This window comes from Pelomonas nitida, from assembly GCF_043555975.1.
Taxonomy (GTDB): domain Bacteria; phylum Pseudomonadota; class Gammaproteobacteria; order Burkholderiales; family Burkholderiaceae_C; genus Pelomonas; species Pelomonas nitida.
In genome coordinates this window covers 56,933-247,065 of record NZ_JBIGIA010000008.1, presented here as the reverse complement: position 1 = coordinate 247,065, position 190,133 = coordinate 56,933, and the positions used below count along the sequence as shown (strand labels likewise).

The following is a 190,133-nucleotide window of genomic DNA, read 5'->3' as shown; positions in this document are numbered from 1 at the left end:
TGGCTGGCCGCGTTTGGCAAGCTGCGCATCCGGTTTGAGCGCGCCGTCGAGACTCATGTGGCGCTGTTGAGCTTGGCCTGCTGCGTCATCTGTTGTCGCGCCTTGCCGGAATTTTGTTAGCGGCTCTAAGCCACCGCAGCGCCCCAAAGGAAAAGGCCGCACGCCTCTCGGCATGCGGCCTGGTCACGGCCGGGGCACCAGCGCCCCGGTGTCGCGTCAGCCTTACTCGGTAACGGCTGCGTCGACCAGCTTGCCCGGCATGTTGCTCGGCACGTTCTGCACCGGCACGCTGCCATCCGTCGAGACACGCAGCACGGTGGTTGCCTGCACCTTGCCGGCCGCATCCAGCCACTGCGCACCACCCACGGTGCGCTTGCCAGCCGCCAGGCCCGTCCAGCTGAAGCCCACGGTCGCGGTGCTGCCCGCGTAGACCTGCGACGGCACCAGCGCATTCAGGCCGCCCGCATCACCCGGCGAGACGATCCAGCTCGACAGCTTGTGCTTCATCGGCGCCGTGCCGCCGTAGGCCAGCACGCAGGCGCGGTAGGTGCCTGCGGTCGGCGCCACGAGCTGCACCACCTCATCGGAACCGTCATTGCCCGAGTAGGTGTAGGCCGCCGTCGCCATATTGACGACGACAAGGTCGTGGTCATCCGTTGCAGCACCGACGTCGGCTTGCCGCAGCGCCCAGCGCCCCACGATGGCACCGGCCGGCACGGTAAAGGTGTACTTCGCGATCGAGGCGTAGTTGCTGCTGTTGGCGCAGCGGCTGGCCAAAGTCGCGGAGCTGGTGGCCAACGGCGTCAGCGACGTTTCCGCGCCCATCGTCACGTCCTTCAAACCGCCCTTGAGCACGCCCATGCGGCCGGCGAAGCCGGTGCGCACGGTGAACAGCTTGCTGCCGGAGGTCTTGGTGTCGGTGAACTCGACGGGCGCCGAGATCGTCTTGCCGGCCTTGGCCTGGATGGGCGAGCGCACCGAGTGCACACCGTCGCTCCACACCAACTGGCCGAACTGCCAGACGCCTTCGGCCGCACCGGCCGCCGCGATGCTGACGGCGAACGACTTGGTCTCACCCGGCGCCAGCGTCAGCGTGCTGGGCGACACCGTCGTCGTGAAGCCGGCCGGCGGCGTCACGGCGGCGGTATACGTCGCCGTGGTCGCGCCGACGTTGGTGACACTGCGCGTGACCGCGACCCCGCCCGTCACCGTGCCGACCGTGATGGACGGCAGGTTCAGGTTGTAGGTCTCGTCCAGCGTGCCGATGGTCGTGCAATCGCTGGCCGGCGTGACGGCGGCCTTGTTGACCTTGCACTGGTACTTGACCCAGTCGTTCTTGCCGGCCGGGTAGATCAGACCAGGGTCGACCGCCTTCTGCGGGTCGACATGGCCAGCGCCTTGCGCCCAGGGCAGCAGGCCGTTCTGCGGCGACGGCAGGCCGTCATCCAGCGTCGAGTACGCGGTGGTCATCAGCGCCGACTTGATGGCGCCCGGACCCCAGGTCGGGTTGGCCTGCTTCAGCAGCAGCGCCAGGCCCGCCACGTGCGGGCTGGACATGGACGTGCCCTGGTAGCTGTCCCAGGCCGGCGGCGGCACCAGCGTGCCGGCGGCGATCTGAGCCTTCTGGGCCTCGTCCTGCACCGGCGTGACCTGGGCGATGATGTCCACGCCTGGTGCCGTCAGGTCAGGCTTCAGCACGTTGCTGTCGCCACCGTTGGGGCCGCGCGACGAGAAGTCGGCCATGACGGGCGCCGCCTTCACGCCCATGGTCGCCGTGGCGATCGTGCCCTTGGGGCTGGCGCTGCCGCTGACATAGGCCTTGATGGCCGCGCCGTCGGTGTTGGTGACCTGCACCGTCGGGACGGATTGGAAGTCGCTGTCGACCGTCTGGCCCGCCGCCGCATTGACGAGGATCATGCCCACGCCGCCCGCGTTCTTGACGGCCAGGCCCTTGTCGACACGCGCATTCGTGCCGCGCGTGCAAACCACCAGCTTACCGGCCACCTTGGCGGGGTCCAGCAGCACCTGGCCGGCCGGCGGCGCGGCGCTGAAGCACAGGCTAGCGTTGCCGCCGCCCACGCCGGCGTTCTCGGCGAGGATCATGTCCGTCGGCGTCGTCAGCCCGGTCTGCGTGGTGGAGCCGCCGGTGTAGGCGGTGCCACCCACCGTCGCGCTGCCCGAGAAGGCGCGGTCATGCGTGGAGGCCGCGACCGTGGTCAGCCATGGGCTGATGTGGGCCACCGCCTGGCCGGGGCCGCTGTTGCCGGCGGATGCGGCAACGAACACGCCCGCCAGCGCAGCGCGGTAGAAGGCCTGCTCGACGGGGTCGTTGACCGAGGTCTGCGAGCCACTGATCGAGTAGTTGATGACGTTGACGCCGTCCGCCACGGCGGCATCGATGGCCGCAACCGAGTCGGAGGTGTAGCAGCTGTTCTGGCTGCCGGTGCCGTCGGTGGCCGCCGGGTTCACATAGGTCCAGCAGACCTTGTATGCCGCGACGCGCGCGCGCGGCGCCATGCCGGAGGCCGTGCCGACGAGGGCGTTGTTGATCGTGACCGGCACGTTGGCATTGCCCGCCGCCGTGGATGCCGTGTGGTCGCCGTGGCCGCCATGGCCGGTGGCGCCCGACAACGAATCGCGACCGGAATCGGGGAAGTCGGTCCAGTGCAGCGTCTGGCCGCTGGCCTTGAAGCCGGTGTTGAAATGCTTGAGGCCGATCAGCTTGTTGTTGCAGTGCTTGGCCGGGTCGATGCCAGGGCCTGCGACGCAACCGCCGGTGAAGCTGGCCGGGGCGGGCCCGAAGGCCAGCGTGTCGGCTGCATTGTTGGTGGGCACGCCATTGACATCGACACGGTCGAAGAAGGCCGGGTTCTCCGGCCAGATGCCGCCGTCCACGATGCCGACGACAAGGTTCTCACCCTTCACCGGGAAGCCGCTCACGCTCTTGGACCACAGACCACCGGGCTCGCTGAGCTTCAGGAAGCGCGAGGTCGAGATCGTGTCGAGCTGGCGCGGCTGGTCCAGCCACAGGCCGACCACCTCCGTGTTGGTGGACAGCGAGCGGGCCTCGTCGTCGGTCAGGCTCGCCGCGAAGCCGTTGAACACCACGTTGTAAGTGGCCAGCACCGGCGCGCTGCCCACCACCGCCAGCACCCTGCTCTGCTGCTGGCCAAGGTAGCTGACATAGGCCTGCACGGCCGCGCTGCCGTACTTGAAGCTGTCGCCCGCTGCGGGCTGAGTGGCGGCCAGACCGGCAACGCCGCCCTGGTAAGACGCGGCGGGTTCGTCCTTCAACTGGACGATGTAGGTCTTGCGATCCTGGGCGAAGGCACCGGTGGCCAGCCCCGACGCGAGCACGAGCGTGGCCAGGGCGGCAGGCTTGAGTTTCATCTTCATGGAGAGATCCTTTCGATGCGGTCGGCGGGTCAGGCAGCGCGGCGGCGACGGGCGCCCAAATAGGCCAGGCCGGCGATGCCGACCAGCGCCAGGCTGGCGGGCTCGGGCACATGCTCGATGACGATGTCGTCCAGCGCGAACTGAGCCTGGTTGCTCGAGAAGGCCTGGCATGACGAGCCCTTGCACGCGTAGGCAAAGGCGTAGACGTTGTCGAATTCGTAGTCGCCGAAGGCACCCGTGTCGATGGTGCTGAAGTTCAGCTGACCGTTGGCATCCAGGCCGGTCAGCGCGAAGTAGGCCGTCATCGACTGGCCGTTGCGAACGCCTTGCAGCGCCAGGTAGCCGGGCGTCGTGCTCATCACATCGCCGGAGCCGATGAAGCTCGCATTCAGGCTCTGCACGGAAAACGTGAACCCGTCAGTCGAACCAAAGGCCAGCACGCCGTCGTCGAGCATGGCGACGTAGTTGCTCGCGTTGTTGACGGGGCAGCCCAGGTCCGCGCAGGCGCCGTCCACAACGGCGCCAACCAGGTCGCCGGCGCCACCGATGGAGGAGTTTGAGAAAGGGTCCAGCCACATCGTGCGGCCGCCCAGGCCGGGCTGGTAGAACTCGTCGCCATAGACCAGCAGGGGCGGAAAGGCGAGCGTGGACGTGTCCACGGGGTCGAACGTGATCGTGGTGCGCAGCACGCCCGCCTGAACACCGATCGACGTCAACAGGGCTGCGGCCGCCATGGCCAGTCGGATCCCAACCTTCTTCATTGCACTACCTACTTTCTGCGGTCAGTTGAACAAGAGGTGCAGCAGGACGTCACTCGAACCACCGATCAGGCGGCCGCATCCCGATGCGTTTGCCAGGGGCGCCCGATAGGCTCCGCCGGGAGCGCCCGATTCTGTGCAAGCATTAGTTCACGACTATCCCAACTTCCCCGCCCTTTACCTGCGGGGGAAGGGTTTCCACGCATGGCAAATGTGCAATAAAACGTTTCGTTAGCGAGCGGAAGATACGGCAGCCGCGGGAGCTGACGGCGCCTCGGCCGGCAGCGGCGCTTGCACCGCCTGCCCATCGCCCTGAGCCAGCGCGCTGAACACGCGCGCGGCGGCTGTCGGCGTGGGCGTCCCGTCCGGCGCCGCGGCACGCAGCAACGGCTGGGTGGAGCGGCTGCGCAAGCCGCTGTAGCGGTCGACCTGGCCCGGCTCGGGCACCAGCTCCCAGTCCGGCCGCCCGGTGAACGGGTCGGCGTAGAGCCGGCGCAGATGGCGCCGCACCACCGGCCCGCGGCGGTCTTCCAGCAGTTCCTCCAGCGTGGCCGGGTATTGGCGCGGCGGCGTGGGTGTGGCCTGGTAGTAGCTTCGCATCGCGCGGGCGATCTCGCTGCCACGAAACTCCAGTTCGCGCTCCTTCTCACGCTGCGCGGCCGTGCTCCACGCCTGCCCCAGCGCCGCCAGGCCCGCCGCCGTCAACGCGACGAGAAACAGCACGGCCAGGTAGCTGAAGCCCCGCTGTACGGCGGCATTACCAGTCGGCATAGAGCCTGCCGTCCGCCGAGCGCCCGGCGGCGCCGCTGCGCACGTCCCACACGCGGCCAGCGGCCTGCATGTCGGTCGGCGGCGGCAGCTCCACCCAGGTCTCGCGGCTGCCGGTGAGCGGGTCTTCGGGCACGTCGCGGATGTAGCGCGCAGCGGCCAGTTCCAGCAGCGACTCGGGATAACGCCCTTTGTCGGCGGCAAACTGGTCGAGCGCGTCGCGCATCGTCGTCAGCGACTGCAGCAGGGCCGTCTCCTTGCTCTTCTGCAGTGAGTGGAAATAGCGCGGCGCCACGATGGAGGTCAGCAGCGCCACGATCGCCATGACGACGATCAGCTCGATCAATGTGAACCCCCGCCCACGTGCTTTGCGCGGCCTGCACCCGCCGGCCTGGCAAGGCCGGTTCCGCAGGTGCTGCTGGCGGACAGGCAGCGATGGTGCGCCAGGACAGTTCGGGGCCATCACCAATCCTTGAGCTTGCTGCCATCCAGCGCCTTGCGCTCGGACCGCGAGAACACGTCGAACACGTCCTTGCCGGCGCGCGGCTCGTCGGGCGGGCTGTCGTAGGCGCGCAGACCCCAGCTCTCGGCGGCGGGCTGGTCGGCCGGCGCAAACGGGTCGCGCGGCAGCCGGCGCAGGAAGTAGAGCTTGCGGCCGTTGGGTGACTTCGCATCCGCCACACCGTCGACCAGTTGCTGCAGCGCACGCGGATAGCCGCTGTCCTCGGGGCTCAGCACGATGCTGCCGGACTCGGCCGCGCGCTTGTAGGCGTCCAGCGCCTCGCGCAGCGTGCGCAGCGCCTGCCGCAGCTCATGCTCGCGGCTGCGCTGCACCGAAAGTTCCAGCAGCGGCCGCGCCGCCGACGCCAGCACGCCCAGCATGGCCAGCACGACCAACATCTCGATGAGCGTGAAGCCCCGGCTGCGCATCAGTGCTCCGCCAAAACGTGAGTTCCCGTGGCGGGCCGTGCGCCGGGTCGCTCCCAGGCCGGCCCGCGCTGGCGATGTGCTTGCCGGTCGAGCCGGCAAGCATCGCCGTCCCCTCGGGGCGCCGGCCAACGTAAGCGTTGAACGCGGGGCTTCATTTCGCCGCGTCGACCGTCAACAGCCCGGTGCCGTCGACCCGCACGGGCGCCGACTCGCCGTTCAGCCCCGACGCGCTGAGGCTGCCGAGGCCGATGTTGAGCACCTGCCCGGCCGCCGGCGGCAGCGCGCGGAACACGACGACACGGTCGCCGCGCGGCGGGATCTCGATCGGGAAGCGCCCGGGCGCAGCGCCCTGCAGCGGCTGGGCCGGCGTCAGGCGGCTGGCGTCGTACTCCAGTTCACCCTTGATCTGCAGGCCGCTGTCGTTCTTCAGCGCGACGGACACCGTGCCGCCGGCCGGGATCTGCGGCGTGACGTCGAGCTTGAGCGCAGCCTCCGCCGCCACGGCCGGCGCTGCGGGCGTGGGCGAGGGTGTCGATGGCGCGGATGTCGCGGCCGGCGCGCCGCCACCGCTGCTGAGGCCCACACCCACCCGGCCTTCGCGGCGGATCAGGCTGGAGAAGGCGCCGGGGCTGGCGTCGGTGCCACTGGGCAGTCGCGTCAGCGATGCGTCGGGCACGGCAAGGTTGCGCACGACGCGCGGCGTGATCAGCAGCACCACCTCCGTCTTGTTGCGCGTGTCGGTCTGCGTGCCGAACAGCCGGCCCAGCACCGGCAGGCGCGACAGGCCCGGCACGCCGGACGAGGACTTGCGGTCCTCGTCATTGATGAGGCCGGCCAGCACCTGCGTCTCGCCGTCGGCCAGGCGCAGCGTCGTCGCGGTGTTGCGCGTGCCGATCTGGTAGGCCGTCGTGCCGCCCGGGCCTGTCACCTCGCTGATCAGGCTGGAGACTTCCAGGCCGACCTTGATGACGACGTCGTTGTCGAGCTGGATGGTGGGCTCCACGTCCAGCTTCAGCCCGACGTCGAGGTAGCTCACCGAGGCGGCCACCGAGGTGGAGCCGGTGAAGTTGGTCGTCGTCGTGAACACCGGCACCTTCTGGCCGATGTGGACCTTGGCCTTGTCGCGGTTGCGCACGCGGATCTTGGGGTTGGCCAGGATGTTGTTGTTGCCGGACGAGGCGCGCAGGCTGGCCACGACAGCCGGGTTGACGATGCTGGCGCGGAACTGGCCGCGCTCGCTCCACAACGCCGTCGTCGCCGACGACCCCGGCAGACCGAACGTGACCTGCTCGGGCCAGCTCAGGCCCAGCTCATCGGTCTTGTCGGTGGCCAGCTCCATGACTTCCACTTCGAGCATGACCTCGGGCTCGGGCAGGTCGACCGAGGCGATGAGCTTCTCCACCAGCCGCACCACCTCGGGTGTGTCGCGCACGATGAGCAGGTTCAGCCGCTCGTCGATGTGGATGTCGCGCACCTTGGCGATGGTGCGCACCATGGCCTGCACCTGCTTCACGTCGGCGTTGGTCAGGTAGAGCGTGCGGGTGATGAGCTCCTGGTGCTCACGCTGCTTGGCGGCGGTGTTCGGGAAGATCAGCACCGAGCTGTCGTTGAGCAGCTTGCGGTCCAGCTGCTGCGTGCCGAGGATGACGCGCATGGCCTCGTCCAGCGACACGCCGCGCAGAAACACGGTCACGCGGGCATCGGCCCGCACGTCCTTGTCGAACACAAAGTTGATGTTGCTGGAGCGCGCCAGCGCCTCGAAGACCTGCCGCAGCGGCGCGTCGCGGAACTCCAGCGTCACGGGCTTCTGGAAGCCGGGGCCCAGCTCGCCGATGGCCGACTCCAGCGGGCGGGCCTGCGCCACCTGGCTGGCCAGCAGGCGGGCGCCGGGGTGCTGCGGCGCCTCGGCGAGGATCTCGCGCGCCACGGCTTCGGCGCGCTCGAGCCGGCCTTCCTTCAGCGCGGCGCGGCCGATGGCGAGCTGCGCCTCGTGACGGCGGCCACGCTCGATGTCCACCGTCAGCGCGGCCAGCCGCGGGTGCTTCGCGTCGGCCTGTGCCAGCGCGCTCAACAGGGCCTGCGCCTCGTCCCAGCGGCTTTGCCCCCGCAGCGCCTCGATTTGCAGGATGAGCCGCGCCGTCGCCTGCTCGCGGGCACGCACCTGGGCCGCGCGCAGCTGCGGGTCCTTGGGGTCCTGGGCCACGGCGTCGTCCAGCACGCGCAGCGCGGCGGGCCACTGGTTGCTGCGGCCGAGGTCTTCGGCTTCGCGCAGCGCCGGGTTGGCGCAGCCGGCCAGCAACGCGGCAGTGACGACAAGAAGAGGGAGCGGCTTCATGGCACAGCCTTGAAAACGATGTTCTGGGGGAGCTGCGCGGGCAGCCAGGTCAGCGTGACGCCGCTGGTCGACACCTGTTCGACGCGCCACTGGCCGTCGATGACATCGCCGCGCCGCGCACTGAGCGCCTTGTTCGGGCCGGCCAGCAGCGCCACCTCGACGGCCTGCGCGCCCTCACCTTCGACAACCCGCCCGATCATCTGGTAAGGCAGCGGTGGCGCCACTGGTGGCGGTGGCGGCGCCGCAGGTGCCGGCGGCGGGGCGGGCGGTGGTGGTGGCGGCGGTGGCGGCTGCCAGGCGGCCAGTTGCTCGGGCGTTGCCTCGGCCCAGGGCTGGCGCGCAACGGGCGGCAGGCCAGGCGCTGATGCTGCCGAGGCTGCTGACGCAGCCGGCAGCGCAGCGGCGGCCCGTCGCTGCGGCAGCGCGACGGGCGGCGCGCCGTCTTCTTCTGGCTGCATCGCGACCCACGCGGTGGCCGCCAGCGTCGCGGCAAGCGCGGCACCCAGCACGAGCCGGCGCCGCAGCGGCGCTGCAGCCGGCGCGGCCAACAAAGCGCGACTCATGGCGCCCTCCCGTGCAGCGACCATTGCAGTTCGGCTTCCACGTCCGCGCTCAGCGGGCTGACGCGGCGCAGCTTCACCGCATCGAGGCTCAGCGCGGGGTCGTGCGCCAGCGCCGCGGCGATGAGCCGGCGTACCTGGGCATAGGGGCCGGTGACGGGCATGGTCACCCGCAGCCGCTCCAGGCCCTCGGTGGTCGTGAGGCGGTGCTCGGTGCGCACGCCGCGCAGATCCAGCCGCAGGCTCAGCTCCAGCAGATCGGCCAGGCGCTGCTGGCGCTGCGACGCTGGCGGCAGCGCGGCCTGCCATTGCTGCGCGCTGACGGGCCCTGCCGACACCGACGCAGCAGGGCGAGCCTTGGCACGCAGGGCCCGCGCCTCGGCCTGCAGGGCCGTCGCCTGGGCATCCCAGCGCTGGCCGGCCCAGGCCATGACCGCCGCCAGCAGCAACGCCACCAGCCCGGCAAGGCCCGGCCATCCCAACGCTCTGCCCCAGCGGCTCATGGCACCTCTCCCGTCGGCACGCGGGCATTGATCTCGAAACGCTGCCCCGCCAGCCCCGACTCGGCCGCCGAAAAACGCGACAGCACGACCTGCCGCCAGCCCGGCGTGCCGCCCAGTTGCTCCGCCAGCTGCAGCGCGAGCAGCTTGTCGGGCGTCAAGCCTTCGAGCCGCAACTCGCCGCGGCCGGCGTTCGCGTCCAGGCCCAGCCACGCGATGGTCTTGGCCTCGGCGCCGGCCGTCTCGACGCGCGCCAGCAGCGGCTCCCACGGCATGGCCAGCAGCGCGCGGGCCTCCTGCGCCGAACGATTGGGCGTGGCGGCCGGCGCCTCGCGGCGCGGCGCCGGCCGGGCGGCGGCTGCGGCAGGGCGCAACGCGGCCACGCGCTCACGCGCCGACTGCGCCACGGCCAACGCGTGGTGGCTATCGGCAGCGCTCCAGGCCGCCGTCGCCAGCACCAGCGCGCCCGTTGCCGCCAGCGGCCAGGCCAGCGGCGAGCGCCCCGAGCGCGGCAGGAAATCAGGTTGGGGAACAGCCGGCCCCGGCTGCGGCAGCCCGGCGTCGTCGGGCGTGCCGACGGCCAGTGGCGCTTCGCCCCCCAGATCGGCCAGTGCCTGCACACGGCGCGGCTGCAGCGCCACCACGCGACCCCGGTCGAGCTGGATGACGACAGCCGTCTGCCCCTCCTGCCACACACAGCGACCCGAGGACGCGCGCACGGCGGCGGGCAGGGACGCCAGCCAGGCCGCCCAGGCCGGCCGCACGGCGGCGATGCGCACGCCGGCCGCATCGGCCTGCGCGCGCAATGCGGCCAGGTCCAGCCCATGCAGTGCCGACGCCCCGGCCGCCTCACCCGAGCGCCACGGCGCAATCGCGAAGCGCTGCGCGGCGGCCCCGAAGTAATGGGCGAACTGCTGCTGCGCATAGGCCTGCACCGCATCCAGATCGGGTAGCGGCAGCCCCGGCTCGACGAGCAGCTCGTGCGACGCCCGCGCGGAGACGATGAGCTCCACGGCCGTGCCCGGCCGCTCCTGGCACCAGGCGCCGAACTCGCCCCCCTCCGGCGTGACGAACACGCGCCGCTGCTTGGCGAAGCGCGCGCTCAGTTGCCGCCGCAGGCGCTGCGTCAACGAATCACTCATCGAGCGTGACACGTTCCAGCTCCTCGAAAGTCGTCTCGCCCCGGCACACGGCGGCCAGCGCCATCTCACGCAGCGACTTCATGCCGCGCGCTCGCGCTGCCGCCTTGATGTCGGACATCGGCGCACGCGCGGCGATGAGGTCGCGCAGGCCGTCGTCGAGCTTCAGCAGCTCCGCCACGGCGCGCCGCCCCTTGTAGCCAGTGCCGCGGCAATGGCCGCAGCCCTCGCCCTTCAGGAAGTTGCCGTTGATGACGCCGTGCCTTGTCAGCGTCGCGGGATCGGGCGTGAAGGGCTTCGCGCAGTGCCTGCACGTCAGCCGCACCAGGCGCTGCGCCAGCACGGCGTTCAGCGCCGACACGACGTTGTAGAGATCCAGCCCCATGTGCATGAAGCGGCCGATGACGTCGAACGCGTTGTTCGCATGCACCGTGCTGAACACCAGGTGGCCCGTCAGCGCGGCCTGCACGGCGATCTGCGCGGTCTCGGCGTCGCGGATCTCGCCGACCATGACGCGGTCCGGGTCATGGCGCAGGATGGAGCGCAGCCCGCGCGAGAAGGTCAGGCCCTTCTTCTCGTTGACGGGGATCTGCACGACGCCGCTCAACTGGTACTCGACCGGGTCTTCGATGGTGATGATCTTGTCGGCGCCGGTGTGGATCTCGGCCAGCGTGGCGTACAGCGTCGTCGTCTTGCCGGAGCCGGTGGGGCCGGTGACGAGCAGCATGCCGTGCGGCTGGCGCGCCTGGTGGCGGATGGCGGCGCGCTCATCCTCGCCGAAGCCTAAAGCGTCCAGCGTCAGCGTGCCGGCGCGCGCGATGGCCGCGCGGTCGAGGATGCGGATGACGGCGTCTTCGCCGAACACGCTGGGCATGACGGAGAGGCGGAAGTCGATCTCGCGCCCCTGCACGCGCAGCTTGAAACGGCCGTCCTGCGGCAGCCGGCGCTCGCCAATGTCCAGCTCGGCCATGACCTTCAGGCGCGACACCAGTTGCTCTGCGACTTGCGGGCCGTCCACCTGACGCACCAACGCCATGACGCCGTCGACGCGAAAGCGGATCACCGCGCCGCGCGCCGTGCATTCGATGTGGATGTCGGAAGCGGCGTCCTGCAGCGCGTCGTAGATGGTCGCGTTGAGCAGCCGCACGACGGGGCTGGCCTGTTCGCTGAGCGCCAGCGCGGACAGCTCCTCGGTGTGGTCCTCGATGGTCGTCAGCGCCTCTTCGACGTCCGACAGCGCGCGGAAGTCCGCCTCGCCGGCACCGAGGAAGTGCGTCACGGCGTCACTCGACGCACGCTGCCAGCCGACCGGCGCGTTCAGGCGCGACTCGACGCTTTGCAGCAGCATCGCGTCCTCATCGCGCTCGGCCAGCAGCACGCGCTTGTTGTCGGCGCCGACCGCCAGCACGGCTCGCCAGCGCTGCGCCTGGGCCTGTGGCCATTGCTCGAAGTCGAGGTGCCAGGGGCCTTGGTCAGCGGGGAGCCAGTCGTGGAGGGAGGTCGTCATGTCTGCGGCCCTTCTGCTTGGCGCCACCTGCCGTGCCGGGAGTTCGCCCCGGCGGGCGACTTACTTTCTGGGCCGCCAGAAAGTAAGCAAAGAGCTCCCCCCGAACGCCTCGCCCCTCGCTGCGCGAGGGGTGCCCTGCGGTGCTCGCGTCTTGCAACCCCGCGCAAAACTCGCGCCGCTACGCTCTGCTCAAACAGTTGCGCGGAGTCAGAGCTTGAGGCGCGCTGCGCGCGCGGTTGCAAGCCGCTGTGCTCCTCGGCGAGGCTAAAGGGGGCAATCCGAGCAGCCGGTGCCAGCCGGCTGGCGGGTTTGGCGATTGGCTGTTCGGCTGTTCTGGGTCTTCCCCTTCTAAACCGCCGAGAAGCGGAGAAGCCCAGGGCGCGCGCGTAGCGCGCTTCAAGGACTGACTTCGCGCCGCCTGTCTGAACGGAGCGTAGCGAAGTGAGTTCGGCGCGGCCCTGGGCTTCGAGCATCGCAGGGAACCCCGAAGGGGCGGTTTTGCAGGGGCGGTTTCTTTGCCTACTTTCTTGTCCGCACAAGAAAGTAGGTCGCCCGCCGGGGCGAACTCCCGGCACGGGCCTGGCCGAGAAGCCGACGCAACGAACAGCAAACCCCATCACTGCACCTGCTCCACCAACTGAAAAATCGGCAGGTACATCAGCACGATGATCCCGCCAATCAGCACGCCCATGATCAGCATCAGCGCTGGGTTCACGAGCCGCGACAACAGGTCAGTCAGCCGCGCGGCTTCCTCGTCATGGAAGGCGGCGGCACGCTCCAGCATCGTCGCCACCTCGCCGCTGCGCTCACCCACGCGCAACATGCGGCGCGCCACCGGCGTCGCCAGGTCTTGCGCATCGAAGGCCGTCGACAACCGCTCGCCGCGCTCGATCTGCGCGGCCGCGCCACGCACCGCCTCCCGCCACGGCGCGGCCACGACGTCGACGACGATCTTCAGCGCCGACAAGGCCGGCACGCCCGACGCCAGCAGCATGGCCAGCGAACGGTACAGCCGCGCCAGCGCTAGCACGCGAAGACGCGGGCCCAGGCCCGGCAGCGTCCACAACGCGGCCTGCAGGCGCAAGCGCACGCCGGGCTGGCGGAACAGTGCGAACACGGCAAAGCCCGCCGCTGCGAGGCCGCCGAGCACGAAGCCCGGATGCGCACCCGCCGTCTGGCCGAACTCGATGAGCACGCGCGACGCCCAGGGCAGCTCGGCGCTCGTCTGCTCCAGGATGCCCGCGAAGCGCGGCAGCACGTAGAGCAGCAGGAACAGGATGACCGCCGAGCCCACGCCCAGCAGCATCAAGGGGTAGACCAGCGCGGCCACGAGCCGCGAGCGCAGCCCATCCACCCAGGCCAGATAGCGCGCATGCTGGGCCAGTGCGACGGAGAGCTGCCCGGTCTTCTCGTTGGCCGCGACGATGGCGCAGAGGAGTTCGTCGAAGGCCTGCGGCTGCTGCCGCAACGCGACGGACAGCGGCTGGCCCTGCTCGATCTGCGCGATGACGGCGTCCAGCGCCGCCCGCACGCCGGGCTGGCCTTCCTTCTCGCGCAGCGTGTTCAGCGCCTCCAGCAGCGCGATGCCGGCGTCCAGCAGCACGGCCAGCTCCTGGCTGAACAGCTGCAGGGGAAAACGGGCGTTGCGGCGCCAGGGCTTGCCGGCGCCAGGGCTTGCCACCAGTTCGCGCACCTCCAGCACATGCTGAGGCGCCACGCCCAGCACGGCCGCCACGGCAGCACGGTCCGGGGCCTCGACGCGCTCGCTGCTCACAGCGCCGGCGCGCAGCACGCGGGTCTGGAACTCCGGCACGGAGACGCTCACCAGGAGGTCAGGTCGGCGTCCTCACCCTCGCCGCCTGGGCGGCCGTCCTTGCCCAGGCTCAGCAAGTCGTATTCGCCGTGTTCACCCGGCGCGCGGTACTGGTAGTCATTGCCCCAGGGGTCCTTGGGCACGGCCTTGGACAGGTAGGGCCCCTGCCACTTCGGCTCGTCGGCCGGCTTGGTCACCAGCACGGCCAGGCCCTGCTCGGTGCTGGGGTAGCGGCCCACGTCCAGCCGGTATTGGTCCAGCGACTTCTGCAACGCGTCGATCTGCGCCTTGGCGGCCTTGACCTCGCTCTTACCGATCTGGCCGAAGAACTTGGGGCCGACATAACCAGCCAGCAGGCCGATGATGACCATGACGACCAGCAGTTCAAGCAGCGTGAAGCCGCGTGCCGCCGGGCGGCGTGGGAAGTGAAAGGACATGGCAGGCTAAGCGGCAGGTACTGCGGAGCGGCGACTGTGCCGCAGCACCGGCGCCTGGCAATCAGGATTTGACCGGGCCGCATTCTGGGGGATGGAGCGGGCCCACCATGTGACGGCCACGCTCACTCGATCAGTTGGGGCTCAACGCGCTGGCGATCCGGAAGGCCTGCAGCGACACACATGGCAAGCTCGGGCCACGGCCTGCTGATGCGCAAGGCCTGAAAGCCGGCGGCCGCACTTGGATGTCGGATTTGAGCAACGAGGAATCGCGACGCCAGATCGCCCTGGCAGATCGCATCTTGGACGCCCCGGAGCGACGTCATCGCAAGGGCGTGGCAGGGTGTCCAGACGAAGCGACAAGGGGGGCGCCGACCGCACGCGTTGGCGTTCGGAGGCGCTCACCTCCAAAAAACGCACCATTTCAGTGCATTATGCCCGCTCTTGTTTCGTCATTTCGGGGTAACCCCCATGACACGCACCGGACCAGGGCAATACATTCACTGCACTCGACGCGGTTCCGGGCTTCCGGTCCAGGGCCGCCGGGCGGGTTGTGAGGAGACAAGACAGCAAGATTGCTTCGGGAACCCCGAAGACAATCGCACCGGCCACCAAGGCACCCCTTGGTGGCCGTTTTATTTCCGGCTCCCGGTTTTCAACCCGCCCTTCCCCCGTCCATGTTCGATCTGCTCATCGTCGCCGCAGCCTCGCTGCTGGCCGGTTTCATCGATGCCGTTGCGGGCGGCGGCGGCCTCGTGCTCACGCCGGCCCTGTTCAGCACATTTCCCAACGCCGCACCCGCCACGCTGATGGGCTCCAACAAGGCCGCGGCCATCTGGGGCACGGGCTGGGCGACGGTGCAATACGTGCGCCGCGTCTCCCTGCCATGGCGCCGCCTGCTGCCCGCGGCCGTGCTGGCCGGCGCCGGCAGCTTCACCGGCGCCTGGGTGCTCACGCATGTGAGCCCCGAGGGCTTGCGCAAGGCCTTGCCGCTGGTGCTGCTGGCGGTCTTCATCTACACGCTGGCCAAGAAAGACCTTGGCCGCGAACATCGCCCGCGCTTCACGGGCCGCACCGAGGCGCTGGTGGCCGGCGTCATCGCGCTGGTGGTGGGCTTCTACGACGGCTTCTTCGGCCCCGGCACCGGCAGCTTCTTCGTCTTCCTGTTCGTGCGGGTGCTGGGTTACGACTTCCTGCACGCGTCCGCCACGGCCAAGCTGATGAACCTGCTGACCAACGCGTTTGCGATCTCGCTGTTCGTCAGCAAGGGTCTGGTGTGGTGGCATGTCGCGGGCGTGATGGCCGTCACCAACGTCATCGGCAGCCTGGCCGGCACGCGACTGGCGCTCAAGCATGGCGCGGGGTTCGTGCGCGGCGTGTTCGTCACGGTGGTCGGCGCCCTCATCCTCAAAACAGCATGGGATGCCTTCTTACGCTGATCTACGATCGGGTATTCCCCAGCGTATCCGCCCAGCCACCATGCCCGTCGACCCCGAACTCCGCAACCTGGACATCGAGATCCCGACCCAACCCGAGGTGCTGGTCAAGCTCTCGCTGCTGATGGCGGAGGAGGACATCGATCTGCAGGCCATGTCGGCACTGGTCGAGACCGACATGGCGCTGGCCGCAGCCGTCATGAAGGCCGTGAACTCCTCGCTGTACGGCCTGCGTGGCCGCGTGCAGACGGTGCATCAGGCGCTGACCTACCTCGGCATGCGCGAGGTCGCCGCCATCACCTTCGAGATGGGCCTGCGTGCCGCCTTCCCGACGGCTGCGGAACTGGAGGCGGTGTGGGCCCGCGCGTCGCAACGCGGCCTGCTGATGGGCCGCATGGGGCAGATGCTGGGCGTGGACCCCTGGGCCGCGCATTCGGCGGGGCTGTTCGAGGAATGCGGCAAGGCGGTGCTGTACCGACATGCGCCCACCCACTATCCGGCGATGCTGCGCGCCACGACGCACGATGCGGAGCTGATCGAGCTGGAGAAGACGGCCTTCGGCGTCAGCCATGACGCCCTGGGGTCGGCGCTGTGCGAAAGCTGGGGCCTCGCCCCGGCGGCCGTGGCCAGCGTGCGCCATCACGTCGAGATCCAGTCCTCGCTGACGATGCCCGACGGCCTCGCGCGCCGCAGCGTGGCCGCCATCTCGACGGTCGCCTGGGCGTTGCTGAACCACCCGGATCAGCTCGACGAGATCGCCAGCGAGATCGCACCGCAGGCTCAGCTGGACGAAACCCTGGTGCTGCGCGCCGCGCGCCGCGTCGGCGAACAACTGCAGGCTGCCCAGGAGCACGGCCGCTGAAGGCGGCGGGCCCGCTCAGGCCGCGAGGCTGAGCCGGTCGCGCCCCGCGTGCTTGGCGATGTAGAGCGCCTCGTCGGCCGCCTGCATCAACGCCTGCGCGCTCAGGTAGGGGTGGCCCGGGCTGGCTGCGGCGAGGCCCACGCTGAGCGTCAGGTGTCCCTGACCATCCGGCAGCCGCAGCGCACGCAAATCCTCGCGCAGCAACTCCAGCACGCCCTGCGCTTCCGCCATGCCGAAGCCCGGCAGCAACGCGACGAACTCTTCGCCACCGAGGCGCGCGACGACATCGGTGTCGCGCTTGAAGCGTTCGTTCAGCAGGCGGGCCACACGCTGCAGCGCGGCGTCGCCGGCCGCACTGCCGTGGCGCTCGTTGAACTGCTTGAACTCATCCAGGTCCAGCACCGCGATGGCCAGCAAGCCGCGCTGGCGCTGGGCGCGCTTGAACTCGCGCCGCAGCGTTTCGTCGAAGACGCGCAGATTGGCCAGGCCGGTCAGCGGGTCGGTGCGCGCCATGCCGGCCAGCTCGCGCTGATTGGCGGCCAGCTCACGCTGCGCCTGCGCCAGCAATTCACGCTGCTGCGTCAGCTCGCGCTGCAGCGCCAGCGCCGCCTGGCCCTGCTGCCACAGTGAACCGCGCGCACGGCGCATCACGTGGCCGATGCGCTCCAGTTCGGCCGCCAGCCGCGGCGCGGGCGCGGCCTCGTCATCGGCCAGCGGCGCGGGCACGGACTCCATGGCCTCGCAGCCCGCCGCAAGCCGCCGCAGCGGCCACAGCAGCAGCGCTTCGATGAGCAGCAACTGCGTCGCGCTGAGCAACAGCACCAGCCACACCATGCGGGTCAGGCCATCGGCGGCCTCCACGAGATCGCCCAGGCTCCATTCGATGGCGCCTACGACAAGCGCGGTCAGCACCGGCACGCCCAGGCTCAACCGCAGCCGCAATGAGCCCCGCCGGCGCGGCATCGCGCCGTGCTGACCGGCCTCGGGCGGGGCAAAGGCGTTGGTACTCATGACAGGCTTCCTGGTGACAAATTGTCAGCCGCCAGCCATAAATCGTGCGATCTGATTGATCGGGGTTTTTATGAGGTCTCAGCGATTCCGGACTCTGACATGCGCACTGCTTCACGACACCGGTGCGCCGCCGGCCACCGTGCGGTTGCGCCCCTGGCGCTTGGCTTCGTAGAGCGCGCGGTCCGCCGCGCCGAGCAGCTCGGCAAAGCTCGCCGCGCCGGCCGGCAGCATGGCCAGCCCGGCGGACAGCGTGGCGCTGAGGGTGCCGCCCTCGGGCGTCACGAACGGCGCGGCCTGCACCATCAGCCGGATGCGCTCGGCCACCTCGCGGGCGCCGGCGAGGTCGGTGCGCGGCAGCAGCACGACGAACTCCTCGCCGCCATAGCGGGCCGCGAGATCGCCCGTGCGCAGCGAGCGCAGGATCATCCCGCCCACCTGGCGCAGCACCTCGTCGCCCACCGGATGGCCGTGGCCGTCGTTGATGGCCTTGAAATGGTCGATGTCCAGGAACAGGCAGGCCAGCGGGTAGCGGTGGCGCACGGCCTGGCTGAACTCGATGAGGCTGCGGTGGTCGAAGTAGCGGCGGTTGTGCACGCCGGTCAGGCCATCGGTCATGCCGGCGCGGCGCAGGCGCTCGCGGTTGAGCATGCTCTCGATGGCGATGGCGGCGATCGCGGCCAGGCGATCCAGGAACTTGGTGCCCGACGACGCGTCGTAGCGGCCGGCGTCCGACGAGCCGAAATGCAGGCTGCCGATCAGCAGCCCCTGGCGGACGAGCGGCAGCAGCGCCGCCGAGCGCATGCGCGCCCCGGCGCCGAAAGCCGCCGCGAGCAGGGCCTCGTCATGGCCTGGCGCGATGAGGCGTGTGGTGCGCGCCGTGCCGAACAAGGCCCTCAGCGGGCCGTGGTGAGCCAGCAGTTGCGGTGCCGGTGCCATCGGCAGGCCGGGCAGCGCGCGCTGCAGCTCGCCGTCGGGGTCGAGCAGCCACAGCTCGGCGGCATCCAGCCCGAACTCGGCCCGGCATTCGACGAGCAGCAGCTTGACCAGCTCCTCCAGAGACTCCACCGCGATGAGCCGGCGCTCCAGCGCGTCGAAGCGGTCCAGCTTGCGCTCGTTGGCCTTGGCGGCGTCGAGCAGCGACTGCAGCTGGCGGCGCAGCGCCTGGATCTTGGCTTGTGGATCGGCGGCGTTCACGGCTTCTCTTTCGGCGCCGGGATTGTCATGGCGCCCCGCGAGAACCGCCGCGGCTGCCCCGTGACGGGGTCGGTGAAGGCGATCTCGCGTGCGACGAGCTGCAGCGGCGCGTCGAAGCGCGGCGGGTTCTCGTGCGGCAGCAGCACGGGGTAGACACGGTCACCCACCAGCGGCAGGCCGAGCGCATTCATCTGCACGCGCAGCTGATGGCGGGCCCCCGTGTGCGGGCGCAGCTCGTAACGCGCCAGTCCGCCGGGCAGCCGCTCGACGAGGTTGATCCAGGTCTCGGCGTTGGGTTCGCCGTCGACGACCTGCATCTGCAGGAACTGCTCGGTGTCGGGCTCCATCAGGCGGTGCCGCACGACACGTGGCCAGGGCCCCTCGCCCGCAGGCGCGATCGCGTCGTAGACCTTGTCGACCGTGCGATCGCGGAACAGGCGGTGATAGGCATCACGCTCATCGGCCCGCACGCAGAAAACCACCAGCCCGGCGGTCTCGCGGTCGAGCCGGTGCACGGGGATGAGATCGGCCAGCCCGGTGCGGTGGCGCAAGCGCGCCATCAGCGTCTGGCGGGCGTACAGGCCGGCCGGCGTCACGGGCAGGAAATGCGGCTTGTCGGCCACGAGCAGGTGCTCGTCCTGGAAGACGATGCGTTCCTCGAACGGCACCGCCGGCTCGTCGGCCAGGTAGCGCCAGTAGAAGACGCGGCGATTCGGCACATAGCCGGCCGCGACGGGCTGCCCGCCCTCGTCGACGACATCGCCGCGCGCCAGACGCTCGGGCCAGTCGGCCACCCGCGGCAGGCGCTCGGCGAGAAAGTCGAGCAGCGTGGGCCAGGGCCCCGGCGGGCAGAAGACGGCGCTGGCGCCCACGCCGTCACGCAGCGGCAGGGCCGGCTTGGGCGGGCGGCTCATGCGCGCGACACCAGGTCGGCACGGCCGGCGCGCTGACCGGTGCGGGAGGAAAGAGAGAGCATGTCGATCAATGACCGGCGCGTGGCCGTGCTGCGGCTACTCGACGCGAGGCCCGCCGCGGGCGCGGTCGTCCATGTAGGCGTTCAGGCGCCGCATGTCGGCCGGATCGGCGCGGTCGGCGCGCCATTCGCGCACCCAGCTCGCCCGATCGGCATCGCGGGCCAGCGCGCGCACCGCCGCGTCGATCGCCTCGATGTAGCGCCGTCCGTCCGGCGTGCGGCTGCACGACACCATGGCCAGCAGCGTCGTGCGCCCCTCGGCGATGGGCAGCGCGACGAGCGCGCCGGGGTCGTCGACGCGCTTGAGGTAGTCGTTGACGATGGCCGGGTAGTCCAGCGTGAAGTCCATGCGGCCGGCGCGCAGCATGTCCAGCACCTGGCTGACCGGCTGCGCGCCCACGGCCAGCCGGGGCACGGAGATGCCGGCCAGCGCCTTGTCGATCTGCGGGCCGTACGCGCGGTCGCGCGCCAGCAGCAGCGTCAGGTCGCGGCGGCGCAGCAACTCGGCCAGCGTGATGCGGGCATCCGCCGGCCGGCCCTGGGCAATCCGGGGCAGCGAATCGCGCCGCACGATGACGTGGATCTCGCGCGCGAGCAGCGACGGGAACAGGTGCGAGAAATACAGCCAGCCGGTGCGCGCCGGGGTGCGCACATGCAGGGCCGAGCACAACGTCTGGCCGCTGCGCGACAACGCCTCGTAGCGCGCCGTGCTGGCCTCGATGAACTCATGCTCGAACTCGGGCATGCGGGGCAGCAGCACCCGCAGGAAGCCGTCCACCTCGCCATGCGCCAGCTCGGCGACGCTGCGCGGTGCATGGCCGTTGACGAAGCTGAAATGCGGCGGCAAGTCCTGCGCCACCCAGTAGATGGTCTCGGCCGACACGGCCGGCGCGGCGATCGTCATCGCCGCCGCGAACAACCACCGCCGCACGCTCAGTCGCCTTCCACCCACTCCATGCGGGCACCCAGCTCGCCGATGTGCTCGACGAAATTCGGGTGCGCGCGGCGGATGGGGGTCGCGTTCTTGATGAGGCTCTTGCCGGGAATGCTGGCCGCCACCATCAGCAGCGCGATGGCCACGCGGATGATGTAGGGGCTCTCCACCTCGGCCGGGCTCAGCGGCTTGCCGCCGAAGGTGATCATGCGGTGTGGGTCGCTCAGGAAGGCGTGGGCGCCGAACTTGGCGAGCTCGCTGGTCCAGCCCATCGCCCCGTCGTAGACCTTGTTCCAGAACATCACGCTGCCCTCGGCCTTCACGCCGAGCGCCACGAAGATGGGCAGCAGGTCCACCGGCACATAGGGCCAGGGGGCGGCTTCCACCTTCTGCAGGATGTTGCGCGTGAACGGCTCCTTGACCTTCAGCGGGCCGTTCGTCACGCAGCGGCTCCAGCCGTCCTCGTGGACGATCTGCACGCCGAACTTCGCGAAGGTGCGGTCCAGCAGCGGGAACATCTCCGGCGCGCCGTTCTTGACCTGCACGTTGCCGCCGGTGATGGCGCCCAAAGCGAGGAAGGTGACGATCTCGTGGAAGTCTTCGGTGAAGGTGTAGTCGGCGCCGCCCAGCTCCTGGACGCCGGTGATCTTCAGCTTGGACGTGCCATGGCCTTCGATCTGCGCGCCCAGCAGCGACATGAAGTTGCAGAACTCCTGCACATGCGGCTCGCTGGCGGCGTTGGTCAGCGTGGACACGCCGTCAGCCAGCGCCGCGCACAGCACGAAGTTCTCGGTCGTCGTGACGGAGGCGTAGTCCGTCCAGTGGTCGTTGGCCGTCAGCGGGCGGTCGACCTTCAGCACCAGGCCGTCGGGCAGGCGCTCGACGTTGGCACCGAAGCGCTGGAAGACTTCCACGTGCGGGTCGATCTCACGCGCACCCAGCGTGCAGCCCTTGACGTCGTCCTCGATGCGCGCCGCGCCGAAGCGGGCCATCAGCCCGGGCACCAGCATGATGGACGAGCGCATTTCCTCGGGCAGGCGGTCGGTGGCCGGGTCGAAGCGGGTGTCCTGGTGATGCACGTCCAGGATGCCGGTCTTGAAGTCCAGCTCGACCTTGGAGCCGAGCTTGCGGAAGACCTCGACGATCTTCTTCACGTCGGTGATCTCGGGCACGCCGCGCAGGCGCACGGGCGCCTTGGTCAGCAGCGTGGCGCACAGGATGGGCAGGACGGCGTTCTTGTTCGCCGAGGGAATGATGCGGCCCGAGAGGGGCGTGCCGCCGTGGACGATCAGGTGGGACATGGCTGGGTGCTCGATGCGAGGGCGCGATTGTCGGGCTTCGTCAAAGACATCAGGTTTCAGGGTCCAGCCGCCGCGCGCGGTTCAGCCGCCAGGCGTCGGCGGGGTCGGTGAAGACCTGCTCGGCCGTCGTGCCGGTCTCGCGGGCAGCGGCGTCAATGGCGATGCGCTTGTCGAAGACGTAGCACTCGCCATGCCAGTCGGCGGCGGCGTCGGGGAAGGTCTCGAGGAAGTTCAGGATGCCGCCGTCCAGCTGCGCGACCTTCAGGCCCTGGGCCTGCATCCAGGCGGCCGTTTTCTCGCAGCGGATGCCGCCGGTGCAGTACATGGCCACCGTCTTGCCCTGCCAGGCGTCGCGGTGCGCCTCGACATAGGCCGGGAAGTCGCGGAAATGCGCCACGCCGGGGTCGATGGCGCCGCGAAAACGGCCCAGCTGGAACTCGAAGCTGTTGCGGTTGTCGATGACGACGGTGTCGGGGTCGGCCAGCAGTTCGCGCCAGCGCTGCGGGCTGACATGGGTGTCGGTGGCGTCGCCGCTGACGCCGGGCACGCCGAAGGCGACGATCTCGCGCTTGACCGAGACCTTGAGCCGGCTGAACGGCAGCCGCTCGCAGGCGTTGTGCTTGAAGTGCAGGCCGGAGAAACCGGGTTGTTCCTGCAGGCGCGCCTCGAAGGCGTGCACAGCCTCGGCCTCGCCGGCGATGGCCGCGCTCAGCCCTTCGGCCGCGACGAGAACGACGCCGCCGCCCAGGCCGGCTGCGGCGTCGCGCAGCCAGGCGGCGAATGCCGCCGGATCGGCGACGGGAGTGAAACGGTAGAAGGAGCTGTGAACGATGGCCATGGGTCGCCGGCAATTATCGACGCCGGCCGGCGCCTGCCCCATCCGTGTCAGCGCAACGGACGCAGCAGTTCCTCCTTGCCCATCTGCAGCGTCTTGAAGAACGCGGCGTCCAGGTGCGGGTACTTGGGCCATTCGTCCCAGTTGGCATCGCCAGGCTGCGCGAGGCGAACCGCGTGGTGCCATTCCAGCGCATTCGTCTTCAGGTCGACGAGGTAGATCGCGCCGTTGAAGACGACCTGTGGCTCGCCGTCGGCGACGCAGCGGCTGTAGCGGCGCGCAACGCCCAGGCTCTCGATGTCGATCACCAGCAGCTTGTCGATCTGGTGACGGCTCTTGAGGGGGCGGAAGTCCTGGCGGGGCGCTGCGTCCGGCGCGTCCGCTGCGTCGGATGCAGCGAACGCCAGCGCCCGCAGCTCCAGCGGCTCGGGCAGGATCACCGGCTCCGCGCCGCGCGCGCGCAGCAGCGCGGCCGCCCGGTCCTTCAGCGTCGGCAGGTCGTGCGGCGACAGCGTGCGGACATGGTCGGTGAGCGGGCCGTGGGCGATCGACGCGACGGCCAGGCACCACAGGCGGCCCGCGCCGGGGAATTCGGTGTCCGCGCGCGGCGCCGGGCTCATGGCCACGCCCACCCGGCCGGCATCGGCCCGCAGCGCGTTCGCCGGCAGTGCCGACTCCGGCCGCGCGGCCGGCGGCGGCAGCGCGCAGCCCGCCAGGGCAGCGGTCAGGCCCAGCAGCGCGACCGGCATCAAATGGAAACGCATGATTCCTCCCAGCCAACGACGAATCATCGCAGCAGCGCGATGATGCCGGCGGTGGCGCCGCTGCGCGCGCCGCGCCGGCCGGCACGCCCGCCACGCCCCCCCTGGCGATATCCCGGGCGGCGGGCGGGCGGCCGGCTTTCTAGAATCCGCGTCCCGCTACCGGCCCCGATGCCATGTCCGACCGTCTCAAAGTCCTGCCCCAATACCTGATGCCCAAGCTGGCGATGACACGCTTCGCCAAGTTCGTCGCATCCAACGCGTGGGGCCACGTGACGACGTCGATCATCCGGCGCTTCGTGGCGCACTACGGCGTCAACATGGCCGAGGCGGCGCAGCCGGACATCACCGCCTACAAGACCTTCAACGACTTCTTCACGCGCGCGCTGAAGCCCGGCGCCCGCCCGCTGGCCGACGCGCCGCTGATCTGCCCGGTGGACGGCGCGATCAGCCAGGTCGGCCGCATCCAGGGCGACCAGATCTACCAGGCCAAGGGCCAGGCGTTCTCGACGACCGCCCTCGTCGGCGGCGACGCCGAACTGGCCGCGCGCTACCAGGATGGCCTGTTCGCCAACCTCTACCTCAGCCCCAAGGACTACCACCGCATCCACATGCCCGCCAGCGGGCGCCTGGTGAGCATGGTGCATGTGCCGGGCGAACTGTTCTCCGTGAACCCGACGACAGCGCGCGGCGTGCCGGGGCTGTTTGCCCGCAACGAGCGGCTGGTGTGCGTGTTCGATGACGACGCTTTAGGTCGCTGGGTGCTGGTGCTCGTGGGCGCCACCATCGTGGGCAGCATGGCCACGGTCTGGCACGGCCTCGTCAACCGCAGCGGCCCGGTGCACGCCTGGAATTACCCCGCCGGGCAGGTCACGCTCGCCCAGGGCGAGGAGATGGGCCGCTTCCTGCTGGGCTCCACGGTCGTCATGCTGTTCGAGAAGAGCGACCTGCAGTTCAACCCCGCATGGCAACCCGGCGGCGCGGTGCGCCTGGGCGAGCTGATGGCGCGCTGAGCAGCAAGCGCCGCCTTCGCTCAACCAGCAGCGCCTGCGCACCTCGCTCGGCGTGCCTCGCGGCGTCGCTCACCCCTTCAGGAACCGGCCATACCAAAGGCCGCTGTCCTTCAGGATGCGGCGCTGCGTCGCGTAGTCCACATAGGCGATGCCAAAGCGGCGCAGATAGCCCTCGGCCCATTCGAAGTTGTCCAGCAGGCTCCAGGCGAAGTAGCCCTTGACCGGCACGCCCGCGTCGAGCGCCTGCTTCAGCGCCGTGAGGTGGCGCTGCAGATAGGACAGGCGCTGAGCGTCGTGCACGCGGCCCTCGGGGGTCAGCACGTCGTCGAAGGTGGAGCCGTTCTCGGTCAGCTGGATGACGGGCGGCGCGTAGTCGCGGTGCACGCGGGCCAGCAGGTCCACCAGCCCCGGGGGTGACACCTCCCAGCCGAAGGCCGTGCGCTCCACGCCGGCTGTCTCGACGAGCCGGGCGCGCATCGGGCCATGGCTGGCGCTGGGATCGTCGGCCACGCGCTCGGGAAAGTAGTAGTTCACGCCGAGAAAGTCGGTCGGCGTGGCGATGTCGGCCAGGTCACCGAGCTGCACGGCCGGCGCCGCATCGCCCAGCAGCGCCAGCGTGTCGGCCGGGTAGCCCCGGCCGAACAGCGGGTCCAGAAACCAGCGGTTGCGCAGCCCGTCGTGGCGGCGCGCGGCGGCCAGGTCCTCGGCGCTGTCAGTCGCGCTCGTGATGGGGTGCAGACTCAGCGTGATGCCGACCTGGGCGCCCGGGGCGTTGCGGCGGATCAGCGGGATGGCCTGCCCGTGCGACAACAGCACATGGTGGCATGCCTGCATGGCGTCGGCCAGGCTGCGGCCACCGGGCGCGTGCACGCCCTCCCAGTAGCTCATCATGCAGGAGCACCAGGGCTCGTTGTGCGTGATCCAGTGCTTCACGCGGTCGCCCAGCCGGCGCGTGACGACATCGGTGTACTCGAGGAAGGCCGCCACCGTCTCGCGCGAGGTCCAGCCGCCGCCGTCCTGCAGCGCCTGCGGCAGGTCCCAGTGGTAGAGCGTGCACCACGGGTCCAGCCCGCGTTCGAGCATGCCGTCCACCAGCCGGTCGTAGAAGGCCAGGCCGGCTTCGTTCACCCCGCCGCGCGCCGACGTTCCCTGCGGCAGCACGCGCGGCCACGCGATGGAGAAGCGGTAGGCATTGACACCCAGCGAGCGCGCCAGGTCCAGGTCCTGCGGCCACAGGTGGTAGTGATCGCAGGCAACCAGGCCGTCGGCGCCGTCGCGGATGCGGCCGGGCTCGCGGCAGAAGCGGTCCCAGATGGACTCGCCCTTGCCGTCCTCCTGGCCGGCACCCTCGATCTGGAACGAGGACGTGGACACGCCCCAGCAGAAATCGGCGGGGAAGTCGTGGCGCTGCGGGGTGTTGTGAAAGCTCATGGGCGGGCTCGGGGTTGCCGGCACGCGGCCGCGCGGGTTCGGGAGATCGGCGACGGGCATGCCGGCGCCGACGCGTTTGCGGAACAGGCGGCGCTGAGACCAGTCTGCTCGACCGTCTTGTTCGCCGGCCTCGCATCGGCTCAAATGGAATCGGTTCCACTCCGCTGAAAATCTACCGGCACCGCCCGAGGCTTGTCAATGGATCGCGGCCCGGGGATTGACGCGCTTTTGCGCCGGCCACTACCGTCGCGCACCCCAAAAGAGGCCACAACGATGAGACAACACCCCCGGTTCCTCGCCATCGCCTTGCTGTTGGCGCTGCACACCACGCCGCACGCCGCCGACGGCGCGACCGATGCGGTCCTGAAGCCCTGGCCCGTGCGGTCGCCGCAGCGCGACGCGGCACTGGAGGCACGCGTGGAGGCGGCGCTGCAAGGCCTGAGCGTGCGGCAGAAGGTGGGCCAGATCGTGCAGCCCGAGATCCGCGCCATCACGCCGGCCCAGGTGCGCGAGTACGCCATCGGCACCGTGCTCAACGGTGGCGGCGGCTGGCCGGGCAACGACCGCAGCGCGTCGCCCGCGCAGTGGAAGGCGCTGGCCGAGGAGTTCCAGGCTGCCGCGCAGGCCGCGACACCCGGCATCCCGCTGATCTGGGGCACCGACGCCGTCCACGGCCACAACAACGTGCGCGGCGCCACGCTGTTCCCGCACAACATCGGCCTGGGTGCCACGCGCGACGCCGAGCTCGTGCGCGACATCGGCCGCGCCACCGCCCGCGCGGTGCGCGCCTCGGGCCTGCACTGGACCTTCGCGCCGACGCTGGCCGTCGTGCAGGACGTGCGCTGGGGCCGCACCTACGAGAGCTTCAGCAGCGACCCCGCGCTCGTGCGCCGCCTGGGCGAAGCCTCGGTGCGGGGCCTGCAGGAGGGCATGAAGCAAGGCCTCGGCGTGCTCGCCACCGCCAAGCACTACCTGGCCGACGGCGGCACGCGACGCGGCATCGACCAGGGGGTTGCGCACGCCACGCCGCTGGAACTCGCCCAGGTCCACGGCGCGGGCTACCTCGGCGCGCTGGATGCCGGCGTGCTGACGGTCATGGCGTCGTTCAGCAGCTGGACCGACAGCGCCGACTACACCGCCCACGGCAAGATGCATGGCAACACCACGCTGCTGACCGGCCTGCTGAAGCAGCGCCTGGCGTTCGACGGCCTCGTCGTCAGCGACTGGGACGGCGTGGGGCAGCTGCCCGGCTGCCGCAACGAGGACTGCCCGGCCGCCATCAATGCCGGCATCGACATCGTCATGGTGCCGTTCCAGTGGAAGGCCTTCCACGAGAACACCGTGCGCGCCGTCGAGCAGGGCCGCATCCCGATGGCCCGGCTGGACGACGCGGTGCGACGCATCCTGCGCGTGAAGTTCAGCCTGGGCATGCAATCCGCCGTGCCCGCCACGGTGGAGGCGCTGCAGTCGCCCGAACTGGCCCGTCGGGCGGTGCGAGAGTCGCTCGTGCTGCTGAAGCACCGGCCCGGCCTGCTGCCGCTCAAGCGCAGCGCCCGCGTGCTGGTGGTGGGGGCTGCGGCCGACAGCATGGCCCGGCAGGCCGGCGGCTGGAGCGTCAGCTGGCAGGCGCGCGACGCCACCAATGCCGACTTCCCGCAGGGCACCACGCTGCTGGCCGCCTTGCGCCAGCGGCTGGGCGACGCGCAGGTCACGTTCGACGAGGACGGCGCGACGCAGGACCCGGCCCGCTTCGACGCCGTCATCGCCGTCATCGGCGAGGCGCCGTACGCCGAGGGCGAGGGCGACATCCGCGTCACCGACAACCTGCGCCACAGCCGGCGCTACCCGCAAGACCTGGCCGTGCTGCAGCGCGTCGCCGGCCGTGGTGCGCCGGTCGTCACGGTGCTGTACTCGGGCCGGCCGCTGTACGTGAACGACCTGGCCAACCGCAGCGACGCCTTCGTCGCCGCCTGGCTGCCCGGCAGCGAAGGCGCGGGCCTCACCGACCTGCTGATCGCCCCGGACGGCAGCAAGCCCTGGCCCGGCTTCACGGGCCGCCTGCCCTTCCCGTGGCCGGCGGGGCCCTGCCAGTTCAGCACGCGGGAAGCCCGCCCCTGGTGGCCCGTGGGCGGCGGGCTGAGCGGCAGGGAGACCACCGGCAGCACGGCGCGCCTGCCCGAGCCCGCCGATCCGCAGCCCGTCTGCCCCCTGTGATCGAATGCGCGCCGGCCCGCACGCCGCGCGGCGCGGGTCCACTGAAGTACACGGGAAGCGAATGGCAACGATCAAGGATGTGGCGCGGCTGGCCGGCGTGGGCGTGGGCACGGCGTCGCGCGTCATCAGCGGCCATGGCGCGGTCGCACCGGCCACGGCCGAGCGCGTGCGCGAGGTCATTGCGCAACTGAAGTTCCGCCCCTCGCACGCCGCGCGCACGCTGGGCAACGGCAGGTCCCGTCTGATCGGCGTCTACATCCCCTTTCTGCGCGGCACCTACTACACCCCCATCCTGAGCGCCATCGACCTCACGCTGCGCGGCCACGGCCTGCACATGGTGGTGGCCTTCGGCGAAGGCCTGGGCGACGAGCGCGCCGAGGCCAACGAGGGCATGCGCTTCCTGCTCGACCGCGACTGCGACGGCCTCGTCGTGATGTCCAACGCGCTGCAGGACGCCGACCTCCGCGCGCTGGGCCCCGCCGCACGCCAGGTGGTCGTGCTGAACCGGCACTTCGACCGCTTCAAGGCCCAATGCTTCACGGCCGACCACACGCAGGGCGGCGCCCATGCCGCACGGGCGCTGCTGCAGCACCGGCACCAGCACATCGCCGTGGTGGCCGGCCCCGCCACGTCACCCGACAACGTCGCCCGCCTGGCCGGCTTCATGGCCGAGCTGGCGGCGCACGGCGTGAGCGCCGGCAACGTGGTCACGGTGCCAGGCGACTTCTCCAACCAGGCCGGCTGGGACGCGGCCCAGGCGCTGCTCGCGCTGAAGAAGCGCCCCACGGCCGTCTTCTGCGCCAACGACGAAATGGCCATCGGCCTGCTCGCGCACTTCCAGGAGCGCGGCGTGGCGGTGCCGCACGACGCGTCGGTGCTGGGTTACGACGACACGCCGAGCGCCGCCTTCGCCGCACCCCGGCTCACGTCGGTGCACATTCCCAGCCACGCGGTCACGCAGGCCGGCGTGCACTGGCTGCTGAACCGCTGCTACGGCATGGCGCTGCCCGTGTCGCGCCGGTTCGACATCTCCGTCACCTGGCGCGCCTCCGTGGCGGGGCCGCCGGCCAAAAGGCGAAGCTGAGGCCACAATCCGGGCTGAACTTTCACGGCAGCCCATGTCCCACCGCGTCCTGACCGGCATCACCACGACCGGCACCCTGCATCTCGGCAATTACGTCGGCGCCATCCGCCCGGCGGTGGCCGCCAGCCGCGCCCCCGGCGTGGAGAGCTTCTTCTTCATGGCCGACTTCCACGCGCTGATCAAGTGCGACGAGCCGGACCGCCTCGCCCGCTCCAGCCGCGCCATCGCCGCCACCTGGGTGGCCGCCGGGCTGGACACCTCCCGCGTCACGCTCTACCGCCAGAGCGACATCCCCGAGATCCCCGAGCTGAGCTGGCTGCTGACCTGCGTGACGGCCAAGGGCCAGATGAACCGCGCCCACGCCTACAAGGCCGCGGTGGACGCGGCGACGGCCGCCGGCGAGGAGCCCGATGCCAACGTCACGATGGGCCTGTTCAGCTACCCGGTGCTGATGGCGGCCGACATCCTGATGTTCAACGCCCACAAGGTGCCGGTGGGCAAGGACCAGGTGCAGCACATCGAGATGACGCGAGACATCGCCCAGCGCTTCAACCACCTGTTCGGCCAGGGCCGCGAGTTCTTCGTGCTGCCCGAGGCCGTGGTGGACGCCGAGATGGAGCTGCTGCCCGGCCTGGACGGCCGCAAGATGAGCAAGAGCTATGACAACGTCATCCCGCTCTTCGAAGGCGGCGCCAAGGCGCTGAAGGAGGCGGTCGCGCGCATCGTCACCGACAGCAAGCTGCCCGGCGAACCGAAAGACCCCGAGGGCCAGACACTCGTCACGCTGTACGACGCCTTCGCCACGCCCGAGCAGCGTGCAGCCTTCCGCACTGCTTTGCGCGAAGGCCTGGGCTGGGGCGAGGCCAAGCAGCAGCTGGTCGCGCTGATCGAAGGCCAGATCGGCCCGATGCGCGCGGTCTACGACGAACTGATGGCGCACCCGGAGAAGCTCGAGGCCATCCTGCAGGCTGGCGCCGCGCGGGCCCGGGCCATCGCCGTGCCTTTCCTCAAGACGCTGCGCGAGGCCGTGGGTCTGCGCCCCTACACGCAGACCGCCGCCACCGCCGTCGCCAAGGCCGAGAAGGTCGCGCTGCCGGTGTTCAAGCAGTACCGCGAGGCGGACGGCAAGTTCTACTTCAAGCTGCTGTCGGCCGACGGCGCGCTGCTGCTGCAAAGCGCCGCCTTCGAGCAGGGCCGCGACGCTGGCCAGTGGGTGGCGCGGCTCAAGCGCGAGGGCCTGGTGGCCGACGCGCCGGTGACGCGCGAGGCGGCCGACGCCGACATCGCGGCCGCGCTGGCCGCCTTCCAGGACGACTGACCCCATGACGCCCGGGCGCAGGCTTTGCATGCAGCGCCCCGGCGCGATGGGTCGGCACGCCGCCCCGGGCACGGCGCCACCATGGTGACGCAGCCCCCGATCACCGAGCTGCTCGCCGGCACCGCACGCGGCGACGCCGCGTCGCTGCAGCAGCTCTACGCGGTGCTCTACCCCGAGATCAAGCGCGTCGCCCGCATCCGCCTCGCCCAAAGCGGCCCCGGCAGCCGCGTCGCCGGCCTGGACACGACGGCCCTGGTGCACGAGGGCTTCCTGCGCATGGCCGACCGGCAGGGCCTGCAGGGCGAGACGCGCGGCCAGTTCTTCGCCTACGTCGGGCGCGTGCTGCGCTCGGTCGTCATCGATCACCTGCGCGCCGAGGGCCGTGACAAGCGCGGCGGCGATGCCGTCATGGTGACGCTGTCCGCCGCTGCCGGCGTGGCCGCCGTGCAAAGCCAGGCCGTGGACCTCATCGGCCTGGACCAGGCGCTCGCGCGCATGAGCGAGCTGGACGCGCGGCTGTACGAACTCATCGAGATGGTGGGCTTTGCCGGCCTGACGCTCGCGGAGGTCGCACTGATGCGCAACGTGTCCACACGCAGCATCAACCGCGACCTGCTGAAGGCCCGCGCCCTGCTGCAGGAACTGCTCGGCGACCCGCCGACGACGGTGTACTGAGGCAGTCAGCCTAGAGTCGCCACTCTAGAGAAACCCGGCACCGCGTCACGCCAAATGCGCCGCCTCGCCCGGACGAGGGCCCATCACGCGGTAAGTTCGCGGGTTCCCAAACCGAAAAGTATCCGGAGACCTGCATGGCCACCATTGCCACCGACCAGCTCGCGCTGCAACGCCTTTATCACTGGGAGCGCACGGCGGCCGACACGGTGACACTCACCCAGCCGATGGGCGGCACCGAGGTGCGCGACTTCACCTGGGGCCAGATCGGCGACCAGGTGCGCCGCATGGCCGCGTTCCTGAAGGCCAAGGGCCAGGCCGAGGGCTGGCCCGCCGACGCCAAGGTGGCCATCCTGTCCAAGAACTGCGCCTGGTGGCTGATGAGCGACCTGGCCATCTGGATGGCGGGCTACGTCAGCGTGCCGCTGTACCCGACGCTGGCCGCCGAGACCGTGTCGCAGATCCTCGCGCACAGCGAGACACGCTTCGTCTTCGTCGGCAAGCTGGACGACTGGCCGCTGATGAAGCCCGGCGTGCCGGCCGGCCTGGCCGGCGCGAGCTACGCGCTGTCGCCCGACGACGCCAAGGCCGCCTACGAAAGCTGGGACGCCATCTGCGCCCGCACGGCGCCGCTGGCCGGCGCGGTGTCGCGCGGGGCCGACGAGCTGTGCACGCTGATCTACACCTCGGGCACGACCGGCAACCCCAAGGGCGTCATGCACAGCTTCGGCGCCTTCGCCTGGGCCCTGCAGAGCGGGCTGGCGCGCATCCCGCTGACGGCCCAGGACCGCATGCTGTCCTACCTGCCGCTGGCCCACGTCGTCGAGCGCACGCTGGTCGAGCACGGCTGGCTGACCACCGGCTTGAAGATCTACTTCGCCGAATCGCTGGACACCTTCGCCGCCGACCTGCAGCGCGCCCGGCCCACGGTGTTCTTCTCGGTGCCGCGGCTGTGGGTCAAGTTCCAGCAGGGCGTGCAGGCCAAGCTGCCGCAGCCCAAGCTGGCCTTGCTGCTGCGCCTGCCGCTCATCGGCGGCCTGGTGCGCCGCAAGGTGCTCAAGGCGCTGGGGCTGGACCAATGCAGATTCGCCGCCGGCGGTGCCGCGCCGATGCCGCTGGCCCTGCTCGAGTGGTACGAGGCGCTGGGCCTGCGCATCAACGAGGGCTACGGCATGACGGAGAACCTGGCGCTGTCCCACATCACCGAGGCCGGCAAGCGCCAGTTCGGCACGGTCGGGCCCGCCTACCCGGGCGTGCAGGTTCGCATCGACACGCAGACCGGCGAGTTGCAGATGCGCAGCCCGGCGCTGATGCTGGGCTATTACAAGGAGCCGCAGATGACCGCCGATGCGCTGACCGCCGACGGCTGGCTGCGCACGGGCGACAAGGCCAGCATCGCGGACGACGGCTGCGCCCGCATCACCGGCCGCGTGAAGGACTTGTTCAAGACCAGCAAGGGCAAGTACGTGGCGCCCGCGCCCATCGAAGACAAGCTGGGCATGAACCCCGCCATCGAGGCCTGCTGCGTGGCCGGCGCCAACCTGGGCCAGCCGCTGGGCATCGCGATGCTGTCACCACTGGGCCTGCAACGCGCGGCCACCGATGCCGAGGGCCTGAAGGCCGAGTTGGCCCAGCACCTGGCCGACGTCAACGTGCGGCTGGACCCGCACGAGCAGCTCGACACGCTGGTGCTCATCAAGACGCCCTGGACGGTCGACAACGGCTTCATCACGCCCACCTTCAAGGTCAAGCGCAACCGCGTGGAAGAGGCCTACGGCGCGAAGTTCGAGGGCTGGGTGAAGCAGCGGGCGAAGGTGCAGTTCGGGGATTGAACGAGCCCCTCGCCCAGTCTTGCGCCGCTGTACGCGGGCAATCCTGGTCTGGGACCACCCTGCGGCTCGCGCCGCAACGCTTCGGCAGGCACAGTCCGTCCGCTGGACGGCCCGTGTCCAGACTCAGCCCCCCGAGGGGACGGCGATGCGTGCGGCATTGAGCCGCCCGCGCATCGCCCAACGCGGGCCGGCTTGGGAGCGGCCCGGCGCTCGGCCCGCGCAATACGTCCGTCAGCCGCGCCAGTAGTCTGCGCGCCCGTAATGCGCCCGCAGGTGCTCCACCCACAACCGCGTGCGCAGCGGCAGGTGGCGTGACTGCGGGAACACCGCGTAGATGCCGTTGGGCGGCGCGGCGAAGTCGTCGAGCACGCTGACGAGCCGGCCCGCCGCAAGGTCGGCCTCGACCTCCCAGGTGCTGCGCCACGCAATGCCGAGGCCAGCCACGCACCAGTCGTGCAGCACCTGGCCGTCGCTGCAGTCCAGCCGGCCCTGCGTGCGGGTTTCAGGCCGCAAATGCCGCAGCTCGCCGTCGATCTGGAAGGCCCAGCCGCGCACCTGGCTGGCCTCCGAACTCAGCGTCAGGCAGGCATGGCGTGCCAGTTCGTCGGGGTGCGTCGGCGTGCCCGCCCGCTTCAGATAGCCGGGCGTGGCCACGCACAGCCGGCGGTTGTCGGCCAGCCGCGTGCTGACGAGGCTGGAGTCCGGCAGGTCACCCACGCGCACCGCGCAGTCGAAGCCCTCGTGGACGATGTCGACGACACGGTCGCTCAGGTTCAGCGACAGGCTCAGGTCCGCATGCTCGGCGAGAAAGCCCGGCACCAGCGGCGCCACGTGCCGGCGGCCGAAGCCGGCCGGCGCCGTCACGCGCAGGTGACCGCTGGCCTTCAGGCCGCCGGCGCTGACGGCCGCCTCGGCGTCGGCCAGCGCGGCGATGAGGCGCTGGCAGTCTTCCAAAAACGCCTGGCCCTCGGGCGTCAGCGTCAGCCGCCGCGTCGTGCGCAGCATCAGCTTGACGCCCAGCCGCGCCTCCAGCGCGTCCAGCCGGCGCCCCATGACGGCCGGCGCCACGCCCTCGACCGCCGCCGCCGCCGTCAGGCTGCCCTTGGCGGCCACGAGCGCGAAGGACTCGATCTGCTTGAGCTTGTCCATCGACCTAGGAGGCTGTCGGGCCTTGGGCCTGGAGCGCGCCCGGGCGAAGCGGGCCGCTGGCAAGGCGCGCCGACGCCGCGGGCTCGTGCCCGCACGAAGAAGCAACACCGCCAGCGGCCCGAAGCGACAGACCCGCGGGCATGCAGCGCGCATCGCCAGCGCAGGTGAACTGCGCCGAATAGCCAAGGTCATGAGGCATCGAGACTTTCGTTGAGTGTCGAGCGGGCGACTGCCGGGCCTAGGATTGTGGTGGACAGACAGCGCAAACATTCGACTTCAGTTCGATATTCATGCGTTTTCCCCACCTATTCCTTTGCGTGCACTGCAGCAAATAAGGGCTCGCGCAACGGCAAGATGCGCGGCAATCTGTCGCTGTCTTTCGAGGAGCTTGTCCATGGCCACCACACGCACTCCCCTCCACCGCCTGCAGGTCGATGCCGACCTGGCCCGCTTCATAGCCACCGAGGTGCTGCCCGGCACCGGCGTCACCGCCGAGGCGTTCTGGGCTGGCTTCAGCCGCATCGCCCACGAGCTGGCGCCGAAGAACCGCGCGCTGCTCGCCGAGCGTGACCGGCTGCAGTCGGAGCTGGACGCCTGGCACGAGGCCCACCCCGGCCCCATCGCGGACATGCCGGCCTATCAGGCCTTTCTGAAGCAGATCGGCTACCTCGTCGAGCCGCCCGCGCAGGTGCAGGCGACGACGGCCAACGTCGACGCCGAACTGGCCCTGCAAGCCGGCCCGCAGTTGGTGGTGCCCATCCTGAATGCGCGCTACGCGCTGAATGCCGCAAACGCCCGCTGGGGCTCGCTGTACGACGCGCTGTACGGCACCGACGCCATCCCCGAGGCCGACGGCGCCACGCGCGCCGGTGCCTACAACCCGGTGCGCGGCGCCAAGGTCATCGCCTACGCCCGCCAGGTGCTGGATCAGGCGGCGCCGCTGGCCACGGGCTCGCATGCCGAGTCGACCGGCTACCGCGTCGAGAACGGCCAGTTGGTCATCACGCTCGCCTCCGGCGCGACGACCGGCCTGAAGGACGCCGCCACCTTTGCCGGCTATCAGGGCGACGCCGCCGCGCCGACCAGCGTGCTGCTGGTGCACCACGGCCTGCACCTGGACCTCCGCATCGACCGCTCGACCGCGATCGGCAAGAGCGACCCGGCTGGCGTCGCCGACCTCGTGCTGGAAGCCGCGCTCTCCACCATCCTGGACCTGGAAGACTCCGTCGCCGCCGTCGACGCCGAGGACAAGCTGCTGGCCTACCGCAACTGGCTGGGCATCCAGCAGGGCACGCTGACCGAGGAAGTCGCCAAGGGCGGCACCACGTTCACGCGCCGCCTGAACGCCGACCGCGTCTACACCGCCTCCAACGGCGGCACCGTCACGCTGCACGGCCGATCCCTCATGTTCGTGCGCAATGTGGGCCACCTGATGACCAACCCGGCCATCCTGCTGGACGACGGCAGCGAGATCCCGGAAGGCATCATGGACGCGGTCATCACGACGACCATCGCGATGCACGACCTGAAACGTCGCGGCAATTCGCGCACGGGCAGCGTCTATATCGTCAAGCCCAAGATGCACGGCCCGGCCGAAGTGGCCTTCGCGGCCGAGCTGTTCACGCGCGTCGAGCAGCTGCTGGGCTTGGCCGACAGCACGGTCAAGCTGGGCATCATGGACGAGGAGCGCCGCACATCGGTCAACCTCAAGGCCTGCATCGCCGCAGCGGCCAGCCGCGTCGCCTTCATCAACACCGGCTTCCTGGACCGCACCGGCGACGAGATGCACACCGCCATGCGCGCCGGCCCCATGCTGCGCAAGGGCGACATGAAGACGTCCCGCTGGATCACGGCCTACGAGCGCAGCAACGTGCTGACGGGCCTGGCCTGCGGCCTGCGTGGCCGCGCGCAGATCGGCAAAGGCATGTGGGCCATGCCCGACCTGATGGCCGCCATGCTGGAGCAGAAGATTGGCCACCCCAAGGCCGGCGCCAACACCGCCTGGGTGCCCTCCCCCACTGCCGCGACGCTGCATGCGCTGCACTACCACCAGGTCAACGTGGCCGCGGTGCAGCAGGAACTCGAGAAGGTGGACCTCGCCGCCGAACGCGACGCCATCCTGAACGCACTGCTGACCATCCCCGTCGCCCCCCAGGCCGACTGGACGCCCGAGCAGCGCCAGCAGGAGCTGGACAACAACGTGCAGGGCATCCTCGGCTACGTCGTGCGCTGGGTGGACCAGGGCGTGGGCTGCTCCAAGGTGCCCGACATCAACGGCGTGGGCCTGATGGAAGACCGTGCCACGCTGCGCATCAGCAGCCAGCACATCGCCAACTGGCTACGCCATGGCGTCGTGACCGCCGAACAGGTGCGTGAGACCTTCACCCGCATGGCCCGCGTCGTCGACCGCCAGAACGCCGGCGACCCCGCCTACCTGCCGCTGGCCGACCACCCGCAAGGCGCCGCCATGCAAGCGGCGCTAGACCTGGTGTTCAAGGGCGAAGCCCAGCCCAGCGGCTACACGGAGCCGCTGCTGCATGCGTGGAGATTGAGGGTGAAGGCCGAGGGACATTGAGCGCCGCCTCTCGCCGCACCATGAAAAAGGGCCGCTTGCGCGGCCCTATGCTTTTGACGAATACGCCTTCTATCAGAAGTTGTATTCGGCAGTCAGCCGAACAGCCCGCGGCGCGGTATAGCTGATGACACGGCCGTAGGTCGGCAGCACCGAGCTGGGGTCGTAACTGACCTCGCGCGTTTCATCGACCACTGCGGTGGTCTGCGTGTTGAAGACGTTGAACACATCGGCACGCAACGTCAGGCCCTTCACGAAGCCTGGCTTGTAAGCCAGGTTCAGGTCCAGCTTGTAGTTCCAGGGCAGGCGACCTTGGGAGCCACGGCTGCTGGGCTGGCCAGCGCAGTAGAAATACACGTTGCCGTAATCGTACGTGTCGAAGTCCGGCGTGGCGGGGCCGGCGTAGTTGCCGAAGCAGTTCTTCGGACGACCCGACTCGGCCAGCATGTTGGCGCCAACCGTCCACTCCGGCGCGACCTGGTAGTAGCCGTAGGCCTTCAGCGAGTGGGTGCGATCGTTCGGCAGGTAGCCGTACGAACCCACCATCAGCTCAGGCGTATCCCAGGTCGAGGTCGCCGCGACGTCCGTCTGCGCGTTGTCGGACCTGGTCTGGCCTTCCGTGTTGCCCTTGCTCTTTGAGTAGGTGTAGGTCACCTTGCCGTACCAGCCGTTGCGAAGGCGATGCTCCAGCGAGAAGTCCAGGGCCAGGTAGCTACGCTTGGGCTTCTCGAAGCCGAGATCCGCAGCACTCAGGTTGACGAGCGTGTGCTGACCGTTACCCGCATAGTCCACCAGGAACTTGTTGCTCGACCCCGGATTGAACGAGGCGCAGCCGAAGCCAGCCCAGTTCGACGTGTCGATGTTGTTGTCGGCAGCGTACTGCTCGAACGGACGCGCATCGCACAAGTCATCGATGGTGGCCTTCAGCTTGCGGTAGGTCAGCTTGACGCCAGCGACATAAGTCGGGCTCAGCGCCTTTTCCAGACCCAGCGTCACTTCATCCTGGTAAGTGGGCTTGATGTCCTGGGCAGAAACAGACTTGACGTCCTTCGCTTGGCCGTACTCGTTGTTCGTCGAGAATGGCTGGCCGGTGGCGCTCAGACCGGTGGGCAGGCCGGTTTTCTGGTCGACACCGGTGTACGCGAAGTATTGCCGGGTGTAGGTCGAACGGCTGGCACCACGGACGGCCACGTGAGTCGGGATCTGCAGGCTGTAGCGGCCGGCCGAACCGTACACCTTCATGGACGAGTCGCCGTTCACGTCCCAGGTGCCGGCGAAGCGCGGGCTCAGGAAGTTCTTGGACTCGAGGAAGGTTTCGCCATCACCGTTCTTGTTGACGAAGCTTTCATTGCGCAAACCGTACTTCAGCGTCAGGCGATCGTTGACTTCATGCGTGTCTTCGATGTACTGGGCCGACTGGTTCGACTGCGCGTCCGTCACCGAGTTGAAGATGCGACGCTCGACGTAGTAGTAGCGGCCGTTGACCTGCGTCGTCAGCGTGCTGATGGGGATGGTGCCGCCGGAGCCCGTGAAGGTCCCACTCGTCGTACTTTGATAGTTGTACGAGGTACTGCCGATCGTCGCCACGCCAGCATTGATCGACTTCAGACGGTTCTCGTCCATGCCGGCGCGAATCGAGTGCTTACCGATGCGGTAGTCCACGTCCAGCCGGAACGCCTTGGTCTTCTCCTGCGCACCCGGCAAGATGCCGGTGGAGTTGTAAGGCAGTGGGTTGGGGCTCTGTGCTGAGGTGATGTAAGTCAGGTTGGGGTTACGCCCGGTGGACGTCCAACCGAAGCTGGCATCGGTCGGCGCGAACGTGTATGCGTCGCTGTGCTTGGACGTCGTTTCGCCATACATGGCCGTCAGCACCAGGTCGTTCATCAACGTACCGGTGTACTTGATGGCACGGCCTTCGCCCCCCACAGCGGGCGTCACGTTATCCAGGTTCTTCGAATACTCGGAATAGACGTAGGGACCCTTCTGACCGGTCTTGTAATCGTAAGCGCTGAAGTCCTGCGTCGTCTTGTAGTTGTCGCCAAGGAACGTGGCTTCCAACTGATGGTTGTCTCCAATAAACCAGTCGAACTTCGCCAGATAGCGGTTGTTCTTGTCCACCTCGTCAGCCCAGCCACTCGAAGTGAGCTGCGCGCTTTGCGGCGTGCGATTCACGTAGCTCAGGTCCGTCTTGGTCTGATCAAGCGCGACGAAGAAGAACAGACTGTCCTTGATGATCGGACCACCCAGACTCGCGCCGTAGCTGTAGCGGTCACGAGAGTTGTTGGAGCGGTCGAAGTAGACCGTGCCGTCGGTAGTAGGGTTGGAGCCAGTGTTCTGGTAGTACGAGCTCTTGGGCGTTGACCGCAGGCTGTTCGGCTCGACGGACATGAAGACGCCGCCATGCCATTCGTTGGAGCCGCTCTTGGTCGTGATGTTGACCACACCACCGACCGAACGACCAAACTCGGCACCGAAGCCGCCGGTCTTCACGTCGGCCTGCTGAATAGCTCCGAACGGCAGTTCGATGGAGCCGAGCTGCGTCAACGCATTGGTGACCGGCAGACCGTTGATGTAGTAGGCATTCTCGGACGGCGCGCCGCCGCCGATGCTGACGCCACCGGCATACCGCGAATCGGCCTTGGTGGTGTTGGCGGCCAGCGCGATGATGCCGCCGAGGTCGCGGGTCACCACCGGCAGCGCAGCAAGCTGGGCTGCCGTGAACGTCGAAGAATTTTCCGACCGCGACACGTCAATGGTGGGCGCGCGGCCCGTCACCTGCACAGCTTCCAGTTGCTGCGTCACCCCAGTGTCGAAGACAACTTCGGAACCACGGCCAGCGAGAACTTCAAGCTCGACTGATGTAACGACCTTCCCATCCTTCACCAAGCTGGCCTTGTACTTGCCTGGAGGCAGTGCAGGAGCCGTGAACTTACCGGCGGTGTCAACCGGAACGGTCCGCTTCAGGCCCGTCGCGGCATTTTCAACGACGACCTGGGCGCCGGACTGCCCAGCGACTTGGCCGAACACCGAACCAACCGTGGTCGACTGGGCGTAGGCTGCCGGAGCCACGGCGAGGGTCAGGCTGGCGGCCGAGAAGGCAATCAGCAGGCTCTGAGACAAGATTGTTTTACGTAGCATGCACAACTCCGTGGTTGCTTGGGTGCCCCGGTGCGGGGTGTTTCGGAAGACAAAAAAGCTGACCGAGCCTTTTGGGCTCAAGACAGCTCTTCGCAAGTTTCAGACCACTCGCTAAAAGACCGCTAAGGGCAAGCCCCATGCTCAGCCGAAAGAGGCCCCTCCGGCAGGCTCGTCGAACATCGGATCGGTGCCAGACGTCAGCCGCCGACGCAACTAATTGGCTGATTCATAAAGACTTCGGGAAACTCCGCAGCCAAACCCTCGCCACCGCGCCGAACCGCCTCAGGGGCCGAAATGAAAGCGCACACCGATCAAATTCGACGCGCCGGCACCACGAATGCGCCAATCCCAGGGTAAGCCGCCATTGCCAGGCCGGCCTGCGCTGTCGACCAACACAAACCTGATGAACTCAAGAATGTGTAGCCCCCCCCCGGCCCGCGCCCCTCGCCATCGCTTAGCTTCCGCCGACTGGCGCTGACCATTCACGGCACAGCCTTCATCGCCCAAACGGCGCCACACGCCCGCAACAGGCTGGAGCGAACCAACGCCCCAACATGGTGCAGCCAATCCCCATCGGCGGGCTAACGTTTTGCACAGCCTTCGTCCAAATCGATGCAAGCCTTGGCAATCGTCGATCTGGCGACGATCTATGGACTGCAGTTGGATGATTGTTGGGATTTTCGCGACAAGGATTCCGTCGCAATTGCGCAACATGTCGCGAGCTAGCAAATCCTAAATTCCCCGATATGGCGCATGTTCTTGCGCGTTTGCAACACCCCCCAGCGTTCGCGACAGCTCAATTGGGGTCAACCCGGAATTGCACACCAACACCGGCATTCACACTTGCGACTCATTTTCTTTACCGCGCTTTGCGCACTGACCCGGCCACAAGCCGGCTGAATGCCCCAAACAGGCGCACGCCCTCCAGGAGTTCTGAATGTTCAAACGCCACGCTATCAGCGCCGCTGCGCTGGTCTGTCTAGCCGCCGCCACCCAATCGGCATTCGCACAACAACAATCACTGGAGCGCGTCGAAATCACCGGCTCTGCCATTCGCCGCTCGGTGAACGACGAAGGCGCATTGCCCATCACCGTTGTCAAAGCTGAAGATCTGCGTCAGCAGGGAGTTACCAGTGTGGAAGGCATCCTGGAACTGCTGTCTGCCAGCCAGTCCAGCACGCCCAGCACCAATTCCATCGGTAGCGGCACGGGCGGCGCAACGTACGCAAACCTGCGTGGCCTGGGCAGCAACAAGACCCTGGTGCTGCTGAACGGCCGCCGTATGACCGCGTTCGCGTTTGACGCGAATGCCGTCGACCTGAACTCCATCCCCTTCGCCGTCATCGAACGCGTCGAGGTGCTGCGTGACGGCGCCTCTGCGGTGTACGGCACGGACGCCATCGGCGGCGTCATCAACTTCATCACCAAGTCCAACTACCGCGGTGGTCAGTTCGTCGTTGAAATGACCAAGCCCAGCGAGGATGGTGGCAAGAAGGAAGGCGCGTCCGTCACCTTTGGCCTCGGCGACCTGGAAAAGGACAAGGTCAACTTCTGGGCCTCGTTCGACAGCCGCCGCCAGCAACGCGTGCGCGCGCTGGACCGCGACTTCGCCAAGACCGGCATCATCCCGAGCCGCGGCGTGAGTGGCAACTCCGGCACGACCTTCCCCGGCAACTTTGCGCAGAACAGCACCGTCGGCACGGCCAACATCACCGCCCCGAACTGCGCGGCGCCGCTGTCGGTCGTCAACCCGACCAACAACAAGGCCTGCGTCTTCGACTTCACCTCGACGCTCGACATCATCCCGGACACGAAGCAGAACACCGTCGCCGGCCGCCTCGCGCTCAAGCTTGCCGACGACCATGTGCTGACCGTCGAAGCCCTGTCCACCCAGAACACGAACGTCTCGCGCGTTGCACCGGACCCGGTCACCGGCATCACCATCCAACCCAGCAATCCCGCCTATCCCAAGAACTATCCGGGCCTGGATACCACCCTGCCCGTCAGCGCTGGATGGCGCATGGTTCCGGCGGGCAGCCGCACGAATACGGCGAACTCCACAGCCGAACGCGCCGTCATCGACCTGAGCGGCATCATCGCCGACTGGGACTATCGCGTTGGCGCACTGGTTTCGCACAGCACCGGCAATGACGCGGCCACCGATGGTTACGTCAGCGCCCCGTTCGTTCGCGCCCAGGTTGCCGCCGGCAACCTGAATCCCTTCCGTGACCCGACCGCCGCCGAGCTGGCCATCATCCAACAGGCCAAGCGCACGGGTGTGTTTGGCTATGCGACCGGCGAAACCAGAGGCTTCGACGTGCGAGCCAGCCGCGAACTGTTCTCGATGCCCGGCGGAGCCGCAGCCATCGCGGTCGCCGCCGAAATGCGCAAGGAGAAGTACCGCTTTGACACCAACGACGACGTCGTGACCAACATTCCGTCGGCTGGCCGTTCGATCAACCACAAGGGCGGCGAACGTGACGTCAAGGCCTACGGCGCCGAACTGCTGCTGCCGGTTTGGAAGAACGTCGAGGTGCAACTGGCCATCCGTACCGACGACTACTCGGATGCTGGCAGTTCTACCAACCCCAAGATCGGCATCCGCTTCCAGCCCATCAAGGAAATCGTGCTGCGCGGCTCCTACAACACCGGCTTCCGTGCTCCCGGCCTGGATGACCTGTATGCACCGAAGACCGTGACCTTCACGGCAGGTGCCAAGAACGACCCGCTGCTGTGCGATGCCAAGGGCACGGCCATCGCCGCCCTGGGCGGCGTGCAGGGGCGCGACTGCGGCCAGCAACCCCAGGTTCAGCAGGGCGGCACCGCCACACTGAAGCCGGAGAAGTCCAAGACCTTCACGATGGGCTTCGCTATTGAGCCAATGAAGGACCTGACCTTCTCGTTCGACTACTGGAACATCAAGCTGCGTGACCAGATCGGCTTCGTGCCGGTTGACACGCTCATCGCGAACTCGGCGCGCTACAGCTCCAACTTCGTGCGCTGCAATAAGCTGCCCATCGCCGTCCAGGACACCCTGAGCCGCTGCACAGGCCTGGACAACAACAGCAACGCCATCGGCTACATCATCCAGACCAACGACAACATCGGCAAGGTCGAGACAGACGGTGTCGACATCACCGCCGGCTACAACACCAAACTGGGTGCGCTGGGCGCGCTGATGCTGTCGTACGACGGCACCTATGTCCGCTCCTATCAGTACCAGACCAGCCCGCTCGATCCGTTCAAGGAAAACGTCGGCATCTACAGCGACGGCTCGCCAGTCTTCAAGTGGAAGCACAACATCAGCGCCGCCTGGTCGCTGAACAAGGTCGGTGCCCGCATCAGCGTGCGCCATCTGAGCGGTTATCGCGACCAGAACGATCCGGCCACGGTCGTCGGGGGCGCAAGCTACTACGGCGATGTCGACGCCTACACGCTGGTCGACGTGTCCGCGACGTATAAGTTCACCAAGATGACGTCCTTGACGCTCGGCGTGAAGAACCTGATGGACAAGGACCCGCCGTTCTCCAACCAGTCCACCCGTTCGCAGCGCGGCTATGACCCGCGCTACGCCGATCCGCTGGGTCGCTCGCTGTTCGTGCGCGCAGCCGTCGGTTTCTAAGGCCTCCGCGCCTCACGGCATCAGGCCCGCTTCGGCGGGCCTTTTTTGTTCCGGCGGGCACAATGCGCGCCGCTCCCGCTACCGCTCAGTGCCATGACAGCTCCCTCCACCGCTCCCGACGTTCTCATCATCGGCGCCGGCCCCGCCGGCAGTGCCTGCGCGCGGGTGCTGGCCCGTGGCGGCTTGCGGGTGCGAATCGTCGACCAACATCCGCATGGCCGAGACAAGACCTGTGGCGACGGGCTGATTCCCGACGCGCACAAGGCCTTGGCGCGGCTGGGGTTGCTGGACGAGGTCATGCGCCTGGCCGAACCGGTGGCCCATGTTGCTTGCATCGGCCCGCGCGGCGGGCGCGTCGATGTACCGGGCTCGTTGGCCGTGCTGCCGCGCAAGGTGTTGGACGCCTTGATGTTGACGGCCGCGCAGGCGGCCGGTGCGCAGTTCGAACAGGCTCGGTTCGAGGCGCCGATCGAGGAAGACGGCCGCGTTGTCGGCGCGCGGCTCAAGCGGGGCGATGAACTGGTGGAGGTACGCGCCGACTGGGTCGTGCTGGCGACCGGTGCCGTGCCCAAGGCGCTGACGGCGGCCGGCATGTGCGAGCGGCACACGCCCAGCGGCGTGGCACTGCGCGGTTATGTGAAGGCGCCCCAGATGGTCGGCAAGATCAAGGCGCTGGAGGTGGTGTGGGACAAGGCCGTGCGCCCCGGCTATGGCTGGATCTTCCCGGCGCCCGACGGCCACTTCAACATCGGCGTGGGCGTCACCGATTCGCACAAGGACCTGAACGGCAAGGGCCGCAAGAAGGACGTCAACCTGCGCGCCATCTTCGACGCCTTCGTGGAGAAGTACGCACCCGCCGCCGAGCTGATGCGCGTGGGCGAGAAGGTGGGCGAGGGCGATCAGTGGCTCAAGGGCGCGCCGCTGCGCTGCACGCTGACCGGCGCGAAGTGGACGCGCCCGGGGCTACTGGTGACCGGCGAGGCCGCCGGCTCCACCTATTCGTTCACAGGCGAAGGCATCGGCAAGGCCATGGAAACTGGCATGCTGGCGGCGGACGCGATCCTCGCCCACCGCGATGACGATGCCGCGGCGCGGGCCGCGTACGAGGCCAGCCTGACCACACTGAAGCCGAAGTTCGACCTCTACGAACGCGCCAACCGCGTGAATGCCCATCCGTGGCTGGCCGACCTGCTGATCTGGCGCGCCCAGAAGAGCCCGCGGCTGCTCAAGCGCATGAGCGGCGTGCTCAACGAGACCAGCAACCCGGGCAATCTCGTCAGCATCAAAGGCTTCAGCCGGCTGTTCTTCGAATAAGCCGGAGCACCAGCGCCTTGCGGCCATTCAACGGCGCGGGTGTTGGCGCACCACGAAGATTCCCGCAAGCCCTCCGGCGCGCAACTAACCCGGAGCGGCTCACACCCGCTCGATGACGAGCGCAATGCCCTGCCCCACGCCGATGCACATGGTGCACAGCGCGTAGCGGCCGCCACTCACTTCCAGCTGGTTGACGGCCGTCGTCACGAGGCGCGCGCCGCTGGCGCCCAGCGGGTGGCCCAGCGCGATGGCGCCGCCGTTGGGGTTCACGCGGGCGTCGTCGTCGGCCAGCCCCAGATCGCGCAGCACGGCCAGGCCTTGCGCGGCGAAGGCCTCGTTCAGCTCGATGACGTCCATCTGCGCGAGCGTGAGCCCGGTCTGCGCCAGCACCTTGCGCGTGGCCGGCGCCGGGCCGATGCCCATGATGCGCGGCGCGACGCCGGCCGTAGCCATGCCCACCACGCGGGCGCGCGGTGTCAGGCCGTGGCGGGCGGCTGAAGCCTCGCTGGCCAGCAGCAGCGCGCAAGCCCCGTCGTTGACGCCGCTGGCATTGCCGGCCGTCACCGTACCGTCGGGCGTCACGACGCCCTTGAGCCGGGCCAGCGCCTCCAGGCTGGTCTCGCGCGGGTGTTCGTCCAGCAGCACGCGCAGTGGCTCGCCCTTTTTCTGCGGCACGTCGACCGGCACGATCTCGCGTGCAAAGAAGCCGCGCTGCTGCGCCGCCAAGGCCTTGCGTTGGGACGCCAGCGCCATGCGGTCCTGCGCCTCGCGCTCGATGCCGAAATCGCGCGCCACGTGCTCGGCCGTCTCGGGCATGGCGTCCACCCCGTAGGCCGCCTTCATCAGCGGGTTGACGAAACGCCAGCCGATGGTCGTGTCGTAGATCGCGTTCGCGCGGCTGAAGGCGCTCTCGGCCTTGGGCATCACGAAAGGCGCGCGGCTCATGCTTTCCACACCGCCGGCGATCATCAGCCCGGCCTCGCCGGCCCGGATGGCGCGAGCGGCCGAGCCCACGGCGTCCAGGCCCGAACCGCACAGTCGGTTGACCGTCGCGCCCGGCACGTCCTGCGGCAGGCCGGCCAACAACGCGGCCATGCGGGCGACGTTGCGGTTGTCCTCGCCGGCCTGGTTGGCGCAGCCGTAGAGGACGTCCTCCACCGCCGCCCAGTCGACGTTCGGGTGGCGCGCCATCAGCGCCTTGATCGGCAATGCGGCGAGGTCGTCGGTGCGGATGGAAGACAAGGCCCCGCCGTAGCGGCCGAAGGGTGTGCGGACGGCGTCACAGATGAAGGCGTGGGAAGTCATATCGCGTGTCTTCTCAGGTAAGGGCTGACGCGGTATCGCTCTCCGCGGTAGTGGGTATCGAGGCGATCCAAGAGCGTCACAACGGCATCGAAGCCCCAAGACGCCAGCCATTCGAACGGCCCGGCCGGGTAGTTGACGCCCAACTTCATCGCCGCGTCGGCGCCGGCCTCGTCGCAGACGCCTTGCTGCACGGCGTCGGCCGCCTCATTGACCAGCATCGCGATGGTGCGGGCGACGACGAGGCCGGGCACATCGGCCACTTCGCGCGGCGTAAAGCCAAGCGAAGCCAACCAACTCGCTGGCGAGCCCAAGTTGATGGCCTGGGAGTAAGCCAGATCGGTGCCCGCCCCCAGCGGCAGATCAAACACCACGACCGGTCCTCTCATCTGTCGCTCAGCCGCAATCTCCAGCGCGGTGCGGCCATCAGTCAGTCGAATTTGTGCATCGTCGGCCTCCAAGCCGATCCAGCCACTCGAAATATTGCGATTGGCCTGCGGAAATGCTGCGGCGAAGCGATCCGCCACGCGGCCATGCCCATGAACGATCAGGCGTTGTGCATCGGGTCTGGACAAGCCATCTTGCGGCAGCGCCGGCGCACCTTCGGGGTAGCGGTAGAAGCCCCGCCCGCTCTTGCGCCCGAGAAAGCCCGCGTCCACCAGCTCCTGCTGCACGAGCGACGGCGTGAAGCGGCGGTCGAAGAAGTTGGCCGCGAACACCGAGTTCGTCACCGCGAAGTTGGTGTCGTGGCCGATCAAGTCCATCAGCTCGCACGGCCCCATGCGAAAGCCCGCCGCCCGCAGGCAGGCGTCGATGACTTCGGGCGCGGCGGCGCGCTCCTGCAGCAGCATCAGCGCCTCGGCGTAGTAGGGCCGGGCGATGCGGTTGACGATGAAGCCGGGCGTGGAGCGCGCGTGCACGGCCGTCTTGCCCCAGCGGCCAGCGAGGTCGAACACCGCCTGCGCCACGTCGGGCGACGTGCCCAGGCCCGACACGACTTCAACCAGCTTCATCAACGGCACCGGGTTGAAGAAGTGCATGCCGACCAGCCGCTCGGGGTGCTGCATGCCGCGCGCCAGGGCCGTCACCGAGATGGACGAGGTGTTGGTGGCGATGACCGCGTCGCTCGGCAGCAGCGCCTCCAGCTCGGCGAACAGCGCGCGCTTCACGTCCAGGTCCTCGACGATGGCCTCGATGACGACATCCGCCGAGACCAGCGTATCGACCGGCGTGATGCGGGCCAGCGTCGCGGCCGCGGCCTCGCTCGTCAGCTTGCCCTTGGCGGCCAGGCCATCCAGCGTCTGCGCCAGCTTGGCCTTGGCGGCTGCGGCGGCGCCGGCGCGGGCGTCGAACAGCGAGACCTCATGCCCGGCTTGCGCCGCGACTTGCGCGATGCCGGCGCCCATCAGGCCGGCGCCGACGATGAGGAGGCGGGAGTCGTTCAGCGTCATTCGGCGTCGTTCCAGTTGGGCTTGCGTTTGGCGAAGAAGGCGGCAAAGCCTTCGCGCGCCTCGGGCGTCGTGCGCACACGGGCAATCGTCTGCGCGGTCAGCTCGCGCACCTCTGCGGTCACCGGGCCGGGCGCCAGCCGCGCGTAGAGCTGCTTGATCTGGCCTTGAGCTTGCGGGCCGGCGGCGAGCAAGTCAGTCACCCACGCGTCGACGGCCGCGTCGAGCTCGCCGGCCGGCACGACGTGCTGCACGAGACCGATGCGTTGCGCCTCGTCGGCGCCGATGCGCGAGGCCGTCAGCGCCAGCCGCCGCGCCTCGCGCAGGCCCACGGCGTTGATGAGGTGCGGGCCGATGACGGCCGGCAGGATGCCCATGCGCGCCTCGCTGACCGTGAAGCTCGCGCCGTTGGACGCGACCGCCATGTCGCACGCCGCCACCAGGCCCACGCCGCCGCCCAGCGCCGCGCCCTGCACGCGGGCCAGCGTCGGTTTCGGGCAGTCGGCGATGCGCGCCAGCATGGCCGCAAAGCGGTGGGCGTCGGCCAGGTTGTCGCCCTGCGACGCGGCGGCGGCGCGCTGCATCCATTGCAGGTCGGCCCCGGCGCTGAAGTGCTTGCCGGCACCGGCCAGCACGATGACACGCACCGCCGCGTCCGCCCCCAGCTGCGCGAAGGCCTCGTCCAGCTCGGCGATCAACGTCTCGTCGAAGGCGTTGAACACGGCGGGCCGGTTCATCGTGAGCACGGCAACGCCACCGGCGTGACGTTCGAGGTCCAGGGCGGTCCAGGGGGTCATCCGGGCATTCTGCACTTTCCCCGACCGATCGGTCGGCCAACCATCTGCGCGGCCCGACCGGCCATTCGCCGCATCGCTACGCAGCCCATGGCCGTGCGCTGCCTAGACTGCGCGCATGTCATCACCCCCGCCCCCGCGACGCTGGACCGACGCGCCCTGGTCGCAATGGATCTACCCCGGCCCCACGCGCGTCTTCACGCCTGCCGAGCTGGCGCGGGCCGGCATGCAGCCCTGGCCCGCTGCGCTGGAGCGCTATGCCTTGTTCAACGCCGCCGTCATGCTCGGCATGGGCTTCGCCGTCACGCCGGGCCGCCAGGCGCTGTGGATCTTCTGCGCCGGCCTGTTGCTGACCGTGCTGGGCCTGGCCGTTGCGCGCTGGCTGTGGCGCAATCCGACGCGGCGCCGGCTCAACGGCGCCAGCTACGCGACCTGCCTGCTGCTGTGGCTGGTGCTGCTGGGCGGCAGACGGCTGTTCGGCCAGGATGCCATGCGCGGCACGGTGCGGGAGGTCGCGCCGGAGCTGGCCTGGGTGATGGTGGCCGTCATGTCGGCCTGGTGGGCGCTGACGGTCTATCGCGTGCAGCAGATCGCCGCGCGGCTGAACGAACTCGCCGAGCAGGACGCCGCACTGCGCCTGCAAACGCGGCTGGCCACCGCGCAGATCCAGCCGCATTTCCTGTTCAACACGCTGGCCTCGCTGCAACACTGGGTGGACACCGGCGACGCCCGCGCGGCTCCGCTGCTGCGCGACTTCACGGCCTATCTGCGCGCCACGCTGCCGATGTTCGAGCGCGAACTGCAGCCGCTGGACGACGAGATGGAGATGGTGCGCCGCTACCTCGCCATCATGCAGGCGCGGCTGGGGCCACGGCTGCGCTTCGGCATCGACGTGCCGGCCGGGCTGCACGCCCAGCTGCCGCCCGGCGTCGTGTTGACGCTGGTGGAGAACGCCATCGCGCACGGCATCGAGCCTCAGTTGCACGGCGGGCAGGTGCAGGTGGACCTGCGCCGCGAGAACGAACGACTGACCCTTCGCGTGCGCGATGACGGCAGCGGCCTGCGCCCCGGCGGCACGGACGGCGTGGGCTTGTCCAACACACGCCGGCGCCTGCAGCACGCGCTGCCCGACGCCACGCTGACTCTGTCCGATGCGGCCCCGGGCTGCGTCGCCACCCTCACCTGGACGCCCGCATTGCGCCATGACTGAACTGACCGCCCTGATCGCCGACGACGAGGAAGCCCCGCGCGAGCAACTGCGCGCCGCACTGGCACGGCGCTGGCCCGAGCTGCGCGTGGTGGCCGCCAGCGCCAACGGCGCCGAGGCCTGGGACGACTACCTCGCCCACGAGCCCGCCGTCGTCTTTCTCGACATCCGCATGCCGGGCCTCAGCGGCCTGGAGGTGGCGCGGCGGCTGTCGGCGCTGGCCACGCCGCCGCTGGTCGTCTTCGTCACGGCCTTCGACGACCACGCCCTCGCCGCCTTCGATGCCGGCGCGGCCGACTACGTGCTCAAGCCCGTGGACGACGAGCGCCTCGCCCAGACGCTCACGCGGCTGCGGGCGCGCCTGGCCGGCCCCACGCCGGAGACCACCGCGCTGCAGCGCCTGCTGGCCAGCCTGCCGCAGCTGCAGGCGGCCAGGCCGGCCGTGCGGCCCATCCAGGCCAGCGTGGGCCGCGAGGTGCAGCTGATCCCGCCCGACGAGATCGTCTATTTCGAGGCCGATGCGCGCTACACCCGCGTCGTGCACCAGGGCGGCGAAGCGCTGATCCGCACGCCGCTGCGCGAGCTGCTGACGCAACTGGACGCCGAGCAGTTCTGGCAGATCCATCGCTCGGTGCTCGTCAACAGCCGCTGCATCGCGCGGGCCGTGCGCGTCGACGAGGGCACCATGGTCGTCACGCTGCGCGGGCGTGACGAACGCCTGCCCGTGTCACGGCAATTCCAGGTGCTGTTCAAGGGGCAGTGAGGCCGCCTCGCCAGGGCAAACCCTGGCCGGCGGCGGGCCGGCGGGTCCACACAATCCGCGCCACCATGCCCAGCCCCCTGCCCCGCCCTCGCTTCGACCAGTTCTACCGTTATGACGCCCTGACAGCGCTGCTGTTCGCCTACGCCGAGGCGCGACCCAACCTGGTGTCGGTGCGCTCCATCGGCAAGAGCCACGAGGGCCGCGACATCTGGGTGGTGGTGGTCACCAACCTGGCGGCCGGCATGGACATCGACAAGCCGGCGATGTGGATCGACGGCAACATCCACGCCGCCGAGCTGACCGCCTCCACCGCCTGCCTGTACTACCTGCATCAGCTGCTCGAGCTGCATGGCGGCACCAGCCCCGAGGCGCAGCAGATCAACCGGCTGCTGGACACGCGCACGCTCTACATCGTGCCGCGGCTCAACCCCGACGGCGCCGAACTCGCGCTGGCAGACCGGCCACGCCACATCCGCAGCTCCACACGCCCCTACCCGTACACCGAGCAGCCCGTCGACGGCCTGACGATGGAAGACGTGGACGGCGACGGCCGCATCCTGACCATGCGCGTGCCCGACCCGCACGGTGGCTACAAGAAACACGCCGGCGACCCGCGCCTCATGGTGCCGCGCGAGCCGGGCGAGCATGGCGGCGAGTACTACCGCCTCATTCCCGAAGGCTTCATCCGCAACCATGACGGCCTGACCCTGCGCGTCAACAACGACCGCGAGGGGCTGGACCTCAACCGCAACTTCCCCGGCGAATGGCGCCAGGAGTTCCAGCAGGTCGGCGCCGGCCCCTACCCCACCAGCGAGCCGGAAGTGCGCGCGATGGTGGAGTTTGTGTCCGGCCACCCCAACATCGGTGCGGCCGTGAGCTTCCACACGCACAGCGGCGTCATCCTGCGGCCCAGCAGCACGCGCAGCGACAAGGAGATGACGGCCGAAGACCTGTGGCTGTTCCAGCAGTTCTCGGCGCTGGGTGAACAGCACTCGGGCTACCCCGCCATCAGCATCTATGAAGACTTCCGCTACGACCCCAAGGACGTCATCACCGGCACGCAGGACTGGCTCTATGAGCACCTGGGCGCGCTGTTCTGGGTGGTCGAGCTGTGGTCGCCGAAGCGCGAGGCCGGCGTGGCCGACGACCACGGCTGGATCGACTGGTACCGGCGCCACCCGGTCGAGGACGACCTGAAGCTGCTGCGCTGGAGCGACGAGCACTGCGATGGCCTGGCCCACGTGGCGTGGACGCCCTTCCAGCACCCGCAGCTGGGCTCGGTCGAGATCGGCGGCTGGGACAAGATGAACTACTGGCGCAACCCGCCGCCGGCGCTGCGCGAGCGCGAGGTGGCCCGCTTTCCGGCGTGGATGACGCAGATCGCGATGAGCCTGCCCCGGCTGGAGCTGATCCGCGTCGAGGTGCGGGCGCTGGGGCCCGACATGTGGCGCGTGCGCCTCGCCGTGGCCAACGCCGGCTACCTGCCGGCCTGCGTGACGCAGCGCGCGCTGGAGCGCAAGACCGTGCGCGGCGTCATGTTCGAGCTGCACCTGCCCAGCGGCGACCCCGCCGTCAGCCTCGTCAGCGGCAAGGAGCGGTTCGAAGGCCCCCATCTCGATGGCCACGCCCCGCGGCAGAGCCAGCTGGCCTTCCTCGCCAACAAGCAACCCACCGGTGACCGCGCAGTGGCCGAGTGGGTCGTGCGCGCCCCCGTCGGCACGCAGCTGACGCTGAGTGCCAGCGCGGAGCGGGCCGGCGCGGTACGAACCGAGGTCGTGCTGGACTGAGCGATCAGCCCACTGGCCGCTCGTTTTCCTGCGCGGCGATCAACGCTTCGCGCCACAGCCGCGCGGGGATGAAAGTGCGCAACTGCTCCATCGCCTTGGCGATCAGCGCCGGGTGCAGGCCATGGTCCAGGTGCGGCAGCAGGTCGGCCGTCACATCGGCCCCCAGGTCCACCAGCGCCTGCGCCGCATCGACGACGTGGCGGTAGGAAAAGCGCCGGTCTTCCAGGCCGTGCAGCAGGTGCACGCAAACGTCTTGCGGCGCATGTTCGGGCCGCGACAGATAGCCGCCGGCGAACGCCAGCACGCGGCCGGCCAGCGCCGGCTCTGCCTGCAAGGCCTCCAGCGCGAGCAGCGCACCGTCGCCCAGGCCTGCCAGCGCCACGCGTTGCCACGGCAGCTCCAGCCGCGCGGCCTCGTGGCGCAGGCGCTCGATCAACCAGGGCAACGCCGCCGCCACGCCGTCGGGGCTCGGCTCCGGCTCCAGCCACCAGCGGCAACGCCCCTCGGCATCGCGCAGGGGCGGGTGCAGCGTCAGCGTCAGCGCGTTGGGGTATTGCGCCTGCAGCGCCGCGGCCAACGGCGCCAGCGTGTCGGGGCCGTCGGGCGCCAGGCCGCTGTCAGGCAAAAGCGCGAAGAGCAGGTCGGGTGCCGGAGCAGTTTGTGTGGGGCTCATGGCGGTATTTTCGAGCCAGCGAAGGCCGTTTGCCTTTCAGACGATAGCCCCCCCGCCATGCGGTCCTACACCTTCATCGAGAAGGGATTGAAGTTCGTGCCGCGGTCGTAGAAGTCGACGCCCTCGGCGCGCTTCAGGAAGGCGACGACGCGTGCGGTGAAGGGATACATGACCGCCTCCCAGATCGTCTTGAACAGGTACTGCGCGACGATGACGGCGAACAGTTGGTCGTTGGGCCAGATGCCGTAGAAGGCGATGAGGAAGAACACCCCGGTGTCGACAAGTTGCCCCACGACCGTAGAGCCGACGATGCGCGCCCACAGGTACTTGCCCTGGGTCGCAATCTTCATCTTCGCCAAGACCAAGCTGTTCGCGAAGCTGCCGCAGGCAAACGCAATCATCGAGCCGGCCACGATGCGCCAGGTGTTGCCGAACACCGCTTCGAGCTGCGGCTGGTAGACGGCCATGAAGTCGTTCTGCGCCGGCGGCAAGTGCACGACCACGAAGGCCATGAACGCCGAGAACAGCAGCGCGCCAAAGCCCGCCCACACAACGCGGCGGTCGCGCCCATAGCCGTAGACCTCGGTCAGGATGTCGCCAAAGATGTAGCTGATCGGGAAGAAAAACAGGTCCGCCCCGAACGTGACGGTGCCGATGACCGGCAACGTCAGCTGCGCCGCCTTGGCTGCGCCGATGAGGTTGGAGCACAGCAGCACACAGACGAAGGCCGCCATGATCAGGTCGTAGTAGCGGAACTGTCGCGGCGCTTGGGCGTTCATGGGGTTCCTCCAGGTGCTGGAGGCGGCATTGTCAACGCTGGCTCGTGAGGCGCAGCAGCGTCTGATGCAGCTTGGGCGGGTCGATGGGCTTGGTCAGGAAGTCGTTCATGCCGGCGGCGAAGGCGTCGTCGCGCTCGGACACCAGCGCCGCCGCCGTCAGCGCGACGATGGGCAGTTCATCGGCGCTGAAGCGCGTGCGCAGTTCGCGCGTCGCATCATTGCCGCCCATCACCGGCATCTGCATGTCCATCAGCACGATATCGAATGGATGGCCGGCCTGTGCGGCGGCGAGCGCGGCGCTGACGGCCTGCCGCCCGTCGCCGGCCTGCGACACGGTCATGCCCCACTGCTCCAACTGGGCAACCGCGATGAGCATGTTGACCGGGTGGTCTTCCGCGATGAGCACGCGGCGCCCCTGCAGGCTGGTCGCCATGGCACCGTCGGCGCGAGCCTCGCGGGGCTGGCCGGGGGCGGGCGTCGGCGCTGGCGCACCGGCGAGCGGCAGTTCGGCCCAGAAGGTCGAGCCCTGCCCCTCCACGCTGCGCACGCCCACCTGCCCCCCCATCAACGTCGCCAGTTCGCGGCAGATGGACAGCCCCAGTCCGGTGCCGCCGAAGCGCCGTGTGGTCGATTCGTCAGCCTGCGTGAACGGCTGGAACAGGCGCTGCTGCTGCCCGGGTGCGATGCCCGAGCCGGTGTCGGTGACTTCGATGCGCACCCACTCGCCCGCGATGCCCCGGCTGTTGCGGCTCAAGCTTCTGACGCGGACGGCGATGCTGCCATGCCCCGTGAACTTCAGCGCGTTGGTCAGGTAGTTGGAAAGGATCTGACGCGTGCGCAGTGGATCGCCGAAGACCCAACTCGGCAGCGCCGGATCGATCTCGACGGTGAAGGTGAGACCGCGCGCCTGGGCGAGAGTCAGATAGGCCAGACGCATGGATGCCAGCAGCTCGCGCAGCGAGAAGGGCTGCGTCTCGAGCGACAGCCGGCCGGCCTCGATCTTGGAGAAGTCGAGGATGTCGGAGATCAGGCCAGACAGGCTCTCGGCGCTCTCCATCATCTGGTTGAGGTAGTCGCGGCGCTGTGCCTCGGAGATGTCGGGCTGCTGCGCCAGCCGCCCCAGGCCCAGCAGTCCGTTGAGCGGCGTGCGGATTTCGTGGCTGGTGTTGGCGAGGAAGGCGCTCTTGGCCCGGCTGGCCGCCTGCGCCTCGTCCTTGGCATGGGCGAGCTGGTCTTCCACGCGTCGACGCTCGGTGATGTCTTCGACGATCCAGATCGTGCCGCCTCGGCTCGGGTGGGCGGGGTCGACGGCCTGCGCCAACAGACGCGCCAGGAAGGTGGAGCCGTCACGGCGGCGCATGGTTCGCTCCGTCTCGGCCTGCTGGCCCGCAGCCAGTCTGGCGCTCAGCGCCTGGTCGACGGCCTCCCATTCGTCCACCGTGGGCCACACCACGCTGCCATGCTGGCCGATGAGCGCGCCGCGCGGCCAGCCGAACATGGCCTCCACGCGGGGGTTGGCGAGCACGAACTTGTGCTCACGCGTCAGTGCGATGCCGATGGACGCGTTCTCCAGGATGGCACCGTGCACGAGCCGCGTGCGCTCGCTCTCGGACACGTCGCGCGCATACAGCACGCGGTAGCGCTTCCCGTCCATCTCGAAGGGCGCCACGGAGACCAGCATGGACACCACGCTGCCGTTGCGGCGGCGCAGGCTGACGGCCAGGTTGCTCGCAATGCCGCTGCGCTGTATGGCGTCGCTCACGGCCGCGCGGTCGGCCTCACGGCTCCACAGGCCGATCTCCTCGGCCGTGCGGCCCAGCACCTCCGCGCTGGACCAGCCGGTCAGCGCCTCGAACGCCTTGTTGACCATCGCGTAGCGGCCGCTCTCCGCCTCGGCCAGCGTGATCACATCGGGGCTCGTGGCCACGAGGTGCGACAGCAGACCCTCACTGCGGCGCAGCGCCTCTTGGGCGCGCCCCTGCTCGGTCTGGTCGGTGAAGAAGGTCAGCGTCGCGGGCCCGGACGTCGTCTCGACGCGCACGCTGGTGGCCTGTACGAGCCGGCGGTGGCGCGACAACGTGCGCAGCCGGTACTCGGTCATCGGCTGAGTCGCGCCGGGTGCGAGGCTTTCCAGGCGCGCAGCCTGCTGGCGCGCCGTCTCTTCGTCGCCCGCCTCGTAATGGCTGAAGAGGTCCTGGCCGATCATGCTGGCGCGCTGCGCATAACCGAACATGTCCATGGCTGCCGGGTTGGCGTCGACGATCCGCCCCCAGCGGTGCAGCACCAGCGGGCTGGGCGAGCGGCGAAACAGCTCGCGGTAACGCGTCTCGGTGGCATGGACCGTCTGCTCGGCCGTCACCTCCTGCGTCACGTCGCGCCCCACCCCCCAATAGCCGCGGAAGTTGCCCTGCGCATCGAAGCGCGGCTCGCCGCTGATCGAGACCCAGCGCGTAGCACCGTCCAGGCTGCGACGGCGCGTCACCATGCCCTGGAAGGGGCGGTGCGATTCCAGGTCGGCGCGGTGCGCTTGGAGCTCTTCCTCGGTCAGCCCCATGCCATCCAGTTCCCACGGCGTCTTGCCCAGGCGCGCGGTCAGGTCTGCACCCGCACTGCCGGCCCGCTCGACGGCCACATGCGTGAACCGGAATTGCCGGTCCATCTCCCAATACCAGTGCACCGCCATGCCCAGCAAACCGCGAAAACGCGCCATGCGCTTCTCGGCCTCGGCGAGGGAGTGCTGCACCATCTTCATCAGCGCCAGGCCCACCACGAGCCCCGAGCCAAGCAGGCTGAATTGCACGCAGGTGCGCAGCAACAGGCTGTTCATCGCCATCGGATGGGTGTTCCACCCCAGCGACTCCGCCACCGCCATGGCCGCCAGCCCCACGCTGGTCAACGCCGTCAGCACCATGCCGGCGAGCAGCCCGAGCATGCCGGTGGCAAACGCGACCATGACCCCCGACAACGTGAGGCTCAGTGCCCACAGGCCCAGATCGCGTGACACCGCCACCACCATCGGCAACGCCAGCACGAGCGTCATCAGCAGCATCGCGAATGCGGGGCGCGACTGCCGCTCGGGGCTGTGCCGCACCGTCAACAGTCGAGCGAACGCCAGGGCGGAGATCAGCGCGGACAGCAACGGCGGCAGCCAGCCGTCCCACCACTCGCCCGGCTGGCGCGTGAACCAGAGCAAGACGGCCACCGGCAGGAAGACCGGCCCGCAGGCGAGCAGGAAGACGCGAGCCGCCTGCCAGCGCATGCGCGTGGCCAGCCGGTCAGGCAGGTGCTCTGCCGAAACACCCCGACCGGCGAGGCTGCTGAAGCGGTCGCCCGCGCCGCGCGGCATGTTCAGGCGAGGGCGCGCCGCGTGGCCTCGGCCACGGCCCGGGCGTGCTGGGCGAAATCTGCCTCGCGGCTGGCGTACAGGATGGCCCGGGACGAATTGACCACCAGCGGTGCTACACGGCCGGCCGCCTGCACAACGGCTGCTGCATCGCCACCTTGCGCGCCCACGCCGGGCACCAGCAGCGGCAGCGTGGGCGCCAGCTCCCGCACCCGCGCGATCTCGGCGGGATAGGTGGCGCCCACCACCAGGCCCAACTGGCCGTTGCGGTTCCACTGCGATTCAGCCAGGTGCGCAAGATGCTCGAACAGACGGGGCTGGCCCGGCACGTCGGCCAGGCGCTGCATCTGCCAGTCATCGCCGCCCTTGTTGGACGTGCGGCACAGCAGGATGGCACCCTTGCCCTCATAGGCAAGATAGGGCTCGACCGAATCGAACCCCATGAAGGGCGACAGCGTGACGGCGTCGGCCTGATAACGCACGAAGGCCTCTCGCGCATACTGCTCGGCCGTCGAGCCGATGTCACCGCGCTTGGCGTCGAGGATGACCGGCACATGGGGCGCCACGGCATGGATGTGCGAGATGAGGCGCTCCAGCTGATCTTCGGCACGGTGCGCGGCGAAATAGGCGATCTGCGGCTTGAACGCGCAGACGAGATCGTGCGTGGCGTCCACGATGGCGGCGCAGAAGTCGTAGATGCGGCTGACGTCCCCCGCCCACGCACCGGGCAGCTTGGCGGGTTCCGGGTCGAGCCCGACGCACAGCCGGGAGTGAGGAGTGAGGGCTTGGAGCTGGGAGACGAAGGTCATGGCGTGCAATTGTCAGGGCTGGGCTCTGCCGGCCGCCGACCAGCGCCCGCTCGGATGAGCGGCGATCGAAGAGCGCCGACCGGCAACCCAGCGGCGCTGAAAGGTTCGCTGAGCCGGCCATTTGCGGTGGCCAAGGCCTCCAAGCCCAGCGCCGCGGCCATCCGAATGAAACGCGTCCATGCAGGTCCCTTTGGCGCCGGCAGTCAGGTCACGCACGGAGGACCGACCGCTCTCGAGCCTGCCTCGACCAGGAGGGCGCCCAGCTCCCGCAAGGCTTGGCGAAGCGCGGGATTTTCGTGGGCGGGTAGGGCCGGGCTCATGACAAGTCAGGCAGGGAGTTCGTTCAGGCGCAGGATGCGAACCGCAGGCAGGACCCAGTATTGTCGGACTCCATGATCATCCTGGACACCGAACGCCTGTCATTGCGTGAATTCACACCGCTGGACGCGCCCTTCCTGCTCGAACTGCTCAACGAGCCCGGTTGGCTGCGCAACATCAGCACGCCAGGCGTGCACTGCCGGGACGACGCCCTGGCGTGGGCCGAGGCGCGCCTGTTCAAGGCCTACCGTGAGCTGGGCCATGGGTTCTGGGCCATTGAACGGCATGAGGACGGCGAACTGGTCGGCATGTGCGGATTGTTCAAACGCCCGACGCTGCCCGAGCCCGACCTCGGCTACGCGCTGCTGGCGCGGCATGAGCGCCGCGGCTACGCGCTCGAAGCCGCGCGCGGCTGCGTCGTCCACGCCCGGCAAGTGATGGGCTGGAAGACACTGATGGCCATCACCGCCCTGGACAACCAACCCAGCGTCTCCTTGCTGGGCAAGCTGGGCTTCGTGGAGGAAGGTCAGAAACAGCTCGAGGGCTACAACGAGCCCTCGAGAGTCTTCCGCCTGGCTTTGTAGGCCGGCCCGGGAAGCGCGCAGCGACCGACGCGCTCCCGGGCAGCAGCTCAGATGCGCCGCGCCAGGTCTTGCGCCAGCCCGGTGTAGCTGCCCGGCGTGAGCTTGAGCAGGCGCGCCTTCTCAGCCTTGGGCAGGTCCAGCCCCTCGATGAAGGCACGGATGGACTCCTGGGTGATGGCCTTGCCGCGTGTGAGCTCCTTGAGCTGTTCGTAAGGGTTGGGCAGGCCGAAACGGCGCATGACGGTCTGGATGGGCTCGGCCAGCACTTCCCAGGCGGCATCGAGGTCGTCAGCCAACGCGGCTTCGTTCACTTCCAGCTTGCCCAGGCCCTTGGCCAGGGAGTCATAACCCAGCAGTGCGTAGCCCAGGCCCACGCCCATGTTGCGTAGCACCGTGGAGTCCGTCAGGTCACGCTGCCAGCGGCTCACCGGCAGCTTCTGGCTCAGGTGCGTCAGCACAGCGCTGGCCAGGCCGAAGTTGCCTTCCGCGTTCTCGAAGTCGATGGGGTTGACCTTGTGCGGCATCGTCGAGCTGCCGATCTCGCCCGCCTTGGTCTTCTGCTTGAAGTAGCCCAGCGAGATGTAGCCCCACACGTCGCGCGACCAGTCGATGAGGATGGTGTTGGCGCGCGTGAACGCGTCGAACAGCTCGGCCATGTAGTCGTGCGGTTCGATCTGGATGGTGTACGGGTTGAACGTCAGCTTCAGCTGCTTCTCGATGACCTGCTTGCTGAAGGCTTCCCAGTCGTGCTTGGGCCACGCGGACAGGTGGGCGTTGAAGTTGCCCACGGCGCCGTTCATCTTGGCCAGTGGCTTGACCGCGGCGATGCGGGCACGCGCAGCCTGCAGCCGGGCGACGACGTTGGCGATCTCCTTGCCCACCGTCGTGGGGCTGGCGGTCTGACCGTGCGTGCGGCTCAGCATCGGCGTGCCGGCGAACTGGTGCGCCATGCCGCGCAGCTTCTCGACGATGCCGTCCAGCGCCGGCAGCATGACCTCGTCGCGCGCGGCCTTCAGCATCAGCGCGTGGCTGGTGTTGTTGATGTCTTCGCTGGTGCAGGCGAAGTGCACGAATTCGCCTGCGGCCTGCAGTTCAGGCTGGCCCTCGAAGCTGCGCTTGATCCAGTACTCCACGGCCTTGACGTCGTGGTTGGTGGTGCGCTCGATGGCCTTGATTTCTTCCGCATCGGCCTCGCTGAACTTCTTGACGAGCCGGCGCAGGCGCGAGCGGGCGGCGCTGGAGAGCGGCTTGAACTCTTTGAAGCCGGCGTCGCTCAGCGCAATGAACCACTCCACCTCGACCTGCACGCGGCGGTGCATCAACCCGTACTCGGACAGCAGCGGGCGCAGCGCCGCGACCTTGGCGGCATAACGGCCGTCCAGCGGCGAGAGGGCGCTGATCGGGTTGAAGTCGGTGGTGGTCATGGCGGCGCGGCAAATCGTGGAAAGCCCGCGATTCTAGAAGTCGGCACCAGAACGGCGGTCTCGCAGCCGCTGGCCGCATGCCCACCCTGCCGCGCTACCGACGTGATGAAGCGGTAAGGGCGGCAGCTTCCGGGATGGGGCTGCGCTGACGTTTCGTGAAGCCGATATCAGCGACGAGCACTGCTGCGGGGTCAAACCTCGCTGCGTCGAGACCCGACGTCAGCCCGTACGGCGCGCCTCGATGCGCCATGGCCGGGCGACACTTTGCGGGCGGCGCGCCGGGCTGGCAACCCCCGCGTGGGTGGCTGTTGTCGGCGCCACCCGACAGGCTTTTTTCACCGGCAGCTCACTCGGGGCGGCTCGCTAAAATCGTTTCCACTTGTGACCCGTGCTTGCCCTCTATGACCGCGATGAAGTTGATCGGCTCTCTCACCAGCCCGTATGTGCGCAAGGTGCGCATCGTGATGGCCGAGAAGAAGCTCGACTACCAATTGGTGCTCGAGGACGTCTGGGGCAGCGACGCCATCCTGAAAATGAATCCGCTGGGCAAGGTGCCCTGCCTGGTCATGGAAGGCCAGGACTCCATCACCGGCGCGATGTTCGACTCACGCGTCATCGTGGAGTACGTGGACACGCTGTCGCCCGTGGGCAAACTCATCCCCGAACGCGGCCGTGAGCGCTGCGAAGTGCGCACCTGGGAGGCGCTGGCCGATGGCGTCATGGACGCCGGCATCCTGGCCCGCATGGAGCGAACCTGGCCGCACCGCAGCGACGAACAACGCAGCCCCGCCTGGATCGACCGTCAGATGACCAAGGTCGCGGCCAGCCTCGCCGCCATGAGCCAGGGCCTGGGCGACAAGGCATGGTGCTCGGGCAACCATTTCACGCTGGCCGACATCGCCGTCGGCTGCGCACTGGGCTGGCTGGCGTTCCGTTTCCCCGAGATCGGCTGGCGCGAGGAATATCCGAACCTGGCGCGCCACATGGAGAAGCTGTCTCAGCGCCAAAGCTTCCTGGACACCGTCCCCACCGCCTGAGCTGCCGATCAGCCCACTGCGGTGGACCGTTCAGACAATCGGGGAACTCAAGCCGCCAGCAGTTCGCGCGACCGCACGTGCAGCAGGCGCACCATGCGCCACATGCGGCGCTCCAGTTCGGCGACATCCAATTTCCACAGCGCCACGATCTCGGGCAGCAGCAGGCCTTGCGCCAGCAAGGTCAGCAGATGGCGACCGGACTGGTCGATCTGTCGGCCGGCGGGCGTCGTGTCGAGTGCTGCGGCGGCCTGGCTCGCCGTCACCAGCGGGCTGCGCTCGATGCCGAAGGCCGCCAGCGCCTGGCGCGCCAACCGCGGGCCGAGCACCACGCGGCGCTCGTGCAGACAGAGCAGCGCCTCGACAAGGCCGATGCCGCTGCCGTTATCCAGGTGGTAAGCGTTCGCGCCAGCGCTGAGCGCGGCGAAGAGTTGCAGGTCGTCGGCCGTGGGGGTCAGCAGCATCAGCTGCGGCCGCACCGCCAAACGCCCCAATTCCACGGCAACCCGCATCGCATGGTTGTCCTTCAGCCGCAGATCGCTGGCGACGATGTCCGGCATGAGCGCATCGATCTCGTCCAGTGACTCAGCCAAGCTGTTGCCGCTGCCGACCAGCTCGACATCGTCCGAATGCTGCAATTGGGCGCGGGTCCGCGCCAAGGCGGAGTCACTGAGACGGAGGAGATAGACGGTCGGCATGGCGGAACAAAACGTTGTTACCCATTGTGAGTGCTTTGTTCCAAATATCCCTAGGTCAAAAATGCCAGACCCCGCAATCAGGTGGTATATGAAGATTGGCCGGCGCGCGACATGGCACTTTGCGGCGCGAAGCTGTGCGCGCTGGCCATCGGCCAGTAGGTGCGGAACGTGTTGTGTGACAGATCGCCCCGCAGCACGGCCCCGGGCTCGACAAACGGCAGCAGGCTGGCCAGCAGCTTGACCTCGTGCTTGTCCAGCCGATGCACGATGTGCTGCGCGGTGATTTCCTGCGGGTGACACAGGCCCGCCGCCTCGACCAGTTCCTTCAGCGCTTTCAGCGTGTTCTGGTGGAAGTTGGCGACCCGCTGCGCCTTGTCGGGCACGATGATGGCGCGCTGGCGCTGCGGGTCCTGCGTCGTCACGCCCGTCGGGCAGTGGCCGGTGTGGCAGGCCTGCGCCTGGATGCAGCCCAGCGCAAACATGAAGCCGCGGCCGGAGTTGCACCAGTCCGCGCCCAGCGCCATCAGGCGCACGATGTCGAAGGCCGTCGTGACCTTGCCGGCACAGCCGATCTTGATCTTGTCACGCAGGTTCAGGCCCACCAGCGTGTTGTGCACCAGCAGCAGCCCCTCCTGCAGCGGTGCGCCGACGTAGTTCGTGAACTCCAGCGGCGCAGCGCCAGTGCCGCCCTCGGCACCATCGACGACGATGAAGTCCGGCGTGATGCCGGTCTCCAGCATCGCCTTGGCGAGCGCGAACCATTCCCACGGGTGGCCGATGCACAGCTTGAAGCCGGTGGGCTTGCCGCCCGACAGCGTGCGCAGCCGCTCGATGAACTGCATCATCTCCACCGGCGTGGAGAACGCGCTGTGGCGAGCCGGCGAGATGCAGGCCACACCCTCGGGCACGCCGCGCGCAGCGGCGATCTCGGCGGTGACCTTGGGCCCAGGCAACACGCCACCATGGCCCGGCTTGGCGCCCTGGCTGAGCTTGAGCTCAATCATCCTGACCTGCGGGTCCAGGGCCGCAGCCTGGAATTTCTCGGCGCTGAACGAGCCGTCGTCGTTGCGGCAGCCGAAATAGCCCGAGCCGATCTCCCAGATCAGGTCGCCGCCGTGCACCCGGTGGTGCGCGCTGATGGAGCCCTCGCCCGTGTCGTGGGCGAAGCCGCCCATGCGGGCCCCCTTGTTGAGCGACAGGATGGCGTTGGCGCTCAGCGCACCAAAGCTCATCGCCGAGATGTTGAAGACACTCGCCGAATAGGGCTGCGCGCGGCCTGCACCGATGGTGATGCGGAAGTCGTGGCTGGGCAGATGGGTCGGAACCAGCGAATGGTTGATCCACTCATAACCCCGCGTGCCCACGTCCAGTTGCGTGCCGAAGGGGCGCTGGTCGGGGTCACCCTTGGCGCGCTGGTAGACGATGGAACGCTGCGCGCGCGAGAACGGCGCGGCATCGTTGTCGCCCTCCAGGAAGTACTGGCGGATCTCCGGGCGGATGAACTCCAGCAGGAAGCGCAGATGCCCGATGACCGGGTAGTTACGCAGGATGGAGTGGCGCGTCTGACGCATGTCGTGCAAGCCCAGCAGCGTCAGCGCCAGGAAGAGAATCGCCAGCACGCCATCGGCAAATCCCACATGCCAGCGCGCCGCAAACAGCAGCGCGAGCAGGCCGCACAGCATCCAGCTCGCATAGCGCAGCGGAAAGTGCTCGTTGAGGCGTCTGGTCCAAGCGGGCCAAGCAAGCATGAGGGTGTCTCCCAACCGTGACTTGCAGAGCTTAAGGCCGGCGGCCTACACAATCGGCGGGCATCAACCCTCAAGATCGCTGTCGATGAAGTCCCTGTTTTCCGCAATCGGCTGGTTTTTCTCCAAGGCCTGGTGGCTGCTCGACGGCACACGTCGAGCCTTGACCAACCTCTTCGTGCTGCTGTTGATCGTCATCGTCGTGACGGCGCTGCTGACCCGCGGCCCCAAGCCGCTGCAGGACAAGACCACGCTGGTCGTCAAGCTCGAGGGCAACCTCGTCGAGCAGTTCTCGGGCAGCACCCGCGACCAGCTGATGGCACAAGCCCAGGGCCGCAGCCTGGCGCACCAGACGCGGCTGCGCGACGTGCTGGCCGTGCTGGACCACGCCGCGCGCGACGACAAGATCAGCGCCGTGCTGCTGGACGTCGACGACCTCGGCAGCGCCGGCATGGCGGGGCTGCACGAGGTGAGCGCCGGGCTGCAGCGATTCAAGGCATCCGGCAAGCCCGTGTTCGCCTACGGTGACCAGTTCAGCCAGCGCAGCTACTTCCTGGCCGCCCAGGCCAGCGAGGTCTATGTGCACCCGATGGGCATGGTCATGCTCGAAGGCTTCGGCCGTTACCGCACCTACTACAAGGACGCGCTGGACCGCCTGGGCGTCTCGGCCAACGTCATCAAGGTCGGCACGTACAAGAACGCCGTGGAGCCCTACTTCGCCAACGGCCCGAGCCCGGCCACGCTGGAGGCCGAAGGGCTGGTCTACGGTGAGCTGTGGAACGGCTTCACCGGCGCCATCGAAACCGCCCGCAAGCTCGAAGCCGGCAGCATCTCGCGCGACATCGCCGAGCTGCCGCAGCGGCTGGCCGCCGCGCAGGGCAGCGCCGCCCGCCTGGCGCTGCAGGCCAAGCTCGTCGACGGCCTGAAGACGCGCGACGAGATGCGTGAGCTGCTGATCGCCAAGGGTGCGAAGGACGAGGCGGCCAAGAGCTTCCGGCAGGTGTCGCTGGCCGAATACCTGCCGCGCGTGCCCGATGCCGGCGCGCCGAATGCCGTGCAACCTGGCGTGGGCATCGTCGTGGCGGAGGGCGAGATCGTCGACGGTGAAGCCGGCGCCGGCCGCATCGGCGGCGACTCCACGGCCCGCCTGATCCGCAAGGCACGCGAGGACGACGCCATCAAGGCCGTTGTGCTGCGCGTGAACTCACCCGGCGGCAGCGCCTTTGCCTCGGAGATCGTGCGGCGCGAGCTGGAGCTGACGCGCAAGGCCGGCAAGCCGGTGGTCGTCTCCATGGGCGACGTGGCGGCCTCGGGCGGCTACTGGATCTCGATGAGCAGCGACGCCGTCATCGCCGACGCCGGCACCATCACCGGCAGCATCGGCGTGTTCGGCATGCTGCCCACGGCCGACAAGCTCATGGACAAGCTGTCGCTGCACACCGGTGGCGTGACGACCACCTGGCTGGCCGGTGCCTATGACCCGCGCCGCCCGCTGGACCCGCGCTACCAGGCACTGGTGCAAGCCGGCATCGACGACATCTATGGCCGCTTCACCGGCCTGGCCGCGCAAGCGCGCAAGAGCACGCCCGAGAAGATCGACGCCGTGGCCCAGGGCCGCGTGTGGACCGGCTCGCAGGCGCTGGCGCGCGGCCTCATCGACCGCATCGGCAGCTTCGACGACGCCGTGCAGACGGCCGCCCAGCTGGGCAAGCTGACGCTCAAGGACGGCGAGAAACCGCGCGTGGCCTATGTCGAGCGCGACATGAGCCGCCAGGAGCGGCTGCTCGCTTCGCTGACGGGCTCGATGGCGCCGTCCATGGTCGAAGCCTTCGCGCAAGCGACGGGGCTGGACCTGCTACCCGCACCGCTGATCGAAGACCTGTCCACGCTGAAGGAACTGGCCAAGCAGTCGGCGCAGGGGCATTGGGAGAAGGCGGCGGCCGTGCATTGCCTGTGTGCCGCGCCTTGAGATGGGCTTTGGCGGGGTCGGAAAGCGCCTACGGAACGCGCACCTGACGTTCGACGTGCGCAAACCCACACCCCGTCTTGCCGCTCGACGCGAGGCCGCACGCCGCGCTCCTCAAGACAGCCCCGTCTAGCGCCGCCCGGGCGGCGCGGCTGTTCGGGTTTGCGGCGGGCCCCGCGCTGGCGTGCAGCCACGCGTTAAGCGGGATGCCGGCCCGAGCCATGGTGAGCGGCACAAGTGGTGGGCGAGAGCGAAGCGGCTCGCGTCGGGGCGCTTCTCGCTTCAAGCATCGCGAGCGCGTCATCCCGCTCGAGTGCGGATTGTGTTGGCGCCTCTCTTTTGGTGACTTTTCTCTGGCGCGACAGAGAAAAGTTACCCGCCCTCGCGGGGCGGACTCCCGCGGCACGGCAACGGGTCGGGAGGCTCCTGGCAAAAGCAGCCCACCGCATCGCGAGCACATTCAATACACCGGGTCCGGCAGCTTCTCCTTCGCCACCACCCGCTGCGTGGCCGGCCGGTCGAACACCCGCTGCAGATAAGCGCCCAGTGCCGGCCGCGTCTTGGCCGGGTTGGCCTGCATGCGCGTCCAGCGGCACAGCATGAAGGCCAGCGGGTCCACGGCCGTGTATTCGTTGCCGAGGAACCAGGCCCCGCCATGACGGGCCAGTTGAGCGTCCATCTGGTCCAGCATCGGCGCCACCTGGGCCTCCGCGCGGGCCTTGACCTCGGCCGCATCGCTGGCCATGCGGTCCGGGTAGAAGTAGTGGATCAGCATGGCCTGCAGCGTGTTGGTCAGCCAGACCATCCACTTGTAGTACTCGGCCCGCTGCGGCGTGCCGGGCGCAGGCGCGAAGCCGGCGTGGCAGTCGGCCAGATGCATCAGGATGGCGGCGGTCTCGTAGAGCACCAGGTCACCGTCCACCAGCACCGGGATCAGCCCGTTGGGGTTGAGCTTCAGATAGGCGGGCGACTTGTGCTCGTTGTTGGCGCGGTCCACCACGCGCAGCGTGAACGGGATGCCCATCTCCTCCAGCAGGATGTGGGGCGCGAAGCTGGCGTTGCTCGGGAAGTAGTGCAGCTCGATCATGGGCGGGGACGGCCTGGCGACGGGTTGAGGCCGCCGACTTTACGCGGCGGAAAAACCATCGACGTCCACGCGGCGCACGCTGACTGCGTTGCGTTTTCTCCTTCCGGCTTTCCTCCGCGACGATCATGAAGGTTCTTCCCTCCTCCTCCCTCGCCCTGCTGGCACTGTGCGGCGCGCTCGCCGCGCCCGCCGCTCACGCCGACGTGCGCGTACGCGCCAACATCGGCATGGTGTTCGACAACCGCTACCACCACGACCACTACTACCCCGCCCCCGGCTATGTGGCGCCGGTGGTGCCGCAGGGTGCCGTCATCGTGGGCGCCGGGCCGAACCGCTACTGGTTCCACGGCGGCATCTGGTACCAGCCCTACGGGCCGCGCTACCGCGTCGTGCTGCCGCCCGTGGGCGTCGTCATCCCGCTGCTGCCGCCGGCCTATGTGACGTTGACCCTCGGCGGCCTGCCCTACTACTACGCCAACGGCGTGTACTACCGCGCCGTGCCGGAAGGCTATGCCGTCGTCACGCCGCCGCCCGAGGTCCTCAGCACGGCCCAGGTACAGCCGGCGCCACCACCGCCAACTCCCAAGGCCGACCCCATCATCTACCCGCGCAACGGCCAGTCGCCCGAGCAACTGGAGAACGACCGCCGCGACTGCAACCGCTGGGCGACCACCCAGCCCAATGCGCAGGCGGACACCAGCGTGTTCAACCGCGCCGTGGACGCCTGCATGGACGGCCGGGGCTACACGATGAAGTGAGGCGTCAGGGCAGCGCCAGCACCCAGACCTGGCCGCCGGCGCGGCCCACTGCCAGTTGGCGACCGGGCGCATCGAAGGCCAGGGCCGTGACCTCGGCGCCAACGCGTGCCTCGCCTCGCAGCTGGTGGGCGTCGATATCCCAGACCCGCACCAGGCCATCCGGCGACGCGCTAGCGACCAGGCGGCCGTCGTCGCTGATGGCCGCTTTCAACGGCACGGGCACGCCCCGGCCGTCACGGCTGCGCTGGCGCGGCAAGCGGGCGACCACCTCGTTGCGATCGAAATCCCAAACGGCCAGGCGATGGGCGCGGGTGTCCAGCGCCAAGACGCGGTCGACCCGCAGCGGCAGCGGCGCCACGGGCGTGCCCGTGCCCACCTGCTCGCCATCGGCCAGCCGCCACGCGGCATCGAAACCCGGCGTTTCATAGGCCGCAGGGTTGGCAACGTACTGCACATAGCGGCCGCTGGCCGACAGCATGAGACTGTCGAGAGACCAGTCGTCACCCTCTCCTGCGCTGCTCTTTTTGGCCGGGCCGCGAAAGCGCGTGGACGCCAGCGGCGTGCCGGCAAACAGCTCCATGCCGCCGTCGCGATAGCGCACCAGCAGCCGGCCATTGCGCGCCGCGATGCCAGCGACGGCGCTGCGGCCTCGCACAGGCGGCAACCTATGTCCCTCGGCTGTGACCTGTTCAATGTCGCTGCCGGCCACGCGATACAGCCGCCGCGTCGCGTCATCGGCCGCGAGCGCGGCACTGGACGCGTACTCGCTGCTCGCGTCCAGCAGGCGCTGGCCCGAGGTCGCGAGCACCCAATCGTTGTTCGGGCCGAGCACAGCCCAATCCATGCCCAGCCACTGGGCCGGGGCGAACTGATGCTGCATTGCCAGACGCTGCGCCAGTGCCACGCGGCCCGTCGCCAGCTGCCAGACTTGCACACCGGCGGCGTCGCTGCCGGAAGCTTCATACAGCGCCATCAGCCGGCCTGCAGCATCAAAACGCAGTTGCGCCACCGACCCGAGCCGGCCGGCCGCATCGGCGGCAGGAGCAGCCAGCTGCGTCGATGCCAGACGCGCCTTCACCGTCAGCGCAGCCACACCCTCAGGCGTGACGAACTGCTGGCTGCGCCGCGCCGCCTCGCTGGCCGTGCACGTGGCCGCGCCGGGGGGCACGGCCAAAGCCGGGCCGCTGGCCAGCGCTGCCGGTACGACGACACGGTAGAGACGCGCCGGTCGCGGCACCGCTTGCTTGGCGCCAGGCTTGGAAACCAACGCGTCCTCGTCACGCGTCCACGTTGCCAGCAGGGCCAAGACGCTGCGGCCGTCCGCCTGCGGCAGCACGGCCAGCGCCCGCGCCGGCAGGTGCACGGCTGCCACGCGGCGGCTCGCAAGGTCGACGAAGTTCAAGGCCTCGTCGCGACTCTCGGCAACCCAGCGGCCCCACGGGTCCACGGCGACGGTGTCGGCGTAGCCTGTCGGCGCCAGCGCACGCTCCGGCCCGCAACCATCCAGCCGCTGCACCATCAGGTGTTCCGCAGCGCTGTAGGCCCACAACCAACCGCCGCCGCCGATGGCCTGCGCGGCCAACCGCACGCCTTCCGCGCTGGGAGGCGTGCCTTGCCGCTGCCCGATCTCCAGCCCCTGCGGCAGCGCCCACAACGACGTGACGCGGTCGCTGTCGTACTGGCGCTGGCGCCAGTCCTGCACCAGCAGCAGCTGATCGGCCGCCGCGAATGCCAGGGCGACGGGATAGGCCACGCCCTCGGCCGAATGCCCGTTGTAGACCGAGTCCAACACCTGCTGCCGCTGCCCCGTGCCGACGTCAAACACCTGAGCCGTGCCATCCGTGCTGCCGCTGGCCAGGCGTGCATCGTCCGCCGAAAAGGCCAGCACCGTGATGCGGCCGCTGTGGCCGCGCAGTTCTCGCATCGGTTGAGGCGCCTCATGGCGCGACCAGATCTGCAAGCGCCCGTCGTCCTGCCCCACAGCCAGCCAGCGGCCATCGCGGCTCAGCGCCACGGCGGTTGCTCGCTTGAACTCTGGCGCGCCAGGCAGCACTCGGGCGGTCACGGGGTCCCATAGAGTCACGCCGCCGAGCGCGCTGACGTGGGCCGCCACCTGGCCGTCAGCCGACAGCGCCACACTGCCTACGGTCGCCAGCACATCGCCAAGCGGCAGCGGCTGGACACCTTGCGCTCCCGCCAGCCCTGCCCAGCTCAAGGCAAGCGACGAGAGCAGCCGCCTCAGAGCGCGCATCCCGCCTCAACCTTGGCACCCCCGGCGCGATACCGCACGGCCGTCATCTCGGCCAGGATGGAGAGCGCGATCTCCGGCGGCGTGCGGGCACCGATGTCCAGGCCCACGGGGCCGTGCAGGCGGTCCAGCTCGGCGGCGGTCAGGCCGAAATGCTCGGCCAGTCGCGCGCGCCGCTTGGCCTGGTTCACGCGCGAACCGATCGCTCCCACGTAGAACGCGGGGCTCTTGAGCGCTTCCATCAACGCCAGGTCGTCCAGCTTGGGATCGTGCGTCAGCGCCACGACCGCGGTGGCCTCGTCCACCTGGAAGGCGGTGACCACGTCATCGGGCATGTCGCGCGTCAGCACCGCGCCGGGCAGCGCGAAGCCCTCGGCATACTCCTCGCGCGGGTCGCAGACGGTGACGCCGTACCCCAGCGCCTGCGCCATCTGCGCCAGGTAGTCGGTCATCTGGCCGGCGCCGATGACCAGCAGCCGCCACTGCGGGCCATGGTGGCTGACGAGCTTCGTCTCGGTGAGCGTCAGCGCATCGGCGCCCCGGTCGGCAGGCTGCAGCGCCACGGAGCCGGTGGCCAGGTCCAGCGTGCGGCGCACGCGCTCGCCCCGCGTCAGGCGGGCCAGCAAGTCGTCCAGCGCCGACTGCGGGCCGAGCGGCTCCAGCATCAGCTCCAGCGTGCCACCGCAAGGCAGGCCGAAGCGACGCGCCTCCTCGGCGCCGACGCCATAGCGCAGCGCCGTGGGCCGCGTGATGGCCAGGCTGCCCGCGCGCAGCTGCGCCACGAGGTCGTCCTCGATGCAGCCGCCCGACACCGAGCCGGAGATCTGCCCGTCGTCGCGCACCGCCACCAGCGAGCCCACCGGGCGCGGCGCGGAGCCCCAGGTGCGCGTGATCGTGCCCAGCACCACACCCCGCGCTTCGGCCCGCCAACCGGCCGCCACGCGCAGCACCCCAAGATCCAGGTTGTCCATCGGCCCTTCTTGCCTGTTCCAGATTTCGCGAAGGCCGCAGCGTAATCGCCCGGGCCGAAACGCGTGAGGGCGGGGATATCGCCCCCTGGAGGCGCCTGTCGCGCGATGCCGACCCGCCAGAAGCTCGCGGGCTTTTCTCTCGGCAGCACGGGCAAGTCCTTGGCCTACAGGCGGGCGAGGCGGCGTCTGCCGCATGGCGCCAGCCCCAGCGCCCAGAGTCATGGCTCTGCGGCGCGCATCCGGCATCGCCGCCTTCCGCTGAAAGGAACCGCCATGAAGATCTCCCCCATCGCCCCTCTCGCCCTGGCTGCCGTCCTCGCCATGCCGCTGGCCAGCCACGCCGACACCAAGCCCGCTGGCGCCACCAAGGTGTGGGTGAAGGATTCCGTCGTCACGACCAAGATCAAGGCCCAGTTGGCCGCGAGCAAGGTGTCGTCGCTGGCCGTCGTCCACGTCGACACCGATGCCGATGGCTTCGTGCAGCTGACGGGCAAGGTCGCCACGCCGGCCGAGAAGGACCGTGCGGAGAGCATCGCCAAGGCCGTTGACGGGGTGAAGTCCGTCGACAACCGGCTGACCGTGACGAGCAAGTGACGGGTTTCAGGAACCCCCCCCTGAAACACAAGGGTTTCCCCTCACACAGACCGGTACAATTCAACGCGTCCGAAGCCACGGGCCTGCACTGCAGGCCCGTTCTTTTTGTCAACGACCCTGTCATCCCCCGCTTCGCCGGCCGCCCTCCTCTGCCAGGGCCCTGGTGCCGGCATTCGGGCGGCCAAGCGGGGCAGACCATGTCCACGTCCACCCGCCGACTGCCCCACATCGACGCCTTGAAGGCCGTGGCCGCCCAGATCATCGTGCTGCACCATCTGGTCAGCTACGGCCCGATCTCGCGTGCCGCCCATGCCGCGCTGCCCTTCCTGGCTGAACTCTCCCACCAATACGGCCGCATGGCCGTGCAGATCTTCCTGGTCGTCGGGGGTTATCTCAGCGCACGCGGCCTGTCGCCGCGCGGCCAGGCGCTGCAGGCCGGCGTGCCGGAACTGCTGTGGCGGCGCTACCTGCGCCTGACGCTGCCCTTCCTGGCGGCGCTGCTGCTGACGCTGGGGGCTTGCCGGCTCATCGCATCTTCCTGGCCCGAGATGGTGCCGACCGACATCGGCGCCGGCCAGTTGCTGGCGCATGCGCTGCTGCTGCATGACGTGCTGGGCTACGAGGCGCTGACCGTCGGCGCCTGGTACGTGGCCATCGACCTGCAGCTCTTCGCGCTGCTGGTGGGCCTGCTGTGGCTGGCGCGGCGCGGCTGGCGCCACCCGAGCCGCCTCGTCGTCGGGCCGCTGCTGGTAGGGGCGCTGGCGCTGGCATCGGCCTTCGTCTTCAACCGCGACGCCACGCTGGATGCCTACGCGCCGTACTTCTTCGCGTCGTACGGGCTGGGCGCGCTGGTGCACTGGCTGGGCCTGTGGCGCTACCGCCGGGCGGGCCTGGTGCTGCTGCTGGCGGGCTTCGGTGCGGCGCTGTGGCTGGACTGGCGCGACCGCCTTGCGCTGGCGCTTGGCACCGCGCTGTGGCTGTCGTGGGCCGAGGCGCGCCACCGCGCCGGCCGCCCGCTGCTGCCGGCTCGCTGGAGCGGCGTGCTGGCCGCCTGGTCCACACCGTCCTACGCGCTGTTCCTGCTGCACTTCCCGGTGCTGCTGCTGACCAACGCGCTGCTGTCGCAATGGGAAGGCGCCACGCCGGCCCAGGGCATGCTGCTGTTCGTGGCCACCTGGGCGCTGGCGAACTGGCTGGCCCGCCCCTTCCACCGCTGGGTGGAGGCGCCCGCCGCCCGCCTCGACCCGCTGGCCTGGCTGCCGCGGCTGCGCGCCGCCTGAGGCCGGCGGCCGCTTTCACATGCTGATCGCCGCGCCGCCAGGCCGTTGCGTGCCGCAGGCCCGCTGAGATCGCCGGCCCGGCCCCGTCCGTGAGCACACCGACCCCAACGATGGCGCTGGCGCCAATACAGCACCGCGAAACCCATGAGGCGCTGCAGCGGATGGCGGCGCGCACGCTGACCTGGATCATCCTGGTCGTCGGCCTGATCGCCGCGCTGGTCGGCGTGGGTGAAATGCTGCTCGGCAGCCGTGCGCTGTGGGGCAGCCAACGACTGTCGGTGGGCGCCGCGCTGTTGCTGGTGGGTGGCATCGCGATGCGGCTGAACCGCGCCGCGATGCCGCGGCTGGCCACCAGCGTGGTGCTCGGTGGCACCTTGCTCAGCCTGGTGCTGCACGCCGCCCACACGGGGCTGGGTGTCCACACGGTCGTCCTCGGCGCCGGGGCGCTCATCATTGCGCTCGCCGGGGGCGTGGCGGGCAACACGGCCGCTCTGGTGCTGGCCGCCGCCTATCTCGCGGCGGTCGGCGTGCTCGCAACGCTGGAGATCGAAGGCCTGCTGCCCGGCATCCGCGGCGTGCTGACGCCCAACCTCGCGGATCGACTCGTCGCCCATGCGCTGATCGCCGTGAGCGGCCTGGCCTCGGCGCTGCTGCTCAACCGCGTGCTGGGCGCCGCGCTCGCGCGCTCCATCAACGAAGAGGCCCGGCTGGCCCGCCTGGTGCAGGCCTCGCACAACTGGGCCTGGGAGGCGAACTCCCAGTTCCACATCACCTGGCTGTCCGAGGAGTTCGAGGCGCTGTCCAGCCACAAGCGGGAGGACTTCCTGCGCATGGGCGAGCCCGACGCCGCCGCCATCGTGCGCGACACCGACTATCTCGCGCTGCTGGAAGACGTGCGCGCCCGCCGCGCCTACCGCGACCGCATCAACGGATTCCGCACCCCGGATGGCCGGCTGCTGTGGACGCTGAGCTCGGGCGAACCCGTCCACGACGCCACCGGCCGGCACACCGGCTGGCGCGGCGTCAGCCACAACATCACGGGCGAGCGGCTGACGCTGCAGCAGCACGAACGCACCGCCAGCATGCTGGACCGCCTGCTGCGGGCCAGCCCCGACGCCATCTGCGTGGCCGATGTGGCCGACGGGCGCATCCGCTTCGTCAACTCCGGTTTCTGCTCGCTGGTGGACCGCCATCGCGACGAGCTCATCGGCCGCTCCGCCCGCGAGCTGGGCCTGTGGCCCGACGACCGCGAGCGGCGCCGGCTCGGCGCCGCGCTCGCCGGCACCGGCATCACCCGAGACTTCCGCTCGGCCATCCTCGTGCAGGGCGCCTGGCGTGACGTGCTGATCTCGGCCGCCGCGCTCGACTGGGACGGCGAGCCCGCGACCATGCTGATCACGCGCGACATCACCGACCGGGAGCGCGCCCGCATCGAGGCCGACGCCATCCTCGACCACGCCAGCGTCGGCATCGCGCTGACGCGCGGCACGCGTGTGGAGCGGGTCAACCGGCACTGGCAGCAGATCTTCGGCACCCGCACGCCGGAGCTGCCCGAGGCGCAGCTCACCAACGGCCAGACCCGGTCGTTCGAGCTGGACTTCGCACGCGCCGACGACCTCGTGCTCACCGTGAAGCTCGACGCGCGCGGCCTGCCCCCGCTGTCGGGCCGCGCCACCACCGAGGCGGCCCACGCCGTCCTGTGGGTGGCGGAAGACATCACCGAACACCGCCGCCAGCAGCGCGAACTGCAGGCCGCCAAGCAACAGGCCGAGGCGGCCAGCCACGCCAAGAGCGCCTTCCTCGCCACCATGAGCCACGAGATCCGCACGCCACTCAACGGCGTGCTGGGCCTGGCGCGGCTGCTGCAGGGCGGCGGTGACGCACAGCAGCGCGACAAATACCTCGCCCACCTCGTGACCGCCGCCGAGTCGCTCAACGAGATCGTCTCCAACGTGCTGGACCTGTCCAAGATCGAGGCCGGCCACCTGGAGCTCGAGAAGATCGAGTTCGACCTGCATGCGCTGGCCCAGGCCAGCTTCGAGGGCTGCGCCGCGCTGGGGCGCGAGCGCGGGCTGGACATGCGCATCCACCTCGCGCCCGGCCTGCCGCGCCTCGTCATCGGCGACTCGATGCGCGTGCGCCAGATCCTCGCGAACTTCCTCGTCAATGCGCTCAAGTTCACCGAGCGCGGCCACATCCACCTGAGCATCACGCCGTCGGGCCCCGACCGCATCCGCATGGCCGTGCAGGACAGCGGCATCGGCGTGCCGCGCGAGCTGCAGACGCGCCTGTTCCGCCCGTTCGCGCAGGCCGACGATTCGACGACGCGGCGCTTCGGCGGCACGGGCCTGGGGCTGTCCATCTGCCGCGAACTGGCCGCACGCATGGCCGGCAGCGTCGGCGTGGACAGCGACGGCACCCACGGCTCCACGTTCTGGGCCAACCTGCACCTGCCGCGCTCGCTGACCGTCGACGACACGGCCTCGCGCCGCCGCCCACCGATGCCGCCGCAGCACCCGCTGGCCGGCCAGCGCCTGCTCGTGGCCGAAGACAACCCCGTCAACCGCCTCATCATCGCGGCGCTGCTGGAGCGGCTGGGGGCGAAGGTCGTCGAGGCCGAGGACGGCGAACAGGCCATCCGCATCGCCCGGGCCCAGGCGGACCAGCTCGACGGCGTGCTGATGGACCTGCACATGCCCAAGGTCGACGGCCTGGCCGCCACCGCGCTGCTGCGCGCCGACCCCGCCACGGCCACACTGCCCATCCATGCCTTCACCGCCGCCGTGCTCGACCAGGAGCGCCAGGCCGCGCTGGCCGCCGGCATGAACGGCTTCATCACCAAGCCAGTGGCCGAGGCCGAGGTCATCCGCGTGCTGGGCCGCAGCTGAACCATGTCCCCACCCGCCATCGTCCGCATCGACGCCACCGACTCGCTCCCCGCCACGCAGGACCGCCCACGCCCTGACCGCCTCGTCGCCGGCAACCCGCTGCGCCAGACCTGGCTGCTGCACGAGGCCGGGCCGATGAGCGCCGGCGTGTGGGCATGCGAGGTGGGCCGCTGGCGCATCGTGTTCCCGCCCACGCGGCAGGAGTACTTCCACGTGCTGAGCGGCCGAGTGCGCCTGCACGGCCCGGCCGGCCCGACAGACATCGGCCCCGGCCAGGGCGGCGTCATCCCGCCGGGGTTCGAGGGCGAGTTCGAGGTGATCGAACCCGTGCGCAAGCAGTTCGTGCTGGTGGACATGCCGTAGCCCCTCGCCCGGCCTCGCTCCGGCTGAACGCCGGCAAGCCCGGTCGGTCCAGAGTGGGCGGCGCTCGGCCCCGTTTCAGGCGCGCCCGTCCTGCCGCCCCTCGTGCTGGCGCCGCATATCCGCCAGCGTCTTGCCCGGCTCGTCGCGGAAGCTCTCCAGCGCTTCCAGCGTCTCGATGCGGTCAACGCGGAAGCTGCGGAAGTCGTTGCGCAGCTCGCACCAGGCGGAGAGCGTCCACACCGGCCCCCAGAACAGGCAGGCCAGCGGCCGCACGATGCGCTCGCTCCTCACGCCGCCCAGGTCCAGGTAACCCATCTTGAGCTTGCGCCGGGCCTCGGTGGCCTCGCGCAACGCCGTCAGATGGGCGCTGGTCGCCGGGTCCAGTGCGGGCAGCGGCGCGTACACCGCCAGGCTCTCGGCGGCCGCGCGCGCATCCAGCGGCAGCACCGCGAGGATCTTGGACAGCGCGTTCTCCGCCTGGCGGGCCAGCGCGGCGTCCAGCCGCGACTCCGACAAGCGCACGCTCGCCACCAGCGCCTGCGCCTCCTGCTTGCTGAACATCAGCGGCGGCAGGTCGAAGCCCACGCGCATGCGGTAGCCCACGCCCGCCTCGCCCTCGATCGGCACGCCCTGTGCGGCGAGGGCCGCGATGTCGCGGTAGACGGTGCGCATCGACACCTCCAGCCGCTGCGAGAGGTAGTCGGCCGTCGTGAGGCGGCGGCCGCGAATGAGCTGGACGATCTGGAACAGGCGGTCGGCGCGGCGCATGGTGAGGATTGTGGGGGTGCTGGCAAGCGGCTCGCGAATGCCGGAAGTCTGACGGTGAGGTTCAAGGCCGGCGCGCGCCCGCCCCGGCCTGGGGCTGGGCCCGGCTCGATGATGAAACCCGCGACGGCGCGCAATCGTTGGGTTACAACGCTGACATGCCGCGCCCGTCACCGCTCGATCCCGCACGCCGGCGCTGCCTCGCCGCCGGGGCAGCCTGGTTGGCGGCGCCCGTGAATAGCCAGACCGCCGAAGCGCCGCTCATCGCTGACGTCATCGACATCCCGCCATGGGGCCTGCGCAGCGCCGACGGGCGGCCCGCCGGCGTCTATGCCGACCTGATGCAGATGCTGGCCGAGCGCAGCGGCTGCCCGCTGCAGCTGCGGCTGGTGCCCATCCTGCGCTCCATCGTCGACATCGGGCACAACGTCAGCCACCTGACGATGATGCTGGACCGCAAGGACATGAACGACGCCGGATTGCTGCTGGGCACCGTCACCCAGCTCTCCGTGCAGGTGTGGCTGCCGCTGAGCTCTGCGGTTCGCCGGACCGAGCAGCTGCGGGGGCACACGGTGGCGGTGCTGCGCGGGCCGACGTACCACGAGGGCGTTCAGAACGACGCTGCCATCGCCAAATGGCCGGTGAGCTCGCCACGCCAGCAACTCGAGATGCTGCGCAGCGGCCGGGTGGACGCCGCGCTGGGCGTGGAGCAGAACTTCCTCGTGGCGGCTCGCGCGATGGGCCTGGGGGCAGACAGCTTCGCGCCCCCGCTGCAGCTGGGCGCCCGCGAGGTGCGGCTGTGGCTCGCGCCCGGCCGGGCCGGCCATCGCTGCCACGCACGGCTCGTGCAGGCCCTGCAGTCACTGCGCCAGGACGGCAGCATCGCGCGCCGCATGGCCGACGCCACCGCCGACGACTGAACGCACCGGCTTCGGCGCGTCGCTCAGCCCATGGCCGTGCACAGCTCCACCAGCGTGCCGTCCGGGCAACGCACATAGGCCACTTGCTGGCCCCAGGGCTTGGCCACGGGCGCTGCCAGCGGCGTCGCGCCGGCGGCCACGGCCTTGTCGAAAGCTGCCGGCACGTCGGTCACGGTGAAACCAATCTCCATGCCCAGCGGCCGGGCGCTGGCGTCGGCGGCCACGTAGTCGTGCTGCACGCTGCTGCGCGCCGTGGCGTGGTCGACGAAGGCCAGCGTCGTGCCGCCCGCGCCGGTATCGACCTCGCCATAGGCGCCGCCCTCGGCGAGGAAGCGCGTCGCCAGCCCGAAGGCCTTCTCGAAAAAGGCCAGCGAGGCGGCCACATCGGCCACGTAGACAAGGGTGTAGGCGAATTTCATCGGGGGTCCCGGGTGGAAAAGCCCGCATGCTGCCGCCCCGCCCTGACAGCGGCTGTCAGCAGCGTGCCGACCGCCCTGACGCCATGTTCAGTGGCGCTGCGCCGACTGCCAGGCGCGCAGCACCCGCACCGCCGCCACGACGACCAAGCCGTTGAGCACCACCGCGATGACGCCATGCCCGGGCGGCGTGGCGACCATGAAGTTGAACGCCGTGTGCCACAGCGCGACGACCAGCACGCTGTCCGTCGCCAGGAAGAGCCAGCCCAGCAGCAGCGAACCGGCCAACAGGCCGCCGGCCCAGCCCAGCATCAACGGCCCCCACATCGCGGCCATGCCCGCGTGCAGCCAGAACAGCGGCGCGTGCCAGCCGGCCCAGACCGCCGCGACGATGAGCGCCGCGCGCAACGGCCGCTGCGTGGCCACCAGCCGGCGCAGCAGGAAGCCACGCCAGCCCAGCTCCTCGCCGTAGCCGTTCAGCAGCAAGGCCACGCCGATGATGGCCAGCGCCGGCCAGCCGGACGGCAGCCCGGGATAGGCCAGGAAAGCCTCCCCCTGCGGCAGCCCGCCGCCCACCGCCGCCGCGCCCGCGAACACGAGCGCGCCGGCCGCCAGCGGCGACAACGCGAGCGCCAGCGAACGCAGCCGCGGGCGCGGCAGCCGCAGCGCCCGGGCTGCCAGCGCGCGCAGGCTCGCCGGCCCCTCCACCCAGGCGGTGACCACGCCGGCCGCCAGCGCGGGCCCGGCCAGCCCGGGCAGGTGTGTGGCCGCCGACCCCTGCTCCACCCGCCAGCCCAGGGCCAGCAGCGTCAGCCAGTAGGCCCACGACAAGGCATACGCCAGCACGCCAAACGCCAGCAGCGGATGACGGCCCACCCAGCCGCCGTGCCGCCCACCGGACGGGCTCGTCATGGCGCCAGCACCTGCCGCACCGCGCGGTCCCAGTGCGCGAGCCGCTCGCCGGCCTCGTCGCGCGACATACGTGGCTCGAAGGCCCGGTCCAGCTGCCAGATCGCGCCGATCTCGCCCGGCGAGTCGTAGAGCCCGGCGCCCAGCCCGGCCAGCAGCGCCGCACCGAGCGCCGTCGTCTCGATGACACGCGGCCGCAGCACCGGGATGCCCAGCAGATCGGCCTGGAACTGCATCAGCAAGTCGTTGGCGCTGGCACCGCCGTCCACGCGCAGTTCGGCCAGCCGCCCCGCCGGGCCGACGTCCGCGTTCATCGCCGCGAGCACGGCCGCGCTCTGGAAGGCGATGCTCTCCAACGCCGCACGGGCGATGTGGCCTTGCGTGGTGCCGCGCGTCAGGCCCAGCAGCGCGCCACGCGCATCGGGCCGCCAGTACGGCGCGCCGAGGCCCGCGAACGCCGGCACGAACATGACGCCACCGGCATCGGGCACCGTCTGCGCCAGCGCCTCCACCTCGCCGCTGCCGCCGATGGCACGCAGGCCGTCACGCAGCCATTGCACGACGGCGCCGCCGACGAACACGCTGCCCTCCAGCGCGTACTGCGGCTGCGCACCGGTCTGTGCGGCGCGCGTGGTCAGCAGGCCCTGGGTGGACGCATGCGGCTGCTCACCCGTGTGCATCAGCAGGAAGCAGCCGGTGCCATAGGTGTTCTTGGCCTGGCCGGGCTGCAGCGCCGCCTGGCCGAACAGCGCGGCCTGCTGGTCGCCGGCCATGCCGGTGATGGGCACGCCAAACACTTCCGAGCGGCCGAACGGCCCCGTCGATGGCCGCACCTCCGGCAGCAACGCGCGCGGGATGCCGAACAGCGCCAGCAGTTCATCACTCCAGTCGCCGCGGCGGATGTCGTACAGCAGCGTGCGGGAGGCGTTGCTGGCGTCGGTGGCGTGCACCTGCCCGCCCGTCAGCTGCCACAGCAGCCAGCTGTCCACGGTGCCGAAGGCCAGCTCGCCACGCTCGGCGCGCGCACGGGCGCCGTCCACATGGTCCAGCAGCCAGCGCAGCTTGGTGGCGGAGAAATACGGGTCCAGCACGAGGCCGGTCAGCTCGCGCACGCGCGGCTCCCAGCCTTGCTGCTTCAGCGTCTCACAGAACGCCGCCGTGCGCCGGTCCTGCCAGACCAGCGCCTTGTGCAGCGGCTCGCCGGTCTTGCGGTCCCACAGCACCACCGTCTCGCGCTGGTTGGTGATGCCGATGGCCGACAGCTTCACGCCGGCCTTGGCCACGGCCTCGCGCGCGCAGGCCAGCTGGCCTTCCCAGATCTCGTTCGCGTCGTGCTCCACCCAGCCCGGCTGCGGGAAATGCTGCGTCAGCTCGCGCTGCGCGACGGCCAGCAGCCGGCCGTCGCGGCCAAACACCATTGCGCGTGAGCTGGATGTGCCTTGATCCAGCGCCAGCAGTGCGTCCATCGCCCGTCCCTTAGAGTCTGTGCATGGCGGACGATTTTGACGTCGTGGTGGTGGGAGGCGGCATCAACGGCACGGGCCTGGCGCGCGACCTGGCCGGGCGCGGCTGGCGCGTGCTGCTGGCTGAGCGTGAGGACCTGGCTTCTCACACGTCGTCCGCCTCCACCAAGCTCGTGCACGGCGGGCTGCGCTACCTCGAAACCTACGAGTTCCCGCTGGTGCGCAAGGCGCTGCAGGAGCGTGAGCTGTTGCTGAGGAGTGCGCCCCACCTGATCCAGCCGCTGCGCTTCGTGCTGCCGCATGCGCCGCATCTGCGGCCGGCCTGGATAATCCGCATCGGCTTGTTCCTGTACGACCACCTCGCGAGCCGCGAGCTGCTGCCCGGCTCGCATGGGCTGAAGCTCGTGGGCAGCGTCTACGGCGCGCCGCTGAAGCCCGAGTTCACGCGCGGCTTCGTCTACGCCGACGGCTGGGTGGACGATGCCCGCCTCGTCATCGCGAACGCGCTGGACGCCCGGGCCCGCGGCGCCGAGGTGCTGACGCGCTGCGCCGTGACTCGGGCGCGGCGTGGCGCGAACGACTGGCAGGTCACGCTCGCCAACGGCCGCCAGTTGCGCGCCCGCGCCCTCGTCAACGCGGCTGGCCCATGGGCCGAGCGCTTTCTGCGCGACCACACCCAAGGCCCCGACGGCCAGGCGCTGCCCGCGCGCGGCCTGCGGCTGGTGAAGGGCAGCCACATCGTCGTGGACCGACGCTTCACGCATGACCACGCCTACCTGTTCCAGAACCCCGATGGCCGCATCGTCTTCGCCATTCCCTACGAGGGCCGCTTCACGCTGATCGGCACGACGGACGTGGAGCTGCCCCCGCACGAGGAGCCACCGCCGCGCGCGGCCATCGAGGCGAGCGAGATCGACTACCTGTGCGAGCAGGCCAGCCGTTACCTCGCCCGCCCGGTGACGCCGGCCGACGTGCGCTGGACCTACGCCGGCGTGCGCCCACTGCTGGACGAGGGCGGCTCGGCATCCTCCGTCACGCGTGACTACCTGCTGGAATCCCAGCCGGGCGCCGGGGCCCCGCTGCTGAACGTCTGGGGCGGCAAGCTCACCACCTACCGCAAGCTGGCCGAGGACGGCGCGACACAGCTGGGCCAGCTGCTGGGCGACCCGCGCCGGCCGTGGACGCGAACCGCCCGCCTGCCCGGCGGCGACCTCGGCCCGCATGGCGTGGACATCCAGGCCCACGCGGCAGCCCTGCAACGCCGCCACGCCGACCGCCCGGCGGCCCTCGTCGCCCGGCTGGCCCACGCCTACGGCAGCGCGGCGGCGGCGCTGCTGACCGAGCCACCGGGCGCAGAGGTCGCGCCGGGGCTGTTCGAGTCGGAGTTGCGCCACCTCGTCCGGCACGAGTGGGCGCGCAGCGCCGACGACGTGCTGTGGCGGCGCAGCAAGCTGGGCCTGCACCTGCTGCCGGCCCAGCGCGACGCCGTGCAGGCCTGGTTCGACCGCGAAGCCTGACACCGCCCGCCACGAACGGCGCCTGCGGCATGATGCCGGCCATGCTGACTGGTGTGCTGTTCGCCCTCACCGCGGGCTTGATGTGGGGGCTGGTGTTCGTCGCACCGGTCATGCTGCCGGGCTATCCGCCGGCGCTGCTGACGACGGGCCGCTACCTCGCTTTCGGCCTCATCGCGCTGCCGCTGGCGCTGATGGACCGCCGCGCGCTGCGCGAGCTGACGCGCGCCGACTGGTGGGAAGCCGTCAAGCTCAGCGCGGTCGGCAACTTCCTGTACTACCTGACGCTGTCGGCCGCCATCCAGCGCGCGGGCGCGCCGCTGCCGACCATGATCATCGGCACGCTGCCGGTGGTCATCGCCGTGTGCGCCAACCATCGCAACCGCGTGCGCGACGGCCAGCTGCCCTGGCCGAAGCTGCTGCCGTCACTGGCGCTCATCGTCACCGGCCTCGCGCTGGTGAACCGCGACGAGCTGCTGCAGCTGCAGGCCGGCGCCGGCGACCTGCGCCGTTATGCCGAGGGCGCCCTGCTGGCGGTGGCCGCGCTGGCCTGCTGGACCTGGTACCCCATCCGCAATGCCGACTGGCTGCGCGCCCACGCCGACCGCAGCCCGCGGGCCTGGGCCACCGCGCAGGGCCTGGTGACCGGGCCGATGGCGCTGGCCGGCCTGCTGGCCGTCGGGGCGGTGCACCTGGCCGCGCCGGGCACGCTGATGCCCGCCGGCTATGCCTTCCCGCTGGGCGAGCGGCCGCTGGCGTTCGCGGGCCTGATGGCCGCCGTGGGGCTGCTGGCATCGTGGCTGGGCACGCTGTGCTGGAACGAGTCCAGCCAGCGCCTGCCGACGTCGCTGTCAGGCCAGCTCATCGTCTTCGAGACGCTGGCGGCGCTGGCCTATGCCTTCACCTGGCACCAGCGCCTGCCACCGCCGGCCACGGCCGCCGGCATCGTGCTGCTGATCGCCGGCGTCGTGTGGGCGCTGCGCATCAAGCCGCAGAAGGCCTGACGCGCCGGGTGCGGGGGCCGGCGGCCCGCCTGCCCAGGCTGGCGCTTACTCGGCAAACACCTCGATGACGCGCTGGCCGTCGAAGCCGTCGGCCTCGCCCTTGCGGGCATGCCCGCGCGCGTTGCTGACGACGCGGGTATCGCCGCTTCCGGGGGCGGGCTGCGGACTCGCCGACGGGGCGTGAACGATCCGGTAGTCCTGCCGGCAATGCAGATGACCGTGCAGCCACAGCTGCGCGCCGGGCATCAGGGCCTCGTCGTCATTGCAGAAGCTGGCCGTGCCGGGCTGGCGGCCGTAGCGCGGGTCGGCGCTCTTGAGGCTGGGCGCGAAGTGCGTGATGACGACGGTGGCATCCCAGTCGCCGTCACGCCGGAGTTCATCCGCCAGCCAGGCACGGCTGTCCAGCGCCAGCGCGCGCACCGCGTCCACGCCGAAGACCTCGCCATGGCGCGTGGCCTGCATGACCTTCTGGAAGTAGCCGCCCGCGCGCATCGCTCGCTCGCGGCCCGAGGGGCCGAAGGCATCGAAATCACACCAGCGCGTGCAGCCGACGAAGCGCACACGCCGGCCCTGGGCATCGACCAGCACCGCGGACTCGTCGTCCAGCATGCGCAGCCCGATGGCCTTGACGTGAGCACGCAACGCCTCGCGAGCCTCGTCCACGTCGCGCCCATCGAACTCGTGGTTGCCAGGCACGAACAACACCGGCACCGGCCAATCACGGAACAGCTCGAAGCTGCGCCAGCTGGTGTCGATGTCACCGGCCAGGATCAGCAGTTCGGCGTCCGGGGCGGGCGTAGGGACATAGCTCTCGGTCTCCAGGTGGAGGTCGGATAGCAGCTGCAACTTCATGTCGTGAACCTGGCCCGCGCGCAGCGCCGGGCCTCATCAAGCGGCTGCCGTGGAACCGGCTTTGCCGGGCCACTGGCAGCGCCCCCTCGGGGGGCCGGCGAAGCCGGTACGGGGGGTCTCAATTACTACCGTGGCACTGCTTGTACTTGCGCCCCGACCCGCACGGGCAGGGGTCGTTGCGGCCGACCTTGGGCATGTCGCGCCGGATGGTCTCGACGCGGTAGCGCTCGGCCTCGGTCAGGTCGGCCAGGTCGGCCACCGTGACGACCAGCTCCTCGATCGCGTCGTCCAGGTCCTTGAGCGGATGCTCGCGGTTCAGCGTCGCGACGACTTCCTTCTCCTCGTCGGTTTCGGCCGGCAGGTGGCGATACAGCCGGGCCATCGCGGCGGCGACGTCGTCGTTGGGCATCTCGGCCAGCTCGGGGAAGCACAGCGCCGCATGCTGGAAGCCGGCGACCCAGGGCATCAGCGCGCGCGAGAGCGGGCCGAGCGCGTCGTAGCTGGCGCGGGCCGATTTCTCTTCCTCGGAGGCGTCGTCGGGCAGCGGATCAGGGGTCTGCTCCTCGTCGACTTCCAGGATGACGGGGTCAAACCAGCCATCCTCGACGAGGCTGCGGTTCAGCGCGGCATGGCGGCGCTCGACGAGCTGGGTCAGGCGCTCCAGCCAGGTGGCGTCGACGCTGTCGGGCAGCAGACCGCCGTCGTAGTCGAAGATGTTGGGCAGCCACTCGTCCGTCTCGATGAGGCGCGGCTGCACAATGACGCCGCACAGGTAGCCGTCGAGCATGGAGGCATCCAGCGGCTGCAGCGGCTCGGGCGTCGCAGCAAGGAGTTCATCGAGTTCAGCGAACTCGGCATCGGTCAGGTCTTGGGTGCTCATGGCGGCATTGTCGCCGTCGAGCGCCCATCGGGTCGAGCGCGGCGCCGCAGAATCGCGGCCATGCCCGCGCCCACCCCGGTTTCCCGCACCGCCGCTGCCCTCGCCCTCCTCGCCGCCGCGCTGGCCTTCATGGCCCTCAGCGCCTGGAGCTACGCGCCCGTCTGGGAACGCGCCTTCCGCTCGGATGCGTCGCCGGTGTCCTGGCTGTCCAGCGCGCTGCTGCTGACGCTGGCCGCGATGGCGCTGCGGCTGATGACCGACGGCTGCCTGCCCCGCATGCTGGGCGGCTGGATGGCGGCGGCGATGTTCGTACTGGCGCTGGACGAGCAGTTCATGTTCCACGAGCTGTGGAAATACCGCTGCGAGGAATGGCTGGCGCTCTGCCGCTTCGAGGCCGTGCGCGAGGCGCCGATGCTGGGTGTGGCCGCCGTCGGGACGGTCACGGCCTGGGCGCTGCACCGGGCAATGCCATCACGGCTGAGCCGTGGCCTGCTGTGGGCAGGCCTGGCGCTCGGGCTGTGGGCGATCACGGTCGATCAGGTCGCGATGCCCTGGCCGATCGCGGAGCTGGAAGAGGCCTTCGAGGTGCTGGCCGAGGCGCTGGTGCTGGCGGCGTTCGTCAGCCTGCCACCGGGGCGAGGGTGATCAGGTGCAGTCCTGGTCTTCCCAGGTACCGGCCGCGAACCACTGGCCGTTGATGTTGACGAACCAGCGGCGCTGAAGCACGACCTCGAGGTTGATGTTGCCGATTGCCAGCGGGCTCTCGATCTGCAGCACATCGGCCACGCCGTCGGCGTCGAGGTCGATCTCGCGTAGAACGAGGCGTGGCTTGAGGGCCTTAACCTGCTCGACAACCTCCCGGGGCATGTCGCTCACGTTGGGCTGCTGGAGGCCCGTCACCGGTTCGGACCGCGTGCGCACCTTGGCACTGGGCGCCAGCGGCTTGCCGGCCACGGCCAGGCTCACGAGCGCCTCGCTACCTTCCTTCAGCGGCGGGTAGCCCCGCAGCGGTGCCGAATCCAGCCCCGCCGTGCCGCCACCCCAGATCACCTCGGCCGCATAGGGCAAGCTCTTGCCCGGGTAATGCGCGCCACAGTAATGCCCCTCGCCTCCCACCTCGAACGGCAGCCGGCGCAGAGCCACGGCGCTCACCAGCCCGTTGGCCATCACGGTGTAGACGGGCGCCGGCGGGTCGAACGCAAGCTCGGCGCGGCCGACGTCCCAAAAGCCGGTGAGTCCTTCGATCTCCGGCCCGTTATGGCGAGAGAACCAGCCATTTGGTAGTTCAGTGGGTGTCAGGCTGACCTTGCTGCCGGCTACCGCAGCCAAGCCATCGGCATCGGCCTCGGACACCAGCGCGACACTTTCGTGAGTGCGGAACAGCGACGGACGGATCGCTGCGGGGCGGATGGCGTAGCCGCGCAGCACGGCGGCAATGTCGACCGCGGCGGGCCGCCGGATCTCCAGCGCCGGGTCCAGCGTCACGCCAGCCTTCATGCGCTTCTTGGCGGCCTCGAACTCGGCGACGGCGGGGAAGCGCACCGTCTGGCCGGCCTGCACGGTCTTCACGAGCACATCCAGCCGCAACGCTGCCGGCGCCGGCAGCGACAGCCCATAGGCCGCCAGCCGATTAGGCGAGGGCGCGACCCAGAAGGCCCGCGCCGCATTGCTGCCCGCCTCGGCCAGCGTCAGCGGCTTGGGCCCGAGCAGGCTGCAGGCGACAAAGCCGGTCTTGCCGGCGCCATAGGTCAGCTGGCACCAATCGCCCTGGCGCGCGCTCACGTCGACCGGCGTGTTGGTCGTCAGCTGCTCGACGGCGCGCGCCGTGGGCGCAGCGGCCTCACGCACATTGACCCAGGAGCCGTGGATGAAATGCGGCCCCGTCTGGGCCTGCGCCGCGCCGGCGAGGGCGACCAGCGCGAGCGCCGCGGCCCTCATGCGGCCTTCTGCTCCAGCACGAAGTTCGCGCCGCCGTACTGGCCCAGGCGCTCGACGAGCAGCGGCAGGCACTCGGCCAGCTCGTCGTGCAGCGTGAACGGCGGGTTGGCGATGAACATGCCGCTGCCCATCATGCCGAAGCCCTTCTCGTCGGCCTGCGTGACGGTCAGCCGCACATGCAACCAGCCCTTCTTGGCAGCAGCGTCGGCGCTGGCCTTCAGGCGCTGCACGAGCTGCGTGGACTCCAGCAGCTGCAGCTGCGGGTACCAGATCATCGTCACCGTGTCGGCCGCGCGCTCCAGCGCCTCCCGCAGTGCACTCAAGACCTTGGCGTAATCGGTCTTGATCTCGTAGGGCGGGTCCATCAGCAGCGCCGCGCGGCGCGTGGGCGACGGCAGCTCGGCCTTGATGGCGGCAAAGCCATCCCGGTCACTGACCTGCGTGTTGGGTCGCGCCTCCAGGTAGGTGGCGAGGATGCGGTGGTCGGTGGGATGCAGTTCGTAGGCGCGCAGCCGGTCGGTGTCGCGCAGCACGAAGTTGGCGATGGCCGGCGAACCGGGGTATTGGCGCAGCTGGCCGTCGGGGTTGAAGGCGCGCACCAGGCCCACGTAGTCGGCCAGCGGCGCGGGCAGTTCGTCGACGTCGTCGTAGAGCTTGGCGATGCCGGTGGCGTATTCGGCGTTCTTCTGCGCGTAGCGGCCCTCGACCGAATAGCCACCGGCGCCGGCGTGGGTGTCGATGAGGGTGTAGGGCTTGTCCTTTTCACCCATGTAGCGCAGCACGCGGGTCAGCACGAGGTGCTTGAGGACGTCGGCATGGTTGCCGGCATGGAAGGCGTGGCGGTAAGCGAGCATGGTGCCGATTGTCGCTACAGGTGGCTAACACACGACCATCAACCTCGCGCGCGCCGGGAAAGCGGGGTGGCGCGTAGCCTTGCAGCCGTTGTTTTCATCCCCAACTGCCTGCGATGACCACCCTTTTCGACTCCGTCCGCTTCGGCGACATCCAGCTGGCCAACCGCGTCGTCATGGCGCCCCTCACGCGCAACCGCGCGCCGCAGCAGACGCCCACGGCGTTGCACGCCGAGTACTACCGCCAGCGCGCCGGCGCCGGTCTCATCATCACCGAGGCGGCACAGATCCGCCCCGACGGCCAGGGTTACTTCGACACGCCCGGCATCCACAGCCCCGAGCAGATCGCCGCGTGGAAGCAGGTGACCGACGCCGTGCACGCCGAAGGCGGCAAGATCGTCATCCAGCTCTGGCACGTGGGCCGCATCTCCGTCAACCGGCTGCAGCCGGGCGGCGCCGCGCCGGTGTCGTCCACCAACCGCGCCGCCAAGACCCGCACCTATGCCGCCCACGGCGAGCTGGTGCCCACGGCCGAGCCGCGCGCGCTGCGCCTCGACGAAATCCCTCAGCTCATCGCCGACTACGCGCAGGCCGCGAAGAACGCCATCGCCGCCGGTTTCGACGGCGTGGAGGTGCACGGCGCCAACGGCTATCTGCTGGAGCAGTTCCTGCGCGACAGCACCAATGACCGCAGCGATGCCTACGGCGGCTCCATCGAGAACCGTGCGCGGCTGCTGATCGAGGTGATGACGGCCGTGGCCGGGGCCATCGGCGCGGGCCGCACGTCGCTGCGCCTGAGCCCCGTCACGCCGGCCAACGACATCGGCCAGGACAGCAACCCGCAGGCCCTCTTCAACTACGTGGCCGAGCAACTGGCCCCGTTGAAGCTGGCCTTCCTGGAAGTCGTCGAAGGCGCCACCGGCGGCCCGCGCGACAACGCGCCGTTCGACTATCAGGAACTGCGCCGCCGCTTCATGGGCCCCTACATCGCCAACAACGGCTACGACCGCGCGATGGCGCTGGACGCCGTGGCCAGCGGCCAGGCGGACGCGGTCGCCATCGGCCGGCCGTTCATCAGCAACCCGGATCTCGTCGAGCGCATCCGCGCCGACCTGCCGTGGGCCGCACCGCAGAAGGAAACCTTCTATGGCGGCGGCGCGGAGGGATTCACCGACTACCCGACCGCACGCGCGGCCTAACTTTGAAAAGCGCCGGGGTGCCGCGCCGCCCCGGCCAACGCGACGCTGCTGTGCGGGTGCCGGTATTCGCGCGTCGGGCTCAGCTTCAAGCCCTCGGCCTCGCCGGCGTCCTGCGCCTTGCCGCGCAATGACGACTCGGGCTTGAGCCGGAAGTCGTCGCGCACGGCGCGCACGAACTCGTCCCAGTCCGCGTTGAAGTTGGCGCGCCGCGTCCAGCGCGCCTCGGCGGCGAGCCTGGACGGGCCGACGAGCAGGTTGTTGGCCAGCAGCACCTCGGTCTGCGGCGGGGTCACGCGCAGCCAGACGCCGCCGCCGGGCCGCTGGTCCACCAAGGTGTTGTGCACGAGGTAGAGCGCCTGCCGCGGCCACTTCGCGCCTTCGACACCGAAGGAGATGACGTGCGGGTTGTCCGTCGTGGAGCTCTGCATGATGAAGTTGCCCATGACGACGGCGACACCGCCATTGGGAAACTCCAGCTCATAGCTCGCGCGCCCGCCGATCTCGTCGGTGAGGCGGTTGTAGAGGATGTGGTTCACGGCCGCCCGGCTCTTCAGCAGATGGCCCAGCAGGCCGCCGTGAAAGTAGCTGCCGGTGACGGCCAGGCGCCGGATCGCGCCGACGTAGCAGTTGTGCGTGAGGCCGCTGCGCAGCGGAATCGCACCGAAGTCGCAGTCGACGATGTCGAGCTCGATGCTGTCGTCGTTGGCCGTCAGCACGCCGTTCTCGTTGTCGCGAAAGCCGCAGTCCACCAACGTGAGCGAACCGGCCTCGACGCGGATGCCCGCGCCGTTGCGGTCGGGCACCGTGCAGCCGATGAAGTCGAAGCCCTCGATGCGCTGGCGGCGGCCCGTCGTCACGAACAGGCCCTTGCCCTGCACATGGGCGCCGGCGGCGATGACACGCACCCGGCCGCCGACGGCGCGCAGCGTCAGCTCGTGCTGCGGCCAGGCCGCCACGTCGGCGACATAGTCACCCGCCTCAACCTCGATCAGCCAGCCGTCGCGCGCCTGGCGTGCCGCGGCCGCCAGCGACTTGACCGCCTGGCCCGGCCCCACCTTCAACACCGGCCCGGCGTGCACCGCCAGCGGCAGCAGGGCCGACGCGGCCGTCATCAGCGTGCGGCGGCGCATCAGCCGGCCCTCTTCATCTTGGCCCGGAACATCTCGGCCACGCCGATCTCGCGTGGCCCCGGCACCAGCTCGAAGGTCTCGCCGGCCGCGATCGTGCCCTCGCGCTTCACGGCCAGGTAGAAGCCGCAATAGCCGCTCTGCGCCATCATCTTGGCCGCGTGGACGAAGCCCATGTGCGCGTTGAACTTGAAGCAGGGCTGGCGCGGCTCCGTGACGATCAGCTCGCAGTCGGCGAAGCGCAGCACGTCGCCCAGCCACACGCGCCCTTCCTGCAGCCCCTGCAGCGTCAGGTTCTCGCCCATGTCGCCGGGCTGCAGCTCGCCGGGCACCTTGGCCTGGCCGCGCACGGTCGCCCAGAACGCGTAGTGCTCATGCGGATAGGCATAGACCGCCTTGGCCGGGCCGCCATGTACGGTATGGTCGGCCTGTTCATCACCGGCCAGGCCCGACGGGCCGACGGCGATGGGGCCCGTGTGGGCGCGTTTTCGGATGGCCGAAGCCAGGGACTGGCCGCTCGTTGCCACGAAATGTTCGACACGGGCGGTGTTGACGCTGAGCACTTGCATGGGGCGATTGTCCCGGAGCGGAGGCTGAGGGTCATTTCGGCGTCTTGGCCTACAGGACGGGTTGCTTCGCGCAACTAGGCTTGGCCAAAAACTTCAAGGGAGACTGCATGACTGCACTCGACAGCGGGGCCCGGGTCTGGGCCGGGCTGGCCGTCACACCTTCGAGCGAGTTGATGTTCATCGTCGGCGTGCTGCTTGCGGGCGCGCTGGCCGGCGAATTCATCGCGGCCACCACGCGCCTGCCCCGCGTGGTGGGCTACACGCTGGCCGGCTGCGTGGCTGCCGCCCTGGGCCACGGCGTGGCCCTGCCACTGGCCGGCGCCGCGCAGATCGTCACCGACCTCGCCCTGGGCCTGCTGCTCTTCGAGATCGGCAGCCGCGTGCGGCTGAGCTGGCTGCGCCGCAACCCCGGGCTGGCGCTCACGAGCCTGCTGGAGGCACTGCTGAGCGCCGTCGCGGTGGCTTTGGTGATGCGGCTGTTCAACATCGGCTGGCCGACGGCCATCGCCTGCGCCATCCTCGCCATGCCTGCACCGGCTGCGGTCTCGGGCCGCGTGGCGCTGGAGCTCGGCGCCGAGGGGCAGGTCACGCAGCGGGCGTCGCTGCTGACCGCGCTGAACACGCTGTACGCCGTCATCGCACTGACACTGATGCGCACCTGGTGGGCAGCCGACGACGGCGGCCAGCTCGGCGACGCGCTGGCCGGCCTGGCCATCTCGCTGCTGACGACGGTGGGAGTGGCGGCCCTCCTGGCCGGCGGCGCCTACGTGGCGGCCCGGCGCCTGGACCTGCGCAACGAGAGCGCCACGCTGCTGCTGTTCGGCATGGTCGCGTTCGCCATCGTTGCTGCCCGCGCCGTGGGTGTGTCCACGCTGCTGATGCCGCTGCTGGCCGGCCTGCTGCTGCGCAACACCAGCCAGCGGCCCTGGGTGTGGCCGCGCCACTTCGGCACCTCGGGCGGCGCCCTCGTGCTGATGCTGTTCGTCATCGTCGGCTCGGCCTGGACACCGCAGCTGCTCGTGGCCGGTGGCTTCGCGGCGCTGGCGCTGCTGGTCACGCGCTTCCTGGCCAAGGCGGCAGCCATCGTGGCGCTGTCGCGCTGGTCGGGCACCAGCCTGCGCCAGGGCCTGGCGCTGTCCATCATGATGACGCCGCTGTCCGCCACGGCGCTGGTCATGCTCAACGAGCTGATGCGCGCCGAACCCGAACTCGCCAAGGGGGCCGCGCCCATCATCCTGGCCGGCATCGCGGTGCTGGAGTTGATCGGGCCCATCGCCGTGCAGTTCGCGCTGCGCCTGGCCGGCGACCTGCCGCCCGCGCCGCCGCGCCGGAGCGCGCGCCCCGAAGCACCCAAGAAGGAGGGCCAGCCATGAGCCTCGGCAGCTTTGCCCAATCGCAGCCGCTGACGCTGGGCGTCGAGCTGGAGCTGCAGATCGTCAACAACGACGACTACGACCTCGCGCCGGTGTCCGCCGACCTGCTGCGGCTGATGGAGAAACGCAAGATCCCGGGCGACGTGAAGCCCGAGATCACCAGCAGCATGATCGAGCTGTCCACCGGCGTCTGCGCCGACTATGGCCAGGCGCTGTCGGAGCTGGGCGAGATCCGCGCCGCGCTGGTGGACTGCGCCGAGCGGCTGGACGTGAGCCTGTGCGGCGGCGGCACCCACCCCTATCAGCACTGGACGCGCCGGCGCATCTTCGAGACGCCGCGCTTTCACGAGCTGTCGTCGCTGTACGGCTATCTCTCCAAGCAGTTCACCGTGTTCGGCCAGCACGTGCACGTGGGCTGCCCCAGCGCCGACGAGGCCCTCGTGCTGCTGCACGGCATGAGCCGCTTCATCCCGCACCTGATCGCGCTGGCCGCGTCGTCGCCCTTCGTGCAGGGCGAGGACACCGGCTTCGACTCGGCCCGGCTGAACTCGGTGTTCGCATTCCCCCTGTCCGGCCGCGCGCCCTTCGTGCAAACCTGGGAGCACTTCGAGGTTTTCTTCAACAAGATGACCCGCACCGGCGTCGTCTCGGGCATGAAGGACTTCTACTGGGACATCCGCCCCAAGCCGGAGTTCGGCACCATCGAGGTCCGCGTGCTCGACACCCCGCTGACCATCGAGAAAGCCGCGGCGCTGGCGGGCTTCATCCAGTGCCTGGCGCACTGGCTGACGCGCGAGAAGCCGTTCAAGCTCAGCGAGGACGACTACCTGCCCTACACCTTCAACCGCTTCCAGGCCTGCCGCTTCGGGCTGGACGGCACCTTCGTCGACCCCGAAACCGGCGAGCACCGCGTGCTGCGCGACGACATGCTGGCCGTGCTGAGCCGCCTGGACAGCCACGCCGCGGAGCTGAAGGCCGAGCCGGCGCTGCAATACCTGCGCCGCGAGATCGCCGGCAGCGGCAACGACGCGACCTGGCTGCGCCAGATCGAGGCCGACGAACACCTGCTGGCCGAGGTGGTCCGCCGCGCGACGCGGCGCTGGCACGGCTGAGGTCAGTTGAGCGCCCCTGGCGGGCGCTGAACAGGCCCCGCCTGCCGCAGCGTCTGCACCAGCATGCGCTGCAGGCTGTCGACCGCCTTGTTGCCCCTGGACGCCTGGCTGCGATAGACGGCCACCTCCATCGGCGCCAGCGGGCCCAGGCCCTGGGCCAGGCCCAGCACCTGCAGATGGGCGGGCGCGCTGCACTGCGTCAGCGCGGCAATGGCCAGGCCGCTGTCGACGGCGGCGATCTGGCCCGCGAGGTTGGAGCTGTTGTAGACGATCTTGTAGGGGCGGCCCTGCAGTGCCAGCGCGTTGATGGCGCTGCGCCGGCCCAGGCTCGCGGCCTCGTAGACGGCAATGGGCAGCGGGTCGCGGGCCCACACCTCGAACTGCGGCGAGCCCACCCACACCATGGGCTCGTGGAACAGCAGCGTGCCGCGCCGCGCGTGGTCGCGCGACACCAGCGCCAGGTCCAGCTCGCCGCGCTGCACGCGCGGGATCAGCGCCGTGGACTGCTCGCAGTCCAGCTGGATCTCGACGCCGCCATAGCGCGGCGCAAAGCGCCGGAGCACTGGCGTCAGGTATTTGCTGGCGTAGTCGTCCGGCACGCCCAGGCGCACGACACCGGTGACGGCTTCGGCCTGCAGCGCGGCCTGCGCCTCGGCCTGCAGGTCCAGCATGCGGCGGGCAAACCCCAGCAGGGTGCGCCCCTCGGGCGTGAGCTCCAGCAGGCGCGGGCCGCGCCGCAGCAGCGCGTGGCCGACGGCCTGCTCCAGCTTCTTGATCTGCATGCTGACGGCCGACTGCGACCGGTGCACCTCCGCTGCGGCGGCGGACAGGCTGCCCGCATCGACGGTCGCGACGAAACACTTCAGCCAGTCGATCTGCAGGTCGCGCATGGATTCGAAAAACGCATGGTGGTTCGGCGAATTATGAGATTTCCGATTCGCCGCGGCGGCGCCACAGTGCCGGCATGAATCGCACAACACCCCATGCCGTCGACGCCCGCGCCGGCGGGCTGATGGCGCTGCTGTGCCTGGTGTGGAGCCTCCAGCAGGTCTCGCTGAAGGCCGCCGCGCCGCAGGTCAGCCCGATGCTGATGGTGGCGCTGCGCTCCGGCATCGCGCTGGCGCTGCTGATGCTGCTCATGTGGCGGCGCGGCGAGGTGCCACGCCGCGAGCGTTGGCTGCCGGGCGTCGTCGCCGGCGCGCTGTTCGCGCTGGAATACCTGCTGGTGTCACAGGCGCTGCGGCTGACGCAGGCGGCCCACGTCGTCATCTTCCTCTACACGGCGCCGCTGTTCGCCGCGCTGGGCCTGCATCTGCGCGTGCCGGCCGAGCGGCTCTCGGGGCCGCAGTGGGCCGGGCTGACGCTGGCGTTCGCGGGCATTGCGCTGGCCTTCCTCGGCGGCCAGCGCGGCGCGGCCGCCGGCGCGCTGACGGGCGATCTGCTGGCACTTGCCGGCGGCGCGGCCTGGGGCGCGACGACGCTGACCTTGCGCGGCACGGCGCTGGCCGCCGCCCCGGCCACCGAGACACTGCTCTACCAGCTGCTGGGCGCGTTCGTGCTGCTGCTGCCGGCCGCGGCGCTGAGCGGCCAGTGGCAATTCGACGCCAGCCCGCAGGCCTGGGCCCACCTGGGCTTCCAGAGCCTGGTCGTGTCATTCGCCAGCTTCCTGGCATGGTGCTGGCTGCTCGGCCGCTACCGCGCGGCGCAGCTGGGCAGCTTCGCCTTCCTGACGCCGCTGTTCGGCGTGCTGCTGGGCGCGGGCCTGCTGGGTGAGCGGCTGGAAGCCGGCTTCCTGGCCGGCAGCGCGCTGGTGGTGGCGGGTATTGCGCAGGTCAGTCGCCCGGGCGCACGGGCGCCGGGCGTGCTCAGCGGGCCGGCCCGCCCAAGCCGTCGAAAGTCGTCGACGTGACCCAGTCGACGATCTGCGCGGGCGTGTACTGGCCCGACTCCTTCAGCAACGCGACGACCGGGTCGCAGGCCCGCGCGAACAGCGTGTAGAGCACCAGCTCCGGCGGCAGCGCGGCGTTCAGCGCGCCTCCGGTCTGCGCCTCGGTAATCCAGATGCCGAGGCGGTTGCTGAGCGAGATGAGGCGGTCCATGTAGGCATCGTTGGACTGCAGCGCGGCGCTCAGGTTGGAGTTGTGCGCCGGCAGCGATGGCATCTCGCCCTGCAGCTGCGTCTCCATGGCCCAGCGCGTCACCGCCTTCAGCTGATCGACGGGCGTCACCGCAGCATCCGCCTCGGCGCGGGCACGCAGGTCGTCGACGAAGGCCAGCGCGCGGTCCAGCACGCCCACCATCGCCGCGCCGGCGAGGTCTTCCTTGGACGGGAACAGCTTGTAGAGGCTGGCCTTGGCCAGCCCGGCCTCGGCAGCCACCTCGTCCACCGTCATCGCGTCGTAGCCCTTGGTGGCGAGCAGGCGGTTCACGGCAGCAACGATGGCGTCCTGCCGAACGCGCTGCATCTGGTCTCGGATCGACGGACGGGCACTCATGCGACGCATTCTAGACCGTCGAGGCCATCAACAAAACTTGGTAGTGCAATTTTTGAACTGATGAGTTATTGTGTGAACTCATCAGTTCAACATTTGATCCGACCGGTTCATCAGGAGGCCTCATGCGGCGCATCGCAGTCGTCGGTTCGGGAGTGGCAGGCTTGGCAGCCGCCTGGCGTCTGGCGACGGCGCCGGGCCAGCGCCATGTCACGCTGTTCGAGGCCGGCAAGTACTTCGGCGGTCACGCCAACACGGTGGATGTGTCGCTGGATGGCATCACGCACGGCGTGGACACCGGCTTTCTCGTGTTCAACGAACGCACCTACCCGCTGCTGATCCGGCTGTTCGCCGAGCTGGGCGTGGAGACGGCCGCATCGGACATGTCGTTCTCCGTGCAGGTGCCGCGCGCCGATGGCGGCGCCGGTCTGGAGTGGAGCGGCAGCTCGCTGAACACCGTGTTCGCGCAGCGCCGCAACCTGCTGCGGCCGCGCTTCTGGCGCATGCTCGCGGAAATCCTGCGCTTCAACCGCCTGGCCACCGCACTGGCCCGCCGCGACGACGACCCGGCGCTGCAGGGCGCCATCGGCGACTTTCTCGACGAACACGGCTTCAGCGCCGGCTTTCGCCAGCACTACCTGCTGCCGATGATCGGCTGCATCTGGTCCTGCCCCACCGACCAGATGCTGCGCTTCCCGGTCGCCACGCTGATCCGGTTCTGCCACAACCATGGCCTGATCCAGGTCACCGACCGGCCGCAGTGGCACACGGTGCGCGGCGGCTCGCGTGAGTACGTGCGCCGCCTCGTGGCCGCCCTGCCCGATGCCCGGCTCGACACGCCGGTGCTGGGCCTGCAACGCAGCGAACAACATGTGCGGCTGCTGACGCACCAGGGCGCCGAATCGTTCGACGCCGTCGTGCTGGCCTGCCACAGCGACCAGGCGCTGCGCCTGCTGGGCCAGGGCGCCAGCGAGGCGGAACGCGCCGTGCTGGGCGCCATCCGCTACCAGCCCAACCTGGCGGTGCTGCACCGCGACGCGGCCGTGCTGCCGCAGCGACGCCTGGCCTGGGCGGCGTGGAACTACGAGCGCGCCGACGCGCCCCGCGAGCAGGCGCAGGTCTGCCTGCACTACTGGCTCAACCGGCTGCAGCCGCTGCCGTGGCAGCAGCCCATCCTCGTCTCGCTGAACCCCGCGCGCCCCATCCGCGACGAGCTGGTGCACCAGCGCATCGAATACCACCACCCGGTCTTCGACCTCGCCGCCATCCAGGCCCAGCAGCGCCTGCCCGAGCTGCAAGGCCGGCAGCACACCTGGTTCTGCGGCGCCTGGTGCGGCTACGGCTTCCATGAGGACGGCCTGCGCGCCGGCCTGGCCGCGGCCGATGGCGTGCTGAAGGCCCAGGCGCTCGAGGCGCAGGCGGCACGGAGCGCGGCATGAGCCCACTCGCGCGGCCCTGCATCGGCTTCGGCACCGTGTGGCACCGCCGGCTGCGGCCGGTCCCGCACGAGTTCCGCTACGGCAGCTACTTCCTGCTGCTGCCGATGCGCAGCCTGCGCCACCAGGCGCTGCCCGCACTGAACCGCAACCGGCGCGGCATGCTGAGCTTTCATGACCGCGACCACGGCGACGGCGGCACCGACGCCCTCGCCTGGTTCGAGCAACTGCTGGCGCAAGAGGGCGTCACCGATGCCGACGGCGAGGTGTGGCTGCAGACCTATCCGCGCGTGCTGGGCCATGTCTTCAAGCCCGTCAGCTTCTGGTACGCCCACCGCGCCGACGGCACGCTCGCCGCCGCCGTGGCCGAGGTCAACAACACCTTCGGCGAGCGCCACGCCTACCTGCTCACCGGTGCGGCGCTGGCCGGGGGCCGGGAAGCCACGGCCCGCAAGGTCTTTCACGTCTCGCCGTTCTGCCGCGTCGAGGGGCATTACCGCTTCCGCTTCGAGCGCACGGCGGGCCCCGACGGCCAGCCCGCACACGCGCTCGCCCGCGTGGACCTGCACGACGCCGACGGCCCACTGCTGCAGACCAGCATGGCTGGCACTCTGTCGCCGCTGACACCGGCCAGCGTGCGCCGGGCTTTTTTCGGCACGCCGTTCATGACGCTGGGCGTCGTGCTGCGCATCCATTGGCAGGCACTGCGCCTGTGGGCCAAGCGCGTGCCCTTTTTCAGCAAGCCCGCCTCGCCACCGCCCTTCGTGAGCCGATAAGCATGAGCACCCACCCTGCCCTCACCTCCACCGCCCCTGCCACCCGAACCGCCCGCCGGCCCGCCGCCGCGCGCCGCGTGCTGCGGCTGCTGGAGCAGCTGCCCGTCGGCGAACTGGCGCTGACGCTGCCCGACGCCACCTCGTTGCGCTTGGGTTGGCAAGGTGCCGGTCTGCGTGCGCAACTCGACATCCACGACTGGGCGCTGTTCGAGCGCACGCTGAAGTCCGGCGACATCGGCTTTGCCGAGAGCTTCATCGCGGGCGAGTGGGACAGCCCCGACCTGAGCGCGCTGCTGCGCCTCGTGCTGCTGAACCGCGAGCACATCGAGGGCATCATCTACGGCAGCTGGTGGGGGCGCCTCGGCTACCGGCTGCGCCACCTGCTGCGGCGCAATTCGCGGGCCGGCAGCGCCCGCAACATCCACGCCCACTACGACCTCGGCAACGACTTCTACCGCCTGTGGCTGGACCCCGGCATGAGCTACAGCGCCGCGTGGTTCGAGGGGCAAGACCACCGCGGTGCCGACCTCGTCGCCGCACAGGACGCCAAATACCGCCGCGCGCTGCGCGAGGCCGGCGCGGCGCCGGGCGCGCGCGTGCTGGAGATCGGCTGCGGCTGGGGCGGCCTGGCCGAGCTGGCGGCGCGCGAGTTCGGCGCCCGCGTGACCGGCGTAACGCTGTCCGCCGAGCAGCTCGCCTGGGGCCAAGAGCGCATGCAGACGGCCGGCCTGGCCGGCCAGGTGGACCTGCACTACCAGGACTACCGCGACCTGCCTGCGCAGCACGCGGCCGAACCCTTCGACGCCATCGTCTCCATCGAGATGTTCGAGGCCGTCGGCCACGAATACTGGCGCGGCTACTTCGACACGCTAGCCGCCTGCCTCAAGCCCGGCGGCCGCGCCTGCATCCAGACCATCACGATCCGCGACGACCTGTTCCCGCGCTACCTGAACTCCACCGACTTCATCCAGCAATACATCTTCCCGGGCGGCCTGCTGCCCAGCCCGTCGGCCTTCGAGGCCGAGGCGCGCCGCGCCGGCTTCGTCGTCGAGAACCGCCTGGCCTTCGGGCCCGACTACGCCGAGACGCTGCGCCGCTGGCGCGCCGCGTTCGAGGCCCGCCTGGGCGACGTGCAAGACCAGGGCTTCGATGCCCGCTTCCAGCGCATCTGGGCCTTCTATCTGGCCTATTGCGAAGCGGCCTTCGACACCGGCAGCACCGACGTCATGCAGTTCACGCTGCGCAAGCCCGCGCCATGAAGCGCCGCCACCTCCTCGCCGCCGCCGTCACACCGCTCGCCATGACCCCAGCCCTCTCCGCCCCCGCCCTGCCCGCCGAACTGCAGGCCACGCTGCCCAACGCGCGGCTGCGCGGCAGTGGCGTGCTGCGCTTCTTCGGCCTGCGGGTCTACGAGGCCCGGCTGTGGGCGCTGCCGGACTTCGACGCCGACGACTACGCGCGCCAGCCATTCGCACTGGAGCTGCTGTACGACCGCAAGCTGGAGGGCGCGGCCATCGCCGAGCGCTCCGTCGCCGAGATGCGCCGCGTCGGCAGCTTCGACGACGCCAGCGCCAAGCGCTGGCTGGCGCTGATGAAGCAGGCCTTCCCCGACGTCGCCGCCGGTGACCGGCTGCTGGGGCTGAACGATGGCCAGGGCGATGTGCGCTTCTTCCACAACGCCCGCCCCACGGCGCAGACCGTGGACGCCGACTACGCGCGGCTGTTCTTCGGCATCTGGCTGGCCCGCCAGACCTCGGCCCCGGCGCTGCGCGATTCACTGCTGGGCACGCCGCGCTGACGCCATGACCACACTGACGGCCGCACCGCCCTCTCGCCCCACCCTGGGCTGGCGGTCTGCCCTCGCCTACGCGACGCTGGCCGCGCCGCTGGCCTTCGTGTCGCTGCCGCTGTATGTGCATCTGCCGCACCACTACGCGGCCGTGCTGGGCATGCCGCTGCCGGCGCTGGGCGCCGTCTTGCTGGCCGTGCGCGGGCTGGACGCCGTCGTCGACCCGGCCCTGGGCCGGTTGGCGGATCGGCTATTTCGCCACGGCAAGCGCACGGCCTGGCGGGCGGCGGCGCTGGGCTCGGCCGTGCTGGCGCTGGCCTTCGCCGCGCTCTGGCAGCCGCCGGCGGGCGGGCCGGGCAGCGTGCTGCCGTGGCTGGCCGGCGCGCTGCTGTGCAGCACGCTGGCCTACAGCGGCGTGACCATCCTGCACCAGAGCTGGGGCACGCGCTGGGGCGGCGGGCCAGCCCAACGCGCCCGCGTGGCCGGCTGGCGCGAGGCCGCCACGCTGGTGGGCGTGCTGCTGGCCAGCGCGCTGCCGGCCTGGCTGGGCTGGCCGGCCACCAGCCTGGCGCTGGCAGCGCTGTTGATCGTGGGCCTGGCGGCGCTGGCCGGGCTGCAAGACCCCGGCCCCGCCGAGGCCTCTGGCGCCACTGCCACGCCCGCATCGCCTGCATCACCATGGGGGCATGCCGCGTTCCGCCAGCTGCTGGGCGTCTTCATGCTGAACGGCATCGCCAGCGCCGTGCCCGCCACGCTGCTGCCCTTCTTCCTGGCCGACCGCCTGCAGCTGCCCGGCTGGCAGGGCGCGCTGCTGACGCTGTATTTCAGCGCCGCCGTGCTGGGCCTGCCGCTGTGGGTGCGTGCCGCCGGCCGCTGGGGCGTGGCCGCCGCATGGCGGGCCGGCATGGTGGCGAGCGTGCTGGCCTTCGCCGCCGTGCCCTGGCTGGGCGCGGGCGACGGCGCCGGCTTCGCCGTCGTCTGCGCCGCCAGCGGGCTGGCGCTGGGCGCCGACCTGGCCCTGCCCGGCGCGCTGCTCACCGGCGTCATTCACCAGGCCGGCCACGGCGGGCGCGGCGAAGGCGCCTACCTCGGCTGGTGGGCCTGCGCCACCAAGCTCAACCTGGCGCTCGCAGCCGGCCTGGCGCTGCCGCTGCTGGCGACCCTGGGCTACCGCAGCGGCAGCACCGACGCGGCCAGCCTGCAGGCGCTGGCCTGGGCCTATGGCGGCCTGCCCTGCGCACTGAAGCTCGCCGCCGCTGCGCTGCTGCGTCGCGCCGAACGCCTCAACCCTCACTGGAGTGCCCGCGAATGAGCCGCCCGACCCGCCGCACCTGGCTTGCCGTCACGGCCGCCTCGGCCACGCTGTCCCTCACCGGCTGCGCCGGCCCCACGGTGCAGGACTACGCCAACGAAACGCCCCGGCTGGACCTGCGCCGCTTCTTCGACGGCGAGCTGACGGCGCAGGGCCTGTTCACCGACCGCTCGGGCCGCGTCGTCAAGCGCTTCACCGTCGCGATGACCGGCCGCTGGCAAGGTGACACGGGCGTGCTCGACGAGCACTTCCGGTACAGCGACGGCAGCACGCAGCGGCGCGTCTGGACGCTGAAGTCGCTGGGCGGCGGCCGCTACAGCGGCACGGCGGCCGACGTCGTCGGCGAGGCACAGGGCGAGACGGCCGGCAACGCCTTCCGCTTCGTCTACACGCTGGCCTTGCCGGTGGACGGCCGCGTCTGGCACATGGCGCTGGACGACTGGATGTTCCTGATGGACGAGCGCACCGTGCTGAACCGCTCGGCCATGACCAAGCTCGGGCTGCACGTCGGCGACGTGACGCTCGTCATCACCAGGAGCTGACGCCATGGCGCTGAACCCCCCACTGCGCGACTGGGCCGGCCGCTGGGTCTGGATCGTCGGCGCGTCGTCCGGCATCGGCCGGGCCACGGCGGCGGCGCTGCACGCACGGGGCGCGCGCGTCGTCGTGTCGGCCCGGCAGGCCGCCGCGCTGGACGACTTCGTGCGCCAGCATGCCGGCAGCTTCGCGCTGCCGCTGGACGTGACGCAGGCCGACGACCTGCGCAACGCCACTCACACCGTGCAGCGACTGGCCGGCGGCACACCCGAGCTGGTGCTCTATTGCGCCGGCCACTACCAGGCCCAGCGCGCCACCGCCTACGACGCGCGCGAGATGGAGCGCCACCTGGCGGTGAACTACGTCGGCGTGCTGCACCTGCTGGCGGCCGTGCTGCCGCTGATGACGGCCGCGCGCCGCGGTCACCTCAGCCTCGTGGGCAGCGTGGCCGGCTACCGCGGGCTGCCGATGTCGCTGGCCTACGGCCCGACGAAGGCGGCACTCAACAACCTCGCCGAGACGCTCTACCTGGACCTGCATCCGCTCGGCGTGGGGGTGTCCATCGTCAACCCCGGCTTCGTCGACACGCCGTTGACCACGCAGAACCGCTTCAAGATGCCCGCGCTGATCACCCCCGACGAAGCCGCGCGGCAGATGCTCAAGGGCTGGGCCCGCGGGCGCTTCGAGATGAACTTCCCACGCCGCTTCACCGCCTGGGTGCGCCTGCTGCGCTGCCTGCCCGACGCCTGGTACTTCGCCGCCGTGCGCGGCATGACGGGAGCCTGACCATGCCCGATGCGCGCACCACGCGGCTCGTGGACGCCTACACCCGCCTCACCCGCGACAACCTGCCCACGCTGCTGGCGCTGTACGCCGAGAACGCCCGCTTCAAGGACCCGTTCAACGACGTGCGCGGCCACGCCGCCATCGGCCGCATCTTCACGCAGATGTTCGAGGAGCTGCGCGAGCCGCGCTTCACGGTGCAGGTGTCGGCCAGCGAAGGCGACGACGCCTTCCTGACCTGGGAGCTGCACTTCACGCGCGAGCGCGGCCAGGCCATGGTCATCCGCGGCGCCACGCATCTGCGCTTCACGCCCGCCGGCCTCGTGCAGCTGCACCGCGACTACTGGGACGCCGCCGAGGAGCTCTACGCCAAGCTGCCAGTGCTCGGTGCGCTCATGCGCCTGCTGCAGCGCCGGCTGGCGACGCCGCAGCGCTAGTCCAGCGAATCAGTGAAATTGGTGGTGCGATTTCACTGATTCGCTGGACTAGGCCTGCACGACGTTGCGGCCCTGGTGCTTGGCCCGGTACATCGCCGCATCGGCACGCGCGAGCACCGCGCTGGCGCTGGCGTCGCCCGGCTCGGCCTCGGCGATGCCCAGGCTCGCGCTCAGCGGCCAGTCCTGCTCCAGCCAGCGCAGCGGCGTGGCATTCACCAGCGCGCGCATGCGCTCGGCCACCAGCGCCGCGCCGGCGATGTCGGTGTCGGGCAGCAGCACGCAGAACTCCTCGCCACCGAGGCGGCCGAAGCGGTCGACCTCGCGCAGGCAGGGGCGCACCTCGTTCACCATCCACCGCAGCGCCGCGTCACCGGCGGCATGGCCCAGCGTGTCGTTGAGCTGCTTGAAGCGGTCCATGTCGATCATCACCAGCGCATAGCCGCGCCCGCGCCGCCAGCCGGCGTGGGCCTGCGCGAGCGCCTGATCGAAGGCACCGCGGTTGAGCGCGTCGGTCAGCGGGTCGCGCTCCAGCAGGCGCTCGATGCGCCGGATCAGCCGCATCATCACGAGAAACGCCAGCGTGGCGTTCTGCAGCAGCGTCATCAGCAGCGCCAGCCACAGCAGCGCCAGGTTGATCGGCTCGGTGGAACGGGGATCATGCCCATGGCCGGGGGCGACGAAGCTGCTGGCGCAGCTCAACGCCAACAGCAGTGCGATGAGAAACAACGGTAGCGCGAGCGGCGCCGGTGTGCGCCGGCCATGCAGGCCCTGCAAGTGGCGCCAGGCCACAACGCCCGCCACCAGCACCAGCACGGCGCCAGCACCGCTGACGATGCGTGTCTGCCAGCGCATGTCACCACCATCGGGAAGCGCCAGCATGACGAGGCTGAGTGCGACCACCACGGCGGCGGCCGGCCTCCAGGGCAGGCGGCTGGTGAGAATGCCCGGAACCGCAGCGCCGAGCAACGCGAACGAGGCCAGGTTCAGCACATCGGCCGGCCAGTGCGTCCAGGCATCGGGCCAGGCGCCGCGCCGGGCCATTAGCGTCAGTGCGACGGCGGCACAAGCATTGGCCGCCGCCATCGTCAACGATGCGCGCGGCGCAATGCGGGCCACCATCGCCAGCGTCGCCCACACCAGCGCCGACACGCCGTGCATGAACACCACCGTGGCCAGCAACGTGGTGGTCTGGGCCAGCGTGATCGTCACGGCACCTCCGCCGGCTGCAGATGGGTCGCGGCGCACACGCGGTTGCGGCCTTCGGCCTTGGCACGGTAGAGCTCAGCATCGGCGCGCACGAGGCCGACCTCCCCTCGCGCATCACCAGCCGCCGGCAGCGCGACGCCGAAGCTGGCCGACAGCGGCAGCAAACCGTTCTCCCAAGGCAGCGGCCTAGCCTGCAGGTCGGCGCGCAGCCGTTCCGCCACCGCCACGGCCGCGGCCAGGTCGCCCGGCGACGCCAGCGGCAACAGGGCGCAGAACTCCTCCCCGCCCAGCCGGCCCAGGCAGTCCACCTCCCGCAAGCCGGCCTGCCAGATGCCGACGCAATGCCGCAACGCCGCGTCGCCGGCCGCGTGGCCATGCTGGTCGTTGACGCGCTTGAAGTGGTCGATGTCGATCATCACGAGCGCGAAGCCATGCCCCCGCAGCAGCTGCGCCTGCGCGTCGCCCAGCGCGCGCTCGAAGGCTCGGCGGTTCAGGGCACCGGTCAGCGGGTCGCGGTAGGTGAGGTGCTGGATGCGCGCCACGACGCGCCAGATCATCAGCGCGATGAGGCTGAGCGTGATGCCGAACGTGACGACGTACCAGAGCACGGCGCGCGCCGGGCTGGGCAGGTCGCCGCGCACGGCATGGCCCGCCCAATCCGGCTCCAGCAGCAGTTCGACACTGTGGACGAACGCCATGAGGGCCAGCATGGCGAAGGGCAAGGTGGCAAAGCCCGCCGTCACGGGGGCGACCTGGCCGCGCAGGCCCAGCAACATCGCGCGCACAGCCAGCCCGCCGAGCAGCGTGACCGCCACGGTGCCGGCCAGCTCGGCGGCCTGCGCCGAGCCGGCAGCCAGCCCGGCTGCGATGCCGGCCGCGCCGAGGCCACCGATCCAGGCCAGGTCGCGCGGGCGCTGGCGGCTGAGCAACATGCGGCGCAAGGCCAGCAGCAGCATCAGGATGCAGCCCAGCAGGCCGAGCTCCAGCACGGCCTGCTGCAGCGCCGCCGGCCAGGCCGACATCACGTCGCTGTACCCCTGCGTGGCGAAGCGCAACACATGCCCCCCCGCCATCAGACGGCCGGCGCGCGGCGCAATGTGGAAGACCTGGGCCAGCGTCAGCCACGCCAGCGCCGCCATCAGGTTGAAGACGGCGCTGATCTGCAGGATCGTCGGGACGTCGAGGAAATCCATGCGGCTTGTCGTGAACGCGGCATCTTCATCGCAAAGGCCACAATGCCGGCCATGACGGCTTGGGTCTTGATCACCGGAGGTTCGCGTGGCATTGGTGCCGCCACGGCGCTCAGATGCGCTGCGGCGGGCTGGGACGTGGCCATCAACTACGCGCAGGATAGCGCCGCCGCCCAGGCGCTGGCGGGCCGCGTGCACGCGCTGGGCCGCCGTGCACTGGCGTTGCAGGCCGATGTGTCCGACGAAGGCCAGGTGGCCCGCATGTTCGAGCGCCTGGACGCCGAAGGCGGCCGGCTGGCCGGGCTGGTGAACAACGCCGGCGTGGTGGCGCCGGCGGCGCGGCTGGAGACCATGTCCCCCGCACGCTGGCGCCGCTTGTTCGATGTCAACGTCATCGGCACGCTGCTGTGCTGCCAGCACGCGGCCCGCCGCATGAGCACCGCGCACGGCGGCACCGGTGGCGCCATCGTCAACCTCAGCTCGCGCGCGGCCGAGTACGGCTCGGCCGGCATCTATGTGGACTACGCCGCCACCAAGGGCGCCGTCGACACGCTGACCAAGGGCCTGGCCCGCGAGCTGATCACCGAAGGCATCCGTGTCAACGGCGTGCGGCCCGGCATCATCGAGACCGACATCCACGCCACCAGCGGTGTGGACCCGGCCGGCGCTGCGGCCACCCTACCCATCCAGCGCCTGGGCCGCGCCGAGGAGGTCGCCGAGGCCATCGCCTGGCTGCTCAGCGACGCGGCCAGCTACACGGTGGGCGCGCTGCTGGACGTGGCGGGCGGGCGTTAGCGCTTCTCCACCAACGTCGCCTCCAGCCCGCTGTCGCTGCGCAGCCGCGCGGCCGTGGCGCGGGCCTCGTCGGCGTCGGGGAAGGGGCCCGCGCGCAGCCGGTGCAGGCCGGCCTCACGCACGATGGTCAGCAGCGGCAGCAGGCTGAGGTCGGCCTCGGCGATGCGCTGGCGCAGCGCCTCGGCACCGTCCAGCTTCGCGAAGGCCCCGAACTGCAGCCAGATGCCGTTGCCCAAGGTGGACGCAGCGACCGGCGCCGGGGGCAGGCTCGGCGCGGGCAACGGCGTCACGGCGGCCACCGTCGCCGTGGTCTCGCGTTGCGGTGCGCCGGTTGCGGCGTCGGGCGTGAAAGTGGGCGCCGGCTCGCTCGCCGGCTTCGGCCAGTTGCCGGCACGGATCTCGGCGTAGGTGATGCGCCGCACCTCCACCGGCGCCACGCCGCGCAGCAGGTCCAGCTTCAGCGCGGCCGTGTAGCTGAGGTCGATGATGCGGCCCTTGTGGAAGGGCCCGCGGTCATTGATGCGCACGATGATCTCGCGGCCGTTCGCCGGGTTGCGCACGCGGGCATAGCTCGGGATGGGCAGCGTGGGGTGGGCCGCCGTCATCGCATACATGTTGTAGACCTCGCCGCTGGCCGTGGGCCGGCCATGGAATTTGCGGCCGTACCAGGAGGCCAGGCCACGGTCCGCATACGGGTCGTCGCCGGTCAGCGGCCGGTAGCGCTCGCCCAGCACCTCATAGGGCTTGTTGGGCCCGCCGACGCGGATGGACTCCAGGCGCGGCACCGCATCAGGCACCTTCAGCAACTCGCCGGGCGGGTTGGCTTGCGGGCCGTCACGGTCGCCCGACGCCGGTGGCGCGGCAGGCCGCGTGGCGCACCCCGTCATCAGTGCGAGCAGCAGCAGGGTCAGGGCCGGCCCAGTATGCTGTGCCCCCTCGTTCCATCGTCGATGCCATGCCATGAGCAACTTCGTCTTTCCTCCGCCTGCAGTTCCCAGCGCCGCCGTGCGTGGCACGGAAGCGCGCTATGCCGTCAGCCGCATCTTCTGCGTCGGCCGCAACTATGCCGATCATGCCCGCGAGATGGGCAGCGACCCGACGCGCGAGCCGCCGTTCTACTTCACCAAGCCGGCCAGCGCGCTGACGCCGTCCGGCACGACGGTGCCTTACCCGAGCGAGACCAAGAACTACCACTACGAGATGGAGCTGGTCATCGCCATCGGCGCGCCGGTGTTCCGCGTCACGCCCGAAGCGGCCCGCGCCGCCATCTGGGGCTATGCCGCCGGCCTGGACATGACGCGCCGTGACCTGCAGGCCGTGGCCAAGGCCGGGGGCAAGCCCTGGGACACCGCCAAAGGCTTCGACCAGTCCGCCATCCTGACCGACATCGCCCGCGTGTCCGACGTCGGCCTGCTGGAAAAAGGCGCCATCACGCTGGCCGTCAACGGCGTCGAGAAGCAGCGCGGCGACCTGGCCGACATGATCTGGAGCCAGGCGGAGATCGTCTCCAACCTGTCGCACCTCTATCACCTGCACCCGGGCGACCTGATCTACACCGGCACGCCGGCCGGTGTCGGCGCGGTGGTGCCGGGCGACGTGATCACCGGCCGCATCGAGGGCCTGGGCGACATCACGCTGACGGTGGGGCCGGCCGAGTGATGTTCGACGAGGAAGACCTGGCCCAGGCCCGCGCGCGCAACATCCGCGATGCGCTGGCCGAGGACATCGGCCGCTGCGACTGGACCGCCCAGCTCGTGCCCGCCGGCCGGCGCGTGGCGGCGCAGGTGCGCGTGCGCGAAGCGGCCGTGCTGTGCGGCCGCGACTGGTTCGACGGCGTGTTCGCCGCGCTGGACGCCACGAGCCGCATCGAGTGGCTGGTCGACGAGGGCGCCCTGATGACGGCAGACAGCATCGTCTGCCGCATCGAGGCCGATGGCCGCCAGCTGCTGTCGGCCGAGCGGCCGGCGCTGAACTTCCTGCAGCTGCTGTCCGGCACGGCCACGGCCACGCGCGCGCATGTCGACGCGGTGGCCGGCGCCAGCCCGCAGGCGGGCGGCTGCGCCATCCTCGACACGCGCAAGACCGTGCCGGGCCTGCGCCTGGCGCAGAAGTACGCCGTGCGCGTGGGCGGCGGGCAGAACCAGCGACTGGCGCTGTATGCCGGCATCCTCATCAAGGAAAACCACATCGCCGCCGCCGGCGGGGTGGGCCAGGCCTTGCGCGCGGCGCAGGCGCTGAACGCCGGCGTGGACATCCAGATCGAGGTCGAGACCATCGATCAGCTGCGCGAAGCGCTGGACGCCGGCGCCGTCAGCGTGCTGCTGGACAACTTCAGCGAGCCGCAGATGCGCGAGGCCGTCGCCGTCAACGCCGGGCGGGCGTTGCTGGAAGTCTCGGGCGGCGTGGCGCTGGAGCAGCTGCGCTGGATTGCCGCGACCGGCGTGGACCGCATCTCCATCGGCCGGCTCACGAAGGACGTGAGGGCCGTGGACTACTCGATGCGCGTGCTCGGCCCGCTGCCGGGCTGAGCCCCCAGCAGGTGGGCCCGCACGCGGGCCGCCGTGGCGTCCGGGTGCTCCTGCGTGAAGCAGTGGCCGCCCGTCGTCACCTGCACATGCAGGTGCGGCGCGTTGTGGGCATGCGCCCGCGCGCAGCCCACGCGCACGAACGGCATCGTCGCGTCGCCGTGCAGCAGCAGCGTGGGCACGGCGATGCGGCGCAGATGGCTCCACAGCCGCTGCGGCACGGTGCTGAAGATCGTGGACTCCAGCGCCGGTTCGCACTTCAGCACCGCCTGCCCCTCGGGGCCATCACGCAGCGCATGCGTGACGAAGGCGTCCAGCGCCGCTTCGGCCCAGCCGTTGTAGGTGCCACGCCCACGCAGCGCCTGGCGGGCGTGGTCGCGGCTCGGCCACTCGCGCCGGCGCCGCTTGGTCGCGCGCGCCAGCGGGTTGACCAGGCCGGTGCCGGCGCGGCCCATCAGCTGCGCGGCCAACAGCATCGGCGGCGGGAACAGCACCGGGTCCAGCAGCACGGCGCGGCGGAACGGCTGCCCGGCCGTGCCGAGCAGCAGCGCCGTCTGCACGCCGCCGAAGCTGTGCCCCATCGCCATCAGCGGCACGTCGCCATAGCGGCCGCGGCCGGCGTCGAACGCCTCCAGCGCGGCCTCGGCGCAGCGGTTCCAGCCGACGAACTGCGGCGTGGGCTCGCTGTCGCCATGGCCGGGGGCGTCGCACAGCCACAGGTCGAAGTCCTGGGCCAGCGCTTGCAGCAGCGGCTCGTAGACACGCCCGCAAAAGCCGTTGCCATGCAGAAAGTGCAGCAGCGGCCGGCCGGTGGGCGGTGTGCACCAGCCGCGCAGCACGGTGCCCAGCACGGCGCTGCGGTGCTCCCAGCGCTCGAGACGGTCGGCGGCGCTCACGCGTCGAACCAGGGCTCGTTGGGCAGTTCGTCGAAGACCTTGCGCAGCCCCGCGCTCCAGCCCTTGCGCAGCGCCAGGAAATAGGGGTCGTCGCGCTCGATGCGGTGCGGCGGCTTCATCGCCTGCTCGAACTGGTTGGCGCGCAGCATCACCATGTCGATGGGCAGACCCACCGACAGGTTGGACTGGATCGTCGAATCGAAGCTGACCAGCGTGCACTTGGCAGCCTCGTCCAGCGGCGTGCTGTCATAGCGCAGCACGCGGTCGATGATGGGCTTGCCGTATTTGCTCTCGCCGATCTGGAAGTACGGCGTGTCCTCGGTGGCTTCGATGAAATTGCCCTGCGGGTAGACGTGGAAGAGCCGCGGGCCTTCGCCCTTGATCTGGCCGCCCAGCAGGAAGTTCGCGCCGTAGTCCACGCCCTGGCCGGCGTCGCTGTCGCGACCGACCACTTCCTTGAGCGTGCGCCCCAGCAGCACGGCGGCGTCGTAGAGGCTGGGCACGTTCAACAGGTGCTCGCCATCGCCGCTCAGGCGCTGGTTCATCAGCGACATGACGGACTGGGTCGTCGCCAGATTGCCCGCCGCCAGCACGACGATCTCGCGCTGATGCGGGATCTGGAACTGGTACATCTTGCGAAAGCTCGCGATGTGATCGACGCCCGCGTTGGTGCGGGTGTCGGAGGCAAACAGCAGGCCGGCGCGCAGGCGCATCGCGACGCAGTAGGTCATGGGGCAGACGGTGAAGACAAGCCCGGCCATTATGGCCAGCGCGGCCCCGAAGACGTTCAGACCTCGCCGGTGCCACCGCCCGCCCTGCGGAACTGTTGTTGCGCAAAGCGCCACACCAGCCGCGACGCATCGGGCCCCTGGGCATCGCTGAAGCGCTGCCGCGCCGCGCCGCCGCTCCACGCGTGGCCCAGTTGCTGCACCTGCACCAGCGTTGCGACCGGCTCGCTCGCCCGCTGGAAGTGCGTCACCGTCATCGGGTAGCGCTTGCCGCGTTGCTGCTGCTGCGGCGCACCCTCGCTGGCACCCGCCGCGCCCGACCACAGCCGCGCCGCCGCGCCTGCGTTGCGTGCAGACACGACGGCATCGGCCTCGCCGTGGATGACGATGAGCGGCGGCCACGCACCGTCGGCGGTGGGCAGCGCCGGTTCGCGCCGGCCCTGCATGGCGCCGACGGCCGATGCGGCCGAATGCGCCACGCCGGGCGGCACGCCGGAATGCATGGCCAGCGCCTTGAAGCGCCGCGGGTAGCGCGTGGCGAGCAGCGCCGCCATGCTGGCACCGGCCGACAGCCCCGCCACCGCCGTGCGCTCGCGGTCCGCCGCGTAGAGCATGACGACCTGGTCGATGGCACGCATGATCCAGCCCGCCTCGGCCCAGGCGCGGCCGGCGCGCGTGTCGAACCAGTTCCAGCAGCCTTGCGCATTGGCCAGGCGTGACTGTTCCGGGTACAGCACCAGGAAACGCTCGCGCGCCGCAAGCAGGTTCATGCGCGTGCTGGCGGCGAAGCTCTTCGCGTCCTGGTGGCAGCCGTGCAGCATCACGAGCAACGGCAGCCGCTCGCCGAAGCGCACGCCCTCGGGGCGGAACAGCCACCAGCGCCGCGGGCCGGCCTCGGTCGTCACGGCGCCGGCCAGCCAGCTGCCCGCACCGGCCGGCGCGCGATGGCGCTCACGCAGCGGCCGCGCCGCGCGGCGCAGCAACGCGGCCTGGCGGTTCAGCAGCGCGGCCCAGGAGGGCGTCTTCATGCGTCGGCCAGCTGCTCCAGCTCGGCCACGTCCGGATGCTCGCGCAGCAAGGCGTTGAGCTGGTCGATGACGCCGCACCAGTCGCCGTCGTCCTGGTGCCATTGCTCGCGGATGAAGGCGACCTGGCTGGCGTTCCAGAACGGCGCCTCGGACAGGTTCAGCGTCTGCGGCAGCGGCCGGTGCTGGCGCACGAAGGCCTTGATCTCCGCTGGTGATGACGGCAGGCCCAGCTGCAGGAAGAGGTCGGGCAGGTCGTGGTGAGTGGTCGTGTCCATGAGCACTTCCTTCGTTCGAGGTCGGGTCATCGTGGCACCGCGCGGCAACGCAGCGTGTCAGCGAACGCCTCATCCGGCCGACAGCGGCGCCTGCCCCGCGCTGGAGGCGCCGGTGCCCTCGGCGGCCCGCCAGCTCGCGCCGGCAACGTCGGACAAGTTCGCGTCATGCCCCCGCGACGCCCATGCGCCCGGCCGTGCCGTTATCGTCACGCCATGCCCCCGTCCGACGCCCTCTTCATCGTCTTCAACCGCGCCTCCGGTCACGGCAACCGTGACGAGCTGGCGCCGGCCGCCGAGGCCGCCTGCGAGGCGGCGGGGCGGCCCTGCCGGCTGTTCCCCGTCGAGCACCCCGCCGAGCTGGCCACCATCGCCGCCGATGCCGTGCGCCAGGCGCGCGAGGCCGGCGGCATCGTCGTGGCGGCCGGCGGCGACGGCACGATCAACGGCGTCGCGCAGGCGGTGCTGGGCAGCGGCTGCCGCTTCGGCGTGCTGCCGCGCGGCACCTTCAACTACTTCGCGCGCACGCACGGCATCCCGGCCGATCTCGACGGTGCGCTGCGCGTGCTGCTGACCGAGCAGGCCGTGCCCGTGCAGGTGGGCTTGCTGAACGGCCGCGTCTTTCTCGTCAATGCGAGCCTGGGGCTGTACCCGCAACTGCTGGAAGACCGCGAGGCCTGGAAGTCGCAGTTCGGCCGCAGCCGCCTGGTGGCGCTGGGCGCCGGCATTGCCACGCTGCTGCGCGGGCACCGCAGCCTGCGGCTGACCGTCGAGTTACCAGGCGAGAGCCGGGAGGTGCGCACCCCGACGCTGTTCGTCGGCAACAACGCGCTGCAGATGGAGCAGGTGGGCCTGCCCGAGGCCCGCGCCATCGATGCGGGCCGGCTGGCCGGCGTCGTGCTGAAGCCGGTCGGGCGGTGGGACCTGCTCAGGCTGCTCGCTCGCGGTGCCTTCGGCCAGTTGGGCGACGCCGACCAGGTGCAGAACTTCGCCTTTCACCGGCTGACGGTGAAGGCGCGCACCTTCGGCGCCAGGCGGCTGAAGGTCGCCACCGACGGCGAAGTGCTGTGGATGCCGCTGCCGCTGCGGTTTGAAGTCGCGCCGCATCCACTGCTGCTGATCCGGCCGCCCGGCCTGGCCCAGGAGCGTCGCGAGGCGCAGGCCGCCGCCGCCTCGGAGGCGGCCGCGTGACCACGTTGCTGCAGCTCTCCGACCCGCATTTCGGCACCGAACGCCCGCAGGCCATGGCGGCACTGCAGCAGCTGTGCGCGCTGCGCCGCCCGGACCTGCTGCTGGTCACCGGCGACATCACCCAGCGCGCGCGGCCCGAGGAATTCGCGCGGGCCCGCGCCTACTTCGACCGGCTCGGCGTGCCCGCGCAGCTGCTCGTGCCCGGCAACCACGACATCCCGCTGTTCGATCTGCTCACGCGCCTGTTCCGCCCCTATGCCCGCTTTGCGCGGGTGTTCGGCCCGGTGCTGGAGAGCGAGTTCGAGCGTGACGACCTGTTGGTGCTGACGCTCAACACGACGCGCCGCTACCGCCATGCCCAGGGTGAGGTGTCGCCGGCGCAGATCGAGCGCGTCGCGGCACGGCTGGCAGCCGCCAGGCCCGGGCAGCTGCGGCTCGTGGCCGTGCACCAGCCGGTGGCCGTCACGCAGCCGCGGGATGCAGGCAACCTGCTGCGCGGCCATGAGCAGGCGGTGCGCCGCTGGGCCGCCGCCGGCGCCGACGCCGTGCTGGGCGGCCACATCCACCTGCCCTATGTGCTGCCGCTGCGCCCGCGCTGGCCCGACCTGCCGCGCCCGATGTGGGCCGTGCAGGCCGGCACGGCGTTGAGCCACCGGCTGCGCGGCGGCATCTCCAACTCGGTGAATGTGATCCGCGCCGGCCGCGCGGCGGTCGTCGAGCGCTGGGACCTGGAGGACGCCACCGGCCGCTTCCGCTGCGTGGCCACGACGCCGATCGGCACGCCGCGCCGCTGAGCGTCAGGCGCGGGCCATGGCCTGGATGACGCGCACCAGCGCCGAGAACTCCACCGGCTTGCGGAAATGGTGCTGGAAGCCGGCCGCGAGGGCGCGGCGGCGGTCGGCCTCGCGCGCGAACGCCGTCAGCGCGATGGCCTGGATGCTGCCGCCCTGCTCCGGTGGTAGCGCGCGGATGCGCGCCAGCAGCTCGAAGCCGGTCATCTCGGGCATGCCCAGGTCCGAGATCAGCAGGTCGGCCCGAGAGCCTGGCAGCAGCGCCAGCGCCTCAGCCCCGCTGGCGGCCGCCAACACCTGGGCGCCCTGCAGTTCCAGTGCGCGCGTGACCATCTCGCGGGCCGCCTCGTCGTCATCCACCACCAGCACCCGCACACCGGCCAGCGAGGTGCGATCGACGGCGCCCGTCTCCGGCAGCGGGCAGGCCGGATTGCGGGCAGCGATGAGCGACAAGGTGACGCTGAACCGCGCGCCGCGGCCTTCGCCGTCACTGTGCGCGCGCACCTGCCCGCCATGCAGCTCGACGAGGTTGCGCACGATGGACAGCCCCAGCCCCAGGCCGCCGTAGCGGCGCGCCATGGAGCCGTCGGCCTGGCGGAAGCGGTCGAACACGAAGGGCAGGAAGGCCGGCGCGATGCCGATGCCGCTGTCGGCCACGGAGATCTCGGCCGTGCCGGCCTCGCAGCGCAGCGACACCTGCACATGGCCGCCTCGCGGCGTGAACTTGATGGCGTTGGAGACGAGGTTGGCCACCACCTGCTGCAACCGCGCCGCGTCGCCCATCACGGCGGCGTCCTCGCTGGGCGCCACATCGGTGGTCAGCGTCACACCGGCCCGCTCAGCCGCCGGAGCCAGCAGCTCCACCGCCGCCAACGTGAAGCTGGCCGGCGACACCGGCGCCACCTCCAGCGCCAGCTGGCCGGAGGTGATGCGGCTCATGTCCAGCAGGTCCTCGATGAGCTGCGTCTGCGCCTTGGCGCTGCGGTCGATGACGTCGATGGCCTTCGTGAGGTCGGCGTCGCGCCCCCCGAACTTGCGCCGCAGAATGTGCACCCAGCCCGTGATGGCACTCAGCGGCGTGCGCAGCTCGTGCGACAGCGTGGCCAGGAACTCGTCCTTCACGAGCCCGGCCTGCTCCGCCGCCAGCCGCGCGGTGCGCTCGCTCTCCAGCAGCTGCGTGCGCTCGTGCATTGCCTCGCGCTGCGCCGCTTCGGCACGCGTGCGCTCCAGGGCCTCCCAGCAGCGCGCCACGACGACCTTCACGAGCCCGATCTCATCGTCGGTCCAATGCCGCGCCACGCTCTGATGCACCGCCATGCCGGCCACGAAGCGGCCATCCTTGTGCAGCGGCACGCAGATGACGGACTGGATGCGCGTGCGCCGGTAGGCCGTCAGATCGGCGCCGGCCGTAGCGGGGTCGCGGTCCACGTCGTGGTTGACATAGACCAGGTCCGCACGCATGAGCTGCAGCACGGTGGCCCCGAAGTCGCCGAAACGGTAGGTGCCGACGATGCTGGGCACGCCGTCGTTGAAGTCACCGATGAGGTCGAAGGTGTCCTCGTCCTCGCGCACGGTCGCATAGGCGCAGCGGCTCACGCCCAGGTGGCGGCCCAGACGCTCGGCCGTCGTGCGCATGACAGCGGCGGGGTCGGTCATGCCGCGCGTGGCCTGCGCCAGGCCATCCAGGAAGGCCAGCCGGCGGGACGTGAGCACCTTCTCCGTCGTCTCGGCAAACGTCACCAGCAGCCCGTGGGCCCGCCCCTGCTCGTCACGCACGGCGCTGTAGGAGAAGTTGAAATAGACGTCCTCGGGGTAGCCGAACCGGTCGATGGTCAGCTTGAAGTCGTCGAAGCCCACGGGCTCGCCGCCGAGCGCTCGCTGCCACATCGGGCCGATCTGCGGCCAGATCTCGGCCCAGGTGTCAGGCGCGCTCGCGCCGAGCGCCGACGCACCCTTGGCGCCCAGGATGGGCAGGTAGGCGTCGTTGAAGATCTGCACGAAGTCCTCGCCCCAGGCCAGGTACATCGGCAGCTGGCACTCCAGCATCGTCGCCACCGTGATGCGCAGCGCGATCGGCCAGTGCTCCAGCGGGCCGAGCGATGTGCGCTCCCACGGGAATGCGCGCACACGCGCAGCCATGTCACCACGAATCGGGGCCAGCGCCTGCAGGGCGGGGGACGGGGACATGGAGCTCCAGCATGGGGCCCGCAGCGGGCTGCCGCGGGGCCGGGCAGTGTAGGTCGGCCGGGTTCAGGCCGACGGCGCGCAGTGCGACTGCATGTCGGCCTGCGTGACGACGCTGCCCGGCGGAACGCTGCGCGTGAGCCACACATTGCCGCCGATGACCGAGCCGCGCCCGAGCGTGATGCGCCCCAGCACCGTCGCCCCGGCATAGATGACCACCTCGTCCTCGACGATGGGGTGGCGCGGCTGCCCCTTGAGCAGATGGCCGTCGCCATCGGTGGGGAAGCTCTTGGCGCCCAGCGTGACGTTCTGGTAGATGCGCACACGCCGGCCCAGCACGGCGGTCTCGCCGATGACGACGCCGGTGCCATGGTCGATGAAGCAGCCCGGGCCGATGGACGCACCTGGGTGGATGTCGATGCCGGTGTCGGCATGGGCCAGTTCGGCCACGACACGCGCGATCAGCGGCAGGCCCAGCCGGTACAGCTCATGCGCGAGGCGGTGGCTGATCAGCGCGCGCAGCCCCGGGTAGCACAGCAGCACCTCGTCGACGCTGCGCGCCGCAGGGTCGCCCTGGTAGGCGGCCAGCACGTCGCTGTCCAGCAGTTCCCGCACCTCGGGCAGCTGGCGCAGGAACCGGCTGGCCAGCTCGTCGGCATCGCTCACCGGTGACGCATCGCCGCGCTGGCGCGCGTCGTGGCGCAGCTCCAGCGCCGCCTGCTGGCGCAGCGTGACCATCGCCGCACTGAGCGTGTGGCCGACATAGAAATCCTCGTCCTCGGGTCGCAGCGTGGGCGGGCCCAGGCGCATCGGGAACAACGCGCCCGACAGGCTCTGCACCATGGCGGCCAGCAGCTCGCGGGACGGCAGCTCGCGGCCATCACCGCCGCGCCGGTGCGCATCACGCCAACGCTGGCGGGCGCTGCGCAGCGCGTCGACGACGGCGGGCAGCTCGTCGCCCGGGGTGGGTAGGGTCGTTGAATTCATGGGCCGCAATATGCCCGAGTCCCGCCAACCCCGCAGCGGGCGAGGGGCTGCGACGGTCGGGGCACACGCCCCCCCCGGAAGCGGCCTCAGCATTGACGGACCCTAGGTGCACAGCCGTATGCCACCACCCCCGCCGCCGCCCAGCGTCAGTCCACCGCCGCCGGACCCGGCGACACCGGCACCGCTGCCGCCACCGCTCGTGACGCCGGAACTCTGCGCTGTCGACTGCACGCCGCGCCACTTGCCCATGGAGCGCTTGATCGTGCCGTCGGGCAGGCGCTCCACCTTCACGCACAGCTCGGGGTTCAGGGCCATCGCGATGCGCTCTTCGAAGGTGGGCTTGGGCGTGTTGCTGCGCGGATCGTTGACCGCCTCGTTGGACCCCATCGATCCCAGCAGCACGTCGCGCGAGGGCTTCAGCGACAACGCGCCACCGCCACCACCGCCGGAGACCGGGCCCGACGAAGCGGCGGCGGCCGCCTCCGCGCCGCCGGGCGACGCGGGCGCCGCCACCGGTTCGGCGATGGATCGCGCTGGCGCGGGCAGTGCGACGGGCGCTGCTACCGGCTGGGGTGCGGCAGCCGCCACGGGTGACGGCCGCCGTGGCGCCGCTGGCGCTTGCGGCGCGGGCGTACGGGGCGCCGACAACAACCGGACCTGCAGCAGCCGTGCCGGCTCGGCAGCGTCGCGCGATGGCGCCTGCCGATGCTGCAGCAGCCCCAGCAGCACCAGCGCATGCCCGGCGCAGACGGCCGACGCGGCGAAGGCCCGGCGTCGGGACGGCGGCACTGCGCGAGCACGAACGCCGCCCGGGGAAGGACGCGCGCTCACTCCTCGCGCCGCCTTGAGCGGGCCGGCGACTCGCAGGGCCAGGCGTCGTCACCATCGGCGGTGGACGCGGCCTGCTGCATCAGCAAACGCAGCAAGGGCCAGGCCAGCGACATCACGACGAACAAGGCCACGGCTGTTCGTGCAAACACTCGCAGGCTGACCAGAAGCCACTCCCGCCAGAAGGGGCCGGGCGGGCGGAAGGGAAATCTCATGGCTCTGGGCAAACGCGCGGCGACAAACGACACGCGATGCTAGAAAGGCCGCGTGTTGCCTGCGGTTCGGGAAGGTTAGCCTGGGTAAAGCTCGCCGCGTGGGAGTGCCATCACCATGCGCAGACCGCCGCCTTCGCGCCGCTCGGCGTGGATGCGCCCGCCGTGCAGCGCGAACGCCCGCTGCGCGATCGCCAGGCCCAGGCCGACGCCCTGCACGTTGTCCGAGCCGGCCACCCGCGCGAAGGGCTGGAAGATGGCCCCGAGCATGTCGACGGGCACGCCGCGGCCACGGTCCTCGACGGTGCAGGTCAGCCACTGGCCGGCCGCGTCCACGCGCGCGCTGACCAGCACCTCGCCGTCCGGCGCGTTGAACTTGATCGCGTTGCGAATGACGTTTTCGTAGGCCCGGTACAGCAGCTCGCCATGCACCTGCGCGACGAACTCGACGGGGGCATCCAGCCGCACCGCCTGGCCACGGGCCTGGGCCTCGAAATGGGCGTCGTCGGCGATGGCCTGCAGCAGCTCCACGACATCGAGCCGGCTGGGCGGCGGCACGGCCGCGCCGGCTTCCAGGCGGTGCCAGGTCAGCAGCTCCTCGATCAGCGCGTCCAGCCGCTGGCTCTCTCGCTCGATGCGGTCCAGCATGGGCTCGGCGCTGGCCGGGTCCTGCCGCACGAGACCGATGGCCACCTGCAGCCGCGCCAGCGGCGAGCGCAGCTCGTGCGAGATGTCGTGCAGCAGCTGCTGGCGCGACTCGGTGAGCTGCTGCAGCTGGCGCGCCATGCGGTCGAAGTCGCCGGCGAGGTCGACGATCTCGTCGTCCCGCCCGCCCATGCGGTGCTGCACGCGGGTTTCCAGCCGCCCGTCCGCCACCTGATGCAACGCCCAGCTGAGGTGGCGGATGGGCCGCGACAAATACCAGGCCAGGCCGGCGCTGGTCAGCAGCATCCCGATCACCCCCGTGGTGAAGGGCACGACCGGCACGACGCCGAACAACAACGCCTCGCCCCGGGGATGGGGCGGCGGCTCGTGACCGCTGAGATGGAAGTAGGTCGTCACGACGACCAGCGTCATCAACATGCCCAGCCACTGGGACAGGAAGAACTTCCAGAACAGCCGGCCGGGGCGGCGCGCGGAGCGGGTGTTCACGGCGGCTCAGTCCAGCAGCAACTGGTAGCCGCGCCCGCGCACGCTCTGTATCCACGACTGGCCATCGCCGCGCAGGCCGAGCTTCTGGCGGATGCTGCTGATATGCACGTCGATGCGGCGGTCAAAGCGCGCCAGCGGCTGGCCGAAGGCCTGCAGCGAGATGTCCTGCTTGCTGACGAGCTGGCCGGCCTGGCGCGCCAGCACCTCCAGCAGCGAGAACTCGGTGCCGGTCAGCTCCAGCGGCTGGCCCTGCCAGGTGGCGCTGCGGCTGCCGGGCGACAGGGCCAGCGGACCGGCCAGCAGCTGCTTCACGCCGCTGGCAACCGGCGCCGCGGGCGCCGGCCCGCGTCCCTCGGTGCGGCGCAGGATGGCGCGGATGCGGGCCAGCAGTTCGCCCGGCGTGCAGGGCTTGGGCACGTAGTCGTCGGCGCCCATGTCGAGCCCGACGATGCGGTCGATGTTGTCGCCACGCGCGGTCAGCATCAGCACCGGCACCTGGCTGGTCGTGCGGATGCGCCGCAGCGCCTCGATGCCGGACAGCCGCGGCATCATGATGTCGAGGATGACGATGCTGTAGCCGTTGCCGTTGCCGATGGCCTCGGCCACACCGGCCTCGCCGTCGTGCACCGCATGCACGTCAAAGCCCTCCCGCAGCAGGTATTGCGAGAGCATGGTGGTGAGCTCGACGTCGTCGTCGACTAGCAGGACCTTGTTCATCGGTGACGAGTATCTGCGGCCCCGTGCCGGGCGGGCCATCCGTTTTACCCACCTTAACCCTGTCGGAAGCCGCTTAACCGACCCGCTTCCTAGCATGAGATCCAACAGGTATCTCATGCACAAAGCACCGATTCCACACGCCCTCTCGACCGCCTGCGCCGCGCTCATGCTGGCCCTCGCCGGCTGCGCCGTCGGGCCCACCTACCGCGCCCCGGCCACCACCGGCACCATGACCTGGCACGCGCCCGTGCCGCACGACGGCCAGGCCGGCGCGCTGCAGGACTGGTGGGCCCAGTTCAACGACGCCGCGCTGACGCGGTTCATCGCCTGGGCCGAGGCCGACAGCCCGACGCTGACGCAGGCCTGGGCCAGCATCGAGAAGGCGCGCGCGACGCTGACGACGGCACGCGCTGGCTCGCTGCCGGTGCTCACCGCGACCGCCGGCGCCACGCGCAGCGGCGGCACGGCCGCGACGAGCGCGACGACACGCAGCGCGGGGCTGGATGCGTCGTGGGAGCTCGACCTGTTCGGCCGCGCACGCCGCAACACCGAGGCCGCCAGCGCCCGCGTCGAGGCGCGCGAGGCCGACTGGCACGACGCCCGCGTGTCGCTGGCCGCCGAGGTGGCCGACACCTACGTGCAGGTCCGCGCCTGCGGCCTGCTGGCCGATGCCTACGAGCGCGAACTCGTCTCGGTGACCCGCACCGAGGCCACGACCGCGACGATGGTGGCGGCCGGCTTCACGGCCCCGTCCGACGGCGCACTGGCCCAGGCCAGCCTGGCGAGCAGCCGCTCGGCGGCCATCAACCAGCGCGCGCAATGTGCGCTGCTGCTGAAGTCGCTCGTCTACCTGACCGGCCACGACGAACCCGAGCTGCTGGCGACGATGGCCGACGGCAGCACGGCCGTGCCGCGCCCCGCCGGGTTGGCCGTGGACAGCGTGCCGGCGCAGGTCTTGCGCCAGCGGCCCGACCTCGCCTCGCTGGAGCGCGAGCTGGCGGCGAGCAGCGCCGAGATCGGCGCCGCACAGGCCGACCTCTACCCCAGCCTGTCGCTCAGTGGCGCCATCACGCGCAGCCTCAGCCAGAGCCTGACGACCTGGTCGTTCGGGCCCGCGCTGTCGATGTCGCTGTTCAACGGCGGCGCGCGGCGGGCGGCGGTGGACAACGCCAACGCGAGCTACACCAGCGCGCTGGCCGGTTATCAGCTGGGCGTGCGCAGCGCGGTGCGAGAAGTGGAGCAGGCGCTGGTCAACCTCGACAGCACGGCCCTGCGCGCCACCGAAGCCCACCGCGCCGCCGAGGCTTACCGCCGCTACCTGGACGCCACCGAAGCCAACTGGCGCGCCGGCACGGCCAGCTTGCTGAGCCTGGAGGAGGCACGCCGCTCCGCGCTGTCCGCCGAAATCGACGACCTGACGCTGACGCAGAGCCAGGTCAGCGACTGGATCGCCCTTTACAAGGCCTTGGGCGGCGGCTGGACACCCGGCGCCACGGTCACCACGAACAAGAACGGAGCCCCCTCTTGAACCGGCCCACCCGCATCCCCGCCTTCGGCGCCCTCGCCGCCGCCCTGCTCATCCTGACCGCGTGCAGCAAGCCTGCCGACGGCGGCCCGGCCGCCGCCGCCAGCGCGCCCAGCGTGCTGACGGTGGACCTGACCTCGCCCACCACGCTGCAGTGGCCGCAGACCATCCAGGCCAACGGCGCGCTGGCGGCGTGGCAGGAAGTCATCGTCGCGCCCGAGACCGGCGGCCTGCGCATTGCCGAGCTGGCCGTGGACGTGGGCGCGCGGGTCAAGCGCGGCCAGTTGCTGGCCCGGCTGGCAGACGAGAGCCTGCTGAACGACCTGCACAAGCAGCAGGCCCTGGTCGCGCAGGCCCAGGCCACGCTGGAGCAGGCCACGTCCAACATGCAGCGCGCCAAGCTGGCCGAGGGCAGCGGCGGCCTGTCGGCGCAGACCGTCGAGCAGTACCGCATCACCGAGGCCACGTCGCGCGCCGCGCTGGCCTCGGCCAAGGCCGATCTGGACGCCACCCAGCTCCAGCTGCGCCAGACCCGCATCACCGCGCCTGACGAAGGCATCGTGTCGACGCGCACCGGCGTGCTGGGCAATGTCGTGTCGGCCGGCACGGAGCTGTTCCGCCTGGTGCGACAGAGCCGCGTGGAGTGGCGCGCCGAGGTCGACGCGCGCCAGCTGGCGCTCATCAGGGACGGGCAGCGTGCGCACGTCACCCTCCCCTCCGGCCAGGCCGTGGACGGCCAGGTGCGCCTCGTCGGCCCGGTGCTGAGCACCGACACCGGCCGCGCGCTGGTCTATGTCGCGCTGCCGACCGACAGCGCCGCCCGGGTGGGCATGTTCGCCACCGGTAACGTCGAGCTGCCGGCAACCTCGGCGCTGACGCTGCCGCTGACTGCACTGGTGTCGCGCGACGGCCGCGACTACGTCTACACGGTGGACGGCGCCGGCAAGGCGCACAGCGTCGTCGTGACCGTGGGACGGCGCCAGCAGCAGCGCGTGGAGATCCTGAACGGCCTGCCGGCCAACGCGCGTGTCGTGGCCGGCGGCGGAGCCTTCCTGTCGGACGGCGTTCAGGTGACCGTGACGGCGGCCGCAGCCTCCGCAGCCTCGCATTGATCGGAGCCGCGCCATGAATGTCTCCGCCTGGTCCATCCGCAATCCCGTTCCTGCCATCCTGCTGTTCGTGCTGCTGACGGTCGTCGGCCTGATGGCCTTCGGCAAGCTGCAGGTGCAGGACTTCCCCGACATGGACCTGCCCACCATCCAGGTGTCGGCCTCGCTGGAGGGCGCCGCGCCCGCACAGCTCGAGACCGAGGTCGCCCGCAAGCTGGAGGACAAGCTCGCCTCGCTGTCCAAGCTCGATCACATCACGACAACCATCACCGACGGCGCGGTGAGCATGAGCGTCAGCTTCGACATCGACAAGAACTCCGAGGAAGCGCTCAACGAGGTTCGCAACGCCATCGACGGTGCCAAGGCCGACCTGCCCGCCAGCATGGCCTCGCCCACCGTCTCCAAGATCACCAGCGCGGGCTCGGCGCTGCTGACCTTCACGGTCGAATCGACGCAGCTCGATGAGCAGGACCTGTCCTGGTTCGTCGACAACGACGTGACCAAGGCCATGCTCGCGGTGAAGGGCGTGGCCTCGGTGGCGCGCGTCGGCGGCGTGGACCGCGAGGTGCACGTCGATCTGCAGCCCGCGCTGATGGCCGGGCTGGGCGTGACGGCGTCCGACGTGTCGACCCAGCTCAAGGCCGTGCAGAAAGACAGTTCTGGCGGCCAGGGCGACCTGGGCGGGCAGCGGCAGTCCGTGCGCACGCTGGCCACCGTGGGCCGGCCTGCCGACATCGCCGCGCTATCCATCCCGCTGGCCGACGGCCGCAGCGTGCGGCTGGACCAGATCGCCACGATCAGCGACGGCCACGCCGAGCGCTCCACCATCGCCCTGCGTGGCGACAAGCACGGGAGCAAGCGCGTCATCGGCTTCCAGGTCACGCGTTCGCGCGGCTTCTCGGACACCGGCGTCGCCAGCGACATCCGCGCGGCCGTGGCGACCTTTGCCGCGGCGCACCCGAACGTGACCGTGCAGGAGGCGTCCAACACGGTCGAGCCCATCCAGGAGAACTACCACGGCTCCATGCACCTGCTGCTGGAAGGCGCGGCACTGGCGGTCATCGTCGTGTGGCTATTCCTGCGCGACTGGCGCGCCACGCTGGTGTCCGCCGCCGCGCTGCCGCTGTCCATCGTGCCGGCCTTCCTCGTCATGTGGCTGGTCGGCTATTCGCTGAACACCATCACGCTGCTGTCGCTGTCGCTCGTCGTGGGCGTGCTGGTGGACGACGCCATCGTCGAGATCGAGAACATCGAGCGCCACCTGTTGATGGGCAAGAGCCCGTTCCAGGCCGCGATGGAGGCCGCCGACGAGATCGGCATGGCCGTCATCGCGACGACCTTCACGCTGGTGGCCGTGTTCCTGCCGACGGCCTTCATGGGCGGCATCCCGGGCAAGTTCTTCAAGCAGTTCGGCATCACCGCGTCGGTCGCCGTGCTGGCGTCGCTGCTGGTGGCGCGGCTGCTGACGCCGATGATGGCGGCCTACCTGCTCAAGCCCAAGACGGCGCAGGCGCACAACGCTGACAGCGATGGCCCGACGATGACGCGCTACCTCGGCTGGGCGCGTGCCGGCCTGCAGCACCGCAAGACGACGCTGGCCGCCGCCGCGCTGTTCATGGCCATCTCGCTCGCCGTCGCGCCCTTCATTCCGACGGCCTTCATGCCGGCCCAGGACAAGGCCCAGACCAGCATCACGCTGAAGATGGCGCCCGGCACGACGCTGGAGCAGACCACCGCCACGAGCATGCGCGCGGCCGAGCTGCTGAAGACGCTGCCGGAGGTGGAACGCGTGTTCGTGTCCGCCGGCACGGCCTCCACCGGCGGCGGCATGGGCGCCTCCTCGAGCGCCGACCTGACCAGCGCGACGCTGACCGTCGATCTCGCCGCCCGCAGCGACCGCGCGCTGAAGCAGTCGCAGGTCGAGGCCAAGATGCGCAGCCTGCTGCGCACGCTGCCCGGCACGCGCATCTCGGTGGGCGGCGGCAACAGCGGCGAGGCGCTGCAGCTGACGCTGGCCAGCGACGACCCCGACGCGCTGACGCTGGCCGCCACACAGGCCGAGGCGCAGCTGCGCACGCTCAAGGGCATCGGCAACGTGACCTCCAGCGCGGCGCTGCAACGGCCCGAGATCCAGATCCGGCCGGACAGCGCCAAGGCGGCCGCTTTGGGTGTCACCTCCGAGGCGCTGGCCGACGCGGTGCGCTTCGCGACCTATGGCGACTACTCGACGTCGCTGCCCAAGCTCAACCTGCCGCAACGCCAGATCGCCATCCGCGTGCGGCTGGACGACGCCGTGCGGCAAGACCTCGCCGCCATCGGCCAGTTGCGCGTGGCCGGCAGCCACGGCAGCGTGAGCCTGGCCTCGGTGGCCGACATCTCCCTGGGCAGCGGCCCCTCGCAGATCGATCGCATCGACCGCTCACGCAACGTGACGCTGACGGTGGAACTCAACGGACGAGCCATCGGCGAGGTGCAGAAGGAAGCCCTGGCGCTGCCGGCGCTGCACTCGCTGCCGACCGGCGTGCGCTTCGTCGACCAGGGCGAGCTGCAGCGCATGGCGGAGTTGTTCTCGAGCTTCGGCGTGGCCATGGCCATCGGCGTGTTCTGCATCTACGCGGTACTGGTGCTGCTGTTCCACGACTTCCTGCAGCCCGCCACCATCCTGTGCGCGCTGCCGCTGGCCATGGGGGGCGCGCTGCTGGCGTTGTGGATGACCGGCCAGTCCTTCTCGATGCCGGTCGTCATCGGCGTGCTGATGCTGATGGGCATCGTGACGAAGAACTCCATCCTGCTGGTGGAGTACGCCATCGTCGCGCGGCGCACAGGCGGCATGTCACGCATGGCGGCCATCGTCGACGCCTGCCACAAGCGCGCCCGGCCCATCGTCATGACGACCATCGCCATGGGCGCCGGCATGTTGCCCAACGCGCTGGGCCTGGGCGCCGAACCCAGCTTCCGTCAGCCCATGGCCATCGTCGTCATCGGCGGGCTGCTGACCTCCACCGCGCTGAGCCTGCTGGTGGTGCCCGTGGTGTTCACCTATGTCGACGACCTGCTCGTGTGGCTGCGTCGCCACCTGCTGCCACGCAGCGCCGCTGCGGCCGCCCACCCCGAACGGGCCGCCTGACCGGAGCGGCATGAGGCGGCCGCTGGCGGCTTCAGGCCGCGTCCAGCATCTGGCTGAAGAACTTCTCGCCCGACACGCGCGGCCGGTAGGCCGACACGGCCTTGGCGATGGCGGCGATGTGGTCGGGCGTGGTGCCGCAGCAGCCGCCCGCGATGTTCAGGAAGCCGGCCTGCGCGAACTCACCCACCAGGCGCGCCGTGACGTCGGGGGTCTCGTCGAAGCCGGTGTCGCTCATCGGGTTGGGCAGGCCGGCATTCGGGTAGCAGCTGACGGCCACGTCGCCCGCCACCTTGGCCAGCTCCTCGATGTAGGGCCGCATCAGCGTGGCACCCAGCGCGCAGTTCAGCCCGATGGCGATGGGCCGCGCGTGCCGCACCGAATGCCAGAAGGCCGTCACCGTCTGGCCCGACAGGATGCGGCCGGAGGCATCCGTCACGGTGCCGGAGATGATGACCGGCAGACGCTCGCCGGTGGCTTCCATCAGCTCGTCGAGCGCGAAGATGGCGGCCTTGGCGTTGAGCGTGTCGAAGATGGTCTCGACGAGGAAGACGTCGGCGCCACCGTCCAGCAGCCCCTGGGCCTGCTCGTAGTAGGCGGCGCGCAGCGTGTCGAAGTCGATGTTGCGGGCGCCGGGGTCGTTGACGTCCGGGCTGATGGAGGCCGTGCGCGGCGTGGGGCCCAGCGCGCCGGCGACAAACCGCGGCTTGTCGGGTGTGGCGTACTTGTCGCAGGCGGCGCGGGCGATCTGCGCGGCGACGAGGTTCATCTCGTAGGCCAGCTCCGGCAGGTCATAGTCTTCCTGCGCGACGGAGGTGGCGCCGAAGGTGTTGGTCTCGATGAGATCGGCGCCGGCCGCCAGGTATTGCTCGTGGATCTCGCGGATGACGTCGGGCCGCGTGAACAGCAGCAGCTCGTTGTTGCCCTTCAAGTCCTTGGCGTGGTCCTTGAAGCGCTCGCCGCGGTAGTCGGCCTCGCCGAGCTTGTAGCGCTGGATCATGGTGCCCATCGCGCCGTCGAGCACGGCGATGCGTTGCTGCAGCAGGGCGGGCAGGGCCTGGGCGCGGGTGTAGGCGATGGGCTTCATGCGGCGATTTTCGCAGCCTCGGCGATGGCCTGGCCGAGCTGGGCACAAGAGGCCTGGCCGCCCAGGTCGGGCGTGCGCGGCGCGCGCGGGTCGCCCAGCACGGCTTCGATGGCCGCCATGACAGCGTCGTGCGCGGCGCGGTGGCCGAGGAAGTCCAGCATCATCGCGCCGGCCCAGATCTGGCCGATGGGGTTGGCGATGCCCCGGCCCGCGATGTCGGGCGCCGAGCCGTGCACCGGCTCGAACAGGCTGGGCCACTGGCGCGTCGGGTTCAGGTTGGCCGACGGCGCGACCGCGATGGTGCCGGTGCAGGCGGGGCCCAGGTCGGAGAGGATGTCGCCGAACAGGTTGCTGGCCACCACGACGTCGAAGGCCTGCGGCCGCTGCACGAAGTGGGCGCACAGGATGTCGATGTGGAACTTGTCCACCGCCACGCCGGGGAATTCGCGCGCCATGGCTTCGACGCGCTCGTCCCAGTAGGGCATGGTGATCGCGATGCCGTTGCTCTTGGTGGCCGACGTCAGCCTGGCGCGGGGCCGCCGGGCGGCCAGCTCGAAGGCGAAGCGCAGCACGCGGTCCACGCCGACGCGGCTCATCACCGTTTCCTGCAGCACGATCTCGCGCTCGGTGCCGGCGTACATGCGCCCGCCGACGCTGGAGTACTCGCCCTCGGTGTTCTCGCGCACGATCCACATGTCGATGTCGCCCGGCACGAGCGGCCGGCCCTGGCGGTCCACCAGCGGCGATCGCACGCCGGGCAGCAGCCGCGCGGGGCGCAGGTTCACGTACTGGTCGAACTCGCGGCGGAACTTCAGCAGCGAGCCCCAAAGCGATACATGGTCCGGCACGATGGCCGGCCAGCCGACCGCGCCGAAGAAGATGGCGTCATGCCCGCCGATCTGCTCCTTCCAGTCGGGCGGCAGCATGTCGCCGTGCTGCTCGTAGTAGCGGCAGTCGGCGAAATGGAATTCGTCGAAGTGCAGCGGCAGGCCGAAGCGGTCGGCCACGGCGCGCAGCACGCGCAGGCCCTCGGGCATGACTTCCTGGCCGATGCCGTCCCCGGCGATCACGGCGATCTTCTGCATGGTGTTCAATCCTCGAAAAGCGCGCCGGGCCGGCACGACGCGGCAGCCTACAACGCGGCGCCGCCGGCGGCCGTGTCGTGGCGCCTGCGAGCAGGGCGGTGCCCGAACCAGACGGCCCGGCCTCGGCGGGCGATATAAGTCTGGGTTATGCACCCGAACGCTCGTGTCGCTTGAGACCTGCAGGCTCTCGCCAACAATCCATGCCCTACGCATTTCGACGCCCATCGTCCCTGAAGTGAAGAAGCCTCTCTACCTGGCCCTGCTGGCGCTGCTGGCCCTCACCGGACCGGCCGCCAACGCGCAAGGCAAGCCGCTGATCTATTGCTCGGACGCCAGCCCCGAGGGCTTCGACCCCGGCATGTGGGACAGCGGCAGCACCAACACCGTCAACACCCAGATGTTCGACGGCCTGCTCGGCTTCAAGCGCCCCACCACCGCGCTGACGCCCAAGCTCGCCACCCGCTGGGAGATCTCGGCCGACGCCAAAAGCTTCACCTTCAAGTTGCGCGAGGGCGTGAAATTCCACAGCACGCCCTGGTTCAAGCCGACGCGGGACTTCAACGCCGACGACGTGCTGTTCACGTTCCAGCGCTTCATCGACCCCAATCACCCGTTCAACAAGGCCTTTCCGGTCAACTTTGTCTATCCGCAGAACCTGGGCCTGGCCAAGCTGATCGAGGGCATCGACCGTGTCGATGACCACACGGTGCGCTTCAGGCTGCGGCAGCCCAACGTGACGTTTGTCGCGAACTTTGCCTTCGCCTGGGCCGGCATCCAGTCGGCCGAGTACGGCGCGCAGTTGCTGAAGGCCGGCAAGGCCAGCCAGATCAACGTGCGGCCGGTGGGCGCCGGCCCGTTCATGTTCAAGAGCTACGCCAAGGACGATGTGCTGCGCATGCTCGCCCACCCCGGCTACTGGGGCGGCGTACAGCCGACGACCCGGCTGGTCTTCAGCATCAGCCGAGAGCCCAACGTGCGCGTGCAGAAGATCGCCGTCGGCGAATGCCACGTGACCGCGCCGCTGCGCGATGTCGACCTGACCACGCTGGCCGGCAACCCCAATGTGCGCATCGAGAAGATCCAGGCCCTGAACATCTCCTACCTGGGTTTCAACCTGAAGAAGCCGCCGACCGACCGGCGCGACGTGCGCGAGGCGCTGGACATCGCCATCGACCGCAATGCCATCTTCAAGGCGCTGTTCCCGCGCGGCGATGCCATGCAGGCGGTGAGCGCCTTCCCGCCGTCCATTCCGGGCTACAACAAGGCCTTGAAGAACGACTTCGATCCGGCCCGCGCCCGCGCGCTGCTGGCCAAGGCCGGCTTCCCCGACGGCTTCGACATCGACCTCTGGGCCCTGCCCGTGCAGCGCCCCACCAACCCCAACGGCCAGCTGATGGCCCAGCTCATCCAGCAGGACTGGGCCCGGATCGGCGTGCGCGCGCACATCAAGACCTACGAATGGGGCGAGTACCTCAAGCGCGCCAACAACGGCGAGCACAACGTCTACATGAGCGGCTGGAGCGGCGAGACCGGTGACGCGGACGACTTCCTGACGCCCAACCTGAGCTGCGCGACCAACAAGACCGGCGTCAAGTTCTGCAACGCGGAGTTCGAGAAGCTCATCGACGAGGCGCGCGCCACGCCCGACCAGGGCCGGCGCAACGCGCTCTACGAGAAGGCGCAGGAGATCTTCAAGCGCGAACGGCCCTGGATCACGATGGCGCACTCGACCGTCTACATCCCCATCCGAAAAGACGTGGTGGGTTTCAAGATGGCACCCAACGGCAGCGTCAATTTCGAAGGGGTGTACCGCAAGTGAGGCTGCGCCACATCGAGGTCTTCCACGCCATCATGCAGGCCGGCACCGTCAGCGGCGCGGCGCAGCTGCTGCACATCTCGCAGCCTGCGGTCACCAAGGTGCTGCAGCACTGCGAGCTGCAGCTGGGCATGCCGCTGTTCGACCGCGTGCGCGGCAAGCTCTACCCCACGCCCGAGGCGCAGCGCCTGTTCGTCGAGATCGACAAGCTCAACCGCGACCTCGTCGGCATCCGCCGCCTGGCCGCCAACCTGCGCCATGGCGAGAGCGAACAGGTGCGCTTGGTGGCCACGCCCGCGCTGGCCACCGCCATCCTGCCGGCGGCGATGACGCCCTGGTGCAAGGCCTTCCCGAACGCCAGCTGCTCGCTGGCGACGCACCACACGCGCGAGATCGTGTCGGCGCTGCTGCTCGGCGAGGCCGATCTGGCGCTGTCGCTGCAGGACCCGCGCCACCCGGGCATCAAGGCCGAACCCATCGCCAGCGGCGCCATGATGGCGCTGTGCCCGCTGGGCAGCCCCGAGGCGCTGGGCGACGGCCCGCTGAACCTGGCCGACATCCGCACCGAGATCGTCGGCCTGCAGAGCGACGACCCGCTCGCCGGCCTGCTGCACCACGCTGGCGAGGCCCTGGGCCTGCCGCTCAGCAGCCGCGTCACGGTGCAGACCTACCAGCTCGCGCGGGCCCTCGTCGAAGCCGGGGTCGGCATGACGCTGGTGGACCCGTTCACCGCCGCCAGCGCCGACCAGAGCCGCGTGCGCGTGCGGCACCTCACGCCCGCCGTGCCGGTGCAGCTCTACCTGCTCAGCGCCGCGAGCGCGCCGCTGGCGCAGGCCTCGCGCCGCCTCGTCAAGTTCATCACCACTGCCGCACACGAGCACCTCGAGCGGCTGTGACCGACCCGCTGCCCGCGTCGCACTCGGCCCGTCACGACTCATCGCCACCAACGGCCCTGCCACCTGACATGATCCGTATCGAAGACATCGCCGGCCATGCCGATTTCCGCCGCCTCGACACGCTGGGCCACGGCATCGCGGTGGACCTGCGCTACGCCACCGCCAACAACTTTGTGGGGCACGCCGTGTACGACGGCTTCGACTGCCACTGGCTGCGCCGCGAAGCCGCCGACGCCCTGGAGCACGCCGCCGCCTGGCTGCACGCCCGCCGCCCCGGCTGGCGCCTGCTGGTGCTCGATGCGCTGCGCCCCCAGCGTGTGCAACAGCGCCTGTGGGACGAGCTGCACGGCACGCCGCTGACGCTCTACCTCGCCCACCCCGAGCGCGGCTCCATCCACAGCTTCGGCATGGCCGTGGACCTGACCTTGCTGGACCCGCTTGGCCGCGAGGTCGACATGGGCAGCGGCTTCGACGAGATGACGCTGGCCTCCCACCCCGACCATGAGGCCGAACACCTGGCGCTGGGCGCGCTGACGACACAGCACCTCACCGAACGCGGCTGGCTGCGCGCGGCGATGCGCGAGGCCGGCTTCCACGGCATCCCCACCGAATGGTGGCACTTCGACTTCGGCGACCGCGTGGCCGTCAGGCGCGATCTGCCGCGGGTGCTGTGACCAGTGCCGCATTGGCGGCCGGCTGACCGCCTGGCTGATCGCTTCTGCGTTTGCAACTTACGCACCCAATGGTGAGCGCTGGCGCATGCCTCGACGCCGATCAGGCAGGGCAGCTGCGGTGGCAAGCTTTGTCCGGTCGCCTGTCAGTCCGCGCGTGCGGAATCCCGAGGGCTCATCGCAACGAGCGTTGGTCAGGCGGTCGGTCCACGCAATGCTGCGGCGAGCGGCAACTTGCCGTCATGCACGGCGACCAAGACGAAGAACAGGTTGTTGACGGCGTGGGCCAGCGAGACGACTGCGATCGCACGTATGGGCTGCCTCTCGCGCGCGAGGTAGGCGCTACAGAACACTACCCCGCCAAGCACCCCGAACAGTCCATACTGCCAACCATAGATGAGGTGGGCTGCGCCGAACAGCAGAGCGGATGTGGCAAGTGCGGCATGGCGGCTTTTCTCGAAGACGCGGTGGATCAACGCGACCGGAACCGCTTGGAAGACCAGCGTCTCCTGCACCGGGCCGACGGTCACCGCCAGCAAGGCAAACGGGATGGGCCCGATTTGTTCCATCGTGCGCTCGAACGCCGGGCTGTAGTACGGCGCACCAGTCATCCAGCACGTGATGCGGTAGAGAAGATCCAGCAGCAGACACACGCCCACGGTGCGGCCGATGAGCAGGCCGTCTGCGTTGATGGAAAAGCTGGGGGAAGTTGCAGATGTGGACATCAGGCGGCGGTCTCAAATCCGAAGTGCAACACCTTGCCAGCCGGCAAGGTGCGCGAGTGAAGAGAACTGGATACGGCCCCCCCTCCGAATGGTGGCACTTCGACTTCGGCGACCGCGTCGCCGTCAGGCGCGATCTGCCGCGGGTGCTGTGACCAGTGCCTTCTCCATGAACACGCTCAGCGGGTCGTCGGCGTAAGCCCCGAACGGCCCGCGGCGCGCGAAGCCGCAGGCCGCGTACAGGCCCAGCGCCTCGGGCTGGTAGGGACCGGTCTCCAGCCGCAACACCCGGCACCCACGCTGCAGCGCCTCGTGCGCCAGACGCTCGATCAGGCTCCGGCCCACGCCTTGCCCCCGCGCGGCCGGGCTGACGTACATGCGCTTGAGCTCGCCCGCCGACGCCTGCAGGACCACCGCGCCACAGCCCACCGCCGCGCCGTGCGCGTCACGCGCAACCGCGAACAGCACATGCGGCTGCACCAGCACGCGCAGATCCAGCGCATGGCGGCTCTCGGGCGGGTAGAGACCGTCCTGATAGGCGTCGAGCGCCTCGATGAGCGCGATGACATCGGGCTGGTCGGGCGACTCCAGGGCGAGGTTCATCCGGCCAGCCGCTCGAAGCGCAACCTGAGCACGCCGTCGACCTCCAGCGTGCCGGTGAACATGTCGTAAGGCCGCACCCACCAGCCGGTGTCGTTGTAGAGCGGCCGGTAGACCACCTGCGGCTCCAGCGTCTCGCTGTGCCGCGCAACGGCGAGCACCTCGTACTCGCCGCCCTTGTAGTGGCGATAGCGGCCGGGCGCGATGGTGGGCAGTGGGGGCAGGTCGGATTCCGTCATGCCCCGATTTCACCTCAAGCGCGGAACGCCCCCGTCGATGCGGGACCGCCGGCACCGGTCAGGCCCGGCACGGCCTGCCGCTCGCGAATCAAGCAACATAGCGGCCGCAGCGCCCCACACCCGCCCGGGCGCCCGGGCATGCACGACATCGACCTGTGACCCCCATGAACACCCCACGCCGACGACTCCTGCAACTCACCGCCGCGGCCGCGAGCCTGCTGGCAGCCTCGCCCACCCCGGCTCAGAACGGCACGCTGCGCGCACGCCGGCTGCGGCCCGGCGACACGCTGGGCCTCGTCAGCCCCGCCAACGCGACCTTCGAGCGCGAGCCGCTGCAGCTGGCGATCGAAGCGCTGCAGGCGCTGGGCTTCAAGGTCAAGCCGGGCGAGCATGTCGCCGCGCGGCGCGGCCCGTTTGCCGGCACCGATGCGCAGCGCGCCGGCGACATCAACGCCATGTTCGCGGACGACAGCGTCGCCGGCATCCTGGCGCTGAAAGGCGGCTCCGGATGCGGCCGCATCGTCGACAAGCTGGACTACGACCTCATCCGCCGCCGACCGAAGTTCTTCGGCGGCTTCAGCGACCTGACCAGCCTCGTCAACGCCATCCACCGCCAGACCGGCCTGGTCACTTTCCACAGCCCGGTCGCCAGCTCCGAGTGGAATGACTATGCCGTGCAGAGCTTCAAGGCGGTGGCGATGAACGCCGAGGCCGCGCTGCTGCGCAACCCCGTGCCGTCCGCTGGCGACAGCCTCGTGCAGCGCGACGAACGCATCGCCACGCTGCGCGGCGGCCGTGCGCAGGGCCGGCTCGTCGGCGGCAACCTCACCGTGCTGGCCTCGCTGGCCGGCTCGGCCTACTTTCCCGACTGCCGGGGTGCGCTGCTGTTCCTGGAGGACGTCAACGAGTACATCTACGCCCTCGACCGCAGCCTCTGCACGCTGCGGCTGGCCGGCGCCTTCAACGGGCTGGCCGGCGTCGTGCTGGGCCGCTTCACCAAGTGCGACCCCGGCGAAGGCTATGGCAGCCTGACGCTGGACGAAGTGTTCGACGACTACTTCCTGCCGCTGAACGTGCCGGTGTACCGCGGCGCGGCCATCGGCCACATCCGCCGCCAGCTGACCGTGCCGGTCGGCGCCGTCGCCGAGATGGATGCAGACGCCGGCACCCTCCGCCTGCTGGGCGCCGCGGTGTCATAGCCCGACAGCCTCCTAGAATGAAACGGCAACACTGCGACAACGCAGGGGAGCCGTCATGTCCGTTGACCGTTCTGGCTCACGGCTCTTCAGGGAGGTCGTGACCGGGCGCCTGGGTCTGTCGCTGGCCGGCAGCCTGGCCGCCGTGCTGTCGCTGGCAGCCTTTTCGCTGTGGCAGAGCTACCAAAGCGCCATCACGTCTGCGCAGACGCAGGTGGCCAGCCTGTCCCTGGCGCTGGAGAGTTCGCTGCGAAGCCGCGTCGACGTCATCGACCGCACGCTGGCCCGCGCGGCCGAGCGCCACCGGATCGACAGCACCGCCGGCAACTTCCAGCCGGACGATTTCTCCGCCAAGCTCGGCACGCTCGAGAACCTGGTGCCCGACACCACCGGGCTGCGCGCCAGCAACGCACAAGGCCAGGTCATCTACGGCACCAGCGTGCCTAAAGGGCAGCTGCTGAACGTCGCGTCCCGCGAGTTCTTCATCGCCGCGACGACAGCCCCCGGCATCGTCTTCGGGCTGCCGCTGAAGTCGCGCATCACCGGGGACTGGGTGATGCCGGTGGCCCGCGCACTGCGCCGCGCCGACGGCCGTTTCGACGGCGTGGTCTACCAGAACGTCAACATCGAGGCGATCGCCAACACCTTCCGCTCCATCGCCCTCGGCACCGGCGGCACGGTGGCGCTGTTCGATGAAGAACGGCGCATCTACGTGCGCCACCCGGCGGTGCTCATGCGCCGCGACGAGGAGGTGATGCGCTTCGAGTCTCCGCAGACGCGCGAGGCGCTCGCGCAGGGGCGCGCCGAGGCCGTCTACACCACGGCCAGCTCGGTCGATGGCGTGCACCGCATCGTCGCGTACCGGCAGCTGCGCAGCTACCCGCTGTTCGTGCTCGTGAGCCTGCCGCGCGACCAGGTGCTGGCGCCGTGGTGGAGCGAGTTCACCTATGTGTGCGCGTTCGTGCTCGTCTTCATCGGCCTGTCGCTGGCCTTCCACCTGATGCTGCTGCGCGCCTGGCGAGCGCGCGAGAAGGCCATGCAGGCGCTCATCGGCAAGGAGGCGGAGCTGGCCAATTCGGTAGCGGCGCTGGCCGAATCCAAGGCGGCGGCAGACGCCGCCAATCGCGCCAAGACCGACTTCCTGGCCAACATGAGCCATGAGATCCGCACGCCGATGAACGCCATCATCGGGTTGACGCATCTCATGCTGCGCACGGCCACGGAAGACGGCATCCGCGACCGGCTGACCAAGGTCGACGCCGCCGCGCGGCACCTGCTGCGGCTGCTGAACGACATCCTCGACATCTCCAAGGTCGAAGCCGGCAAGCTGGTGCTGGAGGACGTGGAGTTCTCCCGCGACGAGGTGTTTGCCGCCGCGTTCGGCCTTGTCGAAGACACCGCACGCAGCAAGGGGCTGGAGCTCGTGCTCGACACGGACCACCTGCCCGCGCGGCTGCGCGGCGACCCCCAGCGGCTGGGCCAGGCGCTCATCAACCTGCTGTCCAACGCCGTCAAGTTCACCGAGCGCGGCTGGGTACGGCTGAAGGCCGAGCTGCTGGAAGAAGAGCAAGCCTGGCTGCTGGCGCGCTTCGAGGTGCGCGACACCGGCCCGGGCATCACCGCCGAGCGGCAGGCCGAGCTGTTCCGCGCGTTCGAGCAGGCTGACGCCTCGATCGCACGGCGCCACGGCGGCAGCGGGCTGGGCCTGGCGCTGACGCGACACCTGGCACGGCTGATGGGCGGCGAGGCGGGCGTGCACAGCGTGCCCGGCGAGGGCAGCACGTTCTGGTTCACCGCACGGCTGGGCCGCGCCGAAACGATGGCGCCCACGCCGACGCCCGCGCTGCAAGGCCTGCGGGCGCTCGTCGTCGACGACCTGCTGGAGTCGCGCGTGGCGCTGACGGAATGCCTGGCCCTGCTGGGCCTGCGGCCCGAGGCGGTCGACAGCGGCACGGCCGCGCTGCAATGCGTGCAGGCCGAAGCCGCCGAGGGCCGCAGCTTCGACGTCATCTTGCTGGACTGGCGCATGGCGCCGCTGGACGGCGTGCAGACGTTGCGTGCGCTGCGCGAGCAGCACGCCTCGCAGGCGGTGCCGGCACTGATGACCACCGCCTATGACGACGAGACGATGTGGCGGCGTGCCGGCGAGGCGCGCTTCGACGCGGTGCTGGTCAAGCCCATCACGCCGTCCGTGCTGCACGATGCGCTGCTGCGCGTGCTCAGGCCCCGATCCCGCGCCGCAAAGACCGCGCGCACGGACGAAACGCTGGAGGCCGAACTTCGCCTGCGCCGCGACCACGCCGGGCAGCGCGTGCTGCTTGCCGAGGACAACGCGATCAACCAGGAAGTGGCGCGCGAGCTGCTGCGCGCCGTCGGCCTGCGCGTGGAGGTGGCCAGCCATGGCGGCGAGGCCCTGGCCCTTCTGCAACAAGGCCCGTACGACCTGGTGCTGATGGACGTGCAGATGCCCGGCACCGACGGGCTGCAGGCGAGCCGGCAGATCCGCCGGCAACTGGGCAGCGCGCTGCCCATCATCGCGATGACCGCCAACGCCTTCGCCGAGGACCGGCGCGCCTGCCTCGCGGCCGGCATGAACGACCACATCGCCAAGCCCGTGGAACCCGCCGCGCTGTATGCGACGCTGCTGCGCTGGCTGCCCGGGCCCAACGCCGTGGCGGCGGGCCCGGGCGCGGTACCGCAGGGCGACGCGAGCGCCGCCGATGATGCGGCCTTCATCGAGCGCCTGCGCCGCATGCCGGCGCTGGACGTGGACATGGCCTTGCGCAACGTCGCCGGGCGAGTCGCCACGTTGCGCCGCGCGGCGCAGGCCTATGTCGCCCGGTACAGCGAGGGCTGCCCCGATTTGCTGAACGCGTCAGAGATGCAGCGCTGGCGCGAGGTGTGCCACGCCCAGCTCGGTGCCGCGCCGGCGGTGGGCGCGGCGCAGGTGGCGCAGTTGGCGCAGGCGCTGCATCAAGCCGTCACGGCGCCCGACGCCCTGGCCGCAGCGCTGGCGCCGCAGGCGCAGCAGTTGAACGAGCAGATCCAGACACTGTGCGATCAGCTTCGCCAGGCATTGCAGGACGCCCACAACAGCGAGCCTTCATCCAGACCGGCCCACGACGAACCGCGTTCCGGCCAGCGCCAATGAGCACGTTTGAACCGCTGGCCGTGTCCGTGAGCACTGTCGCCGCAACGGATACAGCAACAATCTGCTGGCCTCGACCTGCCATGCATTGAGCGCGCGCCGCACGCCTCGGCCGGCATCAACGGAAGGCGCGCGACTTTTGCTTCCTATGGGCCTCGCACGCCTGCTCGACCGCCGACCCGCCAGCCGTTGCGAGGCCGGCGTAGAGCCCGCATGGGCAAGAGAACGCCAGCTCGGGAGGGTGGACGAATTTCCAATCCGGCGACTTCTTGGCAACGGCCCAAAGCATCTTGTCTAGCGCGGGTTGCAGCCCTCGGCCTTGTACCAGTCCATGAACTTCCCCTCTGGCGCCTTGATCTGTCCCACGATCAAGACCCACTCGCCCGGATGGTGGGCCGTTGACCGTGGGTTCGAACTCGAGCACCAACGTCCCAGGCGTCGACGGCTACAAGCTGCCATCAATGCTGTCGTCCAGGGAGGGCAAGGTGTGCCCATCGTCATAAGGAAGCGAAGCACCGCCCAGGTCAACATCACCTCGGTCCGCATCCGGCTGCCGCCAAAGCCCTCGCTCCGGCATGAACAGCCCGACCAGAAAGATGGATGCCCCAATGACACCGAGCACAGCCGGACCCACAGCACTGGCCGTGGAGTCGTCCAGCTGGCCGAACGCCATCACTGCGGCCACCAACAACAGAAACCCGACAGCCATGACAATGGCGCGTAGTGACGACTGCATTGCGCCTGCTCTCCGACTGACCAGAGCAAGGGTCAGCCTGCGTAGTATGTCCGACGCTGCGGCGAGGCCCTCAGCGCTGCGCCGCAACCCAATCCACGAGCGCATCCAACACCGGGCGCCCCTTTTTAGCAGCTTCGGGGTCGTTGATCAGCGAGACAAAGATCCACGGCCGGCCCGACGCGTCGGGCACGAGGCCAGCTAACCCCACCGCATCGCGCAACGTGCCGGTCTTGAGACGCGCCAGGCCCGTGGCCGGGCCGTCCTTCAGGCGACGCGACAGCGTGCCGTCCACGCCAGCGACCGGCAGCGCGGCAAGCAACTCTGGCGCCTGGGCGCCCGCCTGGTTGGCTCGAAGCAAGCCGGCCAACTGCGCAGGGCTGATGCGCTCGCTGCGCGACAGGCCCGAGCCGTTGTCCAGCACCAGACCGCGGTCGTCCAGAGCATGGGCGGCAAACCAGGCCCGCACCACGCGATCGGCGGCAGCCAGCGTGGGCTCGCCCGGCTGTGCCGCCTGCGCACCCAGTTGCAGATAGACCAGCCGTGCCAGCGCGTTGTCACTGCGCTTCATGACGCCGCGCAGCACCTCCGCCAGCGGTCGGCCGGTGTGCGTGGCCAGCACGACGGCGCCGGGCGGTGCGGCGGCTTCGGCATCGCCCGGCCCCAGCGTGCCGCCCAGCTCGCGCCAGAGCTGGCGCACTGCCGCCGCCACCAGCAATTGGCGATCGACGAGCTGCAGTGACGCGCGCTGCTGGCAGCCGGCGGGAAAGCTGCCTTGCAGCTTCAACACCCAGCCGTCGCCTGCAGCCTGGCGTTGTGCCGGCCGCCAGTCCTCGTCCCAGTCCTTGCAGGCGCGCGTGGACAGCGTCATGGCGCTGGCATCCACGGTCAGGCCTGGCAGCGCCGGCAGCGCGCGCGCGGCGGCACCGGTGGGCGTGGCCTGCAACTCGATGTCGAGCAGGCTGCCGTTGAAGTGCAGCGCATCGGGGATCACGTTGTAGGCGAACTCGGGCGCGTCGTCGAACGGCGGCAGGCCGACGTCGAGGCGGGCCGGCGTGAACAGCGTGCGGTCGACGACGAGCCCTCCGCGGATGTCACGCACACCGCGCTCGCGCAGCTGGCGCAGCAGCCACCACAGCGCCGGCCAGTCGAGGTCGGGGTCGGCCCCGCCGCGCAGGATCAGCGGGCCTTCGATGACCGACCCATCGACGCCATCAACGGGCGCCGACGCGGCCAGCAGCTCCGTGCGCCCCCGGTGGTTGATGCCCAACCGGTCGAGCGCGACGACGGCTGTCACCAGCTTCATCGCCGAGCCCGGCACCATCGCGTCGTCGGCGCGCTGGGTCAACGCCGGCCGCGAGCCGTCCAGCGGCTGCAGCGCGTAGGCCAGGCTGCCGGGCGGCAGGCCGGCGCGCGCCAGTGCGGCCTGCGCCACTTGCGCCACTTGCGCCGCTTGCGCCGGGCCGGGCGCTTGCGGGGCAGCACAACCCGCCAGCAAGGCCAGCGGCAAGACGATCGCGCAGAGACCGGCGCGCATCACCACAGGCCCGGGCGGTGGTGAGCGGGTTGGCGGCGGCCAAGGGAATCGGGGGGCATCACGGTCCTTCGCAAGGTGCTGCGCGCACTGTAGGGGCGCGGCCCTGCACCGCGCATGTGCGATGGCCGGGTGCGCATACCCGCAGGTTATGCGCAGCGCACAAGCATTCATTGAACGGCACGCAACAACCGGGGTGCGGCCCCCTGGGCGGGCTCGCCAGCCGCAGCGAACATCGGCAGCGTCGAACCGCTTGCTTGGAGCAAAGAATGAAGATGAATCGTCTGGTGGGGCAACTGGCCATCCTCGGTCTGGCGGCGCATGCCGGTGCCGGCATGGCGCAGGCCGAGGCAGGCAGCCAGCTCGAACGGGTGGAGATCACCGGCTCCAGCATCAAGCGCGTGAAGGACGAGGGCGCCCTGCCCGTCCAGGTCATCACGCGCAAGGACATCGAGCGCCAGGGCATCGTGTCGGCCGAGCAGCTGATCGCCACGCTGTCGATCAACGGCAACGGCATGGACAACCTCGCCTCCAACGCCGACGTCGCCGCCGGCCAGGCGCGTGGCAACAACGGCGCCTCGTCGGCCAACCTGCGCGGCCAGGGCGCGGCGTCGACGCTGGTGCTGCTCAACGGCCGCCGCGTCGCGGCGCACGGCCTCAACGGCGGCGTGGTGGACCTGAACTCCATCCCGATGTCGGCCATCGAACGCGTGGAAATCCTGAAGGACGGCGCGTCGGCGCTGTACGGCACCGATGCCATCGCCGGCGTCATCAACTTCATCCTGCGCAAGAACTACAGCGGCCTGGAGGCCGAGACCTTCGCCGACATCACCGAGGCCGGCGGCGGCAACATCGGGCGCGTGAAGCTGACCGGCGGCTTCGGCGACTTGGGGGCCGACAAGTTCAACGTGCTGGCCTCGGTGTCGTACAGCGACGCCAAGCTGCTGCGCGGCGACCAGCGCGACTTCGTCAACACCTTCCAGCCCAACCGCGGCCTCTCGGTGGACACGCGCGGCACGCCCTACGCCACCGTGTTCGCCATCTCCAGCCTCTACAACGCGCTGAGCCGCGACAACCTCAGCACCGCCGGGCGCAGCACCGGGCCCGTCCAGCCCGGCACCTCGGTGGCCATGAACGGCATCAACGCGCTGGACCTGCCGGGCCAGGCCGGCTGCTCGTCCATCGCGGGCCAGGCTGCGTATGACGAGGTGCTGTGGTCCACGCCGTCGGCCAAGTGGGGCTGCGCGTGGGACACCGGCCGCGCGGCGGTGCTGCAGCAGCCCGTGCAGTCCACCAACGCCGTGCTGCGCGGCACGCTGGCACTGGCGGAGCACCAGGTGTTCGCCGAGTTCGTCGGCGGCCATGTCGTGTCGAGCAAGAGCTTCTCGCCCAGCCAGATCACGAGCTCCACCTCCACCACCAACCCGTTCTACAACCTGGCCTACCCCAGCACGGGCGAGGCGTACAACAGCGTCTTCAATGCCATGGCGGCGGTCTTCCCGTCCATCGAGGCCAACCGCGGCCAGCCGCTGGCTCTGCGCTGGCGCTGCATGCCCTGCGGCAACCGCGAGATCGAGACCACCGCCGACACGCAGCGCCTGCTCGTCGGCGCGGAAGGCCCGCTGGCAGGCGCCTGGGACTACCGCACCGGCGTGTCCATCGCGACCAGCAAGACCACCTCGCTGCTGCAGCACGGCTACTTCTACAGCAAGCCCTTTGCTGCGCTCATCAACAACGGCACGCTCAACCCCTTCGCGGCCGACGGCATCTCGCAGTCGGCCACGGCGCTCGCCGCGCTGGACGCCGTGCGTGCCGATGGCGTGACGCTGTACGGCGGCAAGTACACGCTGCAGCAGGCCGACTTCACGGCCAGCGGCCCCGTCATGAAGCTGCCCGCCGGCGACCTCATGGCCGCCGTGGGCACCGACCTGCGCACCGAGAAGTACCGCTTCAACGGCAACGCCACCGATGCCGCCACGCAGGCCACCATCTTCAACGCGCCCTTCGACAGCGTGAACACGCTGGACACCGTCAAGCGCGACATCAAGGCCGTGTTCGTCGAGTTGCTGGTGCCGGTGTTCAAGAAGCTGGAGGCCACCGTCGCCGTGCGCCGCGACGACTACACCGGCTTCGGCGCGACGACCAACCCCAAGTTCTCGCTGCGCTACCAGCCGCTCGACCAGCTGATGGTGCGGGCCTCCGCGACGCGGGGCTTCCGCGTGCCCACCTTCAACCAGCTCTACAACGGCATCACGGAGAGCACCTACGCCGGCAAGGACCTCGTCGACCCGCTCAATTGCGCGGGCGGCGTGGTGGACGCCACCAAGCCCGGTTGCGCGGCGATCACGCCCACCATCCTGACGGGCGGCAAGCCCGCGCTCGGCCCCGAGAAGAGCCGGCAGTGGAGCTGGGGCTTCGTCTGGTCGCCACGGCCGGAGGTGACGCTCGGCGCGGACTGGTGGCAGATCCGCAAGACCGGCACCATCCAGGCCATCTCGCTGACCGACATGGTCAAGAACTTCGGCCTGTTCCCGGACAACTTCCTGCGCGACGCCAGCGGCACGCTGCTGGCCATCGACAACCGCAACGTCAACGCGGGCGAGACCATCACCAAGGGCGTGGACCTCTCGCTGCGCGGCACCCAGAAGCTGGGCGACGGCCGCCTGACCGTCGGGCTGGAAGGCAGCTACCTGCTGGACAAGCGCTCGCGCCTCATCACCAGTGCGCCCATGGGGGCCAGCGAGATCGGCGTGTTCACGCGCTCGGGCGACCTGGGCCTGCGCTGGAAGCATTCGCTGAGCGGGAGCTACGAGGAAGGCGTGTGGGGCTTCGCCGTCATCCAGCGCTGGCGCGCCGGCTACAAGGACGCACAGCTGCCCGGCGTGGCCAACGGCAGCGTCGCGCCGCCGGACTGGAGGCCCAACGTCGCCAAGTACATCACCCACGACCTGAGCGTCAGCTACCGCGGCATCCGCAACCTCGGCCTGACCTTCGGCATCAAGAACCTGACCAACGACGACCCGCCGTTCTCGGCCGCCTACGACAGCAACACCGGCGCCGGCAGCTCCTGGGAGCCGCGCGTGGCCGACCCGCGCGGCCGCTCCTACACGATCACGGCCAGCTACAAGTTCCTTTGAATGGCCCCGGCCCCCGACGGGGCCGTTGGTCGTCAGAGCCGCAGGCCGTCCAGCGGCAGCGGGCTGGCGCGCCCCGACACCAGCTCGGCCACGATGTCGGCCGTGGCGAAGGAGAACGTGAAGCCCAGCGCGCCATGGCCCACGTTGAGCCACAGCCCCGGCACGCCGCTGGCGCCGAGCAGCGGTGCCCCGCTGGGCGTGGCCGGGCGCAGGCCGGCCCAGGGCCGGGCCTGGGCGTAGTCGGCCGCGCGCGGCAAGGTGGCCCGCACCGAGCGCATTAGCGAGGCGAGCCGGCCCTGGTCCAGGCCCGTGTCGTCGCCCACCAGGTCGGCCATGGCGGCCACGCGCAACTCGGGGCCGATGCGGGCGTAGAGGATCTTCTTCTCGAAATCCGTCACGCTGACCTCCGGCGGCAGGTCGGCCGCGCGGATGGGCGCCGTGAGGCTGTAGCCCTTGAGCGGGTACAGCGGCAGGCGCACACCCACCGTCGCCGCCAGTGCGCGGCTGTGCAGGCCGGCGGCCAGTACGGTGGCGTCGGCCACCTGCGGGCCTTGCGCGGTGTGCACGCCCCGCACGGCGCCCACGTCGTCGCGCAGGAACCGCTCGGCCTGCACGCCGAAGCTGGCGTTGAACTGCGCATGCCCGGTCAGCCGCGCCAGCAGCGCCACGCAGAAGGCGTGGCAATCGGCCACCGCCTCGCCCGGCGTGTAGATGCCACCGGCCAGCGCGGCGGCAGCATCGGCGAGCGCGGGCTCGCGGGCCACGCAGTCGTCGCGCGACAGCAGCTGCTCGGCGCTGCTGCCGGCCACCCGCGCGGCCACGCGTGCGAACGCCTTGGGCTGGCGGTAGACCACGAGCTTGCCCGGCGTGCGCAGCGCGATCGCCTCGCCCAGGCTGGCTTCGTCGCGCAGCCGGGCGAATGCAGCCTGGCTGTAGGCACCCAGGGCCAGCAGCCGCTCGGTGGTGCGGTGGTTCACCGGCCCGCGGCAGTGGCGCAGGAAGGCCACGAGCCACGACCACTGGGCCCAGCTCGCCTCGGGCCGAAAGCGCAGCGGGCCGTCGGGGTCCAGCAGCCAGCGCAGCGCCTTCAGCGGCACGCCGGCATCGGCCAGCGGCGACACGTAGCGGTAGCTCAGCTGCCCGCCGTTGGCGTGGCTCGCGCCCTGGGCGACGGCGGCCTCGCGCTCGATCAGCGTCACGCGGTGGCCCCGCTGCAGCAGCGCCCAGGCCGTCGTCAGGCCCACCACGCCGCCACCGATCACCAAGCAATGCTTCATCCCGCCCCTGGGCTGTTTCTTTGCCCGGGAGGATAGGGAGAGAAGCCGCCCGCTGCCAATGAAGCCGGCGCCGGCGGCCATCACCCCGCGTTATGACGCGGGGCGCGGCGCGCGTCAGGCCAGCACGGCGGCCATGGCCTCAGCCGTGGCCTCGACGTTGCGGGTGTTCAGCCCCGCCACGCACATGCGGCCCGAACGCAGGATGTAGACACCGAACTCCGTCTTCAACCGGTCGGCCTGCTCGGGCGAGAGGCCGGTGTAGCTGAACATGCCGCGCTGGGTCAGGAAGTAGTTGAAATCGCGGTCCGGCAGCTTGGCCGCCAGCACGCGGTACAGCTCCTGCCGCATGGACTGGATGCGGCCGCGCATCTCGGCCACCTCGGCCTCCCACATCGAGCGCAGCGCTGGCGACGTCAGCACCTTGGCCACGATCTGGCCGCCATGCGCCGGCGGGTTGGAGTAGTTGCGGCGGATCATGAACTTGAGCTGGCCCAGCACGCGCGAGGCCTGGTCGGCGTCGGGGCAGATGACGCTCAGCGCGCCGCAGCGCTCGCCGTACAGGCTCATGCTCTTGGAGAAGCTGTTGGCGATGAGGAAGGGCAGCCCCTCGTCGGCCAGCAGGCGCGGCGCGAAGGCGTCTTCCTCGATGCCGTCGCCATAGCCCTGGTAGGCCAGGTCCAGGAAGGGCAGCAGCTCGCGCTCCCGCAGCACGGGCACGAGCGCGCGCCACTGGTCGGCCGTCAGGTCCACGCCGGTGGGGTTGTGGCAGCAGGCATGCATCAGCACGATGCTGCGCGCCGGCAGCGCGTTGAAGCAGGCCAGCAGGTCGTCAAAGCGCAGGCCGCCGGTGGCCGCGTCGTAGTAAGGGTAGGTCTCGCAGGTGTGGCCGGAGCCCTCGAAGACGGCGCGGTGGTTGTCCCAGGTCGGGTCGGACAGGTAGACCTTGCTGTCGGGGAAATAACGCCGCAGGAAGTCGGCACCCACCTTCAGGCCACCGCTGGAGCCCACGCCCTGGATGGTGGCGATGCGGCCCGCCTTCACGGCCGGGTGCTCGGCGCCGAACAGCAGGCCCTGCACGGCGCTGCGGAAGTTGGCCGCGCCCTCCATCGGCAGATAGGGCCGGGCGCCGGCCGTTTCCACCACCGACAGCTCGGCGGCGCGCACGGACGGCAGCATCGGGATGCGGCCGTCGTTGTCGAAGTAGATGCCGATGGACAGGTTGATCTTGCCGGCGCGCGGGTCTTTCTGGAACGCCTCGTTGAGGCTCAGGATGGGATCGCCGGCATAGGCGTCGACGTGCTGGAACATGGGCAGACTCCTTTGGGAACCGGGATTATCCAAGCAGGCTGTTCATGCGGCGGCCGGACTCACAGCCAATGGAGCCAGCGCCCATGCGGGTGGCTCCACGCCAGGCTGCGTTCGACGACCTGGCCGGCTTGCGCGTGCCGCAGCGTCCACAGCGTCAGCGACGACGCCGCCTCACCGGCCGGCAACACCGGCTCGGGCGGCCGTGGGGAGCGCGGCGCGCTCAGCGCCGGCAGGTCACCACAGATCCAGGCCAGGCCATGGCTCAGCGCCAGCCGGTCAACCGTCGCGCGCAGCCGGTCCAGGTCGGCCCCGCTCAGGTAGTACAGCACCCAGCTCGTCAGCAGCACCGGCTGCACGCCCGCCGGCAGGCTTTTCAGCCACGGTTCGATGGCGGCGATGCAGTCGTCGGCCTGCGTCAGCGCGACCGGCAGCTCCTGCAGTTGCGCCGCCGCGCGGGCCAGGCGCTCGCGGCGGCGCGCGTCGTGCGGCCACAGGCAGGCCTGCAGCCAGCGCAGCCGCGCGGGGTCGGTCACATCCACCGGCGCCGGGTCCAGCCCGTGGCGCAGCGTCAGGCGCCAGTCGGCCGGGGCCGGCAACGGGGCCGCGCCCAGCCAGCGCGACTCGATGGGCACCGCCGCGCCGCCACGCTCATGCCAGGCGCCGTCGTCCGTGCGGTAGCGCAGCCGGTAGCGGTCCACGCCGAGGTTGAGGCCGGCGCTGCAGCCCAGGTCCAGCAGCGCGAGGTGGCGCGCGCCGGTGGCCCGCGCGGCCTCGCCCAACGCCGGCCAGATCGCCGTGCAGCGTCCGACCTCGTTGGTCTGCGTCGCGCCGTGGCGCAGGTGCTGCACCAGCGCGGGCCACTCGCGCGCAAGACAGGCCTGCAGCGCGGCACTCAACCCGGCGTCGGGCGCCCGTTCGCCCGCCACGCTCGGGTAGTACGCCGCCAGTTCCGGCGCCGCGCCGGCCAGCACACGCTCGTGCAGCGCCGCCAGCAACAGGTTGGCCTTGCGCTGCTCGGGCGGCGCCTCGGCCAGCAGCGCGAGCGCGCGCTCGTCGTCGGCGAAGGCGTCGCACAACGCGATGTAGAGCGGTTCCTGGCTGCATTCCTCGCGGCCGAAGCGGCGCAGCACCGTGGGCAGGTCTTGTCGTTGGTCCATGCGGCCAGCATAGGCAGCCGCGCGGGCCGCTTGTGTCGGCCAGCCGACAATGGGCCATGCCCGTCGACACCGCCTGCCAGCTCATCACGGCCAACTTCCCCGGCCTGCAGCTGCCCGCTGGCGTGGCGGCCCGGCTGCCGGCCCTGGCGCCACGGCGCCGGCTGGCTGATGGCCGCAGCGTCTTCGTGCAGGGGCAGCGGCCAGCCGCCTTCTACGGCGTGGCGGCCGGCGCCATCGAATCGCGCTTCACCGGCGAGGACGGCCGCGTCTCGGTGCTGGGCGAGGTGGGGCCGCCGCAGTTCTTCGGCCTGGCGGCCTTCGCCGCAAGCCTGCCGGCCGAGTACGAAGCCGTGGCGCGGGGCGCGAGCGAGGTGTTCGTCATTGGCCGGGAGGCCTACACGCTACTGATGGACGAGGTGCCCGGCTTCGCGCGGGCCTTGATGGCCGAGTTCGCCCGCCGCTTCGACGGCACGCTGCGCCAGCTGCAGGCGGCCCGCCACCTCGCAGCGCCGGAGCGCTTCCGGCTGGCGCTGGCGCAGCTGGCGGGCGAACGCGGCGTGCCGTCGACCGACGGCTGGATGGCCGTGCAGGCCACGCAGGCCGAACTGGCCCGGCTGGCTCACGTGTCGCGCCAGACCGCCAACGAACTGCTCGCCGCCGCCGAGGCCGAAGGGCGTGTGCGGCGCGGGCGGGGGCGGTGGTGGTGGCGGGGTGGGTGAGGTTGGGCGGCGTCACGGACGGCAGGTTCTGCGGCAGCACCAGCGCTTCGCGGTCAGCACCCGCTGAGCCGCGCATGCTGGTTGGGGATGTCCTAGCCCCGATCGGCTTGATCCGTTGCATCGCGCCGGGATTTCGCCCCGGCGGGCGACCTACTTTCTTGTGTCGACAAGAAAGTAGGCAAAGAAGCGCCCCCCGACCGCACCGCCGCCCGCTGCGCGAGCGGTTCCCTGCGCTGCTCAGGCCTTGCGGGCCCGTGCGGAACTCCCTGCGCTACGCTCCGGTCAGACAGCCGCACGGAGTCAGTTCACGAAGTGCGCTCCGCGCACGCCCTCAAGGCCTTGCGCTGCTCGGCGGTGCTGAAGGGGGAAAGACGAATGCCTCGCGCCAGCCGGCTTCGGCGTTTGGCTGTTGGCTGTTCCGGGGTTCCCCTTTGGAGGAGCAGAGAAGCGCAGGAGCCCGAGGCGCGAGCGAAGCTCGCTTCGTGAACTCACTCCGCGCAGCTGTCTGACCGGAGTAAGCGCAGCGAACGCAGGGAGTTCTGCGCGGGCCTCGGGCTCCGACGCAGTGAGGCAGGGCCGAGCGCAGCACCTGCGTGCTGTGCGACGCCTGACGAACGCCACGCCGCATGCAAGCGGCGTGGCACGCAGGGGACCCCTTCGCGCAGCGAAGGGGCGACGGAACAGGGGCGCTTTCTTTGCCTACTTTCTTGCGCGTTGTTCAGACCGGACACATGGGTGAGTGCAAGAAAGTAGGTCGCCCGCCGGGGCGAATTCCCGGCTGGCCTCACGCGGAGGCCAACCGTCACCAATGCGGTCCGCAACCAGCGCGTAAACAAATGGCGTGAGCCATGCGAAGCCCGACGCGCGGTGCCGGGACGCTGGGGGTCGCGATGTGGGCATGTAATGCCAGCTACCGACCCGGAGCGGTCTTCGCCTACGGCGACCTCGCGCCCCCGAAGCGGCCGTTCAACGTTTGACATGAGGCGCGGCCACCGGCTCGCCGGTGGCTGTCGCCTCGATGGAAGGGTTAGGCCTCACCGCTCTATCACTTCCTGGAGGGTGACATCTATGCCCGACGACTCACTGAAGTATTTGGCGGTGAGCCGAATAAAGGTAAAGAGGTACTCAGACGAGAAGTCGTCTGGCGGATAGGAAGAAACGCGGTGCAGACCGACAAAGACACCGGACGGCTGAGCCCTGACAGAGATCTGATCGGTGACGCCCGAAGTGGGAAGAAGGCGACTTCTTGCATCCCGAATGGTGAAAGCCAGATATTGACCGGCTGCGTCGCTGCGCTGTTGCACGGCATAACCGTGACCGACCATGAAGTCGCGATAGCGGAGAACAAGCTCTCCGCGTTCGCTGTTCGTTAGCTCGCGACTAGAGACGACCTGAAAGTGCCTTTGGTAGATCGCAGTACAGCTCGCAAGTGGCAGTGCCATCAACAGGATCAGGCAGGAACGACGAGATGTCATCGTGAGGCCTAACGTGTTGTAGACCGAAGGACGGCACGGTTTATCACGCTAACCCGCGCAGTAACGGGTCGCCCGGCAGCCGGGATAAGTGCTTGTTGCATATGAATTTCCTCCGCTCCGCCGCGCTGCCAATCGGATGCTATTTTTCAGACCAAATGCCGCGCCGGTTACAAACTGGTCGAGGGACGACGCCGGCCATGCGGGCGCATGGATGTTGCCATTGCCAGTAGCCCGTCGCTCACGCGAAGAACCCTGGTGCCAGGTCGTCGCATCAGGTCGGCTTCGGCGGTGGCGACGCCAACTCGATAGCTCGTGCGCGAGCCACAAGCCCCGAGTGCGCCATGGAGCAGTCCGTCGTCACCGGCCGCTCCTGGCCGACCGCAGCCCCTGCATCCAGCGCGCCGTCACTGCCCCCGTCCAGGGCTCAAGCCTTCAACGCCGCCTCGATATCCCCGCGCAGCTTCTCCGGCGCGTCATTCGGCGCAAACCTCTTGATGACCTGGCCGTCCCGCCCGACGAGGAACTTGGTGAAGTTCCACTTGATGACCTCGGTGCCCAGGAAGCCCGGCTTCTCGCTCTTCAGGAACTTCCACAGCGGATGCGCCTCGCTGCCGTTGACCTTAACCTTGGCCATCATCGGGAAGCTGACCCCGTAATTGAGTTCGCAAAAACTCGCGATCTGGTCGTTGTTGCCGGGGTCCTGGCCGCCGAATTCGTTGCTCGGGAAGCCGATGATGACCAGACCCTTGGGGCCGTAGTCCTGCCACAGCTGCTCCAGGCCCTTGAACTGCGGCGTGAAACCGCATTCACTGGCCGTGTTGACGATGAGCAGCACCTTGCCGCGCTGTGAGGCGAGGTCCGCCGGTTCGCCGCGAATGGATGTGGCCTGGAAGTCGAAGACGGTGGCGCTCATGCGCGGCCTCCCTAAAAGTACGAGGGGCATGCTACCTGTAAGCCATCTTGAGGGTTTGTAGCATGGCAACCTGCGCGCGGCAGGCCTTCCAATCGCGCGGACTTCAGGGTCACACCACCGGGCCAGCCCCGGTCAGCCACTACAGACACAGCCCCACATGGACCACCTGGTTTGCTACACCCCGGCCGATCTCGCCGGTGGCACCCCGCCCGACCTGAGCCCCTTCCGCTGGAAGCTGCTGGCCCAGGGCGACTCGTGGTTCTCCAACGCGCGCGACAAGCTCAACGCCCACGCCAACCTGCTGCAGGAACTGGTGTTCAAGTCGCCCACGGCCGCCATCAACTGCGCGGGCACCGGCAACGCGCTCGCGCACATGGTGGACCTGGAATCCAGCGCCGACTTCGTGCGCCTGCTGACCGGCGCAGACACGCCCGCGTGGGACGGCGTGCTGCTGTCCGTGGGCGGCAACGACCTGATCGCCGCTGCCCGCACACCCGCGCACGACGATGGTGGCGAGGCCATTCCGCTGGAGCTGCGCCTGCTGCGCCGCCAGACCGAATGGGGGCCGCCGTCGGCCGGCGTGGCGCGCTACTTCTCGGAGCCCGGCTGGGCCACCTATGCCGAGTACATGCGCGCCAACGTCAAGCACCTGCTGAGCCTGCGCGACCAGGGCCCGTCGGTGGGCAAGCCCGTCTTCATGCACTGCTACGCGGTGCCCATGCCCCGCCCGGCGGGCGCCGGTGCGGGCGACGAACTGGGCGCGGGCGGCCCGTGGCTCTATCCGGCGCTGAAGGCCTATGGCGTGCCGGCGGCCGACTGGGCGGCCGTGAGCCGGCTGATGGTCTTCCACCTGGCGCAACTGCTCAAGGGCATGGCGGCCGACAAGGACGCGTTCCCGGGCCTGTTCGTGTTCGACTCCACGACGGTGCCGCTGGCGCTGGCCGCGCCGGGTTCCACTGGCATCAGCGGCGACTGGCACAACGAGATCCACCTCAACCACAGCGGCTGCTTCAAGATCGCCCGCGCGTGGAGCGAGGCGATCGAGATGGTGCTCGAAGGCAAGCACCTGATCCCGGCCACCACCGGCCGCAAAGGCCGCGGCTCCAGCCACCAAAGCTGATGCGTTGACAGGCCGGCCGGCGAAGCCCGGCCGCGCGCCCGGCGGCTGCCGCCGTGGAACTGGCGCGCCAGGCCACCAGCGGCGCCCCTTGAGGTGGGCCTGTTACCTGTCCTGCGGCAGGTGGTCCGTGCGGGCCAGGTCGAGCAGGTGTTCGACCTCTTCCTTGTGCTCGCGCAGGTTGCGCCGGTGCCAGCTGCGGATCCACAGCATGGTCGCGGCGACGACGATGCCGAAGATCGTGATGGCGCCGAACACCGACAGGCCGAACTTGGTCATTGCCGTGTAGAACGCGCCCATACCCAGGATGCAGGCCTGCTCGTTGAAGTTCTGCACCGCGATGCTGCGGCCGGCGCCCATCAGGTTGTGGCCGCGGTGCTGCAGCAGCGCATTCATCGGCACCACCATGTAGCCGCCGATCGCGCCCAGGATCATCAGGAACGGTGCGGCGACCCACACGTTGCTGATGACGTTCATGAAGATGACCAGCAGCCCCATCGCGATGCCCAGCGGGATGACGGCCATGGCGCGGTCCAGCCGGCTCACGACCGACGCGACGACCGCGCCCACCGCCGTGCCCACGGCCACCACACCCACCAGCGACGACGCCTGCTGCATGCCGTAGCCCAGCGCGGCGGCGGCCCAGGCCAGCACGATGTAGCGCAGATTGCTCGTGGCGCCCCAGAACAGCGTGGTCACGGCCAGCGAGATCTGGCCCAGCTTGTCCTGCCACAGACGGCCGTTGCAGGCCGAGAAGTCGCGCACCAGGCCCACCACGCTGTGGGCCACCGGCTGCAACGGCGCGGACGTGCGCGGAATGCGCAGGTTGAACAGCGCCGCGACGACGTACAGGCCCAGCAGGCTGGCGATCGCGGCCTCGGGCGGCGTGTCGATGCCCGTCTGGATCATGGGCACGTCCACCATCAGCAGCATGTTCGACACGCGGTCGCCGATGAGTTGGCCGCCCAGCAGCACGCCCAGGATGATGGAGGCGATCGTCAGCCCCTCGATCCAGCCATTGGCCTTGACCAGCTGCGATGGCGGCAGCATCTCGGTGAGGATGCCGTACTTGGCCGGCGAGTAGGCCGCCGCGCCCAGGCCCACGATGGCGTAGGCCGCCAGCGGATGGGTGCCGAACAGCATCATCAGGCAGCCCACCACCTTGATGCTGTTGGAAAAGAACATGACCTTGCCCTTGGGCACGGCGTCGGCGAACGCGCCGACGAAGGGCGCCAGCACGACGTAGAACAGCGCGAACATCGGCACGAGCGCCGCCCGCTGCCATTCGGCAGCTCCGGACGTGCGCAGCAGTTCGACGGCGGCAACGAAGAGCGCGTTATCAGCCAGCGAGCTGAAGAACTGCGCCGCCATGACGGTATAGAAGCCGCGTTTCATCGATCGGGGTTCGATCCTGACAGGGAAGCCATGAACAAGAGAGGCCGACGAAAGACAGGCGGCGCGGGTTTATAGCACGCGCCCCTTGCAGCTTTCCTGCACTGGCGACGGCGCAGAATGGCCATTTCATGCCGTTCCGACGCCATCTTCCCCCGGCCGCTCCGGCCTGCGGCGGGTGGCCGATCCTGCCCTGACATGCCCCGCCCCATCGAAGCCCTGGTCCACCCGGACGCCCTCGCCCACAACCTCGCCCGCGCCCGCGCCCTGGCTCCCAATGCCCGCGTCTGGGCGGTCGTGAAGGCCAATGCCTACGGCCACGGCATCGAACGCGCCTTCGAGGGCCTGCGCGCCGCCGACGGTTTCGCGCTGCTGGACCTGGCCGAGGCCGAACGGCTGCGCGCGCTGGACTGGCGCGGCCCCATCCTGCTGCTGGAAGGCGTGTTCGAGCCGCGCGACCTGGAGCTGTGCTCGCGCCTGAAGCTCTGGCACGCGGTGCACTGCGAGGCGCAGATCGACTGGCTGGCCATGCACAAGACGCACGAGCCGCACCGCGTGTTCCTCAAGCTCAACTCCGGCATGAATCGCCTCGGCTTCGTGCCCACCGCCTTTCGCGCCGCCTACGCGCGGCTGCAGGCGCTGCCGCAGGTCGACGAGATCGGCCTGATGACGCACTTCTCCGACGCCGATGCGATGCGCCAGGGCGCCGACGGCATCGCCCACCAGCTGGCGGCCTTCGACGCCGCCACCGACGGCCTGGCCGGCGAGCGCACCGTCGCCAACAGCGCCGCCACGCTGCGCCACGCGGCCCGCACCGCCAACGACTGGGTGCGCGCCGGCATCATGTGCTACGGCGGCGTGCCCGACTTCCCCGAGCACGACGCCGCCCACTGGGACCTGCGCCCGGCCATGACGCTGCGCTCCAAGGTCATCGGCGTGCAGCAGCTGCTGCCCGGTGACACGGTGGGCTACGGCAGCGCCTTCACGGCCGAGCACGCGATGCGCGTGGGCGTCGTCGCCTGCGGCTATGCCGACGGCTACCCGCGCCACGCGCCCACCGGCACGCCGGTGCTGGTGGACGGGGTGCGCACACGCACGCTGGGCCGCGTCAGCATGGACATGCTGGCCGTGGACCTGAGCGAGCTGCCGGCCAGCGGCTTTGGCAGCGAGGTGACGCTGTGGGGCGAAGGCCCCGTCATCGGCGGACAGGGCAGCCGGCTGCCCATCGACGAGGTGGCGCGCGCCGCCGGCACCATCGGCTACGAGCTGATGTGCGCCGTCGCGCCGCGGGTCACGGTTCGCAGTGCCTGAGTTCCGCTGGTCACCGCGGCCGGACGAACTCGAGTTCGACGCCATCCGCGCCAGCGGCCCGGGCGGGCAGAACGTCAACAAGGTGTCCAACGCGGTGCACCTGCGCTTCAACATCCCCACGTCCAGCCTGCCCGACGCGGTGAAGGCCCGGCTGCTGGCCTGGGCCGACCAGCGCATCACGGCCGAGGGCGTCGTCGTCATCAAGGCGCAGGACTCGCGCAGCCTGGAGCGCAACCGGGCGGATGCGGTGGCGCGGCTGATCGAGCTGGTGCGGGCCGCCGCCCATGTGCCCAAGGCGCGGCGGGCCACGAAGCCGACCTACGGCTCGCAACAGCGCCGGCTGGAAGGCAAGTCGCGCCGCAGCGACGTGAAGGCCGGGCGGCGCAGCAAGGATTACTGAGCGGCCGGGTACTTCATGCCCAGCTGGTCGAACAGGAAGGCGTAGATGTCCGCCGTCTGGTTCGTGCGGATGGACAGCGAGCTGCCCATGCCGTGGCCGGCGTGGGCGTTGATGCTCAGCAGCACCGGGCGGGCCGAGCCGGTGGCCGCCTGCAGCCGCGCCACCATCTTGCGCGAATGCATCGGGTTCACGCGGCCGTCGGTCTCACCGGTGGCCATGAGGATGGCGGGGTACTTCGCGCCGGCCCGCACGTGGTGATAGGGCGAGTAGCCGTACAGCGCCTTCAACTGCTCGGGGTTCTTCACGCTGCCGAACTCGGTGACGTTGAAGGCGCCGTTCGGGTCCAGCTCCACGCGCAGCATGTCGTACAGGCCCACCGTCGACACGACGGCGCGGAACAGCTCGGGGTGCTGCGTGAAGCTCGCCCCCATCAGCAGCCCGCCATTGCTGCCGCCGATGGCGGCCATGCGGGCCGGCGCGGTGTAGCCCTGGTCGACCAGGTACTGCGCCGACGCGGCGAAATCGTCGAACACGTTCTGCTTGTTCGTCAGCGCGCCCTGCGTGTGCCAGGTCTCGCCGAACTCGCCGCCACCGCGCAGGTTGGCGATGACGTAGACGCCGCCGGCGTCCAGCCACAGGCGCGTCGCCGCGCCGAGGAAGCGCGGCACGAGGCTGACGTTGTAGCCGCCGTAGCCGTTCAGCAGCAGCGGGTGGCGGCCATCGAGCTTGACGCCCTTCTTGCGCACGATGTTGAGCGGCACGCGCGTGCCGTCCTTGCTCGTCGCGAACTCGCGCACCACCTCCACGTCGTCGAAGCGGACCGGGCTGGTCTGGCTCAGCGCCGTGGGCCTGCTCTGGCCGCTGGCCTCATCGATGCGCACGAAGCGGGGCGGCTCCAGGTAGGTTTTCACCGCGACGAGCAGGCTGCCGTCATCCATCGGCTCGACCTCGTCGACCGTCGCCACCTCCGGCAGCGGCACGCGCCCGCGCGGCGTGCCGTCCAGCCCGTAGACCGCCACGCGCGACGGGCCGCCGGCGATCTCGCGCAGGTACAGCGCGTGTTTCGTGAGGGTGATGTTGGCCGCGCCGAACTCGCCGCCGGGCTCCAGCGCGGCGTCGGACTCGGGCACCAGCGTGACGGCCTTGGCCAGCGTCGGGTCGTCCAGGCCCAGCTTCAGCAGCTTGCCGCGCGGCGCGCCCTGGCGTGAGATGAGGTAGAGCGCGTCCGGGCCCATGGCCACGGCGACGATCTTGTCCTCGAAGCGCGTCAGCTGCCGCGTGCTGCCGTCCTGCTGGATCAGGTAGTGCGCAAACTCGCCGCCATCGCCGTTGGCCACCGACACGACGACGGCCGGCGCGCCGGGCCGCGCGTCCAGCGCGATCTCGGCGACACGCGGGAAGTCCTTGCCCAGCACGTAGACGTCCTTGGCAGGGTCGTCGCCGATGCGGTGAAACCAGACCTGCTCGTGGAAGTGCTGCCGCTCGGCGGGCTCGTCCGCGCCGGGGTAGCGCGTGTACCAGAAGCCCGAGCCGTCGTCGCGCCAGGCGACGCTGCCGCCGCCGGTGGGGTATTGCACGTTGGGGATGACGGCGTCGACCGTCTTGCCGCTGGCCACGTCGATGACATGCAGCGAGCCGTCTTCGCTGCCGTTCTCCGACATCGACACCGCCACGAGCTTGCCCGTCGGCGACGGCACATACCAGTCGATGGCCGTGCGGCCCGTCGGGTTCAGCGTGTTGGGGTCCAGCACGACGCGGGCCTTGGCGGGGTCGGCGTCCTGGCCCATCACGGCCAGCATGGGCTGCTGCCTGGGCGGCTGGTTGTAGAGCGCGAACAGCTGGCCGCCGGCCGCGTGCAGGTCGTAATAGGCGCTGGAGCCGGCTGCCGCCTGCTTCATCAGCCAGTCGGCCATCGGCTGGCGCGCCGGCAGGTGGTCGAGATAGCCCCGCGTGCGATGGTCCTGCGCGGCGCTCCAGCGCTTGACGGCGGGGTCGCGGCCGGCCTCCAGCCAGCGGTAGGGGTCGGTGACGCGCAGGTCGCCGTAGCGATCGGTGACGGGCTTGACGGCCGTGGGCGGCGCGCCCTTGTCGGCGGCATGGGCCAGCAGCGCGGCGCTGCCAAGGGCGAACACGCCGCACAGGCGCGTCAGGGCAAGTGACCAGGACATGGGAGCTCCGGTGAGTGACGCGCGAAGCGTACGCGCATCACGCCGCCGGGCTCGCCTGCCGGGGTTGCCGTCCTGGCACAGCACCGCAGGCGACGCCAATGCCGTGTTCCGGCAGGCCCTGCGCCTGCTGACGGACGGGAGCCCCCCCCCGACCGGCGCTGCGTCAACCCGGCCGCGTCGCCACGTAAAGGCTGCCCAGGCACAACGCCATGCCGCCCACCGCCAGCGGCGTGACCTGCCAGCCCTCGAACACCGCCGAGATCGCCAGCGCGATGACGGGAATGGTCACGCCCGTCAGCGCCGCGTGCGCCGGGCCGCGCGCCTGCGCCAGCTTGAAATACAGCACGAAGGCGATGACCGAGCCCGCCACCGCCAGATACAGCAGGCTCAGCACATAGGGCAGCCGCAGGTCGAAATGCAGGCCCTGACCGCTGACGAGCGATGCCCCGGCGAGGAACACCGCGCCATAGCCCATGCTCCAGGCCAGCACCGGCACCAGCGGAAGGCCGCGCCGCGTGAGCGTCAGCGTCAACACATTGCCGATGCAGGCAACGAGCACCGCGCACAGACCCAGCCCCAGGCCCCAGGCCGCCGTGGGCCGCACGCCAGTGGCGGCGATCTCGGGCCAGAAGATCAGCACCACGCCCAGCACGCCGCCGCTGGCCGCGCCGAGGAAGCGCCGCGTCACCGGCTGGCCGAAGAACAGCCGCCCCGACAGCGCATTGCCATAGACCATCAAGCAGAACAGCACCGCCACCAGCCCCGACGGGATGTGGCGCTCTGCCTCGTAGACGGCCAGGTAGTTGCCGCTGTACTGCACGATGCCGGTGGCGGCCATCAACACGTGGGCACTGCGCGGCAGCCGCAGCGACAGGCCCTGCCAGCGCGCCAGCGCCACCAGCAGCAACGCGGCCAGCCCGAAGCGCCAGGCGATGGAGTTGAACACCGGCACGCCCGAGTCGAGCTGGTAGAGGATGACGTGCCAGGTGCTGGCCCAGATCAGCGTGGGGCCCCAGAACAGCCAGCGGCTGAGCGATGCAGTGGACATGAGAGAAAAGCGCCCTGGGGCGTCATTACGGGGTCAACGGAGTCTTAGGGCCGAGCGCCGGGCCGCTCCCAAGCCGGCCCGCGCGGGCGATGTGCCGGGCGGTCGACCCGCCCGGCATCGCCGCCCTCTCGGGGGGGCCGACTGGCGATGCCGGCGTTCAGCCGGCGCAGCGCCGGGCGGGGGGCCTCAGGTTCAGGCGTGGCGCTTGAAACTGGCCAGCAGCACGCCAGCCGCGACGAAGAGCGATCCGAAGACGCGGTTCATGAGCTTGATGTGGTGAGCGCTCTTCAGCGCCGCGAGCACGCGCGACGCCAGCGCGGTGTAGCCGCCCATGACGACGAGGTCGGTGAACGACAGCGTCGCCCCGATGACCAGGTATTGCGGCGCCAGCGGGGCGCTCAGATCCAGGAACTGCGGCACCACGGCCAGCAGGAACACGGTGCCCTTGGGGTTGACGGCGTTCACGCCCCAGCCGCGCAGCACCAGCTGGCGGCGCGTCACCGGCACACCCGGGTCGCCGGCCGCCGCCAGCGGCTTGGCCGGGGCCCGCCATTGCTGCACGCCCAGCCAGACGAGGTAGGCCACGCCGGCCCACTTGATGAAGGCAAAGGCCGTCTCGGACGCTGCGATCAGCGCTCCGAGGCCGGCGCTGACGAACAGCACCTGCGTCAGGATGCCCAGGATCAGCCCGAAGGTCATGAAGTAGCCGCGCCTGAAGCCGTGGCTGAGCCCCGCGCTCATGGCCGCCACGGCACCGGCGCCCGGCGACAGGCTGATCGCCCAGCAGGCGGCGAAGAGGGTCAGCCAGGTGGCGAATTCCATGAGGGCTCCAGAGCGTCGACAGCAAAGCCCGGCAGTGTGCCCGAGGCGCTCGCCAGCCGCCGGTCGTCATGGCGGCATGGCGGCATGGCGGCATGGCGGCATGCAACACCATAATCGTGAGCATGAGCGCCATCCCCGCCCGCCACCGTGACGGCTTGCGCACGCGCGCCTGGCTCCAGCGCCACCGCTGGATGCGGCTGCATGTGGCGCTGATCGCGTTGTGCTGCCTGGGCTGCCTGTGGCTGAGCGGCGCGCTGCTGCGGGCGGCGGGTGTGGAGTCACTGGCGTTGCGCTTCGGGCTGAGCCTGGCGGTCAGCTACACCGTGTACCTCGGGCTGCTGCGGCTGTGGGCGGCCTACTTGGTCAGCCGGCAGGAAGGCGATCCCGCTGACGCGGTGGACTTGATCGACCTGGGGCTGGACATTGCCAGCACCGGCGCGGATGCCGGCGGCTCGGCGCTGGAGTTGGTGGAACTGGCGGCAGGGGCGGACGAAGGCGCGGTGGTGCTGCTGCCGATCGCGGCCGTGGTCGCCGTGGTGCTGGGGCTGGCGGCGCTGCTGGGCACCGGCGTCACGCTGCTGTTCGGCGTGGAGGTGCTGCTGGCGGTGTCGGTGGAGGTGGCGCTGGCCGCGCTGGCCGGTGGCCTGGCCTGGCGGCACCAGCGCCAGTTCGACCGTGGCGGCTGGCTGCGCTGCGCGTTGCAGCACACCTGGGCCGGCGCGCTGGCGCTGCTGGTGACCGGCGTGGGTTTGGGCGCGGCGCTGGACCACTGGATGCCGCAAGCCGAGTCGCTGCCCCACGCGGTCAAGCTCTGGCGCACGCACTGACGACAATGGCCGCATGGCCACGAGCAAAAGCATCTACACCTGCACCGAGTGCGGCGGCACCAACGCCAAATGGCTGGGCAAATGCCCGCACTGCGGTGCCTGGAACACCCTGACCGAGACCGCCGCCGAGCCCAGCGGCGGCGCGAAGAACCGCTACCAGGCGCTGGCCAAGAGCCAGCCGGTGGCCACGCTCAGCGAAATCGAGGCCAGCGACTACGACCGCACGCCCACGGGCCAGGAGGAACTGGACCGGGTTCTCGGCGGCGGCATCGTGGCCGGCGGCGTGGTGTTGATCGGCGGCGACCCGGGCATCGGCAAGTCCACGCTGCTGCTGCAGGCCGTCGAATCGCTGAGCCAGACCGTCAAGGTGCTGTACGTGACGGGTGAGGAATCCGGCGCCCAGGTGGCGATGCGCTCGCGCCGGCTGGGCCTGGCGGGCGACAAGGTGCGCGTGCTGGCGGAGATCGGGCTGGAGAAGATCCTCGCCACCATCGAGGCCGAAGAACCCGACTTCTGCGTCATCGACTCCATCCAGACGCTCTACTCCGAGCAGCTGACGTCGGCGCCCGGCTCCGTCACCCAGGTGCGCGAGTGCGCGGCCCAGCTCACGCGCACGGCCAAGGCGCGCGGCTGCGCGATGGTGCTGGTGGGCCACGTGACCAAGGAAGGCGCGCTGGCCGGCCCGCGCGTGCTGGAGCACATCGTCGACACGGTGCTGTATTTCGAGGGCGACACGCACAGCAGCTTCCGCCTCGTGCGCGCCATCAAGAACCGCTTCGGCGCCGTCAACGAGATCGGCGTGTTCGCGATGACGGAGAAAGGCCTGAAGGGCGTGGCCAACCCCAGCGCCATCTTTCTGTCCACGCACACCGAGCCGGTGCCGGGCAGCTGCGTGCTCGTCACGCTGGAGGGCACCCGGCCGCTGCTGGTGGAGCTGCAGGCGCTGGTGGACAGCGGCGGCGCCAGCCCGCGGCGGCTCTCCGTCGGCCTGGACCGCGACCGCCTGGCCATGCTGCTGGCCGTGCTGCATCGCCACGCCGGCGTGGCCACGGGCGACCAGGACGTGTTCGTCAACGCGGTGGGTGGCGTGCGCATCACCGAGCCGGCCGCCGACCTGGCCGTGATGCTGGCCATCCAGAGCAGCCTGCGCGGCAAGGCGCTGCCCAAGGGCTTCATCGCCTTCGGCGAGGTGGGCCTGGCCGGCGAGGTGCGCCCCGCGCCGCGCGGCCAGGAGCGGCTCAAGGAGGCCGCCAAGCTGGGCTTCAGCGTTGCCCTCGTGCCCAAGGCCAACGCGCCCAAGAAACCCATCGAGGGGCTGACCATCCACGCCGTGGAACGCGTGGAGCAGGCCATCGACGTGCTGCGCGGACTGGTCTGAATTGACGGCCGCGGGATTGCCTTCGTTCGCACCCTCCCAAAGTCTGCTTAGGATGGAGGCCTTGCACTGGAGGAACCTTCATGTCCGACCCCGCCAACCTGCGGCAACACGTTCGCACCGACTTCCTCGGCGCCCAGCATGACGCCGACTCGCTGCCCGGCTGGGTCTTCAAGCCGGTGCAGTTCAGCCAGGGCCCGGCCGGCCTGGTGCTGAACATGAGCGACGGCGGGCTGCAGGTGTTGACCAGCGCCGCCGAACCGCTGACGGACGACAAGTACGAGGTGGTGCTGCTGCTCGGGCGCGCTGACGCCGAGCCGAGCGAAGAGGAAGTGACCTGGTTCAACGGCGTCGTCGAGCGCAAGTGGTCGCGCCCGGCGCCGCGCATGGGCATCCTGCATGGCATGAGCTTCACGTCGCGCAACTCCACCGCCGAGCAGTTCCTGAACGGGCACGCCGAGGCGCTTGCGTCCGGCCAGTGGGTGCGCTGCGTGCTGCTGAAGGCACCGCGCTGACCGACACCGCCGCCGCGCATGGCAGGATGCGCGCCATGACCGCCCTGCCCACGCCCCCGTACTACAGCGTCATCTTCTCGAGCCAGCGCACGCCTGGCGACCATGGCTATGGCGACATGGCCGACCGCATGGTCGCGCTGGCCGCCGGGCAGCCCGGCTACCTGGGCGTCGAGAGCGCCCGCGGCGAGGACGGCTTCGGCCTCACCGTCTCGTACTGGCGCACGACCGACGACATCGCCGCCTGGCGCCGCCACGCCGAGCACCAGATCGCCCGCGACACCGGCCGCCGCGACTGGTATCAGCACTACACGCTGCGCATCGCCCGCGTCGAACGCGCCTACGCCTGGGAACGCGCCGACGGCGCCCAGGACCCGCAGGCATGAGCCGCGCAGTGCAGGGCCGCCCCAAACAAGCGGCCGTCCCCTCGGGGGACCGATCGACGGCCTCGTCGAGCGAGGGGTTGGCATGAGCAACTGGCTCGGCGCCGGGCTGGCGCTCGCCGCCCTCATCCTCGGCGCGACCCTGCTCGGCTGGCAGGGTGCGCTGTTCGCCACGACGGGCATCATCTTCTGGCTGCTGCTGCAGATGTCGCGGCTGATGCGGCTGATGAAGCAGGCCGGCGCGGCGCCCATGGGGTCGGTGGCCAACGCCGTCATGCTGGCCAGCCGGCTGCACGCGGGCATGAAGCTGGCCGAACTGATCTCGCTGGCCGGCAGCCTGGGCGTGAAGCAGGGCGACGAGACCTTCGTCTGGCGCGATGCCGGCGGCGACGCCGTGGAAGTGCTGCTGCGCAAAGGCAGGCTCGTCGAGTGGCGGCTGCTCCGGACCGGCGAAGCGGCCGGCTCTTCGTAAAATCGCCGCTTTCCTCTCAGCCCCTGGAGTACCCGATGGTTCCCGCCCCCCTGCATGACCGCGACGGCAAGATCTGGATGGACGGCGAGCTCGTCGACTGGCGCGACGCCAAGATCCATGTGCTGACCCACACGCTGCACTACGGCTGCGGCGCCTTCGAGGGTGTGCGCGCGTATGACACGGTCAACGGCACCGCCATCTTCCGCCTGCAGGAGCACACGCAGCGCCTGCTGAACAGCGGCAAGATCCTGCGCATGAAGGTGCCGTTCTCGGCCGAGCAGATCAACGAGGCCCAGCGCGCCGTCGTCAAGGCCAACGGCCTGAAGAGCGCCTATATCCGCCCGCTGATCTGGATCGGCTCCGAGAAGCTGGGCGTGAGCCCCAAGGGCAACCAGGTGCACCTGATGGTGGCCGCCTGGAGCTGGGGCGCCTACCTCGGCGAAGAGGGCCTGAAGCGCGGCATCCGCGTGAAGACCAGCTCCTACACCCGCCACCACGTCAACATCACGATGACGCAGGCCAAGACGGTGTCCAACTACACCAACTCCATCCTGGCCAACATGGAAGCCACCGACGACGGCTACGACGAAGCGCTGCTGCTGGACGCGGCCGGTTTCGTGTCGGAAGGCGCGGGCGAGAACCTGTTCGTCATCAAGAACGGCGTGGTCTACACGCCCGACCTGTCGGCCGGTGCGCTCAACGGCATCACCCGCAACACCATCTTCGCGATCTGCCAGGACCTGGGCCTGAAGCTGGTCGAGAAGCGCATCACCCGCGATGAGGTCTACATCTGCGACGAGGCCTTCTTCACCGGCACCGCCGCCGAAGTGACGCCCATCCGCGAGCTGGACCGCATCGAGATCGGCAGCGGCTCGCGCGGCCCCGTCACCGAGAAGATCCAGTCGGCCTTCTTCGACATCGTCAACGGCCGCAACCCCAAGTACGCGGAGTGGCTGACGGCAGTTTGACCCCTCGCCCGACCTCGCAGCGCTGAACGCGGGCGAGTCCGGTCGGTCCCCCGAGGGGACGGCGATGCGTACCGGCTCGACCGGCACGCACATCGCCAGCGCGGGCCGGCTTGGGAGCGGCCCAGCGCTCGGCCCGCAAAATTCGCGTCGCGAAACGGACAACCGAAGAGAACACCATGAGCATCACCACCCAAGCCCCCGCCACCGTCGAAGTGACCGCCAAGGACTGCCAGCACAACGGCAGCGTCTTCTGCCCCAACCCCAAGATGGCGCTGTGGAGCAACCACCCGCGCGTCTTCATCGACCTGAGCCACGACGGCCAGGGCCAGTGCCCTTATTGCGGCACGGCCTACAAGCTCAAGGCCGGCGAGGTGCTCAGCGGCGGGCACTGACCGCAGCCGCTGCGCGACGCGCAGCCAGCCCTAGCGCACCAGCTCCACGGCGCTGCGGCGATGACTGCGGCGCTGGGTGTCCAGGTCGGCCTCCAGCGCGCGCTCTGACACCGACAGTGCCCGGGCGGCCCCGCTCGCCAGCGCGGCCTGGTCGAGGTTCTGCCCCCAGGTCAGCCCCGCCCGCAACGCCAGCGGCGGCGCCAGGGCATCCGTGAAACCCGCCGGCAGCCAGGGCATGGTCTGCGCCAGCACGAGGGCGACGCGCGGCCTGATGGCCGGCTCGCCGACCCGGCCGCGCTGCCCCCAGGCCACCACCAGGTCGGCGCTGGAGCCGCTGACGTAGAGCGGCGCGATCGCGAAGTCGCGCAGCACGCCATGGCGCAACTGCATCAGCGCCTCCTCGGCGAGCATGGCGGCGTCCTCGCGCGGCACGCTCTGGCCCGTGGGCCATGAATAGCTGTAGTCATCGGTCGCGCGGTCGGCACTGAAGAACGCAGCCACGTCGGCCGGCTGGTAGGCCCGCTGCACATCGGTGGCCGTGGCGCCGAAGAACTGCACACGGCCGAGGTCCACCATCGCCTGCGAGGTGAACGGCAGCTGCGCGCGCAGTTCCTCCGAGGCCGTGTTGGCCGGCGAGGCATCGACCACTCGTTGCGACCCGTTGAGCAGCAGGTGCACACGCGAGGGCAGGAAGTCGTTGGCGTGCGTCAGCTCGTGATACAGCAGCCGCCCGAGCGTGGGGATCAGCGCCGCCGTGTCGCGCGACGCCCGGGTCAGCACATTGCTACGCCCGCCGACCGCCTGGCCGCCCTGCACATAGCGCCACAAGGTGTCGTACGCCAGGGCGGCACCATAGCCGCCGCGCGGGTCGGCCACCTCGCTGACGGTGTCGCGCTCCTCCGCCGTGAGCCAGAGGCTGTCGGCATCGAGGTAGATCGCGCCGGTCGCCACCCAGTAGAAGGCCGGCCGCACCCGGCCACCGATGACGACGGCCGTCGTGGCGTTGAGCATCCGGCGGAAGTCGCCGTGGGTGTCCTGCTCACGCAGGAAGGCCTCGAAGCGCTGCGCCATCCAGTCGTTGGACACCAGCACGCGGGCCATCACCTGCTCCACGGTCGGCACCTCGCCGCGCGTCTCCGTGCCGAGCAGCGGCAGCCGGTTCAGCGTGCACAGCGCATTGCGGCTCAGCGTGGGGGTGTAGATGCAATCGCGCAAGGCCGCGGCATGCGCGCCACCGGCCATGTAGGGGTACACGCGCGAAGACGGGTTGCTGCTGTCGAACAGCGGTGCGGCGGCGGCGGCCGGAGGGGCCTGCACGAGCAGGCTGAAGGCCTGGCTGACCATGCGGCCGTCGGCCAGCGTGGCGTCGACGCGCAGGCGCAGCACGGCATCCTCGGCAACGGTCGGCGCGGCGAAGATGACCCGCCATTGCGCCGCGTCGCCCAGGTCCACCGCCGGCCCGTCGATGCGGCTCCAGCGCACCTGCGCCCCGGCGTAGTCGGCGGCGGCCAGGCCTTCAACCCAGGCGCGCAGCGACGTCTGACCACCCGACCACACGGACGGCTCGCCGCGCACCACCATCGACGTCGCCTCCGCCGCCGCCGCGTTGAACTCGGCCAGCCCCGTGTAGGCGGCGCCTTTTGCATCGCTGAAATTGATGCTGAACGCGTAATGCCCGGCGCCCGGCGGCGTCACGCTGAGGGCCGCCGAGCGTGCCGACATCGGCAGCAGGGTGCTGCCGTCCGTCTGCCGCCACTGGACCTCGCCCAGCAGCGCCCCGGGGCAGGCCAGCAGGGCCAGCTCCTGGTTGCGCCCCGCCAGGGCCGCCGTGGGCAGTGCCAGCCGCGCGACGGAGCCGGGCTGGCACTGCGCACTCAGCGCCGGCACCACCGCCGCGCCCCCGCTCGCCTCGTCACCACCGCCCCCGCCGCAAGCCGCCAGCAGCAGGCACAGACTCCACAGGACACAGGCTTTCAAAAGAGGCATTGACGAAGGACTCAAAAGCAACGAGGAGGCTGCCGGAATGTAGCGCCCGCCAGCCGCAGCGCCATGCTGGCGACTTCCTACAATCTGCCCATGCCTCGCTCCCCTGCCCAGACCGCTGCCCTGCTCGCCTCGCCCGACGCCACCGAGGCCCAGTTCTACGAGGCCTTGCAGCACGCCGACCTCGACCACCTGATGACCTTGTGGGCCGACGACGAAGAGGTGGCCTGCGTGCACCCGGGCGGCCCGCGCATCGTCGGCCTGCCGGCCATCCGCGCGGCCTTCGCGGCGGTGTTCGAGCGCGGCGCCGTGCAGGTGCAGCCCGAGCGCGTGCGGCGCCTGCACAGCGGCGACTGCGCCATCCACCATGTGCTGGAGCGCGTGCAGCTGGCCGGCGACGCGCGCCAGGCCTGGGTGATCGCCACCAATGTCTACCTGAAGACGGCGCTTGGCTGGCGCCTCGTGCTGCATCACGCAAGCCCTGGCAACGCGAGTGACGTGCAGGAAATCGTCGCCGACGCCGGCACGCTTCACTAACGCCGCGGCGCATGCAGTACCGCGCTCCGAGGTGGCTGCCTGGCGGCCACCTGCAGACCATCTGGCCCGCCCTCTTCAGCCGCCAGCACGACGGCCCGCCGCCCACCTGGACGCGTGAACGCTGGGACACGCCGGACGGCGACTTCATCGACGTCGACTTCCTCGCCGACACCCCGGCCGACGCGCCGCTGTTCGTGCTCTTCCACGGGCTGGAAGGCGACCGCACCAGCCACTCCAGCGTCGCCTTCGCCAGCGCGGCCCGCGCCCGCGGATGGGCCATGGCGCTGCCGCATTTCCGCGGCTGCTCGGGCGAACTCAACCGCGCGCCCCGCGCCTATCACTCGGGCGACTTCGAGGAAGTCGGCTGGATCCTCTCGCGGCTGCGCGAGCGCCATGGCGCGCCGCTCATCGTCGCGGGCGTCTCGCTGGGCGGCAACGCGCTGCTGCGCTGGGCCGAGGAGGCTGGCGCCAGCGCCGCCCACACGGCCCACGCCGTCTGCTCGATCTGCTCGCCCATCGACCTGGCCGCCGCCGGCGCGGCCATCGACCGCGGCTTCAACAAGCAGGTCTACGCGCGCCGCTTCCTGCGCACGATGATCCCCAAGGCGCTGCGCAAACTGCAGCAGCACCCCGGCCTGTTCGACGGCGAGCGGCTGCGGCGCGCCTCCACCATCTACGAGTTCGACAACCTGTTCACCGCGCCGCTGCACGGCTTCAGGAACACCGACGACTACTGGACCCGCGCCGCCGCCAAGCCACACCTGCACCGCATCCGCATCCCCGCGCTGGTGCTCAATGCGCGCAACGACCCCTTCGTGCCAGGCCACAGCCTGCCCCACGCGGCCGACGTCGGGCCCTGTGTGACACTCTGGCAGCCCGGCCATGGCGGCCATGTCGGCTTCCCCGCCGGCCCGCTGCCCGGCCATCTGTTGACCATGCCCGAGCAGGTCTGCGACTGGCTTTGGCGTCAACGCTGAAGGACGCACCCGATGGACGACATCGTTCAGGCCGCCTTGAAGAAGTGGCCCAACGTGCCTCACTGCTATGGCTGGCTGGCGCTGGACGCGCGCGGCGACTGGTACATGCGCGACGACCGCATCCAGCGCAGCGGCCCCTTCCCGCGCGTGAAGGGCAGCCGCATCGACCACGACAAGCTGCTCGCCTTCATCGGCCGCAACTACGACTGCGACGAGCACGGCGCCTGGTTCTTCCAGAACGGCCCCCAGCGCGTCTATGTGGAACTGGAGACCACCCCCTGGATCTGGCGACTGCAACCCGATGGCACGGTACTCAGCCACACCGGGCGGCGCGCGCAGGTCGAGTCCGCCTGGCTCGATGAAGGCGGCCACCTCTACCTGCTGACCGACCTGGGCCTGGGCCTCGTGCACACGCAGGACATGAGCCTGGCCGCCGAAGCCGTCGAAGCCGGCCACTGGACGCCGCAGGACTGCATCGCCGCCAAGCTGCCGGCCATTCACCGCTTCCAGCGCCGGCCGCATCCCTGACGCGACGCGGGCATGAAAAAGCCCGCTCGCGGCGGGCTCCATCGGGATGGCGAAAGCTCAGTTCGCGGCAGAGGCCGCCGCTGCCGGCGCCTTGGGCTCGTCGAACTTGGCACCGCCCTGATTGGCCATGTAGACCACGGCGCGGTGGATCTCGAACTCGCTGAATTCACCACCACCCTGCGGCGGCATCGCGTTCTTGCCCTTCAGCGCCGAGTTCAGCAACGCCTCAACACCGCTCTTGATGCGCGGGCCCCAGGCCGCCGCATCGCCCAGCTTGGGCGCGTTCAGCGCGCCGCTGGCGTGGCAGGTGGCGCACTGCGCCTGGAAGACCTGCTCACCCGTGCGCACGGCGGCGGCGTCGCTCGCGTCCTTCACCGCGACATAACCCACCGGTGCGATGCGCGTGGCCACGGCCTCGCCTTCCAGCGCCCCCGTGCCGGCAGCCGGCTTGGACGCCGTGCTGACGTAATTGGCCAGCATGATGATGACCACCACCGGCACCACGAAAGCCAGCAGCACCGCCCAGGCCAGCTGCTTGGGCGTCTTGATCGGGCCGGTGTGGGCGTCGTCGTGGTCTTGTTCGTGGCTGGCGCTCATGGATTCCTCTTGGTGATCCCCGTCGGTCTTTTTCTCACACCGCCCGGGCGCGGACGGCACGTAAAGCCAACGAATTATAGGCAGCGCCCCCATCGCCGCCGGAGCGGTAGAAGCCCGCTGTTAGAATGCGTGGCTTCGCGCCCGTAGCTCAATGGATAGAGTACTGCCCTCCGAAGGCAGGGGTTGTTGGTTCGATCCCAACCGGGCGCGCCAGATATGACAAGCACCTAGACTCACCGCTAGGTGCTTTTTCTTTGTCCGGGTGGGTTCTGCGCAGACCCATGCGAGCTCTCACGCCGCGCGATTGCTGGCGTTGTGGCCACCCATCTGTCGGGCGCCCGATCCGCACCTCATGCGCCGGTGTCGCGCCGTGCAGCCAATCCGGCGAGTTGATCGCCTGCACGGCTCGACTTATTCCTTTGGAAATGTCGGCAGGCTTGCCGTTCGCTGCCCGTGCTCGCTGAAGCTGGGCGAGCCAGTTGCCGGAGGTGGGCTCGATAAAATCCAGTTTTGAAATCGATGCTGGGATAGCGGTGAAACTGGTCAAGGCGCAAGTCAAGAATTTTCGGTCGATAGAAGACAGCGGCGAGTTTGATATCCATCAGATCGTCTGCCTTATTGGAAAGAACGAAGCGGGCAAAAGTGCCTTGCTTCAAGCGCTCGCGGCGCTGAATCCGCACCCGTCAGCGCCCATGCAACTCGACAAGGAGCGCGACTATCCGCGCCGGCATCTGGCGTCGTATGCCGAGTTGCATCCCAAGGAGCCAGCCGCCGTCATCCTGACGGAATGGGAGTTCGACGAGGGCGAACTCGCCACACTGGAGGAGATGCTCGGCAAGGCGTCCGTCGACAAGCGGGTGCGGGTGCAGCGTCGATACGGCGAGGACTTCACGATCGATGCAACCATCGATACCAAGAAGATCATCAAGCACCTGTTCGCGAAGTTCGGCGTCACGGGTGACGACGCGAAAGCCCTCGCTGGCGCCACGACGACGGCTCAGTTGATCGACGAGCTGAATGCCATTCCGACGCCGAGCGAGCCGCAGGCCAACTTGCGTGCGCATCTGCTGAGCGAGGGCACGGCCATCATTCAGGTGCACAAGTTTGTCGCGCAGCACCTGCCACGGTTCATGTACGTGTCGTCATACGACCGGATGGATGGGACCGTGCAGTTCCAGCAGCTGCAAGAACTGCAGGATCAAGGTGTGCTGGACCAGGACGAACACCGGGGCAAGAAGTTGTTCGTCGAGTTTCTGCGTTATGCCGGAATCTCGCCGGCCGATTTGCTGCGCCAGACGACCTTCGAAACCCACAATGCCCTGCTGCAGGCGGCCTCGAACAAGATCACCGATCAAATCCTGGAGTATTGGACGCAGAGCGCCGACCTGAGCGTCGAGGTGCGGGTATCGGCCGGCATGGCCGGTGACCCGACCCCATTCCAGACGGGGAATGTCGCGCGAGCACGGATCTACAACGCGCTGCACCGGGTCGACACGCCGTTCTCGGAACGCAGTTCAGGCTTTGTCTGGTTCTTCTCGTTCCTGGTGAGATTCGCCCAGATCCGCAACGAGTCGACGCCCGTCATCCTGTTGCTCGACGAGCCCGGGCTGACCTTGCACGGCAAAGCGCAGTTGGATCTCCAGCGGTTCTTCCGGGAGCGGCTGGCACCGCATCACCAGATCATCTTCTCGACGCATTCGCCGTTCATGGTGCCTGCGAACGACCTCGGCAGCGTGCGCGTGCTTCAGGACATGGTCGAGCACAAGGGCGCGCGGCGCATTCCCTTGGGAACCAAGGTGGTGGGACACGCGCAGACGCAGGATGCCGACGCCTTGTTCGCGTTGCAGGCCGCAGTCAGCCCTTCCTGATCAGCCTGGAGGCAGCGGCGTGGCGTGCGGCGTGATGGCCCGTCGGCTGAGGCCGCGCGGACCGCTCGCTCAGCCACCCAGCAGCCGCATCAAGGCCGACGCCGGTGCGGCCGCGACCGCTCGGTCGTCCTGCTCGTCTTTCAACGCCACACCGCTGAGCTGACGGCGCCGGGCCTCGCCCAGCAGGCCGTGCAGCTTGGCCGCCGCGGCGGCGGGTGGCAGCCCCTGCGGGCGCACGTTGGAGATGCAGTTGCGCTCGGCGTCCACCCGCCCCACGCACGGCGCCCAGCTGAAGTAGACCCCGAGGCTGTCCGGGGCCGACAGGCCCGGCCGTTCGCCGATCAGCACGACGACGCAGCGTGCGTTCAGCAGCGCACCCACTTCGTCGCCCAGCGCCACGCGGGCCTGCGTGGCAATGACCGGTGGCGCCCAGGTCCAGCCGCCCTCTGCGCACAGCCGCTCACGCAGCGAGGCGAACAGGGGCAAGGCCTGGCGCTGCAGGGCCAGCGCCGAGAGGCCATCGGCCAACACGAAAGCCAGGTCGGCCGCGGGCACATGCTGTGCCGCCAGGGCGGCAGCCGACGGCGCGGCCAGGCGGCGGCCGAGGTCCGGCCGCTGCAGGTAGGTGGCGCGGTCCACCGCCTGGCTGTGCACCTGCAAGGGCGCCTCGCCAAGCGCGCGCAGGCCGGCGAGCAACTCGTCGACCTGCAGCGGCAGGTGCACGGCATCGCGTGCGGCCGCATGCGCCTGTTGAAAGGCCAGATGCGCCGCCGTCGGCACGCTCGCGCCGGCACGGCCCAGGCCGATGCGCGCGGCGGTGTAGGCCCGCAGGCGCGACCAGAGTTGCTCGACGACGCTCACGCCTGCTCCAGCAACTGAGCGAAGCGCGCGGGCACGCCGGCCGCCAGCTGCGGCGCCTCGGCCGCGAACACGCCCATGCGCTGGAGCCAGGCCTCGAACTCCGGCGCGGGCCGCAGCCCCAGCAGGCGGCGCATGGCCAGCGCGTCGTGGAAGCTGGTGCTCTGGTAGCCAAGCATGATGTCGTCCGAGCCGGGCACGCCCATGATGTAGTTGCAGCCCGCCGTGCACAGCAGCGTCAGCAGGCTGTCGACATCGTCGACATCGGCCTCGGCATGGTTGGTGAAGCACACATCCACGCCCATCGGCAGGCCCATCAGCTTGCCCGCGCAATGGTCTTCCAGGCCCGCGCGCTGGATCTGCTTGCCGTCGAACAAATACTCGGGCCCGATGAAGCCGACGACGCTGTTGACCAGCAGCGGCTCGAAGCGCCGCGCCACCGCGTACGCGCGGCATTCCAGCGTCTGCTGATCGCAGCCGTGATGAGCGCCGCTGGACAGCGCGCTGCCCTGGCCGGTCTCGAAGTACATGACATGCCGCCCGCCACGGCGGAGCGACAGGGCCGCCTGCCGCGCCTCGTCCAGCAGCGCGAGCGTGATGCCGAAGCCGCGGTTCGCACCCTCGGTGCCTGCGATGGACTGGAACACCAGGTCCACCGGCGCGCCGCGCGCCATGGCCTCGATCGTCGTCGTCACATGCGTCAGCACGCAGCTCTGCGTGGGGATGTCGTGATGCGCGATGACCGCGTCCAGCATCTGCAACAGGCGCATGACCTGCGGCAGGTTGTCCGTCGCCGGGTTGATGCCGATGACGGCATCACCCGAGCCCATCAACAGGCCGTCGAGCAGGCTCGCAGCGATGCCGGCCTCGTCGTCGGTGGGATGGTTGGGCTGCAACCGCGTGGCGAGGCGCCCACGCAGGCCCACGGTACTGCGGAACTGCGTGACCACCTCGCAGCGCTGCGCGATCAGCAGCAGGTCCTGCAAGCGGCACAGCTTGCTGACGGCGGCGGCCATCTCCGGCGTCAGGCCCGACGCGATGGCGGCCGGGTCCACCGCACCGGCCAGCAAGGCGTCGCGCAGCGCCCCCACGGTGAGGTGCCCGATGGCCGCGAAGGCGCCGGCGTCGTGCGTGTCGACGATCAGCCGGGTCACCTCATCGTCTTCATAGGGCACGACCGATTCCTGCAGAAACGCCTTCAGCGGCAGGTCGGCCAGCGCCAACTGCGCCGCAACGCGCTCACGCGCATGGGCCGCCGCCACGCCGGCCAGCTCGTCGCCCGACCGCCGCGGGCTGGCCTTGGCGAGCAAGGTGCGCAAGTCAGCGAAATGGAAGCGTTCGCCGGCAACGGTGTGCGTGATGCCCATGCCGGCAAGCGTACGCAAGACCCGCGCCAAACGCATGACGGTTTGGCGACACGACAACGTCGCTTCGCCGCCGCCCCCTGAAGCCGGCCATGCCGCGCCCGCCACCGTGCGGGTGTTGCCGCTCGGCAGGGGCGGCTCGCCACAACCATCCCCAGCCGTTGTGGACAACTCTGTTGGTAGCGCGGTAGGAGAGCTTGCAACCCGTTGATTTGCAAGGCGCCAGGTTCGCCTGCCACTTCATGAGGCAGCCAGCCGCCACGGCTCATCGCGCGGCCTCGCCTTGCTCAGCCACGGGCCTATTCCGGCAGGTTTTTCCACCCGCAACCCGCAAATCGTTCGGCGCGCCGCCCCTCGGCCGGCTCGCCTCAGCCATCCCCATCCGTTGTGGACAAATCTGTTGGCAGTGCGGGTGGAAAGACTGCAACCCCTTGATTTACAAGGCACTTGCTTCCGCTGCCACTTCATGAGGCAGGTGAACTCGGCACGCCATCGCGGCGGCGCGCGCGTCGTCAGAGCGCCCGCAGTCCATCCAACCGCGCGGCAACGGCCGGCCTGCGCTGAGCTGCGGCAGTTGCTGCCATGCAGGCGCCGCTGGCGGCGTCTCGGTGTTCAGCTCAAGCGCCTTTTCGTCGTTCAGGCCGGGCCACCCACCACGCCGACACCACGATCAGCAGGCCGCCGATCCAGCCCTGCACCGCCATCTGCTCGCCCAGCCACAAGACCGCGATCAGCGCACCCCACATCGGCTCACTGCCCATGAGCAAGGCCACACGTGAAGGGCTGGTGCGCGATGCCGCGTAGTTCTGCACGAAGAACGCGAACAACGTGCAGAACAGCACCAGGAAGGCCATGGCCAACCAGAACGGCGCACTGCGGGGCAGCGGTGGCCACACGGGGCCGTGCACGGCCAGCATCAGCAGCGCCGAACCCAGCGCCATCACGCCCATCTGCACCGCCGTCACCGTGAGCGCGGGCAGTCCATGCCGTTGGCCCAGGCGACGCGTCAGGCAGACCATGACGCCACGAAGCAAGGCCGCCAGCACCATCAGGAGGTCGCCCCAAGCCAGGCTGGTCGCCCCGCCGTGCTGGAACGCCAGCAGACCGGCGCCCAACAAGGACAGGGCCGCGGCCACCAGCACCGTGCGGGTAGGCCGGGTGCGGAGCAGCCACCACTCGCACAACGGGGTAAAGGCCACGCACAGGCTGATCAGGAATGCCGCGTTGGACGCGGTGGTGAACGACACGCCGAAGGTCTCGCAGACGAACACGGCCAGCAGCACGATGCCCAGCGTCGAAGCCCCTGCCAGCGCAGCCGGCCATGACGCCACCGACAGTCCGCGCAGCGCGGGCAGCAGGATCACAAACGTCAGGCCGAAACGCAGCACCAGGAACTGCAGCACGGGCATCTGCCCAGTGGCCAGCTTGGCGGCGCTGTAGCTGCCGCCCCAGATCACTGCCACCAGTAGCAACAAGCATTCGACCAGCCCGAGCAGGGGCCGCGACCGTCTGCCCGCACTGAGCAAGCCCTTCGCACCTGCGGCGATGGATAACGGGCTCATGCGTTCACCCTGGTGAATGCGATCACCAGAACGTCCCGACAGGCCGGCTGGCCAGGATTCGATACGGATGCCGGCGGCTGTTCCAGTACTGAGCTGCCATCAACGCCACCACTGAATGGCGTCAGCACATGATCGACCTGACCTTGCATCGCGTCGAGCGCTTCGGCGCTGCGAATCCGGCGCGTTGGCATGCCAATTCCTCCTGAATGCTGTTGGCTTGCCCATTGTTTGTTCCACCCCCTGCGGTGAATAGACTCGGCGCCAGAACAGGAGCTGTGCATGGCGAGAACAGAAGACTTCCTGGAGGTGCTGCACGAGTTGGTGGCGTTCGTCCGTGTGGCCGAGTCCGGTAGTTTTTCGGCGGCTGCGCGGCGGCATGGGCTGACGCCGTCCGCCATCAGCCGCCAGGTCGCGCGCCTGGAAAAGGCCATGGGCATCTCTCTCATGCAACGCACGACCCGGCAGTTGCGCCTGACCGAGGCCGGCATGCAGGTGCTGGAGCGCGGGCGCGAACTGGTGGCCGCCGCACAGGCCAGCATGCGGGTGGCCGAAGGACATATGGGCAAGCCCAATGGGCTGATCCGCGTCAGCGCCCCCAAGGCGCTGTCCCGCCATGTGCTGCAGCCGCACGTGCTTTCATTCCTGCAAAAGTATCCTGAGGTGGATGTGCATCTGCTGGTGGCTGACCGACCGGTGGATCCTTTGCGAGAAGGTTTCGATCTCGTGATCCGCCTGACCGACGACCCGCCGCAGGGCATGGTGGCGCGCTCGTTGATGCCCGTGCGTCAACTGGTGCTGGCCAGTCCGGCCTATCTGGCGGCGAACGAGCCCATTCACATTCCCGAGGACCTGACCGCCCACAGCTGCCTGTCGATCGGCGAGCAAGAGCGTGACAGCCGCTGGCGCTTCGTACGTGGCGAGGACGAGGTGGAGGTGGCCGTGGCTGGCCGCTACACCTTGAATCACAGCGAGATGCGCCTGGCGGCGGTCGAAGCCGGCCTGGGCGTGGGCTGCGTGCCGGATTTCGTGGCGCGCGACGCGCTGGCTGCAGGGCGTGTGGTGAGGTTGCTGGTCGATTGGGCTTTCGACACCAACTACCAGGGCATGGCCTATCTGCTCTATTCCACGGCGCGTTACACCACGCCCAAGGTGCGCGCGCTGATCGATCACCTCGTTGCCGCACTCCAACCCGCCGCAGCCGCAGGCCATCGATGACGGCGGGCTGACCTTGCCCTTGCCAACCGGCGGCCTGGGCCGGCCTGCGCGGCAGGAGCATGGGCGGCCCGTGTCACACGACGTTGAACATCCGGCCTTCTGCAGCGAGCAAGCTGAACTTTTCCTCAGCCACGAGGGCTGAAGGTCCGGGGAAACACGACGGGCGCCTTGCGGTCGGCGACTGGATGCGGTTCTTCGACGTCAACGTACTCAGCGGCGTGCGGCTGGCGCGCCTGGTGCTGCCGGCGATGAAGCGCGCCAACTGGGGTCGCATCGTCTTCATCTCCAGCGAGAGCGCCGTGCAGATCCCCACCGAGATGATTCACTACGGCGTGAGCAAGACCGCCCAGCTCGCCGTGTCCCGTGGGTTGGCGGAGTCCGTGGCCGGCACGGGCATCACCGTCAACAGCGTGCTGCCCGGCCCGACCAAGTCGCGCGGCGTCGGCGACTTCGTCCAGGAGATGGCCCGCGCCGACGACAAGACCTTCGAGCAGGTCGAATCCGAGTTCTTCGACAAGGTGCGCCCGACCTCTCTCATCAAGCGTTTTGGCACCCCGCAAGAGGTGGCCTCGCTCGTCGCCTACGTGGCAAGTCCACTGGCGTCCGCCACCACCGGCGCCGCACTGCGCGTGGACGGCGGCGTGGTTAAGAGCGCTTTTTGACGGCTGACATGTAGCGCATCGTCAACCGAATCAAGCCCAGGACGCGCTCGCTGCCGCAAAAGGGCTGAAAAACTCGGCATGGGCTCTGGGCAGAAAGCGACCATAGCGTGGCGGCTCCGGCCGAACTGCCCAGCCCCGCGCCTCTAGAATGTTTTTCCTCGTGGCGAACCCTTTGATCCATCCGAAAGACACCCCCGAACTCCGCAAGGAGCGCGGTGCCTTTTTCACCCCAGACGCCATTACACGTTTCGTAGCGCGATGGGCAATTCGGTCCGGCGACGATCGCGTGCTGGAGCCATCCGCCGGGGACGCGGCCTTCTTGGTCGCAGCTGTCTCGCAGATCGCGAAGCTCCGCGGAGGAAAAGGCGAAGAGCCGGCCGTCGACGGCGTCGAGATCCATGCTCACAGCGCGAAGGTCGCTCGCCAAAGGGTGCGCGAGGCCGGAGGCAATGCGCGGGTCAGACAAAGTGACTTCTTCGACGTTGGGGCCGACCCCGTGTACGACGCCGTCATCGGCAACCCACCCTACATTCGCTATCAGAGCTTTTCGGGCGAGGCTCGCTCGAAGTCCAGGCAGGCCGCACTACGCGGCGGCGTAGCCCTCACAGGCCTCGCTTCGAGTTGGGCCGCTTTCACGGTGCACTCGGCTCTCTTTTTGAAGAACGGGGGCCGTTTGGGGCTCGTGCTTCCGGCGGAGCTGCTGTCGGTGAACTACGCGGCGCCGGTGCGGCAGTTCCTGTTCGACCGTTTCCGCAATGTTGAGCTGGTGCTGTTCACGCAACGAGTGTTCCCAGAGGCGGAGGCCGACGTCGTCCTTCTTCTTGCCGAAGGCTACGGTGAGGGGCCAGCAGGCCACGCCACGATCCGGCAGGCGAGAAATGCCGAGAGCCTGGCAAGCTTGGATGCGGGCCAGGCGTGGAAGCCCGTCGATCCCGCCGGCAAGTGGACCGGCAGCATGGTGGACAAGGCTGCTCTCGACGCTTTGTCCTCGCTGACTCGCGCAGGCCACTTTGCCCCGCTTGAGTCGTGGGGCGACACAACGCTGGGAATCGTCACCGGCAACAACAAATACTTCGCCGTTTCTCCCTGTCGCGCCAAAGAGCTTGGACTCAAGGCTGCTGAGCTGCTGCCCCTGTCGCCGCCAGGCAGCTCGCATTTGCGAGGCTTGTCGCTGTCAGCCGAGCTGCTCGCCAATCTGGGCAAGGACGGCCAATCCACGCGCCTTTTCTACCCGCGCGAGAAGCCCTCGAAAGAGGCTGAAGCCTACATCGAGGACGGGCACCGAACGGGCGTGGACTTGGCTTACAAATGTCGCGTTCGGAAGGTCTGGTATCGCGTGCCGCTCGTGAGCCCAGCCGATTTGCTTCTAACGTGCATGAATGCAGACACGCCTCGGCTCGTCGCGAACGAAGCCGCTGCGTATCACCTCAATTCCGTACACGGCGTGTACCTTCGCGAGGCCAATCGCGAGATCGGCTGCGAGCTTCTCTCGCTGGCAAGCATCAACTCCGCGACGTTGATGCACGCTGAGATGGTGGGGCGTGCCTACGGCGGCGGCATCTTGAAGCTCGAGCCAAAAGAAGCCGACCTCTGGGCCGTGCCCTCGCTCTCACTGGTACGCACGCGTGCGTCAGCGCTGCGTGCGGTCAAGAAGGGAGTCGGCGCGATGTTGGCCAAGGGTGACTTAATGGGCGCGGTAGACCTGGTCGACCGTGCTCTTCTGGTCGATGGACGAGCGCTCTCCAGCAAGCAGGTTGGGCAGATGAGGGCTGCGCGCAATTTGCTAGCGAGCCGCAGAGAGATGAGGTCCGGCAGTGGCTACTGAGAAGACCGCGAAGGCCAAGGCCTGGGCCCTGTTCGATCGCATTGTTGAGATCGCTGCGCCGGACGGCGAGCACACCAATCCTTGGGTCATAGCTGCCGACGGCAAGCGCCGATACCAGCCCGACTACGGGACGCTGTGTCTGCTCCTTGGCGTGCCGCTGTCCCTCAAGGCAAATACCCAGTCCGGCGTGCCGGCGCTGGCTCTCGACGTTTGGCTCAGCTACGAGTTGCGGCGAGCGGGCTTCGGCCCAGACCAGACTTGGCCGCGCCCGGAACATCCGCGCATCCTTCCAGCTTCTGTGGCCAACCTGCTGAAGGCCCTACCGAGAGAGGATGCGACGGCAGTCAAGAAACTGCTGAAGAAGGAGGGCGCAATTACCGGCGTGACCTCTGCGAGCGCAAAGATCCTGGGCAAGAACTACCTGAAACAGGTCGACGTGATCATCACAGACTGGTCGACCGGGCCCGAGCTGTTGATCTCGACCAAGCGCATGGACTCCTCATTCGGTAAGAACGCGCCGAACCGCGTCGAGGAGTCCTACGGCGACGCGAAGAACCTACGGCTGCGGCATCCCCAAGCGGCACTCGGATTCGTGTTCGGCCTGAGCGCCAACGCGCTAGTGGAGGAACCGGGCACCGCCGAGTGGCTCTTCGACTTGTTGATCAAGCTCGGACAAGAAGACGACGCATATCACGCGACGGGGCTCGTACTGATGGAGTACTCCGGTGCGTCGGTCATCGACGACGGCGAGGAGCCTGAGCAAGGCGTCCCCGAAGAGCCAGGCGTGGAGCCTCAGGACGATGTTGTGCCAGCCGCCGATGGCGATCTAGAGAAATCCATCGCCAAGCTGCCCAAGGTCAAGATCCGGCTCGACGCGACTCCCGATGAACTCGACCCAGGACGTTTCCTCGCTGCGATGGTCGACCGCGTGCTCAAAGCGACGCCCGTGACGATGCACAAGGGCGCTCGCAAACGCCGGGCGGAGCCTGCCTCGTTTTGACGCTTCATGTCGTGGCGCTCAAGCGTGATGCGTCTCGGCAAAAAACAACGCGAGCGTCGCCGACAGCAGTCCGTGGGATACGAGACTGCCACCCAATCCGCCGTACCCCCGATAAGCGGAGATCCCCATGCGGCCTGAGGGTCCGTTAGCAGCCCCTCAGGCCGTCTCCAAGATGGAGAAGCCTCGGCGAGGACAGTTCCATCTGCAGTGAAATAAGTTCCACCTTGAGTGAGAACCGACAGACAACCGGCAGCCCATCCCCCCGAATCTGCAGTCTGTCGACAGATGCTGGGCGCCAACCGGCGGCCCCGATATGGTGTGCTACATCAGCAACACACCCGGAGCGACCATGACGCCCACCTGGACTGACCAGGCGCCGATCTACCAGCAGCTGGCCGACCGACTGGCCGTGCAGCTGCTGGACGGCAGCCCCCCGGAAGGCGAGGCCTTGCCCTCGGTTCGCACACTCGCCAGCCAGTACGTCATCAACCCGCTGACGGTGACGCGCGCGCTCCAGGCGCTCACCGACCACGGGCTCATCGAGACGCGGCGCGGCCTGGGGATGTTCGTGACCGCTGGCGCCCGTGAGCGGCTGCTGCGCCAGGAGCGGGAACGCTTTCTGCAAAAGGACTGGCCTGTGCTGCGCGCCAAGCTCAAGCGACTGGGCCTGGCCGCCAAGGATCTGAACTGGGAGTCGACATGAACCATCTCATTGAAGCCAGGAACGTCTCGCTGAATTACGGCAAGAAGACGGCGCTGCGCGATGTCTCGATCACGGTGCCCAAGGGCCGCGTGGTGGGTCTGTTAGGCCACAACGGCGCGGGCAAGACGTCGCTGATGAAGGCGCTCGTGGGGCTGCAGCCGGTGCAGGGTGATCTGCGCGTGCTGGGCATGGCGCCCAGCACGCAGCGCCAGCAGTTGCTGACGGACTTGAGCTACATCCCCGACGTGGCCGTGCTGCCGCGCTGGGCCTGCGTGCACGAGCTGATCACGCTGATGGGGCGGCTGCAGCCGAAGTTCTCGGCGGAGCGGGCGCGCGCACTGCTCAAGCGCACGAGCGTGCAGGAGTCGGACAAGATCAAGCGGCTGTCCAAGGGCATGGTGGCGCAGACGCACCTGGCGCTGATCGCGGCCGTCGACGCGCGGTTGATGATCCTGGACGAGCCGACGCTGGGGCTGGACGTGATCTCCCGCAAGGGCTTCTACGAGATGCTCATCGACGAGTGGTGCGACGGCGAGCGCAGTGTGCTGATCTCGACGCATCAGGTGGAGGAGGTGGAGGCGCTGCTGTCCGACGTGATCATGCTGGACGAAGGCCGGGTGGCGCTGGCCATCAGCCTGGAAGACATCGACCGCCGCTTCGTGGCGCTGAACCACGACCCGGCCGCTGCCGAGGCGATGGCGGCCGCGCACCCGCTGCTGCGCTACCGCGACCAGGGGCGCACGACGTCGTTGTTCGACGGCACGCCACCCGAGCACGTGACGAGCCTGGGCGAGCGTGTGCGGCCCAGCCTCGTCGACCTTTTCATGGCGCTGACCCGCAACCCGGCGCTGAACCAGAAGCAGGCCTGAAGGAGACGCCCATGAACACCCACATTCCTACCTTGGTGCTGCGCGAGTGGATGCAGCACAAGCGCGGCTGGCTGATCGCGGCGTTCGCGCCGCCGCTGTTGTTCCTGGCCATGCTGCCGTTCGGCCTGCAGGGCCTGCCGGACGCGCGGGCAGAGCTGATCGCGCTGGCCGTGCTGCTGGTGAGCGCCTGCGTGATCTACGTCATCTGCCTGCTGGTGGCGCTGTTCCAGCTGCCCGGGCTAGCGCGCCGTGACACGCAGGACCGCTCCATCGAGTTCTGGCTGTCGCTGCCCGGTCGGCCGAGCGAGAGCGTGGCCGCCACGGTGCTGGCCCACGCCTGGCTGGCGCCCGTGGGCGGCGCCGTCGTCGGTGCGGTGTTCGGCCTGCCGATCGCGATGGGGGTGCTGGCCAGCAAGAGCGATCTCTCGGCGGTGCTGGCGGTGCACTGGGGCGAGGTCATCGGCGCGGCGCTGCCGCTGCTGCTGCGCGGCTTGGTTGGCACGGCGTTGCTGACGCTGTGGCTCGCGCCGCTGATCTTCGTTCTGATGGCGGCGTCGGCCTGGCTCAAGCGCCTGGGGGTGCCGGTGGTGCTCGTCGGCGGCGCCGTGGCGGTGACGGTGCTGCACAAGGCCTATGACATCGACTGGCCGCTGCAATTGCTCGCCGACCACAACCGCTACATCAACCACACCCTGGTCTACAGCGGCCACGGGCTGATCGACGCGCTGCACTCGGACACCAACCTGTGGACCTGGGCACTGCAGGACCTGGGCCAGGCGCTGGCAGATCTGGCTTCGCCGCAGTTCATAGGTTGGGTCGCCGTGGCCGCCGCAGGCTTCGCGCTGGTCGTCATGAAGCGGGCGCGCGGCGGCTAAGCCGGCGGTCATGGGCACAAAAAAACCGGGGCCTAGGCCCCGGTCTTCGTCGGCTGACGCGCAGCCCGCCGTCAGGCCGAGGCGCCGGCCAGCCCTTCGCCCGCGGGCGGCACGATGCGCGCAGCCATTTCCTTGCGGAAGCGGTTCAGTTCCTGGACGGTCGCAAAGCTGCGGTCCATCAGCAGGCTCATGTTGTGCAGGATGCGCTCGACGACCTTGTTCTCCCACACGCTGTCGAACTGGATCTGCTTGTCCAGCCAGCGCTCCAGCCACTCGGGGTCGGGCAGGCGGCTCTGGATGGTGTCACGCGGGAACAGCTTGGCGTTGACGTGCAGGTTGGTGGGATGCAGCGCCTGGGCCGTGCGGCGGGCCGAGGCCATCAGCACGCCGACCTTGGCGAAGGCCGCGCGCGCCTCGTCGCCGAACTTGGTCATCGCGCGCTTCATGTAGCGCAGGTAGGCGCCGCCATGGCGGGCTTCGTCGCGCGACAGCGTTTCGTAGATGGCCTTGATGACCGGCTCGGTGTGCCACTCGGCGGCCCGGCGGTACCAGTGATTCAGGCGAATTTCGCCGCAGAAGTGCAGCATCAGCGTCTCGAGGGCCGGCGCCGGGTCGAAATCGAAGCGCACTTCGTGCAGTTCTTCCTCCGTGGGGACCAGATCGGGGCGGAAGCGCCGCAGGTATTCCATCAACACGAGGCTGTGCTTTTGCTCCTCGAAGAACCACACCGACATGAACGCGGAGAAGTCGCTGTCCTCGCGGTTGTCGCGCAGGAACATTTCGGTGGCCGGCAGCGCCGACCACTCGGTGATGGCGTTCATCTTGATGGTCTGCGCCTGCTCGTCGGTCAGCAGGCTGGCATCGAACTTGTCCCAGGGGATGTCGCTGTCCATGTTCCAGCGCACCGCTTCGAGTTGCTTGAACAGTTCGGGGTAAAGCATGTCGGATCCTCGTTTAGAGGGCGGATTCTAAAAGTTCGGCGGCACTGCGGGCCACGAACCGCCATGACCACCCCACGCGCTGCCAAATTTCGCGCGCCGGCACTGTTTGAAAACGTGACCGCACCGGGCTCGCCGCCTTCGGCACCCAAGAAGTGCACCGCAACAATCGTCGCTTGAATTCGGTACAGCAGCACATAAGTTTGACCTGCGCGCCGCTGGAGCGGCTACACAGGCAAAAAAACGAGCACTGCGCGACAAGGAGGAGACCCCACCACGGAATTTTGGCCGCTCAACCTCTCTGGACAGAGCAGCAATCTCGGAGCCGTTCTCCTCCTCCTCCCTCCCTCCCTCGTTGGCTTCGAGGCGTTCTGCGGCCGCTTTTACAAACAGGGCCCGTGTCGCGCGGCACGGGCCCTTTTGTCTTTACGTAGTGCTTTGCCAAGCGACTGCCGTGGATCTGGCTTTGCTAGGCCACTGGCAGTGCCCCCTTGAGGGGGCCGGCGCAGCCGGTAGGGGGTGGGCTACTTCAACCAGCCCTTGCGCCGGAAGTAGATGAAGGGCGCCGCCACCGACAGCAGCATCAGCACCAGCGCAAACGGATAGCCCCAGGTCTGCTCCAGTTCCGGCATGTTCTTGAAGTTCATGCCGTAGATGGACGCGATCAGCGTCGGCGGCAGCAGCGCCACGCTGGCAACCGAGAAGATCTTGATGATCTTGTTCTGGTTGATGTTGATGAAGCCGACCGTGGCGTCCATCAGGAAGTTGATCTTGTCGAACAGGAAGGCGGTGTGCGAGTCCAGCGAGTCGATGTCGCGCAGGATCTGGCGCGATTCCTCGAACTGCTCGGCGTTGAGCATGCGGCTGCGCATCATGAAACTGACCGCGCGGCGCGTGTCCATGACGTTGCGGCGGATGCGGCCGTTCAAGTCTTCCTCGCGCGCGATGGAGCCCAGCACCTCGCCCGCCTCGGCGTCGGTCACGTCGCTCTTCAACACCCGGGCGCTCACCGCCTCCAGCTTGTCGTAGATGCCCTCCAACACGTCGGCCGAGTACTCGGCATCGGCGTCGTAGAGCTTGAGCAGCACGTCCTTGGCGTCCTCGATCAGCGCCGGGATGCGCCGCGCCCGCAGCCGCAGCAGGCGGAACACCGGCAAGTCCTCGTTGTGGATCGAGAACAGCACGTTGTTGAAGAGGATGAACGCCACCCGCACGTTGCGGGCGGGCTTGCCGTCCTGGCCGTCGTCGCCTTCGATCAGGAAGTCGGAGCGGATATGCAGCTCGCCGTTGTCTTCCTCGTAGAAGCGCGCCGACTCTTCCAGGTCTTCGCCGACGATGTCCTCGGGAATGGACAGGCCGAAGCGATCGCGGATCCAGCCCTTTTCCTCGGCGCTGGGGCTTTCCAGGTCGACCCAGATGGGGCGCGACTGCGCCAGGTCCTCGGCGGTTTCAATTTCTTCCTGGAACAACCCGCCCTTCAGGCGGCCATTGTCCAGCGTGAACACATTCAGCATGCATCGTCTCCAGCGGCGCTGGTAGGGGACGACGCGACGCGCCGTCCGGGGTGGCGGGATTCAGTTCGACCGTCTCACTCCGGGCGGGGCGCGCGGGTTCAGCGCACGCGGCGGGAGTGGACGGTCACCGAGGGTGACTGCTGTCCAAGAAGGGCTCCATGGGGCAAATAGCCGCGGATTATTGCACCGGCGCAAGTCGTGAAAGAAGGCGCGCAAAGGAGACCTGACCTACGGCAAAAGCTCAGTGTCATCCCCTTGTCATGCCGCGGCTTCGCGCGCAAACTGGACTCGTCAATTTCCTCACTCCCACCCACCTCCGCTACCTGTAAACACCCTCCTCCTTCCCCGCTATCCGGTTTTTCTGGTTCTGTTTTTCGACCCCATCCTCTGAAAGGAGGCTCTATGAATCTGACGATCAGTGGCCATCACCTCGAAGTCACGCCAGCCTTGCGTGAGTACGTCATGACCAAGCTGGACCGTGTCACTCGCCACTTTGACCAAGTCGTGGACATCAACGTCCTGCTGACCGTGGAAAAGCAAAAGGAGAAGGAACGCCGCCAGCGCGCGGAAGTGACCCTGCACGTGAAGGGCCGCGACATCTTTGTCGAACAGTCACATGAAGACCTTTACGCCGCCATTGATCAACTGATGGACAAGCTCGACCGCCAGGTCTGCCGGCACAAGGACAAGGTGCAAGACCATCACCACGCCTCGGCCAAACGCCTCGAGGTTCCGGCCCGCTGAACGGCGAGGCATCAAAACAGGGCGGCCTGCGGGCCGCCTTTTTTTGCGATGTGCAATCCAGGCCAACTAGCCGCAATCGGTTGTTGCTGCAGTGCCGCAAAAACACGCATTCGGGGGTCGCCGGCGGCGTTTTCCACACCGAGAGAACCTGGCGGCCACCCCAAATCGGTCCGCAGTTCCATAATCTGCCACTCTGATCGACCCACCGTCCGTTTTAGGCCGCGCCCACCGGCGCCCCCGACATTCGGCCCCCAGCCATGAACCGTCTCGCCGCCATCCTGCCCGCCGACAACGTGTTGGTGCATGTGGATGCGTCCAGCAAAAAGCGCGCCTTTGAACACGCCGGCCTGCTGTTCGAAAACCATCACCAGATGGCCCGTGCGCTGGTCACCGACAACCTGTTCGCCCGGGAGCGGTTGGGGTCCACGGGCCTGGGCCATGGCGTGGCGATCCCACACGGCCGCGTCAAGGGCCTGAAGAACCCGCTCGCCGCCGTGCTGCGGCTGCAGCAAGCCATCGCGTTCGACGCGCCGGACGACGAGCCCGTGGGCCTGCTGATCTTCCTGCTGGTGCCCGAAGCGGCCACCCAGCGGCATCTGGAAATCCTGTCCGAAATCGCCGAAATGCTGTCCGACCGGGATCTGCGCGAGCAACTCAAGACCGAGGCAGAGGCAGCCACGCTCCACAAGCTGATTTCGGCTTGGGAACCTTTGAAATCGGTCGCCTAACCCCGCCGATACGCGCTTCGTACAAACCCTGGCCTCAATTGAAACCAACCTCGATCAGCGCCGAGCGGCTGTTTGAAGAGCACCGCGAAGCGCTCCGCTGGGAGTGGATCGCCGGGCACGCGCATCCGGAACGCCGTTTCGACGAAGCGGCGGTCCGCGACGCGCAGAGCGCGGCCGATCTGGTGGGTTATCTGAATTACATCCACCCGTACCGGGTGCAGATCGTTGGCCGGCGCGAGGTGGCCTACCTCAGCCAGGAGAGCACGGAAGTCCAGGACCGGCGCATCTCCCGCATCGTCACGCTGGAGCCGCCGGTCATCATCATTGCCGACGACGCGGTGGCGCCGCCGCGCCTGGTCGCGATGTGCGATCGCGCGGAGATTCCGCTGTTCCGCACGAAGGAGTCCGCCGGCCATGTGATCGACCTGGTGCGCGGCTACCTGTCGCAACTGTTCGCCAACCGCACGACGCGCCACGGCGTGTTCATGGACATCCTCGGCCTGGGCGTGCTGTTGACGGGCGAGTCGGGCCTGGGCAAGAGCGAACTGGGGCTGGAACTCATCTCGCGCGGCCACGGCCTGGTCGCCGACGACGCGGTGGATTTCTTCCGCATCGCGCAGACCGCCATCGAAGGCCGCTGCCCCGATCTGCTGCTCAACCTGCTGGAAGTGCGCGGCATCGGGCTGCTGGACATCAAGGCCATCTTTGGCGAGACGGCCGTGCGCCGCAAGATGCGCCTCAAGCTCATCGTGCACCTGGTGCGCAAGGAGACGATGGAGCGCGACTTCGAACGCCTGCCCTACGAGCCGCTGCACGAGGACGTGCTGGGCATGACGGTGCGCAAGGTCGTCATCGCCGTGGACGCCGGCCGCAACCTCGCCGTGCTGGTGGAGGCCGCCGTGCGCAACACCATCCTGCAGCTGCGCGGTATCGACACCTACAAGGAATTCGTCGAGCGCCACCAGCGCGCCATCGACAGCGGCTCGATCGAGGGCTGAGCGCCGCTCGTAGCGCGCCGCCGCCGGCTCAGCTGCGGTTGGGGCAGTCCTTCTTGACGCAGGTGGCGTAGAGCGCCAGCGAGTGTTCCTGGAGCTGGAAGCCGCGCTCGCCCGCGATGGCGTGCTGGCGCTCCTCGATCCCCTTGTCGAAGAATTCCTCGACCTTGCCGCAGTTCAGACACACCAGGTGGTCGTGGTGGTGGCCCTCATTGAGCTCGTAGACGGCCTTGCCGGTCTCGAAGTGGTTGCGGCTCAGCAGGCCCGCCTGCTCGAACTGCTGCAGCACACGGTAGACGGTCGCCAGGCCGATGTCGGCGCCCTCGCCCAGCAAAGCCTTGTAAACATCTTCTGCCGTCATGTGTCGCTGCGCCGAGCGCTGGAAGATCTCGAGGATCTTGATGCGCGGCAGCGTCGCCTTGAGGCCGCTGTTCTTGATGTCGCTGGTCTGTGTCTTGGCGGAGGAAGGCATGGCGCAAAGGACCGGAGCGCCGAAGGGCGCACCGCTAGAATCCGCGCGATCATAGCCAGCCGAGCCTTCGGCCGGTGCTTTCTGCCCCACCAGCTGCTGCCCGATGCGCCCCTTGCTTGCCTCTCTCCCGCTGCTTGCGTTGCTCGGCGGCTGTTCTTATCTCCCCAACTGGGCCCAGTTGCCCTCGGTCACCGGCGACAAGGTGCTGGGCCTCGTGACGCCCTATCGCGTCGAGGTGGTGCAGGGCAATGTGCTGACCAAGGAGATGGTCGCCCGCGTGAAGCCCGGCATGAACAAGGCCCAGGTGCGCGACCTGCTCGGCTCGCCGCTGCTGACCGACATCTTCCACGAGTCGCGCTGGGACTACCCGTTCACCATCAACCGCCAGGGTGCCACGCCGCAGAAGCGGCTCGTCATCGCGGAATTCGACGGTGACCGGCTGAAGACGCTCACGGTGCCAGACGATCTGCCGACCGAGAACGAGTTCGTCGCGGCCGTGAACACCTTCAAGCCCAACCGCAAGCAGCCCAAGCTGGAGCTGACCGAAGCGGAGCGCACGGCCCTGCCGCCGCCAAAGCGCAGCGCCGATGCGGCGCCGACCGCCGCCGCCGAAGGCCCCGCGCCTGGCCGCACCTACCCGCCGCTGGACGCCGCACCCGCAAAGGCAGGCTCGTGATGCTGAAGATCGCCGTCATGGGCGCCTCCGGGCGCATGGGCAAGATGCTGATTGAGGCCGTACAGGCGGCCGACGACTGCGCGCTGCACATCGCGCTGGACAAGGGTGACGACGTGCGCGCAGGCCTGGCCGGCGCCGACGTGATGATCGACTTCACGCGCCCCGAGGCCACGCTGGCCCACCTGGCCGTCTGCGCCGATCTCGGCGTCAAGGCCGTCATCGGCACGACGGGCTTCGACGAAACCCAGAAGGCCGAGATCGCCCGCTTCGCCGAGCGCACGGCTGTCGTCTTCGCGCCCAACATGAGCGTGGGCGTGAACGTCGTGCTCAAGCTGCTGGATCTGGCGGCCCGTGCGATGAACGAGGGCTTCGACATCGAGATCGTCGAGGCTCACCACCGCATGAAGGTCGACGCGCCCAGCGGCACCGCGCTGCAAATGGGCCAGGTGGTGGCCGACGCGCTGGGCCGCGACCTCAAGGCCTGCGCCGTCTACGGCCGCGAAGGCGTGACCGGCGTGCGCGACCCGTCCACCATCGGCTTCGCCACCGTGCGTGGCGGCGACATCATCGGCGACCACACCGTGCTGTTCGCCGGCATGGGCGAGCGCATCGAGATCAGCCACAAGGCCAGCAACCGCACGATCTACGCCCAGGGCAGCCTGCGCGCCGCGCGCTTCCTGGCCGGTCAACGCGTCGGCCTGTTCGGCATGAACGACGTGCTGGGCTTCGCCCGCTGAAATTAACGTGAACCCCTCGCCCGGTCTCGCCCCGGCTGAACGCCGGCAAGCCCAGTCGGTCTTGCAGACCACGCAGCCGGCAGAGCGGCTGCCCCTCGGCAGGCACGACGAGTCCTCAGGACTCGCCGTGTCCGGCCTCGGCCCCCAAGGGGACGGCGATGCTTGCGGCATTGAGCCGCAAGCACATCGCCCACCGGGCCGGCTTGGGGCGGCCCGGCGCTCGGCCCGAAAACACTTTCATGCGTCGCGCCTGGCGCGCTGCGCCAGGAATAACTGACATGTTCACGGCGTTCTGGGCTCAGAGCGATCTCATAGGCCGCGCCGTGGCCCTGCTGCTGCTGGCCATGTCGGTCAGTGGCTGGGCGCTGATTCTCTGGAAGACCTGGCTGCTGCGCCGCGCGCGCCGCGGCCTCGTGCGCGCGGTGCCAGCCTTCTGGGCCGCGGCCGGCGTGAGCGAAGGGCGTGATGCGCTGCAGAACTTCGACACCGAGCAGCTGCTGCTGCCGCTGCTCGACGCTGCCACCGCCGAAACCCGTGCGGCCACGCTGGATGCTGCGGGCAGGCGCGAATCCCGCCTGACGCGCCGCCTGCGCGATGCGCTGCACGCCGTGTTGGCCCGGCTGCAATTCGGCCAGGTGCTGCTGGCCTCGGTCGGCGCCACGGCGCCCTTCGTCGGCCTGTTCGGCACGGTCTGGGGCATCTATCACGCGCTGGTCAGCATCTCCGCGGCGGGCAACATCACGATCGAGAAGATCTCCGGCCCGGTCGGAGAGGCGCTGATCATGACGGCGGCCGGGCTGGCGGTCGCCATTCCCGCCGTGCTGGCCTACAACGTCTTCGGCAAGATGGTGGCGGCCTGCGAGGCCGACCTCGAAGGCTTTGCGCACGACCTGCGCGAGCTGCTGGATCACGACTGAAGCCATGAAGCCCGCACGCGAGCTTCGATCACGCCCCCCCGAGGGGGCGCATCAGCGCCTGCGGGCGGCCGGGCGGCGTTGATGGCTTTCGGCCGGCTCGAAAAGCCCGAGGGCTCGCGCCCCATGAGCGACATCAACATGACGCCGCTGATCGACGTCATGCTGGTGCTGCTGGTCATCTTCATGATCAGCGCGCCGCTGATGACCGCGTCGCTGCGGCTGGACCTGCCGAAGAGCGAGGCCGCCACGCCGAGCGAGACGCCGGCCTTCATCGCCGTGGCCATCACGCCGGACGGCAAGCTGCACCTGGACAAGGACGAACTCGACGCGCCGGCCTTCCAGCAGCGCATCTCCGAGCTGGGCCGTGCGAACACGCAGCTGGAAGTGCAACTGCGCGCCGACCGCGCCGTGCCCTATGGGCAGGTGGCCGAGCTGATCGGCTGGGTGCAGGCCGCCGGGCTGAACCGCATCGCCTTCGTCGCGCAGGCGGCCGCTTCAGCCCCGTGACCGAAGGGTTGGCCGAGAGGGGCCACCTACAATTTGGCGCATGAACGCCAAGACCGAAGCGCCCAGCTACCAACCGAACGAGATCGAAGCCGCCGCCCGCGCCTATTGGACGGAGCGCGACGCCTACCGCGTGACCGAGGACGCGAGCAAGCCGCACTTCTACGCCTGCTCCATGCTGCCCTACCCCAGCGGCAAGCTGCACATGGGCCATGTGCGCAACTACACGATCAACGACATGCTGGCCCGCCAGCTGCGCATGAAGGGCTACAACGTCCTCATGCCCATGGGCTGGGACGCCTTCGGCCTGCCGGCCGAGAACGCCGCGATGAAGGGCAAGGTGCCGCCCGCGCAGTGGACGTACTCCAACATCGCCTACATGAAGGGCCAGATGCAGGCCATGGGCCTGGCCATCGACTGGAGCCGCGAGGTCGCGACCTGTCAGCCCAGCTACTACAAGTGGAACCAGTGGCTGTTCCTGAAGATGCTGGAGGCCGGCATCGCCGAGCGCCGCACGCAGGTCGTCAACTGGGACCCGGTGGACCAGACCGTGCTGGCCAACGAGCAGGTCATCGACGGCCGCGGCTGGCGCTCGGGCGCGCTGGTCGAGAAGCGCGAGATCCCCGGCTACTACCTGAAGATCACGCAGTACGCCGAGGAGCTGCTGTCGGCGGTCGCCAACCCGGAAGACCCCAACTACCTCAGCGGCTGGCCCGAGCGCGTGCGGCTGATGCAGGAGAACTGGATCGGCAAGAGCCAGGGCGTGCGCTTCGCGTTCCCGCACACGATCGAAGGCGGCGGTGGGCGCCTGTGGGTGTTCACGACCCGCGCCGACACCATCATGGGTGTGACCTTCTGCGCCGTGGCGCCGGAACACCCGCTGGCCACCATCGCGGCCAAGACCAAGCCCGAGGTGGCTGCGTTCATCGAGGAATGCAAGGCCGGCGGCACGACCGAGGCCGAGCTGGCCACGCAGGACAAGAAGGGCGTGCCCACGGGCCTGTTCGTCACGCACCCGATCACGGGCGCGCAGGTCGAGGTCTGGGTCGGCAACTACGTGCTGATGAGCTATGGCGACGGCGCCGTCATGGGCGTGCCGGCGCACGACGAGCGCGACTTCGCGTTCGCGAACAAGTACGGTCTGCCGATCAAACAGGTCGTCGATATCGACGGCCAGGCCTACGACGACAAGCGCTGGGCCGAGTGGTACGGCGACAAGACACGAGGCCGCTGCATCGAATCGGGCGTGCTGAACGGCCTGTCGCATGTCGACGCCGTCAACAAGGTCGCTGAGCTGCTGGCCGCTCAAGGCATCGGCGAGAAGAAGACCACCTGGCGCCTGCGCGACTGGGGCATCAGCCGCCAGCGCTACTGGGGCACGCCCATCCCCATCATCCACTGCGACGATTGCGGCGTGGTGCCGGTGCCCGAGAAGGACCTGCCGGTCGTGCTGCCCGAGGACCTGATCCCCGACGGCAGCGGCAACCCGCTGAACAAGCACGCCGGCTTCCTGAACGTGGGCTGCCCGAAGTGCGGCAAGCCGGCGCGCCGCGAGACGGACACGATGGACACATTCGTGGACTCGTCGTGGTACTTCATGCGCTATTGCGACCCGACCAACGACCAGGCCATGGTCGCGGACGGCACGAAGTACTGGATGCCGATGAACCAGTACATCGGCGGCATCGAGCACGCCATCCTGCACCTGCTGTACGCGCGCTTCTGGACCAAGGTCATGCGCGACCTGAAGCTGGTCACGGTCAGCGAGCCGTTCGAGAAGCTGCTGACGCAGGGCATGGTGCTCAAGGGTGCGTTCTTCCACAAGCCCGAGGGCGGCGGCAAGGACTACTACTGGGACCACGAGATCGACGTCATCCACGACGACAAGGGCGGCATCCTCGGCGCCACGCTGAAGAAGGACGGCACGCCGCTCGAGTACGAGATGACGACCATGTCCAAGTCCAAGAACAACGGCGTGGACCCGCAGGCGCTGATCGACCAGTACGGCGCCGACACGGCCCGCCTGTTCGTCATGTTCGCGAGCCCGCCGGAGCAGACGCTGGAGTGGAACGACGCGGCCGTGGAAGGCGCGCACCGCTTCCTGAAGCGCGTGTGGAACTTCGGTGCGCGCAATGCCGACGCCATCAAGACCGGCGGCAGCGACTTCGCCGCGCTGAGCGGTGACGGCAAGGCGCTGCGCCGCGAGGTGCACAACGTGCTCAAGCAGGTCAGCTACGACTACGAGCGCATGCAGTACAACACCGTCGTCTCCGGCGCGATGAAGCTGCTGAACGCGCTGGAAGGCTTCAAGGCCGAAGGCCAGGCTGCGGCGGTGCGTGACGGCTTCTCGGTGCTGCTGCGCGTGCTCTACCCGGCCACGCCGCACATCAGCCACACGCTGTGGCAAGACCTGGGCTTCGCCGCCGAACTGGGCGACCTGCTCGACGCGCCCTGGCCCACGGTCGACGAGGCTGCGCTGGTGCAGGACGAGATCGAGCTGATGCTGCAAGTCAACGGCAAGCTGCGCGGCTCGGTCAAGGTGCCGGCCGGTGCCGACAAGGCCGCCATCGAGGCCGCCGCACTGGCCAACCCCGAGTTCGCCAAGTTCAGCGAAGGCAAGGCGCCGAAGAAGGTCGTCATCGTGCCGGGCCGCCTCGTCAACATCGTGGTTTAACGCGATGCAGCGCCGCGCCCTCCTCCTCGGTCTGACGGCCCTCGCCGGCTGCGGCTTCGAGCTGCGCCGCGAGCCCGAGCTGCAGTTCAAGACGCTGGCGCTGACCGGCTTTGCGCCCGACTCGCTGCTGGCCGCCGGCCTGAAGCGCCAGATCAAGCGCACGCCGGTGCAGATCGTCGACGACCCCAGCCGCGCGCAGGTCGTGCTGGAGGTGCTCAACGAGCACCGTGACCGCACGGTGGTCGCGTCCACCAGCGTGGGCCAGGTGCGCGAATGGCAGCTGCGGCTGCACTTCGACTACCTGATCCGCACGGCGGCCGGCGAGCTG

At 69.7% G+C, this 190,133-nt stretch carries 168 protein-coding genes, 1 tRNA gene and 2 pseudogenes (1 of these 171 cut by a window edge); 85 read left to right on the top strand and 86 right to left on the bottom strand.

The annotated features are described in order from the left end of the window. Positions 1–120 (top strand): annotated as a pseudogene (locus tag ACG00X_RS12770) (IS5/IS1182 family transposase); the annotation flags it as partial. Positions 121–222: 102 nt separating this feature from the next. On the opposite strand, the gene ACG00X_RS12765 reads toward ACG00X_RS12770, so the two are convergent. From ACG00X_RS12765 to gspG, 12 genes are all read right to left on the bottom strand, one after another. Next, positions 223–3,396 (bottom strand): S8 family serine peptidase, encoded by a 3,174-nt coding sequence (locus tag ACG00X_RS12765; RefSeq protein WP_394488563.1) that lies wholly within the window; start codon positions 3,394–3,396, stop codon positions 223–225. A 29-nt stretch (positions 3,397–3,425) separates the two neighbouring features. After that, positions 3,426–4,157 (bottom strand): NF038120 family PEP-CTERM protein, encoded by a 732-nt coding sequence (locus ACG00X_RS12760; RefSeq protein ID WP_394488562.1) that lies wholly within the window; start codon positions 4,155–4,157, stop codon positions 3,426–3,428. Between the two features lie 228 nt (positions 4,158–4,385). Beyond that, on the bottom strand, positions 4,386–4,925 hold the full coding sequence (locus tag ACG00X_RS12755) for a type II secretion system protein (RefSeq protein ID WP_394488561.1): 540 nt from the start codon (positions 4,923–4,925) through the stop codon (positions 4,386–4,388). Further along, positions 4,912–5,334: a type II secretion system protein gene (locus ACG00X_RS12750; RefSeq protein WP_394488566.1), complete on the bottom strand. Its 423-nt coding sequence runs from the start codon at positions 5,332–5,334 to the stop codon at positions 4,912–4,914. Before ACG00X_RS12750 ends, ACG00X_RS12755 begins: the two co-directional genes overlap by 14 nt. A 50-nt stretch (positions 5,335–5,384) precedes the next feature. After that, a complete protein-coding gene (locus ACG00X_RS12745; protein ID WP_394488560.1) occupies positions 5,385–5,852 on the bottom strand; it encodes a type II secretion system protein in 468 nt (155 codons plus the stop codon). A gap of 151 nt (positions 5,853–6,003) precedes the next feature. Beyond that, entirely contained in the window at positions 6,004–8,187 is a 2,184-nt protein-coding gene (locus ACG00X_RS12740; RefSeq protein ID WP_394488559.1) for a secretin N-terminal domain-containing protein, read from the bottom strand. After that, on the bottom strand, positions 8,184–8,750 hold the full coding sequence (locus tag ACG00X_RS12735) for a hypothetical protein (RefSeq protein ID WP_394488558.1): 567 nt from the start codon (positions 8,748–8,750) through the stop codon (positions 8,184–8,186). Before ACG00X_RS12735 ends, ACG00X_RS12740 begins: the two co-directional genes overlap by 4 nt. Next, positions 8,747–9,250 (bottom strand): hypothetical protein, encoded by a 504-nt coding sequence (locus ACG00X_RS12730; RefSeq protein ID WP_394488557.1) that lies wholly within the window; start codon positions 9,248–9,250, stop codon positions 8,747–8,749. Before ACG00X_RS12730 ends, ACG00X_RS12735 begins: the two co-directional genes overlap by 4 nt. Beyond that, on the bottom strand, positions 9,247–10,389 hold the full coding sequence (locus ACG00X_RS12725) for a serine/threonine-protein kinase (protein ID WP_394488556.1): 1,143 nt from the start codon (positions 10,387–10,389) through the stop codon (positions 9,247–9,249). The genes ACG00X_RS12730 and ACG00X_RS12725 overlap by 4 nt, the downstream gene beginning before the upstream one ends. Continuing rightward, positions 10,382–11,893 (bottom strand): GspE/PulE family protein, encoded by a 1,512-nt coding sequence (locus ACG00X_RS12720; RefSeq protein WP_394488555.1) that lies wholly within the window; start codon positions 11,891–11,893, stop codon positions 10,382–10,384. The genes ACG00X_RS12725 and ACG00X_RS12720 overlap by 8 nt, the downstream gene beginning before the upstream one ends. 616 nt (positions 11,894–12,509) lie before the next feature. Beyond that, entirely contained in the window at positions 12,510–13,718 is a 1,209-nt protein-coding gene (locus ACG00X_RS12715; RefSeq protein WP_394488554.1) for a type II secretion system F family protein, read from the bottom strand. Further along, positions 13,715–14,143 carry a type II secretion system major pseudopilin GspG gene (gene gspG, locus ACG00X_RS12710; RefSeq protein ID WP_394488553.1) on the bottom strand — a complete coding sequence of 143 codons (429 nt, stop codon included), beginning with the start codon at positions 14,141–14,143 and terminating at the stop codon, positions 13,715–13,717. The genes ACG00X_RS12715 and gspG overlap by 4 nt, the downstream gene beginning before the upstream one ends. A gap of 674 nt (positions 14,144–14,817) precedes the next feature. Between gspG and ACG00X_RS12705 the strand changes: the two genes are divergently transcribed. Both ACG00X_RS12705 and ACG00X_RS12700 read left to right on the top strand, forming a co-directional pair. After that, complete coding sequence (locus ACG00X_RS12705) at positions 14,818–15,579, top strand: sulfite exporter TauE/SafE family protein (protein ID WP_394488552.1); 762 nt, start codon at positions 14,818–14,820, stop codon at positions 15,577–15,579. A gap of 40 nt (positions 15,580–15,619) precedes the next feature. Then, positions 15,620–16,438: an HDOD domain-containing protein gene (locus tag ACG00X_RS12700; protein ID WP_394488551.1), complete on the top strand. Its 819-nt coding sequence runs from the start codon at positions 15,620–15,622 to the stop codon at positions 16,436–16,438. A 15-nt stretch (positions 16,439–16,453) separates the two neighbouring features. On the opposite strand, the gene ACG00X_RS12695 is transcribed toward ACG00X_RS12700, so the two are convergent. The 7 genes from ACG00X_RS12695 to ACG00X_RS12665 all read right to left on the bottom strand — a co-directional run bounded on the left by ACG00X_RS12695 (position 16,454) and on the right by ACG00X_RS12665 (position 23,450). Next, a complete protein-coding gene (locus tag ACG00X_RS12695) occupies positions 16,454–17,449 on the bottom strand; it encodes a GGDEF domain-containing protein (protein ID WP_394488550.1) in 996 nt (331 codons plus the stop codon). A gap of 111 nt (positions 17,450–17,560) precedes the next feature. Then, positions 17,561–18,643: a GGDEF domain-containing protein gene (locus ACG00X_RS12690; RefSeq protein ID WP_394488549.1), complete on the bottom strand. Its 1,083-nt coding sequence runs from the start codon at positions 18,641–18,643 to the stop codon at positions 17,561–17,563. Then, the gene (locus tag ACG00X_RS12685) at positions 18,640–19,557 is read right to left on the bottom strand and encodes a pseudouridine synthase (protein ID WP_394488548.1); all 918 of its coding nucleotides are present in this window, start codon (positions 19,555–19,557) and stop codon (positions 18,640–18,642) included. Before ACG00X_RS12685 ends, ACG00X_RS12690 begins: the two co-directional genes overlap by 4 nt. A gap of 96 nt (positions 19,558–19,653) precedes the next feature. Continuing rightward, positions 19,654–20,520, bottom strand: a complete 867-nt coding sequence (locus ACG00X_RS12680) for a hypothetical protein (protein WP_394488547.1) — start codon at positions 20,518–20,520, stop codon at positions 19,654–19,656. Between the two features lie 29 nt (positions 20,521–20,549). Further along, positions 20,550–21,851, bottom strand: coding sequence for a UDP-N-acetylglucosamine 1-carboxyvinyltransferase (locus ACG00X_RS12675; RefSeq protein WP_394488546.1), 1,302 nt, complete (start codon positions 21,849–21,851; stop codon positions 20,550–20,552). 49 nt (positions 21,852–21,900) lie between these two features. Beyond that, complete coding sequence (gene trhO / locus ACG00X_RS12670; RefSeq protein ID WP_394488545.1) at positions 21,901–22,689, bottom strand: oxygen-dependent tRNA uridine(34) hydroxylase TrhO; 789 nt, start codon at positions 22,687–22,689, stop codon at positions 21,901–21,903. 47 nt (positions 22,690–22,736) lie between these two features. Continuing rightward, a complete protein-coding gene (locus ACG00X_RS12665; protein WP_394488544.1) occupies positions 22,737–23,450 on the bottom strand; it encodes a hypothetical protein in 714 nt (237 codons plus the stop codon). A gap of 173 nt (positions 23,451–23,623) precedes the next feature. Between ACG00X_RS12665 and asd the strand changes: the two genes are divergently transcribed. Beyond that, on the top strand, positions 23,624–24,460 hold the full coding sequence (gene asd, locus ACG00X_RS12660) for an archaetidylserine decarboxylase (protein WP_394488543.1): 837 nt from the start codon (positions 23,624–23,626) through the stop codon (positions 24,458–24,460). Positions 24,461–24,529: 69 nt separating this feature from the next. Here the strand turns inward: asd and ACG00X_RS12655 are convergent, their stop codons facing one another. Next, positions 24,530–25,891 carry a GH1 family beta-glucosidase gene (locus tag ACG00X_RS12655; RefSeq protein ID WP_394488542.1) on the bottom strand — a complete coding sequence of 454 codons (1,362 nt, stop codon included), beginning with the start codon at positions 25,889–25,891 and terminating at the stop codon, positions 24,530–24,532. A 273-nt stretch (positions 25,892–26,164) separates the two neighbouring features. On the opposite strand from ACG00X_RS12655, the gene ACG00X_RS12650 reads away from it, so the two are divergent. From ACG00X_RS12650 to ACG00X_RS12630, 5 genes are all read left to right on the top strand, one after another. Next, positions 26,165–28,105 (top strand): glycoside hydrolase family 3 protein, encoded by a 1,941-nt coding sequence (locus ACG00X_RS12650; RefSeq protein ID WP_394488541.1) that lies wholly within the window; start codon positions 26,165–26,167, stop codon positions 28,103–28,105. A 61-nt stretch (positions 28,106–28,166) separates the two neighbouring features. Beyond that, entirely contained in the window at positions 28,167–29,189 is a 1,023-nt protein-coding gene (locus ACG00X_RS12645; protein ID WP_394488540.1) for a LacI family DNA-binding transcriptional regulator, read from the top strand. Positions 29,190–29,223: 34 nt separating this feature from the next. Continuing rightward, a complete protein-coding gene (locus tag ACG00X_RS12640; protein ID WP_394488539.1) occupies positions 29,224–30,507 on the top strand; it encodes a tryptophan--tRNA ligase in 1,284 nt (427 codons plus the stop codon). Between the two features lie 81 nt (positions 30,508–30,588). Further along, positions 30,589–31,182, top strand: coding sequence for an ECF-type sigma factor (locus ACG00X_RS12635; RefSeq protein ID WP_394488538.1), 594 nt, complete (start codon positions 30,589–30,591; stop codon positions 31,180–31,182). Between the two features lie 134 nt (positions 31,183–31,316). Next, positions 31,317–33,011 (top strand): AMP-binding protein, encoded by a 1,695-nt coding sequence (locus tag ACG00X_RS12630; protein ID WP_394488537.1) that lies wholly within the window; start codon positions 31,317–31,319, stop codon positions 33,009–33,011. 231 nt (positions 33,012–33,242) lie between these two features. Here the strand turns inward: ACG00X_RS12630 and ACG00X_RS12625 are convergent, their stop codons facing one another. After that, positions 33,243–34,160 (bottom strand): LysR family transcriptional regulator, encoded by a 918-nt coding sequence (locus ACG00X_RS12625; RefSeq protein ID WP_394488536.1) that lies wholly within the window; start codon positions 34,158–34,160, stop codon positions 33,243–33,245. Between the two features lie 394 nt (positions 34,161–34,554). Here ACG00X_RS12625 and ACG00X_RS12620 point away from each other — a divergent pair, with 394 nt between their 5' ends. Then, on the top strand, positions 34,555–36,735 hold the full coding sequence (locus tag ACG00X_RS12620) for a malate synthase G (protein ID WP_394488535.1): 2,181 nt from the start codon (positions 34,555–34,557) through the stop codon (positions 36,733–36,735). 72 nt (positions 36,736–36,807) lie between these two features. Here the strand turns inward: ACG00X_RS12620 and ACG00X_RS12615 are convergent, their stop codons facing one another. Further along, positions 36,808–39,852, bottom strand: a complete 3,045-nt coding sequence (locus ACG00X_RS12615) for a TonB-dependent receptor (protein WP_394488534.1) — start codon at positions 39,850–39,852, stop codon at positions 36,808–36,810. 955 nt (positions 39,853–40,807) lie between these two features. Here ACG00X_RS12615 and ACG00X_RS12610 point away from each other — a divergent pair. Both ACG00X_RS12610 and ACG00X_RS12605 read left to right on the top strand, forming a co-directional pair. Further along, a complete protein-coding gene (locus ACG00X_RS12610) occupies positions 40,808–43,492 on the top strand; it encodes a TonB-dependent receptor (RefSeq protein ID WP_394488533.1) in 2,685 nt (894 codons plus the stop codon). 93 nt (positions 43,493–43,585) lie between these two features. Then, positions 43,586–44,806, top strand: a complete 1,221-nt coding sequence (locus tag ACG00X_RS12605; protein ID WP_394488532.1) for an NAD(P)/FAD-dependent oxidoreductase — start codon at positions 43,586–43,588, stop codon at positions 44,804–44,806. Positions 44,807–44,905: 99 nt separating this feature from the next. On the opposite strand, the gene pcaF is transcribed toward ACG00X_RS12605, so the two are convergent. The 3 genes from pcaF to ACG00X_RS12590 are packed head-to-tail and all read right to left on the bottom strand — an operon-like array spanning position 44,906 to position 48,353. Continuing rightward, the gene (gene pcaF / locus ACG00X_RS12600) at positions 44,906–46,111 is read right to left on the bottom strand and encodes a 3-oxoadipyl-CoA thiolase (protein ID WP_394488531.1); all 1,206 of its coding nucleotides are present in this window, start codon (positions 46,109–46,111) and stop codon (positions 44,906–44,908) included. Next, entirely contained in the window at positions 46,108–47,559 is a 1,452-nt protein-coding gene (locus tag ACG00X_RS12595; protein ID WP_394488530.1) for a 3-hydroxyacyl-CoA dehydrogenase, read from the bottom strand. Before ACG00X_RS12595 ends, pcaF begins: the two co-directional genes overlap by 4 nt. Then, positions 47,556–48,353, bottom strand: a complete 798-nt coding sequence (locus ACG00X_RS12590) for an enoyl-CoA hydratase-related protein (RefSeq protein WP_394488529.1) — start codon at positions 48,351–48,353, stop codon at positions 47,556–47,558. The genes ACG00X_RS12595 and ACG00X_RS12590 overlap by 4 nt, the downstream gene beginning before the upstream one ends. A gap of 115 nt (positions 48,354–48,468) precedes the next feature. Between ACG00X_RS12590 and ACG00X_RS12585 the strand changes: the two genes are divergently transcribed. The 3 genes from ACG00X_RS12585 (at position 48,469) to ACG00X_RS12575 (ending at position 52,107) form a co-directional block, all read left to right on the top strand. Continuing rightward, entirely contained in the window at positions 48,469–49,560 is a 1,092-nt protein-coding gene (locus ACG00X_RS12585) for a sensor histidine kinase (protein ID WP_394488528.1), read from the top strand. Further along, entirely contained in the window at positions 49,553–50,320 is a 768-nt protein-coding gene (locus ACG00X_RS12580; protein WP_394488527.1) for a LytR/AlgR family response regulator transcription factor, read from the top strand. Before ACG00X_RS12585 ends, ACG00X_RS12580 begins: the two co-directional genes overlap by 8 nt. 65 nt (positions 50,321–50,385) lie before the next feature. Next, entirely contained in the window at positions 50,386–52,107 is a 1,722-nt protein-coding gene (locus tag ACG00X_RS12575; RefSeq protein WP_394488526.1) for a M14 family metallopeptidase, read from the top strand. Positions 52,108–52,111: 4 nt separating this feature from the next. On the opposite strand, the gene ACG00X_RS12570 is transcribed toward ACG00X_RS12575, so the two are convergent. The 4 genes from ACG00X_RS12570 to pyrF form a co-directional block, all read right to left on the bottom strand. Beyond that, positions 52,112–52,780, bottom strand: a complete 669-nt coding sequence (locus tag ACG00X_RS12570; protein WP_394488525.1) for an alpha/beta hydrolase family protein — start codon at positions 52,778–52,780, stop codon at positions 52,112–52,114. A gap of 65 nt (positions 52,781–52,845) precedes the next feature. Then, the gene (locus ACG00X_RS12565; RefSeq protein ID WP_394488524.1) at positions 52,846–53,559 is read right to left on the bottom strand and encodes a queuosine precursor transporter; all 714 of its coding nucleotides are present in this window, start codon (positions 53,557–53,559) and stop codon (positions 52,846–52,848) included. A 31-nt stretch (positions 53,560–53,590) separates the two neighbouring features. Continuing rightward, entirely contained in the window at positions 53,591–56,905 is a 3,315-nt protein-coding gene (locus ACG00X_RS12560) for a PAS domain S-box protein (protein ID WP_394488523.1), read from the bottom strand. A gap of 2 nt (positions 56,906–56,907) precedes the next feature. Continuing rightward, entirely contained in the window at positions 56,908–57,711 is an 804-nt protein-coding gene (gene pyrF / locus ACG00X_RS12555) for an orotidine-5'-phosphate decarboxylase (RefSeq protein ID WP_394488522.1), read from the bottom strand. Between the two features lie 392 nt (positions 57,712–58,103). Here pyrF and ACG00X_RS12550 point away from each other — a divergent pair, with 392 nt between their 5' ends. Beyond that, positions 58,104–58,613, top strand: a complete 510-nt coding sequence (locus ACG00X_RS12550) for a GNAT family N-acetyltransferase (RefSeq protein ID WP_394488521.1) — start codon at positions 58,104–58,106, stop codon at positions 58,611–58,613. A 47-nt stretch (positions 58,614–58,660) separates the two neighbouring features. Here ACG00X_RS12550 and purB read toward each other — a convergent pair whose 3' ends face one another. Next, on the bottom strand, positions 58,661–60,037 hold the full coding sequence (gene purB / locus ACG00X_RS12545; protein ID WP_394488520.1) for an adenylosuccinate lyase: 1,377 nt from the start codon (positions 60,035–60,037) through the stop codon (positions 58,661–58,663). 410 nt (positions 60,038–60,447) lie between these two features. Here purB and ACG00X_RS12540 point away from each other — a divergent pair, with 410 nt between their 5' ends. After that, positions 60,448–61,074 carry a glutathione S-transferase family protein gene (locus ACG00X_RS12540; protein WP_394488519.1) on the top strand — a complete coding sequence of 209 codons (627 nt, stop codon included), beginning with the start codon at positions 60,448–60,450 and terminating at the stop codon, positions 61,072–61,074. Between the two features lie 47 nt (positions 61,075–61,121). On the opposite strand, the gene ACG00X_RS12535 is transcribed toward ACG00X_RS12540, so the two are convergent. After that, positions 61,122–61,709 (bottom strand): response regulator, encoded by a 588-nt coding sequence (locus ACG00X_RS12535; RefSeq protein ID WP_394488518.1) that lies wholly within the window; start codon positions 61,707–61,709, stop codon positions 61,122–61,124. A 137-nt stretch (positions 61,710–61,846) separates the two neighbouring features. Next, positions 61,847–63,517, bottom strand: a complete 1,671-nt coding sequence (locus ACG00X_RS12530; RefSeq protein ID WP_394488517.1) for an FMN-binding glutamate synthase family protein — start codon at positions 63,515–63,517, stop codon at positions 61,847–61,849. Positions 63,518–63,602: 85 nt separating this feature from the next. Here ACG00X_RS12530 and sppA point away from each other — a divergent pair, with 85 nt between their 5' ends. Next, positions 63,603–65,483, top strand: coding sequence for a signal peptide peptidase SppA (sppA, locus tag ACG00X_RS12525; protein ID WP_394488516.1), 1,881 nt, complete (start codon positions 63,603–63,605; stop codon positions 65,481–65,483). Positions 65,484–65,940: 457 nt separating this feature from the next. Here sppA and ACG00X_RS12520 read toward each other — a convergent pair whose 3' ends face one another. Then, positions 65,941–66,567 carry a glutathione S-transferase family protein gene (locus ACG00X_RS12520; RefSeq protein WP_394488515.1) on the bottom strand — a complete coding sequence of 209 codons (627 nt, stop codon included), beginning with the start codon at positions 66,565–66,567 and terminating at the stop codon, positions 65,941–65,943. 125 nt (positions 66,568–66,692) lie between these two features. Here ACG00X_RS12520 and ACG00X_RS12515 point away from each other — a divergent pair, with 125 nt between their 5' ends. Continuing rightward, positions 66,693–67,325: a DUF6515 family protein gene (locus tag ACG00X_RS12515; RefSeq protein ID WP_394488514.1), complete on the top strand. Its 633-nt coding sequence runs from the start codon at positions 66,693–66,695 to the stop codon at positions 67,323–67,325. 4 nt (positions 67,326–67,329) lie between these two features. On the opposite strand, the gene ACG00X_RS12510 is transcribed toward ACG00X_RS12515, so the two are convergent. Both ACG00X_RS12510 and ACG00X_RS12505 read right to left on the bottom strand, forming a co-directional pair. Then, positions 67,330–69,576, bottom strand: coding sequence for a WD40 repeat domain-containing protein (locus ACG00X_RS12510; protein ID WP_394488513.1), 2,247 nt, complete (start codon positions 69,574–69,576; stop codon positions 67,330–67,332). Continuing rightward, a complete protein-coding gene (locus ACG00X_RS12505) occupies positions 69,564–70,544 on the bottom strand; it encodes an XdhC family protein (protein ID WP_394488512.1) in 981 nt (326 codons plus the stop codon). The genes ACG00X_RS12510 and ACG00X_RS12505 overlap by 13 nt, the downstream gene beginning before the upstream one ends. A 273-nt stretch (positions 70,545–70,817) precedes the next feature. Between ACG00X_RS12505 and ACG00X_RS12500 the strand changes: the two genes are divergently transcribed. The 4 genes from ACG00X_RS12500 to ACG00X_RS12485 all read left to right on the top strand — a co-directional run bounded on the left by ACG00X_RS12500 (position 70,818) and on the right by ACG00X_RS12485 (position 75,669). Then, complete coding sequence (locus tag ACG00X_RS12500) at positions 70,818–71,138, top strand: BON domain-containing protein (protein WP_394488511.1); 321 nt, start codon at positions 70,818–70,820, stop codon at positions 71,136–71,138. A 197-nt stretch (positions 71,139–71,335) separates the two neighbouring features. Continuing rightward, the gene (locus ACG00X_RS12495) at positions 71,336–72,418 is read left to right on the top strand and encodes an acyltransferase family protein (RefSeq protein ID WP_394488510.1); all 1,083 of its coding nucleotides are present in this window, start codon (positions 71,336–71,338) and stop codon (positions 72,416–72,418) included. A gap of 89 nt (positions 72,419–72,507) precedes the next feature. Beyond that, positions 72,508–75,306: an ATP-binding protein gene (locus ACG00X_RS12490; RefSeq protein ID WP_394488509.1), complete on the top strand. Its 2,799-nt coding sequence runs from the start codon at positions 72,508–72,510 to the stop codon at positions 75,304–75,306. A 3-nt stretch (positions 75,307–75,309) separates the two neighbouring features. Continuing rightward, positions 75,310–75,669 carry a cupin domain-containing protein gene (locus tag ACG00X_RS12485; protein ID WP_394488508.1) on the top strand — a complete coding sequence of 120 codons (360 nt, stop codon included), beginning with the start codon at positions 75,310–75,312 and terminating at the stop codon, positions 75,667–75,669. 75 nt (positions 75,670–75,744) lie between these two features. Here the strand turns inward: ACG00X_RS12485 and ACG00X_RS12480 are convergent, their stop codons facing one another. Further along, complete coding sequence (locus ACG00X_RS12480; protein WP_394488507.1) at positions 75,745–76,437, bottom strand: helix-turn-helix transcriptional regulator; 693 nt, start codon at positions 76,435–76,437, stop codon at positions 75,745–75,747. 230 nt (positions 76,438–76,667) lie between these two features. Between ACG00X_RS12480 and ACG00X_RS12475 the strand changes: the two genes are divergently transcribed. Beyond that, positions 76,668–77,354: a substrate-binding periplasmic protein gene (locus tag ACG00X_RS12475; RefSeq protein ID WP_394488506.1), complete on the top strand. Its 687-nt coding sequence runs from the start codon at positions 76,668–76,670 to the stop codon at positions 77,352–77,354. 23 nt (positions 77,355–77,377) lie between these two features. Here ACG00X_RS12475 and ACG00X_RS12470 read toward each other — a convergent pair whose 3' ends face one another. The 3 genes from ACG00X_RS12470 to glpK all read right to left on the bottom strand — a co-directional run bounded on the left by ACG00X_RS12470 (position 77,378) and on the right by glpK (position 80,145). Further along, positions 77,378–77,773, bottom strand: a complete 396-nt coding sequence (locus ACG00X_RS12470) for a VOC family protein (RefSeq protein ID WP_394488505.1) — start codon at positions 77,771–77,773, stop codon at positions 77,378–77,380. Between the two features lie 87 nt (positions 77,774–77,860). Continuing rightward, positions 77,861–78,682, bottom strand: coding sequence for a CPBP family intramembrane glutamic endopeptidase (locus ACG00X_RS12465; protein WP_394488504.1), 822 nt, complete (start codon positions 78,680–78,682; stop codon positions 77,861–77,863). Further along, positions 78,679–80,145, bottom strand: a complete 1,467-nt coding sequence (gene glpK, locus ACG00X_RS12460; protein ID WP_394488503.1) for a glycerol kinase GlpK — start codon at positions 80,143–80,145, stop codon at positions 78,679–78,681. The genes ACG00X_RS12465 and glpK overlap by 4 nt, the downstream gene beginning before the upstream one ends. 23 nt (positions 80,146–80,168) lie before the next feature. Here glpK and glpD point away from each other — a divergent pair, with 23 nt between their 5' ends. Together glpD and ACG00X_RS12450 are read left to right on the top strand one after the other, a co-directional pair. Then, positions 80,169–81,659: a glycerol-3-phosphate dehydrogenase gene (glpD, locus tag ACG00X_RS12455; protein WP_394488502.1), complete on the top strand. Its 1,491-nt coding sequence runs from the start codon at positions 80,169–80,171 to the stop codon at positions 81,657–81,659. Positions 81,660–81,700: 41 nt separating this feature from the next. Next, positions 81,701–82,660, top strand: coding sequence for a DMT family transporter (locus tag ACG00X_RS12450; RefSeq protein ID WP_394488501.1), 960 nt, complete (start codon positions 81,701–81,703; stop codon positions 82,658–82,660). A gap of 45 nt (positions 82,661–82,705) precedes the next feature. Here the strand turns inward: ACG00X_RS12450 and ACG00X_RS12445 are convergent, their stop codons facing one another. Both ACG00X_RS12445 and ACG00X_RS12440 read right to left on the bottom strand, forming a co-directional pair. Beyond that, on the bottom strand, positions 82,706–83,512 hold the full coding sequence (locus ACG00X_RS12445; protein WP_394488500.1) for a metallophosphoesterase: 807 nt from the start codon (positions 83,510–83,512) through the stop codon (positions 82,706–82,708). A 118-nt stretch (positions 83,513–83,630) separates the two neighbouring features. Beyond that, a complete protein-coding gene (locus ACG00X_RS12440; protein WP_394488499.1) occupies positions 83,631–84,392 on the bottom strand; it encodes a UPF0149 family protein in 762 nt (253 codons plus the stop codon). A gap of 60 nt (positions 84,393–84,452) precedes the next feature. On the opposite strand from ACG00X_RS12440, the gene ACG00X_RS12435 reads away from it, so the two are divergent. Beyond that, the gene (locus tag ACG00X_RS12435; protein ID WP_394488498.1) at positions 84,453–85,037 is read left to right on the top strand and encodes a hypothetical protein; all 585 of its coding nucleotides are present in this window, start codon (positions 84,453–84,455) and stop codon (positions 85,035–85,037) included. Here ACG00X_RS12435 and ACG00X_RS12430 read toward each other — a convergent pair whose 3' ends face one another. Both ACG00X_RS12430 and ACG00X_RS12425 read right to left on the bottom strand, forming a co-directional pair. Then, entirely contained in the window at positions 85,038–86,330 is a 1,293-nt protein-coding gene (locus ACG00X_RS12430; protein ID WP_394488497.1) for an SH3 domain-containing protein, read from the bottom strand. Continuing rightward, positions 86,327–87,184 (bottom strand): 23S rRNA (adenine(2030)-N(6))-methyltransferase RlmJ, encoded by an 858-nt coding sequence (locus ACG00X_RS12425; protein WP_394488496.1) that lies wholly within the window; start codon positions 87,182–87,184, stop codon positions 86,327–86,329. Before ACG00X_RS12425 ends, ACG00X_RS12430 begins: the two co-directional genes overlap by 4 nt. A 113-nt stretch (positions 87,185–87,297) precedes the next feature. On the opposite strand from ACG00X_RS12425, the gene ACG00X_RS12420 reads away from it, so the two are divergent. Further along, positions 87,298–88,380: an alkene reductase gene (locus ACG00X_RS12420; RefSeq protein ID WP_394488495.1), complete on the top strand. Its 1,083-nt coding sequence runs from the start codon at positions 87,298–87,300 to the stop codon at positions 88,378–88,380. On the opposite strand, the gene ACG00X_RS12415 is transcribed toward ACG00X_RS12420, so the two are convergent. Next, on the bottom strand, positions 88,377–89,510 hold the full coding sequence (locus tag ACG00X_RS12415; RefSeq protein WP_394488494.1) for a hypothetical protein: 1,134 nt from the start codon (positions 89,508–89,510) through the stop codon (positions 88,377–88,379). The two genes, ACG00X_RS12420 and ACG00X_RS12415, sit on opposite strands and share 4 nt — an antisense overlap. Then, positions 89,510–90,076: an MOSC domain-containing protein gene (locus tag ACG00X_RS12410; protein ID WP_394488493.1), complete on the bottom strand. Its 567-nt coding sequence runs from the start codon at positions 90,074–90,076 to the stop codon at positions 89,510–89,512. Before ACG00X_RS12410 ends, ACG00X_RS12415 begins: the two co-directional genes overlap by 1 nt. Positions 90,077–90,183: 107 nt before the next feature. Here ACG00X_RS12410 and ACG00X_RS12405 point away from each other — a divergent pair, with 107 nt between their 5' ends. Together ACG00X_RS12405 and ACG00X_RS12400 are read left to right on the top strand one after the other, a co-directional pair. Beyond that, positions 90,184–91,449, top strand: coding sequence for a cation:proton antiporter (locus tag ACG00X_RS12405; protein ID WP_394488492.1), 1,266 nt, complete (start codon positions 90,184–90,186; stop codon positions 91,447–91,449). Further along, positions 91,446–92,561: a YbdK family carboxylate-amine ligase gene (locus tag ACG00X_RS12400; protein WP_394488491.1), complete on the top strand. Its 1,116-nt coding sequence runs from the start codon at positions 91,446–91,448 to the stop codon at positions 92,559–92,561. Before ACG00X_RS12405 ends, ACG00X_RS12400 begins: the two co-directional genes overlap by 4 nt. A 2-nt stretch (positions 92,562–92,563) precedes the next feature. On the opposite strand, the gene ACG00X_RS12395 is transcribed toward ACG00X_RS12400, so the two are convergent. Next, a complete protein-coding gene (locus ACG00X_RS12395; RefSeq protein ID WP_394488490.1) occupies positions 92,564–93,451 on the bottom strand; it encodes a LysR family transcriptional regulator in 888 nt (295 codons plus the stop codon). A 74-nt stretch (positions 93,452–93,525) separates the two neighbouring features. Here ACG00X_RS12395 and ACG00X_RS12390 point away from each other — a divergent pair, with 74 nt between their 5' ends. After that, positions 93,526–94,470 carry a DMT family transporter gene (locus ACG00X_RS12390; protein ID WP_394488489.1) on the top strand — a complete coding sequence of 315 codons (945 nt, stop codon included), beginning with the start codon at positions 93,526–93,528 and terminating at the stop codon, positions 94,468–94,470. Here ACG00X_RS12390 and ACG00X_RS12385 read toward each other — a convergent pair. Then, positions 94,427–95,056, bottom strand: coding sequence for a TetR/AcrR family transcriptional regulator (locus ACG00X_RS12385; protein WP_394488488.1), 630 nt, complete (start codon positions 95,054–95,056; stop codon positions 94,427–94,429). The two genes, ACG00X_RS12390 and ACG00X_RS12385, sit on opposite strands and share 44 nt — an antisense overlap. A 122-nt stretch (positions 95,057–95,178) precedes the next feature. On the opposite strand from ACG00X_RS12385, the gene ACG00X_RS12380 reads away from it, so the two are divergent. The 8 genes from ACG00X_RS12380 to ACG00X_RS12345 are packed head-to-tail and all read left to right on the top strand — an operon-like array spanning position 95,179 to position 102,123. Further along, entirely contained in the window at positions 95,179–96,492 is a 1,314-nt protein-coding gene (locus ACG00X_RS12380; protein WP_394488487.1) for an NAD(P)/FAD-dependent oxidoreductase, read from the top strand. Further along, positions 96,489–97,265, top strand: coding sequence for a DUF1365 domain-containing protein (locus ACG00X_RS12375; RefSeq protein WP_394488486.1), 777 nt, complete (start codon positions 96,489–96,491; stop codon positions 97,263–97,265). The genes ACG00X_RS12380 and ACG00X_RS12375 overlap by 4 nt, the downstream gene beginning before the upstream one ends. Before the next feature lie 2 nt (positions 97,266–97,267). Further along, positions 97,268–98,524, top strand: a complete 1,257-nt coding sequence (locus ACG00X_RS12370) for a class I SAM-dependent methyltransferase (RefSeq protein WP_394488485.1) — start codon at positions 97,268–97,270, stop codon at positions 98,522–98,524. Next, the gene (locus ACG00X_RS12365; protein ID WP_394488484.1) at positions 98,521–99,063 is read left to right on the top strand and encodes a chalcone isomerase family protein; all 543 of its coding nucleotides are present in this window, start codon (positions 98,521–98,523) and stop codon (positions 99,061–99,063) included. The genes ACG00X_RS12370 and ACG00X_RS12365 overlap by 4 nt, the downstream gene beginning before the upstream one ends. A 4-nt stretch (positions 99,064–99,067) precedes the next feature. Continuing rightward, positions 99,068–100,366: an MFS transporter gene (locus tag ACG00X_RS12360; protein ID WP_394488483.1), complete on the top strand. Its 1,299-nt coding sequence runs from the start codon at positions 99,068–99,070 to the stop codon at positions 100,364–100,366. Beyond that, positions 100,363–100,908 (top strand): DUF3833 domain-containing protein, encoded by a 546-nt coding sequence (locus ACG00X_RS12355; protein ID WP_394488482.1) that lies wholly within the window; start codon positions 100,363–100,365, stop codon positions 100,906–100,908. The genes ACG00X_RS12360 and ACG00X_RS12355 overlap by 4 nt, the downstream gene beginning before the upstream one ends. Positions 100,909–100,912: 4 nt before the next feature. Further along, a complete protein-coding gene (locus ACG00X_RS12350) occupies positions 100,913–101,689 on the top strand; it encodes an SDR family NAD(P)-dependent oxidoreductase (protein WP_394488481.1) in 777 nt (258 codons plus the stop codon). A 2-nt stretch (positions 101,690–101,691) separates the two neighbouring features. Further along, positions 101,692–102,123, top strand: coding sequence for a nuclear transport factor 2 family protein (locus ACG00X_RS12345; protein WP_394488480.1), 432 nt, complete (start codon positions 101,692–101,694; stop codon positions 102,121–102,123). 48 nt (positions 102,124–102,171) lie between these two features. On the opposite strand, the gene ACG00X_RS12340 is transcribed toward ACG00X_RS12345, so the two are convergent. Next, positions 102,172–103,332: a GGDEF domain-containing protein gene (locus ACG00X_RS12340; protein ID WP_394488479.1), complete on the bottom strand. Its 1,161-nt coding sequence runs from the start codon at positions 103,330–103,332 to the stop codon at positions 102,172–102,174. Then, positions 103,329–104,522, bottom strand: coding sequence for a GGDEF domain-containing protein (locus ACG00X_RS12335; protein WP_394488478.1), 1,194 nt, complete (start codon positions 104,520–104,522; stop codon positions 103,329–103,331). Before ACG00X_RS12335 ends, ACG00X_RS12340 begins: the two co-directional genes overlap by 4 nt. A 51-nt stretch (positions 104,523–104,573) precedes the next feature. Between ACG00X_RS12335 and ACG00X_RS12330 the strand changes: the two genes are divergently transcribed. Then, positions 104,574–105,314, top strand: a complete 741-nt coding sequence (locus ACG00X_RS12330) for an SDR family oxidoreductase (RefSeq protein ID WP_394488477.1) — start codon at positions 104,574–104,576, stop codon at positions 105,312–105,314. Here ACG00X_RS12330 and ACG00X_RS12325 read toward each other — a convergent pair. Beyond that, positions 105,311–106,201, bottom strand: coding sequence for a septal ring lytic transglycosylase RlpA family protein (locus tag ACG00X_RS12325; protein WP_394488476.1), 891 nt, complete (start codon positions 106,199–106,201; stop codon positions 105,311–105,313). The two genes, ACG00X_RS12330 and ACG00X_RS12325, sit on opposite strands and share 4 nt — an antisense overlap. Before the next feature lie 73 nt (positions 106,202–106,274). On the opposite strand from ACG00X_RS12325, the gene ACG00X_RS12320 reads away from it, so the two are divergent. Both ACG00X_RS12320 and nadC read left to right on the top strand, forming a co-directional pair. Further along, positions 106,275–106,973 (top strand): fumarylacetoacetate hydrolase family protein, encoded by a 699-nt coding sequence (locus ACG00X_RS12320; protein WP_394488475.1) that lies wholly within the window; start codon positions 106,275–106,277, stop codon positions 106,971–106,973. Further along, positions 106,973–107,842, top strand: a complete 870-nt coding sequence (gene nadC / locus ACG00X_RS12315; protein ID WP_394488474.1) for a carboxylating nicotinate-nucleotide diphosphorylase — start codon at positions 106,973–106,975, stop codon at positions 107,840–107,842. Before ACG00X_RS12320 ends, nadC begins: the two co-directional genes overlap by 1 nt. On the opposite strand, the gene ACG00X_RS12310 is transcribed toward nadC, so the two are convergent. Genes ACG00X_RS12310 through ACG00X_RS12295 form a run of 4 tightly spaced genes read right to left on the bottom strand, consistent with a single transcriptional unit; the run spans position 107,806 to position 110,766 of the window. Further along, a complete protein-coding gene (locus tag ACG00X_RS12310) occupies positions 107,806–108,735 on the bottom strand; it encodes an alpha/beta fold hydrolase (RefSeq protein ID WP_394488473.1) in 930 nt (309 codons plus the stop codon). The genes nadC and ACG00X_RS12310 overlap by 37 nt on opposite strands. Further along, positions 108,732–109,466 (bottom strand): proteasome-type protease, encoded by a 735-nt coding sequence (locus ACG00X_RS12305; RefSeq protein ID WP_394488472.1) that lies wholly within the window; start codon positions 109,464–109,466, stop codon positions 108,732–108,734. The genes ACG00X_RS12310 and ACG00X_RS12305 overlap by 4 nt, the downstream gene beginning before the upstream one ends. A gap of 56 nt (positions 109,467–109,522) precedes the next feature. Continuing rightward, positions 109,523–110,491, bottom strand: coding sequence for an extracellular catalytic domain type 1 short-chain-length polyhydroxyalkanoate depolymerase (locus tag ACG00X_RS12300; protein WP_394488471.1), 969 nt, complete (start codon positions 110,489–110,491; stop codon positions 109,523–109,525). Next, the gene (locus ACG00X_RS12295; RefSeq protein WP_394488470.1) at positions 110,488–110,766 is read right to left on the bottom strand and encodes a DUF2789 domain-containing protein; all 279 of its coding nucleotides are present in this window, start codon (positions 110,764–110,766) and stop codon (positions 110,488–110,490) included. Before ACG00X_RS12295 ends, ACG00X_RS12300 begins: the two co-directional genes overlap by 4 nt. A gap of 213 nt (positions 110,767–110,979) precedes the next feature. On the opposite strand from ACG00X_RS12295, the gene ACG00X_RS12290 reads away from it, so the two are divergent. Both ACG00X_RS12290 and ACG00X_RS12285 read left to right on the top strand, forming a co-directional pair. Then, entirely contained in the window at positions 110,980–111,954 is a 975-nt protein-coding gene (locus ACG00X_RS12290; protein ID WP_394488469.1) for a diacylglycerol/lipid kinase family protein, read from the top strand. After that, complete coding sequence (locus tag ACG00X_RS12285) at positions 111,951–112,748, top strand: metallophosphoesterase family protein (RefSeq protein WP_394488468.1); 798 nt, start codon at positions 111,951–111,953, stop codon at positions 112,746–112,748. Before ACG00X_RS12290 ends, ACG00X_RS12285 begins: the two co-directional genes overlap by 4 nt. Positions 112,749–112,751: 3 nt before the next feature. Here the strand turns inward: ACG00X_RS12285 and ACG00X_RS12280 are convergent, their stop codons facing one another. From ACG00X_RS12280 to ACG00X_RS12255, 6 genes are all read right to left on the bottom strand, one after another. Beyond that, a complete protein-coding gene (locus tag ACG00X_RS12280) occupies positions 112,752–114,932 on the bottom strand; it encodes an ATP-binding protein (protein ID WP_394488467.1) in 2,181 nt (726 codons plus the stop codon). 63 nt (positions 114,933–114,995) lie between these two features. After that, a complete protein-coding gene (gene epsC, locus ACG00X_RS12275; RefSeq protein WP_394488466.1) occupies positions 114,996–115,916 on the bottom strand; it encodes a serine O-acetyltransferase EpsC in 921 nt (306 codons plus the stop codon). Between the two features lie 102 nt (positions 115,917–116,018). Then, on the bottom strand, positions 116,019–116,705 hold the full coding sequence (locus ACG00X_RS12270; protein WP_394488465.1) for a hypothetical protein: 687 nt from the start codon (positions 116,703–116,705) through the stop codon (positions 116,019–116,021). Between the two features lie 38 nt (positions 116,706–116,743). Next, positions 116,744–116,959: a hypothetical protein gene (locus ACG00X_RS12265; RefSeq protein ID WP_394488464.1), complete on the bottom strand. Its 216-nt coding sequence runs from the start codon at positions 116,957–116,959 to the stop codon at positions 116,744–116,746. Positions 116,960–117,034: 75 nt separating this feature from the next. Further along, positions 117,035–118,108 carry a HAMP domain-containing sensor histidine kinase gene (locus tag ACG00X_RS12260; protein WP_394488463.1) on the bottom strand — a complete coding sequence of 358 codons (1,074 nt, stop codon included), beginning with the start codon at positions 118,106–118,108 and terminating at the stop codon, positions 117,035–117,037. 6 nt (positions 118,109–118,114) lie between these two features. Further along, positions 118,115–118,825 carry a response regulator gene (locus ACG00X_RS12255; RefSeq protein ID WP_394488462.1) on the bottom strand — a complete coding sequence of 237 codons (711 nt, stop codon included), beginning with the start codon at positions 118,823–118,825 and terminating at the stop codon, positions 118,115–118,117. Between the two features lie 115 nt (positions 118,826–118,940). Between ACG00X_RS12255 and ACG00X_RS12250 the strand changes: the two genes are divergently transcribed. From ACG00X_RS12250 to ACG00X_RS12240, 3 genes are read left to right on the top strand one after another with little or no spacing between them, the layout of a single operon-like run. Beyond that, the gene (locus ACG00X_RS12250) at positions 118,941–120,353 is read left to right on the top strand and encodes an efflux transporter outer membrane subunit (protein ID WP_394488461.1); all 1,413 of its coding nucleotides are present in this window, start codon (positions 118,941–118,943) and stop codon (positions 120,351–120,353) included. Further along, a complete protein-coding gene (locus ACG00X_RS12245; protein ID WP_394488460.1) occupies positions 120,350–121,462 on the top strand; it encodes an efflux RND transporter periplasmic adaptor subunit in 1,113 nt (370 codons plus the stop codon). The genes ACG00X_RS12250 and ACG00X_RS12245 overlap by 4 nt, the downstream gene beginning before the upstream one ends. A 13-nt stretch (positions 121,463–121,475) precedes the next feature. After that, positions 121,476–124,586 carry an efflux RND transporter permease subunit gene (locus ACG00X_RS12240; RefSeq protein ID WP_394488459.1) on the top strand — a complete coding sequence of 1,037 codons (3,111 nt, stop codon included), beginning with the start codon at positions 121,476–121,478 and terminating at the stop codon, positions 124,584–124,586. A 31-nt stretch (positions 124,587–124,617) separates the two neighbouring features. Here ACG00X_RS12240 and ACG00X_RS12235 read toward each other — a convergent pair whose 3' ends face one another. Next, on the bottom strand, positions 124,618–125,670 hold the full coding sequence (locus ACG00X_RS12235; protein ID WP_394488458.1) for a homocysteine S-methyltransferase family protein: 1,053 nt from the start codon (positions 125,668–125,670) through the stop codon (positions 124,618–124,620). Further along, positions 125,667–126,755 (bottom strand): tartrate dehydrogenase, encoded by a 1,089-nt coding sequence (locus ACG00X_RS12230; RefSeq protein ID WP_394488457.1) that lies wholly within the window; start codon positions 126,753–126,755, stop codon positions 125,667–125,669. Before ACG00X_RS12230 ends, ACG00X_RS12235 begins: the two co-directional genes overlap by 4 nt. Positions 126,756–126,990: 235 nt before the next feature. Here ACG00X_RS12230 and ACG00X_RS12225 point away from each other — a divergent pair, with 235 nt between their 5' ends. From ACG00X_RS12225 to ACG00X_RS12215, 3 genes are all read left to right on the top strand, one after another. Continuing rightward, positions 126,991–128,574, top strand: coding sequence for an ABC transporter substrate-binding protein (locus tag ACG00X_RS12225; protein WP_394488456.1), 1,584 nt, complete (start codon positions 126,991–126,993; stop codon positions 128,572–128,574). After that, on the top strand, positions 128,571–129,467 hold the full coding sequence (locus tag ACG00X_RS12220; protein ID WP_394488455.1) for a LysR family transcriptional regulator: 897 nt from the start codon (positions 128,571–128,573) through the stop codon (positions 129,465–129,467). Before ACG00X_RS12225 ends, ACG00X_RS12220 begins: the two co-directional genes overlap by 4 nt. Before the next feature lie 68 nt (positions 129,468–129,535). Further along, positions 129,536–130,141 (top strand): M15 family metallopeptidase, encoded by a 606-nt coding sequence (locus ACG00X_RS12215; protein WP_394488454.1) that lies wholly within the window; start codon positions 129,536–129,538, stop codon positions 130,139–130,141. 6 nt (positions 130,142–130,147) lie between these two features. On the opposite strand, the pseudogene ACG00X_RS12210 reads toward ACG00X_RS12215, so the two are convergent. The 4 genes and pseudogenes from ACG00X_RS12210 to ACG00X_RS12195 form a co-directional block, all read right to left on the bottom strand. Further along, positions 130,148–130,251 (bottom strand): annotated as a pseudogene (locus ACG00X_RS12210) (IS110 family transposase); the annotation flags it as partial. Positions 130,252–130,332: 81 nt separating this feature from the next. Beyond that, positions 130,333–130,863, bottom strand: a complete 531-nt coding sequence (locus ACG00X_RS12205; protein WP_394488453.1) for a CPBP family intramembrane glutamic endopeptidase — start codon at positions 130,861–130,863, stop codon at positions 130,333–130,335. A gap of 123 nt (positions 130,864–130,986) precedes the next feature. After that, complete coding sequence (locus tag ACG00X_RS12200; RefSeq protein ID WP_394488452.1) at positions 130,987–131,463, bottom strand: GNAT family N-acetyltransferase; 477 nt, start codon at positions 131,461–131,463, stop codon at positions 130,987–130,989. Then, positions 131,460–131,699, bottom strand: coding sequence for a DUF1653 domain-containing protein (locus tag ACG00X_RS12195; protein WP_394488451.1), 240 nt, complete (start codon positions 131,697–131,699; stop codon positions 131,460–131,462). The genes ACG00X_RS12200 and ACG00X_RS12195 overlap by 4 nt, the downstream gene beginning before the upstream one ends. 164 nt (positions 131,700–131,863) lie before the next feature. Here ACG00X_RS12195 and ACG00X_RS12190 point away from each other — a divergent pair, with 164 nt between their 5' ends. Further along, positions 131,864–132,898: a S66 peptidase family protein gene (locus ACG00X_RS12190; protein ID WP_394488450.1), complete on the top strand. Its 1,035-nt coding sequence runs from the start codon at positions 131,864–131,866 to the stop codon at positions 132,896–132,898. Positions 132,899–132,953: 55 nt separating this feature from the next. Next, positions 132,954–136,046 carry a hybrid sensor histidine kinase/response regulator gene (locus ACG00X_RS12185; RefSeq protein WP_394488449.1) on the top strand — a complete coding sequence of 1,031 codons (3,093 nt, stop codon included), beginning with the start codon at positions 132,954–132,956 and terminating at the stop codon, positions 136,044–136,046. A 442-nt stretch (positions 136,047–136,488) separates the two neighbouring features. On the opposite strand, the gene ACG00X_RS12180 is transcribed toward ACG00X_RS12185, so the two are convergent. Together ACG00X_RS12180 and dacB are read right to left on the bottom strand one after the other, a co-directional pair. Then, positions 136,489–136,752 (bottom strand): hypothetical protein, encoded by a 264-nt coding sequence (locus ACG00X_RS12180; protein WP_394488448.1) that lies wholly within the window; start codon positions 136,750–136,752, stop codon positions 136,489–136,491. A gap of 97 nt (positions 136,753–136,849) precedes the next feature. Further along, complete coding sequence (gene dacB / locus ACG00X_RS12175) at positions 136,850–138,313, bottom strand: D-alanyl-D-alanine carboxypeptidase/D-alanyl-D-alanine endopeptidase (protein WP_394488447.1); 1,464 nt, start codon at positions 138,311–138,313, stop codon at positions 136,850–136,852. Positions 138,314–138,579: 266 nt separating this feature from the next. Here dacB and ACG00X_RS12170 point away from each other — a divergent pair, with 266 nt between their 5' ends. After that, entirely contained in the window at positions 138,580–141,447 is a 2,868-nt protein-coding gene (locus tag ACG00X_RS12170) for a TonB-dependent receptor domain-containing protein (protein ID WP_394488446.1), read from the top strand. 32 nt (positions 141,448–141,479) lie between these two features. On the opposite strand, the gene ACG00X_RS12165 is transcribed toward ACG00X_RS12170, so the two are convergent. The 3 genes from ACG00X_RS12165 to ACG00X_RS12155 are packed head-to-tail and all read right to left on the bottom strand — an operon-like array spanning position 141,480 to position 145,189. After that, positions 141,480–142,805 (bottom strand): D-amino acid dehydrogenase, encoded by a 1,326-nt coding sequence (locus tag ACG00X_RS12165; protein ID WP_394488445.1) that lies wholly within the window; start codon positions 142,803–142,805, stop codon positions 141,480–141,482. A gap of 33 nt (positions 142,806–142,838) precedes the next feature. After that, positions 142,839–144,032, bottom strand: coding sequence for an amino acid aminotransferase (locus ACG00X_RS12160; RefSeq protein ID WP_394488444.1), 1,194 nt, complete (start codon positions 144,030–144,032; stop codon positions 142,839–142,841). 59 nt (positions 144,033–144,091) lie between these two features. After that, positions 144,092–145,189, bottom strand: coding sequence for a DUF2332 domain-containing protein (locus ACG00X_RS12155; protein ID WP_394488443.1), 1,098 nt, complete (start codon positions 145,187–145,189; stop codon positions 144,092–144,094). Between the two features lie 56 nt (positions 145,190–145,245). Here ACG00X_RS12155 and ACG00X_RS12150 point away from each other — a divergent pair, with 56 nt between their 5' ends. After that, positions 145,246–145,908: a Crp/Fnr family transcriptional regulator gene (locus ACG00X_RS12150; protein ID WP_394488442.1), complete on the top strand. Its 663-nt coding sequence runs from the start codon at positions 145,246–145,248 to the stop codon at positions 145,906–145,908. Positions 145,909–146,942: 1,034 nt separating this feature from the next. Here the strand turns inward: ACG00X_RS12150 and ACG00X_RS12145 are convergent. Further along, positions 146,943–147,383, bottom strand: coding sequence for a hypothetical protein (locus tag ACG00X_RS12145; RefSeq protein WP_394488441.1), 441 nt, complete (start codon positions 147,381–147,383; stop codon positions 146,943–146,945). 424 nt (positions 147,384–147,807) lie between these two features. Beyond that, positions 147,808–148,296, bottom strand: a complete 489-nt coding sequence (locus ACG00X_RS12140; protein WP_394488440.1) for a glutathione peroxidase — start codon at positions 148,294–148,296, stop codon at positions 147,808–147,810. Between the two features lie 157 nt (positions 148,297–148,453). On the opposite strand from ACG00X_RS12140, the gene ACG00X_RS12135 reads away from it, so the two are divergent. Next, a complete protein-coding gene (locus ACG00X_RS12135; RefSeq protein WP_394488439.1) occupies positions 148,454–149,416 on the top strand; it encodes a hypothetical protein in 963 nt (320 codons plus the stop codon). Between the two features lie 102 nt (positions 149,417–149,518). On the opposite strand, the gene lplT is transcribed toward ACG00X_RS12135, so the two are convergent. Next, positions 149,519–150,808: a lysophospholipid transporter LplT gene (gene lplT, locus ACG00X_RS12130; RefSeq protein WP_394488438.1), complete on the bottom strand. Its 1,290-nt coding sequence runs from the start codon at positions 150,806–150,808 to the stop codon at positions 149,519–149,521. Positions 150,809–151,003: 195 nt separating this feature from the next. Between lplT and alr the strand changes: the two genes are divergently transcribed. Beyond that, entirely contained in the window at positions 151,004–152,116 is a 1,113-nt protein-coding gene (gene alr / locus ACG00X_RS12125; RefSeq protein ID WP_394488437.1) for an alanine racemase, read from the top strand. Continuing rightward, positions 152,109–152,516: an alternative ribosome rescue aminoacyl-tRNA hydrolase ArfB gene (gene arfB / locus ACG00X_RS12120; protein ID WP_394488436.1), complete on the top strand. Its 408-nt coding sequence runs from the start codon at positions 152,109–152,111 to the stop codon at positions 152,514–152,516. Before alr ends, arfB begins: the two co-directional genes overlap by 8 nt. Here arfB and ACG00X_RS12115 read toward each other — a convergent pair. The 3 genes from ACG00X_RS12115 to ACG00X_RS12105 form a co-directional block, all read right to left on the bottom strand. Continuing rightward, positions 152,510–154,684 carry a prolyl oligopeptidase family serine peptidase gene (locus ACG00X_RS12115; protein ID WP_394488435.1) on the bottom strand — a complete coding sequence of 725 codons (2,175 nt, stop codon included), beginning with the start codon at positions 154,682–154,684 and terminating at the stop codon, positions 152,510–152,512. The genes arfB and ACG00X_RS12115 overlap by 7 nt on opposite strands. A gap of 163 nt (positions 154,685–154,847) precedes the next feature. Then, complete coding sequence (locus tag ACG00X_RS12110; RefSeq protein WP_394488434.1) at positions 154,848–155,732, bottom strand: DMT family transporter; 885 nt, start codon at positions 155,730–155,732, stop codon at positions 154,848–154,850. A 192-nt stretch (positions 155,733–155,924) separates the two neighbouring features. Next, positions 155,925–156,554, bottom strand: coding sequence for a LysE family transporter (locus ACG00X_RS12105; RefSeq protein WP_394488433.1), 630 nt, complete (start codon positions 156,552–156,554; stop codon positions 155,925–155,927). Positions 156,555–156,676: 122 nt separating this feature from the next. On the opposite strand from ACG00X_RS12105, the gene ACG00X_RS12100 reads away from it, so the two are divergent. The 7 genes from ACG00X_RS12100 (at position 156,677) to ACG00X_RS12070 (ending at position 161,483) form a co-directional block, all read left to right on the top strand. After that, the gene (locus ACG00X_RS12100; protein WP_394488432.1) at positions 156,677–157,381 is read left to right on the top strand and encodes a hypothetical protein; all 705 of its coding nucleotides are present in this window, start codon (positions 156,677–156,679) and stop codon (positions 157,379–157,381) included. Positions 157,382–157,394: 13 nt separating this feature from the next. Continuing rightward, complete coding sequence (gene radA / locus ACG00X_RS12095; protein WP_394488431.1) at positions 157,395–158,759, top strand: DNA repair protein RadA; 1,365 nt, start codon at positions 157,395–157,397, stop codon at positions 158,757–158,759. An 80-nt stretch (positions 158,760–158,839) separates the two neighbouring features. Then, positions 158,840–159,271, top strand: coding sequence for a hypothetical protein (locus ACG00X_RS12090; protein WP_394488430.1), 432 nt, complete (start codon positions 158,840–158,842; stop codon positions 159,269–159,271). A gap of 35 nt (positions 159,272–159,306) precedes the next feature. Then, positions 159,307–159,654 (top strand): antibiotic biosynthesis monooxygenase family protein, encoded by a 348-nt coding sequence (locus ACG00X_RS12085; RefSeq protein ID WP_394488429.1) that lies wholly within the window; start codon positions 159,307–159,309, stop codon positions 159,652–159,654. Positions 159,655–159,736: 82 nt separating this feature from the next. After that, the gene (locus ACG00X_RS12080) at positions 159,737–160,123 is read left to right on the top strand and encodes a hypothetical protein (protein WP_394488428.1); all 387 of its coding nucleotides are present in this window, start codon (positions 159,737–159,739) and stop codon (positions 160,121–160,123) included. Positions 160,124–160,158: 35 nt separating this feature from the next. Further along, a complete protein-coding gene (locus tag ACG00X_RS12075; protein WP_394488427.1) occupies positions 160,159–161,091 on the top strand; it encodes a branched-chain amino acid transaminase in 933 nt (310 codons plus the stop codon). Positions 161,092–161,267: 176 nt separating this feature from the next. Continuing rightward, on the top strand, positions 161,268–161,483 hold the full coding sequence (locus ACG00X_RS12070) for a zinc-finger domain-containing protein (RefSeq protein ID WP_394488426.1): 216 nt from the start codon (positions 161,268–161,270) through the stop codon (positions 161,481–161,483). A gap of 30 nt (positions 161,484–161,513) precedes the next feature. Here ACG00X_RS12070 and ACG00X_RS12065 read toward each other — a convergent pair whose 3' ends face one another. Continuing rightward, positions 161,514–163,460 (bottom strand): hypothetical protein, encoded by a 1,947-nt coding sequence (locus ACG00X_RS12065; RefSeq protein WP_394488425.1) that lies wholly within the window; start codon positions 163,458–163,460, stop codon positions 161,514–161,516. Between the two features lie 99 nt (positions 163,461–163,559). Between ACG00X_RS12065 and ACG00X_RS12060 the strand changes: the two genes are divergently transcribed. From ACG00X_RS12060 to ACG00X_RS12050, 3 genes are read left to right on the top strand one after another with little or no spacing between them, the layout of a single operon-like run. Continuing rightward, a complete protein-coding gene (locus ACG00X_RS12060) occupies positions 163,560–164,003 on the top strand; it encodes a YybH family protein (RefSeq protein ID WP_394488424.1) in 444 nt (147 codons plus the stop codon). A gap of 11 nt (positions 164,004–164,014) precedes the next feature. Continuing rightward, positions 164,015–164,980, top strand: a complete 966-nt coding sequence (locus ACG00X_RS12055) for a YheT family hydrolase (RefSeq protein WP_394488423.1) — start codon at positions 164,015–164,017, stop codon at positions 164,978–164,980. Between the two features lie 12 nt (positions 164,981–164,992). After that, on the top strand, positions 164,993–165,508 hold the full coding sequence (locus ACG00X_RS12050; protein WP_394488422.1) for a DUF2946 family protein: 516 nt from the start codon (positions 164,993–164,995) through the stop codon (positions 165,506–165,508). Positions 165,509–165,565: 57 nt separating this feature from the next. On the opposite strand, the gene ACG00X_RS12045 is transcribed toward ACG00X_RS12050, so the two are convergent. Continuing rightward, a complete protein-coding gene (locus ACG00X_RS12045) occupies positions 165,566–166,105 on the bottom strand; it encodes a c-type cytochrome (protein WP_394488421.1) in 540 nt (179 codons plus the stop codon). 137 nt (positions 166,106–166,242) lie between these two features. Between ACG00X_RS12045 and ACG00X_RS12040 the strand changes: the two genes are divergently transcribed. Next, positions 166,243–166,318 (top strand) — tRNA-Arg (locus ACG00X_RS12040). A gap of 320 nt (positions 166,319–166,638) precedes the next feature. After that, a complete protein-coding gene (locus ACG00X_RS12035; protein ID WP_394488420.1) occupies positions 166,639–167,973 on the top strand; it encodes an AAA family ATPase in 1,335 nt (444 codons plus the stop codon). Positions 167,974–168,042: 69 nt separating this feature from the next. Here the strand turns inward: ACG00X_RS12035 and eutC are convergent, their stop codons facing one another. The 4 genes from eutC to ACG00X_RS12015 form a co-directional block, all read right to left on the bottom strand. After that, complete coding sequence (gene eutC, locus ACG00X_RS12030) at positions 168,043–168,834, bottom strand: ethanolamine ammonia-lyase subunit EutC (protein WP_394488419.1); 792 nt, start codon at positions 168,832–168,834, stop codon at positions 168,043–168,045. Continuing rightward, positions 168,831–170,198 carry an ethanolamine ammonia-lyase subunit EutB gene (locus ACG00X_RS12025; protein WP_394488565.1) on the bottom strand — a complete coding sequence of 456 codons (1,368 nt, stop codon included), beginning with the start codon at positions 170,196–170,198 and terminating at the stop codon, positions 168,831–168,833. Before ACG00X_RS12025 ends, eutC begins: the two co-directional genes overlap by 4 nt. Before the next feature lie 614 nt (positions 170,199–170,812). Next, a complete protein-coding gene (locus tag ACG00X_RS12020) occupies positions 170,813–171,757 on the bottom strand; it encodes a DMT family transporter (protein ID WP_394488418.1) in 945 nt (314 codons plus the stop codon). Continuing rightward, on the bottom strand, positions 171,754–171,948 hold the full coding sequence (locus ACG00X_RS12015) for a hypothetical protein (RefSeq protein WP_394488417.1): 195 nt from the start codon (positions 171,946–171,948) through the stop codon (positions 171,754–171,756). Before ACG00X_RS12015 ends, ACG00X_RS12020 begins: the two co-directional genes overlap by 4 nt. 88 nt (positions 171,949–172,036) lie before the next feature. On the opposite strand from ACG00X_RS12015, the gene ACG00X_RS12010 reads away from it, so the two are divergent. From ACG00X_RS12010 to ACG00X_RS11980, 7 genes are all read left to right on the top strand, one after another. Next, positions 172,037–172,972 (top strand): LysR family transcriptional regulator, encoded by a 936-nt coding sequence (locus ACG00X_RS12010; RefSeq protein WP_394488416.1) that lies wholly within the window; start codon positions 172,037–172,039, stop codon positions 172,970–172,972. Positions 172,973–173,031: 59 nt separating this feature from the next. After that, positions 173,032–173,634 (top strand): SDR family NAD(P)-dependent oxidoreductase, encoded by a 603-nt coding sequence (locus tag ACG00X_RS12005; RefSeq protein WP_394488415.1) that lies wholly within the window; start codon positions 173,032–173,034, stop codon positions 173,632–173,634. A 148-nt stretch (positions 173,635–173,782) separates the two neighbouring features. Next, the gene (locus ACG00X_RS12000; protein WP_394488414.1) at positions 173,783–175,459 is read left to right on the top strand and encodes an N-6 DNA methylase; all 1,677 of its coding nucleotides are present in this window, start codon (positions 173,783–173,785) and stop codon (positions 175,457–175,459) included. Further along, the gene (locus ACG00X_RS11995; RefSeq protein ID WP_394488413.1) at positions 175,449–176,459 is read left to right on the top strand and encodes a type III PLP-dependent enzyme domain-containing protein; all 1,011 of its coding nucleotides are present in this window, start codon (positions 175,449–175,451) and stop codon (positions 176,457–176,459) included. The genes ACG00X_RS12000 and ACG00X_RS11995 overlap by 11 nt, the downstream gene beginning before the upstream one ends. Before the next feature lie 349 nt (positions 176,460–176,808). Then, positions 176,809–177,162, top strand: a complete 354-nt coding sequence (locus ACG00X_RS11990; RefSeq protein ID WP_394488412.1) for a GntR family transcriptional regulator — start codon at positions 176,809–176,811, stop codon at positions 177,160–177,162. Then, positions 177,159–178,031: an ABC transporter ATP-binding protein gene (locus ACG00X_RS11985; RefSeq protein ID WP_394488411.1), complete on the top strand. Its 873-nt coding sequence runs from the start codon at positions 177,159–177,161 to the stop codon at positions 178,029–178,031. Before ACG00X_RS11990 ends, ACG00X_RS11985 begins: the two co-directional genes overlap by 4 nt. An 11-nt stretch (positions 178,032–178,042) precedes the next feature. Continuing rightward, entirely contained in the window at positions 178,043–178,906 is an 864-nt protein-coding gene (locus tag ACG00X_RS11980; protein ID WP_394488410.1) for a hypothetical protein, read from the top strand. 71 nt (positions 178,907–178,977) lie between these two features. Here ACG00X_RS11980 and ACG00X_RS11975 read toward each other — a convergent pair whose 3' ends face one another. Both ACG00X_RS11975 and corA read right to left on the bottom strand, forming a co-directional pair. Beyond that, positions 178,978–179,847: a ferritin family protein gene (locus tag ACG00X_RS11975; protein ID WP_394488409.1), complete on the bottom strand. Its 870-nt coding sequence runs from the start codon at positions 179,845–179,847 to the stop codon at positions 178,978–178,980. Positions 179,848–180,368: 521 nt separating this feature from the next. Continuing rightward, a complete protein-coding gene (corA, locus tag ACG00X_RS11970; protein ID WP_394488408.1) occupies positions 180,369–181,358 on the bottom strand; it encodes a magnesium/cobalt transporter CorA in 990 nt (329 codons plus the stop codon). A 402-nt stretch (positions 181,359–181,760) separates the two neighbouring features. On the opposite strand from corA, the gene hpf reads away from it, so the two are divergent. From hpf to hprK, 3 genes are all read left to right on the top strand, one after another. Then, positions 181,761–182,102, top strand: coding sequence for a ribosome hibernation-promoting factor, HPF/YfiA family (hpf, locus tag ACG00X_RS11965; RefSeq protein WP_394488407.1), 342 nt, complete (start codon positions 181,761–181,763; stop codon positions 182,100–182,102). Between the two features lie 257 nt (positions 182,103–182,359). Continuing rightward, on the top strand, positions 182,360–182,830 hold the full coding sequence (locus ACG00X_RS11960; protein ID WP_394488406.1) for a PTS sugar transporter subunit IIA: 471 nt from the start codon (positions 182,360–182,362) through the stop codon (positions 182,828–182,830). Positions 182,831–182,868: 38 nt separating this feature from the next. Further along, positions 182,869–183,828, top strand: coding sequence for an HPr(Ser) kinase/phosphatase (hprK, locus tag ACG00X_RS11955; RefSeq protein WP_394488405.1), 960 nt, complete (start codon positions 182,869–182,871; stop codon positions 183,826–183,828). Between the two features lie 28 nt (positions 183,829–183,856). Here the strand turns inward: hprK and fur are convergent, their stop codons facing one another. Further along, on the bottom strand, positions 183,857–184,297 hold the full coding sequence (fur, locus tag ACG00X_RS11950) for a ferric iron uptake transcriptional regulator (protein ID WP_394488404.1): 441 nt from the start codon (positions 184,295–184,297) through the stop codon (positions 183,857–183,859). A gap of 103 nt (positions 184,298–184,400) precedes the next feature. On the opposite strand from fur, the gene ACG00X_RS11945 reads away from it, so the two are divergent. The 6 genes from ACG00X_RS11945 to ACG00X_RS11920 all read left to right on the top strand — a co-directional run. Further along, positions 184,401–184,973 carry an outer membrane protein assembly factor BamE gene (locus ACG00X_RS11945; protein ID WP_394488403.1) on the top strand — a complete coding sequence of 191 codons (573 nt, stop codon included), beginning with the start codon at positions 184,401–184,403 and terminating at the stop codon, positions 184,971–184,973. After that, positions 184,973–185,710, top strand: a complete 738-nt coding sequence (gene dapB / locus ACG00X_RS11940) for a 4-hydroxy-tetrahydrodipicolinate reductase (protein WP_394488402.1) — start codon at positions 184,973–184,975, stop codon at positions 185,708–185,710. Before ACG00X_RS11945 ends, dapB begins: the two co-directional genes overlap by 1 nt. A 278-nt stretch (positions 185,711–185,988) precedes the next feature. Next, a complete protein-coding gene (locus ACG00X_RS11935) occupies positions 185,989–186,627 on the top strand; it encodes a MotA/TolQ/ExbB proton channel family protein (RefSeq protein ID WP_394488401.1) in 639 nt (212 codons plus the stop codon). A gap of 123 nt (positions 186,628–186,750) precedes the next feature. After that, complete coding sequence (locus tag ACG00X_RS11930) at positions 186,751–187,134, top strand: ExbD/TolR family protein (protein WP_394488400.1); 384 nt, start codon at positions 186,751–186,753, stop codon at positions 187,132–187,134. Positions 187,135–187,174: 40 nt separating this feature from the next. Then, positions 187,175–189,805: a leucine--tRNA ligase gene (leuS, locus tag ACG00X_RS11925; RefSeq protein ID WP_394488399.1), complete on the top strand. Its 2,631-nt coding sequence runs from the start codon at positions 187,175–187,177 to the stop codon at positions 189,803–189,805. A gap of 4 nt (positions 189,806–189,809) precedes the next feature. Beyond that, a protein-coding gene (locus ACG00X_RS11920; protein WP_394488398.1) for an LPS-assembly lipoprotein LptE crosses the window boundary here: on the top strand, positions 189,810–190,133 show its 5' portion. The gene runs 162 nt beyond the window's last position; only the first 324 of its 486 coding nucleotides appear in the window; its start codon is at positions 189,810–189,812; the stop codon falls past the right edge of the window.

Coding starts and splice junctions, on each gene's coding strand:
- ACG00X_RS12560 (WP_394488523.1), bottom strand. CDS start 56,905: ATGCCGCGCGGCGCGGGCGACCGCTTCAGCAGCCTCGCCGGTCGGGGT.
- ACG00X_RS12290 (WP_394488469.1), top strand. CDS start 110,980: ATGCCCCCGTCCGACGCCCTCTTCATCGTCTTCAACCGCGCCTCCGGT.
- gspG (WP_394488553.1), bottom strand. CDS start 14,143: ATGTCCTTTCACTTCCCACGCCGCCCGGCGGCACGCGGCTTCACGCTG.
- ACG00X_RS12540 (WP_394488519.1), top strand. CDS start 60,448: ATGAAGTTGATCGGCTCTCTCACCAGCCCGTATGTGCGCAAGGTGCGC.
- ACG00X_RS12325 (WP_394488476.1), bottom strand. CDS start 106,201: ATGACGGGGTGCGCCACGCGGCCTGCCGCGCCACCGGCGTCGGGCGAC.
- ACG00X_RS12680 (WP_394488547.1), bottom strand. CDS start 20,520: ATGACGATCGCCGCGCCGGCCGTGTCGGCCGAGACCATCTACTGGGTG.
- ACG00X_RS12645 (WP_394488540.1), top strand. CDS start 28,167: ATGGCAACGATCAAGGATGTGGCGCGGCTGGCCGGCGTGGGCGTGGGC.
- ACG00X_RS12335 (WP_394488478.1), bottom strand. CDS start 104,522: ATGGATTTCCTCGACGTCCCGACGATCCTGCAGATCAGCGCCGTCTTC.
- ACG00X_RS12630 (WP_394488537.1), top strand. CDS start 31,317: ATGGCCACCATTGCCACCGACCAGCTCGCGCTGCAACGCCTTTATCAC.
- ACG00X_RS12005 (WP_394488415.1), top strand. CDS start 173,032: ATGGGCGGCCCGTGTCACACGACGTTGAACATCCGGCCTTCTGCAGCG.
- ACG00X_RS12640 (WP_394488539.1), top strand. CDS start 29,224: ATGTCCCACCGCGTCCTGACCGGCATCACCACGACCGGCACCCTGCAT.
- ACG00X_RS12280 (WP_394488467.1), bottom strand. CDS start 114,932: ATGTCCCCGTCCCCCGCCCTGCAGGCGCTGGCCCCGATTCGTGGTGAC.
- ACG00X_RS12000 (WP_394488414.1), top strand. CDS start 173,783: ATGTTTTTCCTCGTGGCGAACCCTTTGATCCATCCGAAAGACACCCCC.
- ACG00X_RS12650 (WP_394488541.1), top strand. CDS start 26,165: ATGAGACAACACCCCCGGTTCCTCGCCATCGCCTTGCTGTTGGCGCTG.
- ACG00X_RS12265 (WP_394488464.1), bottom strand. CDS start 116,959: ATGAGATTTCCCTTCCGCCCGCCCGGCCCCTTCTGGCGGGAGTGGCTT.
- ACG00X_RS12350 (WP_394488481.1), top strand. CDS start 100,913: ATGGCGCTGAACCCCCCACTGCGCGACTGGGCCGGCCGCTGGGTCTGG.
- corA (WP_394488408.1), bottom strand. CDS start 181,358: ATGCTGAATGTGTTCACGCTGGACAATGGCCGCCTGAAGGGCGGGTTG.
- ACG00X_RS12140 (WP_394488440.1), bottom strand. CDS start 148,296: ATGAGCGCCACCGTCTTCGACTTCCAGGCCACATCCATTCGCGGCGAA.
- ACG00X_RS12100 (WP_394488432.1), top strand. CDS start 156,677: ATGAGCGCCATCCCCGCCCGCCACCGTGACGGCTTGCGCACGCGCGCC.
- ACG00X_RS12195 (WP_394488451.1), bottom strand. CDS start 131,699: ATGACGGAATCCGACCTGCCCCCACTGCCCACCATCGCGCCCGGCCGC.
- ACG00X_RS12320 (WP_394488475.1), top strand. CDS start 106,275: ATGAGCAACTTCGTCTTTCCTCCGCCTGCAGTTCCCAGCGCCGCCGTG.
- ACG00X_RS12200 (WP_394488452.1), bottom strand. CDS start 131,463: ATGAACCTCGCCCTGGAGTCGCCCGACCAGCCCGATGTCATCGCGCTC.
- ACG00X_RS12425 (WP_394488496.1), bottom strand. CDS start 87,184: ATGCTCGCTTACCGCCACGCCTTCCATGCCGGCAACCATGCCGACGTC.
- ACG00X_RS12135 (WP_394488439.1), top strand. CDS start 148,454: ATGGACCACCTGGTTTGCTACACCCCGGCCGATCTCGCCGGTGGCACC.
- ACG00X_RS12575 (WP_394488526.1), top strand. CDS start 50,386: ATGCCCAGCCCCCTGCCCCGCCCTCGCTTCGACCAGTTCTACCGTTAT.
- ACG00X_RS12110 (WP_394488434.1), bottom strand. CDS start 155,732: ATGTCCACTGCATCGCTCAGCCGCTGGCTGTTCTGGGGCCCCACGCTG.
- ACG00X_RS12565 (WP_394488524.1), bottom strand. CDS start 53,559: ATGAACGCCCAAGCGCCGCGACAGTTCCGCTACTACGACCTGATCATG.
- ACG00X_RS12500 (WP_394488511.1), top strand. CDS start 70,818: ATGAAGATCTCCCCCATCGCCCCTCTCGCCCTGGCTGCCGTCCTCGCC.
- ACG00X_RS12440 (WP_394488499.1), bottom strand. CDS start 84,392: ATGAGCACCCAAGACCTGACCGATGCCGAGTTCGCTGAACTCGATGAA.
- alr (WP_394488437.1), top strand. CDS start 151,004: ATGCCCCGCCCCATCGAAGCCCTGGTCCACCCGGACGCCCTCGCCCAC.
- ACG00X_RS12295 (WP_394488470.1), bottom strand. CDS start 110,766: ATGGACACGACCACTCACCACGACCTGCCCGACCTCTTCCTGCAGCTG.
- ACG00X_RS11975 (WP_394488409.1), bottom strand. CDS start 179,847: ATGCTTTACCCCGAACTGTTCAAGCAACTCGAAGCGGTGCGCTGGAAC.
- ACG00X_RS12055 (WP_394488423.1), top strand. CDS start 164,015: ATGCAGTACCGCGCTCCGAGGTGGCTGCCTGGCGGCCACCTGCAGACC.
- ACG00X_RS12060 (WP_394488424.1), top strand. CDS start 163,560: ATGCCTCGCTCCCCTGCCCAGACCGCTGCCCTGCTCGCCTCGCCCGAC.
- ACG00X_RS12025 (WP_394488565.1), bottom strand. CDS start 170,198: ATGGGCATCACGCACACCGTTGCCGGCGAACGCTTCCATTTCGCTGAC.
- ACG00X_RS12725 (WP_394488556.1), bottom strand. CDS start 10,389: ATGAGTGATTCGTTGACGCAGCGCCTGCGGCGGCAACTGAGCGCGCGC.
- ACG00X_RS12075 (WP_394488427.1), top strand. CDS start 160,159: ATGGTTCCCGCCCCCCTGCATGACCGCGACGGCAAGATCTGGATGGAC.
- ACG00X_RS12020 (WP_394488418.1), bottom strand. CDS start 171,757: ATGAGCCCGTTATCCATCGCCGCAGGTGCGAAGGGCTTGCTCAGTGCG.
- ACG00X_RS12735 (WP_394488558.1), bottom strand. CDS start 8,750: ATGAGTCGCGCTTTGTTGGCCGCGCCGGCTGCAGCGCCGCTGCGGCGC.
- ACG00X_RS12570 (WP_394488525.1), bottom strand. CDS start 52,780: ATGAGCCCCACACAAACTGCTCCGGCACCCGACCTGCTCTTCGCGCTT.
- ACG00X_RS12165 (WP_394488445.1), bottom strand. CDS start 142,805: ATGGCCGCCGGCGCCGGCTTCATTGGCAGCGGGCGGCTTCTCTCCCTA.
- ACG00X_RS12705 (WP_394488552.1), top strand. CDS start 14,818: ATGTTCGATCTGCTCATCGTCGCCGCAGCCTCGCTGCTGGCCGGTTTC.
- ACG00X_RS11990 (WP_394488412.1), top strand. CDS start 176,809: ATGACGCCCACCTGGACTGACCAGGCGCCGATCTACCAGCAGCTGGCC.
- leuS (WP_394488399.1), top strand. CDS start 187,175: ATGAACGCCAAGACCGAAGCGCCCAGCTACCAACCGAACGAGATCGAA.
- ACG00X_RS12205 (WP_394488453.1), bottom strand. CDS start 130,863: ATGTCCACATCTGCAACTTCCCCCAGCTTTTCCATCAACGCAGACGGC.
- ACG00X_RS12720 (WP_394488555.1), bottom strand. CDS start 11,893: ATGACGACCTCCCTCCACGACTGGCTCCCCGCTGACCAAGGCCCCTGG.
- ACG00X_RS12435 (WP_394488498.1), top strand. CDS start 84,453: ATGCCCGCGCCCACCCCGGTTTCCCGCACCGCCGCTGCCCTCGCCCTC.
- ACG00X_RS12520 (WP_394488515.1), bottom strand. CDS start 66,567: ATGATCGAGCTGCACTACTTCCCGAGCAACGCCAGCTTCGCGCCCCAC.
- dapB (WP_394488402.1), top strand. CDS start 184,973: ATGCTGAAGATCGCCGTCATGGGCGCCTCCGGGCGCATGGGCAAGATG.
- ACG00X_RS12170 (WP_394488446.1), top strand. CDS start 138,580: ATGAAGATGAATCGTCTGGTGGGGCAACTGGCCATCCTCGGTCTGGCG.
- ACG00X_RS12045 (WP_394488421.1), bottom strand. CDS start 166,105: ATGAGCGCCAGCCACGAACAAGACCACGACGACGCCCACACCGGCCCG.
- ACG00X_RS12590 (WP_394488529.1), bottom strand. CDS start 48,353: ATGACCCCCTGGACCGCCCTGGACCTCGAACGTCACGCCGGTGGCGTT.
- radA (WP_394488431.1), top strand. CDS start 157,395: ATGGCCACGAGCAAAAGCATCTACACCTGCACCGAGTGCGGCGGCACC.
- ACG00X_RS12410 (WP_394488493.1), bottom strand. CDS start 90,076: ATGCAAGTGCTCAGCGTCAACACCGCCCGTGTCGAACATTTCGTGGCA.
- pcaF (WP_394488531.1), bottom strand. CDS start 46,111: ATGACTTCCCACGCCTTCATCTGTGACGCCGTCCGCACACCCTTCGGC.
- ACG00X_RS12730 (WP_394488557.1), bottom strand. CDS start 9,250: ATGAGCCGCTGGGGCAGAGCGTTGGGATGGCCGGGCCTTGCCGGGCTG.
- ACG00X_RS12080 (WP_394488428.1), top strand. CDS start 159,737: ATGAGCAACTGGCTCGGCGCCGGGCTGGCGCTCGCCGCCCTCATCCTC.
- ACG00X_RS12050 (WP_394488422.1), top strand. CDS start 164,993: ATGGACGACATCGTTCAGGCCGCCTTGAAGAAGTGGCCCAACGTGCCT.
- ACG00X_RS12445 (WP_394488500.1), bottom strand. CDS start 83,512: ATGAAGTTGCAGCTGCTATCCGACCTCCACCTGGAGACCGAGAGCTAT.
- ACG00X_RS12305 (WP_394488472.1), bottom strand. CDS start 109,466: ATGACCTACTGCGTCGCGATGCGCCTGCGCGCCGGCCTGCTGTTTGCC.
- ACG00X_RS12515 (WP_394488514.1), top strand. CDS start 66,693: ATGAAGGTTCTTCCCTCCTCCTCCCTCGCCCTGCTGGCACTGTGCGGC.
- ACG00X_RS12610 (WP_394488533.1), top strand. CDS start 40,808: ATGTTCAAACGCCACGCTATCAGCGCCGCTGCGCTGGTCTGTCTAGCC.
- ACG00X_RS11960 (WP_394488406.1), top strand. CDS start 182,360: ATGAACCGTCTCGCCGCCATCCTGCCCGCCGACAACGTGTTGGTGCAT.
- ACG00X_RS12330 (WP_394488477.1), top strand. CDS start 104,574: ATGACGGCTTGGGTCTTGATCACCGGAGGTTCGCGTGGCATTGGTGCC.
- ACG00X_RS12700 (WP_394488551.1), top strand. CDS start 15,620: ATGCCCGTCGACCCCGAACTCCGCAACCTGGACATCGAGATCCCGACC.
- ACG00X_RS12230 (WP_394488457.1), bottom strand. CDS start 126,755: ATGCAGAAGATCGCCGTGATCGCCGGGGACGGCATCGGCCAGGAAGTC.
- ACG00X_RS12530 (WP_394488517.1), bottom strand. CDS start 63,517: ATGCTTGCTTGGCCCGCTTGGACCAGACGCCTCAACGAGCACTTTCCG.
- ACG00X_RS12070 (WP_394488426.1), top strand. CDS start 161,268: ATGAGCATCACCACCCAAGCCCCCGCCACCGTCGAAGTGACCGCCAAG.
- dacB (WP_394488447.1), bottom strand. CDS start 138,313: ATGCGCGCCGGTCTCTGCGCGATCGTCTTGCCGCTGGCCTTGCTGGCG.
- ACG00X_RS12495 (WP_394488510.1), top strand. CDS start 71,336: ATGTCCACGTCCACCCGCCGACTGCCCCACATCGACGCCTTGAAGGCC.
- ACG00X_RS12355 (WP_394488482.1), top strand. CDS start 100,363: ATGAGCCGCCCGACCCGCCGCACCTGGCTTGCCGTCACGGCCGCCTCG.
- ACG00X_RS12620 (WP_394488535.1), top strand. CDS start 34,555: ATGGCCACCACACGCACTCCCCTCCACCGCCTGCAGGTCGATGCCGAC.
- ACG00X_RS12145 (WP_394488441.1), bottom strand. CDS start 147,383: ATGACATCTCGTCGTTCCTGCCTGATCCTGTTGATGGCACTGCCACTT.
- ACG00X_RS11945 (WP_394488403.1), top strand. CDS start 184,401: ATGCGCCCCTTGCTTGCCTCTCTCCCGCTGCTTGCGTTGCTCGGCGGC.
- ACG00X_RS12755 (WP_394488561.1), bottom strand. CDS start 4,925: ATGCCGACTGGTAATGCCGCCGTACAGCGGGGCTTCAGCTACCTGGCC.
- asd (WP_394488543.1), top strand. CDS start 23,624: ATGTCCGACCGTCTCAAAGTCCTGCCCCAATACCTGATGCCCAAGCTG.
- ACG00X_RS12155 (WP_394488443.1), bottom strand. CDS start 145,189: ATGGACCAACGACAAGACCTGCCCACGGTGCTGCGCCGCTTCGGCCGC.
- ACG00X_RS12430 (WP_394488497.1), bottom strand. CDS start 86,330: ATGAGGGCCGCGGCGCTCGCGCTGGTCGCCCTCGCCGGCGCGGCGCAG.
- ACG00X_RS12380 (WP_394488487.1), top strand. CDS start 95,179: ATGCGGCGCATCGCAGTCGTCGGTTCGGGAGTGGCAGGCTTGGCAGCC.
- ACG00X_RS12235 (WP_394488458.1), bottom strand. CDS start 125,670: ATGAAGCCCATCGCCTACACCCGCGCCCAGGCCCTGCCCGCCCTGCTG.
- ACG00X_RS12385 (WP_394488488.1), bottom strand. CDS start 95,056: ATGAGTGCCCGTCCGTCGATCCGAGACCAGATGCAGCGCGTTCGGCAG.
- ACG00X_RS12420 (WP_394488495.1), top strand. CDS start 87,298: ATGACCACCCTTTTCGACTCCGTCCGCTTCGGCGACATCCAGCTGGCC.
- ACG00X_RS12150 (WP_394488442.1), top strand. CDS start 145,246: ATGCCCGTCGACACCGCCTGCCAGCTCATCACGGCCAACTTCCCCGGC.
- ACG00X_RS12605 (WP_394488532.1), top strand. CDS start 43,586: ATGACAGCTCCCTCCACCGCTCCCGACGTTCTCATCATCGGCGCCGGC.
- ACG00X_RS12010 (WP_394488416.1), top strand. CDS start 172,037: ATGGCGAGAACAGAAGACTTCCTGGAGGTGCTGCACGAGTTGGTGGCG.
- ACG00X_RS12115 (WP_394488435.1), bottom strand. CDS start 154,684: ATGTCCTGGTCACTTGCCCTGACGCGCCTGTGCGGCGTGTTCGCCCTT.
- purB (WP_394488520.1), bottom strand. CDS start 60,037: ATGACCACCACCGACTTCAACCCGATCAGCGCCCTCTCGCCGCTGGAC.
- ACG00X_RS12405 (WP_394488492.1), top strand. CDS start 90,184: ATGACTGCACTCGACAGCGGGGCCCGGGTCTGGGCCGGGCTGGCCGTC.
- ACG00X_RS12665 (WP_394488544.1), bottom strand. CDS start 23,450: ATGCGTTTCCATTTGATGCCGGTCGCGCTGCTGGGCCTGACCGCTGCC.
- ACG00X_RS12740 (WP_394488559.1), bottom strand. CDS start 8,187: ATGAAGCCGCTCCCTCTTCTTGTCGTCACTGCCGCGTTGCTGGCCGGC.
- ACG00X_RS12480 (WP_394488507.1), bottom strand. CDS start 76,437: ATGCGCCGCGCCGACCGCCTGTTCCAGATCGTCCAGCTCATTCGCGGC.
- ACG00X_RS12345 (WP_394488480.1), top strand. CDS start 101,692: ATGCCCGATGCGCGCACCACGCGGCTCGTGGACGCCTACACCCGCCTC.
- ACG00X_RS12745 (WP_394488560.1), bottom strand. CDS start 5,852: ATGCGCAGCCGGGGCTTCACGCTCATCGAGATGTTGGTCGTGCTGGCC.
- ACG00X_RS11985 (WP_394488411.1), top strand. CDS start 177,159: ATGAACCATCTCATTGAAGCCAGGAACGTCTCGCTGAATTACGGCAAG.
- ACG00X_RS12415 (WP_394488494.1), bottom strand. CDS start 89,510: ATGCGCCGCCGCACGCTGATGACGGCCGCGTCGGCCCTGCTGCCGCTG.
- ACG00X_RS12510 (WP_394488513.1), bottom strand. CDS start 69,576: ATGCGCGCTCTGAGGCGGCTGCTCTCGTCGCTTGCCTTGAGCTGGGCA.
- fur (WP_394488404.1), bottom strand. CDS start 184,297: ATGCCTTCCTCCGCCAAGACACAGACCAGCGACATCAAGAACAGCGGC.
- ACG00X_RS12685 (WP_394488548.1), bottom strand. CDS start 19,557: ATGAGCCGCCCGCCCAAGCCGGCCCTGCCGCTGCGTGACGGCGTGGGC.
- ACG00X_RS12370 (WP_394488485.1), top strand. CDS start 97,268: ATGAGCACCCACCCTGCCCTCACCTCCACCGCCCCTGCCACCCGAACC.
- sppA (WP_394488516.1), top strand. CDS start 63,603: ATGAAGTCCCTGTTTTCCGCAATCGGCTGGTTTTTCTCCAAGGCCTGG.
- ACG00X_RS12395 (WP_394488490.1), bottom strand. CDS start 93,451: ATGCGCGACCTGCAGATCGACTGGCTGAAGTGTTTCGTCGCGACCGTC.
- ACG00X_RS12505 (WP_394488512.1), bottom strand. CDS start 70,544: ATGGACAACCTGGATCTTGGGGTGCTGCGCGTGGCGGCCGGTTGGCGG.
- ACG00X_RS12675 (WP_394488546.1), bottom strand. CDS start 21,851: ATGTCCCACCTGATCGTCCACGGCGGCACGCCCCTCTCGGGCCGCATC.
- ACG00X_RS12250 (WP_394488461.1), top strand. CDS start 118,941: ATGCACAAAGCACCGATTCCACACGCCCTCTCGACCGCCTGCGCCGCG.
- ACG00X_RS12695 (WP_394488550.1), bottom strand. CDS start 17,449: ATGAGTACCAACGCCTTTGCCCCGCCCGAGGCCGGTCAGCACGGCGCG.
- ACG00X_RS12465 (WP_394488504.1), bottom strand. CDS start 78,682: ATGACGAGCCCGTCCGGTGGGCGGCACGGCGGCTGGGTGGGCCGTCAT.
- ACG00X_RS11980 (WP_394488410.1), top strand. CDS start 178,043: ATGAACACCCACATTCCTACCTTGGTGCTGCGCGAGTGGATGCAGCAC.
- ACG00X_RS11935 (WP_394488401.1), top strand. CDS start 185,989: ATGTTCACGGCGTTCTGGGCTCAGAGCGATCTCATAGGCCGCGCCGTG.
- hpf (WP_394488407.1), top strand. CDS start 181,761: ATGAATCTGACGATCAGTGGCCATCACCTCGAAGTCACGCCAGCCTTG.
- glpD (WP_394488502.1), top strand. CDS start 80,169: ATGGCGGACGATTTTGACGTCGTGGTGGTGGGAGGCGGCATCAACGGC.
- nadC (WP_394488474.1), top strand. CDS start 106,973: ATGTTCGACGAGGAAGACCTGGCCCAGGCCCGCGCGCGCAACATCCGC.
- ACG00X_RS12185 (WP_394488449.1), top strand. CDS start 132,954: ATGTCCGTTGACCGTTCTGGCTCACGGCTCTTCAGGGAGGTCGTGACC.
- ACG00X_RS12180 (WP_394488448.1), bottom strand. CDS start 136,752: ATGGCTGTCGGGTTTCTGTTGTTGGTGGCCGCAGTGATGGCGTTCGGC.
- ACG00X_RS12215 (WP_394488454.1), top strand. CDS start 129,536: ATGATCCGTATCGAAGACATCGCCGGCCATGCCGATTTCCGCCGCCTC.
- glpK (WP_394488503.1), bottom strand. CDS start 80,145: ATGGACGCACTGCTGGCGCTGGATCAAGGCACATCCAGCTCACGCGCA.
- lplT (WP_394488438.1), bottom strand. CDS start 150,808: ATGAAACGCGGCTTCTATACCGTCATGGCGGCGCAGTTCTTCAGCTCG.
- ACG00X_RS12300 (WP_394488471.1), bottom strand. CDS start 110,491: ATGAAGACGCCCTCCTGGGCCGCGCTGCTGAACCGCCAGGCCGCGTTG.
- ACG00X_RS12400 (WP_394488491.1), top strand. CDS start 91,446: ATGAGCCTCGGCAGCTTTGCCCAATCGCAGCCGCTGACGCTGGGCGTC.
- ACG00X_RS12595 (WP_394488530.1), bottom strand. CDS start 47,559: ATGACGCTGAACGACTCCCGCCTCCTCATCGTCGGCGCCGGCCTGATG.
- ACG00X_RS12360 (WP_394488483.1), top strand. CDS start 99,068: ATGACCACACTGACGGCCGCACCGCCCTCTCGCCCCACCCTGGGCTGG.
- ACG00X_RS12255 (WP_394488462.1), bottom strand. CDS start 118,825: ATGAACAAGGTCCTGCTAGTCGACGACGACGTCGAGCTCACCACCATG.
- ACG00X_RS12655 (WP_394488542.1), bottom strand. CDS start 25,891: ATGAGCTTTCACAACACCCCGCAGCGCCACGACTTCCCCGCCGATTTC.
- ACG00X_RS12550 (WP_394488521.1), top strand. CDS start 58,104: ATGATCATCCTGGACACCGAACGCCTGTCATTGCGTGAATTCACACCG.
- ACG00X_RS12375 (WP_394488486.1), top strand. CDS start 96,489: ATGAGCCCACTCGCGCGGCCCTGCATCGGCTTCGGCACCGTGTGGCAC.
- ACG00X_RS11930 (WP_394488400.1), top strand. CDS start 186,751: ATGAGCGACATCAACATGACGCCGCTGATCGACGTCATGCTGGTGCTG.
- ACG00X_RS12625 (WP_394488536.1), bottom strand. CDS start 34,160: ATGGACAAGCTCAAGCAGATCGAGTCCTTCGCGCTCGTGGCCGCCAAG.
- ACG00X_RS12090 (WP_394488430.1), top strand. CDS start 158,840: ATGTCCGACCCCGCCAACCTGCGGCAACACGTTCGCACCGACTTCCTC.
- ACG00X_RS12765 (WP_394488563.1), bottom strand. CDS start 3,396: ATGAAGATGAAACTCAAGCCTGCCGCCCTGGCCACGCTCGTGCTCGCG.
- ACG00X_RS12240 (WP_394488459.1), top strand. CDS start 121,476: ATGAATGTCTCCGCCTGGTCCATCCGCAATCCCGTTCCTGCCATCCTG.
- ACG00X_RS12580 (WP_394488527.1), top strand. CDS start 49,553: ATGACTGAACTGACCGCCCTGATCGCCGACGACGAGGAAGCCCCGCGC.
- ACG00X_RS12365 (WP_394488484.1), top strand. CDS start 98,521: ATGAAGCGCCGCCACCTCCTCGCCGCCGCCGTCACACCGCTCGCCATG.
- trhO (WP_394488545.1), bottom strand. CDS start 22,689: ATGGCCATCGTTCACAGCTCCTTCTACCGTTTCACTCCCGTCGCCGAT.
- ACG00X_RS12470 (WP_394488505.1), bottom strand. CDS start 77,773: ATGAAATTCGCCTACACCCTTGTCTACGTGGCCGATGTGGCCGCCTCG.
- ACG00X_RS12635 (WP_394488538.1), top strand. CDS start 30,589: ATGGTGACGCAGCCCCCGATCACCGAGCTGCTCGCCGGCACCGCACGC.
- ACG00X_RS12585 (WP_394488528.1), top strand. CDS start 48,469: ATGTCATCACCCCCGCCCCCGCGACGCTGGACCGACGCGCCCTGGTCG.
- ACG00X_RS12105 (WP_394488433.1), bottom strand. CDS start 156,554: ATGGAATTCGCCACCTGGCTGACCCTCTTCGCCGCCTGCTGGGCGATC.
- ACG00X_RS12485 (WP_394488508.1), top strand. CDS start 75,310: ATGTCCCCACCCGCCATCGTCCGCATCGACGCCACCGACTCGCTCCCC.
- ACG00X_RS12015 (WP_394488417.1), bottom strand. CDS start 171,948: ATGCCAACGCGCCGGATTCGCAGCGCCGAAGCGCTCGACGCGATGCAA.
- epsC (WP_394488466.1), bottom strand. CDS start 115,916: ATGAATTCAACGACCCTACCCACCCCGGGCGACGAGCTGCCCGCCGTC.
- ACG00X_RS12390 (WP_394488489.1), top strand. CDS start 93,526: ATGAATCGCACAACACCCCATGCCGTCGACGCCCGCGCCGGCGGGCTG.
- ACG00X_RS12190 (WP_394488450.1), top strand. CDS start 131,864: ATGAACACCCCACGCCGACGACTCCTGCAACTCACCGCCGCGGCCGCG.
- ACG00X_RS12160 (WP_394488444.1), bottom strand. CDS start 144,032: ATGTTCCAGCACGTCGACGCCTATGCCGGCGATCCCATCCTGAGCCTC.
- ACG00X_RS12085 (WP_394488429.1), top strand. CDS start 159,307: ATGACCGCCCTGCCCACGCCCCCGTACTACAGCGTCATCTTCTCGAGC.
- ACG00X_RS12450 (WP_394488501.1), top strand. CDS start 81,701: ATGCTGACTGGTGTGCTGTTCGCCCTCACCGCGGGCTTGATGTGGGGG.
- pyrF (WP_394488522.1), bottom strand. CDS start 57,711: ATGACCTTCGTCTCCCAGCTCCAAGCCCTCACTCCTCACTCCCGGCTG.
- ACG00X_RS12760 (WP_394488562.1), bottom strand. CDS start 4,157: ATGAAGAAGGTTGGGATCCGACTGGCCATGGCGGCCGCAGCCCTGTTG.